This window comes from Agrobacterium sp. NPDC058088, assembly GCF_042885035.1.
Classification (GTDB): Bacteria; Pseudomonadota; Alphaproteobacteria; order Rhizobiales; family Rhizobiaceae; genus Agrobacterium.
In genome coordinates, this window is record NZ_JBHVSU010000008.1 from 1 (window position 1) to 227,718 (window position 227,718).

Genomic DNA, 227,718 nt, shown 5'->3' on the forward strand with positions numbered 1-227,718 from the left:
TAGACGCCGAGCAGGAAGATCGTCTGGATGAGGATGACGACCGTGATGGCCCGGGAAAGATGTGGCAGCGTCAGATAGATGAAGCGGTTGACGAAGTTGGCGCCATCCATCTCGGCCGCTTCCTTCTGTTCGCCATCGAGCGATTGCAGCGCGGTCAAGAGGATCAGCGTCGCAAAGGGCAACCATTGCCAGGCAACGATGATGATGATGGACAGCAGCGGAAACTGGGCGAACCAGTCCACCGGCTGGAAACCGAAAAAGCGCGAGAGATCGGCGAGCACCCCATAGCCGGGATGCATGATCATGTTCTTCCACACCAATGCTGCCACCGGCGGCATGACGAAGAAGGGCGAGATGATCATGATGCGCACGATGCCTTGGCCGAAAATGTCATTGTCGAGCAAAAGCGCAATGGCAATACCGCCGATGACGGTGATCAGCAGCACGCCGCCGACGATCAGAAGCGTGTTCCAGATCGACTGGAAGAAGGCGGGATCGGTGTAGAAATACTGATAATTGAACAGACCCGCAAAGCTGACATTTGCCGGGTTGAGCAGATTGTAATTCTGGAACGAGAACCACAGGGTCATCGCCAGAGGCACGATCATCCAGACCAGAAGCAGCAGAACCGAAGGCGCAAGCATCACCCGCGCAAGACCGCTTGTGTTTCGCGTTGCCATTGGTAGTCCCCTCCCTGGTCGATACCCGCAACGTCTCCCGCCGGGGCATCCCAATTTAACGATTGTCTTAGTGGCAGCCTTCGCCCGTCGCCGCATGGTAGGTCGCCAGCACCTGATCCACGGCCGCGACCAAAACCTCCTCCATATCCTTTCCTGCAACTGCCGCGAGCGGCAATTCGCCGAGATACTGGCGCAGCAGGGGTTCGGGAATTGTCTTCTCATCCAGCGCCTTATGCAAGGTGGAAACGGCCGCAAGCGCTTCCGGCCGCGTCCAGTAATAGCGGATACGGTCGCTGTAGCTGTAGTGGCGCTGCAATCGCAGCGTGATATCATCGCCATGGTAATGTCCGCGCCAGTCGCCGGGTGAGGAAAGCATCAGCTCCTCCATGGTGCGCGCTAAAGGACGGTCGCCATAATCGCCGATCATCTCGGAGGCGATCATGTCGAGAGCGTAAAGTGCCTCGCGATAGGCGAAGGTCAGGCCGGGGCCTACTTTCAGGATGGAATATCCATCGCATACCAGTGTCGTGAGGGCGGCCTGCGTCTGGTAATCGGTGGAATGGGCCTCGAAGACCAGTTGCGGTTCGGCGTCCAGCACGGCGTTCAAGGCGGTGGCTGCCTGCGGATCGTAAGCGACGACATTGTCGCTGCCGAATTCCACGCCGGGCTGCACGACAAAGGCGATGACCCGCTCGAACGCATCGGAAAGGCCGTGTCGGGCGAATATTTCGCGGTGAAGGTCGATGGTCTGGCGCGCCGCCTGCGGCTGCGTCGGCGCGACCGTGTCGAGCACGTGGTCTGCCCCGCCCGGCACCGGCACCTCGGTACCGAGAATATAAAGCGGTTTCGGCAGGCCGGCAGCCGCGGCGGCCTTTTCGGCGACGGTTGCAAGCTTGGCGGCGCGGTTGGCTATCGTTTCGTCGTCCAGCGCCGCCGGTTCACCGGCGCAGCCCATCGACGCATCGAGATGGATCTTGCGAAAACCCGCCGTGACATAGGCCTCGACCATGGCGGCGGCTTTTGTCAGCGCTTCCTCGGCCGTTTCCCTGCGCCAGGGATTGGGGCCGAGATGATCTCCGCCAAAAATCACCAGTTCGCGGGGCAACCCTTCTTCCTCGGCAATGCTGTTGGCGAAGCTGACGAAGTCCCGTGGCGTCATGCCGGTATAACCGCCGAGATGATTGACCTGATTGCAGGTCGCCTCGATCAGCACCGGTGTCTTGCTGGCGGCGGCACGGCGGATTGCGGCGCGCAGAACCACGGGATGGGCGGAGCAGACGGAGGTGATGCCGGCGGGCTTGCCGGAGCGGCGCGCGGCGGCGAGATTTTCGAGAATACGGGTCACAGGATTTCCTCCGACAGTTGCGCGGCCAGAAAGGCGTCGAGTTCGGAAAGGCTGGCGGCGCCCTCCATTGGGCCGCGGCGCGTGACATTGTGTGCGCCGGCGGCATTGGCATAGGTGAGCGCCTTTTGCGGATGCATGCCGAGGCGGCGGCAGGTGAGATAGGTCGCACCGAAACAGTCGCCGGCACCGGTCGGATCGATTTCGCGGACCCGCAAGCCGGGGACATCAATTCGTCCATGAGCGCGGCTGAAATGGCTTGCGCCATCCGCGCCGCGCTTCAGCACGATTTCGCTGATACCGGAGGCCAGCAGCTTTTCGATAGCCGCCTCCTCATCATCCAGCCCGGAGGCTGCCTGAAGCTCCTCACCGGAGGGCAGGAGAAGATCGGTAACACCAAGCAGATCGTCGATCAGCCTGCGGCCGGCATCGCCCTGCACCAGTTCCTTGCGGATGTTCGGATCGAAGGAGACCGAGCCGCCGCGCGCCTTGACGCGTCTGATGGCTTCGAGAATGATTTCGCCAATGCCGGCAATCGCGAAGGCCGATCCCATGACATGCACATGGCCGGCTTTTTCGATGAGAGCCTGCGCTTCAGCCGTCATATGCGTTTCGCTGGCCGCCGAATGGGCGATGTTGAAAACAAAGTCCCTTGCGCCGTTTTCACGGTAACGCACAAAGGCGCTGCCCGTCGGCCGGTCGGGGATGGTGGCGATGGCCGAGACGTCGACGCCGTCGCCGCGCAGCCTCTCAACATTGAGACGGCCGAAATCGTCGTCACCCACCGCCGCAATGATGCCGGCGGCTCCGCCGCAGCGCGCCACCTGATCGATGAAGATGGCGGGTGCGCCGCTCGGGAAGGGGCCGATCAGCGCCTGCGGCTCGAGAAAGCCGTCGCCCGCCGTCGTCGCCATGATCTCCGCGAGGATTTCGCCGGCCGTGATGGTCGGGCCTTTCGTGTGCGGCGCCAATGCGGACGCCTGCCTCATCGTCTCCTCCATGTGCATTCGGCTCCCGTCCTTTTGTCGGAGATAATCCGCCGTCCCGAGTGGTTCTGGATTTCGCATATCATGCAAAAATTTACGCGCGTCAATATATGGTATGACGAAAATTTTGTTGCATCGCAGTAAGTAGAACGCCTTTGGAAATAATTTTTTATGATTTTATCCGCTTTAAAACAGTGAGTTACGGGTGCGGGCGACGATGTCTCCATGCTCCGATTTATTTTCGGACGTTGACAATGGAGCGAATTTTGCGAGATAAAAAATTTACGCATGTATTGTTATGCGTGGACATACGTAAAGGAGGAGCGGGTCTCATGAGCAAATTAATTGGAATTCTGTCATCGTCCGTCGTTGGCATCGGCCTTTTCGCCGGTCTGGCGCAGGCGGAGGAAATCAACATCGCCACCGTCAATAACGGCGACATGATCATCATGCAGAAGCTTTCCAGCGCCTGGGAGAAGGAGACGGGCAACAAGATCAACTGGATCGTGCTGGAAGAGAATGTTCTGCGCGAACGCGTCACCACCGATATCGCCACCAATGGCGGCCAGTTCGACATCATGACCATTGGCGGTTACGAAGCGCCGATCTGGGGCAAGCAGGGCTGGCTGGCGCCGGTCGACGATCTCGGCGACGATTACGATTACGCCGATCTGCTCGATCCGATCAAAAAGGGCCTGACTGTCGATGGCAAGCTTTACGCGGTGCCGTTCTACACCGAAAGCTCGTTCACGCTTTACCGCAAGGATCTGTTCGATGCAGCCGGCCTGAAGATGCCGGATAATCCGACCTACGACCAGATCAAGGATTTCGCCGCCAAGTTGACCGACAAGTCGAAGCAGCAATATGGCATCTGCCTGCGCGGCAAGCCGGGCTGGGGCGAGAACATGGCTTTCCTCGGCACCATGATCAACACCTATGGCGGCCGCTGGTTCGACATGGACTGGAAACCGCAGCTGACGAGCGAGCCGTGGAAAAAGGCAATCTCTGACTATGTGGCGCTGATGACCTCCTACGGCCCGCCCGGTGCGGCCGCCAACGGCTTCAACGAGAACCAGACACTGTTTTCATCCGGCCGCTGCGCCATGTGGATCGACGCCACTTCGGCGGCGGGCCGCGTTTATGACCCCAAGCAGAGTCAGGTTGCCGACAAGACCGCGTTTACGCGCGCTCCGGTGGAGGTAACGCCGAACGGTTCGAGCTGGTCGTGGTCGTGGAACCTCGCCATTCCGAACAGCACGAAGAAGCTTGAGACCGCCAAGTCCTTCGTCAAATGGGCGACTTCGAAGTCCTATGTGAAGACGGTCGGTGAAAGCGAAGGCTGGGTGGCTGTGCCGCCGGGCACACGTAAATCCACCTACGAATTGCCGGAATACAAGAAGGCCGCGCCTTTCGCGGATACCGTGCTGAAGGCGATCATGTCTGCCGACCCGTCCAAGCCGACCAAGGACCCGGTGCCCTATACCGGCGTGCAGTTCGTCGCCATACCGGAGTTCCAGTCCATCGGCACGATTGTCGGCCAGCAGATCGCGGCAGCCCTTTCCGGCCAGCAGACCGTCGATGCGGCGCTCGAAGGCGCACAGAAACAGGTCGAACGTGACATGACCCGCGCGGGCTACATCAAGTAGCCGCATCCTCCCGGCGTGCCGCCCGTTCACCTTTCGGGGGCGGGCGGCATTGGTGGGGCTGTCGCACCCATCTCCTCATTCCTGTGACAAGCACAGGAATGAGGGGGTGCGGGATGCGCTGGCTATCAAATGTTTACGCGGTGTCTCGTCTTCGCGTTCACCGGAAAAACACACCTAATGGAAACGAACATGGCCAATTGACCCGCCATGCATCACGGAGATCGACATGAGATTGAACAACAAGGTTGCGCTGATCACCGGCGCTGCCCGCGGTATCGGCCTTGGTTTTGCGCAGGCTTTCGCCGATGAGGGCGCAAAGGTCATCATCGCCGATATCGATACTGCCCGCGCGACGGCCTCTGCTGCCGCCATCGGCCCTTCGGCGAAGGCGGTGCGGCTGGATGTTACCGACCTCGCTCAGATCGATGCGGTGGTGAAGGCGGTGGATGAGGAGTTCGGCGGCATCGATATTCTCGTCAACAATGCCGCGATCTTCGATATGGCGCCGATCAACGGCATTACCGAACAGAGTTATGAGCGGGTCTTCGACATCAATCTCAAGGGACCGCTTTTCATGATGAAGGCGGTCTCCAATGTGATGATCGAGCGGGCGCGCGGCGGCAAGATCATCAATATGGCGAGCCAGGCCGGCCGTCGCGGCGAGGCGCTCGTCACGCTTTATTGCGCTTCCAAGGCGGCGATCATTTCCGCCACGCAGTCGGCGGCGCTGGCGCTCGTCAAGCACGGCATCAATGTCAACGCCATTGCACCGGGCGTGGTGGATGGGGAGCATTGGGAAGTAGTCGATGCGGAATTCGCCAAATGGGAAGGCTTAAAGCCCGGCGAGAAGAAGGCGGCGGTGGCTAAATCCGTGCCGATCGGCCGTTTTGCGACGCCCGACGACATCAAGGGGCTGGCGGTTTTCCTCGCCTCTTCCGACAGCGACTATATTCTCGCCCAGACATATAATGTCGATGGCGGCAACTGGATGAGCTGAAAAGCCGGAGATGACCATGCATGCCATTCAATTCGTCGAGAAAGGGCAGGCCGTTCTGGCGGAGGTTCCGGTTGCCGATCTGCCGCCGGGCCACGCGCTCGTGCGGGTCAAAGCTTCGGGGCTTTGCCACACCGATATCGATGTGCTCCACGCGCGTTACGGTGACGGTGCCTTTCCGGTCATTCCGGGGCATGAATATGCCGGTGAAGTCGCGGCCGTGGCCGCCGATGTTTCGGGCATAAAGGCCGGCGACCGGGTGGTGGTCGACCCCAATCTGCCCTGCGGCACCTGCCCGAGTTGCCGTAAGCGGCTCACCAATCTTTGCAGCACGCTGAAGGCCTATGGCGTTTCCCATAATGGCGGTTTTGCGGAATTCAGCGTCGTACACGCCGATCATCTGCACGGCATCGGCTCCATGCCCTATCATGTCGCGGCGCTGGCCGAACCGCTCGCCTGCGTCGTCAACGGCATGCAGAGCGCGGGCATCGGCGAGAACGGGACGGTAGCTGAAAATGCGCTGGTTTTCGGAGCCGGTCCCATCGGCCTGCTGCTTGCCCTGTCGCTGAAAGCACGCGGCGTCGAGACAGTGACGATTGCCGATATCAACGAAAGCAGGCTGGCTTTTGCCGAAGGTCTCGGGCTTCAGGTGGCGGTTTCCGGTTCGGAAGCGCTGCTGCGGCAACAGAGGTCTTTCGATGTCGTCGCTGATGCCACGGGTATCGCCCCCGTTGCGGAAGCGATGATCCCGCTGGTTGCCGATGGCGGCACGGCGCTATTCTTCGGCGTCTGCGCGCCGGATGCCCGCATTTCGGTCGCACCCTTCGAAATCTTCAGGCGTCAGCTGAAGCTTATCGGCTCACATTCGCTGAACCGCAACATACCGCAGGCGCTCGCCATTCTGGAAACGGATGGCGATGTCATGGCGCGGCTCGTCTCGCACCGGCTGCCGCTTTCGGAGATGCTACCGTTCTTTACGAAGAAACCATCCGATCCGGCCACCATGAAAGTGCAGTTCGCGGCTGAATGATAGTTTGGGCGTTGAAAACCATTCGACCGGCTTTTCGTGCAAAGGCCGGTCGATATAGAGTACCACATGTAATATTTCATGGGGGCAAGCACTTTGGCCAAATCTATCAGGACGATGGAAGAATTTTCGGAATTCGTCGGCCTTTCCCGCCCGACTGTTTCGAAATACTTCAATGATCCGGCCTCGGTCCGCAAGAAGACGCGGGATGCCATCGAGGATGCGCTAAAGAAATCGGGCTTCAGGCCCAATATTTTCGCCGTCAATCTCAACCGCCGCCGCTCCAACATCATCGGCATCATCATCCCGAATTCCACCGATCCGTTCTATATGGCGCTGACGAGCCGTATTGAGCTCATCGCCAACGAGGCGGGCTTCCTTGCTTTCGTGCTGTCATCGGACGGCAAGGCGGAAATCGAAGACCGCGCCATCCGCACTTTCAAGTCGATGAATGTCGCCGGCGCGATCATCGCGCCGCTAGGCGTCAAATCCCACCGCGTCACGCTGGAGCAGCTCGCGGCCAGCATTCCGATTGTTTATGTCGATTCGCCGCTCGACGAGACCTCGGCCTTTGTCGGCACCGACAACCGCCAGAGCGTGGGGCTGATGGTGGATTATCTCTGCCGCTCGGGCGAGCCGCCCTGTTTCTTCGACATGCCGCAGGTCAATACCAATGCCGCCACGCGTCGCACCGCCTATGAGGAGGCGATGCGGCGCCTTGGTTTCGAGCCGCAGGTGATCAACGTTCCAGACATTGTCACCTGGGATTTCGAGCGTTTCGCCTTCGATGAAGCGGGCCGGTTGCTGGAAGCGGCAGGGTCTCTGCCATCGCGCACCATTCTGTGCGCCAACGACCGTATCGCCTTCGGCGTCATCGCCGCGGCCTTCCAGAAGGGCATCAGGGTCGGCCATGGCGCGGATTATGACCTCAGGGTCGCCGGCCATGACGATCATCCGCTGTCGCGTTATGCCTGCCCGCCGATTACCACGGTGGCGCAGAACTATAACGAGATCGGCAGGCTGTCGATCGAGCTTCTGTTGCAGAAGCTGGACGAGGAGGCGGATGACGCGACGCGGATGCGCGAGCGCATTCTCCTCAGCGCCGATCTGATGCTGCGCAAATCGGCCTGATAATTTGTTAGATAAGCTAAACAAAGAATCTGTTTTTCTAAATAGAACTAATATTTGAACGCTCCTACTCTGTTCTCAAGGTTGCTTTGGGAGGCGACCGCGAGAGCCGGCGCAAAGGCGTGCCGGTATCCGGGAGGAACGCTAGATCGTCATGCCGTCCGTGCCGCGAGGGGATAAGCCTTCGCTGCGTCGGTGTCGCATGGCCTTCGCCGGGCTGACTGGACATTCTCGCCAGCAATTTCCCCAGCGAAGGACGTCAAAACATGAATCTCTATTCTCTTCTGTCAGCGCGGGCAGCCGGCGGTAAACCTGTTCGGGTGGGTCTCATCGGTGCGGGCAAGTTCGGCTCCATGGTGCTGGCGCAGGCGCAGCGAATTGCCGGTTTCCACATGGTCGCCGTCGCTGACCTCAATGTCGGCAAGGCGAAGGAATCGCTGGATCGCGTCGGCTGGCCGAAGGAGCGTTACGATGCGAAGAGCTGCGGCGAGGCGCTGAAGAGCGGCAAGACCTATGTGACCGACGACGTGAACGAGCTTTTCGCCTGCGGTGAGATCGAATGCGTGATCGAAGCCACCGGCCATCCGCTGGCCGGCGCCCGCCACGCGCTCGGCGCCATCGACCACAACAAACATGTCGTCATGGTCAATGTCGAAGCCGATGTAATGGTCGGGCCGATCCTTGCTGAAAAGGCGCGGGCCAAGGGCCTGATCTATTCGATGGCTTACGGCGACCAGCCGGCGCTGATCTGCGAGCTGGTCGACTGGGCGCGCGCCACCGGTTTCGAGGTCGTTTCCGCCGGCAAGGGCATGAATTTCGAGCCGCGTTACCGTTATTCGACGCCGGACACGGTCTGGGGTTATTTCGGCTGGACGGACGAGGAAGTGGCCAAGGGCGACTTCAATCCGAAAATGTACAATTCCTTCACCGACGGCACCAAGGCGGCCATCGAAATGGCGGCCGTCGCCAACGGCACGGGGCTGGATTGCCCGGATGACGGTCTGGCCTTCCCGCCCGCCGGCCTGCATGATCTCGCCCGCGTCTTCCGTCCCGCTGCCGATGGCGGCCGTATGTCGCGCTCCGGTCTGGTCGATATTGCCGCGAGCCAGGAGCCGGACGGACGCGAGGTGTTCAACAACATTCGCTATGGCGTTTTCGTCACCTTCAAGGCGCACAATGATTATGCCCGCGCCTGCTTCAAGCAATATGGCCTGCTGACCGATCCCTCCGGCTGGTATGCTTCCATGTGGCGTCCGTTCCACATCATCGGGCTGGAAACCTCGATCAGCGTGCTTTCCGCGGTGCTGCGCAATGAGGCTACCGGTTGCTCGAAGGAGTTTCGTGGCGATGCGGTTGCAACCGCGAAGAAGGATATGCAGCCCGGCGAGATGCTCGACGGCGAGGGCGGTTACGCGGTTTGGGCGAACGCCATTCCGGCCACCCGCAGCCTCGATATGAAGGCGCTGCCGATCGGCCTTGCCCATAACGTCAAGCTGAAGCGCGCCATCAAGAAGGACCAGATCGTCAGCTTCGATGATGTTGAGCTGGTTAATGATCTCGATGTGGTGAAGCTGCGTCAAGATATGGAAAACCGATTCCGTCCGCAAAAAGAGGCCGCAGCGTGATGGGGGGAGAAGCTGATATGTCCAACGGCGCTTTCGTGGTGATCGCGGAATTTCGGGTGAAGCCTGACGCGATGGATGCCTTTCTCGATGCCGCGCGCGATGACGCCCAGCATTCGGTTCAGGATGAGCCGGGTTGCCGACAATTCGACGTGGTGCGGGCGGAAACGGGAAACAATGTGGTGTTTTACGAGGTCTACGACGACCGGCAGGCTTTCGACGATCATCTCAAAACACCGCATCTCGACCGGTTTCGGGAAGCATTTCCCGCCCTTATCGAAGAGGAACTGCCGGTGCGTTTCCTGAACCGGCAATGGCTCTGAAGGATGGAAACGATGGCTGACATTCGCCGGATCGCCGTTATCGGAACGGGTATCATGGGCGCTCCGATGGCGGGGCGTCTGGCGGAGGCCGGGTTTTCCGTCAAGGTCTGGAACCGCAGCGCTGAAAAAGCTGCGGTTCTGGCGGCAAAAGGCGTGCAGCCGGCGGCCACGGCTGCCGAAGCCGTGGCCGAAGCCGATGTCGTCATCTGCATGCTGAGTTCCGGGCCGGTGTGCGACGAGGTTCTGCTCGGTGCCTCGGGTGTCGTTTCCAACATGAAGCCCGGTGCAATTCTGCTGGTGATGAGTTCCATCCCGGTCGAAAGCGCACGGGAACAGGCGGAGGTGGCCAAAGCTTATGGCATCGCTTATGTCGACGCACCGGTCTCTGGCGGCGAAAAAGGGGCGATTGAGGGAACGCTCGCCATCATGGCCGGCGGCGAACAGCAGGATGTGGATGCGCTGCGGCCACTCCTCAATTGCCTCGGCCGCGTCACCCATGTCGGTCCGGTGGGCTGCGGCTCATTGGCCAAGCTTGCCAACCAGTTGATCGTCGCCTCGACAATCTGCGCCGTTGCGGAAGCTTTGACGCTGGTTGAAGCGGGGGGAGCTGACCCGGCACAGGTGCGCGAGGCCCTGCTTGGTGGTTTTGCCGAGTCCACCGTTTTCCGCCAGCACGGCAAACGCATGGTGGAAGGCGATTTCCGCCCCGGCGGGCCGGCGAAATATCAGGTGAAGGATACGTCCACGGCCCTAGCTTTCGCCAAGAGCCGTGGCCTGGATTTACCGGTCGGCGAGGAGGTTGACCGGCTGTTCCGCTCCATGGTCGAGCATGGTGCGGGCGAGCTTGATCACAGCGGTGTGATCCTTGAAATTAAGCGCATGAATGCGTTCGGAGGAACGTTCGAAACTGTTTGAGATACAACAAAGGGAGGAACACATGAAAATTTCAAAACTTTACGGGCTGGCTCTGGCCGCCACCATGCTGGTCGCATCCATCGCACAGGCGGAAACGCTGACACTTTCGACGCCCGATGCGGATACGTCCGAAATTACGCTTGCCGCCAACAAGTTTGCCGAGATCGTTTCGAAAAAGACCGATGGTAAGCTCAAGATCAAGGTGTTTCCGAACGGCACGCTGTATGGCGGCGACCCTTCAGCGGGTGTCAAGCAGCTGGCCGGCGGTTCGCTGGACATGCTGTTGAACTCGACCTCGCTTTACGCGACCTTCAATCCCAAGTTCACGGCCATCGCCATTCCCTACCAGTTCCGCGATATCGACCAGCTCAGGGTCTATCTCGACAGCGATCTCGGCAAGGAACTTTCCACCGATCTCAGCAAAATCGGCATTCTCGGGCTCGATCTCTGGTCGCGGCCGCTGCGCCAGATCACCAACTCCAAGGCGCCGATCAAGTCGCCGGCTGATCTCAAGGGCATGAAGCTGCGCGTTCCGAACAATCCGCTATGGGTCGAGTTCTTCGGCGCCATGGGGGCTGCTCCGACGCCTATGGCCTTTGCCGAAGTCTATAACGCTCTTCAGCTGAAAGTCGTCGACGGGCAGGAAAACCCGGTCAACGTGCCGGTCAGCGCCAAGCTTTACGAGGTGCAGAAGTATCTGACGATCAGCAATCACATTGCTGACGCCTGGGTGCTGGGCATGAACCCGGCCCGCTTCGAAGGTCTCGATGAGAATTTCAAGGTCGCGCTGAAGGAAGCCGCCGTGGAGACCGAAGCCTGGAAGGCGCAGAACGATGCTGCCGATATCGACAAGTCGCTCGAAACGCTGAAGAAGAACGGCATGGAGGTCAACACGCTGACTGATGACGAACGCAAGGCCTTCGTACAGGTCGCGGCCGGGCTTTCGGCGAAGTTCTCCTCACTGGTGAAAGATCAGGCTTTCTTCGACAAGACGCAGGCTTTCCTCAAGACGAACTGACGTGTTGCGCCGGTGGATGGCCGGATCTTGGTCCGGCCTTCCCCAACGCCAGCAAGGGTTGCTTTGCCGCAAAGGCAGGGTGGCATTCGTTTTACCGGATATCCGGTTTCAGCAGTGGAAGGGTATTGTCATGAACGATACGAAACCTTCGGTGCTAGGCACCATCGTTAAGGTCGTCGCCGATGTCGCAGCGGGCGCGGCATGTGCCGGCATTCTCCTCGTCGTTCTTCTTCAGGTCATTGGCCGCCTTATCGGCAGCCCACTTCCCTGGACCGAGGAGGCGACACGCTTTCTTTTCATCTGGATGGTCTTCCTTGGCCTTGCGGCCGGTTTCCGCACCGTTGAAAGCGCCCGTGTCGTGGTGTTTCTGGTGCTGTTTCACCGCTTCTTCCGGCGGCTGGCGGTGCCGATCTATGTCGGTTCCTCGGTGTTCTTTTTCGGCATGATGGGCTGGACGGGCCTGACCCTGGTGCGCCAGCAGATCATGATGAACGAGACCGCCGCCACTCTGCCGATCCCCATGTGGACCATCGGCGTCGTCTTGCCGGTTTCCGCCGTCATCGCCGTGCTGGCCATCATCGAATCGCTGCGCAGTCGCCGGGAGGTGATCGCGCTTCCCGAACTTGGCCTGCCGGCGGATGAGATCGCCCATGCCGATATTTCCATTTCAGCAGGACATTGAGCCATGTCGGTCTTTCTTCTCGTCGCCTTTTTCGGTCTCAGCATGCTCGGCGTGCCGCTTGCCATCGCGCTCGCGCTCGCCAGTGTCGGCACGCTCTGGCTCTTCACCTCCATGCCCATGGACCTGCTGTCGCAGACGATGTTCTCGTCGATGAACTCCTTCCTGCTCGTCGCCGTGCCGCTTTTCATCCTCGTCGGCACCGTCATGGAACGAGGGCGTGTGGCGGAGCGCATCTTCGATTTCGCCGAGGCCATGGTCGGCTGGCTTCCCGGCGGGCTTGGCCATGTCAACGTCATCTCGTCGGTGATCTTTTCCGGCGTCTCCGGCTCGTCCGTCGCCGATATCGCCTCGGTAGGCGCCATCGAAATCAAGGCCATGGAACGGCATGGATTTCCGAAGGGTTATGCTGTCGGCATGACGCTCTGCACGTCCACGCTTTCCTCGATCATTCCGCCGTCGATCCTGATCGTGATTGCCGGTTCCATCGCCAACGTGTCGATCGGCACGCTGCTGATCGCGGGTCTGGTGCCCGGCCTCTTCATCGCCTTCGCTTTCCTCGTCTTCAACCACTTCTATTCGGTGCATTACGGTTACAATCCGCCGACACCGTTCAATTTCCGTCTGGTAGTCGTCACCGGTCTGCGCGCCATTCTGCCGATGCTGACACCGCTGATCCTCATCATCGGCATTGCCAGCGGCCTGTTCACGCCTACGGAAGCAGCTGCCATCGCGGTGGTTTACGTAGCGGTGCTTGGCGTCATCGTCTATCGCACGCTGCCGGTGCGCGAACTGCCGGAAATATTAATCTCGACCGCGCGTATTTCAGGCACCATCCTGTTCATCGCTGCCACCTCGCAGCTCGCCGCCTGGGTCTTCACCTTCGATGGATTGCCCGAACAGGTGGCCGAGCTTTTGAAGGCCATGAACCTCGGCCCGATGACCGGCATGCTCGTGATCTTCGTGTTCCTGCTCATCATCGGCATTTTCATGGAAGCGATCCCGGCGATGTTTATCCTCATCCCCGTGCTGATGCCGCCGGTCGAAGCACTGGGCATCGATCCGATCCATTTCCTGATCGTGACTGTCATGACGCTGACACTCGGGCTGGTGACGCCGCCGGTCGGGGTCTGCCTGTTTGCCGCAGCCCAGGTCGCCAACATGAAAATCGAGGATGTCATTCGCGGTTCGCTGGCGCCGATGACGGTGCTGACGCTCGCCATCTTCGCGCTGGTGCTGTTCCCGGTGCTGACGCTCGGGCCAATCCGGCTGATGGGGCTTTATTGATGCGAAAACGGATTGCCTGAACCATCAGACAACGCGGCGGGCTTGCCACTCGTCGCGTTGTTTTCGCATCCACTCCAGAAACAGCATGACTTTCCTCTGCCGCAGATGGGAATGCGGGCAAACGATCCATTGGGTGACGAGCTTGATGCGCGGCGCGTCCGTCACGGCCGGCACCAGCATTTTGTCCTGCAGCTCCCGCTCCATCATCAATGTGCTCTCCAGCGCCACGCCAATGCCGAGAACAGCGGCATCGATGGCCATGTGGCTGCGGTCGAACAGCACCCGCCGCCAGCGCTTTTCGGCTGTCACGCCGGCCAGAGGGAACCAGTGGTTCCATTGCGCCTGCGCCTTCACCGAATGGATCAGCCGCTGGTTCTGCAATTCCTCGGGCAGAAATTTACCCGCACCCTTATAATTCGGCGAACAGACCGGCAGGAATTCCTCCTCCACCAGCCCTTCCACGAAGAGGCCCGGCCAGCGGCCATCGCCATGGCGCAGCTCTATATCGACAAGTTCCTGCGAAAAATCGGTTGGCTCGTTGGTGCCGTCGAGGCGCACTTCCAGTTCGGGATGCTCCTCCAGAAACGAGCCGAGACGCGGCAGCAGCCATTTGTTGGAAATGGTCGGCGTCGCCCGGATCGTCAGCGTGGTGACTGAACGGAAGCCGCGAATACTGTCGGTGGCGTCCGATATCTGCTCGATCTGGGCGGTGATCATCGAGAAATAGCGCTCGCCCGCTTCCGTCAATGTCACCTTGCGGCCGGTCCGCGCCATCAGGGTCGTGCCGAGCTGGCCTTCCAGCAGCTGGATCTGCTGGGAAACGGCCGAAGGGGTGACGCTCAGTTCCTCCGCCGCCCGCGAAATGCTGCCCGCCCTTGCTGCGGCGTGGAAGACGAGGATCGATTTTATCGGTATCTGCATGGGTGGGACTTTGCTCAACGGAATACGGCGGTCACCTGAGTATCACAGGTGACCGCCGTGATGAAAAGCGTTGAACGCTAAGCTTTTAGCGGTGGCTCGGCAGTTTCGGCAGGAAAACCGTGAGCAGGCCGAGCAGCGGCATATAGGAGCAGATGCGGTAGACGAACTCGATGCCTTCCTTATCCGCATAGACACCCAGAACCGCAGCCCCGATGCCGCCGAAGCCGAAAGCGAAACCGAAGAACATGCCGGCAATCAGGCCCACACGTCCAGGCACCAGTTCCTGCGCAAAGACAACGATGGCAGAGAAGGCGGAAGAGAAGACGAAGCCGATGACGACGACGAGAACCGCCGTCCAGAACAGGTTGGCATAGGGCAGCATCAGCGCGAAGGGAATGACGCCGAGGATCGAGAACCAGATGACGACGCGCGAGCCGAAACGGTCACCGATCGGGCCGCCGAAGAACACGCCCAGTGCGGAAGCGCCGAGGAAGAGGAACAGCAGAACCTGCGCGTCCTGTACGCCAAGGCCGAACTTGTCGATGGTATAGAAAGTGAAGTAACTGGACAGGCTGGCGAGATAGGCATTCTTGGTGGCGGTTAGAACCACCAGCACCAGAAGCGTCATCATCACTGTGCCCCGGGCAAGGGGAAGGGTGCGGCTGGCCGGCGCCTTGCCGACCGTTGCGCGACGGTGGCGGGTGTACCAGACGCCGACCCAGGACAGCACGCCAAAACCGACGAGCGCGATCAGCGAGAACCAGCTGAGGCTCGCCTGACCGAGCGGGATGACGATAAAGGCGGCGAGCAGCGGGCCGATGGCCGTGCCGGTGTTACCGCCCACCTGGAAGAAGGATTGCGCCAGACCGTGACGGCCGCCGGAGGCGAGGCGGGCAACACGCGAGGCTTCCGGGTGGAAGATCGCCGATCCGACGCCGATGAGGCAGGCGCCGATCACCAGAACCTCGAAACTATGGGCGAAAGCAAGCGTGATGAGGCCAGCGCAGGTGGACAGCATGGCGACAGGCAGGGAGAATGGCATGGGCCAGCGGTCTGTCACCATGCCGACGACCGGCTGCAGCAGCGATGCGGTGACCTGAAACGCAAAGGTAAGCAGGCCGATCTGCACGAAGTCGAGCGCGTAATTCGCCTTCAGTAGCGGATAGAGCGACGTCAGCAGCGATTGCATGATGTCGTTCAGCATGTGGCAGAAGCTCGCGGCTGCGATGATTGAAAACGCCGTGCGTTGCGGGTTGAAGCTTGTGCCGGTACTGGCGCTGGTGACGGTGGCCATGGTAAATCCTCTCCAGATTCCCACTCATCTGGCGGGAAACATGTCTTTCTTTCTTCCCGCTTTTATTCATATTGTTTCTGGCCTGCATTTGTGTTCTGGACGAGTTTCTTTGTGAGTGGGCCAAATGGCAAAAATCAAATCGCGCCAGCCGCTGGGCGTCAGCCTGGACGAGCATGAGCGCAGCCTGAAATTGATCGACGGCACCAACGAGCCGGTGCTGGCGCTTCATCGTATCTATCCCACGGGCCATCGAACGCCGCCGCACAGCCATAGCCGGGTGCAGATATGGTGCGCGCGTCAGGGCGTGGTGCTGGTCAGCACGGCTGACGGGCGCTGGATGATACCGCCCGGTCATGGGTTGCTTATTCCCGCCGGGCTGCAGCATGAGGCAGAGATCATCTCCGCGGTAGAGATGCACTCGATCTACGTTCATCCCGATCTGTTCCAGGCAGAGACTCCCCGGGTGGTGGAAGTGACCGAACTGGCCGCCAGCCTCATTTCGGAATTGCTGGCCGAGGAACACCAGCCCTCGGCGTTTCATCGCCAGGGTCTGGTGCGTGCTCTTCTGCTCGATGAAGTGAACCGACTGCCGGAACGACCGCTCGGCCTGCCTTTTCCCGACAATCAGCGGCTGGCTGCGCTCTGCCGTGATTTTCTCAGAAAGCCCATGGCAAGGGTGGAGATCGATGACTGGGCCGCGGCCATGGGCATCAGCCGCCGCTCGTTCACGCGGCTCTTCCGCCGCGAACTGGGCGTCAGTTTCGTCACCTGGCGCCAGCAGGCCTGCATCTTCGCCTCCCTGCCAAGACTGGCGGCGGGCGAGGCGGTGACCAATGTGGCGCTGGATGCCGGTTACGAGAACATCCCGGCCTTCACGACCATGTTCCGGCGAATGCTGGGCAGCTCCCCGCGTGCCTATCGGCAGGCAGCCCGGCAGCGGGGTGCAGTGTTTTCCGATCTTGAAGACAGCGGGAATTAAGCCGCCGCCCGCATGTCGCGTCGAAAATCGGATGGAGACATGCCTGATATCTGGCGGAACGCCTTGTTGAAGGCGCTGACGGAACCGAATCCGCTTTCCATGGCGATCTGCAGGATATTGTCGTTGCCGGTCATCAGCATGGCCTGCGCGCGGGAAAGCCGAAGCAGCGTCAGATATTTGATCAGCGTCATGCCGGTGGATTTGCGGAACAGGTTCATCGCATATTTCGGATGCAGCGAGGCGGCGCGGGCAATTTCAGTCGCGTCGATGTCGTCAAGAAAATTGGCGGCGATGAAATCGCACATGCGCACGACGCTTATCGACGGCGCCGTGTCCTCGCCCGCCCGGCCGGGTTTTTCATCGGTCAGGGATGAAATGACGGAGTAGGGTTCGAGGAACATCCGCTCCACCCGCAACAGCAATTCCTCTACCGCATGTTGCGCTTTCGCCGGATCGCCTGACGTAACGTATCGGAACCAGCGCCCGAAATTTTCCCGGTCGGCAGCGTCGGTTACGCCGCTCACCATCGTCGCACCGCTCATGAGTAGACTGGATACGGGTGCCGGCAGTCGCATGCGGAAAAAGTGCACCAGCGGCAGATGCGCACCGGCATAAAGGGAATCGTCGGAGGAGCGATCCATCTGGTGCGGCTGGCCACCCCAGAAGATGCACATCTGGCCAGCCTCGAGCGAAAGATCGTGATCGCCCATGCGGTAATGCACCGATCCCGACATCACATAATTCACCTCCACCTGCGCGTGCCAATGGGGGCGCAGCATGATTGGCGGATGATTGTGGAAAAGCTGAAGCGTTGTCGGCATGCCTTCGATGCTGCTGGCGCCCGGTTGGTAGAAGGCTCTTTCCGCAATCTTACTTTCCGACAAATCGATATTCCCTTTGTACGAGACAGATTTTTCGCTGCCACTAATGTGCCCATGTTCGCTGAAGAACGGCAATTGAAAAAGGGAGGTTTTCAATGTGCTTTAAATTTCTAGGCGCGTCTACGGCTATGCTGCTTCTCGCAGCCCCGGCATTCGCGCAATCTGAGACGGTCACTATCTGGAGCTGGGACGTTGCCGCCTCGGCGTTGCGATCTGCGGTGGAAGGCTTCAACAAGAAGAATCCGGATATCAAGATCGTCGTTGAAGACCTTGGAAACAATCAGGTTTTTGACAAGACGCTGGCCGGTTGCGCAGCTGGTGGGGACGGTCTTCCGGATATTGTCACGATTGAAAATTTTGAAGCCGAGGTTTTCTGGAACCGGTTTCCCGATTGTTTCGCAAATCTGAGTCAGCTCGGCTACACGGCTGAGAAACAGGCGCTTTTTCCCGAATTCAAACGGACAGAACTCGAGGTTGACGGCGTTGCTTATGCCGTTCCCTGGGATTCTGGCCCGGTGGCAATCTTTTATCGTCGCGACTTTTACGAAAAGGCTGGCGTTGACTCGGCCACCATCAAGAGTTGGGACGATTTCATCGCCGCCGGCAAGAAGGTCATGGCCGCCAATCCCGGTACCGTGATGGCGCAGGCCGATTTTAACGGCGACAGCGAATGGTTTCGCATGATCGCCAATGAGCAGGGATGCGGTTACTTTTCGACCGATGGCCAGAACATTACCATCAACCAGCCCGCCTGTGTTGCGACCTTGGAAAAGGTCAAGGAGATGAAAGACGCCGGCATCATCACGGCCGCAATCTGGGATGAAAAGATCCAGGCCAATACCGCCGGCAAGGCCGCAAGCCAGATGTATGGCGCTTGGTACGAGGGCACGATCCGCTCCGGCTCACCCGATCTCGCGGGCAAATGGGGCGTCTATCTGATGCCGAGCCTGACGGCGGATGGTCCGCATGCGGCCAATCTCGGCGGCTCTTCGCTGGCGATCAGCTCGACATCCGAGCACAAGGAAGCCGCGTGGAAATATATCGACTACGCGCTGACCACCAATGAAGGCCAAGTGACGATGCTGAAATCCTTCGGCCTCGTTCCTTCGCTGCTATCAGCCATCAACGATCCCTTCGTGAAGGAAAAGCAGGCCTATTGGGGCGGGCAGGCGGTGTGGACCGATATTCTCGCCACCCTGCCGAAGATCGTGCCGAGCCGCGGCACGGCGTTTCAGTCGGATGCGGATGCGATCTACAAGGCGACGCAGACGAAATATTTCGCAGGTGGCTATCCCGATGCGAAAGCGGCGCTCGATGATGCGGCCAAGCAGATCGAAACGGCGACGGGGCTGCCGGTCGCGCAGTAAGTCTTGGGTCGTTTATGGACCGAGCGGTTGCCACGAGCATTTTCTCCCCGAGGGGGAGAAACCCGCGGCAGCGGGATGAGGGGGCGAGTGTAGGGATATTCGGCAATGTTGCCCCCTTCATTCGACCCTTCGGGCCACCTTCTCCCCTTGGGGAGAAGAAATATGGCGCACCGTTTTGCGATGGCGTTTTCCCTGAAAAACAGGGCAGGCCTTTCTGAAGCTTTTCCATTTATCCGGCCATCGTCCGGCATATGGAGGTCGTCATGCCGTCCAGGAACAGGATCGCTTATGCGTTCCTTGCGCCCTATCTCCTGATTTTCGCCACCTTCTGGGTCTGGCCGATCATCAGCTCGTTCTTGCTGTCGTTTCAGAACACGCGGGTCAATCCGTGGCGATTTGCGCCTTCCATGAACTGGGGGCGGCTCGTTTCCGATCCGGCTTTTTATAATGCGCTTTATAATACGCTGATCATTCTGGTCATTCAGGTGCCCGTGATGATCGCGCTCGCCACCGTCATGGCGGTGCTTTTGAATTCGCCGCTCCTGAAGGCACGGCCGCTTTATCGTTTTGCCTTTTTTGCGCCCGTCGTCGTGGGCGAGGTTGCCTATGCGGCGGTGTTCCGGCTGATGTTCAGCGCCGATTTCGGCATCATCAACAAGCTCATCACGTCAGTCGGCCTTTCGCCCATCTCGTGGTTCGACAATGCCAATGCGGCCATGGCGCTGGTCATCATTGCGGTGACATGGCGCTGGGCGGGGTATAACGCCATCATCATTCTGGCCGGGCTGCAATCGATCCCCGGCGATGTCTATGAAGCGGCGACGCTGGACAAGGTGAGCAAGCGCCAGCAGTTCTTTTACATCACCCTGCCGCTCCTCAAACCCATCATCCTGTTCTGCGTTGTCCTGTCGGTCATCGGCACCATGCAGCTGTTTGCCGAACCTTTCCTCATCACCAACAGGGGCGGCCCGGGCGGCGGCACGGAGACGCTGGGGCTGTTCCTTTATCGCCAGGGCTTCACTTCGCTCAATTTCGGTTATGCCTCGGCCATTGCCTACACCATGGCGGCGCTCGCCATCGCCATTTCACTGCTCAATCTCTGGGTCGGGAGGGAGCCGAAATGAGATCGAAATCGAGATCGCTTTTCTGGCAGCAGGTTGCATTGCATGCGGCGCTGACGCCGCTTGCAATCATCTGGCTGTTTCCGCTGTGGATCATGTTCGTGTTTTCGACAATGCCGGATTACGGCATCTTCAGCCCCGATATCGTTCTGGTGCCGTCCACCAACTTCGTCGAGAATTTCAACAACCTGCAGGCGGATACTGATTTCCTGCGGGCTATGTTCATCTCTATTATCGTCGCCGTCATCTATACGGTTCTTTCGGTGTTCCTGACATCGATGGCGGGCTGGGCGCTGGCGCGCTACCGCTTCGCCGGGCGCAGGGTGGTCATCGCCATCATTCTCGGCACCATCACCCTTCCTTTTGCCGTCGTCGTCATCCCGCAATTCATCATGGTGGCGCGGGAGTTCAAACTCGCCAATACCTGGGTGGCGCTGATCGTGCCGCCGCTGTTCAACTCGCTGGGCGTGCTATTCATGCGGCAATCCTTCTCGATGATGCCGACGGAGCTTTTCGATGCCGCGCGGGTGGAAGGCGTGAAGGAATGGCAGATCTTTCTGCGCATCGCCCTGCCTTTGGCGCGCCCCACCATGGCGGCGCTCTCCATCATTCTCTTCCTGGCCTCGTGGAACAACTACCTCTGGCCGCTTCTCATTAATTCCCGCCCAGGAATGATGACCGCACCCGTGGCGCTTGGCACCCTGATCGGGCTTACCAAGGTGTCATGGGGCGGCATCATGGCAGGCGCGGTGCTGCTGACCGCACCCATTCTCGTGGTCTTCGTGATCCTGCAGCGTCACTTCATCGCCGGCATTTCAGCCGGGGCAGTCAAGTAAGGGGGCCGCATGGCGGAACTTTCGCTCAAAAACGTCGTGAAGCGTTACGGCGCGCTGGAAGTGATCCATGGCGCAAATCTGGAGGTAAAGGACGGGGAGTTCGTCGTTTTCGTCGGCCCGTCCGGCTGTGGAAAGTCCACGCTTCTCAGAATGATCGCCGGGCTGGAGGATATCTCCGACGGCGATATCGTGATCGGCGGCAAGACGGTCAGCGATGCCGACCCGGCGGATCGTGGCATTGCCATGGTGTTCCAGTCCTACGCGCTTTATCCACATATGACGGTGGCCGAAAACCTCTCGTTCGGCCTCAGGATGAACGGCAACCCCAAGGCCGATACACAAAAGCGGGTCAGCCGCGCTGCGGAAATCCTACAGATCAACGAACTGATGGATCGCCGGCCGAAACAGCTTTCCGGCGGCCAGCGGCAGCGCGTTGCCATCGGCCGCGCCATCGTCCGCGAACCGCAGGTCTTCCTGTTCGACGAGCCGCTATCCAATCTCGATGCGGAATTGCGTGTGCAGATGCGCGTGGAAATTTCGCGCCTGCACAAGCAGCTCGGCACCACGATGATCTATGTGACGCATGACCAGACCGAAGCGATGACGCTGGCCGACAAGATCGTCGTGCTGCGGGCAGGCAATATCGAGCAGGTCGGCGCGCCGCTCGATCTCTATGACGATCCCGCCAACCGCTTTGTCGCCGGCTTTGTCGGCTCGCCGAAGATGAACTTTCTCGACTCCACCATCGTCGACGGCGGAGGCGACAGCGTCACGCTCGCCCTCGACAGCGATCCTGCGGTGCGGCTGACTTTGCCGATTAAAGAGCGCGTCAACGAGGGCGCCAGGGTCTCGCTCGGCATCCGGCCGGAGCATTTTACCGATGCGGGCGGGGGCGATGCCGATCTCACAGTGCATGTCGATGTCGCCGAACATCTCGGCAATACCAGCTATGTCTATGCCAGAACAGAAGGCGGCGAACAGCTCATCATCGAGCGGCCGGAATCGCGCGATGTCGGCAATCGCGACCGGTTGACTGTCGGCCTTTCCGCCCGCCGGGCTTTCCTTTTCAACAGCAAGGGCGAACGCCTGCGCTGAACCCTTTCCCAAGCACCCAAGACTGATATGAAGGACGAGGATTTCATGACGACCGAACAACCGATCCGCTGGGGCATCATCGGCCCGGGCACCATCGCCAGAACATTTGCTGACGGCATCGCCCATTCCCGCACCGGCAGGTTAGAGGCCATCGCCACCCGCAATCCGGAGAAGCCCGGCCTTGCCGAAGCCTTTGCCGGCGCGCGCATTGTCAAGGGTTACGATCCGCTGCTTGCCGATTCCGATATCGACGCAGTCTATATCGCCACGCCCCATACGGGCCATGCTGAATGGGCGATCAAGGCAATCCGGGCCGGCAAGAACGTGCTGGTGGAAAAACCCATCGCGCTCTCGGCCTATGATGCCGACGCCATTTTCCACGAGGCGAAAAAGGCCGGCGTTTTCGCCGGTGAAGCCTATATGTATCGCCTGCATCCGCAGACGGCGAAGTTGCTCGAACTGGTCAGGGGCCGCGCGGTCGGCGATATCCGCATCATCCGCTCCAGCTTCGGTTTCAACATGGGCTCGTTCCGGGCCGATCACCGGCTGTTTGCTAATGAAACCGCAGGCGGCGGCATTCTCGATGTCGGCGGTTATCCGGTTTCCATGGTGCGGATGATCGCCGGTGCCGTGGATGGCAAACCATTCGCTGAACCCGAAAAAGTGGCGGGTGTGGCGCATCTCGGCCAGTCGGGCGTTGATGAATGGGCCTCGGCCGTGCTGAAATTCGCAAACGGTATCGTCGCCGAAGTCTCATGCTCGATCATGGCGGCGCAGGACAATGTGCTGCGCATCATCGGTTCGGAAGGGAGGATCGAGGTCAAGGATTTCTGGTTCGCCGCCGGCCATAAGGGCGGTACCGGGCGGATCGATATCATCAGGGGCGACAGGGTCGAAACCATCGAGTTGCCGGAGGATCGCTGGCTTTATTCCTTTGAGGTCGATGCGGCGGGCGAAGCGATCCGGCAGGGCAAAAAAGAATTCGATGCACCCGGCATGGGCTGGGCCGACAGTCTCGGCAATCTGCGTGTCATGGACCAGTGGCGGGCTTCCATCGGGCTGGAATACAGCATCGAAAAGGCGACATCGCGCACCAGAAATATCGCCGGTGGGAAGGTCGTAGCCGGAACTACGGTTCCGAAGCGGCAGATACCGGGCCTTGCCAAGCCCGCTTCGGTCGTTGCGCTCGGTTTCGAATTTTTTCCCAATTTCGCTTCCGCATCCCTGACGCTCGATGCGTTTTACGAGGCGGGCGGCAATCTCTTCGATACGGCCTATGTTTATGGCGGCGGCAAAACGGAGGCGATTTTCGGCGACTGGCACACCAGCCGCTACGTGCCGCGCGAAGAGATCGTGTTGATCGGCAAGGGCGCACATTCGCCTCTCTGCTACCCCGATATGATCGCCAAGCAGCTCGATCAGTCGTTGGAGCGTCTGAAGACGGATTATGTCGATGCCTATTTCATGCATCGCGATAATCTCGATGTTCCAGTCGCCGAATTCGTCGACGCCATGGATGCCGAAGTCCGGCGCGGGCGCATTCGCGGCATTTTCGGTGGCTCGAACTGGACGCGCGAACGCATGGATGAGGCCGCGGCTTACGCGCAGAAGAACGGCAAGCAGGCACCGGCCGCGCTTTCCAACAATTTCTCGCTTGCCGAAATGCTCGATCCCATCTGGGCGGGCTGCGTGGCGGCATCTGACGATGAGTGGAAGGCATGGCTGCAATCTCGCCAGATCCCGAATTTCGCCTGGTCCAGCCAGGGGCGCGGATTTTTCACGGACAGGGCAGGGCGGGACAAACACGATGACGAGGAAATCGTCCGCGTCTGGTATTCCGACCGCAATTTCGTCCGCCGCGACCGGGCGATTGAGCTTGCGCAAAAACTCGGCCGCCACCCGATCCATATTGCGCTCGCTTATGTCATCGCCCAGCCTTTCCCCGTCATCCCGCTGATCGGGCCGCGCACGATTGCGGAGCTGGAGGATAGTCTTTCGGCGCTGGATATTGCGCTGACGGATGAGCAGGTGAAGTGGCTGGAGGCGTAAGAGTGGATGAAGGCGGCGCGTTCTCCGCCACTGGTTCGGATAGAGCGAGATATTGCGGCATATTTCTTCTCCCCGCCGGGGAGAAGGTGGCCCGAAGGGTCGGATGAGGGGGCCACGTTGCTGGATTTCGGAGAGCGAACCCCCTCATCCCGCTGCCGCGGACTTCTCCCCGGCGGGGAGAAGAAACACGGGGGATCCTCTCGCTCCAACTGACGAATCGCAGGGTGGAGATGTCATCTTCCACCTTCATTCCTCTCCTGGTGACTGCTAAAGCGTAGGTTCACAAACCTGCCGCCAAACAATTACCGGGGTTCCCATGAGCGATATCGACAGAAGCCGTGCGCAGCAGCTGATGCGGGAGGCGGAGATTGATGCGCTGATACTGTTCCAGCCCGAAGCCTTCCGTTATGCGCTCGGTGCTCCTGCCGGCGTGGCGACGATGTGGGGCAGGGCGGGTTCCGCGATTGCGTTGGTGCCGGCCGATGCCGGAGCAGGGCTCGCCGCCGTCGTCAGTGATCATGCCGCGCCGATCATCGAGAGGGCGGCACCTGATATCGATCTGCGCCGCCATCGCATCTGGATCGATTTGGTTGATCTTTCGGGTGTGGAAACCATCGCGCAGGTGGATGATGCCTATCGCCGCAACAATTCCGGTGGGCCACGGCCGGAGACATTCGATCGTACCGCCTGTTTCGGCCTGCTCTCCGATCTGCTGCGGGAGCGCGGACTGTCCGCGGCACGCATCGGTGCCGACCTTGAGTTCATGCCCGCCGCCGATTTTTTCGCCCTGCGTCAGGCGCTGCCCGATGTGAGCTGGATTGATGGTTCGACGGTGCTGAAGCGTCTGAGGGCGGTGAAATCCGAACGCGAGATCAAACTTCTCCGCCAGGCGGCAGCCGCCGCCGAGGCAGGGCTGGTGGGGATGGCGGCCGCAGTTCGTCCGGGAGCAGCACTTGGTCAACTCTCCGCTGCCTGGAAATCCGGCGCGCAGGCATATGCCGCGAAATCCGGTTTTTCGTTGAGCGGGCATTGGGACTATATTTCCGTCGGTCCGGCGCTCTCGGATATGACGGCAGCGGTTACACCGGGCGCGCTGATCAAGGCCGATGTCGGCACTCTGGTAGACGGTTATTCATCGGATGGAGCGCGGACTTTTTCGTGGGGCCCGGTCTCGCCTCTGGCGGCGGATATCTTCAAAGCGCTGGAAGCGGCTTTTGCCGCCGGACTTGAGGCGATCCGTCCCGGCAACAGCTTTGGTGCGGTGCACGCCGCCATGCTTGCCTCGATGCGCGGGCAAGGTTTCAGCGAGTATTATCGCGGTCATTTCGGCCATTCCGTCGGCGGTGGTGTGGGTATCGAGGAATGGCCGTTCTTTTCCCATGACAATGCGGAAATCATTCTTTCCGGCATGGTGGTCGCGCTCGAAGCGCCGTTCTATGGCGAAGGTCTGGGCGCGTTGATGATCGAAGATCAGTTCCTCGTTACATCGTCAGGCGTAGAATGCATGAATAACCTGCCACGCACTCTCAGGGATTTATCCGGAGACTGAGCCCCGGCTCAGAGGAAATCGTCGCGGCGAGGCGTGAAGCAGTCGATCAGCTCGCCCTCTTCAAGGCACAGGCAACCGTGCTCGACATGACCGGGCACGATAAGGCTGTCGCCCTTCTGTAAGTCATAGGCGTCGCCATCGCGGTAGAAGCGGAAGCTGCCGCTGGCGACGTAGGTCGATTGCACATGCGGATGGCTGTGCAGCTTGCCTTCGGCACCGGTCTTGAAGCGGAAGGATACGACCATCAGCTCGGGTGCTTCGGAAAGCACGGTCCGCTCCACGCCGTCGTCGGGCGAAACGGTGGGGAATGTCGGAAGCTGCTGCATGGGTTTCTCCTCAGTCTTGCGATGTGGTTCAGCGTGGTGCGCGCAACATGGCGCGGTAACGCGTCTGGCTGCTTTTCAGGTGGTGGCGCATGGCGCTTCGTGCAGCATCTTCGTCGCCATCCTGAATGGCAATCAGGATCGCCTCGTGCTCGCCGACCAGCCGGTCAAGATCGGCGGGTGAAAGCACTGTTTCGGTGCCGTTTTGTGCCACGGCCCGGCGCGGAATGACGGTCGGGCCAAGTACCTGCAGGAACTCGCTGAAGCGGGGATTGTTGGTTGCCTCGGCCACCGCAAGGTGGAAGGCGAAATCGGCCTCTGCCGTCGGCATGCCCTTCGCTGCACTGGCGCGGAAGGCATCGAAGGCCTCGATGATCTTTTCTTCCTGCGCCGGCGAGCGGCGAATGGCGGCAAGGCCGGCGGCATCGCCTTCCACGGCGGTGCGCAGTTCCAGCATTTCGATCAGCGAGGAGACACGCGCGAGATCGACATTATGGAACGGCCGTCGCTCCACGGGCGCCGGCTCCAGCACGAAGACGCCCGCGCCCTGACGCGGCTCGACAAGACTATCGGAGCGCAGTGAGGCAATTGCCTCTCGCACCACGGTGCGGCTGACGCCGAATTCCTGTGTCAGCTGCGCTTCGGAGGGCAGGCGGTCGCCAGTCTTGTAACGGCCCTTGGCGATCTGGCTGCGCAGTTCTTCCGACACCTTCACCACAAGCGTTCTGCCCTGGGGCGCTGCCGGTTCGGAGGTCGTCGCTTTTGTCATCTTCATTGCCGTTCTAAAAAATCGGTTGCAGGCCTGTTCCTCGATACGTCATTCACGGTCCCGCTTGCAATCCCGCCGCTCGCGCGTCGCGCAACCGCTCACGTTGCCTTGAAGATAGGGTTGTCGACGAACACGCCGCCCTGAAAACGCACAAGCGCATCGCCGGGGTCGGGCTTCGGGCTGGTCTGCGCGATCTGTTCGCGGAAGGCCTCGGCGTTGTCTTTTGGTTTCCAGCCGAGGTAGCCGAGATGGGAATTGTCCCACCAGCCGGCATCATTGGCCGAAGCGCCCCAGACGACCGGGCAACCGAGCACAGGCGCGCGAAATACCGCCTCGATCAGCGACACGAAATCATCCTGCGAGAACCAGGTAGAAAGCATGCGGAAATTTTCGGGTTGCGGTGTGCAGGAGCCGATACGGACCAGCGCCGTCTCCTGGCCGAATTTCTCGAAATACATGCGGGCGAGGTTTTCGCCGAAACATTTGGAGACGCCATAAAGCCCGTCTGGGCGGAAGGGAACATCGGGGCCGAGCCGCTCGGTCTGCGGATAATAACCGATCGTATGGTTGGAGCTGGCAAAAACGATGCGTGGGTGTCCATGCGCGCGGGCTGCCTCGTAGAGATTGTAAAGCCCGATGATATTGCCCTCTAAAATCTGCTCGAAGGGCCGCTCCACTGATATGCCGCCGAGATGCACGATGCCGTCGCAACCGGCAACCATGGCGTCCACCGCAGCCGCATCGGAAAGGTCGCATTGGACACATTCCTCGTTCGGCCCGGCCGGATCGAGCGGGGAGAGATCGGCAAGACGTACTATTTTTGCCATCGGCGCAAGGCGCTCGCGCATGACACGGCCAAGCTGGCCCGCCGCACCGGTCACAAGAAGCCGTTTCATCGCCATTCTACCAAGCCTTTTCTATGTCTTTGCGGTGGCCCAGAGTGTCGCCGCCTCTTGACCTTGTCATACATATCGTACAAAAATCGGATAACATATATTATGTGCTATACGCAACAATCATGAAGGATGAGTTTGATGTTGACCGTCGAAACCAGGCAGGCCGTGAACCCGGACTATGCGAAAACGCTGGATACCGAGGGACTTCGCCGGCATTTCCTTGCGAACGACATGTTCCGGTCCGGCGAAATCAGGCTGATCTATACCCACTACGATCGTTTCGTCATGGGCGGCGCGGTGCCAAATGGCGCGCCGCTGACGCTGGACAAGGTGGAGGAGACTAGGACGCCGTCCTTCCTCGACCGGCGTGAGATGGGCATCGTTAATATCGGTGAGGCCGGCACCGTCAGCGCGGACGGACAGACCCATACGCTCAATCGCGGTGATGTGCTTTATCTCGGCGCGGGCAGCGGTGCCGTCACCTTTGACGGGGCGGGCCGATTCTACATCGCGTCCTGCCCGGCGCATCGCAGCCTGCCGGCCAAGCTCGTTACACTTGCCAACAGCAAGGAGGTCAAGCTTGGCGCGACCGAGACCTCCAACAAGCGCACCATCAACCAGTTCATCCACCCGCTTGTCATGGAAAGCTGCCAGCTGGTGCTGGGTTATACGACGCTGGAGGATGGCTCGGTGTGGAACACCATTCCCTCGCATATTCATGACCGCCGCATGGAGGCTTATCTGTATTTCGGCATGGATGAAAAGTCCCGCGTTCTGCATTTGATGGGTGAGCCGCAGGAGACCCGGCACCTGTTCATTTCGAATGAAGAAGGCGCCATTTCGCCGCCCTGGTCGATCCATTCCGGCGCGGGTATCGGCTCTTACACCTTCATCTGGGCCATGGCGGGCGACAATGTCGATTATACCGACATGGACTTCATTCAGCCGGGGGATCTGAAATGAGGAACCCCTTTTCGCTTGAAGGGCGTAAGGCGCTCGTGACGGGCGCGAATACGGGGCTTGGTCAGGCGATTGCGATAGGACTCGCTGCCGCCGGTGCGGAGGTGGTCTGCGCCGCCCGCCGTGCGCCGGACGAAACCCTTGCTATCATCGCGAAGGATGGTGGCAAGGCGAGTTCGCTGCTTCTCGATTTTTCCGATCCGCTGGCGGCGAAGGACAGTTTCACTGACGCCGGTTTCGATGTTCTCGTCAACAATGCCGGCATCATTCGCCGCGCCGATTCCGTCGAGTTTTCCGAGCTCGATTGGGACGAGGTGATGGATGTCAATCTGAAGGCGCTGTTCTTCACCACGCAGGCTTTTGCGAAGGAATTGCAGGCAAAAGGGCGCTCCGGCAAGGTGGTCAATATAGCCTCGCTGCTTTCCTTCCAGGGCGGCATTCGCGTGCCGTCCTATACGGCGGCGAAACATGGCGTTGCCGGTCTCACCAAGCTTCTGGCGAATGAATGGGCGGCGAAGGGCATCAATGTGAATGCCATTGCGCCGGGTTACATCGAAACCAACAATACCGAGGCGCTGCGCGCGGACGCGGCCCGCAATAAGGCCATTCTGGAGCGTATTCCGGCCGGCCGCTGGGGCCGCTCGGAAGATATCGCCGGGGCGGCAGTTTTCCTGTCGTCTGCGGCTGCGGACTATGTGCATGGCGCCATTCTCAATGTCGATGGCGGCTGGCTGGCGCGCTAATTTGCGCCAGTCTCTAAAATTCATCATATAACTTGTATGATGATTTATTGACAAATATAAGGCGAGCGGTTTAGGTGGCTTTCAGTCAATGAATGTGCGGAGGACTTTCGGTCATGAACCCTGAACAAATCAAGACGGCGTTGGGCTCCGGGCTGTTGTCCTTCCCGGTCACCCATTTCGATTCCGAAGGCCGTTTTGCCGCCGATAGCTACAGGGCGCATGTCGAATGGCTCGCCGGCTACAAGGCGCCCGTGCTGTTTGCCGCCGGCGGCACGGGCGAGTTCTTCTCGCTGAAGCCGGATGAAATCCCAACGATCGTTGCGGCCGCCAAGGAAGTGGCGGGTCAAACCGCCATCGTTTCTGGCTGCGGTTACGGCACCGAGATCGCCGTCGATATTGCCCGGTCCGTTGAAAAGGTCGGTGCAGACGGTATCCTTCTTCTGCCGCATTATCTTATCGACGCCCCGCAGGAAGGCCTTTACGCCCACATCAAGAAGGTCTGTCAGTCGGTCGGTATCGGCGTGATGGTTTATAACCGCGACAATTCCGTGCTGCAGCCCGATACGCTGGCGCGTCTCTGTGACGAATGCCCGAACCTCGTCGGCTTCAAGGATGGCACCGGTGATATCGGCCTCGTGCGCCAGATCACCGCCAAGATGGGCGACCGGCTGATGTATCTCGGCGGGATGCCGACGGCGGAACTGTTTGCCGAAGCCTATCTCGGTGCCGGTTTCACCACCTACTCCTCGGCCGTCTTTAACTTCGTTCCGGGTCTTGCCAATGAGTTCTATACCGCCCTGCGTGCGGGTGAACGCGCCACCTGCGAGCGCATCCTGACGGAGTTCTTCTATCCCTTCATGGCGATCCGCAACCGCGCCAAGGGATACGCCGTCTCCGCCATCAAGGCGGGGGTTCGCCTGCAGGGTTTCGATGCCGGTCCGGTGCGCGCACCGCTGAAGGACCTGACCATTGAGGAAATCGGCATGCTCGAAGCCCTGATCGGCACGCACAAGCGCAAAGCCTGATCACGGCAAACGGGAGGGGAGCCATGAAAATCACGGCAGTGCGCACGCATCTGCTTGAACACCGGCTGGACACGCCGTTTGAAAGCGCATCCATGCGTTTCGACCGGCGAGCCCATGTTCTGGTGGAGATCGAATGCGACGACGGTACTGTCGGCTGGGGCGAATGCCTCGGCCCAGCGCGGCCCAACGCTGCCGTGGTTCAGGCCTATTCCGGTTGGCTCATCGGCCAGGATCCGCGCCAGACCGAAAAGATCTGGGCCGTGCTTTATAATGCGCTCCGCGATCAGGGCCAGCGCGGCCTCAGCCTCACCGCTTTGTCCGGTATCGATATCGCGCTCTGGGATATCAAGGGCAAGCATTACGGTGCTTCCATCTCGATGCTGCTTGGCGGGCGCTGGCGCGAAAGCGTGCGGGCCTATGCCACCGGTAGCTTCAAGCGCGATGGCGTCGACCGCGTCTCTGATAATGCCTCCGAGATGGCGGAGCGCCGAGCGGAAGGTTTCCACGCCTGCAAGATCAAGATCGGCTTCGGCATCGAGGAAGACCTCAAGGTCATAGCCGCGGTTCGAGAGGCGATCGGGCCGGACATGCGCCTGATGATCGATGCCAATCACGGTTATACGGTCACCGAAGCCGTCACCCTTGGCAACCACGCCGCCGACTATGGCATCGATTGGTTCGAGGAGCCGGTGGTTCCCGAACAGCTCGATGCCTATCAGCGTGTACGGGCAGGGCAGCCGATCCCGGTTGCGGGCGGCGAGACCTGGCACGGGCGTCACGGCATGTGGCAGGCGCTTTCCGCCGGTGCCGTGGATATTCTCCAGCCTGATCTCTGCGGTTGCGGTGGCTTTTCCGAAACCCAGAAGATCGCGACGCTTGCGACACTGCACGGCGTGCGTATCGTGCCGCATGTCTGGGGCACCGGCGTGCAGATTGCCGCTGCGCTGCAATTCATGGCGGCGATGACGCCTGATCCGGTGCGGGTCAATCCCATTGAACCGATCATGGAATTTGATCGCACCCACAATCCGTTCCGGCAGGCCGTGCTGCGTGCGCCTCTCGAGGCGGTAAACGGCATTGTCGCCATTCCCGATGGTCCCGGTCTCGGCATCGAGATCAACCGCGATGCATTGACCGAATTCAGGATGCCAAATCCATGAGCGAACTTGTCAGAAAACTGAGCGGCACCGCGCCGAACCCCGCGTTCCCGAAAGGGGCGGTCGATACGCAGATGCACATGTATCTGCCCGGATATCCCGCCTTGCCGGGTGGTCCGGGCCTGCCGCCGGGCGCGTTGCCGGGGCCGGAGGATTATCGTCGCCTGATGCAATGGCTCGGCATAGACCGGGTCATCATCACGCAGGGCAACGCCCATCAGCGAGACAATGGCAACACGCTGGCCTGTGTTTCCGAGATGGGCGAGGCGGCCCGCGCCGTGGTCATCATCGATGCGAGCACGACCGAACAGGAGATGGAAAAGCTCATGGCCGCAGGCGCGATCGGTGCGCGCATCATGGATCTGCCGGGCGGCGCGGTGAACCTTTCCGAACTGGAAGCGGTGGACGACCGGGCGCATGCGGCCGACTGGATGGTGGCGGTGCAGTTCGACGGTAACGGCCTTCTCGACCATCTGCCGCGTCTTCAGAAAATCCGCTCCCGCTGGGTGTTCGATCATCACGGCAAGTTCTTCAAGGGCATCAGAACGGATGGGCCGGAAATGGCAGCACTTCTGAAGCTCATCGACGGCGGCAACCTCTGGTTCAAATTCGCCGGCGTTTATGAAAGCTCCCGCGAAAGCTGGCCCTACGAGGACGTCGCCGCCTTCTCGCGGGTGATAGGCGCACATGCACCTGAACGTATCGTGTGGGGCACCAACTGGCCGCATAATTCTGTACGCGAGACGGCTGCCTATCCTGATGATGCCCGTCTTGCAGAACTGACGCTCGGCTGGCTGCCGGATGAGGCGGCCCGTCATCGGGCGCTGGTCGAAAACCCCGAAGAGCTGTTCAAGCTGTCGCCCGTCAAGGCGGCCTAGAGCACGTCCAGCAAAATTGCGTCAGCGGTTTTGCGTGCGGACTGCGTGAAAATAAAGAGTTTCATCCGGGATGGTGGGGAAGGGAGGCCCCATCATCTTTTCAAGTGAAAGGTCTTTGCATGCCGGCCCGGATGGGCGTGAAAATATCGGTCCGATAGCCTTGGAGGGGCTGGACCGTGTCAACAATGGAGGAGGAAAGCATGAAAAAGATTGCAAGCATGATGTGCGTCGGGATGGGGATCGCGCTGTCAGGTGTTTCCGCCAGCGCGCAGGAAATCACCCTGCGCTCTGCCGATATCCACCCGGATGGTTATCCAACGGTCGAGGCTGTGAAATATATGGGCGAGTTGCTGGCCGAGCGCAGCAATGGCCGCATCAAGATCCAGGTGATGAACAACTCCGTTCTCGGCGGCGAGAAGGACACGATTGAGCAGACCCGCTTCGGCGTGATCGACATGAACCGCGTCAATGCAGCGCCCTTCAACAATCTGGTCAAGGAAACCACCGTTCTTGGCCTGCCTTTCCTGTTCCGCTCGACGGAGCACATGCACAATACCGTTGACGGCCCGATTGGCGATGAGGTTCTGGCGGCGTTCGAACCGCACGGCCTCGTCGGTCTTGCCTTTTACGATTCCGGCGCGCGATCCTTCTACACCACTAAAAAACCCATCGAAAAACTGGCGGACCTGAAGGGGCTTAAAATCCGTGTGCAGCAGTCTGATCTGTGGATTTCGATGATGCAGGCCTTCGGCGCCAACCCGACGCCGATGCCGATGGGCGAGGTCTATTCCTCACTGGAAACCGGTGTCGTCGATGGTGCCGAAAACAACTGGCCATCCTACGAATCCGCTCGCCATTATGAGGTGGCAAAAAACTACTCTCTGACCGAACATTCGCTGAACCCGGAAATCCTCGTCATTTCGAAGATCTCCTATGACAAGCTCTCGCCGGAAGACCAGAAGCTGCTGCGACAGGCGGCGAAGGATTCGGTCGGCAAGATGCGCGAACTGTGGAGCGCTCGCGAAAAGGCGTCGGAAGAAAAGGTCCGCGCGGGTGGCGCCAATGTCATCAAGGTCAACAAGGAGGAATTCGCTGCGGCGATGGGTCCGGTCTACGACAAATTCGTCACCGATCCGAAGATGAAAGACCTTCTGGAACGGGTGAAAGCGGTCAAGTAACGCGCAGAAAACCGGCCTTCGAAACAGGGCCGGTTTTCTTTTGTCGCCATTGACGCGGGAGGAACAGACAATGCGAAATTTCATGCGGGCAATCCGCCCCTTTCTCGGCGCGCTCAGTCACGCGTCGCTTTATGTTGCCGGTATCGGCATGATCGCCATGACGCTCATCGTCGGCTGGCAGGTCTTCGCCCGTTATATCCTCAATGATTCACCCAGCTGGTCGGAGCCGTTGTCGCTGCATCTGATGTCGTGGTTCATCATGCTGGGGGCAGCCGTCGGCGTGCGCGAAAGCGTGCATCTCGGACTTGATATTCTGCGCTACATGATGTCGCCGCCCATACAGAGGGGGATGGACCTGACGAGCCTTGCGCTCATCTTCTTCTTTGGCGTCGGCATGGCCTGGTATGGCACGTCGCTTGCCATGGGAACGTGGACGGCGACGATCCCCGTTCTCGGCTGGCCGGGCGGGATGGATTTCTTCCCGCTGATCGGCGGCGGTTTCCTCATCGCGCTGTTTTCCGCCGAACGTTTTGTCGATCTTGCCATCGGCGAGGACATCGCGGCTGACGTGATCGTGCAGGAGGCGGCATAAATGGCTTACACCATTCTCTTCGGTGTCTTCACCCTTTTGATGCTGATCGGCACGCCGATCGCATTCTGCCTTGGCATCGCTTCATTCGCCACGGTTCTTTATCTTGGCCTGCCGCCTATCGTGGTGTTCCAGCAGATGAATTCCGGCATGAATGTCTTTGCGATGATGGCGATACCGTTCTTCATCTTCGCCGGGGACCTGATGGTGCGGGGCGGCATCGCCCACCGCCTCATCCGGTTTGCCGCGGGTCTCGTCGGGCATCTGCGCGGCGGCCTCGGACAGGTCAATATTGTGGCCTCGACCCTGTTCGGCGGTATTTCCGGCTCGGCCGTCGCCGATGCTTCCGCTGTCGGCGGGCTGATGATCCCGCAAATGGCCAAGCGTGGCTATGACAGGGACTATGCCGTCAATGTCACCGTCAATGCCGCCATCATCGCACTGATGATCCCGCCCTCACATAACATGATCCTCTATTCGATCGCGGCGGGTGGCAATGTCTCGGTGGCCGACCTCTTCACCGCCGGCATCATTCCTGGTCTCCTGCTTGCCGCGGCGCTGATGGTGACGGCCTATATCGTTGCCCGGCGCAAGGGCTATCCGTCCGAGCCGTTCCCGGGTTTCTCCAAGCTGATGTATTATCTGCTGGCCTCGTTTCCCGGCATCCTGCTGATCGGCATCATCTTCGGTGGCGTGCGTTCGGGCATCTTCACCGCGACGGAAAGCTCCTGCATCGCCGTGCTCTATGCATTCCTTGTCGCCATGCTGGTTTATCGCGAGCTGAACTGGGACGGTTTCGTGGATGCTGTCATGGGAGCGGTCCGCACCACGGCCATGGTTCTGCTCGTTATCGGCACCGCGGCATCCTTCGGCTGGCTGATGGCCTTCCTGCAGGTGCAGACGTTGATGATTGCGGCAATCAGTGCGATTTCGGACAATCCGATCATCGTGCTGCTCGTCATCAACATTATCCTGCTGTTGCTCGGCACCTTCATGGACATGGCGCCGATGGTCATCATTTCCACGCCGGTGCTTCTGCCCGTCGTGAAGGCCTTCGGCATCGACCCCGTACATTTCGGTGTGGTGATGATCCTGAACGCCGGTATCGGCCTCAACACGCCGCCGGTCGGAACGGTGCTTTTCGTCGGCTGCGCAGTGGGCGGCATATCGATACGGGAAGCGATGCGGACGATCTGGCCGTTCTTCGGCGCCAGCATCGCGGTGCTGCTGGCCGTTACCTATATTCCGTCGCTGTCCCTGTGGTTGCCGTCACTGTTCCGGTAATTCCAGAGTTTCCAAATGAGGAGGCCTCGCTATGGGTGATGCGATCTATCGCGGTGAAAGCGCGGCATGAATGGCGAGGACCAACATCTCGCGGAGACAGACGGCGTCAGCGTGCGCTATTAGCTGACGCCGTGTCTCCATTTCATAAGAGTTCGATTGAGAAAATCCATGGAAGCCACTGAATATTTTGACCAGTTCTCCAGCCGATATCGACATTACAAGGGTGGCGACTGGTGTTATGAGGATGGCTGTGTCTATCGCGGTCTGCAGCTGTTGTTCGAGGCGACGGGCGATGTCCGCTGGAATGAACATTTGCACCGTCTGGCCGATACGCAGATCGCTGCGGATGGAACGCTCGCCGGTTATGATCCGCAGGACTATAACATCGACCATATCCTTGCCGGGCGCATTCTCTTTCCCCTGTCGGCTGAGACGGGCGATGCACGTTATCTCGCAGCAGCAGGGCATCTGGCGGGCCAGCTCCGCAATCATCCGCGCATAAAGGCCGGGAACTATTGGCACAAGAAGCGTTATCCGCATCAGGTCTGGCTTGATGGCCTCTATATGGGGCTGCCCTTCCAGATCGAATATGGCCAGGCGATGGGCCGCCCGGAGCTGATCGAGGACGCGCTACGGCAATTCTCAACGGCGCTTGCGCTTACGGCGGATGCCGGTGGTCTTTACGTTCATGGTTATGACGAGAGCCGTAGTCAGCGCTGGGCCGACCCTGCGAGCGGCAAATCGCCTGCCATCTGGGCGCGGGCGGTGGGCTGGCTTGCCATGGCGCTGGTGGATGCGCTGGTCATCTTGCCGAACGATACGACCAAGGCGGAGCTTCGAGAAAGGGCACGGAGTCTTCTGGCTGAAATCATTGCACGGCAGACACAGGCTGCTCTCTGGATGCAGGTGCTCGACAATCCGAACCTTGCCGGCAATTACGCGGAAACCTCCGCCTCCGCAATGTTCGCTTATGCCCTGTTGCGTGCGGCCCGGTTGGAGCTCTTGCAGGGTGAAGAGGCAGAGGCCGCCCTTTCAGCCGGTCGCCACGCGCTTGCCGCCCTTCTGGACACACGCCTTGCGCTGGATGAGCAGGGTATCACGCGGCTGACCGGCATTGTGCATGTTGCCGGGCTTGGCGGTTTCGAGGGTAATTATCGGGATGGGACGCCGGGCTATTATCTCACAGAGCCGGTCGTATCCGACGATGCAAAAGGTGTCGGGCCGCTGATGATGGCCTATGCGGAAAGCTCGCTTCTGCCTCGCTGAAACAGACGGGATTTGGTGATATAGGGGCGGCATGGATAAAATGCGGGTTGCCCTGAACGGTTTGTGACTGGAAGAAATGAACCGCTGCGCGATAAACCTCGTTTTGCGATATAACGAATCCAGTGTCACCGAGCCCCAATGCCATGATCCAGTCGCCCCCGGAACGTTTCATCTTGCTTGACGGCATAAGGGGTGTGGCTGCGCTTTTTATCGTTCACCGCCATGCCGAACAGTTTTTCGGTCGAGATCCGGCCTCGAGCTATCTTGCCGTGGACCTGTTTTTTGCGCTCAGCGGTTTCGTGCTGGCCCATGCCTATGGCAGGAAACTATATGAGGGGACGATCACGCCGGGCTTTTTCATGAAGGCGCGCTTTGCCCGCCTCTATCCGCTTTATGTGCTGGCGCTGGTATTGATGGCGACCTATTTCATCTGCCTTTATGTGCTGGGATTGCCGACGCCGATCGATGACCTGCATCGCCTCATCGATCCTGGCGAGTTGGCTTTCGCGCTCGTCACGGGGCTTCTGTTTCTGCCAGCACCCTTTACGTTGACGCTGAACGGCGCGCTGTTTCTAGTCAGCCCGGCATGGTCGCTGTTCAACGAACTGGTAGTGAATGCGGTTTATGCGCGCTGGGGGGTACGGGCAACGGTGACGCAGACGGTTATTGTGCTCGCCGTCAGCGCGATCGTGCTGATGGTGGCTGCGGCGGAATTCGGCAAGCTGCATGCCGGTTTCCGCTGGCCGGAGATGTATGCCGGTATGGGCCGGGTGTTTTTCTCGTTTTTCGCCGGCGTGCTGATATATCGTTTCCGTAACCGGATGCCGGTGTTGAAGCCGTTTCAGGCCGGTCTTTTTCTGTTGCTGGTCTGTTTTATCCTCGCGGTGCCCATGTCACGCGAGTTGCGGCCGTTTTTCGATCTGGTTGTCGTGCTGTTCGTCTGGCCCTTGCTGCTGTTCGGGGCCAGCAAGACCCTGCCGGGTCCGAAAGTTGGGGCGGTGTCGGTATTTCTCGGTACGGCGTCTTACGCGGTCTATGTGCTGCACATTCCGCTTCTGGCCTGGACGGAGTTCCTGGTCCCGGCAGCCACGCGGGAGACCATCGCCCTACCTGCTGGCATCATTTTCCTAATTGCGGTTACATGCCTGTCATGGTGGTTGACTGTCTATTATGATCAGCCCGTTCAGAAATGGCTGAAAAACCGCCTGAGAAAACAGGCAGGCATTCGCCAGCCGGTCTGATCCAGCGGGCGGTCTATCGATTTAAAATATCGCGATCTCAAATATGCGCGAAAATTGGAGCCGTTATCACGAAGGCCGCGACGAGGCTGATGATCGTCAGTTTTGCCGCTCGCATACGCCGCATTCGGCGGCCGCTCCAGTCATACGTCATACTCACCCTCCACGCAGACGCAACGCCGGTAAGGAACCCTTCGGGCTAGGTGAGACCGATCATGGTCTTTCGCTCAGCTCAGCCGGAAGAATGGTCCGATCCCAAGCACCCCGACACGCCTGATCGCACACGGGACGCCCAATTTCAGTGTTGCCTGATATACGGCTTTTGCCAAGCCACTATTTTCATCGGTGATTTTGATGGCTCAATCGCTGATGGTCGCGAGCTGCCGGCATCATGGTCACTGGTAAAGGGGTGGCAGGCCCTGTATGGCGTAACGCGGCAGTGGTTTCCACGGTCTGACGCGTTCATGTTTGTGGACGCCGAACAGAAACAGCATTTCCTCCGAAATATCGTTGGGGTCGGTCAAGCCATCCTGAAAAAGCTCGATCACCTTGCGGGCTGCATTGTTGTAGAGAGTGAAGTCGTCATCCATGGTGTGTCGGTCATAGCCGAGACCTTCCAGCACGGACTGGAGCATTTTGAGGTCCTGCGACGTGATGATGCAATTGTGGTATGTGGAAGACATGATGTCCTCCTTTCTTGTGGAGTTCACAAAAGCCGGAGCGTCGGGCAGGTGTGCCGTGACGCTTCAACGCTTCGAAACACGGGCGCGCAAGGGAAACCATTCCCGGCCCGTGCCGTCATGCAATGTCATGTAAATGCCGGATAGTTTCTGCCGGTCGATGAAAAGGGGCAGAACGGTGTGGGGGACGGCATACTGGCCTGACGGCGGCAACGCCCTTTAATTACCGATAAGGAAGGGTGCGCCCTTTGGGCGGAATAAGCAAGGGAATTCGGACGGCAGTGCAGGGGATTGGGACTTATAAAATGCCGCCGCCATAAGCAACAAAAAAGGCCGGGGCAATATTGCACCGACCTTCCTCATATCGCTCTCAACACCCGTGCCAGTACATCCGTGGTCAAAAGTCTAAAAGCGACTAAAACAACTGCGAACGACAATTTCATTCGCGCTCACCAGCAGCTGCTATATAAATTATTTAATGGAGTAATGTGGCCAAAACAAGTCTTACATCCATAACGATGCTCTTTTTATCCTGACTTGCCGGCCGATGCCGCATCCTATTTCTTCTTGCCATCCGCAGTCGTGGCATTTGCGAACTTCACCTGCGAACCGGTGGGTGCCGCGGCAGGTGTTTTCGTCTTGTCCTTCTTCGGTTTGCGGACTTCCTTGTTGCTGCGTAATTGACCCTTTGCCATGATCTCATCCTCCTGTGTTGACCGTGGGGCGGTAAAAAACCGCCCGCTATTTCTTGCCGGATCGCTTCTTCGCGGGCACAGGTTCGGTGACGACAATAGTCGCTTCCTGTGCTTCGCGAAGCTGGCGAAGGCGCTCCGTCTTGCGGACGCGCTGGTCTGCTTCGGCATTGATGATCTGCTTTGCCGCGCTATCGGTCAATGATGCTTTGTCCTGCGCGGATAATTTACCGGGTTTGAAAAAAGCTTCTTTTGTAGCGGCCATGGCAGTTCTCCTTCACGGAAGAGCGGTATCGAACGGTTACCGGGTGCGGGCGGCCTTTTTGGGCGCTGGCAGCAGGCCTTCGCGTTGCATTTTCTTCTTTTCCAGCTTGCGGTGACGTCGCACGGCTTCGGCTTGCTCGCGAACGCGCTTTTCCGAAGGCTTTTCATAGGACTCCCGGGCGCGCATCTCGCGGAAAATGCCTTCGCGCTGCATTCTCTTTTTCAGAACGCGAAGGGCCTGCTCTACATTGTTGTCTCTGACGAGTACCTGCAAGAATATCTCCTTTTAGCAGCGGATGCCGCTATTTTCTGATTTTGATCGTATTCAGATTGATCCAGCTCGATCCGGTTTCGCGTGGCGAAGGGTTTTCGGCTTTGCCTAGCCGCGATGCCGTCGACATCATCGCATCTATCTCATCGAGCGCGACGTTGCGCTCAAAATTTTCGTGTTGGAAACGCACCCTGTAGCGAACCGCTCCCTGCGCTTCGGGCAGGACGGATACGATCCGGCCGGGGCCGTCAGGCTGGGTATTGCCAAGCACGCCCGGCTTTAAAAACACGGCGTCGCCGCAATGATAGGGATTTCTGCGCATAAGGACCTCCATGGCCCAAAAACAAAAGGCCGGGCTCTAACCCGACCTCTCACAGTCATTTGCACCTGCAGCCAGTACATCCGTGGTCTGCGGGGCCAAAATGACGAATATTAAGCTGCCTGAAGGTTGTCAGCAGAGCTCTTTCCAGACCGGCGGTCCTGAACGATCTCGTAGCTGATCTTCTGGCCGTCGTTCAGCGAACGCATACCAGCGCGCTCAACAGCGGAGATGTGAACGAAAACGTCCGTGCCGCCGTTGTCAGGCTGAATGAAGCCGAAGCCCTTGGTGGCGTTAAACCACTTTACAGTACCAGTGTTCATAACGATTTTCTTTCTTGGAATCGTTGTGGTTCCCGCGATACCTTGCGGGATTGGATCGATTATTTGAGAGGAAATCCGACGGGGAACAGTCTGTTCCAGAACGACGTCACAAGCAATGGTCGATGATGCAAATATAGGCACAATTTTTGATTTTGCAATGACCGTGCCGGGAAAATAGGGGTCACTTCTCATTTGATTAGCTAAGTCACTGTTTTTGCGCGAAAATATATTGACTTAAGATGCTCGGTGCAGCTGTTTCTCAACCGGCGCCAGGCGTCACGTCCTGGCTGTTATCATCCGGCAGGCTACCGGCGCCCGGCGTCTTTTCATGGTCGGTCAGTGAGGGCTTGGCGTGCGGCCCGGCGGGCGGAATGTCGCTTGCTTTCGAGGGCGCTCTGTCGATAGGTTTCGCTTTTTGCTGCTCAGTCATGGGCGTTCTCCTTTGGCTGGAAAACGCCGGGAAGAGGGCAAAGTTCCGCGACCGCGCAAGGAGAGGACCGGCACTGAGTCGTCAGCGGCGGGATCGCGATTTTTTCTCTTCGCGGTTCATATCGCGTCCGACCCATTTGAAAAACAGGAAGAGGCTGACACCGATAATGATGAGCGGAACGAAGGATTCAAAACTCGACATGATTCACTCTTTCTTCCCCCGGCGATCATTCTACCGGCATGGAAGAGGCGCGTAATCTGCGGAATATCGTCTGTTCTTTTTGGCAATTGTGCCGCCTGCGGCCCGTGCCTTGACACGCCACGGGCCGGAATCGATCAGAGCGGCAACGATTTCACCGACTGCGAACCGCCCTCGCGGGCGCTTTTCAGCGCCGCCACGCCGGTCAGAACGGACATGGCGCCGGCGCGTGATCCGGCACGCTGGCGCAGCCGGTCGTTAGAACCCGGCTTGAAGATCATGTCGCGCATGCGGTTGTCGCCGCCATAGTGGCCGCCCGGCTCATGCGGCACCCATATGCGCTCGACACCGCCACCGAAACTTTTCACGACAAGGATTTCGTCTGCCGGTGGCTCTGTCCAGGGTTGCTTTTCATATTGGCGCATCTCGATGCGGCCCTTGTGGCCGTTAAAGGCGATGTGGTGGCCCTCGATCGGCATATAGGTGTTGAGCGAGTAGGAAACCTGTACGCCACTGGCGTAGCGGATCGAGGCGCTCATCGTATCAGGGATATCGATCTCCTCGCGGAAGACGCAGGCGTCACGCACATAACCGTCAACGCTCGAAGGGTCTTCATAAAGGGCATGGAGGAAGGGATCAGCACCGAGATCCATGAAGTAATCGCACTCATCCTTGTAAGGACAGGTGCGGCAGCGCGTTCCGCGGAACGGGCCGTTCTTGCCATAATGCAGCAATTGCCCGAAGCCCTTTACCTCGACGGGGTCGGAGTCGAGATACCAGTTCAGCAGATCGAAATGGTGGGTGGCCTTGTGCACGAACAGGCTACCGGAATGTTCGGTGAAGGCATGCCAGCGGCGGAAATAATCCGCGCCGTGCTGGTTATCCAGATACCAGTGAAAATCGACCGACGTAACGGTGCCGATCGCGCCATCATCGATCAGTTCCTTGATTCGGGCGGCGGTGGGCGAGAAACGGTAGTTGAAGGAGACGTCGACACGGCGGCCGCTTTTGGCCTCCGCCGCGCGAATGCGATCGATCTTTTCCGGGGTGGTGGTCATGGGCTTTTCGCTGATGACATCGGCCCCGCCTTCCAGCGCGCGGATGATGATGTCGTCATGCGTATCATCAGGCGTGCAGACGATCACCAGTTCCGGTTTCTGCTCCAGCATCATCCGGTCGAAATCGTCGTAAAGTGGTGCGGTCGATCCCATCATGGCGCGAGCCCGTTCGGCGCGCATCAGGTTCAGGTCGCAAATGCCGACGAGTTCGACATAATCGCTCCAGCCGGCCAGAAGTTCGCGGCCCCACATGGTGGTGCCGCGATTGCCGGTGCCGACCAGCGCATAACGTTTGCGTTTCACCCTTTCAGGCATCGTCTTTCTCCCTGACATCTCAACAAACAGTCTTGAAACGCTCGACCACGGTGGCGAGGACCTCGTCCACCGGGCGCGCCTGCCAGCGATGCGAGAAAATCTCCACTTCCTGCGGGCCGTGGAATCCGGCGGCCTCGATCATGGCGCGGAATGCCTTGAGGTCAATCACGCCGTCGCCCATCATGCCGCGATCGTTGAGCGGATCGGTGGTCGGCACCAGCCAGTCGCAGATGTGGTGGGCGAGAATTTGGCCGTTTCTGCCTGCCCGCGCCACCTGTTCCTCCAGCTCCGGGTCCCACCAGACGTGGTAGACATCGATGGCGACGCCCGTTCCGTCGCCCAGCCGGTCGCAGAGATCGAGCGATTGTTTCAGCGTGTTGAAGCAAGCGCGGTCGGCGGCATAGAAGGGGTGCAGCGGTTCGATGGCAAGCGGCACGCCGGCGGCTCGGGCATAGGGAAGAAGTTCGGCCATGCCGTCCTCCACCATCTGCCGCGCACCTTTCAGATCGCGCGAACCGGCGGGAAGGCCGCCCACGACAAGCACAAGGCAGTCGGCCTTCAAGGCCGCGGCCTCATCGACGGCGCGTTTATTGTCCTCGACGGCGAGGCGTCGGCCTTCTGCGTCGATGGCGGGGAAAAAGCCGCCACGGCAATGGCCGGAAAGGCGCAGACCGTTCGCTTCGACGATGCGCGCGGCCTCTTTCAGCCCGACGCCGTGGACCTGCTCGCGCCACGGCGAGATAGTTGTGATGCCGTGGGCGAGACAGGCGTCAACAATGGCGCTGAAGTTGGCGCCTTGCCGCACGGTGGCGAAATTGATGGAAAGGCCTTCAAGGCTCATATCGATATCTCCCGTCGTTCTGCTGCTTCAGCCGATGCCCCGGACCGAAAGGAACGCCTTCATGCGGTGCGTGGCCAGATCAGGCTCGGCCAGCACATTGGCCTTGTCCGCCAGCCGGAAAAGCTCGGCGAAATGCTGCGTGGAACGGGTGCTTTCCTGGCCGCCGACCATGGTGAAATGATCTTGCAATCCGTTGAGATAGGCCAGGAAGACCACACCGGTCTTGTAGAAGCGGGTGGGCGCCTTGAAAATATGGCGTGAAAGCGCCACCGTCGGCTCCAGAATATCGAAGAATTCATTGTCAGCACCGCGCTTCAGGCTGGCTAGCGCCTTGGACGCAGAAGGCGCGATGGCGTCGAAAATGCCGAGCAGGGCGTCTGAATGGCCCTTTTCATCGCCGGCAATCAATTCGGCATAATTGAAATCGTCGCCGGTATACATGCGCACGCCAGCGGGCAGGCGGCGGCGCATGGCAATTTCTTTCTCCTTGGAAAGAAGCGAAATCTTGATGCCGTCGATCTTGTCGGCATTCTCCTCGATCGTCGCAAGGCAGGTGTCCATCGCCACCATATGGTCGCCCGAGCCCCAGTAGCCCTCAAGCGCCGGGTCGAACATTTCGCCCAGCCAGTGGATCACCACTTTTTCGTTCGCATGGGAAAGAACCTTGGCATAGGCCTTGAGATAATCGTCTGGGGAACGGGCGGCGGCGGCCAGCGCGCGGCTGGCCATCAGGATCACACGTCCACCCTGTCCCTGAACAAAATCAAGTTGTTCCAGGTAAGAGTCGATAATCTGGTTCAGACCGTAGCCGCTACCATCGAGGTGGTCGGTGCCGACTCCGCAGGCAATCAGCGCATCCTTGCGGGTGGCCGCTTCCTTCAGCGAACGGGCAATCAGTTCCTGCGCCTGCGGCCATGCCAGCCCCATGCCGCGCTGTGCGGTATCCATGGCTTCGGCGACACCGAGGCCGAGGTCCCAGAGGCGATGACGGAAGCGCAGGGTGGCGTCCCAGTCGATGGCGGGTGTCAGCCACGGGTCATTGTCGGCAAGCGGATCGGCAACCACATGGGCGGCGGCGAAAGCGACGCGGTTGAAATCCGCAGCACTTCGTTTTTCAACCGCGACCGGCGTGCCGGATAATCTGTAGACCTCGATGCTGCGGTCGTCCTTCGGTAGCTTGAGTTCGCTCACGTCAGCCTCCTCAGGAAATGGCGGGAACGTCGAGCCAGCGGCGTTCCTTCCATGATTTCAGCCCCAGTTCGGCAAGCTGCACGCCCTTGACGCCTTCCATCAGGCCATAGGGCCATGGGTCATTGTCCACCAGATGGCGCACGAACATTTCCCACTGCGCCTTGAAGCCGTTGTCATAAACGACATTGTCCGGCACCTCCTGCCAGGTCTTGTAGAAATCGATGGTCTGCGGCTGGTCGGGGTTCCACACCGGCTTTGGCGTGTTGGTGCGGTGCTGGGTAAAGCATTTGGTCAGGCCCGCCACCGCCGAACCATGGGTGCCGTCCACCTGGAAGGTGACGAGATCGTCGCGACGCACGCGCACCGCCCATGAAGAGTTGATGTGTGCGATAGCGCCGCCTTCAAGTTCGAAAGTGGCATAGGCTGCGTCATCCGCATCCGCCTTATAGGCTTTGCCCTGTTCGTCGAAACGTTCCGGAATATGTGTAGCGCCGAGGCAGCTCACCGATTTTACCGGCCCGAACAGATTGTCGAGCACATAACGCCAGTGGCACAGCATATCGAGAATGATGCCGCCGCCATCCTTCAGGCGGTAGTTCCATGAAGGGCGCTGCGCCGGCTGCCAGTCGCCTTCAAAAACCCAGTAACCGAATTCGCCGCGCACGGAGAGGATTTTGCCGAAAAAGCCGCTGTCACGCAGCATGGCCAGCTTGCGGAGACCGGGTAGGAACAGCTTGTCCTGCACCACGCCGTGCTTGATGCCGGCGCTTTCGGCGAGCCGGGCAATCGCCAGTGCCTCTTCCATTGTGTCGGAAATCGGCTTTTCGCAATAGACGTTCTTGCCGGCCTTGATGGCTTTTTCCAAAAGGCTGCCGCGCATCTGCGTGGTGCCTGCATCGAAAAATAGCGTGTCGTCAGGGTTTGCCAAAGCAGCATCGATATCGGTCGTCCAGCGGGCAACATTATGCTTCCTGGCGATTTCCTCGATCTTTGCGCCGTTGCGGCCGACCAGAATGGGGTCCAGCATGACCCTTTCGCCGTTCTTCAACAGCACGCCGCCCTGGTCGCGAATGGCGAGAACGGAGCGCACGAGATGCTGGTTGTAACCCATGCGGCCGGTGATGCCGTGCATGATGACGCCGATACGTTTCATGAATTTCCTCCCAAGGCGGCCTTTTCCCGAAAGTCGCTTAAGTCAAACGTGGTGTTTTGTAACCATTTGGTTATTTGTGGTCGTGAAGAGTGCGATCTGTCAAGGTGTTTTTGGCAGGAAAAATTTGGATTTTGGGAAGGTAGGCTGTGAGCCTCTTTCGCCGCGCTGCAAAAGAAAACGACGCGCTTCGCGAATGCGAATAGCGCGTCGTCGCTGTTGTTAAACGAGAATTCGGTTCTCTTGGCTCAGACTGGCCGCACTGCAGCAAGCAACGTGTTTACGATGTGCTGGCCCCAGCGTTCCAGTTCCGATGGGTCGGTCAGGTCGCGCTGGAAGATCGTCGACAGCGTAAACCGGTTCGAAAGATAGAAAGCGCCGAGCGAAGCGATCGTCAGATAGACATCGATCGGATCGAGACCGTCGCGGAATTCGCCGGTATCGCGGCCCCGGCGTAGCACGTCCTCCAGCTCCGAAATGAAATTCGAATGCATCGCCGTGATCGTCGGAGATTGCCTGAGATAGCGGGCTTTATTGAGGTTTTCCGTGGCGAGAATGCTGAGAAATTCCGGGTGGTCGAGGAAATAATGCCAGGTGAAAAGCGCAAGTTCCCGCAAGCCCTCCGAAGGGGGCTTACGGGTCAGGTCAAGCCGTCTTTCGGTGTGGCGGATGTGGCGATAGGCGTCTTCCAGAACGGCAAGGTAAAGTGCATCCTTGTCGCCGAAATAATGATAGATCATCCGTTTGTTGGTGCCGGCGCGGCGGGCGACGACATCGATCCGCGCCCCTGCCAGCCCCTTGGCCGCCACCTCGCGGCGGGCCGCTTCAAGGATGGCTGCCCGGGTTCTCTCAGGGTTCCGCACCTGTGCGGTGGCGCGTTTGCGCTTGGGCGCCGGAGTTTCTTCTCGGGCCGCATCGAGTGGCTGGTCCTTTGTCGTTTCTTCCATTTCAGCACCCGCTTGACAATGTTTGCGATCGGTGTTCCCATGTAACCAATTAGTTATAAAACGGCAAGTGTCGTTTACGTTCATCATCAATTTGGCAGTCATTAGGGAGGAGTTGCCAATGTCCGTGATGCTTCACAGGAGAGGTGTGCTTTCAGCGGGGCTTGCGGCCCTGTCGCTTGCAGCATTGGGAGGAGGATCGGCGCAGGCTCAGGCCGCGCGCCTTCGCATGTTGTGGTGGGGGTCGCAGGAGCGCGCCGACCGCACCAACAAGGCGATATCGGCCTATAAGCAGGTCAAACCGGATCTCGATATTGCCGGTGAATTTGCCGGCTGGAGCGATTATTGGCCGCGTCTTGCCACGCAGGTGGCGGGCCGCAATGCGCCTGACCTGATCCAGATGGATTATCGTTACATCTTCGAATATGGCCGTCGCGGTGCGCTGGCACCGCTCGATGACTATATCGGCAAGGGCCTGAAGATCGAGGATTTCGGCAAGATGAACATCGATTCCGGCCGGGTCGATGGCAAGCTTTACGGCATCAATCTTGGCGTCAATTCCAGCGCCGTTTTCTTCGACAAGGCGGCCTGGGAAAAATCCGGCGCAACGCCGCCATCGATCGGCCAGACCTGGGAGGAGTTTGCCGAAAACGCAGCCAAGCTCAGCAAAAACAAGCCTAAACCCGGTTATTTCGCCACGGCCGATGCGAGCGGGGTGGAGCCAAGCTTCGAGAACTGGCTGCGCCAGAACGGCAAATCGCTTTATACACAGGATGGCGGCATCGGTTTTGATCCGACGGATGCCACCAAGTGGTTCACGCTGTGGGCGGATCTGCGCAAGAGTGGTGCGTGCGTGCCCGCCGATGTGCAGGCGCTCGACCAGCTCAATATCGAAACCAACCCGCTGACGACGGGCAAGGCGGCAACCGCATTCGCCCATTCCAACCAGTTCGTCGGTTATCAGAAGCTCAACAAGGCGAAACTTGCCATAAGCTCCTATCCGAAGAGCACGAAGGATGGCCCTTCCGGCCACTATCTGAAACCTTCCATGCTCATCAGCGTCGCCAATGGCAGTGCCGGCATCGAGCAGGCGGTTGGCTTCATCAACTTCCTGGTCGCCGACCCGCAGGGCATCGATATTCTGGGCGTTGAACGCGGCGTTCCTGCTTCAGAATCCATGCGCAACGCGCTTACCCCCAAGCTCGATGAGGTCAGCAAGAGCATGGTGGAATATATCGCAGAAATTACCCCCGGCGTCGGCGATCTGCCGCCGGCGCCACCTCCAGGTGCGGGCGAATTTGCCTTTGTCCTGAAACGCACGGCGGAGGAAGTTGGCTTCGGCAAGATTTCGCCTGAAGAGGGCGGTGACCGCCTCGTCAAGGAATCCGAAACCGTTATAAAACGGAAGTGATGGTTTATGGCCTTTCGATCTGAAACTCTTGTGGGGGAGAGCCGTGGCGTGGCTCTCCCGAAACGGGGCGGCCTGAAGCGGATTTTCGACCGCAACATTCACGCCTACCTGTTTCTCCTGCCTTGGCTGATTGGCTTTTTTGGCCTCACGCTGGGCCCGGCGCTGGCGTCGCTTTATCTATCCTTCACCAATTACGACCTGTTGCAGTCGCCGGATTGGGTGGGGGCGGCAAACTATGTGCGCATCGCTACCGATGACCCGAAATTTGCCGCCGCCATGCAGGTGACGTTTACCTATGTACTGCTGTCGGTGCCGCTGAAGCTCATCTTCGCGCTGCTGGTGGCGCTTGCCTTCAATCGCGGCATCAAGGGTTTGACGCTCTACCGGGCGATCTTCTACCTGCCGTCGCTGCTCGGCTCCAGCGTGGCGATCGCCGTTCTCTGGCGTCAGCTTTTCGCGTCCGACGGCCTCGTCAATATGCTGCTCTGGCAAGCTTTCGGTTATGAAGGCCCAAGCTGGATATCGAACCCGGATTATTCGATCTACACGCTGGTCATCCTGTCTGTCTGGCAGTTCGGCTCGCCGATGATCATTTTCCTCGCTGGTCTCAGACAAATCCCGCAGGATATGTATGAAGCCGCAGAAATCGACGGCGCGAGCAAGTGGCGGCAGTTCTTCCGCATTACCCTGCCGCTTCTGACGCCCGTCATCTTCTTCAATGCGGTGATCCAGACGATCGACGCCTTCAAGGCCTTCACCCCCGCCTTCATCATTTCGGAAGGCTCGGGTGGGCCCATCAATTCGACGCTGTTCTACACGCTCTACCTTTATCAGGAAGCCTTCGGTTTCTTCCGAATGGGCTATGCCTCGGCGCTTGCCTGGATTTTGGTGATCATCATCTCGCTGTTCACGGCCTTCTCGTTCCTCAGCGCAAAATACTGGGTGCATTACGATGACTGACGCTGTTACCGCTCCCCGGCCGGGACAAGGCCCGCAACGCTCGCCGCTGAAATCGGTGATGCTCCACACCGCATTGATCATCGCCTCATTCGCGATGCTCTATCCGATCCTGTGGATGATTTCAGGTTCGTTCCGTCCGCAGGATGAGCTGTTCGGCTCGTCTTCGCTCATCCCCTCGTCGGTCGATATCGGCGGATATATTCGCGGCTGGAGCGGGCTGCAGGTGAGTTTCGGGCAGTTCTTCTGGAACTCCTTCTTCATCTCGGTACTGGCCACCATAGGAAACGTGGTCGGCTGCTCGCTCACTGCCTTCGCTTTTGCCCGGCTTCGGTTCGGCGGGCGCAATTTCTGGTTCGCGCTGATGCTAGGCACCTTGATGCTGCCCTATCACGTCGTGCTCATCCCGCAATACATCCTGTTCCTGGAAATGGGCTGGGTGAACACCTCGCTGCCACTGATCGTGCCGAAATACCTCGCGACGGACGCCTTCTTCATCTTCCTGATGGTGCAGTTCTTCCGCGGCATTCCGCGTGAACTGGATGAGGCGGCTGTCATGGATGGCTGCTCGCCCTTCCGCATCTACTGGAAGATCATGCTGCCCCTGTCGCTGCCGGTGCTGGCAACGGCCGCCATCTTTTCCTTCATCTGGACCTGGGACGACTTTTTCGGGCCACTGATCTATCTGAACGACATCAACACCTACACCGTGCAGCTCGGTCTCAGATCCTTCGTGGATTCCACCGGCAGCTCGGACTGGACCTCGCTTTTCGCCATGTCCAACCTGTCACTGGTGCCGGTCTTCCTGTTCTTCCTGTTTTTCCAGCGGCTGCTGATCGAAGGCATCGCCACGACGGGAATGAAACGCTGACCGAGAACGCATTTTATAAGACCATCAATACTGTCGCGGCTGCCTTTGGCGCGGCGCGACAGTCGGGAGAAACAGCATGGCAAGCAGCATTACTCTGGAAAAAATCGTCAAGCGGTTCGGTGCTTTTCCGGTCGTTCACGGTATCGATCTCAAGATCGAACCGGGCGAATTCACCGTTTTCGTCGGCCCTTCGGGCTGTGGCAAATCCACGCTTTTGCGCATGATTGCCGGGTTGGAGGAAATCTCAGAGGGCGATCTTCGCATTGATGGCGAAAGGGTCAACGAAACAGCCGCCTCCAAGCGTGGCATCGCCATGGTCTTCCAGTCCTATGCGCTCTATCCGCATATGAGTGTCTACAAAAACCTTGCATTCGGTCTGGAAACGGCGGGTTACAAAAAACCGGAAGTCGAGGCACGGGTGCAGAAGGCTGCCGATATCCTGCAGATCGGCCCGCTGTTGCAGCGCAAGCCGAAGGCACTTTCGGGCGGCCAGCGCCAGCGTGTCGCCATCGGCCGGGCCATCGTGCGCGAGCCGAAAATCTTCCTCTTCGACGAGCCGCTTTCCAACCTCGATGCCGAACTGCGCGTGCAGATGCGCGTCGAAATCGCCAAGCTGCACCAGACGCTCGGCAGCACCATGATCTATGTGACCCATGACCAGGTAGAAGCCATGACCATGGCCGACAAGATCGTCGTCCTGCGCGACGGCCGCATCATGCAGGTTGGTCGCCCGCTCGATCTTTACAACAATCCCGCCAACCAGTTCGTCGCCGGTTTCATCGGCTCGCCAAAGATGAATTTTCTATCCGCAAAAGTGGCTTCAGGCGACACCTCCAACCGCACCATCGAGGTCGCGGGCCAACGCATCATATTGGAGAAGCCGGTCGCCGCTCAACAAGGCGAGCCGCTCACCTTCGGCGTGCGTCCGGAGCATGTGAACCCCCAATCGCAATCCTCGCTCGGCGAAGCCTCCATCCAGCTCGTCGAACATCTCGGCGGCTCGACTGTGGTTTACACCAGCACGCCCGATGGCCAACCGGCGACAGTGCTGCTGGACGGCCAGCGCCATATCCGCATCGGCGAGACCATTCCCTTTGCGTTTGATTTGGAGAAGACGCATCTGTTCGGGGCGGATGGGCGGCGGATATAGTGCCGCATTGGGAACTGTCTTATGCAGCGTGTCTGGGGCGTCCTGGTCGCCGGGGACGAAAATGAGCATGTAATAAAAGCGGGTCGCGCTGGCTGGCCCGTAACAGCATCTTCACTGCATGGCTTACCGGTGTACCAGCGCGGTAGTTGTTCCATGTCCTCAAGGTCACACCAAGAAAATCCGCTGCCTCATTGTTGGAGAGGCCGGTGTCCTCCTGCCATTTACGCAGGTCGTCGACGTCAAAGTCGCGCTGGTCCTCGGCAATCTGGTAAAGATGATAAGCGTCGATTGCGAGATCATTGCCGTCCCATTCCACGCTGGCGCCATAGTCGGTGACCTTCGCGGTCTCCCAGATGCCCGCTGACCGGAGGGGAGCGAGCAACTCTCCCCCCGTTGCGATCCACCCCGTCAGATTGGCGGTTGACCGTCTACCATCGACCCAGTCGATCGTGAGAGAGCTCGGCAGGGTGGGCAGGATGGTTTTGACGCGTGGTGTCATGACTTGCTTCCCTTTTCTGCAATGGGAAAACGCGGATTCGTGCGATTCCACTCCTCAACAATCAGGCTTGCATTGGCTTTCGCCCATTCCAAAGCTTCGGCCTCCGCCCTGCGGGATAGTTTGCCACGCAGGATTTCCAGACTTCCTATGTCGACAAGTGCATCCCCATCAGGTGTTATGATGTGGAAATGTGGTGGCAGGTGATCGTTCGCATACACGCGTATGATGATGTTTCCGATTTGAACAAGCTTGCCCATCCAGCACCCATATTACTCAACAAATATAGTGCATAATTTTCACTGTGTGAAGTGTGGCTGGAGGATATTTACGATGAGCAGGCGGGTTCTAGGATCTGCCGAGAACCTTCCGAAGCGCCACGGCATCTTCAGCGAACTGACCGATATCGTCACCCCTGACGAATTCCAGCATTGCGTAAGCCGTTTTGTCCCAATCGCTTTTCGGCAAAGCCTCAACGCACGACCGCCAATAATCAGCGCGCTCGCCAAGCCGCAGTCGGCTGGCATCGGCAAGCCAGGCGAAGACGTGCAGGTGACAGATGCGCGGGCCGAGGGCGGCGATTTCGGTCAGGGCGTCAGCGAGTGGCAGGCCGGGTGCGGGTTGCCAGTAGAAGAAGAGATTGGGAGCGGTCAAATCCTGTGCCAGTTGCAGGGCAGAGGGCAGGGTGTCGGTGAGCGAATGGGGGTGGTATTCGAGACCGATGGTCATGCCGTAGTCTTCCGCCCGGCGGGCAATATTTGCCAGCGCCTGCGTTGCTTTGCGGCGTTCCGCCAATGAATAATCCATGGAGGAGCGTTTACGGTGGCCCGGCCAGATGCGGATGTGGCCGGTGCCGAGTGCCCTGGCGGTCTCCAGAACCGCCGTCACATCTTCCGGGGCAAAATCCGGCGCGAAGATATAGGAGCCGTAGGAGGAGATGGTGAGGCCGGCTCTGGCCGTGCGTTCTGCCACGTCTCTTGCCTTGTCCAGATCGCCCGGTGGCGCGTGGATATCCGCGCCCCATTCGATCGCCTTGATGCCGTTTGCGGCGGCCAGATCGATGACGGCCTGCGGCGACAGGGAGCGGAATGTGACGGAGCAGAGGCCGGGCTCGAAAAATCTCATGCGATCAATTCCAGATGTTCAGGCAGCACCTCCTGCTCCAGCACCCGGCCGTGACAGAAACGTTCGATCTCGGCAATCGCCATGTCTCCGAGACGAGCACGCTCGAGGCCGGTGGCGCCGGCGATATGCGGCGTCAGGAACACATTCGGCAGGCTGTAGAAAGGCGAATCCGCCGGCGGCACCTCCGGATCGGTCACGTCGATGACCGCTTCGATGCGACCGGTCTTCAGTTCTTGCAAAAGCGCGTCTTCATCCACAAGCGCGCCGCGCGCCGTGTTGATGAGCGTTGCACCATCCTTCATCCGGGCGAGCTCCGCCGCCCCGATCATATGCCGGGTTTGCGGCAGGGATGGCGCATGCAGGGATATGACGTCGCTCATGGCCATCAGTTCATCGAGCGATACGAGACGCACGCCGAGCCGTTCCGCCTCCATCGGGCTTAGAAAGGGGTCAAACAGGATAAGATCGAGATCAAAGGGGCGCAGGAGGGCGATAACGCGCCGTCCGATCCGCGATGCCCCGACGATGCCCACGGTAAGGCCGAGATTGCCGATGGGCTCGGATTGCAGTCGTTCGACGTTGCTGCGCCCGCGATCCCGCTCATAGAGGCGCCTGAAGCCGAAGGTGCGTTTGCCTGCCAGCAGGATCATCGCCAGCGAAAATTCGGCAACCGGCTGTGCATTCGCCTCCGCCGCGCTGCATACGGTAATGCCGCGTTCGAATACCGCCTGCGAGAGGAAATATTTGACCGTGCCAGCGGCGTGGGAGATCAGCTTCAGTCGTGGCATCAGCGCCAGCTCCCGTGTGCCGATATCGGGACAGCCCCAGCCGGTCAGGAGAATATCCGTGCGTTTCAGCCGGTCCTGCACGGATGGATCGTGAAAATCGCAGATCCGCTCCACATCAAGGATTTCAACGTGTTGCGACAGCTTTTCGAGCGCCTGCGGTGTCAATACATGCTGCGTTCGCTTCGGGTCCATGGCAAGGCTGAGACGCGGAAGCGGGCTCGTCATTGCGGTTCTCCCGCCATGGCGCTGACGGAAACGCCCATTTCCGCAAACAGGCGGTCGAGCGCCTCAAGGTCCGGGCGTGCGGGAACGGTGGCGACCGCTTTTTCGCTTTCGGCTCCGGTGACGCCTGCAAGGACGGCGCAGACGAGCAGGGTTTCGCCAGCCGGAATCTCGCCACGCAATTGCGGCACCGTGGTCTTGGCGTTGATGAGATTGGTATTGGGCAGGGCCTTCAGCGCCACGCCCTGACGGCTTATTGTGGAGCCGAGATCAACGATTGCAGATATGTCGGTGTCGCAATGGGCTGTCGCCCGCCCCCCGGTCTCATTTACGATGTCGCGGTCACCATCGTTGCGGTTAATCGCAAAGCCGCCTTCGGTAACGAAAAGGGTGCGCGCGGAGGTGATGCGGTGCAGTCTTATATGCCAGTCACCGGCCGCAACCAGCGTCGTTTCCACCGTCACATCCGCAAATGGCTTCCACGTCGCGCGCAGATTTGCCCCGGCCAGCAAAACATGCTGATTGGTCTCACGCACGCGGTAGTGCAGGCTGTCATCGGAGAAGGCCAGCATATTGTCAAAACCATTGGTCTTGAAGCCGCGCTCATCCACTTCCACGCCAAAGCCGTAACGCGAGGAATAGGCGAATTTGGCATATTTCTCCGGCCCGCCACGCATGGCGAGGTTTTCCTGTCCGCTGGAAAGCGCCGTGACGTTGCCTTTGGCGCGCATCATCACCATGCCGGGATGGATGAGCGGCCGTGGTTTGACTGATATTTCTGGCAGGGTCTCTTCCGCCTGCCAGAAGGGGTGGCTTTCGGGCAGCGCCAGCGGCAGGAACACCTTGAAGGCCCAATAGGGTGAACCGGCGGAATTATAGCTCTCCGACATGGTGAGCTGCGGATAGGCATAACCAATGGAGAGCACGCCATCCCGGTCAGCAATCGGCTTCTCGGCCCACCAGCGCAGATGGCTGAGATAAAGCCCCTTGATCTCGCCCCAGGGCAGCGCCTCCTCATCGGCGAAGGCAAGACCGGCCCAGAAGCCGCCGCAGGCGAAGCGATAGGTCATGGAGCGGCCGAAGGCGAGCGTGCCACCATCTTCATCGAACCAGCTGGCGAAATCGCCGGCGAAGAGGCGGGCACGCTCGCGATAACGTTTGGCGTAGGCATCGTCAGGCTTGCTAAGCCTGGCATAGATCAAGCCGTAAAAATGCATGGCGAAGGCGATATAGTGGTCAATGCGGCGATAGTTTCCGTCACGATACCAGCCATCGGCAATGTAGAAATCGTCCAGTTCCCTCTGGAATGTCTCGGTCAGGCTACGGTCGAAATCGATGCCGAGATGGTCGAGCGCCATATCGACCATCACCCGGAAGAACTTCCAGTTATTGTCGGCATAATTGCGTTCGCGCGCCGTCAACAGGTAGCGGCTTACATTCTTTTTCTGTGCGTCGGACAGGGGCTCCCACAGGTGCTGCGGCGCAAGCCGCAGCGCGAAACCAAGCGCTGCAAGCTCGACCAGCCGCTGATCCCTCTGGCGCACATCGCCCCAGTAGTCGGGATGCGAAGGATCGGTTCCGTTGGCGATGCCCTTTGCCAGAAGCGGCCAATGGTCGAAATGATCGCCGCTCAGCGCAAGTGGCGCGATGCCCCAGAGCGGTCTGGCAAATCCTTCCAGATCGGCTGCGGCCCGGTCGAAATGCGCGGCGGTGCCGCTTAGCGTTACTCTTGCACCGCCGGGTGAAAAATAGGGCAGAAGCGGCGCGAAACTGTCATCCAGCGCCCGCCGGACATCGGCGCGGGTTTTGAGCGGATTGCCATGCAGGGGGTTGAATCTCGCCATGTCGCGTCGGACTACCGTGTCATGCATCGCGTGCCGCCTTTCCGGTCTTTTTCGCTTGTCCGGCGGTCTGCCCTTCCACCAGATGAACGCCAAGCTGCACATGCCGGGCATTGGCGGAGGGTTCCGTCATTCGCCGCCGCAGCAGCTCCACCGCTTCGCGGGCGATTTCACGGCGATCGACCCTGATCGTGCTGAGCCTTGGCGTGGAGAGTTCGGCAAAGGGCAGGTCATCGAAGCCGATGATGGAAAGATCGTCCGGCACGCCGAGGCCAAGCTCCTGCGCTGCACCCAGCGCGCCGAGTGCAATCGCGTCATTCATGCAGAATATGCCTGTTATCTCGGGGTTTTTGGCGAGCAGCTGGCGAACCGCATCGCCGGCCTGCCCAAAGCCGCTCTCCGCCGTTGAAAGCAGGAATTCCTCATAGGTGGCTCCCTCTTCCTCGAGGATTGTCTGCCGGAAGCCGCGCATGCGCTCCCTTATGGTGTGACGATGATGCGGGCCGATATAGGCGACTTTGCGGTGGCCGAGTTCCAGAAGCCGCCGCGCCGCCATCGCGCCGCCGTAAAAATTGGAAGGCGAAACACAGTCCAGCAGCATTGCAGGATCCGCACTGTTGACCAGAACCGGCTGCAACACACCCTGTGTGATGCGGTGAATGATCTCCTCTTCCGGATCGAGACCAATGGCGAGAAGGCCATCCACCTCGCAGACCCGCTGCGTCAGGGCGTCATCGATCTGCTTCTGGTGCAGGAGCCGGATATCGAGTTCGAAACCATCGGTCTGGGCAAGGCTGCGCAAGGTGTCGAAAATGTCGTGATAAAAGGCGCCGATATCGCCGGTCGCTCTTTCCGCAGCCATCAGCGCAAGGATTGTTTTGCCCTCCAGGGTCACGCCGCTGGCCTGGTTTCCGACCGGGCGTAGCGGGTAACCAAGCTCGGCGGCCACACCCAGCACCTTCGTCTGGATCGAGGCGCTTATGCCTTTTTCCCCTGCGAGAACACGAGAAACCGTGCTGATGGAGACACCGGCGCGCTGGGCGATATCCGACTGGCGCGGGCGGCTGATGTCGGGCGTATCGTTCATATTGTCTCCTGCGCTTGCAAAAAAATCTATTGTGATGCAAATATTGCAAACTAAGAAAATTTGCAAGAAATTAAGTGACATCTGAAAAATTTGCAAAACGCGGGAGGAGCAGATGCAAATGATCGATAGACGTGGATTTTTGGTGACGGCGGCGTTGGCCGGTCTGGTGGCTGCGGCGGGCGGTTTTCGCGCCATGGCGGCGGAAACCAGGCTTCGTTGTGTGTGGTGGGGCTCGGCGGATCGCAACAAGCGCACCAATGAGGTGATTGCGCTTTACCAGAAGGCGGATCCGCAAACGGTTGTCAGCGGCGAGATGATCGCCGGTTCCGATTATTGGACCAAGCTTGCGACCTCGATGGCGGGGCGCAATGTCGCCGATATCTTCCAGCTGGAGCCTTCCACGATTGCCGATTATTCCGGTCGTGGCGCCTGCATGGAACTCGACCAGTTCGTCGGCTCGGCGCTCGATCTTTCCAACTTCGGCAAGAGCGAGATCGATCTTTGCCGCATCGACGGCAAGCTCTACGGCGTCGGCCTCGGGCTCAATTCCTTCTGCATGATGTATGACGCCGAGGCGCTGAAAGAGGCGGGGGTCTCCATGCCAGCGGGGCAGATCACCTGGACGGCCCTGGCGGAACTGGCGCGCGATTTCAAGAAGAACGGTCCGGCGAAACGAAATTACTGGGCGGTACCCTATGGCGCACGGTATCACTATGTTTTCGATGTCTGGCTGCGCCAGCGCGGCAAGCTCCTGTTTCAGGATGGCACCATCGGTTTCAATAAGGAAGACGCCAAGGAGTGGTTCGCTTATTGGGAGAAGCTACGCGAGGACAAGCTCTGCGTTTCCGCCGATATCCAGACGCGGGATGACAATACCATTGAATCCAACGCGCTGACGCTTGGCAATTCGGCCATTGGATTTGCCTATTCCAACCAGCTCGTGGGCTATCAGGCTCTCAACAAGAAGGCGCTCTCCATCGGCATGCTGCCGGGTGAGGGAGAAGGCAAACCGACCGGACATTATTACCGGCCGGGACTTATCTGGTCCATTTCTTCCACCTCCACCAATCCGGAAGCGGCGGCGAAATTCATCAATTTCTTCGTCAACGATGTCGATGCCGGCAAGGTTCTCGGTGTCGAGCGCGGTGTGCCGCCGGCGAAGAAGGTGCGCGAGGCGGTCCTGCCGAGCCTCAATGAGACCGAGCGCAAAACGGTGGATTACATCGAGAGTCTGTCGGGCAAGCTCGATCCCTATCCGGAACCGGCTCCGATCGGCGCCAATGAATTCGACCGTGGGGTGATGCGCCCGATTGCCGATTCGCTCGCCTTTGGTCGCGCCAGCGTCGATGAGGCGGCGCAGAATCTTGTCGACACCGGCACGCGGACCCTGCGCAAGCGCGGTTGACGACAAAAAGGGCGCCGCCATGCGGTCTCGCGGCCGCGTGGCGGTGCCTTTTTCATGAGGCGTGACGGGATGAGCGGCGCATTAAGCCCTTTATGACAAACAGGGCTGGACAAGGGTAGGGCATTTAAGCCAGAAATTCTGATCTGGATCGATAAATCTGAAGATTAGACCATGGCGCCCAATTTCCTCCTCGTTGATGCTGAAAAAGAATTCGATGTGCTGAAGGCGGCGGCGTCGATGATCCGCGTACAGATATTGAAGTTGCTGCACGAGGCGAGTGGCCTCAACGTCAACGAAATTGCGCAGAGGCTGGAGTTGCCCCAGTCCACCGTTTCCGCCGGCGTGGCCGTTCTGGAGGAGGCGGGGTTGCTGCGAACCGAGACGCGCAAGGCGCGCAAGGGCAACCAGAAAATCTGCTTTGCCACCTGCGACGAACTCATCGTTTCATTCCGGAAACCCGAGGTGCCGGTGGTCTCGAATTACATTGCGGTCGCCATGCCGCTCGGCCTCTATACCCAGAGTTCTGTTACTGCGCCCTGCGGTATCTGCTCGCCGGAGGGTATTATCGGACTACTCGATGTGCCAGATACTTTCATGGATCCAGACCGGATGAAGACCGCGCTGCTTTGGCTGACATCTGGCTTCGTGGAGTATCAGTTCCCCAATAATGCCAAGATTCAGGGGCGCGAAGTCGAGGAAATCGAGTTTTCGATGGAGGTGAGCTCCGAGGTACCGGGAACCCACAGCAACTGGCCCTCCGATATCACGCTGTCCGTCAACGGCAAGGAAATCGGCGTCTGGACCTCGCCCGGTGACTTCGGCGACAAAAGGGGCGTCTTCACGCCGGACTGGTGGAAACTGTCCGGTTCCCAATACGGGATGCTGAAAACCTGGCGTATCACGCCACAGGGAACCTATGTCGACGGGACGCGGATTTCGGGTGTCACGCTTGCGGACATCGATCTTGCCAGCCACCGTTCCATCCGGTTGCGCATCGAGGTCAAGGCCGATGCGAAACATCCCGGCGGGTTGAATATATTCGGCCGCGGTTTTGGCAATTACGACCAAGACATCATCCTGCGCCTGCGCACCGCAGACTGAACTCCAAATTTTCAAAAGTATGATTTTCGCGGTTGACAGGCGTGGATTCCCTCGGCAACTATATTATCAAATATGGTTTATATCATATTTTAAGATATAGATGCGCATGGGAGGAGAGCCTATGAAAGCGCGGGTTTCAGTCCACCGGGACTTCCGGATTGGGCGCATCGACGATCGCCTATATTCCGCGTTCATCGAACATATGGGGCGGGCGATCTATGGCGGGATTTATGAGCCCGGCCATCCGCAGGCGGATGCGAACGGCTTTCGCAAGGACGTCCTGAAGTTCGTACAGGACCTGAAAATCCCCGCGATCCGCTATCCCGGCGGCAATTTCGTGTCAGCCTATCGGTGGGAAGACGGTATCGGCCCCCGCGATCAGCGCCCCATTCGCCTCGACCTTGCCTGGCGTTCGAAGGAAACCAACCAGATCGGCATCAATGAATTTGCCGACTGGGCGCAGATGGCCGGCATCGAGATGATGCTTGCCGTCAATCTCGGCTCCCGTGGTCTGGATGATGCTCGCAACTTCCTCGAATATGTGAATTTTCCAGGCGGCACCGCTCTCAGCGATCTGCGCCGCAGCCACGGCACGGAGAAACCGCATGGCGTGAAAATGTGGTGCCTCGGCAACGAGATGGATGGCCCCTGGCAGATCGGCCATAAGACAGCTGTGGAATATGGCCGTCTGGCCAACGAAACTGCCAAGGCTTTCAAGGGTTTCGATCCGACAATTGAAGCGATCGTCTGCGGCAGCTCCAATGACGGCATGCCGACGTATCCCGAATGGGAGCGTGAGGTGCTGGAGGAGTGCTACGAGAATGTCGATCACATCTCGCTGCACAAATATTTCGGCAATAGCAGCCGCGACACTCTGAATTATTTCGGCAAGATCGAGGAAACCGGGCGTTATATCCAGACGATCGCCGGCGTCATCGATTATGTGAAGGCAAAGAAGCGCGCCAAGAACGATGTGTCCATCTGCTTCGACGAATGGAACGTCTGGTATCACATCCGTGAAGAAGACGGCAAACGCATCAAGAGCTGGGATTGGCCGGAAGCGCCGGCACTTCTGGAAGAGACTTACAACTTCGAAGATGCGCTGTTCGTCGCGGGTCTGCTGAACGAGTTTATCCGCCGTTCGGACCGGGTGCGCATCGCCTGCATCGCCCAGCTCGTCAACGTCATCGCCCCCATCCGGGCGGAAAAGAACGGGCCTGCCTGGCGCCAAACGATCTATTATCCCTATCAGTTCGCCTCGCTTTATGGTCGCGGCGTTGCGCTTAATGTTGCGGTCGATTGCCCGACTTATGACTGCAACGCGGCCGACGACGTCAAATATCTCGATGTCGCCGGGGTTTATGATGAAGCCGAAGGCATGGTGACGCTGTTCGTGCTGAACCGGCATTTGACTGAGGCGGCCGATATCAATGTCAGCCTCACCGGGTTCTCGTCGGCAACACTCGACCTGCATCTGGCCATGGCGGGATATGACCTGCGTGTCGGCAACGGGCCGGATCAGCCGGATCGTGTCGTGCCGGTGCCCGGCAGTGGCGTTGCTGTTGAGGACGGGGCGCTGAAGGGATCGGTGCCTGCGCTGTCCTATCACGTTCTGCGCCTGAAGGTTCAGTGAGGCGGCCATGGGTGTCCGTCTCAACAATGTCGCCAAGTCTTTCGGATCGTTTGCCGCGATCCGGGACGTCTCGATGGAAATCCCGACCGGCAGCTTTGCGGTCTTCGTCGGGCCTTCCGGTTGCGGCAAATCCACGCTGCTGCGCATGATCGCCGGTCTTGAGGAGACCAGCGGCGGACGTATCGCCATCGACGACCGTGATGTCACGGCCGTCGAGCCGGCCGATCGCGGTGTGGCCATGGTGTTCCAGAACTATGCTCTTTATCCACATCTGTCGGTGTTCGAGAACATGGCTTTCAGCCTTCGGCTTGCCCGCAGGCCGAAAGCGGAGGTGAATGAAAGAGTGGGCGAGGCAGCCCGCATCCTGCAGCTCGAAGACCATCTGCATAAAAAACCGTCGCAGCTTTCCGGTGGGCAGCGGCAGCGCGTGGCGATCGGCCGGGCGATCGTGCGACAGCCGAAGGTGTTCCTTTTCGATGAGCCGCTTTCGAACCTCGATGCGGAGTTGCGCGTGCAGATGCGGCTGGAACTCACCCGGCTTCACCGCAAGCTCGGCGCCACGATGATCTATGTCACGCATGACCAAGTGGAGGCCATGACGCTTGCGGACAAGATTTTCGTGCTGAAAGGCGGCGTTGTGCAGCAGGCGGGTGCACCGCTCACCCTTTATGACGATCCTGATAACCGGTTCGTGGCCGGTTTTATCGGCTCACCGGCAATGAACTTCCTGCAGGCGCAGATTGTCGAACAGCGAAACGGCGTCGTGACACTTGCGCTCGATGGCGGCGAGAGACATCTCGAAGCACGGCTTTCACAGCCTGTTTCCGCCGGCCAGCGGGTCGAGATTGGCGTTCGGCCCGAGCATCTTACGATAAAACAGGAGGGCGCCTTGCCCGTCAATGTCGAGGTAGCGGAGGAGCTGGGGGATGTTTCCTATCTCTACACCCGCGCGCCCTCGGGCAAGGAAATCATCGTGCAGCGGCAGGGCTCACGCGAAAGCCTCGCTGGCCGGTCCGTGTCGCTCAGCGCTTCGCCAGACCACATTCTGGTTTTTGATAGCGACGGCAAGAGATTGCGATAGGCGCGAGGAGGCGCCTTTCGATGAGCAGACCACCTCTTCAAGGGGTGTTTCCACATAAACGGGAGGAGTGAACGATGCGACTGATCAAGACATTGCTTGTTGGCACGGTTCTGGGCTTGACCGCCCTGCCGGCGCTGGCCAAACAGGATATCGTCTGGTGGGACTTTCTGTCCGGCGGCGACGGCGTGCGCATGAAGGCGCTTATCGATGCCTTCAACAAGGAGCACCCGGATATTCAGGTCAAGGGAACGACGCTCGAATGGGGCGTGCCCTTTTATACCAAGGTGCGGACCGCTTCTGCCGTCGGCGAGGGTCCTGATGTCATGACCTACCACCTCTCCCGCGCGCCGCTGGCGCTGCAGGAAAAGGTGCTGAGCGAGATCAACGACAAGGACCTCCAAGATGCCGGTCTGAAGAAGGACGATTTCTTCAGTGCACCGCTCGAAGCGGCCACTCATGACGGCAAGCTGTACGCCGTGCCTTTCGATATTCACGCGCTTATTCTTTATTACAATGCCGATCTTCTCAAAGGCTCGCCCTATATCGATGCCGAAGGCAAGCTGACCGGCATCAAGACGATGGATGACTTTGAAAAGGCGTTGGCTTGGGCGAAGGAGAAAGGCGTGGAAACGCCGGTCACCTATCAGTCCGGCGGTGAAGCCGGTGTCTGGCGTGTCTTCTATACCTTGTTCTCACAGCAGGGCGGCGAACTCGTTACCAATGGCGAAGTCCTGGCCGGTGACAATGCCGAGAAAGCCGCCAAGGCAATCGACACCATGTCGAAATGGCGTGAAAACGGCTGGGCGCCGGAGCAGGCGGAATATCCGGCCTCGGTTGCGCTCTTCTCCGCCGGAAAATCAGCCTTCCAGCTGAACGGCGTATGGGAAGTGCCAACCTACAAGGATCTGGAAAAGAACAACAAGCTGGGCTTCAAATGGAGCGCGGTCGAGGTTCCGCCCTTCATGGGCAAACGCGCCACCTGGGCGGATTCACATGCCTTTGCCATTCCCAACCAGGGCGACAAGACCGTTTCGGGTGAGAAGCGCGCCGCCGTCATGAAAGTGATCGGCTGGATGGAAAAACACGCCATCAGCTGGGCCGATGCCGGCCATATTCCGGCCTATAAATCGATCACCGAAGGCAGCGACTACAAGGCAATGCAGCCGAACGCCACCTATGCGTCGCTTGCGGAGGCCGCCGTGTTCGATCCGAAAACGACGATCACGGGCGTCGCTTCGCCCGCCTATGACGCGGCGCTTAACGTCATCGCTCCGGCCATTCAGGGCTTCATGAGCGGCACGGATGCGGTGGAGCAGATCAAGGAAGAGCTGCAAAGCAAGCTGAAGTGACGCGAAACCAGCCCTCCGGCCTTTGGCCGGAGGGCGCCTGCAATGCGTGAAGTTCCGGAGACAGTCCATGGCTATGATTGAAAACCGGCGCAAGAAATCGCTGATCGCGCTGTCGATGGTGGCGCCGTTCATCGTGGTCTTCGCCACCTTCTTCCTTTATCCGCTAATCGAAATGGTGCGCATGAGTTTCACCGATGCGCCGCTGATCGGCGACGGAAACTGGGTGGGGCTGGCCAACTACACCAAGCTGCTGAGTGACAAGCTTTTTGTCACCTCCCTCAAGAACAACGGCTATTTCGTGCTTCTGACCGTCGTGCCGACGACAGTCATCGCCCTGATGATCGCCCTTGCCGTCAGCCGCCTGTCGGGTGTGAAACAGACGATTGCCATGAGCCTTTTCTTCCTGCCCTATGTGCTGCCGGTGTCCGTCGTCACGGAAATCTGGGCGTGGATGCTCGATCTTCAGTTCGGCATTCTACAGCCGGTCATTTCGCTTATTGCCGGAAAACCGGTTGCAGTTTTCAAGAGTCCATACTGGGTGATGCCGATGGTTGCCGTCGTCACCATCTGGTGGACGAATGGCTTCAACGTGTTGCTGTTCATCGCGGGTCTGCGCAATATTCCGGCCGAGCTTTACGAGGCTGCCTCACTTGATGGGGCGACGATGTGGCAACGCTTCTGGCGCGTGACCTGGCCGCTGTTATGGCCGGTGACAGCCCTCGTGCTCACCCTGCAATTGATCCTGCAACTGAAGATATTCGACCAGATTTATCTGCTCAGCGGCGGCGGACCCTTCAATTCCAGTTTCGTGTTGCTTCTCAAAGTTTATCGTGAAGCCTTCCAGCTCAACAATGGCGGTTATGCCTCCGCTGTCGCTACCGTGCTGTTCCTGCTCATCATGATCGTTTCCATTCTCCAGTTCCAGCTGCTGCGCATCCGGAGGAACTCATGAGCCTCACAAGAAGACTAGAAAACATTATCCTGACAGTGCTGACCTTTTCTGCGGCACTGGTCTGGATTTTCCCGCTCTACTGGACATTCGTGACGTCCATCCGTTCGGATGAGAATGTCGCGGGCAATACATCGCTGATCCCCGATGAATTCAGGCTGAGCGCCTATGTCAGCGCCATCTTCAATACGAAATTGATGAACTGGTATATCAACTCCGTCGGCACGGCGGCGATCGTTACCGTGTCGGTCCTGCTGATTTCGATGTTGTGCGCTTATGCCCTGTCGCAGATACGCTTTCCGGGCCGACGGCTGCTTTACGGGATCGTGCTGGCCAGTTTCATGGTGCCGGCGCAGACGCTGGTCGTCACGCAGTTCATCCTGATGAAGAACCTCAACCTCATCAACACCTGGGCGGGCATCATCCTGCCGCAGCTGATCACGCCCATCGTCATCATCGTTTACAAGCAGTTCTTCGACAGCGTGCCGAAGGAGATGCGCGAGGCGGTGGTTCTGGATGGCGGCGGCGAATATACCATTCTGTTCAAGGTCTATCTGCCGCTGAACTGGGGCATCACGACCGCCATGGCGATCGTGACGTTCATCACGGTGTGGAACGCCTTCTTCTGGCCCTTCCTCGTCGTCACCTCGGAGAACATGATGACGATCCCGGTCGGTATTACCCAGGTCAACGACACATTCGGGGTCGCCTATGCGCGGCTGATGGCCATCGCCATGCTGGCGGCGCTGCCTGTTATCATCGCCTATGTCATCTTCCAGAGGCGGGTAACGGAAGCGATCATGATCTCGTCTGGCGTGAAAGGGTGAGGGCAGCGCTACTCAAATGATGTGGGCATTGTGAAGGGCGGTCAGCACCTCGTTTTTGAGGTTTGCGAGTTGCGGCGACCGCCGGTCACGCGGGCGCGGCACGTCCACCTCTATCCGCTGCTGGATACGGCCGTCATGGGCGCCCATCATGTAGATCCGGTCGCCGAGATAGAGCGCTTCGTCAATATCGTGGGTGACGAGAAGGAAGGAAATGCCGCGCTGTTCGACCAGCTTCAGCACCAGGTCCTGCAATTTCATCCGCGTGAAAGCATCGACCGCGCTGAAGGGCTCATCGAGCAGCAGAATGCGCGGTTCGGTATAAAGCGCCCTTGCGATCGCCACACGCTGTGCCATGCCGCCCGAAAGGGCCTTCGGCATCGCGCCGCCATGGCCACTCAGACCGACATCGTCAATCAGCCTTTCCACGCGCCCGACATCATATTTCCTGCCGGCGGCATAACCGATGTTTTCAGCCACCGTCAGCCAGGGCATCAGGCGGGGCTCCTGAAACACAAAGGCGATGGGCGGTGCGCCCGGTACCTCCTCCTCATTCTGCCGAACCCTGACCGCGCCGGAAAAACGCCGGTCAAGGCCGGCGGCGATACGCAGCAACGTGCTCTTCCCGCAGCCGCTGGGGCCAAGAAGAACCGCCGCTTCGCCGTCGCCCAGCGTCAGCTGTATATCCTGAAGGATCACCGTGTCGCCAAAAACCTTTTCGCGCACATCGACATTGAGCAAACTCATCGCAGGCTTCCTCCCTGCTGAAGCGGATAGGTGTCGCGCCAGCGCAGGCAACGGTCTTCGATGATCTTGAACAGGCTATCGGAAACCTTGCCCAGCACCGCAAGGCAGATGATGGCGATCATGACGAGATCGGGTCGGGAAAGCTCTCGCCCGTCGGACAGCATGTAGCCGATACCTTCTGACGCGGCCAGAAGTTCGGCCGCAACGACACTCAACCAGGCGAGTGAAAGTCCATAACGCAGGCCCGTAAAGAGATGCGGCAGCGAAGCGGGAATGAAAATGCGCCAAACCAGCACGGGCAGCGGCTGACGATACATCTCGCCTACCTCCACCAGCTTGCGGTCGACATTTCGAATGCCTGAAAAGAGGCTGAGGTAGACGGGGAAAAACGCGCTTTTTGCGATCAGGACGATTTTCGAGGTTTCACCAATGCCAAACCAGATCATCAGCAGCGGCACCCATGCAAGGCTTGGCACTGCCCGCAGCGCCTGAAAGGTCGGCTCAAGATACCGTTCGGCGGCGATCACCAGCCCCACCAAAGAACCAATGACGATGGCGAGCAGGGAGCCGATGACGAAGCCGACGAAGACGCGCGCCGTGCTTGCCGCGACATTGGTCCACAAAGGACCTTCGGCGAGCCGCAGAAATGTCTCGTAAAGTTCGGAGGGCGGCGGCAGCACATAGGGGCTGACCCAACCCAAACGAACGAAAAGCTCGAGCAGCACCAAGGAGCCGACCGGCACGATAGCGCCGCGCAGATCGAAACTTCCAAAGAAATTCCCCACCCTGCGCAAAAGTGGCAATCGGGAGGCGGCTTGTTTTTCAATCGGCTTCACGCGCTGAAATTCGCGCGGATGGGAGTTCATGCGCCAATTGCCTTTTTCGCCGGTGCCGGATCAATCAGCGCTGACAGGACATTGTCGACATTGACGCCGGGACGCAGAACGTCGTCGCCAAGCAGCGGCGTCACGATGCGGATCGAGTTCAGCAGCTCGTCGCCGGGAACGGGGTCCTTCCAGTCACGCTTGTTGATTGTCAATTCGGTGATCTTGGGATCGTTGCCGGTGATCTTGGTCACGAACTCGATGAATTCGCGATTATTCTCGCGGATCCACTTCTGCGTTTCCACCCAGACACCGAGCAGGCGGTCTACCGCTTTCGGGTACTTCCCCAGAAACTCTTCCGACACGCTGAAGACGCTGCCGTCGCGCCAGCTACGCTCGTCGAAAATCGCTCTATCGCCGGCAAGCTCGGCCTGGGATGTGTGTGGATCGATGCCGACCCAGGCATCTACCTGGCCCTGCTGAAGGGCGTTGAAACCTTCCGGATGTTGCAGGTTCACGACCTTGAGGTCATCGATGGATAGCTTGTTCTGGTCAAGCGCGCGAACAAGGGTGAAATAGGGCGCAGTGCCTTTGGTCACAGCGATGGTCTTGCCCTTGAGATCGGCAACAGTCTTGATGGGCGAGTCCGGGCGCACCTGAATGATGGAGGAACCGCCCCAGCTCGCCACATAGATTACCTTCAGCGGCACGCCGTTGGCGCGCGCGAGAAAGGCGGAAAGTGCGGCCGAGCCGGCGAAATCCGTGGAGCCGACCTTCAGGAATTCGAGCGAGTTGTTGCTGCCGCGGGATTGCACCCAGGTGATCTTCGTGCCGACATCCTTGAAAGCTTCCTCAAGCCAGCCCTTGTTCTTTATCAGCAGGGTATGGGACGAGTAAAACCCCCAGTCCAGCTTCAGCTCGGCAGGAAACTCCGGCGAACTCTGGGCCAGCGCTTTGCCCGCAGCAAGCGGTGCGGCAAGAGCGCCGGCAATGCCGAATTTGAGGATCTGGCGGCGGGAATGTTCAGCCTTCATATTAATTCACCTAATCTATGTAATTTGTGTATTTAAAGGGTATGGGCGGGTGTTTTTGAGGTCAATCCACGCTTCTGGAACCTCATGCCAAACTTTGCGAGCCGCGTGGAAAATCTCGCTACCGGGAGCGCGATCCGCGCGACGGCACTTTAGTCAGGTGAAAAAACGATTGGCCGGCCGTTGCAGGCCCAGATGGTCGCGCAATGTCGGCCCCTCATAATCCTTGCGGAACAACCCGCGCCGTTGCAGTTCCGGCACCACCTGCGTCGTGAAGTCGTCGAGGCCGGCGGGCAGGAAAGGGAAGGTGATGTTGAAACCGTCCGAGCCTTCCTCATGGAGCCACTGCTCCATTTCGTCGGCAATGGTTTTTGGCGTGCCGACGAAGGCAAGACCCGCATAACCACCCAGTCGCTGGGCAAGCTGGCGCACCGTCAGGCCCTCAGTACGGGCGAGTTCGATCACCCTTTCGCGGCTGGATTTGCTGGCATTGGTCTCGGGAATGTCAGGCAGGGGACCATCGGGATCGACGCCCGAAACATCGTGGCCAAGCGCGATGGAAAGCGAGGCGATCGCGCTGTCATAATGGACAAGACTGTCGAGCTTGGCGCGTTTGGCCTTTGCCTCCTCCACGCTGTCGCCTACAAGAACGAATGCGCCGGGCAGGATGACTATTCCGTCGCGTGAACGCCCCGCCGCGACGGTCCTGTCCTTGACGTCCTTATAAAAAGCCTTTCCTGCGGCAAGTGTGGGTGTTGCTGCAAAAACCACCTCTGCCGTCTCGGCGGCAAGCTGGCGTCCCGGCTCGGAAGCGCCGGCCTGCACGATGACCGGCCAACCCTGCACCGGCCGCGCGATGTTGAGCGGCCCGCGCACGGAAAATTCCGGACCCTTATGGTTCAGCACATGCATTTTCTCAGGATCGAAGAACAGCCCGCTATCGACATCACGGATGAAGGCATCGTCCGAAAAAGAGTCCCAGAGACCCGTGACGACATCGTAAAATTCCCGCGCCCGGCCATAGCGCTCGGCATGGTCAGGCTGTTCCTCGCGTCCGAAATTCCGAGCGGCATCGGGATTTGACGTGGTGACGATGTTCCAGCCGGCGCGACCATTACTGAGGTGATCGAGCGAGGCGAAGCGCCGGGCGACGTGATAGGGCTCGTCAAACGTGGTAGAGGCGGTGGCGACCAGCCCAATGCGGGAGGTGACAGCGGCGAGCGCCGAAAGCAGGGTGAAGGGCTCGAACGAGGTGACGGTGTGGCTGCGGCGCAGCGCTTCCGTTGGCATGTTCAGCACCGCCAAATGATCGGCCATGAAGAATGCATCAAATTTTGCGGCCTCGAGCTGCTGTGCGAACCGCGACAGGTGGGCGAAATTGAAATTCGCATCCGGGAAAGAGCCCGGATAACGCCATGCGCCCGTGTGAAGACTGACGGGCCGCATGAACGCGCCGAGATGCAGTTTACGATCATTTGCCATTGGGCTTCACTTTCGTTGGTGTTTTTGGCTCTTGCGGCGCGTTGCGGATGGCTTGAGCCGCTGCTGCCGACCTTCTCTCGCCGCAACGATATCCCTGCCGGGGGATTGGCGCGGCAAAGACTATTCCGATTATGAATTCCGAACCGAAAGATTTTTGCTGAAATTCCGCTTTTGGCGATGATCCCGGTGCGGCAACTAGTGGGTCACCGTGAAAGTGTAACAGCGGAGTGGCCGTCGCAAAGCGGCCAACGAATGAAATTTTTCATTGATTACTGACTATAACACATAAAAATCAGTGTATTGATAAAATTTTCTAATCTGATTTGTAAGGTCAGATCATTTATCAACTGCCAGGTTTTATCTGGCCAAGATCCGGTGCGGGCGGATCATATCCGAAGCCGCACCGGGGCATACTGTGCAGCGTTTAAACAGCGAGCAGTTTCTCCTTGCCGATGCGGGTGGTTTCGACGGCGCCTTCCGTTTCGATCCGCTTGCCGGTGGCCGGGTCGAAGAAATGAAGGTGGGCGGCGGGCAGGTCAAGGTGGATGCGATGCCCTGGTTTTACCAAGAGGTCTTCACCGATGGCGGCGGAGAAGGTCTCGCCGGCGATATCGGCATGCACGATGCGGCCTGAGCCCAGTTCTTCAACGAAATCCACGACTGCCGGCACGCCGGCCCCTTCAGTGCTGACCACACACTGTTCCGGGCGGATGCCGACCGTCACGTCGCGGCCGCGCAGTTCCAGCGCGGTTTCGGGAAAGAGTTTCACCGCTGTGCCGGCGAGCATCACGGCGGGGGACTCCACCTCCACCCTTGTTGTGAACAGGTTCATGGCCGGCGAGCCGATGAAGGAGGCGACAAAGGTGCTGGCTGGGCGATGATAGATATCGAGCGGATGGCCGACCTGCTCGACATTGCCCTTGTTCATCACCACCAGCCGGTCCGCCAGCGTCATAGCCTCTACCTGATCATGGGTGACGAAAATGGAGGTGGCGGAAAGACGCTGGTGCAGCTTGCGGATTTCCGCGCGCATGCTCACACGCAGCTTGGCGTCGAGGTTGGAGAGCGGCTCGTCGAAAAGAAACACCGCAGGTTCGCGGATGATGGCGCGGGCCATGGCCACGCGCTGGCGCTGGCCGCCGGAAAGGGCGGCAGGCTTGCGTTCCAGATAGTCGGACAGGCCGACGATCTTGGCGGTCTCCTCGATACGGCGCTGGCGTTCGGCCTTCGGAACACCGGCGACCTTCAGCGCGTAACCGATATTGCCGGCCACCGACATGTGCGGATAGAGCGCATAATTCTGGAACACCATGGCGCAGCCACGCTCACGCGGCTCCAGCGTGTTGACCACGCGCCCGCCAATGGCAATCTCGCCCGCGGTGATTTCCTCCAGACCGGCGATCATGCGTAAAAGTGTGGATTTGCCGCAGCCCGAGGGGCCGAGGATGACGACGAATTCGCCGGTTTCGAAAGTGAGATCCACCCCGTGCAGGGTCTGCGTCTTGCCATAGGATTTGCGGACCTGACGAATATCGATCTGAGCCATGATAAAAACCTTGTTGTTGAAAGCCGCGCGTCATTTTTCGGACGAGACGAGGCCACGGACGAACCAGCGTTGCAGGAAGGCCACGACGAAAAGCGGCGGCAGAATGATGATGAGGGAACCGGCCAGCGTGACATTCCAGTCCGGCGTGCCGTCATCGGCGGGTCGAAGCGCCCTGAGCGACATCATCACCGTCTTGTAGGAGGGATCGGTGACCATCAGCAGTGGCCACAGATACTGGTTCCAGGCATAAACGAACATGATGGTGGTAAGCGCCAGCATGTTCGTGCGCGAGAGCGGCAGCAGCATATCCACGAAGAAACGGGCCGCGCCCGAACCGTCCATGCGGGCGGCTTCAGCCAGCTCGTCCGGGATGGTCATGAAAAACTGCCGGTAAAGAAATGTGCCGGTGGCGGTGGCCACGAGCGGCAGGGTCAAACCGGCATAGGAGTTCAGCAGGTTCCATTCCAGCGTCACCTCGATGCCGAACAGGCCGAGAATGGAGCGGAGCGGCTGGAAAATATCAGCGGCGACCGAATAGGTCGGGACCACGCGCACTTCGAGCGGCAGCATCAGGGTGATGAAGACCGTCCAGAAGAACAGATGTTTCAGCGGTGAGCGGAAGAAGACGATGGCGAAAGCGGTCAAGGCCGACAGCGCCACCTTGCCGACGGTCACCAGCGTCGCCATGATCAGGCTGTTCCAGAGGGCGTTGCCGAGATTGGCGCGTGCCCAGGCGGTCTGCGCATTGGCGAAAAATTCGCCCTGCGGCATGAAGCTGAACGGCACGCTGTTGACCTGTTGGACGGTCTGGCTGGCGCCGGAAATGACGACGAGTAAAGGGCCGATGAGCAGGAAAAAACCCGCCACCATGATCGCATAGGTCAGGGCGTCGGCATAGGGTGTGCGCTGGATCATCGCCGCCTCACTTGTAATGGACTTGCCGCTCGACGAAGCGGAACTGAATGAATGTAAAGACCATGATGAGGCCGATGAGGAGGAGACTCTGGGCCGAGGCGCCGGAATAGTTCAGTCCCTGGAAGGCCTCGTTGACGATGCGGTAGACCATCACTTCGGTGGCATGGTTGGGGCCGCCCTCGGTCGTGGAGGCGACGATGCCGAATGTGTCGGCGCCGACGAAACCTTCGGTCATCATGGTGACTGTCAGGAAGAACAGGGTGGGAGCGAGCAGCGGCACCTGGATGTCGATGGCGCGGCGGATCGGTCCCGAACCGTCCATGGCAGCAGCTTCCGTCAGCGAACGCGGCACGGATTGCAGGCCGGCGAACAGGAAGATGAAGGTGTAACCCGCCCATTTCCAGATGAAGATGACGATGATGAGGATCAGCGCATGTTCACCATATTTGGCCGGGTTCCAGATATCCGGCCACCAGGCGTTCAGGGAGGCGGCGAGACCGCGTTCCGGTGACAGGATGAAGCGGAAGGCCATGCCGGCTGCGGGACCGGCGATCGCATAGGGCAGGATATAGAGCACCCTGAAAAAGCCGGAGCCTGGAAGCTGGCGGTCGACCGCCAGGGCAAGGATGAGGCCGATGAGAATGGCAAAAAACGGTCCGACGATCGCAAAGGTCAGGCTCGTGATGATCGACTGCCAATAAAGCGGATCGCCGAAGGTTTCCACGAAATTGGCGAGGCCGACAAATTCCGCCGGGCCGCCGAAGGGAGGCTCAAGCGTGAATGCCCAGTTCAGCACCGCGACAACCGGCCAATAGAAGAACAGAAGGATGAGCAGGAACTGCGGCAGGGCGAAGAGCACAGGCAGCCATGTGCTTTTGAAGACGGTGCGTTTTTCCATTGGAGACCGGCAATGTTCGAGATTTAGGCGGGCCTGCCCGGAGGATGTCCGGACAGGCCTATGACGGCAATGAATGCAGGCTTAGTTCAGCTTGGCGCCTTCATAGGTCTTTTCGAAGCGGCGCAGACCGGCGTTGGAGCGCTCGACGGCCTTGTCGAGTTCGGTCTGGATATCGGCGTTCTGCATGAAGATGGCTTCGAGCGAAGTGGCGATTTCCTTGCGGATCTGCGTGAAGCCGCCAAGGCGGATACCGCGGGTATATTCGGACGGCGGCGTAAACGTCAGGCTTTCGATTGCCTTTTCACGGCCCTTGTAGGGAGCCTTGTCGTAGAAGCCGTTGGCCTTCATGGCGTCGAAACCGGTCTTGGTGACCGGGATGTAGCCGGTAACCGTCGACCACCACTCAACCATGTCAGGCTGGGCGATGAAGTTCAGGAATGCGGCAGCACCCTTGTATTCAGCCTCCGGACGACCGGCCATGACCCACAGGGACGCGCCGCCGACCAGCGAATTGTGACGCTCGGTGCCCTTCCAGATCGGCAGCATGGCGACGTCCCACTTCACGCCCTCAGGCATGGCCTTGCCAACGGTGCCGTGGCCGGCGATGGAAGACATGAACATCTGGCAGGTCTGCGAGGTGAAGGCGGGCAGAATGTCCATGCCGAGCTGCTTGGTCTTGACGACGAACAGCTTCTCATCCTGCATCTTCTTGAAGAATTTGACCTGGTCGACGAACTTGGTCTTGTTGATGGTCAGTTCTGCATCGAGACCCTGATAACCGTTGCCCTTGGTGGCGATCGGCTGGTTGTGGATGGCGGAGAACTGCTCCATCAGCATCCAGGTGTCGAAATTGAAGGCGAGCGGGCATTCGAAACCGGCGGCCTTCAGCTTCCTGGAAGCTTCTTCAACCTGTTCCCAGGTGTCGGGCTTGAAGGTGATGCCGGCTTTTTCGAAGGCATCGACATTGTAATAAAAGACGGCGGTAGAGGAATTATAGGGGAAGGAGTTCAGCTCGCCCGAAGCCGTGGCGTAATAATTGGCGATGCCGGGGAAATAATTGTTCCAGTCGATCTTGTAGCCGTTGTCGGCCATCAGCTTCTTGGCGGGAACGAAGGCCTTGGATAGCATCATGTCCAGCGTGCCGGCATCGTAAATCTGGGTGATGGCGGGCTGCTTCTTGGCGCGATAGGCGGCAATGGTGTTCTGCAGGGTGGTTTCGTATTCGTTCTGCGAGGTGCAGACGATCTCGAAGTCGGCCTGGGAGTCGTTGAACTTCTTGCAGGTTTCCTGAACGCGGTCGCCGAGATCGCCGGAAAGGCCGTACCAGAATTCGAACTTGGTCTTTTCTGCGTGGGCAGCCGTGGCGCCGAATGCGGCGGCGACGGCAATGCCGGCGACGAAGGAAGTCAGAGCGGAAGATTTCATGAGTTGAGCCCCGTTGATGGAAGGATGGCCTGCTCGGCAAGGACATCACGTCCCCGGCACGAAGCCACGGGCTCTGCTAACAGCCGTCTTTGACGGATCGCTTACATTTTGTTGAACCTTTTATGATGACTCGCCGCCCAGGGCGTTCTGCGCGGCTGAAAATGTGAAATCAACAAACGAAATGAAATTTTTTCTTTCGTTTTCAATTGTTTGCGATTTGTGCTTCACTTCGCTACTTGCTGCTGAGTCGGTTGTTCGCGTCAACCGCGACGTGCGGCTTCGATGGCGGCTACGTCGATTTTCTTCATTTCCATCATCGCCGCAAAGGCCCGTTTGGCCTCCGCGCCACCGGCGGCCATAGCCTCCATCAGCACGCGCGGCGTGATCTGCCAGGAGACGCCCCATTTGTCCTTGCACCAGCCGCAGGCGCTTTCTTCACCGCCATTGCCGACAATGGCGTTCCAGTAGCGGTCTGTTTCCTCCTGGTCTTCGGTCGATATCTGGAATGAGAAAGCTTCGCTCTGTTTGAAGGCCGGCCCGCCGTTGAGGCCGATGCAGGAAACGCCGGCTACCGTGAATTGCACGGTCAGCACGTCACCCTTCTTGCCGGAGGGATAGTCGCCCGGCGCATGGTGCACGGCGGTCACCGCGCTATCTGGAAAGGTCTCGGCATAAAATCTGGCGGCGGCCTCGGCATCCTTGTCGTACCAGATGCAGATCGTGTTCTTTTCCATGTGCATGATCCTCCCAAGTAAGGGCTTGCCCAGACGGTGGAAAATCGAAAGCTTGTTGTCCTCCGTCGGACCTAAAATGCCGCCTTGGGGAAAACGTTCCTCTACAAGCAAACTTCGACCCGAAATAGTCGCTGCGCGGTCTCAATCTTGATCACGAAAGTCAATATTATCCTTAAATATTATTTAATAATGTAATAATAATATTTGGGAATAATTTTTAACGGAAACCTTGTCGTCTTCGGAGGATCGTGCGTGACTATTCTTGATCGTGGTGCAAATGCTGTCGCGGTTCTTGCCGCGCTTTCCAAATCCCAGGCCATCATAGAATTTGACCTTTCCGGCAAAATTCTGACGGCCAATGAAAGTTTCTGTCGGGCGCTCGGTTACGAGCTTTCCGAAATCGTTGGCCGGCATCACAGCTTGTTCGTCGAGCCCTCCGTCGTGTCGTCCCCGGACTACAAGGCCTTCTGGTCGAAGCTTGCGTCTGGCCAGTTCGATCAGCGGCAATATAAGCGCATCGGCAAGGGTGGCCGCGAAGTGTGGATCGAGGCCTCCTATAATCCTGTGTTTCGCCGCGGCAGGCCGGTCAAGGTGGTGAAGATCGCCACCGATATCACCGAACGCAAGCTGAAGGCTGCGGAAGATGCAGGCAAGATCGACGCCCTGTCGCGGGCGCAGGCGATCATCGAATTTTCCCCTGGGGGCGAAGTTCTGACCGCCAACGACAATTTTCTGGCGGCGCTGGGGTATTCGCTCAGTGAAGTGCAGGGCAGGCATCACTCCATGTTCTGCGAACCGGGCTATACGCAGTCGCCGGAATACAAGCAGTTCTGGCAGAGGCTCGCTGGCGGCGACCTTGTAGCCGATGAGTTCATGCGGCTCGGCAAGGGTGGCCGCAAGGTTTTCATTCAGGCTTCTTATAATCCGATCTTCGACATGAACGGCAAGGTCTTCAAGGTCGTCAAATTCGCCACTGACGTCACCGGACGCGTCGAGAATGTGGAGAAACTGGCCCAATGCCTCAACGATCTCGCTGAGGGCAACCTGGCGCAGCGCATCGACAAGCCTTTCATTCCCTCTCTGGAAAGACTGCGCACGGATTTCAACGCGGCCTCTGAAAAGCTGAAGAGGGCCATGACGCTGGTCTCCGAAAATGCCGGTGCGATTTCGTCGGGCTCGAATGAAATTCGTTCCGCTGCCGATGATCTCGCCAGACGCACCGAGCAGCAGGCCGCTTCGATCGAGGAAACGGCCGCGGCACTGGAGGAGATCACCACGGCGGTCAATGATTCAAGCCGCCGGGCGGATGAGGCGGGCAAGATCGTCGCCCGCGCCCGCGATCATGCGGAGCATTCCGGCCAGGTGGTGCGCGATGCAATCGGCGCCATGGACCAGATCGAAAAATCGTCGCGGGAGATTTCCAACATCATCGGCGTGATCGACGAGATCGCCTTCCAGACAAATCTTCTGGCGCTGAATGCCGGTGTGGAAGCGGCGCGTGCGGGCGAAGCTGGAAAGGGTTTTGCTGTCGTCGCGCAGGAGGTTCGCGAACTCGCCCAGCGTTCTGCGACGGCCGCCAAGGAAATCAAGAGCCTGATCAATGCTTCCGGTGCGCAGGTGGAAAACGGCGTCAGCCTTGTCACCAAGGCTGGTTCTGCCCTGCAGGAGATAGCCGAGCAGGTGCGCGCTATCAACGTCAATGTTGTCGCCATCGTCGAAGCCGCCCGCGAACAGTCCACGGCGCTCGCCGAGATCAATCAGGCGGTCAACACGGTCGATCAGGGCACCCAGCAAAACGCAGCGATGGTGGAAGAGCAGACTGCCGCAAGCCATAGCCTTGCGCGGGAAGCGGCGGCCCTGTTTGAGCTTCTCGGGCAATTCTGTTTCGATGATGCGCCGCGCGCCAGTGCTGCTGCGCGGGGCGGATTTGATCATCAGACGACGACCGCACAGCGACGTCCGGTTGCCCGCCCGCTGCCCGCACGTGGTTCGGCCGCATTGGCCGTCGCCCAGGAGGAATGGCAGGAATTCTGAAGCATCCGCCTTTTCCCTCATTGCCGTAACAAGCGGGAATGGGGGAGCGGCAATGCGGACGTCCGCAACCCGAAATCCCGCTGAATACCACCGGGGGGCTGGGCATATGATGCCGATTGGCGGATAATCGGCTGTTGCGTATGGCGTTTGCGGGGACCTTCGTTTGGCAGGAATGATATCGACAGGCTGCGCGGCTATTGTACTCTGTTTGTTGTTCTCAGCCACTGGCGCGGCGCAAGCCGAGGAGCCTGGCAAGGGAAAAGCCACCTGCGCCTATTCCCATGATGTCGCGCCGGAACTGTGTATCAATACCGGCAGTTACAATAATGATCTTTGCCGCGCCATTGAGGTTCTCGCCGCCCGCCATGCTGTTCCGCCGGATTATTTCGCCCGGCTGATCTGGCGCGAAAGCCTGTTCCGGGCCAGCGCCGTCAGCCCGAAAGGGGCGGAGGGCATCGCCCAGTTCATGCCAGGCACGGCACGGTTGCGTGGTCTTGAAGACAGTTTCAACATCATTGCCGCCCTAGAGGCCTCGTCGCGTTACCTGTCGGAACTGAACGTGCAGTTCGGCAATTTCGGCCTTGCCGCCGCAGCCTATAATGCGGGCGAGGCGGGCCTGCGCAATTTCATCGCCACTGGCCGCCTGCCGACGGAGACCCGCGACTATGTGTTCGCGATCACCGGATATCCCGTTGAAAGCTGGAAGGACAATCCGCCGGAAAAGGCCGCACCTGCGCTGGATGACAACCGTTCCTTTCATGATGCCTGCGTGCGTCTGGCCGATACCCGCTCGATGAACGATCCCATCCTCGTTGCCTCGGCCGACTGGGCGCCCTGGGGGGTACAGCTCGCCGCACATTACAATCCCGGGGTGGCCAACCGGCTTTTCACCCGCGCGATTTTGCAGCTATCAGAGCCGCTGAATGCCGAGCGCGCCCTGATCGTGCGGCAGCGGGGCGGGAATTTCGGCTCGCGCCCGCGTTATGCCGCCCGTATTGGCCGCGAAACCCGCACCGAAGCCAACACGCTGTGCGGGGAGATCAGGCGGGCGGGAGTTCCCTGCACCGTGTTCCGCAACCGTTAGCGACGACCGGTGGTGCACCGATATTTCCTCTTTCCGCGAGGATGGCGATCATAACAAGTTGATCGGCTTTGTGGCCGTCCCATCTTTCGGAGTGGAATGATGATGCATAGATTTGCCGCCGATGATGGCCAAGAAGTGGCCGGCAGCAGGTGTGGGGAATGATCTGAAAATGAAGTGGTTTGAAACCGGATGTCTGGCGACCGTTCTGCTTGTCGTTGCGGCGTGCACCAGCACGGGGGAGACGGAGATTTCCCGCACGGTCGCGGGTTTCGTGGGGCAACCGCGTGACGCCGCAATCGCTCAGCTTGGCCGCCCGAACAAGGTCATCATCGAAAACGGTGAAACCGAATCCTACTGGTTGAAGGTCGATGTGGAGACCTATGCCGGGCTTAGCAACAGGCGGGAAGTGACGACCGTCGACGGGCAGGTGAGGGTTTCGGAAACCGAAGGCATGAAGATCAAGGAACATCGCCGCGATTGCATCATCAAGATCACCGCAAATGCCGCCTCCACCATCAAGACGAGCGAGATCATCGGCAATCCCGCCAATTGCGAAAACATTCTCAATCGCCCGGCATCATGAGGCGGTCCGCCGCAACCGTCCCTGTTGCCTAATGCCTCAAAGCTCCATCTTGATGGTCAGCATATATTCGGTGCCCTTCGCCCGGTCGCGCGTGCGGGACACTTCAAGCGTGACCTTGTCGAGCTTGTGCCCGAGGCTCTCCTTGATCGTTCCGCCCGGCGTATCCTCGCGTCGGAACGAGGTCTTGCCGTAACCGACGCCTATTTTGCGGGTGATGGCGTTTTCCGTATAGGTTCTTCCGAACATGGCGGAAGCCTGACCGCTGCGCACCGTCGTCTCGAACCCGCGGGAATCGATATCCCGATAAGCCGAAGCGGCAATCGAATTGTCCGAAGTGCCATAGCTGCCACCCGCACTTATTTTCGCGAGGCGATGGCCGTCGTGCTCGAGTGAGACATTGCCGTCCGCCGATGGTCCGTAACGGCCGCCGCTCATGCTGTCCTTATAGGTGAAGCGGAAGCGGCCGCTGCGCGCATCGATCTGATAATTATAGGAGGCGTCGCCGCTGCGGATCTGAATGCCGGGCGCCGGTTCGCTGCCGAGGATCGGTGATACCTTGTCCGCGAACTGGAACAGGGGTTTCGTGACCTGATCGAACTCTGTTTTCGACAATGCCAGCGGTTTGCCATCCGGGTCGAACTTTCCAACCGCCAGGCACGGGCGCTGGTTGATAATGCTTTTTAGCGCAAAGACAGTGCAATTGTCGCTGGTCGTGCCGGCAATGGCCGCATGCACGGAGTTACGCAGGGTGTAGCTGCCGCAGCAGGAAAAGGCTTCATTGTCCGCATTAGCATCCCGCGTATAACCCGTAAAAACGATGCCGCTTGCGCCGTTGCTGAGGCCCATATTGCCGAAATGCGGGCCGCTTTGCAGCGGAAACAGCTTGAGTTGGCTCTGGTCGGCAAGCGTTTTCGGGTTGGAAGGTGATGGAAGCGGCATTCTTCTTCTCTCCTGAAACACGGGAACGATGCGCTTTTTTACCATCGTAAATTGAAGCTGCAACCCTCAACTGTACCCCGTCAAATATCCCGTTCCTGTGGATGAGGGTAAGCGCTGTTGTTACTGTGAGCTTCTGCGCATATGCTTGAGTGCTGAATCTTGATTTCCGGGCACGACGGACACGAGCATAATGACTTCCCAGATGGATTTTTTTGCCCCCGCGGCTGTGCGGCTTCCTCAGGCTGAAAGGGGACGAAAGTCGGGTGGTCGCGAAGCGGCGCCGAAGACCGGCATGGATGATGAGGCGCTTGCCACGCATCTCGAAGCGACCGGTAATTATCGTGTCCTGCGCAAGCTCCAGCCACGCCCGGTCGTTGACCGGCCACGGCCGGAATTTCCACGCCAGGGCGTGATCCTCGATACGGAAACGACGGGCCTAGATCACCGCACCGATGAGATCATTGAAATCGGCGTCATCACCTTTACCTTTGACGATAACGGTGCGATCGGCGATGTCACCGGCATCTATGGCGGGTTGCGGCAACCGGGTATCGCCATTCCCGAAGACATCACCCGCCTGACGGGGATCACAGACGAGATGGTGGCGGGACAATCGATCGACATGGCGCGGCTGACCTCTCTCATCGCCCATGCCGATCTGATTATCGCCCATAATGCCGGTTTTGATCGTCCGTTCTGCGAAGCCTTCTCGCCGATCTTCCGTGACAAGGCCTGGGCGTGCTCCGTTTCGGAAATAGACTGGCGGGTGCGTGGTTTCGAAGGCAACAAGCTCGGTTATCTCATCGGGCAGTCAGGCTATTTCCATGACGGCCATCGCGCGGTGGATGATTGTTTCGCCCTGCTGGAAGTGTTGGAACAGATACGCCCAGGCCAGGAGACCACGCCTTTTGCAGAGCTTTATGAAGCAAGCGGGCGTTCAAGGGTGCGGATCTACGCGGAAAACAGCCCTTTCGATATGAAGGATCATCTCAAGAAGCGTGGCTACCGCTGGTCCGATGGTTCCGATGGCCGGCCGAAATCCTGGTGGGTGGAACTGCCGGAAGACAAGCTCGAAGAGGAATTGCATTTCCTGCGCACCGAAATCTATCGCTGGGATGCCGATCCAACTCTCAAGCATCTCACGGCCTTTGACCGCTTCAGGGCGGGATAGGCGAGGCGGTTTTTAGCCTCTGCCTCGAGATGCTTTTGGATACGGAGAGTATCTACAATCGGGCGCTGGATTGAATACAATTTTGCCAATCGATCGAAAACAATCGCTGCAAATTTAAGCAGCCGGTTGGGCGGACTCAGAGACCTATTTAAAATTCTTTTTTATATCAATGGCTAAGCCGATTGGCACGCCTCCTGCATGACAAAGATGTCGCAGGAGAGTGTTTATGAGCAAAGCCGCAGCAATCGACATCGCGTCCGTATCCAAGATTTACGGCACCACCACCGCCGTGCATGCGATCAGCCTCAAGATACCGGCGGGAAGCTATTGCTGCCTGCTTGGCCCCTCGGGCTGCGGCAAGACCTCGACACTCAGAATGATTGCCGGCCACGAGAGCATTTCCAGCGGCGACATCAGGCTCGGCAATGTGGTGGTCACGGATCTTCCGCCGGCGCGGCGCGGCACGGCGATGATGTTCCAGTCCTATGCCCTTTTTCCGCATCTCGATCTCGTCGACAATGTCGCCTTCAGCCTCAAGATGAAGGGTGCGGACAAGGAGAGCCGGCGGGCGAAGGCGCTTGAGATGCTGCAGCTGATGCAGCTTGAACCCTATGCCAGCCGTCGCCCGGCTCAGCTTTCCGGCGGACAGCAGCAGCGTGTAGCGCTGGCACGCGCGCTGATCACCGACCCCGAGGCGCTCTTGCTGGACGAGCCGCTTTCTGCGCTCGATCCCTTTCTGAAGATCCGGATGCGCGCTGAGTTGAAGAAGCTGCAAACCTCGCTCGGCATCACCTTCGTCCACGTCACCCACAGTCAGGAAGAAGCAATGGCGCTTGCCGATATCGTCGTCGTCATGAATGACGGCCGCATCGAGCAGGCGGCCACACCGCGTGAGGTGTTCGAGCGCCCGGCCACCGCCTTCGTTGCCCGTTTCATGGGTGATCACAATGTGATTTCCGGACGCTACCGGGAAAAATCTGGCGATCTCGTCACGCTCGAAGTGGCAGGCGGCGGCACATTTATCGCCAGTGGCGTGGCCCCGGATGACGGCGCGGTCGATATTGCCGTGCGCACCGACCGTGTGCGCGTCGGCGAGGCGGATCAGCCTGGCCTCGGTTTCACTGGCATCGTCTCGAATGTCGAATATCGCGGCGCAAGCGTGAAGATCGCCGTCACCGGCGCGGGCATCGAGGATTTCAACGTCATCCTCAGCGATGCCGCCTTTTTCGAAAACCCGGTCAAGGCCGGTGATGCCATACCGCTTTCATGGAATGCGGCCGATGCCATCGTGCTCGGCCGGGTAGAGAAGTGACCCCAAAAATAACCAGAGGAGAACTTTGAAATGACTGATACCACCAACAGCAAGAAGGGCCTGTCCCGCCGTGGCCTTCTGAAGGCAGGCGCGGCCGCGACAGGTGCGGCGATCGGCTCCGGCCTCATCACCGGCTTCCCGACCATCTGGGCACAGAACCCCATCACCATCCGCCAGTTCGGCACCGGCGTGTCGAACCTCAACGCCATTGCCGAAAAGTGCAAGGCCGATCTCGGCATCACGCTCGAAATGACGGCAACGGATTCGGATGCCGCCGCCCAGCGTGCCGTCACCCAGCCGAACTCCTACGATATCGCCGATATCGAATACTGGATCCTCAAGAAGGTCTATCCGGCCGGTGTCATCCAGCCGATGGAAATCAAGAAGCTGAAATATTACGACAAGATCGTGCCGCTGTTCAAAAACGGCAAGCTGAAGCCTGACAGCGTCGTTGCACAGGGCACCGCGCCGCACACGGTCGGTTACGTCGAAAAGCCCGGCGACAAGACCTTCGCCAAGGGTGAGACCGATTATTTCACCATGGTCCCGACCATCTACAACGCCGATACGCTCGGCATCCGTCCCGATCTGGTCGGCCGCGATATCAGCAGCTGGGCCGATATCATGGACCCGAAGTTCAAGGGCAAGACCTCGATCCTCAACATCCCCTCCATTGGCATCATGGATGCGGCGATGATCATGGAAGCCATGGGCAATATCAAATATGCCGACAAGGGCAACATGACCAAGGCGGAGATCGACAAGACCATCGACTTCCTCATCAAGGCCAAGAAGGACGGCCAGTTCCGCGCCTTCTGGAAGAGCTTCGACGAAAGCGTCAACCTCATGGCCTCGGGCGAAGTCATCATCCAGTCCATGTGGTCTCCGGCCGTCGCTGCGGTTCGCTCCAAGGGCATCGCTTGCAAATACCAGCCGCTGAAGGAAGGCTATCGTTCCTGGGGCGGCGGTCTCGGTCTCGCCAAGCATCTTTCCGGCGCGAAGCTCGATGCAGCCTATGAATATATCAACTGGTACACCTCCGGCTGGGTCGGCGCTTATCTCAACCGCCAGGGCTACTACTCCGCCGCCATGGAAACCGCGAAGGAGCACATGACCGCCGACGAGTGGGGTTACTGGGTCGAAGGCAAGCCGGCGCAGGGCGACATCATCGCGCCTGATGGCAAGGTCATGGAAAAGGCAGGTGCGGTGCGCGATGGCGGCTCCTTCGAGGAGCGCATGGGCAAGGTGGCGTGCTGGAACTCGGTCATGGACGAAGACCGCTATATGGTCCGCCGCTGGAACGAGTTCATCGCGGCGTGATCCTTTTAGGACGACCGGCGGCAAGCGCCGCCGGTCAATTGCGACAGGCGCCCACCTCTCGACGTCATCCTCGGGCTTGACCCGAGGATCTAACGAACCACCACATCACACGTGGTTAGATCCTCGGGTCAAGCCCGAGGATGACGCCGAGGGTGTGGAGGACTTGTCAAAATGCTGGCTGGCGGCATTGCCGCCAGTGCATCCGCAAATTCAGGGAAAGGCTCGGATATGGTGACGGTCAGACTCATCGGCGTCAGCGACAAAAAGGACAAGCCGCCCCGCAGCTTCGTGCTGCCGCAAAAGCTCGTCTCCTATGTGCAGGCTGCCCCGCTTTTCCTGATCCTTGGCTTTTTCCTGGCGCTGCCGATCCTGATGATCGCCGTCGTCAGCTTCTGGGATTATGACTTCGCCCAGATGTATCCCGATTTCGTGACCTTCAATTACCTGGAGACGCTGGGCTCTTGGGTCACCTGGCAGACCTATCTCAACACGCTGAAATACGCCGCGATCGTCTGGGCCATCACGTTGTTCTGCGGTTTCTGGGTCGCCTATTTCCTTGCCTTCCACATCCGCACCACCACCATACAGATGGTGTTATTCCTCGTCTGCACCGTGCCGTTCCTAACCTCGAACATCATCCGCATGATTTCCTGGATTCCGGTTCTCGGGCGAAACGGTCTCGTCAACAGCGCACTGGTCGGCACCGGCATCATTCCCGAGCCGATCGAGTGGCTGCTCTATTCCGATTTCGCCGTGGTGCTGGCCATGGTGCATCTCTATACGCTGTTCATGGTCACGCCGATCTTCAACACGCTGATGCGCATCGACAAATCACTGATCGAGGCGGCTCGCGATGCCGGGGCGACGGGATGGCAGACGCTCACCAACGTCATCATTCCTCTTGCCAAGCCCGGCATGGCCATCGGCAGCATCTTCGTCGTGACGCTGGTCATGGCGGATTTCTCCACGGTTCAGGTCATGTCCGGCGGCCAAAGCGCGTCGGTGGCGCTGATGATGAAGAACCAGATGTCGCTGCTGCAATATCCGGCGGCCGCCGCCAATGCCGTCATCCTGCTCATCCTCGTTCTTCTGATGGTCGCGGGCATCCTGCGCATCGTCGATATCCGCAAGGAGCTCTAGTCCATGCATCAGGAAAAACGCGGCCGTGAGTTCTACGTCCTCGCCTTCTTTTTTGCCTTCTTCGTGCTGTTCCTTTACGGCCCGCTTTCGGCCATCCTCATCCTCGCCTTTCAGGGGCCGAATGGCGGGTTGACCTTCCCGCTGAACGGCGTTTCGCTGCACTGGTTCGGCAATCTCTTCGAACAACAGGCGGTCGGCGATTTCGGCGGCTCGTTCCGCCGCTCCTTCGGGCTTGGGCTGATGGTCATGACCGTCACTGTTCTCGTCTCGCTGCTGGCAGGTCTTGCCTTCCGGCGCAAATTCATCGGCGCGACGCCGCTGTTTTATCTCTCGGTCGCCAGCCTCGTGGTGCCGTCGATCATCATATCGCTCGGTATTGGTGTTCTTTTTCAGCAGCTTGGGCTGGAACCTTCATGGTATACATCAGCTTTCGGCGCACATCTCACCTGGACGCTACCTTTTGGCGTGCTCATCATGCTCGCCGTCTTCAATCGTTTTTCACCGTCCTATGAAGAAGCCGCCCGCGATCTCGGCGCGTCCTCCTGGCAGACTTTCGCCCATGTGGTGCTGCCGATGATCGCACCGAGCCTGATCGGCGTCGGCCTGTTCGGGTTCACGCTTTCCTACGACGAATTTGCCCGCACGCTGATGACGTCAGGCACCTACAACACGCTGCCGCTGGAAATCTACGGCATGACGACCAATGTCACGACGCCGGTGCTTTATGCGCTGGGTGCCGTCACGACGCTGTTTTCCCTTCTGGTGATTGCGGCCACGCTTGGCTTGATCGTGACCCTCAACCGTCGCCATTCACGCGGGTAAAGAAACCTCCCATGCGCATCCTCGTCGTCAATCCCAATACTACCCAATCCATGACAGCAACGATCGCCGACGCCGCCATGCGGGTGGTCGGCCGGGATACGGAAATTCTCGGCGTGACCTCCTCCATGGGGCCTGTCTCCATCGAAGGTTATTATGACGAGGCTTTCGCCGTGCCCGGCCTGCTGCTCGAACTTGCCAAGGCTCCGGCGCTTGGCGTTGATGCGGCCGTTATTGCCTGTTTCGACGATACCGGGCTCGATGCGGCGCGCGCGTTTTGCGATATTCCCGTTATCGGCCTCTGTGAGGCGGCGGTCTCCGCCACTGCCTTCATCGCGCAGAAATTCACCATCGTCACGACGATGGAACGGTCACGATTGCCGCTCGAACATCTGGTTCATCGTTATGGCATGTCCGCCCGCTGCAATGTACGCGCCGCCGATATTCCTGTCCTGTCGCTCGAAGATCCCGCGTCGAACGCCCGCGAACGGTTGCGGCAGGAGATTGCGCTCGCCCTGAAGGAGGATCGGGCGGAGGCGATTGTGCTCGGCTGCGCCGGCATGGCGGACCTGACCGCCGAGTTGCGCACCGAATTCGGCGTGCCTGTCATCGACGGTGTCGCTGCCGCGGTCAAACAGGCGGAATCCCTGGTTTCCATGGGGCTATCCACCGCCAAGCGCGGCGCCTATGCCACGCCGGTCGCCAAGCCCTATCACGGCTTGCTTGAGGCATTCCAGCCAGACCGCATGACGGTGTGATATCCCGCCCTCTGTGCTGAAAAATTCTCCGGGTTTTGCGACGGATTTTCGCGCCTTTCCCCGTTAAAGTCGAAAATGTCGTGTAAAACGTCATCTATCGACATGTCTTGTCCGGCCTTTCAGGACCGCAACGGAGATTCGACCGAAGCATGGTGAGTGACCCCGATGCAAAGCTCGTGGCGGATGTCGCGGCCGGAGATGTGCGGGCGATGCGGGCACTCGTTGAAGCAAAACTGCCGAGGATCATGGCGCTGGCAAGCCGTATGCTTGGGGATCCGGTCGAGGCGGAGGACGTCGCGCAGGAGACCTTTCTGCGGATTTGGAAACAGGCGGGAACCTGGCGGCAGGGCGCTGCGCGATTTGATACGTGGATTCACCGTGTGGCGCTGAATCTCTGTTATGACCGGTTGAGGAAGCGACGCGAACTATCCGTCGCCCAGCCGTCAGACCTCGCCGATGCGCGCCAGTCATCGGAGAATGACGCGGCTGATACGGACGGGGGTGAGGCCGTCGGGCGGGCGCTCTCCCTTATCCCTGAGCGGCAACGCGACGCGATCATTCTGGTTTATTATCAGGAGATGTCGAACCGGGAGGCGGCCGACATCATGCAGGTCAGCGTTGACGCTTTGGAAAGCCTTCTGTCGCGTGGGCGCAGAGCGCTGCAGAAAATCTTGAACGAGGATGAGACATGAGCGGGTCGATGGAAGACGGCATGGACGGGCAGGCATTTTCCGCCCTCGTTTCGGCATATGGCGCCGATCCGAAGCGCTGGCCAGAGGATCGTCGCGCGAAAGCCGCGCTTTATTCCGAAACAGCGGAGGGGCAGCGCCTTTTAAGTGAAGCGGCGCAATTGGATCGTGCATTGGCTGCATTCCGGCCAAAGGCAGTGGCCTCCGCCGCACTTCAGGGGCGAATTCTCGCAGAAGGCACATCCCGGCTTTCACGCCGCCGCCGGTTCGTCCGTTTCGGACTAGGTGCTGGCATGGTCGGTATCAGCCTTGCGGGTGCCCTGACGGGCGCTGTCGCGGTCATCAATGTCACACCGCCGCCGTCCTTCTCGTTCGGTGACAATCTGACGGCATTCGGAAATCTGCAAAGTGAAAACGAGTTGGCTGAGGACGCGAAATGACCGATCAGAATTTCCGCTGGATTGTCGTTGTGCTTCTCGTCGCCAATACGTTCCTCGTCTGCGCACTCGCCGGGGCCGGCTTCGTTTATCTGCGCAACGATACCGCAGCTTCCTCATCCCGGATGCCGCTTGCCGGCGAGCAGCTACCTAAGGCCGAAAGGGAAGCCTTCCGCAGCGCACTCAGCGATGCACGCAAACCCATGCGTGAAACGTCCGCCGAGGCTAGACAAGCCCGCATTGAGGCTGCTTCGCTCATGGGCGCCGACACTCTGGACACGAAAGCGCTGTCCGACGCGCTGGAGCGCGCCCGCAAGGCCGAATACGAGGTCCGTGCCGCGGTTGAGCTTCAGGCAGTGGAATTTGCCCGGACGCTTTCGCTGGATGCAAGACGGCGTCTCGCGGAAGGTTTGCTCTCCCGCGAGGCACCGAAGCCTGCCACGAAATGATCACAATTGTGCGGCGACGGATTTGCGATATCCGCGCCGTTAAAGGACCGATAACGAAACGGAGTTCGTATCGGTCATGTCAAATGCGACGGCAAATTCCAGGGAAGTGGATGCAGCGCTGTGCTTGTGGCGCTTCGGCCTGGGCGCTCGTCAGGGCGATATAAAGGCAATTGCGGATGATCCGCGCGATCTTTTGCGGTCGGAAATAACCGAGCATGCGGTCCCTGTCCCCGCCGGCCCGCAATTGCACTCCAGCGCCGATCTCATGGTCTCGCTCATTGCCTTCAACAAGCAGGTGAAAGCCGAGCGTGAAAAGACGGCGGTAATGGCCGTCTCCGTGGACAGGGCGATGGCGGGTCCGGATAGCAAGATGAACATGGCCGGCACGGCAGTAGCGCCGACCATGCCGCCCGCCATGCAGACAGACAAGCCGGCGGATGCGGCCAGCAAGAGACCCTATCTGCCACAGCAGATATTGCTGGCGGAGGTCGATGCGCGGTTTAATGGCACCATACGCCAGCCTTTGATCGGCTTTGGCGAACGTCTTGCGATGTTCTGGGCAAACCATTTCTCCGTCGCGATCGGCAAGGGTGGCGATGTGCACGTGCTCGCCGGCGCCTTCGAGCGCGAAGCGATACGTCCGCACATATTCGGGAATTTCGAGGACATGCTGCTTGCCGTGGAAACGCACCCGGCGATGCTGTTCTTTCTCGATAACCAGCAATCGATGGGTCCCAATTCACCGGCCAACAAAAACGGCAAGCGCGGGCTGAACGAAAATCTGGCCCGCGAGATCATGGAACTTCACACGCTGGGTGTTGATGGCGGTTACAATCAGGCTGACGTGACGGAGCTTGCGCGCATCATCACCGGCTGGACCGTTTATCGGGATGAGAACAAGCCGGGGCCGGTTGGGCGCTTCAGCTTCAATGCCAACAGCCACGAGCCGGGCGATCACGCGGTGATGGGCATCACCTATGCTGATGTAGGGGTGGAGCAGGGCAGGCGGGCACTGCGCGATCTCGCCCATCACCCATCCACCGCCCGTCACCTTGCCTTCAAACTGGTGAGGCACTTCGTCAGCGACCAGCCTCCCGCAGGACTGGTGACGAAGATCGCTGCGGCCTACACCAAATCCCATGGTGATCTCGCCGCTACCTATCTGGCCATGCTGGATGCGGAGGAGGCCTGGGATCCGGCTTTAAAGAAGCTCAGACCACCACTCGATTTCGTCACCGCGATGCTTCGCAGCAGCGATATCAAGCCGAAACCCGAGCAGATCGTTTCTGTACTGAAGGCGCTTGGGCAACCCTTCTGGGATCCATCCGGGCCGAACGGGTTTTCCGACGTGACCGATAATTGGGGTTCATCCGAGGGTCTGGCGACGCGGATCGATGCCGCGAGCCTTTTTGCCCATCAGGTTGCCGGCGGCATCGACCCCCGCGATTTCGTTGCCGACCGGTTCGGCCCGCTGCTGACGCGTGAGACGGCCCAGGCCGTCCAGCGCGCGGAAACAAAGCCGCAAGGACTGACCATCGCTTTCCTTTCCCCCGAATTCCAGAGGCGCTAATCATGCTGTGCGAAGATTTCTCCCCCACTCGCCGCGCCGTTCTCGGCGCAACCGGTGCCCTTTTCGCCTGGGCTTTCATGCCGCGCTTTGCCCATGCGGCCTCCGGACGCGATCCGCGTTTCGTCACGATCATCCTGCGTGGCGCGCTTGACGGGCTGACCGCGGTGCCGCCGGTCGGCGATCCCGATTATGAAGCGCTGAGACAGCAGTTGACGCTGCGAACGGAAGGCGAAAACCCCGCGCTGGCGCTGGATGGCTATTTTGCCTTGCATCCTTCGTTACGCAATTTCCAGCGGCTTTACCGCAAGGGTGAGGCAGCCGTGGTGCACGCCAGCGCCACCGGTTATCGCGACCGATCACATTTTGACGGGCAGGATGTTCTCGAATCCGGTTTTGCGACGCCCGGCCATGTCGAAAGCGGTTGGCTCAACCGGCTCCTGGAACAGATGCCGGCAGGTGAAACCATCAATCCGGCCGCTGGCGACCGGGTGAGCGGACTTGCCATCGGGGCCAGCGCACCGCTCGTCATTCGCGGCAAGGCGCCGATCCTCGGATGGGCGCCATCCGTGCTGCGGCCCGCCGATGGCGATCTCGCCCCCCGCCTTGCCGATCTTTACGGCCAGACGGACCCGATGCTGGCCGCCCTGCTGGCGGAAGGTGTGGAAACGGGCAGGATCGCGTCGGGCGTCGATATCAAGGCGCGCGGCGGCCCTGGCGATCCACAGGGGATGGAGCAGATGGCACGCGGCGCGGCACGGCTGATCGCCCATCCGGAGGGCCCGCGTGTTGCCGCACTCGCTTTCGAGGGCTGGGATACCCATGCGCAGGAGGTCGATCGCCTCGCCAAGCTTCTGACCGGTCTCGATAATGCCCTTGCGGCCTTCGAACAGGAACTGGGGCCGGTGTGGAAAGACACGGTGATCCTTGTCGCGACAGAATTTGGCCGCACCGCGCGCATTAACGGCACAGAGGGTACAGACCACGGCACTGCCACCACCGCCTTTCTGGCCGGTGGCAGCATCCGCGGCGGCCGCGTCATCGCCGATTGGCCGGGTCTGAAGGAGGCGCAGCTTCGTGACGGCCGCGACCTTGCCGCGACCACCGATCTACGCGCCGTCATCAAGGGGCTCGCCATCGATCATCTCGGTGCGGGTGCCGGAGCGCTGGACAAGCTTGTCTTTCCCGGATCCGATCTTATCCGGCCTATGAAGGGCCTGATCGTCTAAGCAAAGTCCCTTCATGTTCCTGTTGCAATAGTGTCTGATATCCACCCGGTGCCGATGAGTCGTTCGGCACCGTATGGAGATAGGTGTGGCATCGCAGGAACGTGAAGGTAACAAGGCGCCGCAAGGCACGCCGGGCGAGGTTTTCGCAGCATTCCTGAAGCTCGGGATCACTTCCTTCGGCGGCCCTATCGCGCATCTTGGTTATTTCCGCGACGAGCTGGTCGTGCGGCGCAAATGGATCGATGAGGCGGGGTATGCCGATCTGGTGGCGCTCTGCCAGTTTCTGCCCGGCCCGGCCTCCAGTCAGGTAGGCTTTTCGCTGGGGTTGCTCAGGGCAGGACCGCTCGGTGCGCTGGCGGCCTGGACAGCATTTACCTTGCCTTCCGCCATTCTCCTCTTTCTCTTCGCCATGGTCGCCGCCTCCATCGAGGGGCCTATTGGCACCGGCCTCCTGCATGGGCTGAAGATCGTCGCCGTGGCCGTTGTGGCCCAGGCGGTCTGGGGCATGGCGAAAAGCCTCACGCCAGATCGGCAGCGGGCCAGCATCGCGCTCGTCGGCATTGTCTGTGTGGTGTTTGTCGCCGGTGCCTTCGGGCAGGTTCTGGCGCTTGCCGTCGGCGCAATTGCCGGGCTTGTTTTCTGCCGCTCCGGTGCCGCCGGGCAGGCCACCCATCTCAGCTTCCGGGTGTCGAAAGGTGTCGGATATATTGCGCTCTCTACCTTCGCCCTGCTTCTCGGCCTTCTGCCGTTGCTTGCGGCGGTGGCGGCGTCGCAGGGTCTCTCTCTGTTTGACGCATTTTATCGCGCCGGCGCGCTGGTCTTCGGCGGCGGCCATGTGGTGCTGCCGCTGCTGCAATCGGAAGTCGGCGCGACCGGATGGGTCACGAAAGACGCTTTCATTGCCGGTTATGGCGCGACACAGGCTGTGCCCGGCCCGCTCTTTACTTTCGCGGCCTATCTCGGTGCGGTGGTGGGTCCGCAGCCCAACGGCGTGGCAGGCGCCGCCATCGCACTCGTCGCGATTTTCCTGCCGGGTATGCTGCTGCTCGTCGGCGCACTGCCCTTCTGGGAAAGTTTCCGCAAATATTTGACGGTGCAGGCGGCCATGCGCGGGGCAAATGCCGCCGTTGTCGGCATTCTTGGTGCCGCCCTTTATGATCCGGTTTGGACGAGCGCGATCTTCACGCCAAAGGATTTTACCCTTGCGCTCACGGGCTTTATCCTGCTGACAGTGTGGAGAACGCCGCCATGGGCCGTGGTTTTGCTCTGCGCGGCGGGCGGCGTTCTGCTCACCTTGCTGTAACAGAGCCGGTCACGCGGCACCGATGGTCTCGAACAGCCACTCGGAAAAGGCCTGCATGGCTGGTGTCTGCGGTTTCGATTGCAGGCGGGTCAGCCAATAGCTTCCAAGCGAAATGGTGACGGGAAAGGGCTGCGTGATCGCGCCGGAGGCCAGATGCCGCGAAAACATTGAGGGCGGTGCGAGCGCCACGCCCAGCCCCTGAAGCGCCGCTTCCATCATGCCGAGCGACGTGTCGAAAACGATGCCGGCGTTCACCTGCGCCGCCGGTGAAACACCCGCCGCGGCAAACCATGTGCTCCACTCATCGGCCCGGTAGCTGCGCAGCAATGTTGCATCCATGAGGTCGGCGGGCTCTTTCAGCGTTTCCGCCAATTTTGGCGTGCATAGCGGTGAAAGCGGCGCCTCGAACAGCCGGAAGGCATCCGTGCCATGCCATGAGCCCTGACCGAAACGAATGGCGAAATCCAGCCCCTCCGCCGCCATGTCTACCCGGTTGTTATTGGTGGAGACCCTCACATCGATAAACGGATGCCGCTTTTGAAATGCGGCCAGCCGCGGCAGCAGCCAGCCGACGGCAAATGTGCCCACGACGCCGAGAAACAATAATTCGCGCACCTGTCCAGCCTCGATCCGGTCAAGCGTCGTCGCCATCTGGTCGAAGGAACTGGTCACCGTCGGCAACAGGGCTTCGCCCTCGGCGGTGATTTTCAGACCGCGTGGAAGCCGCTGGAAAAGGGCGACACCCAGCCGCTTTTCCAGCCCTTTCACCTGCTGGCTGACAGCCGCCTGCGTCACGCAGAGTTCAATCGCCGCGCGGGTAAAGCTCAAATGCCGGGCTGATGCCTCGAAGGCCCGCAAGCCGTTTAGGGGAAGAAATTGCCGAACCATTCAAGACCTAGATTTTCTTGTGTCTCCTCCGAGATATCATGGTTTGTTCGTGCAATGTAGGGCGGCTACACGTCTTTTCGCTGGGAGCGGCGGTCACGCTGAAAATCCACCTGAGGTTTTGGAGAACGCGAAAGATGAAATTTAACCGCAGACATATTGCACTGGCCGCACTGGTCTCGACGGGCCTTGCCGCGCAGGCTTATGCCGCCGATGACGGCAGGCTGAAAGCGATAACGGATGCCGCAATCAAACCCGTCATGGAGAAAAACGGCATTCCGGGTCTGGCCGTCGGTATCAGCATCAATGGCGAAAACCACATCTTCACCTATGGCGTCCTGTCCCAGGCTACGGAGAAGCCCGTCACCCCGCAGACGCTTTTCGAACTTGGCTCCATTTCAAAGACCTTTACAGTCACGCTCAGCACCTTTGCCGAACTGAATGGCGAGCTGTCACTGTCGAGCAAGGTCAGCGACTATCTTCCGTCCATGAACGGAAAACCTTTCGGCGACGTCGCGCTGCTGCATCTTGGTACCCACACCGCCGGCGGTTTTCCCATTCAGGTGCCCGACAACGTCAAGACGGAACAGCAACTGATGGCCTATCTCAAGAGCTGGAAACCCTCATACAAGGCTGGAACCCACAGAAGTTATGCCAATCCCAGCATCGGCATGCTCGGCTATATCACGGCAAAGGCGATGGGGCAGGGCTTCGATGAAGCCATGCAGGATACGCTTTTCCCCGCGCTCGGCCTGAAGAACACCTTTACCCTCGTGCCCAACGCGAAGATGGATGATTACGCCCAGGGTTATAAAAGAAACGGCGAACCAACCCGCGTAACGCCGGGCGTTCTTTCCTCCGAGGCTTACGGCGTCAAATCGACGGTGGAAGACATGATCCGTTTCGTCAATGCCAATATGGGTCTCGAAAAACTGGACGGAAAAATTCAGCAGGCGATTACCAACACCCACACGGGATATTTCAGCGTCGGCGCCATGACGCAGGACATGGTCTGGGAACAATATACCCATCCGGCTCCCCTCAAAACACTGATGGAGCTGAACGGCGGTGCGCTTCTGAAGACGGTGCCGGTTTCTGAAATAACGCCGCCGATGAAACCGCGCGATGACGTTTTCATCAACAAGACCGGCTCCACCAATGGTTTTGGCGCTTATGTGGCGTTCATACCCAAGGAGAAATTGGGCATCGTCATTCTGGCCAATAAAAACTATCCCAACGAGGAGCGGGTCTCCGCGGCCTATGAAATTTTGACGGCGCTCGAAAAGGCGCAATAACGCTATCCGTCGTTTTGATGTCTTTGTTTCGGCGCGGGAGCTGAGTGCTCCTGCGCCGAAACGCGTAACGGTGGGAAACAATCCAATCCCGATGACAGCGGTTGGCAATCGCGCTAACCGGGAAAAGATGCGCCGGCAACCGATTCGGTCTCGGACGACGGGCGCAAATCACAAAGAGCAGATATTTTTTGCACGGCGATGAACCGGGGCGGGAAAGCCCGGAAGATTGATGTCGTGCACTTCATGGGGGGACGACGATGAGCGATACGGGTGGTTATTTTCCTCGCTGGCGGCTGAAAACCGAAGGGCGTATCATGCCGGACGAGCGGCTGCCCGCCGGGCAGACCGCAGTGCTCGGTCTGCAGCATGTGGTGGCTATGTTCGGTTCCACCGTTCTTGCGCCGCTGATCATGGGCTTCGATCCGAACGTTTCCATCCTGTTTTCTGGCATCTCGACGCTGATCTTCTTCATCGCCGTCGGCGGGCGTGTGCCGAGCTATCTCGGTTCGTCCTTTGCTTTCATCGGCCCCGTGCTGGTGGCGACGGGGGCGGCCGCGGGTGCGGCCAGTCCTGATATTGCGTTGGCACTCGGCGGCATCATCGCGGCCGGCGTGCTTTATGCGCTGATCGGCGTCATCGTCATGATCGTTGGCCATAACTGGATCGAAAAGCTGATGCCGCCGGTTCTGACCGGTGCGATCGTCGCCGCAATCGGCCTCGTGCTGGCACCCATTGCGATCGCCAGCGCCTCCGGCACCGGTCCGGGCAATCCCGATGGCGACCAGTTGTCGCGCTGGATTGCGATTTTGACGGTGATGTCGGTCGGTGCGATCGCGGTCTATGCGCCCGGCATGACGCGCCGGCTGCCCATTCTTCTCGGCGGCGCGATTGCCTATCTTGCCTATCTCGTGCTTGCAAACGGCTTCGGTCTCGGCAAGCCCGTTGATTTTACAGGCGTTGCGGCTGCATCCTGGTTCGGATTGCCGACCTTCACCACGCCGGTGTTTTCCGCATCGGCGATTGCCCTGATCGCCCCGGTCGTCGTCATTCTGGTGGCGGAAAATCTCGGGCATATCAAGGCGATCGGCGCGATGACCGGCCGCAATCTCGATCCTTATCTCGGCCGCGCCTTTATCGGTGACGGCATTGCGACGATGTTTTCCGGTGCCTTCGGCGGCACGGGCATGACGACCTACGCCGAGAACATGGGCGTTATGGCGATCACCCGCATCTTCTCGACGCTCGTCTTCATCGTCGCGGCACTGGTGGCCATCATCCTCGGCTTCTCACCGAAATTCGGCGCCCTCATACAGACGATACCCGGACCCGTCATCGGCGGTCTGTCTGTCGTGGTCTTCGGCCTAATCGCGGCGACCGCAGGGCGCATCTGGGTGGAAAACAAGGTGGATTTCTCCGAGCCGCGCAACCTCATCACCGTGGGTATCGCGCTGGTTCTGGGTGCGGGCAATTTCAAGCTCAATGTCGCCGGTTTCACGCTGGATGGCATCGGCACGGCGACGATTGGCGCGATTGCGTTCTATCACCTGCTGGGTCTCGGCAAAGCAGCGCAAGGCAAATAAGACTGAGCACTACCGGCGATGGCTTGGAAGGCATCGGCGCGCAATCTCCAAGTCGCTGGTGGTTCAACCCCGGCGGCTGGTGGCGCCTTGTTTTCCCGGCCACGCCATCAGCGCCACGTCGACCACGGCCTTCAACGTCGCCGTGCATGCCCCATCGCAAGCCTGGGCGGACATGCCCTGAATGATGGCGCCGTAAAAGCGCGCAAGCGTGTTCGTATCGGTTTCTTCCGGTAGCTCACCGTCCTGTATGGCGCGGTCGAACCGTTCCTTCAGAACCTGCATCGCCGCCTCACGCCATGCCGCCGCGGTGCGGGCGACGGAGGTGTTCTCTTCCGAATGCTGGAGAACGGCGGTCGAAACGATGCATCCGCGCGGCTTGTCCGGCTGGGTGTCGCCTTCAGCAATGTCGTAGAGGTAAGCCGCGAGCGCCTCGCGGGCCGGTATTCTCGCCTGCAGGATTGCGGCACGGCGTTCGCCTTGCTGCGTGATGTGATAATCGAGCGCCAGCCGGAACAATTCTTCCTTCGAACCGAAGGTCGCATAAAGAGAGGGTGGCGTGATCCCCATGGCATGGGTGAGATCCGCCACCGAGGTTCCCTCATATCCCCGTTCCCAGAACAGCCGGGCTGCGATGTCGAGCCCTGTATTCCGATCGAGCAGGCGCGGCCTGCCGCGTTTTCGCGTTGTTTCAGACATTATTGTATCGATCACTATAAAAATATTGACAGATCATGTTCCGCTTTTATTATATCGATCGCTAGTTAAATCGCAACGGAGTGATCCATGTCTCAAAAACTGTCGAACAAAATTGCCCTCATAACAGGGAGTTCAAGGGGCATCGGCCGTGCCGCTGCGCTCGCTTTTGCGAAAGAGGGCGCTGGTCTTATCGGCGTCCATTATGGCGCAAACCCTGATGCCGCACAGGCGACGATCCGCGAGATCGAAGCCCTCGGCTCGAAGGCAGTCGCTTTTAAGGCTGATCTACGCGGGGGAAAAGCGGCAACGGACAGTCTTTGGGAGCAGTTCAAAGAAGCATCAATCGCTTTCACAGGCACCCCATCGCTCGATATTCTCGTCAATAATGCGGGCATTGCGCCGGCGACACCGTTGAAGGACATGACCGAAGCGGCGTTCGACGAGTTGATGACGATCAACTTCAAATCGCCCTTCTTCCTGATCCAGGCAGTAGCCGACCATCTCCGCGACAATGGCCGCATCATCAATATTTCCACCGGTTTTACCCGCATCGCAGCGCCGACGCATCCGGCCTATGCCGCTTCCAAGGGCGCGCTCGAAACATTGACGCTGGCGCTTGCGCCGGAGTTCGGCCAACGCGGCATCACCGTCAATTCGATGCTTCCGGGCGTGACTGAAACCGATATGAACGCCGGATGGCTGGCGGCGCCGGAAGCGCGCGCGGGCGCCGAAGCCCTGTCAGTGTTCTCACGGATCGGCCGTGCCGAGGACATCGCTGACGTCATCACGTTCCTTGCCTCCGATGATGCCCGTTGGACAACCGGGCAGATGATCGATGCGACGGGCGGCGCGCGAATCTGATGTCCGAAGGTGACCCCGCGCGGTGCAGTCGTCGGGGCCACCTCGCATCTGGCTATAGCGTGATAGGACTCCGGGGGGGGCTTGTGGTCCGGTCGCGCCAGCATGTGGGCTTGAGACCCGTAGTCGGCCTGTGCCAGAATATGCCGACAATTCCACCGGGCGTCGATTTCCCATTCCACCAAACGCATTGATGATCAGCAGATGAAAATTATAGGAATTCTCGGCGGCATGTCTGCCGCATCGACGCAGATCTATTATCGCAAGCTTTGCGAGATCACCCGAGACCGCCTCGGCGGCCTCCATTCGCCAGAACTTTTGATACGCTCGCTCGATTTCGCGAAGATCGAGACATTGCAGGCGCGTGGGGAGTGGGATGCCGCCGCAACCATATTGAACGCGGAAGCCAGGGCGTTGCAGCGGGGTGGGGCGGATTTCATCCTGCTCGCGACCAACACGATGCACAAGCTCGCTCGCGACATGATGGATGGTGTCGACATTCCGTTGTTGCATATCGCTGATGCTACCGCTGATCGTATATTGCGTGCCGGGCTCAGCCGGCCGGGCCTGATAGCAACTGCCTTCACCATGGAGCAGAGCTTCTATAGGGACAGGCTGGTTGCGGCGTCGCTTCATGCCGTCCTTCCTGACGTTGATGACCGCAGGGAGGTACACCGCATCATCTACGACGAACTCTGCAAGGACATCATCCGGGAAGAGAGCCGTTCGACCTATGAAAACGTCGCCCGGCGTCTGGTCGATGCGGGTGCGGACTGTATGATCCTCGGCTGTACCGAGGTCGGTATGCTCCTCAATCAAACCAATGTTTCGGTTCCGGTCTTCGATACCACGCTCATCCATTGCGAAGCGGCTATCGATCTCGCTCTTGCAACGTGAGGACACGGCGCGCCTTTCGCCGATCCGAATTCCGAGAGGTCTGCCTTTGCGCCGTGAATGACCGTGGGGCATTCCCGCATCACCCCAGATGACAGTTGCTGGTGGCTGATTGCGCCTCCTATCGGCGCAATTCCAAATCATGTATAGGGGCATCAATTTGACATGCCTGGTGACCCTATGGATCGGAATGTGACCGCCGAAAGGCAGTTGGAACCCACAGTATTTGCGCCGATTGCGCCGTCGCTTCCAGTCCGCGAGGACGAGCCTTATGCCCGCGATGAGATGCTGCACGAGATATTCGAGCAGATAGCCAAACGATTTCAAGCCAAATGCGCCGTGAGGCTGCTTGGCCATGATCCCGAGAACAGCCGCCGTACCGAGCTCAGCTACGCGCAACTGGCCGAGCGCGCCACCCGGTTTGCCCGCCAGCTTCGTGCCATGGGGGTTCAGCGCGGGGATCGCGTCGTCATCTGCCTGCCGCGCGGCCTCGATCAATATATGGCCATCCTCGGCACCCTCTCGGCTGGCGCCTGTTATGTGCCGGTTGACTGGAGCTATCCGCAGGATCGCATCGATTTCATTGCCGAGGATAGCGGCGCCACACTGATCGTCACGGATGCCGAACGGGCCGGCGGCATGCGGGTGAAAACGCTTGTGGTCAACGAGACGCTCGGCGATCTTGCTGCGCAGGATGCCTTGGCGATCACGCGCGCCGAAACCGGTGCGTCTCCGGATGACCTCGCTTATATCATCTACACATCGGGGACCACCGGCCGTCCGAAGGGCGTGATGATTTCCCATCGCAGCGCCTGTCATTTCTTGCGCTCTGAAGGCGCAATCCTCGCGATTGAAGAGAGCGACCGGGTTTTCGGCGGGTTCAGTATTGCGTTCGACATGTCGATCGAGACGATGTGGAGCGCGTTTTCCGCCGGCGCCGAGCTGCTTGTCGCGACCGAGGCCCTGCACAAGGCCGGGCCTGACGTGGCTTTTACGCTCGCAGCTGAAAACGTGACTGTCTGGCATGTCGTGCCGTCGCTTTTCACCCTCGTCGAGGCCGAAATACCCACGCTCCGCGTCGTCAATCTGGGCGGCGAGGCATGTCCGCCCGACCTCGTCGACCGCTGGGCGCGTCCGGGTCTTCGGATTCTCAACACCTACGGACCGACCGAAACGACTGTCACGGCAACCTGGACCGAGGTGCAGCGCGGACGCCGCGTCACCATCGGCCGGCCGCTGCCGGGATATACGGCCTGGATCGTTGACGACAAACTCTGGCCGGTGGCTGCGGGCGCCGAAGGTGAACTTGTCATCGGCGGCCCGGGCCTCAGCGGCGGCTACGTGAACCGTCCCGATCTCACCGCAGACAAATTCGTCTATACGCCGTTTAACGGACCGGATGGGCTGCCTGCCCGGATTTATCGTTCGGGCGACCTCGTGCGTCTCGATGCCGTTGGTGACATCGAATTCATGGGGCGTATCGATACGCAGGTGAAAATTCGCGGTTTCCGCGTCGAGTTGGCGGAAATCGAAGCGGTGATTGCCGAAGATGCGTCGGTCGCGCAGGCCGTCGTCCATCTTTTCCGTGATAATGACGGATCGGAACTCCTGGCCGCATTCCTCGTTGCACGGGGAAATGCCGCAATCGACATCGAAGCCGCCCGCAAACGTGTGAATGATCGTCTGCCGAACTATATGCGGCCGGTCGCCTATCAGGTACTGGATGCGCTGCCGACGCTTCCTGCCTCCGGCAAGGTCGATCGAAAGGCGCTGCAGCGTCCGGTCGTCGTCGCCGTTTCGGATCGGGAAACGGTCGCGCCCGAAACGCCGCTTGAAATACAGCTTCACGCCATCTGGTCGGAGGCTTTCGCGCCACAGAAGGTTTCAGTTGAGGACGATCTGTTCGAGGATCTCGGCGGCCATTCGCTGAAGGCTGCCCGGCTTGCCTCGGCAATCCGCAAATCGCCAGGCCTTTCCGGCGTTTCCATTCAGGACCTCTATGCCGCCCCTACCATCCGGCGGCTTGCAGAACGGCTGCGCGACCGCGTGATGGCCGATACCGTTGTACTCGAGCCGTTTCATCGCGTCAGTGACTTCCAGAAGCGCCTGTGCTGGGCGCTCCAGACGATTGCTCTGGTGCCGATATATGCGGTGGCGGGGCTGCAGTGGTTTTTCCCCTATCTCGCCTACACCTATCTGGTCGAAGATTTCGGTCGCGTATCGGCGCTGCTTCTCGGCGGCCTGAGCTTCGTTTTCATTCCGCCATTGGGAATGGTATTCGCGATTGCCGTCAAATGGCTGATTATCGGCCGCTACAAGCCCGGCAACTACCCGCTGTGGGGCAGCTATTATCTGCGCTGGTGGTTGGTTAGACGCCTCTCCGACATCATCGCCACGCCCTATCTCAGCGGCACGCCGATGATCCGCTTCTATTACCGGCTGCTCGGCGCCAAGATCGGTCGACGTGCCTTCATCGGAACCGTCAGCATCGATACGGCCGATCTGGTCAGCATCGGCGATGATGCCATCGTCAGCGACTATGCCATGCTGGCAACGAGTTCGGTCGAGCGGGGACTGCTCCGCATCGGGCCTGTCTCAATTGGCAAGAGCGCGTTTATCGGCACCATGTCGGTGGTCGGACGTAACAGCGCGGTTGGCGATGCTGCCGTGCTGGACGATCTGTCGTCCCTGCCGATGAACCAGTCGATCCCGGCAGGCGAAAGCTGGAGCGGTTCTCCCGCCAAATGTATCGCGACCGGGCGTGTTGCCAAGCGGGATGAGGAGGCTGGGTTCCTGCGCCGCCTGCTGGTCGGCTTCGGGCTTTTCATCGCCGCCGCCATTCTTCCGCTCGTCGCCATCCTGCCGATTGCGCCGGGTCTGATCGCGATGATCGAGATCGACTGGAATACGGATGGGTATTCCTACCTGCTGATTTCGCCGTTCCTCGCGCTGACCTACATCATCCTCATGTGCGTTCTGACGGTTGCCGCCAAGCGCCTGATCCTTGGTCCGGTGCGGCCCGGGCGATATTCCATCCATAGCTGGTTCTACCTGCGATTCTGGTTCGTCCAGCAGGTGACCGATCTGGCACTGGCGCTGCTTCATCCGATCTATGCGACGCTCTACGTAATCCCCTGGTATCGCGCGCTTGGCGTGCGGATCGGCAAACGCGCCGAAATCTCGACAGCTGCGAAAATCGTGCCCGACCTCGTTGATATCGGGCCTGAGAGCTTCATTGCCGATGCGGTTGTCTTCGGTGCGGCGCGCCATGAGCCGGGTGTTATCGAACTTGCGCATACCCGGATCGGGCGGCGTTCCTTCATCGGCAATTCGGCTCTTTTGCCAACCGGTGCAACCATTGCCGATGGCGTCCTGATCGGCGTGCTTTCCAAGCCGCCGGCAGATGGCGGCGCCGAGCAGCCGGATGGGACCTGGTTCGGTTCCCCGCCGATTTCGTTGCCCGTGCGGCAAGCCGTCGGCCTGTTCGACGAGGGTGCGCGCTTCAACCCGCGGCCGCGCCTCGTCGCGATGCGCCTTGCCATCGAGGCCATCCGCGTGATCCTGCCACTGACGTTATTTCTGGCATTTTTCAGCCTGCTCTTCTCGATGGTCGGCGATATCCAGGATTACGACGACAGCCAGTCGCTGATCGCCTTGATTTTCCCGTTCCTTTATATCGGTTTCGCGCTCGCCTGCGGTCTCTCCGTCGTTGCGCTGAAATGGCTGGTGATGGGGCGCTATAAACCGACGACGAAGCCGCTCTGGAGTACCTTCGTATGGCGAACCGAGCTGGTGACGGCGACCTATGAAAACCTCGCGGTGCCGAACCTGCTTCAACCGTTGCGGGGAACGCCATGGCTCGCCTTTTATCTTCGTCTTCTCGGCTGCAAGATCGGCCGCGACTGCTATATCGATACGACAGACATCACCGAACATGATCTGGTGCGGATTGGCGACGAAGTTGCGCTCAATGAATTCTCCGGCCTGCAAACCCACCTGTTTGAAGACCGCGTCATGAAAGTGAGTGGCGTAACGGTCGCTGACCGGGCGGTGATCGGCTCCTATGCTATTGTGCTCTACGATGCCGAAATCGGGGAGGACGCCCAGCTTGGCGATCTTTCCGTGGTCATGAAAGGCGAGACGCTGCCGGCCGGAACATCGTGGGAGGGGTCTCCGGCCCAGCTTGTGCGCAATGCATGAGTGAGTTCGCGCTGGCATCCCCTTTTCATCTCCGCCGCCAGCGGCGGGGATGCCGTTACAGAAAATTGGCCGCGGGCGGAACTTCAGCATCCATGTGACGATCGATCACCTTGTAATCCCGTTCGGAAAATGCGCCATTATCTCGGTTCTGTCGCCTGATCCACCGTGCGCACTGCGAAATATCGTCAGTTTCAAAAACGGGCTCCTCGCCGCAAGGTCCAATCTGCACCAATACATAACGCAATCAATATGCTCCTAAATTAATTATGAGATATATTGAATATGGCGCATATACAAAGCTTTTCATACCCCAATTGGAGTAGGCAGCGGTCAATCGGACTAGAGTGGATCCTCAGGTGAGTGCCGATCCTTAGGTAACAACAAGAACTTGAAGTACCGAGGCCAAAAGCATGTTGCATCCGGCCACACTGTGTTCGGGCTCGACGTATTCGCACTCATTATGACTAAGACCATCCCGGCATGGAACGAAGATCATTGCTGATGGAGCGACGCGATTGATGAAAAGGGCGTCGTGAAACGCGCCGGACAACATGCGTTGCGTCACGAAACTCCGCTCCAGTGCGGCGCTATCCAACCTCTTGAGAATATGCTCGGGGAAATTAGCCGGCGGCATGTCGAAGATCTGTGCGATCGTTGCTTCACAATTTTGATCGCTCGCTGCCGTCTGGATCACGGCATGAATTTTATTCTCCATTGCGTCAAGCGCGTCGGATGATGGATGTCTGATATCCACCGTAAAGGTGACTGTCTGCGGGATGGCGTTGACGGCGCCGGGCTGCAATGCAATTCGTCCGACGGTGAAGCGGGCGGCGGGATCCTGCGGCATCATGGCGGGGAACAGCAATCCAAGTGCATTGACAGCCGCATGGAGGGGGTCGCGCCGGTACGGCAGCGCCGTGGTGCCCGCATGAGCTGTCTGGCCGGTGATGGATACTTCCAGCCAGCGTGTGCCCTGTATGCCCGTCACTATTCCAATAGGAACGCCCTGTTTCTCAAGAGACGGACCCTGTTCGATGTGGACCTCGATATAAGCAAATACCGGAAAGCCGAGATCGCGCATTTTGGCTTCCGGCAGGCTTTCCAGGGTTGCGGAAAGCTCGCCCGCAAAATCGGCGCCGTTATCCGTGGCAAGGAGCTTCATCCAGTCCTGCGGTATTTTTCGGGAGGCAAAAGCCATCGATCCCATGCAGCCCGGAGCGAAACGGCAACCTTCCTCGTTGGTAAAGGCGACGACCTCGACCGGCCGTTCCGTCTCGATCTCCAGGTCCTCAAGTGTTTCGAGAACCTCGAATGCCGAAAGCGTCCCCAGCGCTCCATCAAACCGGCCGCCTGCGGGCTGGCTGTCAAGGTGGCTGCCGATCAGAAGCGGCGAAAGTGTTTCGTCGCGGCCGCTGCGGCGAATGAAAAGATTGGCGACGGGATCCTGAAACACCGAAAATCCCCTGCTGATGGCGAGGTCCGCCAGCAGCCGTCTTGCCTCACGATCCAGTCCGGTCAGCGCCTGCCGGTTGACGCCGCCCTTTTCGGTTGCTCCGATTGTTGCAAACCGGTCTAGATTTGCCAGCAGTCTTTCACCGTTGATCGAAAACTTTGCCATCGCTGTTTTTCCCTCAGACTTCAAGGCCGGGGCGGGCTGCGGCAACAAAGGAACGTACCCGCGCCAGCTCGACCGGGTTCCACCAGACGCCGCCTTCCTTCAGCGATGAGGCCACGATCACGCCGCTGGTGCGTTTGAGGATGTCGACGATATTTCCTTCATTGACGCCCGACCCGACCAGCAGCGGCAAATGTGTGGCCGCACCGATTTCCTCGATTTCTTCCATGGTCGCACTGTTGCCGGTGCGCTGGCCTGTCGCGATGACTCCGTCGGCGTCGAAGAAGGCAAGGTCGCGCGTCAGTTCATCAATGCTGCGATCTGCCGTGATGGCGTGCGCGCCGTGCTTGACATGGCTATCGGCAAAAACCTTGATGTGCTCTGCCCGCAGCAGCGAACGGTAACGCATCGCCTCGGCTGCGCGCCCCTCCATGAAACCCTCATTGGCCACATAGGCATTGGCCCATTGATTGACGCGGATGAACTTTGCCCCGCCCGCCATGGCGATGGCGAAGGCGGGGATGGGGGCATTTGCCAGCACGTTGATGCCAACGGGAACGCCGGTGGCACGAACGATACGGTCTGTCACCACGCTCATGAAGGCTGAGGTTTCCGGTCCGATATCGTCGGGCTTGGAGAAAGGCACGTCCCCATGATTTTCGATGATCAGCCCGTGCATCCCGCCTTCGACGAGGCGATCAGCATCGCGCATGCACGCGTCGTAGATGGTATCCATGCTCGCGCTGCGATAACGCGGCGCTCCGGGAAAGGCCGGGCAATGGATCATGCCGATCAGCGCCTTGTTGCGACCGAAAATTTCCTTGATAGCATTGGCCGCGTTGTCGGATATGGTCTGCATTTCAGTCCCTTTCGAAAGTTCTCCATGCGTGCCTTTGTTATCGGCAATATCGCACTTGATGAAACCTATTCCATTGCCGCACTGCCGGAGGCAGGCGCTTCAATCTTCGGCGAGCAGGCCTCGCGCAGTCTAGGAGGCAAAGGCTGCAACCAGGCCATTGTTCTTTCACGCTGCGGTGTCGAAACCACTCTGGTTGCCGCCGTCGGCAGGGACGACCGTGCCATTGCAATTGGAAAGGCGCTCACCCGCGAGCACCTGACACCAAAGCTTATTACGGTCGACAGCGCCACCAGCGATATCTCCATCATCCTGACCACTCCGGACGGCGAAAACTCCATCATCACCACCCGGTCCGCAGCTGCAGCGCTTGATAAAGACGCTGCCTTGGAGGCACTCGGTGATGCCGTATCCGGTGACCTCGTCATCCTCCAGGGCAACCTCTCGGAAGAAACCACCCTCGCCATTCTCAACGCCGCGAGATCGAAGGGGCTAAAGGCGGCCTTCAATCCGTCGCCTCTGCAACCCTGGTTCGCAAGCGTCCTGCCGCTCATCGACATTGCCGTCCTCAATCGCATCGAGGCTGAGGCGCTGACCGGCGAAACCGGCGCCGGGGCAGGCGTTTTCCTGCTGAGCGCGGGTGTCGGCCGCGTCATCGTCACACTCGGCGGACAGGGCTGCGTGCTCGTGTCCGCCGATGGTGTCATCGAGGTGCCGGCCGTGCCGGCCACGATTGTCGACACCACGGGTGCCGGCGATTGCTTCACGGGTGTTGCGCTCGCCTCCGCTACACGTCGCGGCGTCGCCGTGGATGCGCGTGCCCTTGAAGATGCCGCAAGGGCAGCAGCCATCACGGTCGGCCGCCGTGGTACACAGGATGCCTTTCCCAGCCATGAAGAACTGATGACCATCCTGCGGGCTTGAGCCTGCCGATCACGGCTTTTCCGACAGCCAGCCGAGAATGTTCTTCCACAGGCGCCCATAGCCGTCCCATTCGCAGAAGGCGGGAGACAGCCAGTGCGGACCAATGTCGGATGTCCAGGCAGCCGTGCGGCCCTTGCCGAAACGTCCGGTGACGAGCAGCGGATGGGAACCCTGATCTTCCGGCAGGCGGGCAACCACCTCGACATCGGCGCGGTCACGGACCTCGACCTCGTTGACACCAAGCAGTAGAGGCCATTCGCCGGAAAGACCAGCAACGGTCGGATGGTCGGGTTTCAGAACGTTGGCCGTCGAGCCTTCCGGAATTTCCACGCGGTCGTCCCACGGAAGGCAGGTAACCGGAAGCGTGTCTTCCACTGGCGTGCGGCGCCAGCGGGCCTTGCCGTCGATACCCTGGAAGGAAAAATAGCCGCCGACCATCAGCAGGCCGCCACCCTTTTCCACCCATGCCTTGATAAGTTTCAAACGGTTCGGCACGGTCTTCGACTGCAGCCAGACGGCCGGCGGCAGCAGGAGAGAATTTGCGCCGATATCCGAGAGAATGATGACGTCATAGGTATCTAACCCCGCCATCTCGAAGGGGAACTTCTCCACCGCATCATGGGCGGTCATGTAAGTCAGCTCATATTCGCTGCCTTCCAGAGCCTTCACCAGCGGTTCTGCACCCAAATGAAAGGTGACGCTGCCAAACTGATCGAAGCCCTTGTAGTGGGTGGCGGAGCTGACCCAGCTTTCACCGACGAGGAGCACTTTTTTTGTCATGATCTTTCCATTTCCATAGTTTCGTCAGGTCTTCGCCTGGAAGACCGAGCGCGGATTGTCCCGCATGAGAGTTTGAAGAGTGGCGTCATCGAGCCCGTGCCGCTTCAGACGCGGCAGGAAGTGTCTGAGAATATAGGCGTAACCATTGCCGCCATACCGCGTCAGCATCATTTTCAGGAAGACGTCGTGGGAAAGCAGAATGCGGTCGAGGTAACCGCCTTCCACCAGCGTGACGATCGACCGGGCAGCATCCTCGTCGCTGGGGCACTGGACCTGCTGATCGGCATAGAAAAAATCCATGCCGATCATGTCATATTCGATGAAGGCGCCGCGGCCTGCGAGTTCGCTCTGGTAGGCGATGTCCGCGTGGGACGGGTTCATGTGGCAGAGAACTGTATGGTTCAGATCCGCTCCCTCATCTGCGACGATGTCGAGAACCCTGTGCCCCAGCCGGAGCCATCCCGGCAGATGAACCATGACGGGAAGGCCGGTGCGAACATGCGCCTGCGCAGCTCCTCGAAGGGACTTTTCCTCAGCGGCCGTGAAATCCGCCGATACCCCGATTTCGCCGATCAGGCCGATGCGGACATCGGTGTCATCGACACCGTGGAGCGCCTCGTGCACGATCTCGTCGGCTATGGCTTCGACCGTGAGCCCGGCCACTTTTTCGGGGTGGGAGGACGCAAGGTAATAACCCGCTCCCATCACGACGTTGAGCCCGGTTGCCTCCGAAATCCTCCGCAATGCCAACGGATTTCTGCCGATGCCCTGACAGGTTGGTTCCACAACGGTCTGTCCACCGGCCGTGACGAAATCCTTCAGCTCCGCAATCGCCAGCGGTTCGTCGTCGAGCGTGATATTGTGCTTGTTGACGAATGGGTCCTGACGCAACTCGCCGAGGATTTCCATGCAGACGAAGCCTTCGGCAAGATATTGCCGCTCCGGTGTCCTGGGGGCGTGCCACCAGCAACGGCAATCGTTGAGAATGTGCTCGTGCATCAGGGTGATGCCAAGCTGGTCCGCAGCGATTGCGCCACGCACGGTCATGATCTTTCCCGACCGGATATGTCCCTCAGAGAGTTCCGTGGTCATCGCATCACCCCTTTCTCTTCGCGCCGAGGCGGAAGTTGGCGGTGAAGATGCGCGTGTTGAGCCAGATTGCTGCGAGAATGATGGCGCCCGTCACGATCTGGGTGAAGAAGGGAGAGATATGCATGAGGATAAGGCCATTGCCGATGACGGCGATGGTCATGGTGCCCAGAACCGTGCCGAGAATGGTGCCGCGACCGCCCATCAGCGATGTGCCGCCGAGAACCACGGCCGCAACCACCTGAAGCTCGAAACCAACCGCCGCATTCGAGGATCCAGATCCCAGCCGCGCCGCAATCATCAGGCCGGCAATGGCCGAGGCAACGCCCGCGGCCAGATAGACCGAGGCGAGAATCCATTTGGCTGGCATCCCCACGCGGCGCGCCGCTTCGGGATTGGAGCCGACGGCGACGACGCGACGACCATATCGGGTGCTCGAAAGAACGATATAGGCGATCACGGTAACGACGATGCCGATCAGGGCTGGGACCGGCATGCCGAGGAAATCACCCCGTCCGAGGTAAAAGAACCCGGGTGCTTCCGGTATCGGCACGGAGTAGCCCTGTGTGATGTAGAGGGCCAAGCCGCGCAGTATGGAGAGGCCGGCAAGCGTCACGATGAAGGCTGGAATTCCCTGATAGGCAATGAACCAGCCCTGCACGAGGCCGAGCGCGCCGCCGAGCACGAGCATGGCGACGACAACCAGCGGCCAGGGGTAGCCGGCTGCAAGCAGGATCGCCCCGACGGCATTGATCAGGGCGACCATGGAGCCGACAGACAGATCGATACCGCCGGTGATGATGACGAATGTCATCGCGACGGAGACAATCAGGATGGGCGCCGCCTGACGGACCACGTTCAGAAGATTGCCGGCCGTCAGAAACGTATCCGTGGTTGCGGAGAAGAACACCATGCAGAGCGCAAAAAAGGCCGCGATGGAAAGCACCTGCGCATTTTCGGCAAAAAAGTCCGAAAGCGGCGAGCCTTTGGCGCGTTCAGTATAGACGGTCAATGGCGTTGCCCTCCCACGATCAGCCGCACGAGGTCTTCGAGGCTGGTATCGTTGATCTGGCGTTCTGCCACCTTGGTGCCCTCATACATGACGGCGATGCGGTCGCAGACACGGAACAGATCCTGAAGGCGGTGGGTGATGAGGATGACCGACACGCCCTTTGCCTTGACGCGATTGATGAGCGAAAGCACGGCTTCCACCTCTGCAACGGCAAGCGCTGAGGTCGGCTCGTCCATGATCAGGACCTTCGGATTGAAGGAGGCCGCGCGCGCAATGGCGATTGCCTGTCGCTGGCCGCCGGACAGCTTCTCCACCTTGGAGGTGAGACGCGGAATGCGGATCTCCAGCGCATCCAGCATCTTGCGGGCTTCCGAAAGCATGGTCGGCCGGTCGAGAAAGGGCCCCTTGGTAATTTCGCGCCCGAGGAAGAGATTGCCGACGACGTCGATATGGTCGCAGAGGCTCAGATCCTGAAAGACCATTTCGATGTTACGGTTGCGGGCATCGGCAGGGCCGGAGAAGCGAATGGCTTCCCCTTCCATCGTGATCGTGCCTTCATCAGGGATGTAGGTGCCGGAAATCACCTTGGTGAGGGTGGATTTACCGGCCGCATTGTCGCCGACGAGACCGAGGCACTCGCCGGGGAAGATATCGAGATCGACGCCGCGAAGCGCCTGATGCGAGCCGAATGTCTTGCGGATATTGCGCAGGGAGATACGCGCTTCACGATCGGGCTGCCGGGAGAGAATATCTCCCCCGGCGCCGTCGACAGCGCCTGTGTGCTGTCCGGCCGCAATCATTTGAAGACCGCACGGTAGGGTTCGACATTGGCCTTGGTGACGATGGTAACCGGCACGGCGATGGTCTTTTCGACGGTGCCGCCGTCGGAGACGGTCTTGAGAGCCTTGACTGCCGCTGCACCCATGGCGGAAGGATCCTGCTGGATGACGCCTGCGACATAACCTGCATCGATGCCTGCAATCGCCTGTTTGGTCAAATCCCAGCCAAACACCTTGATGTCTTTCTGCTTGCTTTGGCTTTCAACGGCGGCGACCGCTCCAAGAAGAGCCGGTTCACCGGTGGCATAAATTGCGGTCATATCAGGATTGCCGGTGATGAGGTTTTCCGCTGCCGACAGTGCGGTGTCCTGAACGTTCTGGCCATCGACGACACCAGCCGTCGTGATGCCGGTCTTGTCCTTGATCGTGTCTTCAAAGCCCTTCTGGCGGATGTTCTGGATGAAGGAGTTCAGCGCACCGACGACGCCGATCTTGGCTTTGCCGCCCATGTCGGACTTCACGTAGTCGAGGAAGAATTTTCCCATGTCGGCGCCCGCTTTGCCGTTATCGACGCCGATCTGCGCCTTCTGCGGACCTTCCGGCAGGATGGCGTCAATCGCGACGACGGGAATATTGGCGGCTGCCGCCTGCTTTACGGCCGGCATGATGCCGTTGACGTCGATGGCGACCACGGCGATGCCATCGACTTTCTGCTGGATATAGGTCTCGATGGCGCTGTTCTGGGCGGCGGGGTCATTGTTGGCGTTAAAGATCACCAGCTTGACGCCGGCTTCCTTGGCCGCCTTTTCCGCGCCTTCGTTCATTTGGTTAAAGAACAACGCCTGCTGGTTGATCTGCACCAGGGCAATTGTCTTTTCGGCGGCGTTGGCAAAACCGGCAGACAGGGTCGCGCCGGCAAGAACGGTCGCAGCGAGCGCTGCGGAAAAATATCGACGTTTGAAATTTTGCATTATCGTTCTTCCTCTGTTGGTTCGTTGCTTTTTATTTGATCGCGGGCGGCGCAACGGATTCACGCACGACGATTTCGACGGGCAGCAGTTCCTCCGATGGCAGCGGAGCGTCCTGATCCCATTTTGTTTCCAGCAGAAGCGACAAGGCGCGTTGGCCGATTGCGCTGACAGGCTGGCGAATGGCGGTGAGCGGCGGGGAAAACAGATGCAGCGGCCCGACATCATCGAAGCCGATCATCGAGACATCCTGCGGGATACGCACCCCTTCAGACCGGAGCACTTCGATGAAGCCGATGGCGATTTCGTCCGAACTCGCAAACACCGCTGTTGCAGGCCGACCCTCGTCAAGGAACCGCCGCGCTGCCGCCCGGCCGAATTCCACGGTGTAGGCGCCGCAATATCTTGTAATCGAAAGCTCTGCTTCGCCTTTCCGTTCGGAAAGGGCGGATGTCATTCCGCGAAAACGGCGCTCGGTACTGATCATGTCCTCCGGGCCGCCTACATAGAGAACCCGGCGGTGCCCATTTTCTGCGAGATGCTTGCCGGCCAGACGACCACCCTGTTCATTGTCGCAGAAGAGTTTTGGAACGGTTGCGCCGGGGACGTCTTCGTCGACGACCACGACCTTGCCTGTGGTGTTGATCAGTTCCGCCAGCTCTTCGGTATTGGGATGGTTGGTGATGAAGACGAGACCATCGACGTGATTGCGGGCGAGCAATCTCAGATACGACAATTCACGCCCCTTGCGATTCAGCGTCGCAAAAAGCGACAGGGCAAGACCGCGCCTGTCGGCTTCTTCTTCCACGGCCGCGACCAGCATTCCGAAAAACGGGTTGCCAATGTCTGGAACGACCAGACCGATTGTATCCGAGCGGCCGCGGCTCAAGCGCCTGGCATGGGGGTTTGGAACGTAATTGAGCTCACGAATGGCGGTCTCGATCCGAGTCTTCGTCTCGGAGGGCAGTTCCAGCGTGCCATTCAGCAGCCGCGATACGGTCGCGACGGAAACACCAGCCGCCTGGGCAACGTCTTTGAGGCTGGTCGCTTGGTTACGCGCCATCACACTCCCGCTTTCTGTTCCGCTCAATCCGGGCCTTTTCGACCTCTGTATGGTTTGTAAAGCGATTTACTAAACCGGTTTACAAGGAATTATAAAATGGCGGAGCTGTCAACGGGTGTTTTTCAGATTCGTCGGATTGTCTGGTGAACCGGAGCTTTGGGAATGGCGTCATTTGAGCTCAAGGAACCACGGGTACCCATGGAGGCAGACGCGGATATGTGGGTGCCTTTCGCAGAAAGGCACCTCAGTGTGAAAGTGCCCGCAGGCTACTTTCACTTGCTTCGACACTCAAAGAGTTTGTGTCGTGTGATTATCGTCGCTGCAGGGGCCGGACAATCTCAGATGAGATCGCGCTTGTAGCTTTCATCCCACTGTCTCGTCTTGACGACATTGCCGTTCTCGAACGCCGACAATTCTCCACTCAGATAGAAGTTCTTCTCGTCGGAGCGCATCTCGGTGCGGCTCTCGATTTTGATGCGCCATCCTTCCCGGCCCATTTCGTAGGTCTGGGTAAGGACATATTTCGCGGAAAGCGGATCGTCGTCACGAATGGTCAGTTCACGGCGCAGACTGTGGCTCAGTTCGGTATCGATATCATCGAACCGCAAAATGCCTTCGCCGAACAGGCCGCCCACTCCTTCGGTGATATAGGTGTTGATGCCCGTTTCATGGTCCTGTTCGGTCCAGCGGCGAACCGAACCGGGGTCGATCTGTGTCATGGGGGCGAGGGGGCCATGGGCAGGGGCCTCGAAACGCACGGGCTTTGCCTCGCCCGCGGCGCGCACCGGAAGATCAAGGGCACTCTCCGCAACGGAAAGGCTGATCGTTGCATCGTAAGGCGATGTCCACACCATCGGCCAATATGCGGTGGCGATGGCGAGTTGAAGCTTGTGGCCTTTGGTGAAGCGATATCCGCAATCGTTGAGCTTGATCGCGACGTCGTAGAATTTGCCGGGTTCCAGGGCTTCGGGATTCTCGTGGCTGTCACGGTGGGTGAGGTTGAAAACCTGGTAGCTGACGCGTGTGACGCGACCGTCGGGAAGCACATCGTTGAGGCGGAGCGATATCTGGGCCACGGGGCAATCTGCGGCAATGCGCAGACGTGCTATTGGCGCACCGAGGACATCGAAATCGTCTTCGAGCAAGGCGGTTTCGAAAACCAGCGCGCCGCCATTGTCGAGCCGCTGATCGGTCGGATGTTCGCCCGGGCAGCCGGTCGCCATCCATTCGCCGCCCGCCTTGCCATGGCTCTGGGGTGAACGGATAGCAAGGATCCCGGGATCACTCACCGCGTCACGCAGGTCGCGAGCTCCACCAAGATACAGTGATCGGGTCGAGATTTCAGACGAAGGCCATGCCGCTTCGCCGACCCACCGGCCCTGCGTCGTTGTGCGCGTGCCTGTCGGTTCGATGGTGTCGCTGACGAAGGCGCGCAACATCGGCTCGTCCATGACGCCGGTGTCCTTGCCCTTCAGCCAATGGTCCCACCAGCGTGTCGCTTCCTGAAGGAAGCCGATTGCCGGACCGGGTATGCCGTCCTGAGGATAGATGTGACCCCAAGGCCCGATGATGCCGCGACGCGGCACCTGAAGGTTTTCCAGAAGCCGTGGGACCGCATTGGTATAGCTGTCCGCCCACGCGCCGATGGCAAGGACCGGGCACTGGATGGCGCTCCAGTCTTCGCAGACCGAGCCGTGCTTCCAGTAGGCGTCGTAACGCTGATGGTCCAGCCAAAGTCCGGGGAAAAAGGGCAACTTGTCCAGTCGCTCAAGCCAGCGATCGCGCCATTCGTCGCCAACAATCTCCGGGTCGAGCGGGCGGCTCTGATAGGCAAGCATGATCGTGCCCCACCAGAGATTGTCGTTCAGCAACAACCCACCCATGTAATGGATGTCGTCCGTATAGCGATTGTCCGTGGAATAGGCCGTGATGATGGCTTTCAACGCCGGTGGACGGCGGGCGGCGACCTGCAGGCCGTTGAAGCCGCCCCAGCTCTTGCCCATCATGCCGACATTGCCGCTGCACCATGGCTGTCGGGAAATCCAGTCGATCACTTCCAGGCCGTCGTCCTGTTCCTGCTTCAGATATTCGTCTGCCATGTGGCCGTCGGATTCGCCGGTGCCGCGCATATCCACGCGGATCGCCGCATAGCCCTGGCTTGCGAAATAGCAATGCATCGGCTCGTCGCGCCCGCGCGTTCCGTCGCGCTTGCGATAGGGGATATATTCGAGAATGGCGGGAACCGGCGATTGCTCCGCGCCTTCCGGCAGCCAGAGACGCGCTCCAAGGCGCACGCCGTCGCTCATGGGGATCCAGATATGTTCTTCAACACGCACTGTCATTTGGGTATTCCAGTCAGTTCATCGGGCGCTGGCATTGCAGCAGGTCATTGGAGATGAAGGAGAGGGCGGCGGCTGAAGAAAATACGCCGCCGCTGAAGTCAGACGGCCGGAAGGCCGCGTTTTGCCAGCACACCGTCCAGCCAGTCGCGCCGCAACTCGGGAACCGAAGTGATAAGCTGCTCAGTATAGGGCTGGTATGGCGGGGCGAACACCTCTTCGGTGGTGCCGGTTTCGACGATACGGCCGTGCTGCATCACCATGGTCCTGTCGGCAATCCTGCGCACCACGCCGAGATCATGGGTGATGAACAGATAGGAGACGCCCAGTTCATCCTGCAATGATTGCAACAATGTGAGGATCTCGTCGGCCACCAAAGGGTCAAGCGCCGAAGTGACCTCGTCGCAAATGATGAGGTCGGGACGCGCCGCGAGGGCGCGCGCAATGCACACCCGCTGCTTCTGTCCGCCCGACAGCGCTTTTGGGAGACGCTCGGCGAAATCGCGCGGCAGACCGATGAGATCCAGCAGGCGGTTCACCTCGGATGCGCGCTGCTCGTCGTTCATGCCGAAATAAAACGACATGGGGCGGCCGATGATCTCGCCGACCGTGTGGCGCGGGTTCAGCGCCACATCCGGAAGCTGATAGACGAGCTGGATGCGTCGCAGTTCCTCACGGCTCCGCTGCGTGTATTTATCGGCAAGCCTATGTCCGGCGAGGGTAACGACGCCGGAGGAGTGGGGCGGCAAGCCGGCAATGACCCGGGCGAGTGTGGATTTTCCCGAACCGGATTCGCCGACAACGGCGAGTGTCTCACCCTTGCGCAACAGGCACTGGACGTTATCAAGCACCTTCTTACGCCCGTAATAGGCGGTAACATCGCGCGCTTCGAGCAGAACCTCCCCATTTTTATGGTGGACGCCTTCTCCCGACATGCTGGCCTTGCGTTCGGAAACCAGCCGACGCGTGTAGTCCTGCTGCGGCTGTTCGAGGATCTGCTCGGCAGAACCGGCCTCGACCTCTTTGCCATGACGCAACACCAGGATGCTGTCGGCAATCTGCGCCACCACTGCCAGGTCGTGCGTGATGTAGAGTGCAGCCGTATCATAACGCTGGATGAGGCTACGAAGCAGAGCGAGAACCTCTATCTGCGTCGTGACATCGAGCGCCGTGGTCGGTTCGTCCAGAACCAGAATATCGGGACGGCAGGACATGGCCATTGCCACCATCGCGCGCTGCAACTGACCGCCCGATACCTGATGCGGATAACGGCTGCCGAAATTCTGATAGTCGGGAAGTTGCAGCGCCTGCAGCAATTCCAGCATCCAGGCTTCCGCCTCCTGCCGGTTCATGATGCCGTGATAGAGCGGGCCTTCCATGATCTGTTCGCCGATCTTCATCGCCGGATTGAAGGCGGCGGCCGCGCTTTGCGCCACATAGGCGATCCGCGCACCACGCACCGCCTCGCGTCCGGCGCGATCGATCGTCATCAGCGAAACGCCGTTCACGACAATCTCGCCCCCAACGATGCGGCAGCCATTGCGGCCGTATCCCATGGCAGCTAGGCCAATCGTGGACTTGCCCGCACCGGATTCACCGATCAGCCCTTTGACCTCGCCGCGTTTCAGGTCAAGATCGACGTTGTCGACAAGGATGGCGCCATTTGGTGCAGCAACCTTCAGCCCGCGAATTTGCAAAACCTTGTTCTCGTTCATCGGTCCGCTCCCTGAATTGCGCTGCGGCCGGCAAGCAGCCAATCCACGACGAGATTGACGCCGATGGTGAGGACGGCGATGGCGGCTGCCGGATATAGCGGAGCGTAGAGGCCGTAAAGGATCGCCTGCTGGTTATCCTTCACCATACCGCCCCAGTCCGCGAAGGGCGGCTGAATGCCAAGGCCGAGGAAAGAAAGGCCGGCGACAAAGAGGAAGGTGAAGCAGAAGCGAAGACCGAACTCCGCAATCAGTGGCGGCAGGGCATTCGGCAAAATTTCCTTAAACACCAGCCATAGCAACCCTTCGCCGCGAAGACGCGCCGTTTCGGCATATTCGAGAACATTGACACCCTGCGCGACGATACGGGCCAGGCGAAAAACGCGTGTGGAATCCAGAAGGGCGATTGTGACGATCAGCACGGGAATGGACGAGCCAAGCGCCTGCAACACCACAAGGGCCGAAATCAGCACCGGAATACACATGACCGTGTCGACAATGCGCGACAGTACCGTGTCCAGCCAGCCGCCGAAAATGGCGGCGATAAACCCCAGTGTTATCCCGATCGTGAAGGACAGCAGCGATGCGGCCAGTGAAACGCCGATGGACATCTGCGCGCCGGCCAGTAGGCGCGACAGCATATCGCGACCATTCTGATCAAGGCCAAACCAGTGCGCGGCCGAAGGCGGATCAAACGGCGATCCGACAATTTCCTCCTGGGCGAAAGGCGCGATATGCGGGCCGGCGATGAACAGGATGAGATTGAGCGAGATGATGAAAAGACCGATCCATGCGGTCGGGGTGATGGAACGAAGTATTTTCATCGGGGATGCCTCAGGCGCGGGTTAAGCGCGATTGCCGAAATATCGGCAATGATGTTCAAGATGACATAGGCGGCGCCAAAAACGAGGGCGGCAGCCTGCACCAGCGGCAGATCGCGCTTGGAAACAGCATCGACCATGAAGCGGCCCAGCCCATTGTAGTTGAACACGGCCTCCACCAGCACCACGCCTGTGATCAGATAGGCGATGTTGAAAGACACGACATTGACGATGGGCGCAGCCGCATTGGGAAGGGCGTGACGAAGAACCGCGCGCCGGGTGCGAAGCCCCTTGAGATAGGCGGTTTCGACATAGGCCTGATCCATGACAGCCAGCACGGCGGTGCGGGTCATGCGCAACATCTGCGCCACGGTCACAAGAACAAGTGTCAGGGCCGGCAGCGTGGTCGCCTTCAGCCAGTCCGCAAAACCCATGCCGGGATAGGTATCGGCAAGGCTCGGCAGGAGGTTGTACTGCACGGACACGAACAGGATAAGCAACAGGCCGAGAAAATATTCTGGCAAGGAAACAAAGGCGAGAGCCACAATATTCACTGCGCGATCAAACAGGCTGCCGCGCAGGATGGCGCTGAACAGCCCGAGGGTGACGGCAACAGGAACGGAGACGACGGCGGCATAAAGCGCCAGCGCCATGGTGTTCCAGAAGCGTGGCCACAGGAGATCGGCGACGGGTTGACGGTTCGCCAGCGAATTTCCAAGGTCGCCGGTCACGAAGCCGCCGAGCCAGGAGAAATAACGGTGCAGGAGGGGCTGGTCGAGGCCGAGATCGGCGCGCAACACGGCGAGGGATTCAGGCGTCGCATTTTGTCCGAGTATTGCTGACGCCACATCACCGGGAAGAAGCTGTGTGCCGGCGAAAATAAGCGCCGACACCAGCAGGAGCGTCAAAATACCCAAAGCAACGCGCTTCAGGATAAGAGTAGTCATTATGCGTCCAACCAGACTTTTTCAGCGAGACGGGCGCCCATGAAATTGAACATGGGATGGGTCGTCACGCCCTTGAGTTTCTTAGATGTGGCGTCGAGATAGTCGCCAAACATCGGGATCATCGCGCCACCCTCATTGGAAATGAGCGCTTGCAATTCGGCATAGATTTCCTTGCGCTTGGCGTCGTCGAGAAGCGCACGCGCTTCGATCAGCTTCTTGTCGAAGGTCTCGTTCTTCCAGTGCGTGTCGTTCTGCGCTGATGTCGACTGGTATGCGATGGTCAGCATCTGGTCCGCCGTGGGACGCCCGCCCCAATAGGACATGCAGAAAGGCGCTTTCATCCAGACATTGTCCCAATAGCCGTCAGCCGGCTCGCGCTTGATCGAAACGTCGATACCGCCCTTCGCCGCGCTGGTGCGGAAGATCGCTGCCGCATCGACCGCGCCGGAGAAGGCGGCGTCGGAAGCGGAAATCTCGATCTTGAGGGCGTCGAGGCCAGCCTGCTTGAGATAGAACTTCGCCTTTTCCGGGTCGTAAGGCCTCTGCGGCAGGTCTGCCGCATAGAACCGGTCGGAGCTGGGAATGGGGTGGTCATTACCGAGGCGACCATATCCACGCAGTGCCGTTTTCAGAAGCTGTTCGCGATCGATCGCGTGTTTGATGGCGAGCCTGATATTGTTGTCCGTGTAGGGCGCCTGTGTGCAATCCATCAGGAAGGTGAAATGCTGGCCGCCAGCCGACTGGACGATATTGAGGTTGGGATTGCGGCGAAGCAGATCAACCGTCTTGAAATCCAGCTGGTTGATGGCGTGGACCTGACCCGACATCATGGCATTGGTGCGCGCGGCGATATCGTTGATGACGATGACTTCGACCGCGTCGACATGGGCCGCGTTCGGCTTCCAGTAATTGGGATTACGGGTAAAGCGGGAACGCACGCCCGGATCATAGCTTTCAAAGACGAACGGCCCGGTGCCGACCGGCTTGTTGAAATCCGTCCAGCCCTCCGGAACGACAAGGAAATGATAGTCGGAAAGGATGTAGGGAAGATCGGCATTGCCGCTTTCGAGGACGATCTTGACCTCGGTGTCGGACAGCTTGTCGACGCTTTTCAAGGCGGATGCTACCGAGCGCGCTGCAGAGGTGGTTTCCCCGCGGTGCAGGTTGATGGAGTAGATGACGTCTTCTACCGTCAATGACTTGCCGTTGTGGAACGTGACGCCCTGACGCAGCTTGAAGACCCACTCCACCGCGCCCGGTTGCGCTTCCCAGCTTTCGAACAGTTCCGGCACGGCGTGATTGTTGGCGTCGATCTCCACCAGACCGTTCATGATCATGAAGGCCTGATTGACGGGCACCCAGTCCTTCAGAATGCGGGGGTCGAGATTATCAGTGGTGCTGCCGCCGCCAATGCCCAGTTTCAGCACTCCGCCCTTCTTGGGCGTGTCCGTGCTTTGCGCACGTGCAGTAGTGATGAAACCGGCAGACAGCGCGGCAATGCCGGCCGCGCCAGCCAGAAAATGCCGGCGATCGAGTGAGAAGGAAAAGGGGGAGGAGGTCATATCTGGGTTCCCTGTTTTTTATCTAGCCGGTCAAGGCTCAGCTCGCTGTGGGGTATCGTACTCGGCGGTTCGGCACTAGATAGAGACCAGCAAAGGGGGGTATGATTTTTGCGCATGGGGTCATGAAATCTGAGCGCATCCGGTTATTTGCGAAGCGCAGTAAAGGGAGGCGCCGGAGCCGATCCGGTGTAGCAATTCTCGCGCGGCGAGAGCGTTCATGGAGTGAATACAAATGGGGCTAGCGGATATTGTCGGCCTTGCAGGAGCCTTTTTCTATCTCTTCGCCTATGCCCTGTTGCAGCTTCGATTTCTGACGATAGAAGACTGGCGATACACTCTGTTGAACGTTCTGGGCGGTGTGTTCCTGATCTATTCGTTGATCTGGAACTTTAATCTCGGCTCGCTCATCTCGCAAGTCGCGTGGCTGCTCTTCACCGTCATCGGTTACGCCCGCTTTCTCCTGGATCGCCGCCGGAAGGCGCCGTCCATAAGCGCCTGATGATCATCAGCGCGCGGTTTTATGATTGTCTGCAATCAGCCAGTCTGAAACCTCGCGCACAATCTTGCGCTGGTGGCGATCAGCCGGGCGCATCAGGTAAAATTTGCCCTCCGAGCGCATGGCGTGGGCATGTACAGGCACAAGCGCGCCGCTATCCAGCTGATCGCGGATGAGCCAGGTCCAGCCAAGCGTTGCGCCGAGCCCCTGCGACGCTGCCGCAACGCAGAGACCATAGTCTCCAAGTTTCCATTGGATGGCATCCTTTGGCGGCAGCAATTGTGCTGAGCGCCACCAGTCGCTCCAATCCTGCCATTCCCGCATCGAATCCTCGATGGAGATCAAAACCGGTGCTTTCTGGTCCATGAGATCGCCCACACCGCGCGCAGATACGGGTACCACCTCTTCCTGCCCAAGCTCCGAAAGCCAGACGCCGATCGGTCTTTCCTTGCGATAAAAAATGGCGAGATCGAATTCGTCAAGGCGAAGATGGGCCACATCATCAGTTACCCGCACTCGCAACTCGATGCCCGGAATGTCTAATTTCAGCTTCTGCAAACGGGGCATGAACCATTGGTCGGCAATGCCACGGGAGCAGGCTATGGTGATCTGGCTTGCCCCTGTCCATGAGCGCACCCCGTCCGTAACGCTTGCGATATCGAGGATCAGCCGCGATATATCGATCGAGTAATTCTCTCCTATCGTCGTCAGTCGCACGCCTGTCGGCACACGTTCAAAAAGCTTGGAACCGATGAATGCTTCCAGCTTGCCGATCTGCCTGCTGACCGCGCTTTGCGTCAGACCAAGTTCGTTGCCCGCGCGCGAGAAGCTGCCTAGACGGGATGCCGCCTCGAAAACCACAAGCGCCTCCAGCGGCGGCAATCTATATGATGGTTGCATTCCACTTCCTGCGACAGATTTTGTGATCCGATACACCGCCGCGCCGAGCGGTTCAAATTTTCAGTGGCGATATCCAGCTCTGCGGGTCTTCGACCGAGCGCAAGAGCCCCCGTGCCCCGGAATAATGAGAGTTCCAATGTTGACCATCCCGAAATGTTGGCGTCCTGCTCACGCCGTATCGAAGGACACCCATCTGTTCCGGCCAGTTTCTTTAGCGCTCAGCAGGGCGGCATCAGCGCGTTCCAACACGCTCGTCACAGTTCCTGCGCCTGGCGCGGTTGCTATCCCAACGGATATGGTGACCGGGTCGAGCGAGCGACCCCGGTATGTGAAGGGCGCGTGCTCGACGGCGTGTCTGAGCTTCTCTGCCAAGGCCTTCGCATGCTCAAGATTTGCGCCGGGCATCAGCACAGTGAACTCTTCGCCGCCGAAACGGAACAGGTGACCTTGGTCGCCGATCGCTTCCGAGAGGACCTGGGCGACATATTGCATCACTGCATCACCGGCATCATGACCAAAACGGTCGTTGAAGCGCTTGAAATGATCGATATCGAGCATCAGGCAGGCAAGGGGATCATCGGGCTTCTCAATATGCCGGTTCAGAGCCTCGTCAAGGGAGCGCCGGTTGAGAAGGCCGGTCAGGGCGTCCTGCTTTGCCATACCGACCAGGCGCTGCCGCAGCTGGAGATTTGCGACGGCGAGGCCGATATTCTCTGCAAGTAGCTCGAGATATAGACGTTCCGTTTCCAGCGTTGCGGATTTCTCGGGAACCTCAAGATACAACAGGCCGACGGTCTCGCCCAGCGCCGTCAATGGTATGCAAAGTCCGGTTCCGAATTCTCCACTGATATGATGGCAGACAACGTCGTCTCCATCCGGGTTGCTGATATGTGGACGTCCGCGACGCAGAGCCCAACAGTCATCGATCGCAAAATCTGGCGCTGAAAAAGACGGATCGGACCATTGTCCGGTCGAATGGAGAAATGAACTATTTTCCTTCAGGACAAGCAGGCGGCCTGATATCGCCGGGAAAATCTGGGGCATGAACTTTGAGACGACATCGGACAGTTCAAGCTGGTTCTGACATGCCTGGATCCGATGCATCATCTGCAGGATGAGATCCTTGATGCGCTGGTTCTTGCGGTGCTCCGCGTCAAGCCGTTCCCGCTCCAGCCCATTGCTGCGGAATATCCTGATTGCCTCGTTCATTTCCCCGATTTCGTCGCGCCGTCCCTCGTCGGGCAGATCGATACTGTAGTCCTGTCGGGCAAGACGCTTGACGATGTTGCTCATTTTTATAAGCGGCACCGCAACACGTCTGCTGAGGACAAAATAAAGAACCGCCAGGAACATCAGGGCAGTCAGACCGAGCATTACCTTGGCGATCGATCCGTAAAAATCGCTCCGGTTTTTCGCCTGGTCGATCGTTGCCTGCGTGCGGGCCGCAATCGTCTCCCGGAGTGTCGCCACTGTGTCCACGAGAGCGGAGTGCCGCTGATGGTATTGATCGCCGAATAAAATTCGTTGCGCATCGCCCTGACGCCCGGCGCGATACAGGCTGACGGCTTCGCGCTCCATGCCATCAAGTGCATCGGCACTGGTTCTTATCGTCTGGAACAGTTTTTCCTCTGAAGGGGAAACGCCGTGAGCGGCAAGTTTATCAAGATTGCTTTCGAGACGTTTTTCCTGGTCTTCATCGACATAGAATTTTGCCAGATACTGATCGTCGCCGCGCATCACGTAAAGGCGCGCTTCCTCTGTGCGCTCGTCTGCGGTGATCGCCAGTTCCTCGGCAAGGTCGTCGAGGTCAAGGTGATCCTGTATCGCTGCCCGCTCCTGCAAAGCGCTTCTGGCCGACAGGATGAATGTGGTGGCCGATACCGTCGTGAATATCAGCGTGATGGCGTAAGCCAGGTTCGTGATGGTGCTTAGTCGCATGATGATGCCGTCTCTAACCGCACCTCTGACAAACCTCAGCGGCGGCGTGTGATTTGGATTCTGATTGTTCTAGGCCACGCCGTCAAACGGGAAGTCAACATGCGGTTAACCATCCATGTGATCCGAAACAGCTAAGTCCTGTCGAAAATCGCGTCATTCGTGCGGTGAGGGCGCTTGCGCAATCACGGGAATGTTGCAGATGTGGCCGCTTCTACGGCGCTCGGTGCAAGCCGAAAATTAAATTTCACGCGGCATCACGAACCCGTGAAACCTTTCAACACATCGTTCGTTAAGCGCCCATGATTGACGATGACGCAAGACCGAAGCCGGTCGTTGGTGCCGAAAACAATGGTACCCAAACCGCATCCGCAAAGGATGTTCCCGACACCGATGATCCGCCTCCGCCGGAGGAACTGGAACCCGCTTCGGACTTGACGCCGGAGCAGGCGGAGGAGGTTCGCAGGAAATATCTGCTGAAACGCTTCTGGATCAGTGCCCGAGGTTTCTGGAGCCGGCGCGGCGATGTGCTGGCATGGCCGTTCACGCTCGGACTATTGGCGATGATCGGTGTAAATGTCGGCTTCCAGTATGGAATCAACATCTGGAATCGCGGGATTTTCGACGCCATCGAAAAACGGGACGCGTCGACGGTTTATTTTCTCGCCTCCATATTCCCCGCGCTGGTGCTCGGTAGTGTCGTCATCGTCACCTCACAGGTCTATGTGAGGATGCGTATCCAACGGCGCTGGCGTTCCTGGCTCACGAAGGGGCTCGTTGGAAGGTGGATTGCAAACGGCCGTTATTATCAGCTCAACCTGATCGATGGGGATCACCAAAATCCCGAAGCGAGACTTTCGGAAGATATGCGGATCGCGACGGAGGCGCCGGTGGACTTTGTTTCCGGTGTCATCGCTGCCTTCGTTTCTGCCTCCACCTTTATCGTCGTCTTGTGGACGATCGGCGGAGATCTGACGCTGTCGATCGGCGGTGTCTGGATCACGATCCCAGGCTTTCTGGTCGTCGCAGCCGTTATCTACGCGTCGATCACATCCACCGCCATAGCCTTTATTGCCCGCAACTTCGTCAAGGTTTCCGAGGTCAAAAACCAGGTTGAAGCTGAGTTCCGTTATACGCTCACGCGCGTCAGGGAAAATGGTGAGAGCATCGCCCTGCTGGGTGGCGAGGAGGAAGAACGAAGCGATCTCGACAAGAGGTTCGGCAATGTCCGGCGGCAGTGGCGTCTCATGGCGCAGCAATATATGCGCACGACGGTCGTCTCGAATGGATCGATGCTGATTGCACCCGTCGTGCCGCTTCTTCTCTGTTCACCGAAGTTTCTCGATGGAAGCATGTCGCTCGGCGAAGTCATGCAGGCCGCTTCCGCCTTCACGATTGTCCAGTCCGCATTCGGATGGCTGGTCGACAATTATCCGCGTCTCGCGGACTGGAACGCCTGCGCCCGGCGCGTTGCCTCGCTGATGATGTCGCTCGATGGTCTCGAGCGGGCTGAAAAGAGCGATAAGGTCGGCAGGATCGTGCGCGGCGAGACCGAAGGCGACACAATGCTCAGTCTCAAGGATGTTTCCGTCTCGCTTGGAGACGGCACCGCCGTCGTCAAGGAAACGGATGTCGAGATCGGCGCAGGTGAGCGTGTATTGGTATCGGGAGAATCCGGCTCAGGCAAAAGCACGCTGGTACGTGCCATTTCAGGCCTCTGGCCCTGGGGCGGAGGCAGCGTCAACTTCCGCCCTGACAGCAGATTGTTCATGCTGCCACAACGCCCCTACATTCCTTCCGGCACGCTTCGCCGCGCTGTCTCCTATCCTCAGCCGGCTGAAACCTGGACGCCCGAAGAGATTGGCGCAGCTCTCGATAAGGTTGGCCTTGGTCAGCTTAAGGAAAAGATTGAGGACGAGGCACCCTGGGACCAGACACTATCAGGCGGGGAAAAACAACGGCTGACATTCGCGCGCCTGTTGCTGAACGCGCCCGATATCATCGTCATGGATGAGGCGACGGCAGCTCTTGACGAGAAAAGTCAGGACAAGATGATGCAGACGGTTATCGATGAACTGCCTGACGCCACGATCATCAGCGTCGCGCACCGTGCCGAACTGGAAGCATTTCACAGCCGCAAAATTACGCTGGAGCGCCGGGATGGCGGCGCAAAGTTGGTCAGCGATATCGAGCTCATCCCGAAGAAGGCAAGGACAGGCTCCATGCTTCGCAGAATGGTCAAGCGTACCAGTGGTTCGAAACGATAGCGGCGCAATCGGGATCGTGAACAATGCCGTCGCGAGCTTTTGCGGCGGCCCTAACATCGCCCCCATAGGTTGCACCGGAAAGTGGGCGCGCCGGGGCATGTTTTCCGAGCATGCCATTTAAAAGGCAGTTCTAATGCGAAACGATTGAAATTTCGCCTTTCAAAATCTCGTCTATAAGATTTCATGTCTCCAAAATCGCCACATGCCTATTCATTAATCAAAAATTAGAAAATTAGTTAATGCAATTTTTACTATGTTGCGACGCACAAAAACTTCATCCACCATTTCAATACTGCGGGAGGAACGGTTTCTCAACAACAGAGGAGTTGACTTTATGCTGTTCCGCAATAAGCCTGACGCAAACTATAAGGGCGCATCCGTAAGATTGGCATCCTATACTGTTCTCGGTGTAGTGGCGACCGTGTTTTCTTCTTCCGTGTTTCCGCCTGTATTTTCATCCCAGACGAGCCGTGCTCTCATCAATGCCCCGATCATTCCCTTGACGACACCGATTAGCGGCGTTGTGAAAACGTCAAATGAGAGGGGTGGTGCCACAATCGAGAATGACAAGGTCGACAATACCACGCTGATCGGCCTGAAGGTTCAACTTGCGGCGCTCGACAACGAGATGCGTCAGAAGACCTCCATCATCTCGGACTATGCGTCGCGGATTGACGATCTCAACAAGGATCTTTCCAACCAGCAGGCAGCGTTACTGCTGCGGACCGAATCCGATCTTGATGCCGCAGAGGCGGCCCTGCAGATGGTGACCTACTCCACCCGGATCGCAAAAGCCGAAGCCGCCCGCAAACAAAAGCTGGTCGATAAGGGCGTTTTCCACGGCATCAGCGAAGATATCGCCGATACGATACAACTTGAAGATACAAAACTGAAGGCGGCCCGTGTTGCCGTCGACAAGCTGAACAAGGACATGAACTTCGCGCGGCAGGGGATCTATATTGGCTCCGACCTGCAGTCCCTGCAAAACCTCCAGCAGGAAATCCGCACCAGAACCGCCGATCTGATGCAGGTCCGCATGCAGATGACGACACTTGAGACACGCAGAAGCGAGCTTGAGAGCCTGGCAACGACAGAAGCATCGCGCATCGACAGGCTGACCCGTGCCGATCTTGCCATTCCGCCAGGCACGACGCTTTACAAGCCGGTGGCTGCGACCGGGCGGGAAGTGGTCGCCGGGGACACACTTGCCGAGGCGCTTGATTGCCGGAATGCGTTTGTCGTGGCGATCTTCTCCGAGCGCCAGGCGCAGGCCCTGTCCGTTGGGTCGCGTGTCAAGGTCGATGCGGGAAACTGGGCTCAGGAGAGCGGCGGAACGGTGGAACGGCTGGTGCCCCGGACAACGGAGCGTGTGGATCTGGATTATGCTGTGCCGTTTCCCCCCACGGAGCGACGTGAACTCTATGCCTTCATCCGCATGGATGGAGCCGATCAGCCGGATCTTTCCCATCAGAAATCCTGTTCGGTCGGCACATGGGTCAATGTAAGCCTGCCAAACGAATGGCTGGTCAGGACGCGCGATTACGTCAACGAAGCATCCGCTGATCTCCTTAAGTTCGCGGAGAATTCCGCAAGGGAGATTCCCTCTGTAACGCAGGCAGCCATTGCGCTTCTTGAAACCTCGCGCGACAGGATTTTCGACTACATAGGAGTGGAGCAGCCGCGTCAGGGACCCTTGCCGGAGCTCGCGGAACCCGCCCGCCAACTGCACGATAAAAGACACGCCGTAAACAGTCCCGTGTCCCGGACCAAAATTTCGCAAACTCAATCCTGACACCCGCATGGATTGGGCGAGCCCTGCGGGTTCACTCCTATGCCCGCAGGGCAGTTCTTCATTCTTAAAAGCGATGTTTGGAAGCGCGCATGCAAGCCGGCGCGCAGCCGACCTGTTGCGAGGTAAGGGCAATGTATTTCAGTGCTGAAGGTGACGTTCAGTCGGTACTTTATGTGAACCTGACGATTGCGATTGGGGCGATCCTGTTCACCCTTCTCGCCGATCCGCGAAAGACGGTCGACAGGTTAGCCTTCAGCGTCATCATGTTGCTGTCGCTTGGTGTCTATATCGTGTGGCGGGCGACGGATACTCTGCCGCCGCCGGAACTGACCCTCGAAACCCTCTGGTGCTACACCTACTTCACCTTCGAGCTGATCTCGGTGCTCTACGCCATGGGCTCCATCCTCATCCTGCTTCGCCGGACCGACTGGTCAGCCGCTGCCGATCGAGGAGAAGCCCATCTCGAAGGTAACCCGCTTGCGCCGCTCGTCGATGTGTTTATCTGCACCTATAACGAGCCGCTGAACGTCCTCGAAAAGTCTATCATCGCTGCACAGGCGATGGATTATCCGCGACTGCGTGTCTTCGTGTGTGACGACACACGTCGCGCCGAGGTAAGAACCTATTGCGAAGCCGTGGGCGTGAACTACGTCACACGTCCCGACAACAAGCACGCCAAGGCAGGAAATCTCAACAATGCGCTGGTTCACACCAATGCGCTGGACGAGGTTTCCGACTTCATCATGGTTCTCGACGCGGATTTCGCGCCCCAGGCAAACTTCCTGCGGCGCGTGACGGGTCTCTTTTCCGACCCGAAGGTGGCTGTCGTCCAGACGCCTCAATTCTATTTCAACAGTGATCCAATTCAGCACAATCTGGGGGTGGGCAAGAGCTTCGTCGATGATCAGCGCGTCTTCTTCGACGTGTTCCAGCCAGCCAAGGATGCGGTGGGCTGTGCTTTCTGCGTCGGCACGAGCTTCGTCGTTCGCCGCGCCGCGGTAAATGGTATTGGCGGTTTCCCTTCGGAGGCCCTCTCAGAGGACATGCTGCTGACATATCGCCTGATGGAAAGGGGATATGTTACACGCTGGCTGAATGAGAAGCTGAGCGTTGGCTTGTCTGCCGAAGGCGTGCCTGAATATATTACCCAACGCACCCGCTGGTGTCTTGGCACAATCCAGATCGGGCTTTTGCGGACTGGACCTCTCTGGCGCGGAAATTTTACGCTGACCCAGCGGCTGCATTATTTGCATGGACTTTTCTGCTGGCTATCGAAGCCGTTTATCCTGTGCCTGCTGCTCGCGCCGTCGATTTACTGGCTGACGGGCGTATCGGCGCTGCAGGCGGATGAGCTGATGTTCATGAAGCTCGGCCTCTCATCTCTTGCGCTTTTCTGGACCTATTCCACCTGGATATCCGGCAAGAGGACGCTTCCTCTCTTCACCGAAGTCACCCACGCCCTGACGGCTGTACCCATTACCATCACGCTTTTTCAGGCAATCCGTAAACCGTTCGGGCGCCCGTTCAAAGTCACCGAAAAGGGAGGAGACCGATCCCAGGTCCGAGTCCATATCCCGACGGCGATTTTTTTCGCTTTCGTGACCCTCTCTTCGGCCGTGTCCATCGTGGTCGCGGTCTATGGTCTGGATGCTCCGTCGGAGCTCTCCTCGCGGGACTGCCTCAATCTAATCTGGTCCGCCGTCGCGATGGTGATTGCATTCACCAGCTTCATTTGTTGCATTGAATTGCCCCGTTTCGACAAGGAGGAATTGATCGGAGTGGATTTTCGCGGACAGTTGCGATCCGTATCCTCGACGAGATCGGTGCGTATCACCGCCCTTTCAACGGAAAACATCACATTGGCTGCGGTCCCGTCTTCCAGCGATGTAACGGATGTTTTTGTACCTGAGGCAGGGTGGATGCGGATTAGCCCCACGGATCACGCGAAGGAATCCGGGAAGTTCGATATTCACCCCAGTGACGAGCAGCGGCGGTCCATTTTGCGCCTGTTGTTTCGCAAGGCTCCTGAAAATGTCGCGGAACAGGGCGACCTGATGAAATCCATGCGGATTCTTCTCGCACGGGCATTCGGGTGAACGGCCCTGGAGGGGTTTGCAACAGCGCGAAAGGGTTTGTCGGGATGAGCATCCGAAACATAATCGCAGCGCTTATGATGTTTTTCGCGATGACGTGCACGGCGGCGGCCGGGAAAATAGCGGATCGTGCTGGTCTCGCCGCAACGCTGTGCGACGGTCTTGCGGGCAGGATGGACCAATCAACCGAACCGTTCTTGCTCCGCAGTTTCGAGCCGGGTGCTTCAGGGAAGCCGCTTGATCCGGCGCTGTCAAATACGGCTTTCACCTATGATAATGCGCTCGCCTCCATCGCTCTTTTCGCCTGTGGAGAGGATGATAAGGCGCTGAGGATCGTCGAGGCTCTGCGTTTTGCGCTTCAGCACGACCGGACCTATCGCGATGGGCGGGTCCGAAATGCCTATCGTGCGGGCGCTGTCGATGTTCATCAGGGTGCCATGCTTCTGCCGGGCTTCTGGGATGAGAGCCGCAAGGCATGGATGGAGGACGAATATCAGGTTGGGAGTTCCACCGGAAATCTTGCCTGGGCAGCGCTGGCGTTTCTCGCTGCTTTTGATCGTTCGGGCGATAGAGCCTATCTCTCGGCTGCGTCGTCACTCATCGAATGGATCAACCAAAACACCAGAGGAACAGGTGGTCTCGGCTTTACGGGCGGCACGTTCGGTCAGGATGCCCAACCGATCCATCTCGACTGGAAATCGACGGAGCATAATCTTGACGTCTTTGCCGCTGCTGCCTGGCTGAGCGAGATCGACCAGACGAAGGACTGGCGATCCGTGCAGGACCGAGCATTGTCTTTTCTCAATGCCATGTGGAATGGGGGTGAGGGGCGTTTTTACGTGGGCAGTTTGCCAGGCGGCGACACGCCGAACGCCAGCCAGTCCGGCATTGATTCCGAAGTTTGGCCGATCATGGCCGTGCCAAAATTCCGTGCACGCGCAGCCAGGGTTCTGGATTGGATCGATCGTCATTACGCCGTTGACGGCGGCTTCGATTTTAACGACGACCGGGACGGCATATGGCTGGAAGGCACAGCGCAGGCTGCGCTGGCATTTGATATTGTGGGGCATCATGACCGCGCGCAGGCACTTCTCGAGACGATCGGAGCGCAAATCTCGTCGGAGAACCTTGTCTATGCCACGGTCGGTCCGGAACTGACGACGGGCCTGAAAATAGGTCCGGATTCCACGTCCGCAGACTTTAAATATTTCCGTTTACCTCATGTCGGCGCGACTGCTTGGGGTGTACTCGCTGCCAAAGGCTGGAATCCTTTCACGAGAAGGGGAGTTACGGAAATGCACGAAGCGGAATGATGTAGATACGTCTCAACTGCGCTTGATTTTCAAAGGTTCTTGGAAGCGCTTCACGCAAAAAAAACCCTCCGTCAGGAGGGTCGTAATGGTGCTGACCTTACGCGCTCGTAAGGAGGTGCGGAGGGGAACAGTCCGCGCCTTTTAAATGCGGGGGATGGAAAATGGTTCCGCTTCCAATTCGTTTTTTTCGAACGTCAGCCGTTGTTTGGGTTAGCTCGAGCCGCCGAGAAGCCCAAATCGCCCCGTCAGAGCGGGCTCAGAGCTCGATAGGATAAACTTCCCCATGCGTGGCAACAACCGCTTCTCCAGATGCAGTCACCCAGCCGCGGAACATGCCCGGGGTGTTGTACGGAGCGGCGATGTGGCCCGCCGTATCAATGGCGACCAGACCTGCACCAATATCGTAGGGAGCCAGATCCCTGTACACGAGATCGCCGGCAGCGCTTTCCAGCTCCTGTCCGAGATAGGCGACGCGGGACGCGATCTCGTGGCCGACGACGTAACGGATGAAAAATTCTCCTTTGCCGGTGCCGGAAACCGCACAGGCGCCATCGCGTGCATATGTGCCGGCGCCGATTACCGGGCTATCGCCCACCCGGCCATCGGGCTTGTTGGTATAGCCGCCGGTGGAGGTGGCCGCGGCGAGATGCCCCGCGACATCGAGTGCCACCGCACCTACGGTGCCATGTTTTTCGTTTTCCGTCGCTTCCGTGCCCGCTACCGCATGGCGCTTCATCGCCGCCAGCGCCTCAAGGCGTTTTTGCGTGGTGAAATAGGGTTGAGCCTCCGTGGCCAGGCCTTTTTCCTCGGCGAAGCGATCTGCTGCTTCACCTGTGAGATAGACGGCACGTTCGTCCGCCATCAGCGCGCGAGCCGCCTTTACCGGGTTGCGAATGGCGCGGGATGCGCTGATCGCGCCTGCCGCCAGCGTCGCACCGTCCATGATTGAGGCATCCAGCTCATGAATCCCGTTCTCGTTGAGCGCCGCTCCGTGGCCTGCATTGAAATGCGGGCTGTCCTCCATGACGACGACCGCCGCCTCGACGGCTTCGAGTGCCGTCCCGCCAGCCTTCAGCACACCATAACCGGCACGCAGCGCCGCTGCCAGATCATCGCGGGCCGCAGCCCATTCCGCTGCCGTCATGCTGTCTTCGGGCATCACGCCACAACCGCCATGAATGGCCAGTGCGATTTTCGTCATATGCTCGCTCCCTCGTCACCCCATTTTAGCGGGGCCTCCTATAATCAATGAAACGTGATATCGCCGATGACCCGCACGCGAACCCGCCGCGCGCCGCCAGGCAGATAGGCAATCGGGATATCCTCTACCTCAAGCGTCTTGAGACTCGCTCTCTCGGCGCCTGAAGCAACCGCGGCGTTCTGTGCCTCGGTCTCGGCTTCCGCAAGGGCTTCATCGCGGCTCAGTCCGGAAAAGACCTGATCGACCTCGCCGGAAACCTGCGCCATCGCTGCGCCGAGCGCATTGGCAACGCCGGCATTTTCCACACGCAGCACCTGGGACGCACCCGGAACCGTCTCAGGGATAAGGAAAGCCCCGCCGCCGACAGCAACCAGCGGCACATCTTCGGCTGAGGTCTTCATCTGGTCGAAACTGTCCGCCACCATGTCACGGATGCGTTGGAGTGTGGCCCGCAGGAAAGCCGGGTCGAGGCCTTTCACACGGTCACGGTCACCCATCTCGATCAGGCCGGCGGCCACCGCAATATCCGATGTCGTGAGCGTCTCGCCGCCGAAAACACGGGCTTGCGTCAGGATGCGATAACCGACCGAGCGCGGACCGATCTTGCCCGTATCAGGATCGACGATGGTGCCACCGCCGAGCGCAATCGGAAGAAGATCGGGCATGCGGAAGAGTGTGCGTACCCCGCCAATATGGACGATATTGTTCGCTTCCCGCGGAAACCCGCCGACAAGGCAGCCGATATCGGAGGTCGTGCCTCCGACATCCACCACCATAGCATCGGAAAGACCGGTGAGGAAGGCTGCACCACGCATCGAGTTCGTTGGGCCTGAAGCAAAGCTGTGCACCGGGTTGGCAGCGGCGACATTCGCGAGCGCCACGGTGCCGTCATTCTGGGTCAGATAGAACGGGGCCTTCACACCGGCTTCGCGCAACGCATCCGAAAATGCCTGAACAGTTGTCCTGCCAAGTGTCTGCAGTGCCGCGTTCAGCAGGGCGACATTTTCCCGCTCCAGAAGCCCGATGCGGCCAAGCGTATGGGAGAGCGTGATACGCGCGTCGGGGATGACCGAGCGAACGATTTCCGCTGCCCGCACTTCGCATTCGGTTGTCAGCGGCGAGAAGGTCGCCGAAATGGCGATCGAGGTGATGCCCGCATCGCGGATTTTCATCGCTGCCTCCCGAATTTCATCGGGGATCATCGGCACCAACGGGCTACCGTCATATTCATGGCCACCATGGACCATGAAGATCAACGGATCGACAGCGTCGTATAAATCTTTTGGCCAGTCGCACATGGGCGGCAGCGAAGAACCGGTCGGCAGAGCGATGCGGATGGCGGCAACCCGTTCCAGCCGGGCGCGCTCCACCACCGCATTGGTGAAATGGGTGGTGCCGATCATCACCGCATCGATCGGTCGGTCCGCCGCGCCGACATGGCCAGACACGTGCGCGAGCGCGGCCTTTACGCCCGACAGAACATCCTGCGTGGTCGGAACCTTGATGGAGGCTACAATGGTGTCTCCATCAATCAGAACGGCATCCGTATTGGTGCCGCCAACGTCAATACCGATGCGTTTCATGGGAATACCGATCTGAAGTCAATGTCATAACCAAAGGCGCGCGGGCCGACGGCGGCGATGCCGGCCGGCGTCGTCAAAAGCTCTGGTGCCGGCAGGGCGACAACCGTCACGCGCTGACCGTAACGCACCGATTCCGTACCGATGGCGCCACCGGAAACCGTATCGAGAAGGCAGAGCAGGTCCGGCGTCATGGCGACTGGCTGGCCATCGCGGAAGGCAACGGCCCACTCATTCTGGAATGCGAGCTCCATGCGCGAACCACGGTCGGCATCGATACCTTCAATGGTCGTGCTGCCGCGCAGGAAACCACCTGTGGTCTCGCGGGCCACGTCCACCACCTTGCCGCGGAACAGCTGCTTGCCGCCCTCGTGGTCGAGAACCGCCTGAACCGGATCGTCATGGCGTGCACGGGCTTCCATCACCGCGCGCCCGAGTTCGGTCGCCTTGGTAACGGTGTAATGAATACCCCACTCCTTCACTTCCCTGCCGGTGCGGGGGGCCTTGCAGGTGGCGGCGGTGGAGCCTACTTCGGTGCAGACCTTGCGCGAGATGCGCTCCATCCATTTCCAGGAGGCTGCGCGGGTCACGATCACCTCATTGTCGCGCACATCGACCAGCGACAGCGGAAACATCGGCAGGTTGCCGATGGCGAAAGACGTCATCTGCGCTTCGGGATAGGCGCGTCCCATGGCGTCCGCATTCACGACCGGCCGGTCCAGAACGGCGGCGGCGAGGAAGGAAGAAAGCGCATTCGAGCCGCCGATTTCAACGCTCATGATCGCCCGGAACGGCTTGCCGAGATAATCCTCCATCACCTCGACGGCACGGGCGAGATGCACGGGATCACCCAGTCGTTCCTGACCGACAAGCGGCGCACCCATCTTGGAGACGACGGCAACCATGTCGTCATCGGCAAGCGCCATGGGATCCATGACCTTCACCCGCCGCCCCTCGGCATAGAGACGCCGCAGATTGAGCGTCGAGATATAGGGGTTGCCGCCGCCACCCGTTCCCAGAATCCAGGCACCGGTGGCCAGAGGTTCGATATCGTCTTCGGAAAATTCCTGGATCATGCGTCATCCTCGGGCATGCCGCAGCCTTTCCGGCTGCAGGCGATGCTCCTTCCCTTTGAAGTTCCAAATCTGGCCAACCCCGCATTTGTGGCGGGGCCGGTTTTCATGAGGTCAAGATCACTCGGCCTTGCAGTCCCAATGGAAGTTGGAGAAGTTCAGGTCCCAGCTCTGCATGGGAATGAACTCGTAACCCTGAAGGCACTTGTTCGCCGCATAACGGCGGTTCGGCGCAACCGCCCAGACGTCAGGCTGAAGATCGACGATTTTCGTCTGCATTTCCTTGTAGGTGGCGTTCTGCTCGTTGACATCGGTGGTGGAGCGAACCTTGTCGATCAAGCCGTCGATTTCCGCGTTCTGCAGCCATTCCATCGACATCCAGGTGCCGGAAGCCTTGGAATGATACTGGTTGTAGAACATCGAATCCGGCGACGGATAGGTCGGCGAGATATTCACCTGCGTCGATGCCGGCGTCGTTTCGGGCTTGGAAGAAAGCTCGACGATACGGTTCCACGGCTCGGGCTTGATATCGAGCGTGATGCCGATCTGCTCGAGGCTGGATTGCAGGAGCAAGGCCACTTCCGCCTCGAAGGCCAGCGACGCGACATAGCTGTTGACGAGCGTTATCTTCTGGCCGGCATATTTCGACTTCGCGAGTTCTTCCTTGGCCTTTTCCAGATCGTAGACGCCCGGCTGGATATCGCCGTTATGCGCATCCTTGAACGCGTCGGAAAGCGGCCCCTTCATATCGAAGCCCGGATAGATCACTTCCTGGATCGTCTTGTAGTCGGTCGCATAGGCGATGGCGCGGCGGACGTGGACGTCGTCGGTCGGATAGACCTTGGTATTGAGCTTGATGACGAAGCCGCCGGCGGTCCGGGTCTGGATCAGCTTGTAGCCCTTCATCCGGCCGATGGATTCATAGGTGTCGTTGCCAAGCCCGTGCGAGGAAAGGCCGAGCTCGCCCTTCTCCGCCAGCGCCTTGACGGTAGCGTCGTCGCTGGTCTGCACGAAGCGCACCTCATCGATCGGCTTGCCCTTCGTCCAGCCGAGGAAATAATCGGCGTTGCGGGCGATTACCATGTCGGCGGAACGGTTGTAGCTGACCAGCTTATAGGGGCCGGAACCGGCGGAATGTTCCCCGACATAAGCCTCACCCCATTTGTCTTCGGGCTTGGTATTGGCTTCGATCAGCGTCTTGTTCATCGCCATCATCAGCGGCGTTGCCGCCATGAAGGGCGAGAACTGGCGCTCGATCTTCATGACCAGCGTGGCATCGTCAGGCGCGGTAACGTTTTCGGGCTTCAGCACGCCGACGATGAGGTTCGACGGGCCCTTGTTGATGCCGAGCAGGCGCTGGACCGACCAGGCAAGATCGGCCGCCTTCACTGCCGTACCGTCCTGGAATTTCGCATCGTCGCGCAGGTGGAAAGTGTAGGTCAGGCCGTCTTCGGAAATCTCCCAGGATTTCGCGAGATGCGGCACGATTTCGCCCTTGGCGTTTACCGTGGTCAGACCGTCATACATGTTCACGATGGCCATGTAGCCGGTGTAGTCGGTCACTTTTGCCGGGTCGAGCGAGCTGAATATCTGCATGGTGTTGACCGCGACCGACACCTTGTCTTCCGCAAGAACTGCGGAAGAGATAAGCGGCAACGTGAGCGCCGTGCCGAGTGCCAGCGCAGCGAGACGGGAAGAAAATACAGGCATTTTCATTTTTTGTTCTCCTCTTTATTGCGGGTCATTGGCCCGCTTATGGTTAGGCAGCCTTGCTGACCGGAACGGGCAGCGGTGAGAAAGGAATGTCCGGGTAACCGAAGGCCGCCGGCCCGACGACCTCAAGCGCGCGGGCGCTGCGCAGCAGGTCATGGCAGGGGATGGCGATGACGGCCACGCGCTGGCCGTAGCGCAGCACTTCGGTAGTGATCGGATAACCGGTGTCGACATCGAGCAGGACGATCAGATCGGGCACCGTCACTTCCACTTTGCCGTCACGGGAAAACAGCAGGAATTCGTTCTGGATGGCGACGCCTGCTGTCTGACCGGCGCAATCATCAAAGCCGGAAAGCGTGAGATCGCCAACCGCGAAACCGCCGCGAAGATGGCGCTTCAGATCGGTGATCTTGCCGTTGAAGATGCGCCGCCCGCCTTCGAGCGCGCAGACTGCGGCAATCGGGTCTTCCTGCTGTTTGCGGGCGCGGATCACTGCCTCGCCGATCGCGATCGCCTTGGTGTAGGTTTTCGGAATGCCATACTGGTGCACGTAATGCGCCTGCATCGGCGCGGTCGCCAACATCGCACCGCCGCCCTGCGACACGACGCAGGCGCGCGCCATGCGCTCGTGCCAGACCTCGGAAACGGCATGGCTGAAGATGACGGCATTGCCATGCAGATCGCACATCACCGACGGCGTGGAACTATGGCCATAGATGGAGAAGGTGGTCATCTGCATCTCGGGAAAAGCCCGGCCCATGCCGTCGCAATCGAGGATCGGCAGGCCGCCCAGCGCCGCCGTCACCAGCGGGTTCATGGAATTGGAACCGCCGATTTCCTCGCAGACGATGGCGTCGATGGGCGTGCGGATCAGCTCTTCCATGGCGCGCAGGCACCGCAGGCCTTCGCGACCTTCGCGAATGCGCTCGACGCCGACGACAGGCGCGCCGATACCGCCAATGGACATGCAGAGCGCGTCCGGCTCAATCGCGTCGGTTGCGAGGATCTTCATCTCGTAGCCGGCCTTCATGGCCTCCAGCGCAAGAAGCTTGCCGAGATAAGGATTGCCGCCGCCGCCCGTGCCGAGAATGCCTGCGCCGATTTCCAGCGCGTCGAGATCTTCACGGGTCAGCGTCCGCAATGCCGCTTCGTCATATTTCAGCTTGCGTGTCTCAGCCATGATTGGCTCCCATTTCTCCAACAACTTTCACGTGAATGCGGGTGGCGTTGCCGGGCAGGTAAGCCAGCGGCATATCCTCGCGCTCGATCACTTCGAGCGTCGAGGCAATCGCGCCAGCGGCAACCGCCTTTTCGCGGGCTTCCGCTTCTGCCTCAGCCAGTGCGCTCTCGCGTGTGCGTCCATCGACGAGTGAGAAGACCCGGTCGGTCTCACCGCTGATCTGCGCAATGGCCGCGCCAACGGCATTGGCCACCGCGAAATTCTCAGGCCGAATGACATCAAGATCACCGATGCGATCCGGCATCAGGATGGATCCGCCGCCAACGGCGATAACCGGCACCGGTGACGACGAAATGCGGCTGCGCTCCACGCAGGCCTCCAGCATGTCGTTGATCTTGCTGACGGCAGCATCCACGAGCTTTTTATCAAGGCTGGAGACCAGCTTTTTCTCGCCAACATCGGCCTTGCCGGAGGCAACCGCGATATCGGTCGCTGTCAGGGTCGAGCCACCGAAGCAGAGCGCCTCGCGGCGGACGCGGTAACCGACGGATTTCGGTCCGACAGTCAGGCCATGGTCGCCATTGACCACGAGGGAACCGCCGCCGAGACCGATGGAGAAAACGTCAGGCATGCGGAAATTGGTGCGCACGCCGCCAATATCCACCGTGGTCGAGGCCTGACGCGGGAAACCGTGGGACAGCGAGCCGACGTCCGACGTGGTGCCGCCCACATCCACGACGACGGCATCCTTGAGACCGGTGAGGAAGGCCGCACCACGCATGGAGTTCGTCGGACCGGAAGCAAAGGTGAGCACGGGGAAACCGCGCACCACATCAGCCGCCATCAGCGTGCCGTCGTTCTGGGTGATATAAAACGGGCAGGTGATGCCCGCAGCCTTCAGCGCAGCGCCGAAAGCGGCAACCGTGCGGTCGGCAAGCGACAGCAGGCTGGCATTCATGATTGCAGCACTTTCCCGTGCAAGCAGGCCATGGCGGCCGATATCTTTGGACATCACCACCGGCAGGCCGGGGCAGCGTTCCTGCAGGATTTCCTTCGCCCGAAGCTCCATTGCATCGTTGATGCCGCTAAAAACGCAGGTGACGGCAGCCGCCTTCAGGCCCTTGGCGCGGATATCGGCGGCGATGCGAACGATCTCGTCCTCATCGAGCGGCGAAATTTCGCGACCGTCGAATTCGTAACCGCCGCGCACTTGATATCCGTGGTTGCCGACGATTTCCCGGAGGTCATCCGGCCAGTCGACCATGGGCGGCAGGCCAGCGCCGGAGGGCAGGCCGAGCCGGATGGCTGCAACCTCGTCCATATGCCGGCGCTCGATCACCGCATTGGTGAAATGTGTGGTGCCGATCATCACGGCACCGATGCGCGACCTGTCTATGCCCGATGCCTCGATGACCTTTTCAAGCGCTTCGATGACACCTGACGTCACATCCTCTGTCGTGGAGGCCTTCACCCCCGCCAGAACGGTTTTATCCTGCAACACAACGGCATCGGTATTCGTGCCGCCGACGTCAATTCCAACGCGATACACGTCAGGCTCCTCTTTCATCAATCGGTCGTTTTGACGAGGAAGCGCATGCGCTCCTCCTCGGTCACCGTGGGTTTGAGACGTTCTTCCTCGTCGGTGACGACGGGGATGGCCGCGATCAGCGCGCGGGTGTAGGGATGGGCCGGCTCGGCGAAGACCGCCGACGTCACGCCCTCTTCGACGATCTCGCCCCGCAGCATGATGGCGATGCGCGAACAGAAATTGCGCATCAGCGACAGGTCGTGCGAGATCATCAGATAGGTCAGGCCAAGCTCCTCGCGCAGCTGCAGCAAAAGGTCGATAACCGTCTTCTGCACGGAGACATCGAGTGCGGCCGTCGGCTCATCAAGGATGAGAATTTTCGGCTCGGCCGCCAACGCCCGGGCAATCGCCACACGCTGCTTCTGGCCGCCGGACAGCTCATGCGGATATTTGCCGAGATAGGATTGCGGCAGCCGCACCAGCCCCATCAGTTCCTGCATGCGGTTTTCACGCGCAGGCCCGTCCATGCCGATGGATTTCAGCGGCAGGGCAAGCGTCTGTTTCACCGTGCGCTTTGGATTGAGCGAGGTGCCCGGGTTTTGATAGACGATCTGCGTCAGTCGCTTGCCGCGCGCAGGCGCCGGGGCGTCAATGACAAGATTGCCGGAGGTCGGGCGCGAAAGGCCCATGATCATGCGCGCGACCGAGGTCTTGCCGGAACCGGATTCGCCCGCAAGGCCAAAAACCTCGCCCTGCTTCAGCGTCAGGTTCACATCCCGCACGGCATGGTAGCCATTGCGCCGGCCATAAATCTTGTTCAGCCCTTCGAGTGTGATGATCGGCTGCCGCGTGCTCTGCTCCAGATCGGTGACGCGCGGACCATAAAGCGGAGGCACGGCATCCAGAAGCGAGCGCGTATAGCCCTCGGCAGGCGTATGCAGGATTTGCGTGCAGGGTCCGGTCTCAACGATATCGCCATGATGCATGACCACGACTCGATCCGCCACCTTGCGCACGACGCCGAGATTGTGCGTGATCATCAAGAGCGCCATGTTTTCTTCGGCGACCAGCTCGTTGATGAGATTGAGGATTTCATCTTGCGTCGTCACATCAAGCGCCGTGCCCGGCTCGTCCGCGATCAGGAGCTTCGGCTGGTGCAGCAGGGCAAGCCCGATCAGCACGCGCTGGCGCATGCCGCCCGAAAGTTCGGAGGGATAGGCGTTCATCACCCGCTCGGTGTCGGCAAGCTGCACCCGGCGTAGAACGGCAGCAATGCGGTTGCGACGCTCGACCTTGGAAGAGTTGATTCCATCGCGCTTGTCGGCAAAACGCATGACGTCATCGAGATGCGTGCCGATCTTGAAGACCGGGTTGAAGGAGGAGAGCGGGTCCTGCATGATCAGTGAAAACGCCGCGCCCTTCAGCGCCTCACGCTCCCTGCGCGGTAAGGAAAGCACATCCCGGCCATCAATGACGATCGCACCGGAGGTGATCGCGGCATTCTTCGGCAAAGTGCCGATGATCGCCTTGGCAGTGACCGATTTGCCCGATCCGGTTTCACCGATCAGCGCCACGCGCTCGCCGGCGGCAACCGTGAAGGCGACATCGCGCAGCACCTGCCGGCTGCGGCCATAGTTGGTGAAGGTGACGTTGAGGTTTTCGACCTTGAGAAGCGGTTCAGTCATGGTTTTAGCTTTCCACGTCGAACATGTCGCGCAGGCCGTCGCCCAGCAGATTGAAACCCAGCGTCACGTAAAGCACGGCCGCGCCGGGGCAGAGCACTTCCCACCAGAAATCCGGCATGAACTGGCGCCCGTCGGCAACCATCGATCCAAGATCAGGGGTCGGCGGCTTGACGCCAAAACCCAGGAAGCTCAGCGTCGCGCCGAACAGGATGACGAAGGCGGCATCGAGCGTCGTCTTGACCGATATGACCGAAACGCAATTGGGCAGTATTTCGCGGAAGAGGATGTGTAACGGGCCCGCACCGGCAAGACGCGCCGCCTCAATGTAATCTTCCGAAGCGATGGACTTCGATACCGAATAGATCAGCCGCGCGTGCCAGGTCCACCACAGCAGCGTGATTGCGATCATGGCGTTCGTCAGCGTCGGTTCCAGGAGGTTGGACACTGCGAGTGCCATGACCAGTGGCGGCATGGCCAGCATCACATTCGTCAGGCCGCTGATGAGTTTTTCGGTCCAGCCGCCGAAATAACCGGCGATCAGGCCAAGAACAGTTCCGACCGGAACGGAAATGCCGAGCACACCGATAACGAGAAGCAGCGAGACGCGGAGCCCGAAGATGGTGCGGGAAAAGATATCGCGCCCTGCCTTGTCGGTGCCGAACCAGTGTTCGAGATCCGGCGGCATGTGGCGAGCGCGGAAATCGACAACCGCGCCGATATGTTTGGGATAGGGCGTGAGCCATGGCGCGAAGACCGCCAGCACCAACACCGACAGGAGGATCAGCGAGCCCATGACCGCCGCCGGATTGCGGCTGAAGCGATACCACATCATGTAACCGGCGCTTAAGCCCCTATCGGTGGGTTCGAGCATTTTCATATCGGCCATCAGCGAGCCTCCTTGCGGCGCAGGCGCGGGTCGATGATCGAGATCAGAACATCCACGATCAGGTTCGCAACGATGAAGAATAGGCCGGCCACCAGCACCACGGCGGTCACGGCGTTGAGGTCTTTCTGCAGGATGGCGTTGAGCCCATAGGAAGCAAAACCGCCCCAGGCGAAGACCATCTCGATCACGAAGGCATTGCCGATCAGCGACGCGAATTCGAGACCCATGATCGTCAGCGGCGCTATGGACGAAAGCTTCAGCAGGTAACGGAAGATGATGACCCGCTCCGGCACGCCGAAGCTTTGCAGGGTCAGTACATGGTCCTTGCGCTAGTTTTCAATCATGGAGGAGCGCGTGATGCGGGTGATCTGGCCGATGCCTGCCATGGAAAGCGCGAAAGCCGGCAGCGCGAGATGTTTAAGCGCATCGAGAACGACGTCGAAACGTCCGGCCAGCACGCCGTCGACAAGGATGAAACCGGTGGGGCCGCCCTGCCAGCCAAGCGAATGATCGAGCCTTCCGATGATCGGCCAGCCGGAGAGAAAGCGCGCTGCCAGCAATTGCAGCGTGATGGCGAAGAGAAAGCTTGGGATCGTGACCCCGGTAAGCGACAGGATGCGGCCGATATGATCCAGCGGCCGGTCGCGGTAATGCGCCGTGATAACGCCGAGCGGGATGGCGACGAGGAACATGAAGATGACCGAGACCAGCACCAGTTCGACGGTGGCGGGAACGGTCTGCGCGAGATCGGTCGTAACCGGACGCTGCGACACCAGCGAAAAACCAAGATCACCGTGCAGCGCGTTGCCGATATAATCGAGATATTGAGCGGCGAGCGGCTTATCGAGGCCCATCTGCCCGCGCAGCGCATCCACCTGCTCCTGCGTTGCCGCCGGACCCAGCGCCATGCGGGCGGGATCTCCGGGCACCACGCGGGCAAGCACAAAAATCATGATGGACAGGGCAATCATGACCAGCACGAAAGTGCCGAGCCTGTTCAAAATCGCGATCAGCGGATGTTGCTGCATCGGTGGAACGTTCCTTGTGCGTCGGTTGGCTGAGCACAAGTTTTCATCGTCGATGCTTTTCAACAATCTCCAAAAGGTATAGTTTTTTGAAAGATTGGTATAGGTTTTGGTGATTAAATCTCCTATCCATTGCGAATGACGCTGTTACCCCGAACCCGCCTTTGCCGTCGCATCGCCCGCCAAACCGATGGTGTGGTTTTTCTGCGTGCGCCGGCGGGAGCGGGAAAAAGCGTGCTGTTGGAGATGATCGCGAAGGAACTGGGTGCCACGATATGCTGCACGCACCAGCCGCGAAGCGATGAAGTGGCCGATGGCTGCCTTCTATGGGATGTGCCGGTCGTTGCGCGGGCCGTGCGTATGCCTGCCGGTATTCTGGAATCGGTGCGGGTTTTGATCATTGCCTGTCGTCCCGATCAACGGGTCAGCGGGCTGGCGCGACAGATCCTGCATCGCGGTTCGCTCACCATTGGGCCGGATGAACTGGCACTGGGGAACGATGAAGCCGAAAGCCTGCCGTTCGAACAGCGACGCATCGCCCTTGAGGATTTTGCGGGATGGCCGGCCTTCCTCGCGTTGGCGCGGCAGCCGGATGAAAGGTTGTGTGCAGAGTATTTGCGGGAAAACTATCTGACGCATCTTTCTCCCGGCCAGACGGTCGAGCTCTGCTTCTGGCTCGAAAACCCGTCTGCGGAACCCAAGGCGGAGTGGAGGGACTTGCTCCCACCTTTCCTCACCGGACGTCCAGAGCAACATCCCACGCTCATACGACTTTTGACCTTTGCCGCGCGCGAACGCCTGGCGATTTTGCAGGCCGGCAGCGCCGTGGTGGAGGTTGCGTCCGCTTTTGAAAGGGCAGGGAACTCGCTCGCGGCGATGGCGATGCTGCTCGACCGGGGTTATGAGACCCACGCCGCACAAATGCTTGAACGCGCTCACGGCCGTGAGCTGATCTACCGAAGCAGCATCGACAGGTTTCGCGAGATCATCATGCGGTTTTCACAGGAGATGATTGCGACGAATGAAACCGTGCTGTTTGCCGTGACACGCGCCCTGCTGAAACAGGGGGAATTGCAGCGCGTGCGACATCTCGTCGGCAAAAGCCTTGGATCGGACTATCTCGATCCGTTGAAGGCGCTTGCCAGGGACTCACGATTTTCTTTTGCCGCCCGAACTTTCCGGCTAAACCTGATGATCGCCGAGGACTTGACGCCAAACGACGCGATGATAACGCGTCTCGGCGAGTTCATGGCTGATTATCCGTTGGACGACCACGGCAAGTGGGCGTCCTACTACAATGCGTTGCTTGAATTCGAAATCCGCCGCCGCAATTTTCGCGAGGCGGAGGCAGCTGCCGCCCGCGCCCTTATCTATCTGCGCAAGATGGGCGGGCAGCCTTTGCTCGAATTCTTCATCCATCTGCATCAGATCGTGCTGCGGCTGATGAGCGGTGACGTGCTTATGGCGCGCCGGGCCGCGCAAGAGGCGCGCGCAAGGCTGGAGCAGGTGCCGCATGATGCCGCGCAGGAGTTCCGGATGTTGCGGCTTGCAGAGGCCTGTCTCGCCTATGAGGCGGGGAAGCCGCGCGATTTGCTGCATTTCGTTGAGCACGAATTCGATGACTTCGCCGCCGCTGAAATCTGGCCAAGCCTGATGCAGTTTGCGTTGTTTTACGCCTCGCAGGTGCTGATCGACCATTTCCCGATGACCGTTCGTGCGGGTTTTCTGGACGGCCTCTGGATTCACCTTTCGGAAGGGCTCCAATTCCATGCGATGATGGAGATCAGGACCGCCATCGCCTACCAGAATGCCAATCGCTGGGCGGATGCTGCCGCCACTCTTTCGGCAATCCGCATGCCGATGGGTCGCAACTGGGTGGAAAGTGCGCATGAGGATCTTTCAAGGCTGACGCGCCGCGACGAAATCGCTTACGTCATGGCGTGGCTGCGTGACGCCGTGCATCTTTTCACGCCACGCGCTTATCTCTCTCGCCAGATAGATGCGATGATCGCCAATCCCAAAGTTACCAACCGGGAAAAAGTGGCACTCAGAATCTGGCAGGGCTACGCCGCCCACCAGCGCCGCGACAATGCCGCCGCCCGTGCGCATATTCTCACAGCTCTTGAATCGGCGACCCGCCTTGGTTGCAGAGGCGTCTTGTCAGAGGAGCGCATCTTCCTGTCTCCACTTTTGAACAATCGTCGCATCCGGAGTTTCATCGAGACCTCTTCCGATGTCCGTACCGCGCTGTCGATATTTGCCGACTCGGTAAACTCCCCGCAGGCACGCGCCCTGCATGGCGGACTTTCCCAGCGGGAAGCGCAGATGCTTCAGCTCCTTGCTGGCGGCATGTCGAACAAGAAGATCGCCCAGACGCTGAACATCTCGGAAGTGACGGTGAAGTTTCACCTGGGCAACCTTTTCCGCAAGCTGGATTGCAAGCGGCGTTCCGAAGCCATTCGTGCAGCGAAGGCTCTGGACTGGCTTTAATACGTCTGCGATCTCTGAAACATCTCTCTTCCGCGTGCGCTCAGCCACATTGGTGCATGAAAGTCGTCATGCCACGCGCATAGATGGGGGTGAGCAGCGCCTCACACGCCCTTCATGATATTGCAGATGCCCTCGCGAATGACGTTTTTGTCGGCGATCTGTCCTGCCTGGATATTGAAAACGGCATCGATCCGGACGGCATTGCCTTTTTGCCTTGCCACCACCCGCAGTGTTTGAATTCTGCCGCTGCCGCTCGTTTCCTGATGGGCATCGATGGATGAGAGCGCCTTGTTGATCTGAATGCCGGAGAAACCTTCCGCTGCGACGGCTTGGGCAAGCTTTTGAAGGACCGCAGGTGCCTTGGCTTTCGGCAGTTCCTGCCACGACTTATAAGACACTGCGGTCACCATCGGCACCCCCGAAACGGTGAAGTTTTTCTCGCAGGATGCTGCGAAAGCAGGGCTTGAGAAGGCGATGAGGCCAAGGGCTGCAATAAGAGATTTCATGGGTAATGTCCGATTGTTGGTGAGGTTTTCAGCTGTCGCCCGCATCAGAACGACGATCTTTTTCCACGGTAGGTCGATGGTGGCGGAAGGGCCTCATGGGCTTGAGCCAGCGTTTCCAGCCATGTTCCCAATCCCTCGGGAACGGCTTCGTTGCCCGCTTCCAGCGCCTCGATCCATGAGAGTTCGCATTGCAAGGCAGAGGCAATATTGATTGGTGTCCAGCGGATCACCCGCAGGCATTCGTTGAAGCGATCTGGCGACATGATGATTTGTTATGTTCCCCGTCATTTTCTGACCGAAGCTTGCCCAAGCGATCACAAGAGTCAATCATTTATGCAACTTTTGATTGGCTCGAATTGAATCACTTCTAGCTGTTCGGTGGGCCGGATCAATTTGCGCCGAGAGCAATCCCCCGCTTGTCAGGATATGCTGCCCGGAACTGGCCCGTGCAAAGATCGGCCGGAATGCATGGATAGTCGCCCTCAGGATTAAAGCCCTGGAGCCGCAGGTTCAGATGCCGCCCCCTACAACCGCCCCCTCGCGCCGTGGATCGGCGCTGCCGGCCAAACCTTGCGCGGTGATCTCAATGGCATGCAAACCGGAATTCATCTCACCTGGTTTCACCTCGTAACCCAGTGCCTTCAGCGGACCGGCCAGTTCTTCCGCGCTGGTGCCTGCCTCTATGTCGTAGGTGCCGAACCGGTTGATCAGATGCGGCTGGGCGACGATCGCCTCAACCGGCATGCCCCAGTCGATATAGGCGATCAGCGCCTGCGCCACATAGCCGATGATCTGGCTGCCACCGGGCGAACCGATGGCGAGCAGTGGCTTGCCATCCTTCATCACGATGGTCGGGGCCATGGAGGAGCGCGGCCGTTTGCCGGGCTCGACGCGATTGGCGATGGGCAGGCCGCCATCATGGGTTTTGAAGGAAAAGTCGGTCAACTCGTTATTGAGCAGGAAGCCGTTCGTCATCAGACGCGAGCCAAAGCCGTTTTCGATCGTCGTCGTCATCGAGACCACATTGCCTTCCTTGTCGACAATGACAAAATGGCTGGTGGAGGGCAATTCGAGCGCTGCATCCCGGCCGAAAAGCAATGCGTGGTCCCATTCCGGCTCGCCGGCCTTGACGGCATCCTTGGTCAGTGCCTTGTCGCCGTCGAGCAGCTTTGCCCTTTCGCCCAGATACGACTTGTCCAGCAGGCCCTTGACCGGAAGCGGCACGAAACCGGTATCAGCGACGTAACGCTCGCGGTCGGCGAAGGCGAGACGTTGCGCGTCGCCGATAATGCGCCAGCTTTCGACGTTTTTCGGCCCCAGGGTCTTGAGATCAAAATTTTCCGCCAAGCCGAGCATCTGGCCGATGGCGATGGCGCCTGACGATGGCGGTCCCATGCCGCAAACATCAAGGCCACGATAGAGGAAGCAGACAGGCTCGCGCTCGATGACGCGATAGTTGGAAAGATCGGAAAGCGACAGCACGCCGGGATTGTCGGTGGCCTCGTGTACAGTCTTTACGATCTCCTCGGCAATTCTCCCCTTGTAAAAGGCGTCCGCGCCGCCTTCGGCGAGGGCCGAAAGCGTCTCGGCATAGGCAGGGTTCTTCAACAGGGCGCCGGCCTCCAGGGGCGCGCCGGAGGTGTCAAAGAAATAGGACTGCGCCTCTGGATATTTCTTCAACCGGTCGCCCTCGGAGGCGATCAGGGACGCCAGGCGCGGTGACACTTTGAAGCCCTCGGCCGCCAGCTTTTCCGCCGGCTTCAGCAGGCTTGCCCACTCCGCCTGTCCATAGCGTTTGTGGGCTTCCTCGAGCAGTCGCACCGTTCCCGGCGTTCCAACGGAGCGACCGCCGATGACAGCGTCCATGAATTTAAGCGGCTGACCCTTGTCGTCCAGGAAGAGCTTTGGTGTGGCGTTCATCGGAGCCGTCTCGCGGCCGTCCAACGTCGTCAGCTTGCCGGTTTTCGCATTGTAATAGACGAGGAAGGCACCCCCTCCGAGGCCTGAACTCTGAGGTTCAACCAGGCCCAGCACCGTCTGCACGGCCACCATCGCATCTATGGCGTTGCCGCCTGCGGCGATCACGTCGCGCCCCGCCTCGGCCGCCAGCGGATTGGCCGCTGCGACCATGAAGCTCTTTGACTCAACACGTCTGGCTGTCGCAACGTCGGTCGCTTTTTCGGGTGCCACCGTATCAGAGGCCTGCTGGGCGAAGGCAATTGCGGTTGACAGCACCAGGGCGACAGCAGCTTCACCGAGAATTCTCATTTTCATGGTCTTATCCTCCAAAGCGTTATGACCCGTTGATGGGAGAGCGGCCTTCCACCGAGAGCCAGTTATCATTTTTGCCGGCGCCCCTCCAACTCAGCCCACGGCCAAGTATCCAACGCCGCCCGTATCCATAACTTGGCCGATCAACGGCAAATCGAGCGCGCTGTTTCTCCCTTCAGAATGAAAGCAGATCATGGAACGGTAGAGGCATGCCGCTTTCCCGTTTGTAGTGCGTCGCACGCTGAGCTTGAGCCGCGGGATCAATGTGACGGCCAATGAAAGAATGTAATTTTGTCTCATCGAGCGGTGTCATTGCATTCCCCAAATCTCTTCGTTGGCGGGCAAAGAGCGACCGCAATTTAACAGGCCAGTGAATGCGCGTAGACAAAGTGACATAGCTCAATGCCACGAAATTGTCACGCCACAGGCTATCGCGCTTTTTGGTCGTGCAATCGTGTTCAGAAGAGGTGGATCTCTTCTTATTTCTCATTGGTGCATTCTTGGGGTTTTCCTCTGGCGGTTCCGAAAGGGTTGCGGAATGGCCACACCTGCACTTTCGAGGACAGTTTTTCGCTAAACTGCAACCGCTAAAGTTGTTGCGATGACGTGTCGGGATGTTATCTCTGCGTCAGGTTGAATCATTAAGGGGATGAGGGATGAAAAAGTTGGGGGCGATTTTGCTGATGGCTCTTTTGAGCGCATGTGCAAAGCCATCTGACGGACCGACCGCGGGCAATATCCGGTCTGCGACGTTCCCTCGAACCAACGAGAAAATTCCCGTCATCGAGCTCGCTAATGCATCGGCAACCACGGTTTCTGCCGGAAGCACGCTGAACGCCTCCGGACCCGGCCTTACCGCGCTTCGCAACACCGGTTACAACGCCCAGAGATTGCGGCGCGGCGACGTGATCGACATCACCGTGCTGGATACGGGAGAAGATGGACTTTTCTCCCCGACACAGAGCAAGACGCTTAATCTCGGACGCTTTACGGTGGATCAGAGCGGCTCGGTGAATATTCCCTTCGTTGGCAAACAGAGGGTAATTGATTCCACACCCGAAGGGCTGCAATCGCAGGTCGTCGCCGGCCTCAAGGGCTCGGCCGTGAACCCGCAGGCCGTCGTGACTGTCGTCGATAAGCCGACGAGCGCCGTCATGCTCAGTGGTGCGGTGAAAAATCCCGGAAAGATCGTGCTCACCGCCCGGCAGGAGCGGGTGCTCGATGCGCTCAATCAAGCTGGCGGCCCGACTGTCGCTGCGGGCGCGGCCACGGTCACTGTCGTTCGTGGCTCGCAAAGGGCCAGCGCGCCTCTTGACCGCGTCATGCGGGAAGATCGTCAGAATATCCGCCTGTCACCGGATGATCAGATCATGGTCGATGGCGACGCGGCGAGCTACACCGCACTCGGCGCTTTCAAGAGTGCCGGTGAATTCCAGTTCGAGGCCGGAAAGCTGACCCTGGCGCAGGCCGTCGGCCGCGCCGGTGGCTTGCTGGATGACCGCGCAGATGCGCGCAATGTCTATGTCTTCCGCAATGAGATTATTCAGGTTCCCGCCGCAAGGGCGCCCGGCGCGAAAGGCCCGGTCGCGACGGCCACGACCATGCGGCCCGTGATCTATCACGTCAACATGCGCGACGCTTCCAGCATCGCCCTCATGCAGCTCTTCCAGATGCAGAAGGGTGATGTGCTTTATGCAAGCAACGCGCCGCTGGTGGATTCGGCCAAGCTGCTGACCGTGTTCCAGAAGAGTGTGCCGACGGCTGCAGCGCCGCTTCCCGGCGGCGGCAACTGACCAATGAGGCGCTACAGAAGCTGTAGCGCTTCCATTGCCGTTTGTGGACGCAACGCAGGATCGTCACTGCAACAGGCCTGCGCAAAATCTTCGAGGCCTTGCGGTGACTCTGCATTATCAGTGGCGATTAGCCGCCGGGCGAGCCGTCCCACGGCGTATATGTCCTGATCCGGCTTTGCCGGTGCGCCTTGCATCTGTTCCGGCGGCGCAAATTCAGCCGAGGCCGCAAAACGAAGGCCCTGTTCCGCGTGTTTCCGACCAATTTGAAGGGCGATGCCGAAGTCGCTCAGTCTTGCCGTTTCGAACTTGCCGTCCGACAGCAGAATATTGGCTGGGGTGACGTCGCAGTGCACATGTCCAGATGCATGTACTGCACTCAACGCTTGCAGCACGCGGCGAAGGATCACGATCGCCTGCGAGGCGGCAATCGGTTGCGCAGATATGATCGATGCCAGTGAGTGCGCAAACCACGGCTGCAACAGGCCAGGCCGACCATCCGGCAACCGCAAAAGCGCGGACGTTTCCGCAAGGCAGGGATGGCGCAGCGCGAGCCCAATCTCGGCTTCGTCCCGTAAGCGTTGCAGCAGAACGGTGTCGTCCCTGCGGGCAGGCGGCACGGTTTTCAGTGCGTGCGGCGAGCCGAGATCGCGGTGACGCAATTGCAGCAAAAGTGTCGTCTCACTCTGGTAAGCGGTGAAATTCACGGCAAAGCTGTCCGCAATCCAGTCCGGTTTTTCGCCAGAAATATCTGGCAATTTTCGATCCAGTGCATTTCGGATCTGGTTGATCAGGTCTTGCTGCTCCTGGTAGCTTCTTTCCCGCGTGCCCTCATGGCGGATGCTTCGCCAAAGGTCGGAAAAGCGGGCAGCTACCTCCGGATAGACAAGTTCAACGCTCACGCCGGTTTCCAATCACAATTGCGCTTATATTCTCGCGGGCGTTTTCGATCAGCGCTTCCTGGACCAGGGCATTGGCGCAATCCTTGATCGGGGTGTTGAAAACGATCTCGGCAATGGCGCGTTCCCGGAGGATCTGCACCAGCGGGTAACTGCACAGCAGTATCCTGTCCTGCAGACCCCAATCCTCGAAAACGATGTCCGGCCGGAACTGCTGGGAAAGCCCGACACATTGCGAAAGTTGCTTTTTCATGCCGACAACGACGTGATCGCGAGAAAGCTGGTGCATGGTGCCGTTTTTCAGGAGATAGGCGCGTGCATCACCAGACCACAGGACGCTCAGCCTGCGCGAGATGATCGAGGCTATGACGACGCTGGCCATCGGCCTGACATCGGCGCCGGTCGTCTGGCGGGAGAGGAGCAGGCTGTTGATGGTGCCGAGTTTTCCCCTGATCTGTTGCGCCATCATCTCCGGTGTTTCGGCATCTGGCGTTTCCGCAAGAATATTCGTGGCGAGACGGGCGGCCTCTACGGCGCTATGTGAATCACCTTGTCCATCGGCAATGGCGAAGAGGGAAGGTGTCTGGGAAACGAATAGAGCGTCCGCATTCAGGGAAAGACGCGTGCCAGGGTGTGTGGCATAGCTGTAGGTCACAGATGACGGCTGTTCCGCTGCCGGCGCAGGCGCGGGCGCCACGGGCGGCATTTGCTGTTTTGTTTTCTCCTGCACCGGTGCTGGAATTGGCGCTGGCGCTGGCGCTGGTATTGAACCGTCCTCGTCGCCTTTGCCCGGCATGTCGCTAAACAGACGTAGGAAATCGGAGGCTTTGGGTTTGCCGTCAAATTTCAGGCCGCGGGCACGACGGCTGACAGGATCGATATACCACCAGAGGCTCGTCGGTATACGGCCGCGCACCATTTCCGGCACATCCTCCTCTTCCCGCGGCTTTGGCAGGCGAAGTTTTTTGATCGAAGTAATAAACCGGGAGATGTCGAAATCGCCGGTCATCGATGTCTCCGCCAGCGCCTCTGCGGCCATGAACCAGGTGTCGTCGAGATAGAGGCTTCGCGGATGCTCGCGGAAGCCATGGAGCTGGGCGATGATGGCGAGCGGATATTTGCGTCCAACTCGGTCCGCACTCGGGACCAATACACCGACATAGGCAGAGTTTCCCCATATGCCGTGCTCAACGATGAAGCGTATGGGTGGCGACGAAGAGAATATGTCTGGCCATCGGCCCGTAAACATATCCGCACAGGCGTGCATGCCGGATCGCATCCAGCCGTCAAAAGTACCTATCAATTCCCGCTCCAGCCCATCGGAGATGAAATCGCCATGGCTTGGAACCTTGCCGAAGAAACCGATGCGATCGCTTTCCGTCGCCTTTTGCGTGGACCTTGATGCCTGATCGGCCATCAGTTGCGATGACCCGCTGCCGTTATCGTGCCCGCCTTCATTCTAATCCCCTCCTTTGAAACATCACTATTCCGTTCCGTCACTAGAACTGCGCGGGGCAGGCGAAGCTGGCAATTGCATCCAGCTTGAACGGATTGAGAACCGAGCCGAACTGAATATCGAATTCGGCAGCCTGTCCGCCATTCTCAAACCGCACCCGCAGCAGGTCACCCGACTGGTTCTCGATATCGGCACCGTCAAACAGCCGGAAGGGCGACCAGTCGCCATTTTCGGTTTTGGCCTGCTGCCAGCCGCCGGGCTGGAAGGCGATGCGCGACAGGCTTGCCGTGTTTTCGCGCGAGGGCCAGGTGATCGATTTCGCCTGGATCGGACCATGATAATAAACGACCCGCTCGCCCTCGATCTCCAGCATCACCGCGCTCGAGGCATTGGTGAGGGAGACGGGTTTGACATTGATCGAAACCGCCGGCGTCTCGCTACCATTCGGGAAGAAGGCGCGCGAAATCTTGTCGGCATTTTCGAACTGGGCGACGGCGCTGCTGGGAAGGCCGGCCGCGCCGAAGGTACCTTTCCAGCTCCATGGGGTCGTCGTCTTGTCGACAAACGGTTCCATGCGCTGTTTGAAGAAACTCTGGAAAACCCCCGTTGGCCCGAAGAGACGCGTGAAATCCGCAATGGCGACATCGCGAGTGGAGGCCCGGTCGAAGGGATAACGACCGGTCACGATCGAAGAGCACAGGGAGGCTGAATCTGACGTCCAGAGTTCGGCGATACGGCTGCGAGCGGACTTGACCGCGAGCGAGCCGACATCCGCCGCCACGCCTGCCACCCAGACATCGAGCGGCGCCGGCAATTCGCGGGCCTGCTGCAGCAGGTCCTGATTGGCCTTGGTGAGCTGGCTGTCCACGTCGAACACCTTGGCGACTTCATCGGAGGTTGTTGCCGAGCGGGCAAGCTGTTCGTTCAGCAGCTTGAAATGCGCGAGCAACTGTTCCGATGGCGAACCTCCGGTCTTGTCGCCATTGGCCTGCTCGCCCGTTGTGGCTGCGCCTTTCGTCGCCAGCATGTCACGCAGTCTCGCATAGGGATCGGACGCATTCACCGAGGCCGCCAGAACGGCTGTGGTTGCGTCGTCATCCGCAGCGGATGCGAGGGTGGCGGGGTTTGCTCCAGGGCGCAGATCGGTTGCCTCCGAGATCGATCTGGCGGCCTCCATCACGATATTGCGCTCATTGGCGAGCGCACGGGTGGTTTCCACTGCGTCGCCGAGGGTCTGGGAGGGTTTGACCCGAAGGTCGGCCAGCATATCAGCCCATTTTTTCTCAAACCGGTCGAAATAGATTTGCAGCGCGGCCTGCGCCACCTGCTCCACGGTCGCGCCCTTGATGGCATCATCAGAACCTCGCACCCAGCCTTCGGAAAGCGCGATGCGGGCGGCATGCGCGACTTGCGGAATGACGACACGGTGATATCCATCCGCAGTGAAGAGGCCCTCTATGCCCTCCGCCATAGGCGCTTTGCTGCGACGCTCGAAAGCACGCTCGCCCAGAGGACCGAAAGCCGCCGCGGGGGTCCATTCCATCAATTCGCGCACCTGCGGAAGACCGGCGAGAATATTATAGGTGCGTGTGCCAATCGCTTGATCGCGGATCGTTTCGCGGGCGGTAGCGATGAGCCGCGCATTGAGCTCGATCGGGGCAAGCACGCCGTCGGCCAGCGCCTTTGCGTGTTGGTCCAGCGCTTCTCGCACCGCAGCCCTTCCATCACCAGGGTATAGCGATGCGAACATCTGATGCGTCTGCACGGTCAGGAAATCGCGGTCCAGTGCACCCATCCCGCCCAGCATTCCATAGAGTTTCAGCGAATTGAACGTGCGGGTGACATCCTTCTCGTCCTTAAGCTGCTTTTGCAGCTGCACGATCATCCGCGGCAGCAGCAAGGCGTTGAGCGCGCGCTGATAGGCGTCACGCTGGCGCCCGGCAATCTTGTCCTCCTGATCGAGGCCGAAGCTGACATTCCAAATGCGTTCGCGGGCAAAGCCGGAATTGGCAGCGCGCAGATTGTCGAGCGCGGGGAGGATGCGCAGGAAATCGGCATCTGCGACCTCTCGTACGGGAATTCCCTGAACGAGTTGCTCATAAGCGCCAAGTTTGCGATCCGCTTCGGCGAGCGCCTGTGTATTGGCGAAATAGGTGAAAATCCAGCCAGTGAAGACAATGGCGACCGCCGCGGCGGATGCGCCATAGGCAATGCGGCGCACCAGTAATTGCCGCCCAGAAAGGCGTTTGTCGCGCATCACCAATGCGGCTTCGGGAAAGATGACATCCTTGAACAGCCGCGAGAGGAAGTAGCTCCGGCGGGTTCTGGGGGCTGCGGGAGATCTTTCCGTTTCCGGCTGCGTTCCCGACGCTAAATAAACGCCGCGCAGAAGCGGGGGCTCAATGAGAGGCGAACTTGCGCAAAGCTCGGCAAGCGCTTCATGCAGGCGGTCCTTCAGCCGCGCCAGCTCGGCCGGAAAACGGAAGATACGTCCGCGTATCTCCGCATTCTGTTCCTGCTGCAGGCGTTCAATCAGCATGGCATCGACCCGCTGCTGCAGAAGCTCGAATTCTTCCGTCAGGCGCTGCGGCAGGTTCTCGGCGGAGTAGCTTTCATCCAGCTTAAAGGTTGTGCCCCACACCTGCTGACGATCGGTCTTGTTGAAACCGTCGAAAAACTCCACGAAACCATGCAGCAGGTCGGCCTTCGTCAGAACGATATAGACCGGGACCCGAGCGCGCAGATATTCGTCGAGTTCCGAAAGCCGCTGACGGATGGAGCGCAGTTCCTGCCGCTGTTCTTCGGGATCACGGTTGAGCAGATCGGGGATTGACAGGGTGACCAATGCGCCGTTGATCGGCTGCGAACGGCGATATCGCCTCAGGAGGCTGAGAAAACCTTCCCAGCCGGCCTTCGAGGATCCGTCGAGATCGTCCTGCGTGGTATAGCGCCCGGCGGTGTCTATCAGGATCGCCTCGTCGGCGAACCACCAGTTGCAGTTGCGCGTGCCGCCAATGCCCTTCACCGCATTTTCGCCGAGCGCATCGCCAAGCGGAAATTGCAGGCCGGAATTGGTGAGTGCCGTCGTCTTGCCGGAACCGGGGGCGCCGAAGATCACATACCAGGGCAGGTCGTAAATATAACCGAAGCGCTTTTTCGTGACGCGTCGCAAGAGAGCGAGCGCTTCCTTCAGTCGTGTCTGGATTTCGCCGATTTCCGCCTGCCGATTGGCCAGCGCCTCGCGCTCGATACTGTCGACGAGTTCCTTGTCCTGCTTGCGTCCGCGGTAGATCGTAACGACGATGTAGACCAGCCAGATGGCGATGATGGTGCCGATGGCGATGAGCCGGGCCTGCACCGTGCCAAGCGGCTTGAAATCGCCGAGCGCGATCAGATAACCGTAGAACCAGATGACAACGCAGAGCGCTATCACCCATAAAAGCGACAGGAAACGTCGTCCGACGAGGGCCGCGTAGCTCTCGACATAGGAGCGGATCGTATAAAAATAGCTCAATGGATTCATGGCTGGGTTTCTCCCGGCTGCTGTCCCGGACTGTTCTGTATGGGCGGCGACAGAATGCCAGCGTCGCTCAGTTTTTCATCGGGATTGGTCAGGACCATGATTTCTGTTCTGCGGTTTATCTGGCGGCCTTCTTCCGTCTTGTTGTCGGCAATCGGGTCGCTGTCGGCCCGGCCTTCGGTCAGGATCGCTTCAGGACCGGTGAATTGTGAAAGAATGTCTCCAACGGCCTTGGCGCGCGCTTCGGAAAGGTGCCAATTCGATGGAAACTCCACCGTCTTGATCGGCACGGTGTCGGTATAACCGATGACGACCGCACGGAATTTCTCAGCCGCAAGCGCGCCGCCGATACGCTGGATGAGATCGCGGAACTGCGGGCTGACATCGGCGCTGCCTGTCGTGAACAGGCCCGAATTGTTGATGCGAACCCGCAGCCGCCCGTTTACATCCGCAAGGGTCACGAGCTTCCTGTCGACTTCGGGCTGCAGGAAGGCCATCAGCTTTTCAAGCCGGGAGGGTTGTCTCGGCTCCACGATTTTGGGTGGATCTACGACGCGGGGAGTTTCCACTTTAGTTGGCGGCGGCGTTGGTGCAGGAGGGCTTGCGATCAACACGCTCGGTGTTTCGTTCGGCGGCAGATGAGCAAGTCTTTCGAAAGTGACATCGGATGCGCTGTTGAGCGACAGCGTGAAGAAGAGATAACCAAGCGCGAAGGCGAGCGCCATCAGCGACAGCAGGGTCCAGAGCGCCGCCATCGCGCGCAATGGCGTATGTCGAGCATCGACACCTTTCCAGTGCGGAGAAAGCTCCCGTTCGAAGGCGCCATATTGGCCGATCAGCGTTTTGTAGAGGCTGTCGCGGATGCGTGAAAGCTCGAGCGCTCCTTTCGGTGAAACGCGGGTTCGTCCTTCGAAAGCCAGCGACAAGCACAGATAGATCAGAAGCAGCAGATCCTTGTTGGCGCCGGGAGACTGGTGGAAATGGTCGAGAATGTCGAAAACCCGGTCGCCGCCAGTGACGTCATTGTGGAACGTGGAAACGAGGCCGGAGCGCGCCCAGCCTGCCCGCACACCCCAGGGCTTGCTGAGAACGACATCATCGACCGTCGCGCAGACGACATAATGCGCAGCCCTTGCCCGCTCGGGGCTGATGCGGGCGGAGGCGAGGTCGCGTTCATAGCGTGTAATTGCTTCAACGCAGGCGCGGCGAAGCTGGTCGGGATCCGGCTCGGCATCGCTGAAGCGCAGCAGATGTGCGAGGTTGAGAAGGGGAGCTGCCGATTGCACAAGTGTCGGAACCTCCTCGCCGCCGAAGTGGAAACCGGTCAGCAGCTGTTCGACCGGCATGGCAGTCGCCTTTGCCCTGCTGGGGCCTGCCGGCTCGTCGGTCTCGACGATGTCCTCGAGGATTGCCGCCATGTTGCGGGCGTTCTGGTTGCGCCGGCGACTTTCCTCGGTGATCTCGACCACCGTCGGCAAATCCTGCCAGGAAGAGGGGTTTTCCGTGCTCATTCGCGTAATGCCCACATTTCCATTTCAAGCCCAGGGAATTCGCCCGCCAGATGCAGGGCAATCGCCCCTGAAGTATCGAGCTGTTTCCAGAGCGGCGACTGCGTGTCGATCTCGAAATAAACGGTGCCGGAGCGATAGGGCAGTTGCCGTGGCAGAACCGGGAGGGACCGCACGGGAATACCCGGCAGTGCCACATTGACCAGTTCGGAAATCCGTTCCACCGGACCGACCTTGATCTGTGCCGGCAGGCGGCGGCGAATATCCTCGGCAGCCATATCCGCCCGCACGGCAAGCACGAAGCCGGCGTCGCGCAGAAGTGTGCGGTCGTGGATAGTGCCGACGCGGACGCCATGTCGGCGTTCCACCAGTTCGATTGCGACGGCCGCCTGTTCCAGAACCGCAGACAGCGAGGTACGCAGATCATCAAACACAGCGCCGAAGGTGGCTTTCAGATCGTCGTGTCGATAGGGCGGGAAATCTGTCGCCCGCTTCCTGTCTGTGGTGAAGGTGGCGAGCTCGCCGGCAAGCTGGATGCAGTCTTCGTAAAAGCGGATGGGATGAAAACGCGTAGCGTTGGCACTGCGATGCGCGAGTAGCGGATCGGCCCGGTTGAGGATCTGCAGCAGGAAATAATCGCCCACTTCCGCCGTCCCACGGATCGTCGGGTCACCGATGCGTTCGGCGATCGCCTGGGCGCGGTGGCGCACGATCCCCAGAAGCTCCGTCAGCAATTCGTTGAGACGGGGTGCAGCCGCGCAGCTGAGGCTTGGCGGGATGAAATCAGGATCAAGAATGACCGCACGGTCGGAGCGGACTTCGATCACCCGCGCCAGCCCGATGACGTCATAACCGGAAAGATCGTCACCGGTCTTGAGGAACTTCAGGCTCAGGCGGCCGACATCAATCGGGGCCACGAAATCCGTCTCTATATTGGTATCGGAAACTTCATAGGTGGATGCGGTGAAACGCACATTGTTGGTGTCATTGTGGCCGCTGGCGGACATGTCGGCCTTGCCCGGTTGCCGGGCCGGCAGGGCAAGATAGATGATGGCGTTCTTGACGCTCTCGTCGAGATCGAGCGGCGGCGGCAGGTCGGAATCTTCAGGCGCCTCGAAGGGCGTACCATCGGGCAGGATCCCGCGCAGGTTCGACAGAGCGAATTGCCCTATCGACAAGGCGCTGCGATCGACCCCCATCTCTACGATGCCCCAGGGATAGGGCGAAAGGTTGCGTGTGGTATTGCGCACCAGGCGTTCGGTCCAACGGTCGGACTGCTGAAAATGCTGGACGCGAAGAAACATGCCCTCGCTCCAGGCTACACGGTTCTCATGTCTCATCGTGGTCATTTACCCCCTTGGCATCGGCTGTGGCCGCGTCAGTCTGCCGTCCCGGCGTGGCTTCACCACGCGCTGCGCGCTGCAGGAACTGCCTGACCGGCAACGGACGGCCGTTTTCTTCGAATTGCTTTTTGTAGGCGGACCAATAGTCTGTTTTGATTATAAGCCCATGCCAGTCCCGGCGGCCGATCTTTGCCCGGAAATCGTTGCCGGCATCGACAGACGCCTCGATAAGCCTCGGCTCGAGCCTTTGCGTGCAACCATGGATCAAAGTTTCAAGCGCGTAGGCAAGTTGCCGCTGCTGGCGGATGAGCCTTTCCATCCGCACGCTCAGGGAGGCTGACGAACCTTGGCCAGCGCGCTCGCTCTCGAGGTCCAGAACGGCCAGACAATCGGCGCTTTCCTGCTCCAGCGTGGCCAGAAGATCGCCAATCTCCTGCGCGGTAGAAACGCCTGCAGCCGGTGCGTTCTCCGCTCGTAAGTCTTCTTCCGTCTCCGGGAAAACACTGTCGAAATCTTCGCCACCGGCGGCCGAAACCGGACGAGAGATCATGACGGGCGTGTTTAGCGCGTCGGTATGTTCGTGCTCGCTGCTCGCAACCGGCTCCTCATCCCAGTTATCGGGCAGAATGGCACTTATTCCATGCGCCGCGGGCGGTTCGCTCCAGCCGATCTCGACATTTCGCGAAATGGACTTTGCCTTCCGTTTCGCGCCCTCCCGCCATGTTTCGGACCAATCGTCGACGGAGGCAGCGTTGCCCATCATGCCGCCGGCCGATCGGCCGTTCGGGGCGATGTCCGCAAGGATCGCCGAAATGGTCAGCGGCTCGTCGCTCATTCGCAGGGATGCGTCGGGATCGGAAAAATCCAGTTCGGCATCGCCGCTGATGGAGACCTGAAAAACCTGCCCGCCAATGTTGATCTGCGAACCGTCGCGGAGACGTGCGCTTTCGCCTTCGAGCAGCAGGCAGCCATCGACGAGCGTGCCATTGGCGCTCTGGTCCATTATCGTGAAGCCCTCGCCATCGCGGTTGAGCGTGCAGTGCAGCTTGGAAACGCGCCGTTCATCGTCGTCGATCTGCCAGTCGCACTCCCGAGATCGGCCAATGACGCGGCGGCCGCGCTCGAAGGTCCACTGACTGGCTCTTGCTGTTCCGATATTGCGTATGTCCTTGAGTGCAAGCTTCATATCTATGCCCTCACGCGGAGATCGCCGAGCCTTCCCGCTCGGTCACCACAGCGTCAGCGCTGTCTTGTTGGGCGGGTGCCACGCGAGCCCAGCTGTTCCAGCCGAGACGGGCGGGAGCATCGGACTGGCCGAGGCGGCAAAACGGGATGTCCTCCTTTTTCAGGATCACCTGCACATCGAAGTGCAATGCGCTTCCGACGAACAGGCGTGTCAGAGAAAATATTTCCGCAAGCCGTTTCGAACCGGGCGTAAGGGCCAGGTAATCCGCATAGGCGACAGGACCGATCACGACCCGGAAGCCACCGCTCATATCTTCGACAGCGCTTCCCGCTGTCGTGTTCTGTCCGAGCCTCAGTCCTGATGCCTGCCCGAGCTGGCTTTGTTCGTGAAGCGGTAAAGCCACCCACCGCCGGCGAAACTGTTCGATATGGACCGGAAGTCCCGTGAATTCGCAAAGCATTGATGTGAGGGCCGAAACATTGCGGTTGCGGCCGGCCAGAAGGCCGCTGAAACGCAGGAGCGCGTCTTCGCTCACGCCTGCTTTCTCGACCAGACCGGCAGTGCGGAACCCGATGAGGGCGAGCAGTGTTTTGCGGAAACCGTTGTCTCTCTGATCGGCCGACCAGCGCAAACCCCTTGCAAGACGGTATTTTTCCGTCGCGGATACGAATAGTTCGCTGAACCTTGCCGCAAACAGGTTGAAGAAGCTTGCCAGCGCGCCCGAACGATTGCGTTCTTCCCGTTGCAGCAGTTCGCCATAGGCCGGCGGTAGCGAACCAAGCGGCCCGACGATGGGCGCGAAAGCTGATTTCAGTTCGGCTTGACCGCGCTTGCGGCTGAAACCGCTGACTGCAAGTGGTGTCGGCTGTATTCCGCCATGAGCACCGATGACGATCCCGTCATCCGGCGAAACGAACTGGGCGACGCGAAACGCGGTTGCAGGGTCAAACCGGCCGGGATCGTCGCTGAGAAGCGCCGCCTGTCTGTCTTTTATGGTTGGCGTCTGCTGTGCCATACCCGTCTCCTAGAGCAGCGGCCGGTCGGCCGCGCGGGCTGGCCAGCGGGCAATCGGTTTGGAGTGGCCGCGCATCGTCGCCGTCAGCCGTGTGAAACTGTTGATCGACGTGTAGAGCCCGAAGAAATGGTTGAGGACGCCGGCGAAAACAAATGCGGCAGGTCGCGCGATCAGTGCCGGGTCAAACTCCACCGTGATATCCGTTCCCGGTACCATTGCCGAGCCAATCCGGGCATGAGAATTCTGCGCCTCGACATTGCTTATCGCCTCCACGATCTGTCGGGTTTCCGGGCTGTCCCTGAAGGAATAAAGCGAGAGAATGTCCTTCAGCGGCGCGCCGCCATTGTCGGTGAGCGAGAGATGGTTGAGGAGAAGATGTGAGATCAGCCGCCACTCGCGTGCCGAACGCTCGTTGACGCGGATCGCCTCCGTCGGCGGCATCAGTGCATGGATGGATTTCACCGCCTCGTTGCCGGTAGAAAGCTGCAGGAATGGGTGCCCGCCGCCAAAGGGAAGCTGGCTTGGCAGTTCGCGGTTGAGGCAAAGTGTATCGATGCTTGCCACCATGTCGAGCGGCCCAAGCGGGCCGCGCGTCTGATCCACGAAGGCGATGTCCGTATCGGAAGAGCCGTCATCATCGAACCGCCGCTGTATCTGCCAGTAAACGTTTGCGCCATTATTGCGCTGTGTGCGACCAAAAAACGGAGACGTCTTCTGGGTCTGTCCGGAACGGCTGGTCAGTTGAACGTTTTCAACGGCATAGATCTCGCGAGTCCGCTGCCGCCGTGCATCCGGCAGCAACCTGTATTCCGTCCGCGTACCATCAAGACTGAGCGGCTCGCAGCTTTGTTTGAACAGGTTGATCACCGGTGAGGCGTTCAACACAAAATCTCTGACCGACACCATGCGCTCAAGCCGCGTGTCCGTCGCATCCAGATAGATGTATAGCTCGCAGTCGCCGCCGCCCCATTTCTGCAGCCCGTCAATGTCGAGAAATAGAAATTTCTGCGGCAGCGCGAAGAATTCGGTGAGAAGCCGGTATCCATCAAAACTGTTGGCTGGATATGGCAGCATGGCTTTGTCGCGAGAGTACCCGGACGGCCTAAGATTTCCGGCGGGCAGGAAAACGGCTTCCTTGTCCTCAGCGTGACGCGCAAGCGCCATGCCGACGCAATGGTTGGTCAAAAGCTCGTAAAGTGCTGTCGCCTGCTGCCATGCGGCGGACAGGAAAATCTGGAGTTTCGTCAGTCCCATTTCCGGGAAAGTACCGCCGCGCGGGGCCGTGCTGCGCAGCGAAAGCCTCAAACAGCTGGCCGTGCCGGCAAAGGACGCCGAGGAAGGGGCGTCGATCGGCTGACCGGTGAGCGTCGCAGCTGCGATTTCCAGTGGAGCGATCTCGACGTCCTGCGTGGTACGGAAACGGCAGCTTTCGCCGCCAACCGGTTCGGCGAGAATTTCGCTGTGGCGGGGAAGCGTCTGCACGGTTGCCAGCGCCGGGCTCTGAGCGAATTGCACGACGCTCATCGAGGGGATCGGGGCAAGATAATGCGGATAGAGCGTTTCCAGCAGGCTGTCCGACAGTTCGGGGAATTCGTCATCCAGCTTCTGGCGCACCCGGGCGGCGGAATAGGCGAAACTCTGGATCAGACGCTCGACATGCGGATCGTCGGCAACGTCACCTGTCATCCGCAGCCTGCCAGCGATCTTCGGAAACGCCGCCGCAAAACGGGATGCGCGCTTTCGCAGCGCAAAAAGCTCGTCATTGTACTTTTCGAGGAAGCCTTCAGCCATTCGTCGCCTCCACCAGGAATTGCTGCGTGGAAGGATCGATCCGGGATTCAAAGCTGATCGGCGGCATGCCTTCCTGTAGGCGGAAGCTTGCCTGTATGCGCATGCGAAGCGCCCGGTCACCATCCGTGCGGTTTTTCAGGATTGTCACATGCACGTCGGCAAGGCGTGTTTCGAACAGGGAAATCCGCCGCTCGATGCTGCGAGCCAGTCGCGCCTTGGAGGCATCCGTCACCAGATTGGCCGAAAGAATGCCATCAACGCCATAGCTCACGAGCGCATCGGACAGTTCCTTGAGTGCTGCCGGCGGGCCGGCCGGGTTGCGGCGAGTATTGAGCAATGCCTCGAGGTCACGGCGGATCACCTCGCGCATCTCGCGGGCCTGATCCTTCAGGCTGACGAGCATATCCGTTTCCGCATCCGGCGCGTCATCGAGCAGCCGGTCCAGAACCGAGCGCGACAGCGTCCTTTGCCGTGCGCGATATTGCTCCAGCGGATCAACCACGGGCGATCTGCCTTTCTTCGTCGGACAGGGCGGAAAGCGCGCCGATTTCGTGGAACGGCACAACATCGTCGCCAATCAGCAGGCAGCGTTGGCCGAGACCCGTTATCAGTGGTTCACCCTCACTCCAGCGCGTTTCCCGGCCGAGAAGGAGGCTGACATCGTCGCCTGCACCGTGATAGATTGCCGGAAGCAGCACGGATGCGACTGCCCCGTCGCGCAACGTCAGTTCGGCGCCGCGAAAGGCGAGGTCGCGCGGGCGGCTCATGGGGTCGATGCTGAGGCTCTCGATGCGTCCGTAATCGATCCAGAGATATCGGCCGCCATTGGTCAGGACTTCCAGCGCATGCGGAACCCGATCGTCCAGATCGCGGATGTCGCTGGCGCTCTTGCCGTCGTGGCCGATTGGCACATTGCCGCGTTTTTCGTCGAGTTCATTCAACGCGTCTTTCGCGCGCTCGACATCGCCGGTGCGCGCCGCAATGTTCGCCCGTATGGCCAAGTGGTCAAGTTCGGAGGGGCCGCCGGGGAAATCCGGTACGGCGCCGCTTTCAAACCACGCATTGCGTGCGGCCATGGCGCGCAGCTGGTGGCGGAAGAGGGAAAAACCGACGCTGTCCTGCGGTGAAAATGTTGCGGCCAGATTGCATTGCGCATCGGCCTTTTCATAGTCGCCGGCGAGGACCAGCAGATCGATGTAGAAATGGCGGCCATCCTTGTCGGTCGGCCTGGTTTTCACATGGTCCCGCGCGAGCCCGATTGCGTCTTGCAGCTGGTTGTCGTCCAGGAGGCGGGAAATTTCGTCGCGCAGCGTCATGCAGATATCCTTTGCGGCTCGGCTGAAGGCCGGGAGGCGGTGGTGGCCGGCATCATGGTTTCGGCAATGAGGTGGAAGCTCGTGGAGACGTCATCGAGCTGGAAATGCGGCTGAAGGCGCACGGTGCATGAGAATGTTCCGGGCTTGCCGGGAACCTCGAAGACATTGATCCCCGCAGAGCGCAGCGGATAGCGCGTTCGCAACGCCGCCTCCGCATCGTCGTTGCCGAGCGTATAGGAGGAAAGCCAGCTTTCCAGTTTGCGCTCAATTGTCGTGGCATCGCTGAGCTGGCCGATGTCATCGCGCATGATGACCTTGAGGTAATGCGAGAACCGGGAGGCACACAGTACATATTGCAGCATGGCAGCAAGGCGGGCGTTCTGCCTCGCCGCTTCGGTGGAGTAATGGCCGGGTGCGTGCAGGGACTGGTTGGCGTTGAAGATCGCCATGCCGGAAAGATAGGTGGTGGAGACGGGTACGATGCCAAGATCGGAAAATTGCTGTTCCTGTCCCGTCGTCAGTTGCACTTCCACGGGCGGCTGGGCGGACAGGCCGTTGCTCTCAATGCCGAGATCGAGCGGTGGCAATTGCCGGGCAGAGAGCATGCCGCCATCCACGGCGTCCTGTGTCACACCGCGCAGATCCGCAAACCAGCCGGAATCGACGAAATTGCGCACCACAACCGTTGCGAAGGCAAAGGCGGCGTTGCCCCATAGCAGGGTTTCGCCGCTTTCCGCGACATGCTCGCGGAATGGAAATCCGTCATCCCGCCCGCGCGCATAGGGCTTATAGGGAGAGCGTAGCAACACGCGCGGTGCGACAAGGCCTACGAAGCGTGAATCGTCGCGTGCGCGAAGCGCATTCCACCGCAGACGCGATTTCTCCTGTTTCAGCCAGGAGAAATCATGGACCCGGCTGAGTTCCGAAAAGTCCTGCAGCCCAACGGTGGAGGGCGAAGCCGCCGCCAAGAAAGGGCAGAAGGCGGCCGCAGCCACCATGCCGATCTGTGACAGCGTTGTGATGGAATCGGCACCATCAAGATCATCAGGGGAAAAGGCGTAGTCGCCGATCAGAAGGCCGACCGGTTCGCCGCCCGGCATGCCGAATTCGCGGTTATAGACGACCTCGAAAAGATGGCTCTGGTCGAAGTCGGTGGCGCGTTCCGTGTTGCGGGCAAGGTCGCGCCAGCTGGCGTTCAGCAGTTTCACCTTCACGTCGGTGCTGCGGCCCGCTTCGCGCACGACCATGGCAAGCCCGCGCCATCTCGCCTCCATCGCCTGAAAATCGGGATGGTGGAGAATGGCGTTCACCTGGCCGGTCAGCGCCTCGTCGATGAGGGCGATGAGCTGGTCGGCGAAAATGCGGGCGTCCGGAAAGGACTGATGCGCCATGAGTGGGCTCCGGATGATGAACGGGGCCGGGGTGGCAAACCACCCCGGACCAGGCTCAGTTCTTCGACGGAATACGGGCGACCATGCGCAGCGAGGTCGTCAGTTCTTCCATCTGCAACCAGGGCCGCATCCATGCGACCGCATTGTAGGCGCCGGGTTTGCCGGGCACTTCCTGAACGGTCACCTTGGCATCGCGCAGCGGATATTTGGCGCGGCTTTCCTCACCCGCCTCGTCATTGGCGTTGACGTAGTTGGCGATCCAGCGATTGAGCCAGACTTCGCAATCGGACGCTTCCATGAAGGAGCCGATCTTGTCGCGCCCCATGACCTTGAGATAATGCGCGAAACGCGACGTGGCCATGATGTAGGGCAGACGTGCCGAAACGGCGGCGTTGGCCGTTGCTTCCGGCTTGTCGTACAGCTTTGGCTTGTGCGCGGTCTGGGCACCGAAGAACACCGCGTAGTCAGTGTTCTTGTAGTGGCAGAGCGGCAGAAAGCCGAGTTTGCCGAGTTCGGCGTCGCGGCGGTCGGTAATGCCGACCTCGGTCGGGCATTTCAGATCCAGGTCGCCGTCATCGCTGGAGAAGACGTGCATGGGCAGGTTTTCCACCTTGCCGCCGTTTTCAGCACCTCGGATAGCCGTGCACCAGCCGCTTTTTGCGAAGGCATCGGTCAGCTTGGTGCCCATTACGTATGCGGCGTTCATCCAGCAATATTCGTCATGTTCAAGGTCACCATTCACCGCACCCTTGGTTTCGTCGTAGGCGAAATCATCGATCGGATTGGTTTTCGGACCATAGGGCATACGCGCCAGAACACGCGGAAGAGCGAGCGTGACGAAACGGGAATCGTCACTTTCGCGGAAGCTGCGCCACTTGGCATATTCGACCGTGTCGAAAATCTTCTCCAGATCGCGCGGACGGGCTAGATCGCGATAGTCCTCGAAACCGAACATGTGCGGGCTGGCAGCCGAGATGAAGGGCGCGAAGGCTGCCGCCGCGATCGATGAGACGCCTTGCAGCAGCTGGACGTCATCGAAGGAATTGTCGAATTCGTAATCGCCGATAATGGCGCCGAGCGGTTCGCCGCCGGGGGTGCCGAATTCGTCTTCATAGATCGCCTTGAAGAGGCGCGACTGATCGAATTCGACGGCTTTTTCCAGATCGCGCGCCAGTTCACGCTTACCGGCATTCATGACGCGGATTTTGAGGTTGACGCTCGTTTCGGAGTTCTTGACGAGATAGTTCAACCCACGCCAGGTGCCCTCCAGCTTGGCGAATTCGGGCGCCTGCATGATAGCGGCGAGCTGTTCGGAAATCGTGCGGTCCAGCTCCGCGATCGCGTGGTTAAGGGTGACGGTGAGGTTGCGGTCATATTTTACCGTCCCCTTCAGTGCCTGATCGGTCAGCGTACGCAGGAGGTTCTGCGCGCGGTCCGGTTCGGTTTGACGGGTAGCGGCAACCACCTTGGACAGCAGTCCCTGATCTTCGGCGGTCGTTGCCTGTGCTTCATTTTTCAGCAGGCTCTCAGCGCTCATGTTTCAGTCCTTCCACATGCGGCTTTGAAAATGCCGCTTGAACAGTTGGAAGCCCCAAGCGGGGCCGTTCGAGGAGGTATTCCTCCGCACAGGCGATTATTCTTTCGCGCCGTTCTTTTCCTTGAGTTCGGAAACCAGCGTTGCGAGGTCGGTCTTGTTCTGCAAAATATCTTCCAGCAACCGCTCCAGATCTTCCGAACGGTCGGCCTTGGAAAGAAGGTCGCGCAGCTCGTTGCGGGCATCCAGAAGCGCCTTGAGCGCCGGAACCTGCTGCACGACAGCGCCGGGTTCGAAATCATCCATACTTTCGAACTTCAGGTTGACCTGCACGTCCGTGCCATCTTTCTGCAGCGTATTGGCAACGGAAATATTGAGACCGGGCGTCATGCGCCGCATGACTTCGTCGAAATTGTCGCGGTCGATCTGAACGAATTTACGCTCCCCGAACGGCTTGAGCGGCTGGGTGGGATTGCCGGAGAAATCACCGAGCACACCGACCACGAAAGGCAGTTCCTTGACCACCATCGCGCCTTCGGTTTCGACTTCGTATTTGATGTGAACGCGTGGTTTGCGAACACGCTCCAGCTTTTCATGTACACTTGCCATTTCAACCTCCTTGGTGCCCCTTGGCACAGACGACCGTTACGGAGCGGCGTCGCGCTCCGTGCTTTCTATTTTCCGTTGCTCTCTCCGCTTGGCTTGATGCCGGCGGCCGTTAAGACTGCGTTGCGGACCTGGGCTTCCGGCAAAAGCTCGGCCAGCAGTTCCGAAAAATCCATGCGTCCCCTGCGCACCAGTGTCTCTATGGCAAGGGAGATCGGTGAATGCGGCTCGGTACGGCGGAAGTAACGCGCAACCGAGAGAAGAGTTTCAAAGGCTTCGTCGCGCGATAATATGCCTTCCGGTGCGGGCACGGCGGGACGCACGGCCGCCGCGCCGTTCTCGTCGGAACCGCTGATGGCCACGGTTTCCTGTTCGACGGGCGCCGGATCTTGGTCACGCCCGCCGAGCGAGCGAATTGCAGACGCTGCTTCGACCAGCGTGTTGCGGATATGGGAACTCGGGGGTGCGTATTGCCCGCAGCGCTCGGTAAGGATGGCCATGATCGCATCAAACGAGGAGAGGCACGCAGTCACCTCTGCCAACTGGGACGACATGGCGGCAACGCCAGTTTCAGACGCAAGCCGATATAGCTCTTCGCGACGTTTGCTTTCATTTGGGCGCTGCGCGAGTTGGAAGTCCCAGAGGCTGTGTTCGCCAAATTTCCCGCCCGGGATCAATGAGGCGAGGCGCAAAGGCTGAACAAGCGTTCCCTCGCTGCCGACACCGTTCAATCCCGCTAAAGGTGCAAATTTTTCTTCGTCATTATCGTCGCTGATCGACCTCAGCGAGTCCCAGTGGTTGTAAAATAGCTCTTTGCCGAGATCGTAGATTTCGCGCAGACCATGGAAGCCGCGCAGGCGCAGCGATGCTTCCGCAAGCCACGCCAATATTTCAACATCCTTGCTTTCGGAATATATAATCTGCAATCCAAGATTGCTGACATTATCCCAGCTACTGGATATTTTCAGGTTATCCTGCGGAGAAGCGGCGCGCTCTTCTGTGCGGGCCTGGTTTCTTTCATCCTTAATTCTATAGTATATTTCACGCGTTCTTGCATTGACCCGGATATTTTCTCCGCAGTCATTCAAAAATTCTAAATCTGTTTTAACGTTCGGCGCGTTCAACGTCAGTCTATCTCCGAGAAATAGTAATGGATTTTTTGTAGTTACTTCCCTTACGTAAGGCTATTCATACGACAGACTTATTCTAAATGTGTCTAAATTGTGGCGTCTAGTGGCTAATCTCACCTGATAAAAAATCAACTTCGGGGTGGACAAGTTGGTTTCATCATCATATTTACTCCACGTCACGTTGTGGAATGAACCCGGGCAGGAGGCTCATTGCATGTCGCATATCGATCTCAACCGCCTCGTTGGAGCGCTTGAGCCAAACCTGCGTGTTACCCTTGAAGCTGCGGCTTCTGTTGCGGTGCGCATGGGGCACAGATACGTGGATATCCCGCACTGGCTGCTTGCGGTTGTGGATTCTGGCATCTATGCGAAAACATTCGAAGAATTGAAAATTCCACTTCCGGTATTGCAGGCTGAAATCAGCCGCAGTCTGGACGAGGCCGTCGTCGGCGACGGAGAGGCCTTGTCCCTCTCCCAGAACATTCTCACGGCAGCCCGGGAGGCGTGGATTCTCGCATCGCTGGAGGCTGGCCGCGACCGTGTCACGCTTTGCGATCTGCTGTTGGCGATGGATGAGGAAACCTCACTTCGCTCTTTCGTCCGCTCGGCATTTCCTTCTCTCAAGGCGATGGATCGCACCGCGCTTGAGCGTCTTCGCAGTTCGAGCGAAAATGGCGCAGGCGTGGATGTTCCGTCCGCGCTGGCAGGCTCAGGGCAGGCAGGGGCAGGACAGTCTGTCGGCCAGAATGATTTCTTGCGCCTTTACACCCAGGACATGACCGCCGATGCCCGCAATGGCAAGGTTGACCCTGTTATTGGCCGCGATGATGAGTTGCGCCAGCTCGTTGATATTCTGACGCGCCGCCGACAGAATAATCCCATTCTGGTGGGTGAGGCGGGCGTTGGCAAAACGGCGGTTGCAGAGGCGCTGGCGCTGGAAATCGCGTCTGGCAACGTTCCGGAAAAGTTGCGTAATGTCCGTCTGCTTAACCTCGATATTTCGCTGCTTCAGGCCGGTGCCGGCGTGAAGGGTGAGTTTGAGCGCCGCCTTCATGGCGTGATCGATGCGGTCAAACGTTCGGCCGAACCCGTCATCCTGTTCATCGATGAAGCCCACGGCCTCGTTGGTGCGGGTGGTGCGGCCGGGCAGGGCGATGCGGCCAATATTCTCAAGCCCGCTCTGGCGCGCGGTGAAGTGCGCACCGTCGCGGCGACGACCTGGAGCGAATACAAGAAATATTTCGAAAAGGATGCGGCGCTGACCCGTCGTTTCCAGCCTGTGCACGTGCGCGAGCCGGATGAGACGACCGCCATACGCATGTTGCGCGGTGTCGCTGACAGCTTCGTCAGCCATCACAACGTTGTCGTTCGTGACGAGGCGATCGTGGCCGCGGTGCAATTATCCGCACGCTACATGCCCGCGCGGCAGTTACCGGACAAGGCGGTCAGCCTTCTCGATACGGCCGCGGCTGCCGTTTCACTGGCACGGCAGACCCAGCCGGAGCGGCTGCGCGCCATGGAAAGCGAGCGGCGCCTTCTCACCGATGAGTTGAGCTGGCTTTTGCGTGAGCCGCAGAATGACGAGATTGACACCCGTATTCAGTCGATACGCGGCGAAGTCGAAAAGCTTGAGAGCGGGATCGATGATCTGCGTGAGCGTTACGATGCCGAGATGGCTCAGCTAAGCGAAGAGCAGCCTGCTGAAGGCGATGTTTCCAATGTCTCGCCCCTGCGGCCTGTGGTCGACATGAAGCCGGCAACTGCCGACAGACTTGTCCCGACAGTTGTTGATCGTGAGGCGATCGCCGCCGTCGTTTCGCGATGGACCGGAATTCCACTCGGCAAACTTCTGGCGGACCAGATTGAAAGTGCCCGGACACTGGACGCGCGCATGCGGGAGCGGGTGGTGGGGCAGGATGCTGCAATTGCCCGGATTGCTGATGCCATGCGCACTGCTCGGGCCGGATTATCCGATCCGCGCCGCCCGCCGGCCGTTTTTTTCCTTGTCGGCATGTCCGGCACGGGGAAGACCGAAACCGCGCTGTCGCTCGCCGATATGCTCTACGGCGGCAACAGCCATCTGACGACGATCAACATGTCGGAGTTCAAGGAAGAGCATAAGGTTTCGCTGCTTCTCGGTTCGCCGCCCGGTTATGTCGGTTTCGGCGAAGGCGGCGTGTTGACGGAAGCGGTCCGCCGCCGGCCGTTCGGCGTCCTGCTCTTGGATGAGATCGACAAGGCCCACCCCGGCGTCCAGGATATTTTCTATCAGGTGTTTGACAAGGGCGTGCTGCGCGATGGCGAAGGCCGCGACGTGGATTTCAAGAACACCACTATCTTCATGACGGCCAATACAGGCTCGGAGTTGCTCTCGGCGCTGTCGGCCGATCCCGACACGATGCCGGAAGGCGAAGCGCTGGAAACGCTTCTGATGCCGGAGCTTACCAAACAGTTCAAGCCTGCGTTCCTCGGGCGCACGATCATTCTGCCCTTCATGCCGCTTGGGACTGAGGCGCTTGCAAGGATCGTGGATATTCAGATTGGCAAGATCAGGGAACGTGTGCTCGCAACATATGGCACCGGCCTGACCCTGTCCAATACGGCGCGAGATGCCTTGGTGGCGCGCGCCGGTGCAAGTGAGATTGGCGCACGCGCCATTGAAATCATGATCGGCAAGGATCTCCTGCCGCCTCTTTCCAGCTTTTTCCTCGAAAAGGTCATCGCGGGAGAGCGTGTCGGGAAGATTGTTGTCGATTTTGGTGAAAACGGGTTCGGCATTCGTGCCGAAGAGGCTGGGGAAGCAGATGAATTCGCCGTAACCGAAGAGGTTGGGGTGGATAAAGTTGCCGCGTCGGATGGGGCTACCCGACGCATGCGGCATTAAACGAAGGGTAACTCGGCCTCGGAGCAAGAGGTCATTTTAGCTACAGGAGCTTACAGCATGCCAATTTATCTGCAGATTGACGGTATCCAGGGCGACGCCACCCATGAAGAACATCGTAAGTGGATGGATATTGAAGCCATTCACTGGAACGTGGCCCGCAACATGAACACCTCTGCTGGTTCTGCTGCAAACCGCGAGGCCTCCGAACCGACCATTTCGGAAGTCATTCTGACCAAGGTTAGCGATTCTTCTTCCACCAAGCTTTTCCAGGAAGCCTGCGCCGGCCGGACCGGCAAGCTCGCAACCATTCATCTGGTGACCACGGGTAATCCGGGCAACACCTATATCGAGTATCTGCTGACAAACACGCTTATCGCCAGCTACTCGGTGGATTCCAGCGGTGACCGTCCGGTGGAAACCGTCAAGCTCAACTTCACGAAGATGGAAGTGAAGTACACGCCGTTCGACGACAACAACTCGCCGCAGTCTCCGATGATCGCCTCCTACGATCTGGCGACGACGAAGGCTGCCTGATCGTGACGCGACCCGGTGCCGGCGTTGCCGGCACCGGAACGTTTTCATTGCAGTTTTGCAGCTCACGTCGTGATGTTTCACGTCGACTTTGGTCGAGGCGGTTTTTTGATGCGCTCCCTATATGCGTTTTTTGTTTCCGTGCCGGTTGTTCTGGCATCGTCCGGTCTTTCGCCGGTCGGTGCGGCGGAACGGACATGGATATTCTCTGGTGCCGAACTCAAGCAGGCCATCGAGGGGAAGCTTGCCCCGGAGGTAACCGATCCGGAAATGCGGCGGCTGGTTTCCGTTGCAAAATCGAGCGCCTATATCGCCGGCGTGGCCGATCTGACGAGCGGATCGGACTGGTGTGGTGCAGGCGCCGTCGCGCCCCATGAACTCACCGACCGGATCTACACCTATCTCGGCGATCTTCCTGCGGAAAAACTGGATGAACAGGCAGCCACTCTCGTGCGGGAGGCGCTCAAGGTCTCCTTTCCCTGTGAGCAGAAAAGTAACTAGTGGGACGAACCATGCGCGTTAACTTTGACACTCTTTATAAGAATTATCCGAGCAGCGACCCGTCGCATCCGAACTATATCAGCCAGCGTGATCTTTTCACGGAAATAGGCTGGGATGATTTCATCGGTAACCCGAACTATCACAATACCTGTGCCATCCGCGTCAGCATCGCTTTCGTGAAATCGGGGATCAACATCGTTCCGTCCTCGCATCGCATCCAGAAAGGTCCCTATGCGGGCAAGGGCATTGAGGTGAACATGCGCCGCCTCGCAAATCTGATGAAACGAACGAGTTATCTCGGCGAGCCAGAGCCGTTTACCCCCGCGACAGCGCGTAATGGCATCGGCGCGCGTAACGGTGTTGTGGCGTTCAACAATATCCCTGGTTACACCGGCGGCGGCCATATCGATCTTGTGCGGGGTGGCTCAGAGGCCACGCAATGCGCATCGGCCTGCTACTACAATTCGGAAACGATCTGGTTCTGGCCACTTCAGTCCAGCCGCGGGTCCTGATTAGGAGTGTTCCATGGACGACCAGTCGTCACTTTCTGATTTCGTTCAGGCAAGCCGCGTCCTCAAGGTCAAGTCGCCCCTTGGCGAGGATCAGCTTCTGCCGGAGCGCCTGACCGTCGAGGAAGGCGTGTCGCAGCTCTTTGACATTCGCCTGACGGTGCGTGCCAAGAAGGAAGCGGTCAAGCCCGACGAGCTGATCGGACGGCTGGTTGATGTTTCGATCGAAATCAGCCAGGGCGAGGGTGAGGGCGGCGGTCTTCGCCGTCCCTTTAACGGCCTTGTAACAGAGCTCCATGAAGGTCCTCCGATCACGCGTGGGTTGCGCTCTTATTCGATGACCATCCGCCCGCAAATGTGGCTTCTGTCGCGGCGTTCCGACTGCCGTATCTGGATGGACAAGACGGCAGTGGAGATCGTCGAGACGCTGTTTTCAGAACACGGCATTCCGGCCCCTGATACGTCAGGCATTATTTCGCCGCCGCCTGCACAGCACTACAGCGTGCAGTTTAACGAGACCGATCTGGATTATCTTACCCGCCGTTTCGAAGAGGACGGCCTGTTCTACTGGTTCAGCCACGAGGAGGGTTCCCACAAGCTGCATGTGGCCGATAGCGCCAGCGGCTGGCTCGGGCCGTCGCTGGCTGCCCAGGGGGAGGGAACGGTGCGTCTGGCGCAGGGCTCTTCGGACCGTAACCACATCAATGATTGGGCGCGGCGTTTCTCCTACGTCTCCGGCCAGCGGGCGGGTGCGGACTGGAACTTCGAGACGCCGGGCATGGTGCCGGGCACGATGACGCCGTCTCTGGTGCAAATGCCGGATGCGACAAAACGCGAGCTTTACGAATATCCAGCCCGCATCAAGACAGTCGAAGAAGCCGAGCGGGCGCAGAAACTGCGCACCCAGGCGATAGAGGCCGATCATGACCGGGTATTCGGATCGTCCACCTCGCGCATTCTGGAAGCCGGCCGCCGCTTCACGCCTTACGAGGTCGCGCATCCCGAACATGCCTATGAAGAGCATGTGATCATCAGGGCAAGCCACAGCATCGTCGATCTCTCCTATGAGACAAACAGTAACGAGCCTGAGTATCGCAACCACTTCGAGGCAATTCCGGCCCGCGTGCCATTGACGCCGCACCGGATGACGAAGCGCCCACGCATCGAAGGCACGCAGGTGGCGATTGTCGCTGGTCCCGAGGGTGAGGAAATCCATCCCGATCAATATGGCCGCATCAAGCTTTGGTTCCCTTGGGATCGCAAGGCGAAGAAGGATGGCACGGATACGTGCTGGGTGCGGGTGAGCCAGGCATGGGGCGGCGGCACATGGGGTGCGCAGGTCATTCCGCGCATCGGCATGGAAGTGATGGTGGCCTTTGTGGATGGCGATCCGGACAAGCCGCTGGTTATCGGCGTGGTCAACAATCCCGCCAATTCCGTGCCTTACGACCTGCCTGCCAACAAGACGCGTATGGTGTTGCGCTCCAACAGCCACAAGGGCGACGGTTTCAACGAAATTACTTTCGAGGATGAGGCTGGGAAGGAGAACCAGTTCTTCCACGCACAGAAGGACCAGACCACCCGGGTGTTGAATGACCGGACCAAGCGTGTCGACCGCCACGAGGTGGCGTCCGTTGGCGGTAATCGCGCCGTCGAGGTTTCCGGCAACCAGAAACACGAGATCGGCGGCTCGGTAAACACCGTCGTCGGCGGCACGGGACCGATGGCGATGATGGCCATGGCGGGTGTGCAGGCGCTTTCCGGGCAGACGGCTGGTCTGCTTTCGCAGGCAGCCCAGATCGCCGGCGGTGGTGGTCCCGGCGTCGCGGCCTTCGCGACCACGCTTGCCTCATCGGCGCTAGGTTTCCTCGGTGCGGGCGGTCTTTCATCGCGTGAGGGGGTGGTCTCCGGCCCGAGCCCGCGCGCGGACGCGGGTACGGCGCTCGCCGGTTCCGGCTCAGGCGTCGGTTCCGATGCTTCGGGATTGTTTCCGCTGCCTGGCATCATGAATACGATCATTGGCGCGTTTCAGTCTACGTCGGTTGGGGTGGCGAAGGCTGAGCAGGTCGGGGTCAGCAAGGTCACGAATATCGGGCAGACGGAGGTTCGGCAGGTTGGAAAACAGCAGAACCTGACCATTGGCAAAGAGCAATATGTCGAGATCGGTACGGGACAGTACACGCGCGTCGGGGAGAAGATCACCGTCAATGTCGGCAAGCTCTACAATCTCGTCTCCGAAGAAAAGTATCACGGCGAGGCGAAGGTCTGGGAGATATTTGCCGACGATGAAATTCGCCTCTCGACGCCAGGCGGATACATTTCCCTGACCAAAAGCGGCATCAAGCTCTTTGCCCTGAAGATCGATATCGAAGGCAACCAGATCAACTTTAAAAAGGGCGGACCTGGCGAAGCTCCGTCTTGCTTGCGAAACATGACGGCAAGTTCAACGCCGTTCGTTGGGTAATTACGATGGCTGATCTCGCTAAACTCCGAGAAATTCTCCTGCGGTCGCAAAGGCCGGTGTTTGCAGTCCTTGATGGCGCGCAATTTCCCGATCTTCCGACAACATTGTCTGACGGAGAGTTTTTTCATCGATCTCTCTACCGTGCGTTTCCGAAAGAGGGGCAGGATCAGGATCGGTGCGCGCCGCAATTGGTATGGCTCGACCGCAGAAGTCGTGCAAATTCTGGAACAGCCGCCAGACCGGTGGATCAAGCTTCATTGGATAGGCTGATCGACTTGATCGATGGCAAACACGCTTGTGTTTTTTGGGAGTGCGAAGCCGGTGGAGAGAAACTCTATCATCATTTGCGCAAAATCAACATGGTGCTCTTTCCGAGGGATGCACAAGTAGATCCAGGTAAAAGCTATGAGGCTGATCCACGCCCCGCCGAGGACAGACCCGCTGCACCGCTTGGTCGAATGAAGCGGGTCATTCTGCGTCACAGCGACCCTAACGTCATGGCTCAGATCGTACCCACACTCAGCCAGGGCCAGTATCTTCAACTGCTCGGACCAGCGAACGCCATCATCTTCCAACCGGACGATGAGTGGGGCGACAATATAATGCGGGCCAGCCGGAAGGATGGGGCAGCGCGTGCGCCAAGGGGTCCTCTGACTTTCACGACGAGAAATATCGATGAGATTGAGGATCGGCGTCGAGAAACAGTCGTTAGCAAGCGCGTGGCCTATCTGAAAAAGGTCGCACCGGACTTCACCGCCTCAAGGAGTGACATGGAATTGCGCGATCTTGTGCGACGGCAGGATGCTGAGGCGGAGGAACTTGGATTGAGGCTCGAGTATTCTCGAAAATTATGGGCGTTCATGATGCTAATTTCTGGTGAGAAAAGCGGCCAGGCGCCGGAGGTCAGGAGGTATATCCGGTCGGGCCCGAGTGATCCTGACCGGAATTTTGCTGTGCTTTTCAATAAGACGAAAAGTGTTGTGCGCGTCCACAGGAGGGCCGGCTGATGCCTCCCTTACTGGCCGTAGGAGGCGGACTTGCGCTCGCCGGCGGTGGAGCAGCTGGCGGGGCCACCATTTCTGCAGGTACTGCGGCGTGGTTACTTGGAGGCGCTGTCGTCACCACGGGGGCAATCGTCTATGGCGACGACATCGTCAACGGCGTTAGCGGCGCGATGTCGAACGCCCAAACTGAAGCACAGGCACAGGATCAGGCAGTGCCTGCAACTCGAACCGTAACCTGCGCTCGCTGCGCGCAGAATCCCTGCGCATACCTCGCCTGTGGAGTGCCTGGCAGCACCTACCGAGGCGGAGCCCACGGCTGCATGACTGATACACCCGAGACGGTGGGGGACGGACTTGACAGCCACCATATGCCGGCGGATTCGAAATCACCACTGCCCAGACCTGTGGGGCCAGCGATACAAATGGATCCGGTTGATCATCGCCTTACGGCCTCTTATGGTGCCCGCGTCCATGGGCCAAGTTATGCCTTCCAAAGAGGACTTCTTGCACGCGGCCAGACGTACTCTGCCTTTATGGCTGATGTCCTAGATGCTCGTAGGGTGGCGACGTTGCAGGGAAACCCGACAAAATACGATGCGGCCATAGCGCAGGCGACGGCCTATGCAGAGTGCCTAAGACGAAACGGATTGATGAAATAGGAATGGGAACATGATGACCGCAGGGGATGACTGGAAGATTTTTCCACGCAAAGGACTCGGTAGGCTCGAATTTGGTATGTCTCCAGCGGGGGTCGACGCATGGTCCGAAACTTATGGTGCAATAATGGGTCGAGGGAGCGACAGGGCTTCTGACGGACTTTTGCGCGAGACGTTGGAGAAATTTGGTGGAGCAATGAGCGAAGAGGAGAAGCAGGCGTTCATAGCCGCATATGCGGAGAGCGGCCCTTCTCCAGATAGTGTCACGGAAACGCGTGGCAAACCCGGTCTCGTTCTGAGGTATGAAGCTGACCGACTTGTCGAGATCATGCCAGCAATCGGACAGCGGCCTCTGTTTCTGGATGGGGTCGACTTATTATCATTGAGCGCGCTTGAGGCTTTGGCGCTGCTGGAACGTCTGAACGGCAAACCAGGTCGGTATGCCAGCACGGAAGCAGCATTTGACCAACTCGCCATTTCGACGGACGGTTTCTGCGTCGCAGATAAAGCCGCAGGTGTGCAAACACTTAGCGGCGCCGATGAGCGTTTTCGGGGCCGAACTGTAACTCTGCGCGAAAAGCCATATCTCCCAGCGGAAGAGATGGAGCGATTTATCGTCCACTCTGTTTTGGAGTAGTACGGCATGTCTGAACAGTCGGCCCGGCCGCAAGCGCCGGACAAAATCACGACCGCTAGGCTCGTGCTCCGGCGACCGGTGCTGAGCGATGCTGGCAGATTATACGCTATGCTCACGGATCCGGATCTCTTCCGTTATAGCCCGGTGCCGTTCACCGGCACACTGACTGACGTTAAGCACATAATCGTTGAGTGGGACGAGGGCTGGGACAAGGGCCTGAACACTTACGTCGTCGCACGGAAGGAACTGGTGGACGAGCCTATCGGGTTTGTGAATATCGGGCCGGACGAAGAGCTTGGTGGCGCGTTGATCCATGAATTTTCAGGTCAAGGGCTATCTGAAGAGATCATGCGCGTGCTGATTTCCGAGCTTGGACTGACAAAAGCCTGGACGCTGATCGACGCAAAGGTTGCGCCATTGATACGTCTGCTTGAAAAGGTCGATTTTCACGTCGAGAAAATACTGCCGCGTCACAGAGTGCATCCGCAAGTTTCATTAGAAAAGCGGGATTGTGTTCTTATGCGACAGAACGTCCTTGAGAGATCTTGATACTCAATCCATGTAGGCAGCCAGCAATTGGGCTCACGCAAGTATCAATATTTCCGCGAAAATGAGGTTCACGATGGTTGGTCGCGCAGTTACTCTCAAAGGCCATATGCACGTCTGCCCCATGATTGATCCAGGGCCTAAGCCGCATGTCGGCGGGCCGGTTGTTTCGACACAGCAAAGTTTCGTTACAGTCGAGGGCGTGCCAATTGCCACAGTCGGAGACAGCTTACTTTGTACTGGTGTGCCGACGACATCGGATCGAATTACAGGCGGTTCTGCCGTCGTAAAGATTGATGGCAAGGCGGTGGCGCGCCAGGGGGACCCTTGTGCACACGGTGGCTCGCTGGTTCAGGGCGTTCCTTGGATTTCATTTGAGTAGTTTTCTCTTTTTGGGGGCTCGAACGCTAAAGTGTTAAGCTGTTACATTCAGGTATGCCGCTGTGTGACGAGCCAGCGGTTACAGCCATCCGTGTAACGTCCATTGAAACGGCTTCGCCCGTTTGATTGGCAGAACCTGCCTTTAGCCTCTGCCCATTGACACACGGTTTTCGCGCGCCGGCCCCGAAAGAAACTCCGCCACATCCTGCTCCCTCAGTGGTGGCGCATAAATATAGCCCTGTACCAGCGTGGCGCCGAGGCCTTCGAGTGTGGCAAGTTCTGCTGATGTTTCCACGCCTTCGACCACGCATTCCAGTTCCATATCCCGGCTGAGTGCAAGAAGCGATTTCACGATTTTGTAGCTGGCCGGTTTTTCGTGCAGATCCGTGACGAGGCTGGTGCTTCCGACTCCGACAATGCAACATCAGGGGGCAGCGCTGGAGCGGGTTCGGGACACGGTCAAGGTCAGTCAAACACGCCAACGTCCTGAGCAAATTTGAAGGGTGGATCATATGGTTTCATATCAAACTAGGCTTGAAGCTGTTCTTACCAAATTGGCTGCTGGTCAGCAGGAGAAGGGGCGTGGCCCGGTTGACAGCGAAAAGTACATGGGCCGGATTCCAGAATCCATCTTCAAAGTTTGGGACGAGCTTGGCCTTGGGGTTTTTTGGAACGGTTACTTTCAACTTTGTGATCCTGGCAAGTATCGACCTATTCTCGACCAAGTCCTTTTAGGAGATCCTGATTTGCATCCCGAGAGAACTCACGCCATAGGTTTCAGCGCTTTCGGGGAAATACTCGCTTGGAACGAAACTCATCGAAGTGTTTATGTCACTCTCCCGGAAAGTCAGGTGTCGTGCCGCTGGTTAATCTCCCCTAAACAGGGGGTCGACCCAAACTTGACGATCTTAACAAGTTTGCTGATGGTAGACGATGACTCATACGACATGCCGGACGAAAACGGCAGACCATTATTTAAGGTGGCACAATCGAAACTTGGTGATCTTGGAGCTGGGCAAATCTACGGGTTCAAGCCCATCCTTGCCTTTGGTAGCCCCAGAAATGCCAACAGCTTGATTGTATATGACGCCTTTCCACATATGAGCATACTTGCACAGGCGCATGATTTCCAACTGATTGATATGACACCTTTCCCACCCCAACCCGTGCGCAGGATCGGTAGCTAGTTGTCTGGCATCTTCGCCCAAAACGCTTAATTGCCAATTCATATTAAGATTGTCCTAAACAAGGAAAGTTGGATGGTTGGACGCCCGTTTAGTTTAAAAGGCCATATGCATGTATGCCCTATGATCGACCCCGGTCCGAAACCCCATATTGGGGTACGGGTAAATTCGACGCAGCAGAGTTTGGTGAACGTCGAAGGCGTACCAATCGCTACAGTTGGACACATGTCTCTGCGCAGGCGTGCCTACTAATGACAAGATCATCGCAGGCTCGTCCGTTGCAAGTATTAATGGGAAACAGATTTCCCGTCTAGGTCCTGTTGACAAAGTGGATTCTCAAATCAGCTAAAGCATGATTCAAGACTGCCTTTTAGGAGGTGATTTTGGCTCGCGGCGACCTCACGGATTTGGAATGGCGGATTGTTGAAGGACTGCTGCCCACCGAGCGCGGGAGGAAGTCTCGCCCTTCTCACGATAATCGGCAGTATCTTAATGGCATGTTGCATGTTCTGCGGGTCGGGTGCCCTTGGCGCGACATGCATGAGCGGTATGGCAAGTGGAATTCCGTCTACGTGCGCTTCCGCCGTTGGGCAGAACAAGGCGTATGGGATGCCCTGCTGGAGACGCTTGTCGAACTGGGCCTGACCGATGACTGGCAGCATATGATCGACAGCACCACGGTTCGCGGCCATTCTCAGGCTGCGGGCGCAAAAGGGGGACTTATAAGGAGGCTTTTGGTCGATCACGCGGCGGCTTTTCGACGAAAATCCACGCCCGTGCAGACGGTCAGGGACGCCCTCTTGGCTTCATCCTGACAGGTGGTGAAGCTTCGGATTACAATGCCGTTCCCGATCTGCTAGCCATGCCGGGTGCCAAGCCGAGGCTGTTTCTCGCAGACAAGTGCTATGACAGCGACGCTCTGCGCGAAGAGTTGCTGATCCACGGGATCAGGCCCGTCATCCCGCCAAGGGCCAACCGCAAAGACCCGCCCGCCTGTGACTTCAGAGACTAAAGGGACCGAAATCGTATCGAGCGGCTGTTCAACCGGCTGAAGCAATTTCGTCGTGTCGCCACCCGATACGATAAAACCCGAAAATCCTTCGCCGCCTTTCTCGTGTTGGCCGCCGCAAAAATATGGTTGCCACACTTGCTCCGGTTCATGAGTTGTGCACCTTAATTAAAACGGCAACACGCTGCAAAAAGAGGAGAAAAATCTTGTATGACTTCAATCATTTAGAGCGCAAGGCGAAAGACTTGATCGCAACTGGGAAGGCAGCGGACGCGGTTAAGATTTATCTTTTCATGGCAGATGGCGACCAGTCGTTGGATGCCGGATATCTCGGGGAGCGGTTGGGAGAGTGTTATGAGAAGATTGGTGACCTGCATGCCGCAAAATATTGGTATGGAAGAGCGGTGGAGGAAAATCCCGACGTCAGGCTGACTTCTGTAGCAGCGCGTAAAAGGCTCCACGAAGTCAGCATCGAAGCCTTTTTGGGCGACGCAGAAAAGTAGTTCTTACTGAGCAACTCAAGCTACTTTGTCAACAGAACCTAGGCGACAGCTGCGCGCATGGTGGTAGGCTCGTTCAAGGTGTTCCGTGGCTAACTTTTGAGTAGAATTGAAATGACTCGTAGTACCCCGTAAAAATTTTGAGTCGCAAAATTGCCGAACATCGGGGTATACTGCCATACGCGAATGAGACGAATTAATCGTGCCGAGGCTAGACCGCCTTTGATATTCTTCACGATTGCGAACAACGCGGCGCCCACTTCATTGTGCTCGAACCAGTGTTTCATCGAAGGACAAATGTGCAAAATCATTCCAAATGTTCTAGGAATGGACGGTGCTGCCGGTAAGGGCGACGCAATCTTGGCGTTCCAGTGTTTCGAGAAGCAGAATATTTGTGAGGAGTAAAAATGCCAGAGCTTTTTACTCCATATGAAAATGCCTTAAAGCGCTTCGGCTTGCCCGAAAATCCTGAAATTATGGGTGAGGCAGATATTGCTCGATATAAAAACAGCATTCCCGAAACCTATTTAGATTTCATTCGACATGCGGGCTTGGGAATTTGGAAGCAAGGCTATTTTCAGTTTTGTAATCCGGAAAAGTATAAGTCGATAATAGCTCTCGCTTTGGATGGCGACAAACAGCTGAACCCCGTTCGGACACACGCGTTGGGGTTCTCTGCGTTTGGAAAAATCTTGGCATGGAATGAAGACTATAAAACCACTGAAATTAACATCCTTCTTCACAGAGTGACATGCCGCGGGTTGTTCAAAGAGATTCCTGCTGAGCGATCTGACATTAATTTGGGTATAGCCGTTGAGGGTATTGATGCAGCATCTTTTGATGCCCCAGACGAAAAAGGTAAGCTTATGTTCGATCGACTTCTAAAAAGTTTGGGGAAGCTTCAGCTCGGGCAAATCTATTCACCGAAGCTACATCCATCGTTTGGCGGTCAGCTTACCGTTGGGAATATGCGCCCAGTCGATGCGCTTTCCGCCATGACTATTGCGGCTCAAGCTGGACCGTTTACGCTATATGATTCTACGAAACCATCTACCCCCGCAGTGCGTACTATTGGCAGCTAGAGGGGTATTTAAATGGTTGGGCGCTCGGTCACGCTGAAAGGTCGTATGCACGTCTGCCCCATGGTCGATCCAGGCCCGAGGCCGCATGTCGGAGGACCTGTCATATCGACGCAACAGAACTTCGTCACGGTTGAAGGCGTGCCTGTTGCCACCGTTGGAGACAGTTTGCTCTGCACAGGCGTTCCGACAACGTCGGACAAGATTACGTCTGGTTCTTCGGTTGCCAGTATAGAAGGTAAGAAGATCGCCCGGTTGGGTGATGCCTGCGCGCATGGCGGCAAGCTTGTTCAAGGCGTTTCGTGGCTGACGTTCGAATGACCGCTGTCTAGCACGCCAGCGGAACCGTTACACGATATTTTTGGCATCGCCGTTAGAGATCTGCAGGATTGAATGGCAAGAGGATAAAAGGGGCAGTTTCGGACCTTGCCGTAGCTACCCGAAGGCACTCCGCGCTGACCGATTTTCTTCGGCGCACGATGCGTGAGCCTGGATTCTATGTTGAATTTCGTAAGGCGGGAGACGGATAGAGATTCCTCCGGCGTTGCTTGAGCGCGAATTCAAGGGTTTGGCGCAATGAGCCACGTCTCTTTCCTCGTCTTTAAGGCTAGACAAATGGGAATTAGACCATCTTGATTTCGATCATTCTTTCATAGTCTTATCGGGGATGCGGGGCGCTATTTCGTAGAGGCGGGAGATGGAATTCCGCAAGCTCGGTGCGGACACAGGGATAAACTGTCACGTGACGTCGTATATGACAGCATCAGATAGCGCCAGAAGGAAGTAGCTCGGGTGGTTGTAGAGAAAGGCAGGCAGACTGCAAATCCTTCTCGGAAGGCACTTGCACCGAGGCTGTATGCGATCCTGGCACGGTCAGCGAGAACAGGTGTCGTATTTCGGCGCGGTCCGAGCAGGCTGGTGCAGCTCATTCGCTGGGACTTGCGCACCGACACTTTTGAACATGGTCAATGGTTGAAGGGACGGGTCTACGAGAGACGCTGCGATCTTTCTCCGTCCGGAGAACTTCTGGTCTATTTCGCGGCCACAAATCGCCAGCCCTACGGGAGCTGGACGGCCATATCGAAGCCGCCATTCTTTACCGCATTGACGCTTTGGCCAAAAGGAGACGCGTGGGGAGGAGGCGGTGTTTTCGAGGACGAGAACAAACTGCTTCTCAACCATTCATTTGACGATAACCGCGTCTCGCTTGCTCCAGGTTTTCGCTTGAAGCGAGGCATGCAAGTGGGCCCGTGCGGTAAATTGTCGGGCCGTGGAGAGGACGAGCCCATCAGCGGCTACATACTCGCGCGTGACGGTTGGCGTGTGATCGAGGCCGGTGAGGGGCAAACCAATGGCCTGAAGGCCTCGACCTTTTACAGCTTCAATAAGCCGCGTGTCCTGCAAAAACCGGGTGCAAACGGCCGGCGCCTTCAGATGGTTCTTCATTCGATCGGTCGCAGTCAAAAGGCGTGGTACGGACTTGACTACCGCGTGTTTGACCGGGACGGAACATTGCTTGTCGACCTTCCGGAAACGGACTGGGCAGACTGGGATGGCGGCGATCTGGTGTTTGCACGCGGCGGGTGCCTCTATCGGCTGGCAAAAAGCGACTTCCGATCCGGTGATGTCATGCCTATTGAGTTTTCCTCGCGCCTGCATGACTTCAACGGCGCAGGTTTCACCGCCCTGGCACCTCCGCACGCCGCTCGTCACTACTGATGCACCCAGCCTCGCCGGGAGCTTTGATATCAGGCATTACTCATCCACTTGCATCTTCGGGTCGTAACCGCCTTACGATGCCACCGGAAACGTGGAGCTGTGTACCGCCCACCCGGACAGAGTAGAGTCCGGCCGGCTCGACTCCGCCCGGTTCAATATCCTCAATGCGCAGCAGTCCTGTATCGGTTATCGCGTAAACATGGCGTGCGTCCACTGCGAATACACGGTTGAGGAAATGCAGACTGGCTGGATCGATTCCCGGTATCTTTTTGCGATAACTGCCTCCGACCAGCATCTCGCCGTTCGCGTCAATCAGAAGCTGATCGTGGACGCCACGTGCTGTGGCGGGGTTGACCTTGCCGGGCCGGCCGATGGGCTTCCCGCGATAAAGCAGGGTGTCGCCCATCCGTGCAAAGGAATAGCCGAGCGATTCCACCGCTGCTGGATTGTCGATGCCGCGCTTGCGCACACCTTCCACGATCAGCCCTTTTGCGTCACGTGCATAGGCGCCGCCCAAAACCTCGAATCTCGCCATGTCGACTTTGACGACAGCAAGCTCTGGTAAAGGGGCTGTACTGTCGATATAATAGGCCTGCTGCTTGTCTTTGAACCAGGGGCCGTCGAGCTTTTTGAAGCTCGCTGGATCGGCTTTCTTAACGGGCTCCATTCCGTAACTTTCGAGGCCGGGCAAGAAGTAGCGCAGGCCGTGCCGATCCTGCCCGAAAACATCAACGATGTGTCGGAAGCTGTCGTGGTCGAAATGATCGAGTGAGACCCATTCGGCTTCCTGCGGACGCTGTGGCCTAACCAAAATCCTGCTTCCATCGCTGTAATAGAGACCGCCGATCGGGACTGGCTCATTCCCCACAAACGCGCTTGCCCCGCGGCGTGCCTTCTCCCGGTGCCACCAGCTGTCGGCGATCTCGGGATGGTTCTCGAAATAGCCACTCCAGGACTCAAATTCTGCCGAAACTGATTGAGGTTGCCCCGCATAGTACGGCCGCTCGCTGTCATAAGCGCGATACTGACCTGCTTCTGATGCGCAGACAAAACTCTCTCGGTCCGCGTCGGGAATGAGGCTCTTCTCCCAATAGACATGCTTCCTATCAGCGAAATATCTGCCTTCTTCGCCGATGGAATGGAAACTGGCCGCATCCGCGCCTTCAATCGCGACCCCATAAGCATAGACCTTGCGACTGTCCTTTGCGTAGTGACTCTCTTCGATACGGATGCCCGGTTTCTGGCCGCTGCCGTAATAATAGCTGACGATCCCGAATGTACCCGGCTCCTCGGTGGGAAGGCGCAAGTTGGTAATGTAATAACCGGCGGCCTTGTCGACACCATAACGTTGGTTCAGAACGGTGAAGCTGCCCGGATCGGCGCCACGCGCTGTGAACCAGAAAAGCTTCGTTGGCGTCTCGCCCTGGCCGTAGACATGTCTATCGTCGCAAAACCAGCGGTCACCAAGCTGTCGAAAGGTGAACGGGTCGACCCCGGACAACGGGACGCTCTTGCGGTCGCGGATTGGTGCGCCGTCCACAAAGACCTGATGGCCATTGTGGATATAGCGGATGGTCGGAAATCGTCTTTCTCCGATGTAATGCGCGACCCAGTCAACATCGGCGAAGGGGCCGATGCGAGGATTAGCTTCGACTGCCCGCCGCAAAGCCTCAAGCTCCCTGCGCATGCTGAAGGGTTCCGTTACCGGAAGGCCGATACCGTCATTCCCCGTCAGACGCTGGAAAAGCGCCCGATCCTGTTCGGGTTCGGCAAGTCCATCCCGCCTGAACGCGGCTGCAACCCAATTTGTATTGGCGTAATGAAGTTGGCTGTAGCGCTCTCTGAACCGTCGCCAGCGCGCGGGATCTATCTTGAGACGCTCGAATACCTGTGACGCAGCATATCCGGCCTCGGCAAAAAGAGTGGCCGCATACCAATGGGCATAGGGTAGTGGGAAAAGTTCAGTCAGCTTCATTCCGCCCGAGTCCGCTCCGATCTGTGGTGTCATTGCCAGCCGTGGTTCCAAGCCAGTTAACCTGTCTATCTTGCGCCATTTTTTGCGGCCCAAAATACCAGAAAGAAACAGGATTTTTTACTTTAAGAAAATATCCTAATTTGATGTTGTTGCTTCCTTTTATGCGCTTTTAGTTTTTATCTGCGCCGGACCTTAGTGCTGCGTTGTCACCATGGCTTGTCGCACGATATCGTAGACAGTATGAGCTGGAAGACGGGAAAAGAAGTTGCTGTTATCGGCGCCGGAGGACCACGCTGACCAAAGGGTGAGTACATGCAGGCGCCCATTCCGCCATATGACGGTCGCATCTATATCGCCGCTGTCCTGACCTTTTTTGTCTGTCACTGAAAACCGGAAGGTGCGTGCGGGGATTCCCTGTTTTGCAAGCAGACTGTCTGCCTCACTCGATATCAGTGCGGGTGGCCGGGCATCAGGTGTCTGCCTGACAAAGTAATCCCTCACGATCGTGGCTCCGGCCATTTCCAGGTCCGGTTTTTCCTTCATGTCCTGAACTAGCAGCCATATCAGGCCAACATCTCTTCCGACCTTGCGCCTGATCATGTGCAACTCGGCCGGCAAAGCGCCATGAAAATCGTTGATCGGTATTTCCCACTGGTCCGGGACGCGGAGTGTGATCCGCTCGTTGCCTATCCGAACAGGAAACGATTGCAGCTCTTCCCCAAAGCTTGATTCTTCTCCATTTTCCCATGACAGGCTGTCAATGAACGCAACGGCGTACTTGTCGGCCCGAACCACCAGATCATAAGCCGCGTCAGCACCCGCCGCGTTGCTGACATCTGCAATGAAATTTGTGCCCAGCGCCTGCTTCCCGCGAGAGAAGCAATAGCTGATAAGGGCGCTATGTGGTTCGCCGCTCTGATCCTTAGTGCCCAGAAGCATAGCCTCTGTCAGGTCCGATGCAACTTTTGAGACGCGCGTCGTGTATCCACCTGTGTCTGCCTGGTAAGTGCAGATCCGGAACGCTGCCGATGGCGCCTGCAGATTGTAGCCGACAAAGGTCGTCTCGATTTTCGGACTGGAGGAATCTGAAGTGATTTTTCCAACGACTTTCACATTACCGATTGTGCCAGGCTCCGTTGGGCTCATTGGTACGGTTTCGGCCGTAGCATTCAGGGGAAGCGTCCCCTCAAGATTGAGGGCGGGTGCTGAGAAATCGAATTTTCTCGTCACCGGGACGGCATTTTGAACGGTACTATCGTTATCCTGTGCAAAACCGGTTCCGGCGAACACCGCAACGGCGACCGAAGTTGCGACAAGCACACATGCAAAAGAACGGCATTTCTCTCGGTGTACCATCCGCTCCCCGGTCAACATCAATTATAATTCTGCCGAACCGTGCAATGAAAAGTACAGCGACACAACCTCTGAGTTTATACCGGTGAAGACTCTGATGGAACGTCATTGGACCAAGCGCCAGACGGCCGGAATCGTGACAGCTCTCAAAAATCTCCGAGAACAGATGTCAAGGTACTGTGATGTTCGTGTGCGCGAACATGGCGGCTATGACGTTGTCGTTGACCCGGCTTACATTGGAAACCACCAACCGGTTAAGGCGACGCCACCGGCAGGGCATATGCATCCAGGCCATATTGCGACCCACCGACACAAAGGAATCCGCCACACGCTCGATTACCAAATCTTTAGTTGTGCGCCACTTCGCGAATACCTAGCTTAATGATGAGGCCGTATCGGATTTGAGATGAGGGACGGGAACCGCAGCCCGTCTCGCGTTTTATCCCGGAAAGACCCTTTCTCCAAGGTCGAGATCTCCGTCATGAGTTTTCAATACGATAGTACCATTAACTTTCGCCTTCATCATCTCCCTGCCAGAGGCATGTAACGATGCGTGCCGCACTTGATTTCGCACCCGGCGCACCGGGCATTGACGCACGCTGGACGTCGAGCGCCAAGAATGGTGTGGGAACCGCACTGTCGAAAACCTCTCCAGTCTGGTTTACGCTCAGCCACGGCATCCTCAACGAGGTTTATTATCCACGTATCGATAGCGCCTGCACCCGCGATCTCGGTCTTGTGGTCACTAGAGACGACGGATATTTTTCGGAAGAGAAACGGGACTGCACCTCCGTTACCCGCCCTTTCGAGAGTGGAATTCCCGCGTTCCAAATCACCAACACGGCGACAGATGGATCCTACCGGATTGAAAAACAGGTCATCACCGATCCGGCGCGGGCCTGTGTTCTTCAGCAAGTCTCCTTCTCGCCCTTGAAGGGAAAGATGGGGGATTACCGTGTAAGCCTCCTTCTGGCGCCGCATCTTGTCAACGCCGGCAATCTCAACTCCGCCTGGATAGGGGAGTATGAAGGGCGTCAGATTCTGTTCGCGACTGGTCGCTCTCGATATCTGGCGCTTATTTGCGATCTTCCCTGGCGCGCCGCAAGCGCTGGTTTCGTGGGCGTTTCCGATGGCTGGCAGCAATTGCGCCGCGTCGGACGAATTATCGAGGAATATCAACGGGCAGATGATGGCAATGTTTCGCTGGCGGCGGAAATCGATTTTAGCGAAGCTCACGATACGGCGACATTGGCGCTTGGTTTCGGCCAGACCGAATATGAAGCGGCGGCCTGTGCTGTCGCAAGTCTGAAATCCGGCTTCAGGCATGCGCACGACGGCTATGTTGCCAACTGGCGCAGCTGGCAGGACAGCCTTGAGGGCCTCGACCGCGATACCCATCACGGCGTCAATTCCTATCGCGTGTCGACCGCCGTGCTTGCCGCACATCGTGCTGCAGACCGGCCCGGAGCCGTCGTGGCGAGCCTGTCGATCCCATGGGGAGCCTCCAAGGGCGATGACGATCTTGGCGGATATCATCTGATATGGCCGCGAGATCTGGTGGAAGCCGCCGGCGGGTTTCTGGCGGCCGGCGATCACGAGGAGGCTTTGGCCATCCTTGATTATCTGCGCCAGGTGCAGCAGCCCTCGGGGCGGTGGCCGCAAAATCTCTGGCTGGATGGCAAGCCCTATTGGCCGGGCGTGCAGATGGACGAATGCGCCTTTCCGATTCTGCTTGCGGATATGCTGCATCGGCACGGCCACCTCGACCACGCCGCAAGGGCGGATTACATGCCGATGATCCGCAGCGCCTCGGCCTATATTCTGGCAAACGGCCCGACGACCGGCGAGGACAGGTGGGAGGAGGACGCCGGCTACAGCCCGTTCACGCTTGCAGTCGAGATCGCTGCGCTGCTTGCCGCCGCTGATCTGCTGGATATGGAGGGCGATGCGGCGCAAGCCACGCATCTGCGCCAGACGGCCGATTGCTGGAATGAGCAGATCGAGCGTTGGACATTTGCTGGCGACCCAACCCTCTGCTCGGAGCTTGATATCTCCGGCCATTATGTTCGCATCGCTTCTCCCGGTACCACCGATGCCGTTCAACCCTCGGGCACCACGCCCATCCTCAACCAGACACCGGATCGCGCTTTCCTGCCAACAAGCGATGTGATCAGCCCGGATGCACTTGCGCTGGTCCGCTTTGGCCTGCGCGCACCAGATGATCCCCACATTGTCGCAACGGTGAAGGCGATCGATCATTGCCTGCGCGCCGACCTGCCGCAGGGGCCGGTCTGGTACAGGTACACGGGCGACGGATATGGTGAGCACCCTGATGGAACAGCATTTGACGGCACGGGTCAGGGCAGGCCATGGCCGCTTCTGACCGGCGAGCGCGCCCATTACGAACTTGCTGCGGGCAGACGCGGGGCGGCGGAAGCTTTGCTGACCACGATGGAAAAATCGGCTGGGCAGAGCGGCCTTTTCCCCGAGCAGGTCTGGGATCAACCCGATCTTCCCGACAGGGAGCTGTTCTATGGCCACCCATCGGGCAGCGCGATGCCGCTGGTCTGGGCGCATGCAGAACATATCAAGCTTCTGCGTTCGCTCGCCGATGGCTCCGTTTTCGACATGCCGCCGCAGGGTGTGGAGCGTTACATCCGCAACAAGACGCCGTCGCATCTTCGAATCTGGTGCTTCAACAACAAGATATCAGCAATGCCCACCGGCAAGGTTCTGCGGCTGGAACTGGCGGATGATGCCATCGTGCACTGGAGCACCGACGGCTGGGCGACGACAACAGACACAAGCACGATGGCCTCCGGTCTCAGCACGCATTTTGCGGACTTGCCCGTGCAGGATATGGCGGCCGGCGGCACGATTGTTTTCACCTTCTACTGGCGAGATGCTGGAGTGTGGGAAAACGAGAATTTTACCGTTCGTCTCGGCGAATGAACCAGCAATAGCGAATTGCACAAAAGGAGTGTCAGCATGCAGATTGGAATGGTTGGGCTTGGTCGAATGGGCGCAAACATGGTGCGCCGCCTTTTAAAGCACGGGCATGATTGCGTGGTTTTCGACGTCAATCCCGACAATGTCGCGGCGTTGGTGAAGGAAGGCGCAACGGGCGCGACCTCGCCGGACGATCTGGTTGCCAGGCTCTCTCCGCCACGCACCGTGTGGCTGATGCTGCCCGCAGCCATCACGCCGAAAATCGCGCGGGACTTTGCGGGCAAACTCCAGGCGGGCGATGCCATCATCGACGGCGGAAATTCCAGCTATCGCGATGCGATTGATCTTGCGGCCGAGTTCGCGTCCCGCGGCATTGATTTCATCGATACCGGCACATCCGGTGGCGTCTGGGGGCTGGAGCGCGGTTATTCCCTGATGATCGGCGGACCGGTGGCTGCGGTCCAGCGTCTCGACCCGATCTTCGCTTCCCTTGCGCCCGGCGCAGGTCTGGGCATCGCTGCCGACCCGGTCACCGGAACGGCACCGATGGGATATCTGCATTGCGGTCCATCAGGGGCAGGGCATTTCGTCAAGATGGTCCACAATGGCATCGAATACGGTGTCATGGCCGCCTATGCCGAAGGGCTCAACATCTTGAAAGCCGCCAATGCGGGCACGCAACATCGCGAGGCAGATGCCGAAACCGCCCCTCTCGCCCATCCGCAATATTACCAGTTCAACTTTGATCTTCCCGCTGTGACCGAGGTCTGGCGGCACGGGTCTGTTATCAGTTCCTGGCTGCTCGACCTGACGGCGGAGGCGCTGAAACAGGACCCTCACCTTGACCATTACGGCGGTCGGGTGTCCGATTCAGGTGAGGGCCGCTGGACCCTTCAGGCGGCCGTCGAAACCGGCGTGCCGGCCCCCATTTTGGCATCGGCGCTTTTCGAGCGTTTTTCCTCACGCGGCGAGGCCGAGTTTGCCGGCAAGGTGCTGTCGGCCATGCGCAATGCCTTTGGTGGCCATCTGGAGAAAGCCAAATGAAGACATCAGCCACGGACAGACAGCGATCGGACGTGCTGGTGGTGTTCGGCGCCACGGGTGATCTTGCCTATAAGATGATCTTTCCCTCTCTCTACGCCATGGTGAAACGCGGCGCGCTGCAAACGCCCATCATCGGAGTCGCTTTCGATGATTGGCCGCGTGAGCAGTTGATAGCGCGGGCGCGGGATGCGGTCGCCAACCATGTGGACAAGATCGATGAAGGCGTCTTCGAAAAATTCGCAGCCCAGTTGACCTATGTCTCCGGCGATTACCGTAACGAAGCGACATTCGAAAAGCTGCGCACGGCGCTCGGCGCGCACCAGCGTCCGCTTTATTACCTCGCCATTCCGCCGTCTCTCTTCGAAACCGTGGTAACCGGCCTCAACAAGGCCGGCATCGCCGCTTCGGCAAGGCTGATGGTTGAAAAACCCTTCGGCCGTGACCTTGCCTCCGCCGAAGCGTTGAACGAAGCGCTGCACGCGGTTTTCGAAGAGGATGCCATTTTCCGGATCGACCATTTCCTTGGCAAGGAGGCCATCCAGAACCTTCTTTATTTCCGGTTTGCCAATGCCTTTCTCGAGCCCGTATGGAACCGAGACCACGTTGAAAGCGTGCAGATCACCATGGCCGAAGATTTTGGCATCAAGGGGCGCGGCAAGTTTTATGACGAGGTCGGATGTATCCGCGATGTAATCCAGAACCACCTGATCAATGTGCTGTTGCTTCTGGCAATGGAGCCGCCAGCAACAAGCGCCTCGGATGATCTCGTCGATGAAAAAGTGCAGATACTGAAAGCCATGCCGCCACTCACACGCCATGATGTAGTGCGCGGACAGTTCAAGGGTTATCTGGACGAGCCGGGTGTAGCTCCGGCCTCGAGCCGGGAAACCTTCGCCGCCGTGCGCTTTCGCGTCGCCACGTGGCGCTGGAATGGCGTGCCATTCTTTATCCGCGCCGGCAAGAACCTGCCGGCGCATGCAACCGAAGTCGTGGTCCGCTTCAAGCGGCCGCCAATTGCGCTCTTTGGCGATGTCGAGACAACCCCCGCCAATTATGTGCGATTCCGGCTGGGGCCGGATATTGCAATTGGAATTGGCGCGCGCCGGAAGGCTGCGGGCGATGGCATGCGCGGTGAGGCCGTAGAACTCGGCGCAGTCGATGACGGTATCGGTGACATGGCGCCTTATGAGCGACTGATCGGTGATGCGATGGCGGGCGAACGCCAGCTCTTCACCCGTCAGGACGCGGCGGAACTGGCCTGGAAGATCGTGGAGCCAATCCTCGATGATCCCGCAGTGCCGCCTGCATACGATGCGGGAAGCTGGGGACCGGCAGAAATGGCAGGGTTTGGGCCGCCAGGCGGGTGGGTTGATCCCGAATAGCACCCACAACACAGTCGACGGAGGCCAGGTCATGGCACAGGATCAAACTGTTCTTGCAATCGATATCGGCGGCAGCCATGTGAAAATCCGCCTGAGCACGGGTGGCGAAGAACGCAAGGTTGAAAGCGGAAAGACAATGACGGGACCTGAAATGGTCGCCGCGGTAACCGCCATGGCAAAGGATATGACCTACGACGTCATTGCCATGGGATATCCCGGCCCGGTCGTTCATAACAAACCGCTTCGAGAACCGGTCAATCTGGGCGAAGGCTGGGTGGGCTATGATTATGAGGGCGCTTTTGGTTGTCCTGTTCGCGTCGTCAACGACGCGCTCATGCAGGCGATTGGCTCTTACAAGGGCGGACGCATGTTGTTTCTAGGGCTCGGCACGGGTTTGGGCGCTGCCATGATTGTCGAGAATGTTGCCCAGCCGATGGAGATCGCCCATCTTCCTTACCGCAAAGGCAAAACGTATGAGCACTATGTCAGCGAGGCCTATAGGGAAAAGAAGGGCAACGCGAAATGGCAAAAGCGCGTACACGACGTCGTTGAACGCCTGAGCGCGGCTCTTGAACCGGATGAGGTCGTCATCGGTGGCGGCAACGTGGAAAAGCTCGATACTCTCCCGCCGAATTGCAGACGGGGAGACAATGCTCTTGCTTTTGAGGGCGGATTTCGTCTTTGGAAAGATCCAGCTCTTATCTTTTGAAAATCACGGCTGCGGTTTTTGGTTATGTTGTTCGGGGCGCGCCGCGCACATGGATAGCCTGCTGCCGCGCGTCAGGATATGCCTTTGCACCGAAGGATGGCGTTGATCGGACCATGAAGGCTATATCGGTTGCAAGCAGGTCACGCTTATGGTGGTCATAGTTATTGGATTACCGGCAGGGGCACCGCCATGATCGGCATAGCTCGAATAGGCGCAACCGCAACGACATCCGCCGTGCTGCGGAGGCAACATCCAAGGCGGGCAGACATAGGGCCCGGCATTTCTAGCTGCGCTTGGTCATGCTCTCGCTCGTATGTGGGAGACGCTGCTTTATCGTGGAAAGTCTGTGAGGAAACCCGGCAAGGTAGATCCTTCGAGTGCGCGGGGTGTGCACGACTAGCTGCTTATTGATGGAACTGGACATAGGTTGCTGCGTGGCGTCTGCTGGAAGTCAATCCCGGCATTGACCCGTATGGCCTGGGCTTTCTTAACTTTATCTTTGCTCATAATGGCAAGCGCATCTGTGGTCTCTCTTCCGACGTTTTCACGCCCTGCGATGAAGTGGACTATACGCACGCAGCCGTTGATAGACCGTACGAGTTGATCGTTGGTGACGATCGGTTTACCCTCCATGAGAAGACGTTCCGCCGGGCGCCACGCCAGTCTGTGTGAATATCCAGCAATGATGTGGGCTCCAATCTTTCCGATCTCTAGGAATGCTGATGCTTTCTTTGCCAATCGTGTGCGCAATCGCTGCGCTTCTCGCACTTTTCACAACCGCCAGCGAAGCGACTGCAGCAGGTGATTGGAAAAAGCATGTCTTCGATTTCAACATGCCGAGTGTAAATTTCGAAGCAGAAGTCCCAAACGATTCCACGGTTGAAACGGTCCCAATGGAGCAGGCGGAACTCGGCTCTATCGGCAGGGTGAAAATCGTCGGAAAGGTTACGCCGGGACCCGATGGCCAGAAGGTCGAGGCAACAGTTGTGGCTTACGATCTCCGTAGTCCACCCGCAGCATTGCCGATATGTAAGTATGAAGCTGAAATTTCAGGCTACACACCTGTTTCCATGTTTGCCTCCCCGGATCTGACTGAGGCAAAGGTTTTTGCAACGCAAAGCGACAACGGCAAGCCAAAAAGCGCGATCCTCAGTCACTGCTTTGCAAAGGGAAAAAATGCCCTAGCTATCCATTTCATCGTTAACGTGGCGGGGAAACCAACGCCAGAGGCAGCCAAGAAAGCGCTACAGGATCTTGACACTTATTCAATCGGGTTCCTCAAGAGTTTCCAGTTCTCCGATGGCAGACAGGCAAACTTCGGTGATGAGATGCAGCTTGTTTCCCTTCGTATCGGTGAGCGCAAAATCGGACTGCAAATCCCAACGGATTGGCAAATACCGATCAACGATTTTCGAGGATCCCTGCCGGCTGAGTTACACATGATTCGTCGCAGCGGCGGGGAGGATTTCGGTCTGGTTTGGCTCAGCGTGCAGGAGATGAAGGAAAAGCCGGATCTCGAAACGACAGGTGTCGCGATTATTCGAGATTACTTTGTTAAGCAAACGCAGGACGCCGAAGCGCCGGTGCTGATCGGTAGTAACGAGAATCCGGTCATTTCGGAGCATATGTTCGCCAACCGCGAATTCCGTTTCTCCGTCAAAAAGCGGAACGGAGAGGATATTGGGGTTATCAACGCGACCATTGTATGGAAGGACGGGCAACTGACTGTGATCAGTCAATGGTCGATCTGGGCTGAGAGCGCCGGTCGCAACGAGTTTTTCTCTCGCCTTCCTGGTGTTACAGTATACGGCCTGGTGCGTTCTGCTTTGCTTGGGGTTGCACTGTAGTCTTCAAGCTTTTTCACCAAGCTAGCACTTCGCGAGCAGTCGGGTGATGAGTTCACTCACTGACTTGACGCTATCGACTGAGCAAATGCTTTTCAAATTCCCGTACAGTTGATCGGAATCCTTCCGTCCTGCCCACCGGATACAATCCCTGAATTTCGCCAATTTTTGACCTTCAGTCAGGGGCGCCTCTATAGCGCCATTGGCATGAAGGCGTTCAACCGAAAATTGGGTTCCATCTTTTAACGAGATACTGACTTTGTGCGGTAGACGCTCAAAGCCGCGTTCTTCTTCGATGCTATATGACGTTATGCTGATCTTTGCCATATGCACACGGAGTTCGGGGCGCTTGGCTGCGGATGGTGTAAAGTCACGAAGTGATAAGCTGCCTTGCGATAGGGTCACGGCAAGGCAATATTGCATTGAAAATCTGGCTTGCATTTCATCAGATGGGTCCGGGAAGGCAAGGTTATCGAAAGCGGACCGACCAACTTTCGTCTCCACACGTTCGATGTCCTCGATTGAAAATCCGTACTCCTTCTGCAGGTCCAAACTCGCATCGATTGCTCTGTGAGTGGATGCGCAGCACGGGTGGAGTTTGGTGACCAGGCCGCGCGTTTCGATGATGTGTTTGTCGTCGAAGGAAAGCTCGCCCCATCCTGCCGCGTCGTCACCTCCGAAAAGATCCAGGAAGCCGTTCGCTCGTTCGAGGATGTCCAATCTGCCGCTCAAACCGGATCGGGCTAGCAGCGCTGCTTCCACGGCATTTCGGGCGGCCATACCAGCATGAAACGGCTTCGCGCCGGTCCCGAATTGCCCCTTTGGGCCAGAAGCCATGCTCGCAGCAAGGCTCATGGAGTGTGCGATCTGGGCTTCGGTAAGCCCCAATAGGACGGCCACGCCTGCCGCGGCCCCTAAACAACCGATTGTCGACGTGCCGTGCCATCCTCGATTATAGTGCGATGGGATGACGCCAAAGCCAATTGCCGCCTGTCCTTCGAGCCCAGCGAGATATGCGTGGATGAGCCTCTCGCCTGATATATCGTCACTGGTTGTCGCGACGGACAGAAGGGCGGGGACAAGGACGGCCGATGCGTGTGCGCGTGCGGGGTGGAAATTGTCATCGAAATCCAGGCAGTGAGCTGCTGTGCCGTTGACAAGAGCAGCAAGTGAGTGTGACGCGCGGCCTCCTGTTAAAACCTGTGAAATTCCTTCTGTGCCGATCTCGTCACGGAAAGCTGCTGCGACAGACTGCGGGGCTGCATCGTTCACGCCTGCAATCATGCAGCCAATCGTATCTACCACCGCATCTGTAGCGCGCGCTGTGGCAATGGGCGAAAACGACGTTCGTGACACGAGCTGACGGGCGATTTTTTCGAGAACGGTTGTCATTCGAGCGCTTCCTTGCAAGTTTCAAAGGGAGCAGCAGTGATGAACGGGCACGCTTATCCGCGCAATCTTATGCAAATGACGGGTGACGTCATCCGGGAGAACGAGAATGAAAAAATCGGGCGACGTCCATATCAGTATCAAACATATCCAGGCATTTGACGCGATTGCTGCAACAGGTTCGACCATCGCTGCTGCGGTCGATCTTGGCATATCCCAATCAAATACCAGTCGCCTGTTGAATCAGTTGGAAGTCCATCTCGGCGTGCGGCTGTTCGACAGGGATAAGAACAGGCTTTCCATGACGCGGGAGGGGCTGAAACTAGGGCCGCAAATCAGGGCTATTGCGGACAAGCTAACCGCCTTGAAGATAATGGCGCGGGAACTTGAAGAAGGGCGCTCGACAGAGATACCGCTGCGATTGGCCTTCCCGGCCAGTCTGTCCACAACCGTAGTGCCGCGTCTGATCAAACGCTTTCTTGCAGAAGTCGGACCGGCAAGAATCGAAATCGCGTCCGGCAATTATCTTGCGATCGAGCGGATGGTGGCTGACGGTGCCGTCGATCTTGGTTTTACGCGCTTGCCATCGCCCACCCCAGGGCTTCGTGAAGAGCATGTAATGGGAACGCGCAATATCTGCGTGCTACACAACACCCATCCGCTTGCCGGAAATTCAAAGATCGAGGTTGAACAGTTGAAGACGGAAGATCTGATCCTTCTTAATCGGGAACGGGCAGTCCGTCACGAACTGGAGGCGGCCTTCTATCGGGCCGGACTACGCCGTCGTCCATCGATAGAAGCGCATTCCGTCGGTTGCGGCTGTGCCCTGGCGGCACAAGGGCTCGGAATTGCAATCGTCAGCGAGTTGCTGGCACTCGAATATCAGTCGTTGCCAGTGGCGTTCTTGCCGCTTGAACCGGCCATTCCTGTCGATTACGCCATTGTCAGCTCTGAACTTACCCCGCTTCCGAAAATGGCTGTGACGTTCTTGAGCTACATCAGGGAATGGGCGTAAGCGGTTGTATTCGCGAAATGAAGAAGGGCTAACGAATGATCAATTTCAGGCAGCTAGAGGTTCTAAAAACTCTCCTTGCGACAGGTTCGACCATCGCGACCGCCAAAAGCATGGGGCTCAGCCAATCCGGTGTCAGCCGTCTTCTCCAGCAGCTCGAAACGGATCTGGAACTGAGGCTTTTTGACCGGGATAAGGGAAGGCTTATTCCCACCCCGGAGGCTAGCATTCTGGCTCGTGATGCCGAAACCATACTGCTCGGACTGAACAGGTTCTCGGGCTTGGCGGAAGATCTCCGAAGCGGGGCGAAGGGGCCGGAGCTGGTGCGGATAGGGCTTCCCAGCAGTATGTGGGAAAATTTCGCACCCGCGATGATGAAGGAGTTCGTGCGTGACTACCCATCCGTGCGGATCGAAACGTTCTTCGAGACGACATCCAATATCGCTCGTCTGGTCGAACAGAAAGTTATTGATTTCGGATTTCTGCGCAACGAGCATCCTGCATTACCTGGAATCGATATGGAAATCGTGGCGACGGGAACAAGTGTTTGTGTTCTCCCGGAAGCGCACGAACTGGCGTCGATGAAGGAAATCAGTGCGCGCGATCTTCGCGGCGTGCCGCTCATCCTTATCGGTCGCCAGAGGCCAACGCGCATGCTGCTTGATCAGACCTTTACGCGCGAAGCCGTTAAGCAGAACGTAAAAATCGAGACTCACACGAACAGCTCGGCCTGCTCCTATGTCGCCCATGGACTGGGCGTTGCGATATTGAGCAGCTTTTTCGCCAATCTTTATCGTCACCTCCCCATCGTGCAACGCCCGTTTGTCCCGGTCACGACACAGGAATTTGCGCTCGCAACACCTTCCGGTACGTCGGCCTCATTGGCAGCGAAAGCGTTGATGGACGCGCTGAAGCGGCAGATCGAAGTCTCACAAAGCCACCATTTCAGCTAACCAGACAGGGCACCGTTTGTTAGCTTCGATGGATCGTGGCGTCCGCAGATTATGCATCGCCCTATGAGGAAAATGCATAATATTGCGCTCATTTTTTTGATCCGTCATAGTTTCATTCATAACAGCCGGTGACTTTGTAGATCCGGTCCCGCCAATCGTGTTCAGGGGAACCGATGCTAAGATTCATATTCCATCGATTGCTGATGGCGATCCCGACATTGGTGATCGTCGCAATCACAGTCTTCGCCCTTATTCGATTTATCCCGGGTGATCCGGCAGCCTTGATGCTGGGAGACATGGCGACACCGGATCAGATTGCTGAAATGCGTACGGCACTCGGACTCGATATGTCGCTGCCTCAGCAGTTTCTTGTCTGGGCGGGCAATGTGCTGAGCGGAGACTTCGGCCAGTCCATCGTCAACAAGGAGCCGGTGCTCCCGCTTGTTGTTTCGCGCTTCATGGTTTCGGCTGAAATCGTCGTGGTCGCCGTTATTCTGGCAAGCCTGATTGCCGTGCCTGCCGGCGTCATCGCTGCCTGGCGCCAGAACAGCGCAACGGACTTGGTATTGATCGGTACGGCGACAGTGTTGCTTTCGATCCCGACCTTCTGGCTCGGACTGCTTTTGCTACTGTTCTTCGGATTGAAGCTCGGCTGGCTGCCAGTGCTCGGATATGTGTCTCTCTCGGACAATTTTATTTCCGGCCTGCTGTATCTGGTTCTGCCCATCATGACGCTCGTCATTCATGAGGCCGGTGTCCTTATCCGTATGGCGCGCGCCTCCACGCTGGAAGTTTTGCGGCTGGATTATATTACCCATGCGCGCGCCAAGGGACTGTCAGAGCAGGCGGTTCTCTGGAAGCATGCGTTCAAGAATGCCTTCGGTCCGACATGGACGATGATCGGCCTGATCCTTGGAAATCTGCTGGGCGGCATCGCCGTCATCGAGACGGTCTTCACCATTCCGGGCCTTGGTCGACTGATGGTCGATAGCATCTTTCAGCGCGATTACCCCGTCATTCAGGGCTGTCTTCTTTTCGTCGCCATGTCCTATGTGATCGTCAATCTGATTGTTGATCTCCTTTACCCACTCTTTGATCCGCGCGTGGTGGCCGAATGAAACACGTTTCCCTCAACGGCCTGATTGGCGGCGTTCTCATCGCTCTTCTTCTTATGGTCGCTGCGTTGAGCCTGTTCTGGACGCCTTTCGATCCAATGAAGCTCAGTTTCACCGCAAGATTGGCTGCGCCTGGCGAACTTCATCTTCTGGGAACCGACGAATTCGGGCGTGACGTCCTCAGTCGCTTGATGGTCGGTGCAAGAGCCAGCGTCTGGATCGGATGCCTCACTGTCGGGTTTGCGGTCATCACAGGCACTCTTATCGGTCTAATCAGCGGATATGCGCGCGGCTGGATCGATGGCTTGATCATGGCGGTAAACAATGCGCTGCTTGCTTTCCCAGGCATCCTGCTGGCGCTTGGCCTTCTCGCGGTTTTCGGCGCAAATCAATACGGTATCATCTTCGCTCTTGGTATTGCCTACACGCCTTCTATGGCGCGTGTCGTTCGAGGCGCCGTGCTTTCATTGCGGGAGCGTGAATTCGTTGAAGCTTCCAGGGTCATGGGCAATGGCGAAGTATTCACGATGTTCAGGCACATCCTCCCCAATTGCCTGGCGCCGATTACGGTGCTGGCGACCTCGATGTTTGGTTGGGCCATTCTTTCCGAAAGTGCTTTGAGCTTCCTCGGTCTTGGCGTGCCGCCGCCTGCACCGACCTGGGGCAATATGCTGGCCGCAGGTCGCCCGTTCATAGAACAGGCTGTATGGCTCGGACTATTTCCCGGCCTCTGCATCGCCCTCACGCTCCTTGGCATCAACCTCCTCGGCGATGCCCTGCGCGACAAACTCGACCCACGCATGAGAGGTTTGAAATGACTGAAAGTAAGCTTCTCACCGTGCGCAATCTTTCGCTCGAAATCATCAATCGCGGTGTCGGCGTGGTGAAAGATGTCAGCTTCGATGTCGCACCGGGCGAAATCTTTGGTATCGTCGGCGAGAGCGGCTCGGGTAAGTCGCTTGCGACGAGATCCATAGTCTCGCTTTTGCCGCCGGTTATCCGCAAGACGTCTGGTACGGTCACTTTCAAAGGTCGTGACATTTCAGCTGTCAGCGAAAAGGACCTCCGGGCGCTGCGAGGTGCAGAAATCGGCCTGGTTTTCCAGGAACCAATGACCTCGCTCAATCCATCCATGACCATCGGTCGGCAGCTGGAGGAAGGGCTGGCTCTTCATACCAAAGACACGGCCCCAACGAGACGTGAAAAAATTCTGGCCATGCTGCAACGGGTCGGCATTCGGGATCCTGAGAGGGCGCTAACCTCTTATCCGCACGAATTTTCCGGCGGCATGCGCCAGCGCATCATGCTGGCCTCTGTCATGCTTTTGAAGCCCGCACTGCTTATTGCCGATGAGCCGACGACCGCGCTGGACGCCGTTATCCAGCGCGACGTCATGGAACTGATGGTGGAACTGACGAAGGCGGAAGGCACGGCAGTCCTTCTCATTAGTCATGATCTGCCGATGGTGGCACGTTACACCGACCGCATCGTGGTAATGGAAAAGGGTTCGATCGTTGAAGCCGGCACGACCGAGCAGATACTGGAACGTCCGCAGCACCCTTATACGCGCAAGCTTCTGTCATCGTTACCTGTGCGCGGTGAAGTCAGACCTATCGATACGACATCAGCACCGATGATTTCGGCGCGCAACATCATCGTGGATTATCCGGGGCGCAAATCGTTTCTCAAGAAGGGCGAGCCGAAGCGCGCATTGCACGGCGTCTCAGTTGACATCTATGAAGGCGAAGTGGTGGCGCTCGTTGGTGGTTCAGGGTCCGGCAAGACCACCTTGGGACGCACGATTGCCGGACTGGTCAAGGAAACCGAGGGGGAGGTTCGGTTTCAGGGCCGAACGCGTGACCAGGACTGGCAGGACTACCGTCTCAATTGTCAGATGGTTTTCCAGGATCCGTATTCCTCGCTCGATCCCCGCATGACGATCCTTGCTCTCGTCGAAGAAGCGTTGCGTCTTGTTCCAGGCATAGACCGTGTCGACAAAATGAAGCGCGCTTATGAAACATTGGAGGAGGTGGGGCTAGGCGCCGATTTCGCTCTTCGCTATCCGCATGAACTTTCGGGCGGACAGAGGCAGAGAGTGGCCATTGCCAGAGCGATTGCGCGCCGACCGCGTTTCCTCATTGCAGACGAGCCCGTCTCGGCGCTGGACGTGACTGTCCGCGCTCAGGTGCTCTCGCTCTTTTCCGATTTGCAGAAACGATATGGTTTCTCCTGCCTGTTCATCAGCCACGATCTCGGCGTGGTCGAACAGGTGGCTGATCGCGTCATCGTCATGCAGGACGGCAGGATCATCGAGGAGGGAGATCGCAACACGATCTTCGACACCCCGAAAGAGGCCTACACGCGTCGTCTTCTCTCGGCAATTCCCGCGCTTGATCTCAACGAGACCGGCGGCGTGAAACTCAAATGGCGCTTGGAGGCGTGATGATGAATACAGCACCCATGACATCCGGCAAGCTTGGATCAACCGCCGAGAGGCTGAACGCGATTTGCGATGCGCAGACATTCGTCACGCGATTTAGCATCAAGAACCTGCGCAATGGCGAGATATTTGCTCGTGGAGCAGATGAGGAAACGCCGTCCGCCAGCACGCGCAAGACCTCGATCATGATGGCAGCTCTCAAGGCTGTGCATGAAGGCAGGCTCAATCTCGATGAGCAGATTGTCTACGAGGCTCGTTTTGCCGAAGAAGTCGCAAGTGGAATGTTTCGGTATCTGACGCCGGGGATCGTGATTTCGCTTCGCGATGCGATCACCGGCATGATGGTGCTTTCCGACAATGTTTGCACCAAAATGGTCTTTGAGCGACTGACACTGGAAGAAGTAGACAGCTATTGCAAGGCAATCGGCATGCAAGGCACCCATCATCGCTTTCTAATCCCTCCGCTTGCGCTTTCTCCCGATCATTCGCTGAAGTCGGTTACGACCACGACGGCACGCGACCAGATGTTCCTGCTTCAGTTGATTCTGGACGCACAAGGGTCTGAAGTGGCTTCCAAGCGCCTGGGTGTTTCTCAAGCCTTGAGCGGTTATGCGCTACAGACGCTCAAGAACCAGATCCTGAGATACGCCATTCCCTCTCGTCTGCCGTTCGGCACGGTCGTCGCGCACAAGGGAGGGACGGGAAAACGGGGCCGGATGAATGCGGGCATCGTCTACAGCGATGGCGAGCCGCTCTACATCATCGCCGCCTTTACCGACGAGGTTCCACAGGAAATGCCCGATGGAACGCCGGGTTACACGCTGTCTCTCGAAACGATCGGCCGCCTTTCGCGCGTCTGCTGGGACGATTTTCGAGGCTGAGCGAACAGCTTTAAGTCAACAATAACAGAGGGTAGAACATGAAAAGCTTACTTCTTGCTGGAACTATGCTTATGGCGCTTTCAGGCGTGACGCAGGCAAGGGATATCGTCATTGCGCAAAGCTCGGATTTGCGCAGCAACATCCCCGGAGTGAACCGCGATGGCAACACAGATGGCGTCATTCTCCATATTGTTGAAGGACTCGTCGGCTATGCCAATAACGGCGAGGTGAAGCCTCTTCTTGCCGAAAGCGTTGAGACGTCGAAAGATGGCCTGAGCTATACATTCAAACTTCGTCAGAACGTCAAATTCCACAATGGCAAGCCGCTGACGGCCGACGACGTTGTGTGGAACTGGAACCGGTACATGGATCCAGCTACAAAATGGAGCTGTATCAAGGATTTTGACGGGGGAACCGTTAAAGTCACCGGCATCACGGCGGTCGATGCACAGACGGTCACGATGTCTCTTGAGAAGCCCTCTGCAGTTTTCCTGGGTTTAATGGCGCGGCCGGAATGCGGCTATACGGGTATGATTTCGAAAGACTCCGTCACCGCCGATGGGGCCTTCGACAAGCCTGTCGGCACTGGGCCGTTCAAATGGGACGAGTGGAAAAAAGGCGAATACATTCACCTTTCCAAATTCGACGATTACCAGTCCCCGCCAAATGACGGCAAGCCGGATGGTATGGTCGGTTCGAAACGGCCGCTGGTTGATGGCATCAAGTTCATGGTCATTCCCGATGCATCCACGGTAAAAGCCGGTCTGCAATCGGGTGTTCTCGACACTGCCGAAATCTCTCCGGACCTCATTCCAGAGTTCGAAAAGAGCGAGAAGGCAAAGGTCATCATTACGCAGAATAACGGCAAGAACCTTTTCTACATCCAGACCCGCGATCCGGTGATGAGCAAGCCAGGCGTTCGGCGCGCAATGGCAATGGCGCTAGACATGGACGAACTCGTGGCCGCGGCCTCCAATGGTACCGGTAAAGCCAACGGCTCGATGGTGGCATCGGATTCGATCTACTTCAGCGAAATCCAGAAGAAGCGGGTATCCTACGATCTAGATGCTGCGAAGAAGGAACTTGAAGCCTCCGGCTACAAGGGTGAGCAGATCAACATCATCGCCAACAAGCGCGGCAATGTTCCGAGCTTCCCAGCAGCGGTCATTGCCCAGGCGATGTTGCAGCAGATCGGCCTCAATGTTCAAATTGAGGTTCTTGACTACGCCACTCAAGTGGATCGACGCCGTTCCGGCAATTATCAGATCATCTCCCAGTCCGTCGCACCGCGCCTGGATCCGGCTTTGATGTATAGCTTCTATGTCGGTGACAAGGACAAGAATGCTTCGCTTATGTGGGACAACCCCAAGGCAATTGAGCTGATGAAGGCCGCTTATGCGGAAACCGATCAGCAGAAGCGGCAGACGATCTTCGATCAGTTCCACGAGCTCATGCTGCAGGATATGCCGGGCATCTTCCTTTACGACATGATCGATGTCTGGGGTGCCACTAAGTCTTTGCAGGGACAGCCGGTGTGGCAATCCAATGCGCGACTCTGGGAAGTCTCGGTCTCACAATAATCCAGTCGTTTAGGCACCGCATCTGTGCGGTGCCTGCTATATGCAGCAGAAGCCTCTGCCATCTTTGATGCGCGGTCAGGGTTTCGTCTTGTCTTGAGGACCAGCATGCCAGAACAATCAGCCCTGAATTCACTGACACAATTAATCGACCGACTGGCGCCTGCGTTTACCGCGCTCAGCGATAAGATCTGGGATCTGGCGGAGTTGAAATATGACGAGTTCAAATCCGCCGATCTTCTTATCAGAACGTTGAAGCAGAACAAATTCGTCGTTGAGGAAGGCATTGCAGGAATGCCGACCGCGTTTGTCGGCCAATATGGTACCGGCAAACCCATCATCGCATTCCTCGGAGAGTACGACGCCCTTGCAGGCATGAGTCAAATCGCTGGTATGGATAAGCAACTTGAAGCCGAACCGGATGCCAGCGGTCACGGTTGCGGTCATAACCTGTTGGGGGCTGGTTCGCTCCTGGCGGCAGTATCTCTGGCAAAGCACCTCGAGGAGAACGGTTTGCCCGGTACCGTAAGATATTACGGTTGCCCAGGAGAGGAGGGCGGTTCTGGCAAAACCTTCATGGTGCGGGCTGGTGCATTCGATGATGTGGACGCTGCGCTCACTTGGCACCCAGCGCCATTCAATGGTGTCAGGTCAACGAACAACCTTGCTGTTCTCGAATATTATTACAGGTTTAAGGGGATCGCGGCGCATGCGGCTAATGCGGCTCACCTTGGACGATCGGCCCTTGATGCTGTCGAACTGATGAATGTCGGTGTCAATTTTCTTCGCGAGCACATGCCGCAGGATTGCCGCGTGCATTACGCCATCACCGATGCCGGCGGCCGTGCCGCAAATGTTGTTCAGGCCAAAGCCGAGGTGCTCTATCTCGTTCGAGCGCCGGAGATGTCGCAGGCTTTGGCACTTGCGGAGCGCGTCGATCAAGTTGCGCGTGGTGCTGCGATGATGACCGGTACTGAGGTCGAAATCGTGTTCGACACTGCCGCAACCAATCTTTTGCCAAACCTGACCCTGGAAAATGCCATCCACAAAAATCTGGTGGCTATCGGGCCGGTGCCGTTTGATGAAGCGGACATTGATTTCGCTCGAAAAATCCAGGCGACGTTTACGCAGGAGGCGATCAGAAGCAGTCTCAAGCTCTACCAAATCAAGCACGATGTTTTCTCGAACGACACTGTAGACGGCTCCACACCGTTGCATACGGGACTTCGCGCTTTTGAAGGCCATTCACATTTTCGGGCAGGCTCTACTGATGTTGGCGACGTTAGTCGCGTCACCCCAACAGCGCAATGCTGGGCACCTGCCTGGGCGATAGGGACCAACCCCCATACATGGCAGGTGGTTGCCCAAGGCAAAAGTCACGGTGCGCATAAAGCAATGGTACACGCTGCGAAGGCATTGGCTTCGACAGGTCTGGATCTGGCGACTTCGCCGAGCTTATTGGCGACGGCAAAAGGAGAGTGGAAAGACGCCATGGGGAAGGATCCTTATGTGTGCCCGATACCGGAACACGTGAAGCCGAGCATAAAAAATTTCTTGTGATATAGCCGATAGGTCCGGGCTTTTTGGGATGGAAGTTGAAGCTAGGAGCAGACGTGGGTCGTTGTCGTTGACCGAAAGGTCCACGGGAACGGATATATGGCGTGTCAAAAAGACAGCCAGTCGGCATGAGGAAGCTTTGAAGGATCTTTGCCTCAAACCGCAGATCGCGGTCGGCAAAGCCTCCACTAGCATGTCGTGATAGCCCGACGTGTCGACGGCCGGACATAATGTTTTAATGTTCCACAGTGCCGTTTTCGAAACTGCCGAGTTCCTGGAACCCCTGACGGAAGTGGAGGTGGAGGTCAGCCAGATAGATATCGTTGGCTGATTGTTATCCTCCTCATCCGGCATCACGCGTGGCCTTCGCCTCCTTCAAAGAGCAGCGAAAACGCGCGCCTTTTTTCGCTTATATTCCAAAAGGTAAGGGTTGATCTGAAACAATTGAATTGAAGTCGCCTGTGGAAGCATAACGCGCGGCCCGCACCTTGCTGAACTTGCTGCTGTCCACCACAAGGTGCTTTTGCATTGAGCGTTGCATAACCATCTGTTTGATCGGCACTTCATGAAAGTGTGAGCAGGTGACGCCATGCTGTTCGTCCACACCGCCGGCAGATAAAAATGCCTTATTGATATTGATGCGCTTCAGCACCTCCATACCTTCATCACCTGAAAACGAAGCCGCTTCCGGGTGATAAACCCCTCCAAGCATGATCAGGCGGACATCGTTTCTTCTCGCCAGCTCCTCTGCAACATTGAGGGAGTAGCAGATGACGGTGACATGGGAATTTGCCGGAATCTGCCGCGCCAAATGCGGCATCGTCGTTCCGCAATCGATGAATACAGTATCATACGGTTCGATCAGAGCGGCCGCCTGCGTACAGGCCCGTGCTTTTGCAGTCGCGTGACTGTCCTTCTCCTGCTCCAGCACATAGTCGCTGCTAACGCTGCCGTCCTGAACCGGGATAATATATCCGCCAAGACAGCTTAGCCGCTCGCCATCGGCGGCAATGTCGCGGCGAATGGTAATTTCGGAGACGCCAAGCCGGGACGCGGCGTCCCGCAGCCTCAGGATTCCCGTTTCCTGAACCAGTCCGGCCAGGGCGTCCAACCTGGCATTGTGTGCACTTATTCTGCTCACCTTGTCTCCGCTTTCGGCTCGTCGCTTCGCTTTAAATTTCGGTGTTATTTTGCTCCCAATCGCACTTCTCTGCGCTTGACAGGAGAATAACAAACATGAAACGATCGCAACATAATGATCGGATTGTATCATAAATAGTTCGCATTATCGGGAGAGGAAAACAACAGGTTTCTAGGTCACATCGTGGCCTATGCACCGGAGCATGGGAGGCCTTTCCGGGAGAATGAGGAGGCGTCGGACGCGTGAGAAGCGGTTCCGGCGTCAGGGATCGAACATTTTTGGGTGCTGCGACTGGAGTAGGTCCGGCACATCGGTTTCAAAGGGAGGAGTTATTCGTGAACAAGATTTTCACTACCATCGCGCTTGCTGCAACGCTTTCGGCCTCGGCTGTCTTTGCGCAAAGCGCCGTCGATGCGTCGAAGGTCAACAAGGAGCTGATCACGACGGCGAGCGGCAAAAAATACACCATTGCAACCGTCGTGAAGGTGGATGGTATTGCGTGGTTTGACCGCATGCGCGATGGCGTCGAGCAGTTCAAGGGCGATACCGGAAACGATGTCTGGATGGTTGGCCCAAGCCAGGCTGATGCCGCCGCTCAGGTGCAGATCGTTGAAAACCTCATTGCACAGGGCGTTGATGCGATCGCCATCGTGCCGTTCTCGGTCGAAGCGGTAGAGCCGGTGCTCAAGAAAGCCCGAGATCGCGGCATCGTCGTCATCAGCCATGAGGCTTCCAACATCCAGAACGTCGATTTCGACATCGAAGCCTTCGACAACAAAGCCTATGGCGCCAACCTGATGAAGGAACTTGGCAAATCCATGGGCGGTAAGGGTAAGTACGTCGCCACCGTTGGCAGTCTGACTTCCAAGTCGCAGATGGAATGGATCGACGGCGCCGTCGAGTACCAGAAGGCAAACTTCCCGGAAATGTCGCAGGCGACTGAGCGGCTGGAAACCTATGACGACGCCAACACCGACTACACCAAGCTCAAGGAAGCAATGACCGCCTATCCGGACATTACCGGCATCCTCGGCGCGCCGATGCCGACGTCCGCAGGCGCTGGCCGCCTGATCGCCGAGGGCGGCCTGTCGGGCAAGGTTTTCTTCTCGGGAACGGGCCTGGTTTCCGTTGCCGGCGAATACATCAAGAACGATAATATCCAGTACATCCAGTTCTGGGACCCGGCCGTGGCCGGTTATGCCATGAACATGCTGGCTGTCGCGGTTCTCGAGAAGAAGAATGAGCAGATCAAGGCGGGTCTCAACATGGGTCTGCCCGGTTATGAAAGCCTGCTGGTTCCTGACGCCTCCAAGCCACACCTGCTATACGGCGCAGGTTGGGTCGGGGTGACCAAAGAAAACATGGACAAGTACGACTTCTGATCCGAACCACGGAGGGAGGGCATCCCTCTCTCCGTGCACCCCCGTGTTTTCCAGCCTTGCACGAGGCCATTATGACTGAAAATCTGATCGAGCTGCGCCACATCGGTAAGCGGTTTGGCGGTGTGAAGGCGCTCGACGACGTATCGCTGAGCATTCGCCCTGGCGAAATCCATTGCCTTGCCGGTGAAAACGGTTCCGGCAAATCCACCGTCATCAAAATCATGTCCGGGGTTTACACACCCGAGGACGGTGAGATCCTGATCGACGGGAAGCCTGTCGGCAAACTCGATCCGGTAAAATCCGTCCACCACGGTATTCAGGTGATCTATCAGGATTTTTCGCTGTTCGGTAACCTGACGGTCGCCGAGAACCTGGCCATCAATACCTTTCTGATGGAAGGTCGCAAGACGGTCGACTGGCGACATGTCCGTGAACTGGCCCAAAAGGCGTTGGACCGCCTTGGCGTGAGCATCGATCTTGATACGGATGTCGAAACCCTGCCGACCTCTGGAAAGCAGATCGTGGCGATTGCCCGTGCCGTCATGGCCGATGCACGCCTGATCATCATGGATGAGCCGACGACGGCGCTGACGCGCCATGAGGTTGATGCTCTCTTCAAGATTGTGCGTGATATTCAGGCGCAGGGCATTGCCGTGCTCTTCGTCAGCCACAAAATGCGCGAGATGCTCGAAATCAGCGAGCGCCTGACAGTTTTCCGCAATGGCAAGAAGGTGGCCGAAGGGCCGATCGCCGAATTCGATGAGCCGGCAATCACCCGCGCGATGACGGGGCAGGAGCTGACCGCCCACAGCTACCAGTGGGCACCGCAGGAAGGTGCCGATACACCGGTGCTGGAAGTCCGCAACCTCTCGGTTCCGGGTTCCGTGGAAAACACCGACCTGACGTTAAGGCCAGGCGAAATCGTCGGTATTTCGGGTTTGATCGGTTCGGGGCGTACCGAACTTGCGCTGGCGCTGTTTGGCATGCGCCCCGATTTTACCGGTTCAGTGCGCCTCGCAGGCCGCGAGGTTCACCCAAGGACCGTTCAGGAGGGTATTGCCTGCGGTGTCGCTTATGTGCCGGAGGATCGCCTGACCGAGGGGCTATTCCTGACGCAATCGATCGAGCGGAATATCATTGTCACGTCGATTGAGAAATTCGTCCGCGGTCTTTTCATCAATCGCAAAAAGGCGGACGAGACGACCCGCGAAATGTTCTCGGCCATGCAGATCGTGGCGCCAGGACCGCACACGCCGGTCAACCATTTGTCTGGGGGCAACGCACAGCGCGTGGTTCTGGCTCGCTGGCTTTTGACTGGGGCCAAGGTGCTGATCCTGAACGGCCCGACCGTCGGCGTCGATGTCGGTTCCAAAGCACAGATTCACACCATCATCCGCAAGCTGGCCGAAAAGGAAGGTCTCGCCGTGCTGATGATTTCCGACGATGTGCCGGAACTGGTGCAGAACTGCAACCGCGTGCTGGTCATGCATCGCGGCCGTTTTGTTGACGAGTTGTCTGGGGAGAGCATGACCGAAGACGCCGTTAACGACCGGCTCAAGATGCTGAATTGAGGGGCCGCAAGTCATGAAATTCCTGAAAAGCACAGAATCCATTATCGCCTGCGTCCTGCTTGCGGCCATGATCATCATCGGTCTCATCAATCCAGCCTTCTGGTCGCTCGACAACATCTTCGGGCTGTTGCGCTCCAATGTCGTGATCGGCATCATGGCGCTCGGCGTATTGCTGGTGATGATTTCCGGCGGTATCGACGTATCGTTCACGGCCTTTGCCATTGCGGCGATGTATTTGACTGTGCGTAGCATGGTCTATCTCGGCTATGACGGCGTGCTCATTCCCTTTGTTGCGGCAACGCTGATTGGGCTCGTTCTCGGTGCTTTCAACGGTTTCATTATCCATCGTTTCAGGATGATTCCGCTGATCGTGACGCTCGGGACCGGTTCGATTGTGCGTGGTCTGGTTCTCGGCCTGGTCGGTACCAGCATCGTCAACATCAACAAGATGCCAAAGGAGCTGATCGAGTTCGGCAAGACCGATGTGATCTCGCTGACCTCGGCCACGGGATCAACTTTCGGCCTGACCGCGATGTTCCTGGTCTATCTGGGGCTGGCATTGGTCATTCATCTCATCCTGGCCTACACCATGATCGGGCGCAGCGTTTATGCGTATGGCGGCTCTCCTGAAGCAGCCAAACGTGTTGGCTTCAATACAGGTGCGACGATCTTCTTTGTCTATTGTATCGCCGGCGCGCTGGCGGGCTTCTCGGGCCTGTTGCATTCCTCGATGATCTGGCTTGCCAACCCGCGTGATTTTGTCGGTCTCGAACTCGACGTGATCGCGGCCGTGGTTCTGGGCGGTGCTTCAATCTTTGGCGGACGCGGCACGGTTCTCGGAACATTAATGGGCGTGTTCATGCTGGTGATGGTCAAAAACTCTCTGATCATCATGAAAGTGGACACGACCTGGCAGCGCGTCGTTGTCGGCCTGATCATCATCATTGCCACCGCCATCACGGCATGGCGCGACCGCAAAAGCGTAGCGTGACGGGAGAGCGCATCATGAAAAATTCGTTCGACATGCGTCGGCTTTTCGGCAACGACAACAACATCATTCAGCTTCTTGTCATCACCGTCATCGTCTTTGCGCTGATGACCTGGATGAACCCCGGCAAGTTCCTGAACTACTACAATTTCGAATCCATCAGCTACATCATGCCCGAACTGGGGATCCTCTCCATCGCCATGATGATTGCCATGCTGACCGGTGGCATCGATCTTTCCGTGGTGGGGATTGCCAATCTCGCGGGTATCATCGCCGGCGTCTATTTCCATTCCACAATGGTTCAGGCGGGACAATCCTCCACTTCGGGCGTTGTGTTCTACACCGGGCTCGGCATCGTCCTCGCCATAGCGGTCGGCCTGCTTGCCGGTCTGATCAACGGCCTTTTGGTCGCGAAGCTGCGTATTACCCCGATACTGGCGACACTCGGCACAGGTCAGGTGCTGATGGGGCTGGCGCTGGTATTGACCGGCGGCCCGGCAATCGTCGGCTTCCCTGACGCGTGGAACTGGATCGGCAACGGCAAGATCTTGGGTATAGCGACGCCGTTTCTGCTGTTCATCGGCGTCTGCATCACCGTGGCGATCCTGCTGACGCGCTCGACGCTCGGCATTAACCTGATGCTGATCGGGACCAATCCGCGCGCAGCCGTCTTTGCAGGCATCCGCAAGGATCGCATGATGCTCTATTCCTACATGCTGACCGGCGTTCTGGCGTCGCTGGCGGGCATCATTTTGTCGGGGCGAACCAATGCAGCGAAATCCGACTACGGCGCGTCCTATTTGCTGCAGGCGGTGCTGATTGCCGTTCTCGGCGGCACAAATCCGGCAGGCGGGAAGGGGCGGGTTCTTGGCATCGCCATTGCGCTGATCGCCCTCATGCTGCTCTCCTCCGGTTTCCAGATGATGCGGTTCTCCAACCACCTTATCGACTTCATCTGGGGCGCATTCCTCATTCTCGTCATCGCCATCAATGCATGGCGAAACCCGGGCAGGTGATCCCATGCAGGCGACAGAATTTCAACTTCGCAGACAGGACTTCACCGATCTTCCGCATCTTCTAGCCGCAACCGATGGGCTGAAGGTTACCACCTTCCGCTACGCCACCGGCATTGAGGCGCTGCAATTGGAGAACCGCTACGGCCGGATCGTCATATTGCCATTCATGGGGCAGATGATCTGGAGCGTTGAGTTCAACGGTGTGGACCTGACTATGGGAAGTCGCTTTTCGATGCCGCGACCAGCCGGTTCAATCGTCGAGACGTACGGATGTTTTGCATTCCATAGCGGCATGTTGCGCAACGGCTGCCCGTCGCCGCAGGATAGTCATGCCCTGCATGGCGAAATGCCCTGTGCCGCCATGGACAAGGCTGGTTTCGTTATCGGTCACGATGCGCGCGGCCCCTATGTTCGGGTAACAGGCGACGTCGAATATGTCATGGGCTTCGGCGCCAATTATCTGGCCCGACCCAGCGTGACTTTGCATGCTGAGGACACACTTTTTGACATGGTCATGGACATCCAGAACCTGTCTTCAGCGTCCATGGATCTCATGTATATGTGCCATGTAAACTTTGCCTATGCCGAGGGTGCGCAAATCGTTCAGCCGGTGCCCTACACGCCGGAGCAGGTGAAGGTGCGAACGGCCGTACCCGGCCACGTCACACCAAACCCCGATTACCTTTCCTTGCTGAAGACGCTGGCAAGGCAGCCTTCGGCCATGGAAGTGCTCAACGAACCACAACGTTACGACCCCGAACAGGTGTTCTACATAAACGGCCTGACGGCGGACGGTGAGGGGCTGACGCATCTGATGATGCAACGACGTGAGGGCGACGGCTTTGCCATCTCATATCCGCTCGCCGCCTTCCCCAAGACAGTGCGTTGGATCCTGGTCAATGGGGATTCGCAGGTTGCCGCATTCGCCCTGCCATCTACCTGCGAGCCGGAGGGCTATCTGGCGGAGAAGGCCAAGAACAACGTGCAGAGACTATCGCCGGGTGAACGCAGGGTCTTCCCGGTACGGCTGGGCTATCTCGACCACGCTGCCGCCGATCGGTTCGGCGCCAGGATCAGCGCGCTTTAAAACAGATAAGCAGGGAATATCGGCATGAGTAAGAAAATCGGGGTCGTCGGCTCCAACATGGTCGATCTCATCACCTATGTGGATCGTATGCCCGGACCGGGAGAGACACTCGAGGCGCCCACTTTCGAAATGGGGTGCGGCGGCAAGGGTGCCAATCAGGCGGTTGCCGCGGCGCGTCTTGGTGCCGAAGTGATGATGGTTACCCGGGTCGGGGACGATGTCTTCGCGGATAACACCATCCGCAATCTTGCAAGCTTTGGCGTTGATACGCGTCATGTGGTGAAGGTCGCCGGCAAATCCAGCGGTGTCGCACCAATCTTCGTCGAACAATCAGGCGAGAATTCCATCCTCATCGTCAAGGGAGCCAATGCCGACCTTTTGCCTGTTGAAGTCGACAAGGCGGCCGCCGATCTGAAAGAGTGCGGCCTGATCCTGATGCAGATGGAAGTGCCAGTCGAGACCGTCTATCACACCATCGAGCTTGCGGCCAAAAATGGTATCGAGACGATCCTCAATCCCGCGCCAGCCGCTGCCAATCTCGATCCTGAGCGCATCCGCCAGGTAACCTTCCTCGTGCCGAACGAGAGCGAGCTTGCCTTGCTGTCGGGGTTGCCGACCGACACTGACGAAGACATCGTCAGCGCCGCACGGTCGCTGATCGCTCGTGGCATTCGCACCGTCATCGTGACGCTGGGCGGGCGCGGTGCGCGCATGATTACGTCAAACGAAATCGTCAACATCGAGCCCGTCAAGGTAACGCCGAAGGACACCACGGGTGCGGGCGATGCCTTTATTGGCTCCTTCGCCCGCTTTTACGCCGAAACGCGCGAGGTCGTATCCGCCCTGAAGAAGGCCTCGCTTTACGCGGCGCATTCCATCACCCGTCCCGGAACACAGAAGGCCTACGCCAGCCTTGAAGAGTTCGAGGCATTCTGCCGCGACCATGCCAATGGCGCAGCCTGACCAGAAGAATGGACAGAAAATGAGCGAAGCATTTCCCAGAAATAACGGCACCGCTCTCAAACCGGATTGGTTCGAAGATGTGTCGGTCAATCGCAGCGCTTCCGAACGGCGTGCAGCGACGATCACCACCCGGCGCTCGGTCAAGAAGGAATACCAGGTCGCCTGGCAGATCAAGGCCATCACCTGCATCGATTTGACGACGCTTTCCGGCGACGACACGCCCGGTCGCGTGCGCCGACTGTGCGCGAAAGCGCGCCGTCCGGTCCGGGAAGACATTCTCGAAGCACTAGGCCTTGCAGATGCCGGCATCACCACCGGCGCCGTCTGCGTTTATCCGACCATGGTGCCCCACGCAGTCAAGGCGCTGGAAGGCACGGCTATTCCGGTCGCATCGGTGGCGACGGGCTTTCCGTCCGGCCTGACGCCGCTGCCGCAACGGCTGGCTGAAATCCGCTATGCCGTCGAGCAAGGCGCCAAGGAGATCGATATCGTCATAACCCGCGAGTTCGTTCTGACGCAGAACTGGACAGCACTTTATGACGAGATTTCCGCGATGCGGGAAGCCTGCGGCGACGCCCATATGAAGGCTATCTTGGCGACGGGCGATCTCAACACCCTGACTAATGTCTATCGCGCCTCGATGGTGGCCATGCAGGCGGGCTCGGACTTCATCAAGACGTCGACCGGCAAAGAGGAGGTCAACGCCACCCTTCCGGTCAGTCTGACCATGGTTCGGGCACTGCGCGATTATGGCGAACTGACCGGCCAGATGGTCGGATTCAAGCCCGCAGGCGGGTTGAAGACGGCAAAGGACGCACTGTCGTGGTTGACGCTGATGAAAGAGGAGCTGGGCAATCGCTGGCTGGAGCCGCACCTGTTCCGCATTGGCGCCAGTTCGATGCTTGGCGATATTGAGCGGCAGCTCGAACATTTCGTAACCGGCCGCTATTCCAGCGCTCACCACCACGCTGCCGCATAAGGACTGAAATAATGCGACCCATTAAGGACATTTTGGAAACCATGGAATATGGACCTTCCCCCGAAGCCAATGGTGATGTGAAGCAGTGGCTCGACGCTCACGGACGCTCGTTCGGTCACTATATCAACGGCCGGTTCGTGTCGCCTGATGGCCGAAAGACGATTGCCGTCTCAAACCCCGCAAACGGGGATAAGCTGGCGGAGATCGTTTGCGGCAATGAGGAAGACGTGGATCAGGCGGTCAAGGCCGCCCGCGCGGCCTTCGGAAAATGGTCAAAACTGTCGGGTCACGAACGCGCCCGTTATCTCTACGCCATTGCCCGCCATGTCCAGAAGCGCGAGCGCTTCCTTTCCGTTCTGGAGACGATGGACAATGGCAAGCCGGTTCGCGAAACCCGTGACATCGACATCCCACTCGTCGCGCGTCACTTTTACCATCACGCCGGATGGGCCGAAATGGTGGAAGACGAGTTCCGTGGTTTCTCGCCCGTCGGTGTTTGCGGTCAGGTGATCCCTTGGAATTTCCCTCTCTTGATGCTGGCCTGGAAGATCGCGCCGGCACTTGCCGCCGGCAATACCGTGGTGCTGAAGCCTGCCGATCTGACACCGCTGACGGCTGTCGCCTTTGCGGAAATCTGCCACGAGGTCGGCCTTCCAGTCGGTGTCGTCAACATCGTGCAGGGCGATGGCTCAACAGGAGCTGCGATCTGCGGCCATGCAGGCGTCGACAAGGTCGCCTTCACCGGCTCGACCAAGGTTGGCCGCGTTATTCGCGAGCAGATTGCCGGTTCGGGCAAAAAACTGTCGTTGGAACTGGGCGGCAAGTCACCCTTCATCGTTTTTGAGGATGCCGATCTTGATGCGGCGGTTGAAGGTGTTGTTGACGCGATCTGGTTCAACCAGGGAGAAGTCTGCTGCGCCGGTTCCCGGCTGCTGGTGCAGGAAGGCATTGCCGAGAAATTTTACGCACGCCTGAAAAAGCGGCTAGAAACCCTGCGGGTCGGCGATCCGCTCGACAAGTCGACTGATGTCGGTGCCATTGTTTCCGCCACGCAGGTAAAGCGCATCACGGATCTTGTCCGCAAGGGGGTGGAGGAGGGTGGTGAACTCTGGCAGAGTACCAACCCGTTGCCGTCTACTGGCAATTACGTCGCTCCCGGCTTCTTCACCGAAGTCGATCAGGCCTCGACGGTCTGCCAGGTGGAAATCTTTGGCCCGATCGCCGCAGCAACCACCTTCCGCATGCCGGATGAAGCCGTTTCGCTGGCCAACAACACCCGTTACGGCCTCGCCGCCTCGATCTGGTCGGAAAACATCAATGTCGCGCTTGATCTGGCTGCCCGCGTCAAGGCAGGCGTGGTCTGGATCAACTGCACCAACATGCTGGACGCCGGTGCAGGTTTTGGCGGCTACCGTGAAAGCGGTTTTGGCCGTGAAGGTGCGCGCGAAGGGCTTTACGAATATCTGGCGGCAGACTGGGAAAAGAACCTGTCGGTCAGCAAGCCCGCTGAAGCCTTCGCACCATCTGCATCGCCGAATGCCGACAGCAAGATGGCGATCGATGGCCTTGATCGGACCATGAAAAACTATATCGGCGGCAAGCAAACCCGCGCCGACGGTGGCTACAGTTATTCGGTCACCGGCAAGGGCAACGCCGTGATTGGCATGGCCGGAATAGGTAACCGCAAGGACATCCGCAATGCGGTGGAAGCCGCGTCAAAGGCAGGCAGCTGGAGTTCCGCAACCGCCCATAACCGTGCGCAGGTGCTCTATTATCTCGCAGAGAACCTCGATGCACGGCGCGACGAATTTGTCGCCCGCATCATTGATAGCACCGGTGTGAGCGAAAAGAAGGCGAGGGACGAATTCGACGCATCTCTGCGCCGTATTTCCTATTACGCCGCCCAGGCCGACAAGTTCGATGGCGCCGTACACTCCACCAAGTCGCGTCACGTCACGCTTGCCATGAACGAGCCGTGGGGTATCGTCGGTATCGTTTGCCCCGACGAGGCGCCGCTGCTGTCGCTGGTATCGCTTGTGCTGCCGGCAATAGCCATGGGCAATCGCGTCGTCGTCATCCCGTCATCGCGCCATCCATTGATTGCCGGGGATTTCTATCAGGTGCTGGACACGTCGGATGTGCCCGGCGGGGTCATCAACATTGTGACCGGTGAACGCGATATGCTTGCAAAGACGCTGGTCGAGCATGATGAGGTTGCAGCCATCTGGTATTTCGGATCGGCTGACGGAAGCGCGATGGTCGAGAGGGCTTCAGCGGGCAACCTGAAGGCCACTTGGGTCAATAATGGGCGTCAGCCGGATTGGCTTGACCGTACCCAAGGGCGGGGCGGCGACTATTTGCGCAGGGCGATACAGGTGAAGAACATCTGGGTGCCATACGGAGCCTGATCAGCATCTTGCGGGGGCAACAACTGACAAGTTTGTCTACGGGGGGCCAGGCAGGCCCCTAAGGTTATGCGTTAGATCAACTCTGCGGACGCATCTGCGCGGTGTTGCCGTCAATCGGGGTGCTGGGAGGATGGTCGAGACGCAAACTCAAGTATTAGCGACGGACAAATTGAGTTCTTGTCCACGCGATTAGGTTCGGGAATGCTTAAGCTCCAAAGGAAGGATTTGTAAATGAGCTATTAGATGATAAAATATACTTTCGAATTAAATTCAGCAAAAATCCGTAGTGCGCAGTGAAAATTTATTTGCTGCCAATAATATGTAGAATTATCGGTTATTATAGCGAAATAAAACTCTACAATTGGTACGGGATACTTGTCGATCGTTAGAACACCAACCAGGAATCATACAATGTGAGGAACTGTAATATGAATATAGAGTTCCTTTAGCAAATCATTTACCATGATTTCAATGGCTTACGATCTCGCGAAAATCAGCATGAGTACCTTAATGCGACCGGCTTTCGACGCCGGTGTCGCTCTGACGCGTCTCGACGAGCGCATCGCCCGCTCGCCGGTCGGCGTCGGCTTCCTTGAACGCCAGAATTTCGCCGACGCCTGCGCATCGCTGTGGATCGACGGCGAGCTCGTCCATCTCGAAGACCTCGTCCTCCACGACGCATTCCGAGACACTCGCACCCCCACCCACGAACTCACCATCGCCCGCGACGTGTTGCGCACCCACCGCCGGATTTCCGGGCAGACACCCGACTGGGCTTTGTCCCCAGACGGTATCCGAACCTTGCGACAGACCCAGGCGTGGCCCGGACCATCAGACGGTTCTGAAAACACCGCGAACGTCCGTAGAGTTGAGCCTGCACAGGTGGTCGAGCGGGAAGGGGAGAGGGACGACGGTGATGCCGCGGAAAGTCTCACCGGCGTCGACCTCGCGGCCATCGATGCGGTGCTGGCACGGTCGGACGCGGCGATCGAGAGCGCCACACGGCCGGGCCGTGCCGGCGCTAGCGCCGCGGCCGAAAAAGACCCGCTCGTCTATGATCTCGACTGGGACGAGGATGCCCGGCTCGACGAATGGCGGGCGGCGCTGCGGCAGGTCGAACACCTGCCGGCAGTGCTGCAGGCCATTGTCGCCCTCGATGCCTGGAACGAGCTTGCCGTGGTTCAGCACGCCTCGTGGCTCGGCCGGCTGTTTTGCGCCTCGATCCTGCGGCAGGCCGGCATCACCACCGGCGGGCATCTCGCCGCCATCAACCCCGGACTGAAAACCATTCCGGTCGATCGGCGCCGGCATCGTGATCGCGAGACGCGGCTGCTGGCCATCGCTCACGGATTTCTGGCGGCGGCCGAGATCGGCATCAAGGAGCATGACCGGCTAACATTGGCGAAAGGGATGTTCGAGCGAAAACTGGAGGGGCGCCGCGCATCTTCGAAACTGCCGGAGTTGGTCGAGCTCGTGATGGCAAAACCGCTGGTGTCGGCCGGAATGGTGGCGAAAACGCTGGAGGTTACGCCGCAAGCGGCGCGGCGGATCGTTTTACAGCTCGGCTTGCGTGAGATGACGGGGAGGGGAAGGTTTCGGGCGTGGGGTGTAATCTAACCAGTGCGACTACGGCGTTTTTTCTTGGGTGGACTCTGCCGCATTTTGAGGGATCGATTGCGTCTGGGTGATAACGCTTGTTGGCCTTGGCGCGAGTATAGATACGATGGACTCGCGAAAGGCGTACCCAACAAGCCCAATGACAATAGTAGTCATAAAGGTGAGCACAACCGTATTGCGGGTCTGAGCGTTTCGAAGGTCATGGATACGGACATCCAACTTTTTGTCTTCCTCCTCGAGCTTTTTCACCCCGTCCTTAAGACGCTGATCGAGCGCATGCAGAGTGTCGTTGCCTCCTGTAAGACTGCTGATGAAATTCGGCGGAATGGAAGCCGGTCCAGGCTGGGTCTTTTTTTTCTCAGAGGCGTGATCGAGATCCGCATACCAGATCAAAAAGAGGGGTAAACCTCGTTGCAGATGAACGGGCGCAGGACCTGCGTTGAACACTGCAAAAATGAGTGGCCCATTCCAGCCGGGATCAACGTGAAATCCAGACACGTTGATTAGACCCCGCATCTTAAACGTGGCTTTCATAGAGATGAACGCCATCGCAGTCGGGGGAACCACTATAGTTTCCTCTGTGAGCAGAAACGCAAACTGGCCAGGAGGGATCTGAAAGGACTGCTCCGCTTTAAGTTGTTGTTTTGTCGTCTTGTAAAGGTCGTTGAGATCGGGCGTAACGTAGACCTCACGTCCGACCGTTAGCTCGATCGAATTACAGTCGACCTTTGGGGTTGCCGGGCCGGTGACCAATTGACCGAGGCGGCTTTCCAGCGTCTGGCTGCTCCAAAATACCATGGCTTCAATCCGCGATAAAGAATTGACGTTCAACCAGTTCCTTGCGCCGCTCGGCAATGGCTTGGTTGAGGTCGAGGCCGCGCTCAGAGGCAGAATGCACTACCCAGCTTAAGACGTCGATATTAGCAAGTCGGGCGATCGGAAGGAAATCTTCCATATGGTCGATTTTTTCGCAGGCGTCAGCAAACCTACCGCTCGCATCGGCTAGAGAACGAAACGGGTCGACCTGATCATACTGTTCGGCCGAGCGGCTTTCGACGTCGTCTTGGATGCGTTGATGTAGCGCGTTCGCCGCGCTCAAGCACACTAAAGTCATGTCGACCAGGGTCCGGTCTACGGACTTTGGTTCGCTGTTCCCGCGCGCTAGCCGGCCTACGTACTTTGCGAAGTGGAGGCCGTAATGCTTGAGCCGATCCGTTTTGGGCAAGCAGATGATATCCGAATGATTCCGCTGATCATGACGGAACTGCGCTTGTTGCATCGCCAGAAAATCATAAGGCAGCGTCATTCTACTTCCTTCCCTCTTTTTTCTCAGGATTCCAATCTTAGTCGGGGTCGCGTAACACAATTGGCCATCCCGGCGGAATGATTCAACTATGCTAACTTACATGTGCATCCTGGGTATCAGCAATGCGCGAAAGCCAAGTCTCGCGATGAAATGATGTGTTATCCGCCACTTACAAAGCGTTCCTATGTGTTTTTTCTACATCGCCCGGGCTGAAGACAGCGCAGGCCTTGACTCTTTCTAAGGTAAGATTATCTTACCATATGTAAGAAACGGAGGAAGTGATGGATTCGACCGATGTTCAAAAGCACCTGATGGACGTGCTGACGATGATCCAGACGATCAGCGGCGAAGCATGCCCTGCCCTGGATGCGACGATCAAGCCAGCAGAAGAGTTGCCGAAGTTCAATAGCAAGGTCTGGCCCGTCGCTGCGGGCATGCTCGGCGATGCGCTTGGCAAGACGATCCCGCCGGAAGTCAACATCTTCGTTGACGATGATACCAAGCAGGCTTTAACGATTGCTCAGACAGTCGCGCTTGTCTGCACGATTATTGAACAGCTAGACGCTCAGGCGGCGTTGGCGGCGGCATGACGGGCAACCCGAACGAGCAAAGGGTGCAGCTGGCTGAGCGCCTGAAAGAAGCGCGCAAACTCGCCGGTCTATCGCAGGGCCAGGTCGCAAATCTGCTGGGGCTGCATCGCCCCTCTGTCTCTGAAATGGAGGCAGGTAACCGGCGCGTATCGGCTGATGAACTGTCCAAGCTTGCGGAACTCTATGATGTGAGTGTTGCTTGGCTAATGGGCGAGGTGCCAGACACGATGGATGCCGCCGATCCAAGGTTGCAGCTTGCGGCGCGAGAGCTGACCAAATTAAAGCCTGAAGACCTTGAGCGTCTGCTGAAGCTACTTGCGGCTATGCGGGATGATACATCTGATGCGAAGGAACTGTGAGCCCATGAAGCTTAGGAGCAAAGAGACGATGCCGGATCGCAATGCTTTAGCTACCCAAGCTATGACGGCTTCCATTGTTGCTCGCAACAAGGCAGGAATGGACCTTATCAAGCCGATTTGCATCTACGCGCTCTGCAAAGCCCACAAGGCTCAGGTGCGCTTCAACAATATCAACATGGAAGGTATGTATCAGCGAGGTACGCCCTCGCGAATCCATCTCTCTGCTCGACGCCCGCTCCCGCGACGAGCCTATAATTGTGCTCATGAGCTGGGCCATCACGTTTTCGGCCATGGCTCTTCCATCGACGAGTTGCGCGAAGATGCCAAGGAAAATCCTTGGGAGGATCCCAAGGAATTTCTGGCGGATAGCTTCGCGGGTTTCGTGCTAATGCCGACCCTTGGTATGCGCCAAGCGTTTGCGAAGCGTGGTTGGAAGCCAGATTCGGCTACACCTGCCCAGATGTTTCAGATAGCGTGTGAGTTCGGCGTTGGGTACACAACGCTGATAACCCATCTTTCGCAGTCGTTGAGAATGCTGTCGCGTCCGCGTGCTGCGGTTCTGAAGAAGCAGAAGCCGGCAGCAATACGGGCCGCTATTCTCGGTTCCTTGACGTCAGAGCCTCTCATTATCGTTGACAACGCCTGGAGTACCACCGTCGTCGATGTTGAAGTCGGAATGACCCTTCTTCTTCCTACGAATTGTGAACCAGACAACGAAGCAATCACTTATGTGAAAGATCTTTCTGAAGGCCGCCTATTTGAGGTGCAGCAGCCTGGCATCGTAAGGGTCATTCAGCCGGATACCGGATGGGCAGTGTTCGTGAGAGTCGCTCGCAAACAATATGTCGGCTTGGCCGAATTCCGCCACCTTGAGGAGGATACCGATGAGTAAGTCGAAGAGCGTTGCTATGGAACCGTTTTCAGTCAACGAGACCAACGTATCGCGAGCATACGCGAAAATCCTCCTACGGATCATCAACGGGCCGGGTACGGAAGTCAGCCCTTTAATGTTATCCATCTCGGAATTCGAAAAAGAAGATGATAACCTCGTGAAGTCGCTTGATACCCTCTTGAAGATCGAGGGGCGGTGCGTCGTCGAGGACGTCGCTTACACCATTTTCCCTCAGCGCCTTTGGCAGATGGCGCAAGGCAATCGTGCCAAGCTTTTTAGCTACTACAAGATGGCCTTTCCGGCTTATCAAGCGATGAATCGCAAGGCGAACGGTCGCGGATTGTATTTCGAGCGGATGATGATGTACGGGCGCGGTCCATCCGACGGCAATCAGCTGGAATACATGCTTTCGCAGTACGAGGGGCGTGGCGGCGTACGCGACTCCATGATGCAGGTGACAACATTCGATCCAGAGCGCGACCACACGCCGAGCGCACAGATCGGCTTCCCTTGCCTACAACATGTCACCTTCGTTCCGACGAAAACCGGTTTGGTGCTTAATGCATTCTACGCGACCCAGCAGATCTTCGACAAAGCCTTGGGTAACTATCTGGGCCTTAAACAACTCGGAGAATTCATGGCAAGCGAGATGAAAATGCCGTTCGTCCGCCTCAATGTGATGGTCGGGGTGGCAAAGCTAGAGCGAATCGCTAAGACGGACGCCGGGTTGAAGCCCGTCATCGCGGCCGCAGAGGCCTCAATCGGCAAATTACAAAACGCGGGTGCTGCGGGGCCAGCTTTGCAACTTGCCCAGGCAGTGAATTAAAGAAGTGAAAACTGAAATCAAACCGAAAACGCGTCGGGCAAAACTACGACGTCCCGTGGCGAAGAATGCCGGTGCGCAATTGCCTTTAGATATAGAAGACACGGCCTCAAACTTGTCATGGACAAATACGGCATTTGGCAGTGATCGCGAAGCTGCGCCGACAATCATCGTGCAGCACCTGAGCCCGTTAAAGGTAACCGCCGCGTATGAAAGCTATTGGCGATTTGCAGCGGAACGCCAACATATTTTTTTTAAACGGGTGAAGAGTGCTCCTCAACCGTGGACACGCAACCCGGTTTTATTGACTTATAAATTCACGAACGCCTATCGCGCGTCCGACCGGGTCAGCCAATATCTGATCCGAAATGTCATTTACAGGGATGACCTTCCGTCATCCAATGCGGAGGTGTTTTTCCGCATCATACTTTTCAAGTTATTTAACAAAATCGAAACCTGGGCAAGGATGGAAGCCGCGTTGGGGCCGATCACCTACTCCGACTACAATTTTGAGCGCTATAGTGAGTTCCTCGGCGCCGCCATGCAGGGCGGAGAGACGATCTATTCGGCCGCCTACATCATGCCGCCGGGAAGTTCCGCCTTTGGTTATCCATCCAAGCACCAGAACCATCTTCGGCTGTTGGAAAAGATGATGAAAGACGAGCTGCCGGGTAAATTGGCGGACGCCGGCTCGATGCAGACTGCATTCGAACTTTTCCGAGACTATCCAACGATAGGGGACTTTCTCGCGTATCAGTTTGCAACCGATGTGAACTACAGCACCATCACGAATTTCTCGGAAATGGATTTTGTTATCCCGGGCCCCGGCGCGCGCGACGGCTTGAGCAAGTGTTTTCAAGATTTTGGTGGCTTGAGCGAGCCGGAACTCATTAGATTTGTCGCAGACAAGCAGGAGCAAGAATTCGAGCGTTTCGGTATCGACTTTCCGTCGCTCTGGGGTCGGCGGCTCCAGCTAATCGATTGCCAGAACTTGTTTTGCGAGATCGACAAGTTTTCTCGTGTCGCCCATCCCGAGATTGTTGGAAGGACTGGACGCACACGCATCAAGCAAAAATTCAGCCACGCGGCCAAACCGATCATGTTCTGGTATCCGCCAAAGTGGGGTCTCAACGAACGCATAGAGTCTGGCGCCCTCCCTAACGAAGCATCCGGCGCGTCATCTGACCCCCTCGGTGGTCCCGTTGAGTAAGCAGCCTCCAAAGCAGGAGTGACGAATGAACCTTAGAGATTATCAACTTCGAGCGCTTCAAACTGATGTCTCTGCAGCAGCTGGAAAAGGCGGGCCAGAGGCCCTTATCGTTCCGATGCTCGGCTTGGCCGGCGAGGCAGGTCAGCTTCTAAGTGAATACAAGAAACACTTGCGCGATGGTGACGCCCACAAGCTGTTTAAAGACAGGGTTTCCGAAGAGCTGGGAGATCTGTTGTGGTATCTCGCTAACGTCGCAAGCAAGTTTGACTTAAACCTCGACGAGGTGGCCAAATTCAACCTCGCTAAGGTTCAGGAGCGCTGGGACGCCGCAAACAACCGGAGGCAAGACCTAGACGGCAGCTCTATTGAGGCTGAGCGCCTGCCTCGTCAAATAGAGGTCCTGTTCACCGAAATAGACAGCGGCGGCAGACCAACGGTGCAGATATCTGTTAATGGAGAGCGCATAGGTTCGCCGCTCGGTGACAATTCTTATGATTCCGACGGCTATCGCTTCCACGACGTCTTCCATTTGTCCTACGCCGCCTTACTTGGTTGGTCGCCCAACCTGCGGGCTTTTCTGAAGCGCAAGCGCAAGAGCCAGCCGTTGTTGGACGAAGTAGAGGACGGAGGACGCGCACGGATTCTGGAGGAAGCGGTCGTCGCCCTGGCGTTCGACTACGCCCGCGACCACAATTTTCTGTCAGGCGTCGAACAGGTTGACTACCGCCTTCTAAGAACAATCAAGAGTATGGTCGGTCGCCTTGAAGTGGGAAGGTGCTCACTGGCCGAGTGGGAGGCCGCAATATTAAAGGGTTTCGAGATATGGAGACAGATGATGGCAAACCGCGGAGGTCTCGTCAAAATCGATCTCAACGAAAGCTCGATCGTTTATGAAACTACGATCGCGTTCGACAAGGAGGCTCTTTTCAACCCCGCTTTAGGTGGCAATGACACTGGCAATCGCTTTTCCACCATCGTGACTGAGGCTAACCAGCCAGTGGCTAACTCCGATACGGGCTGACAACTCTAGCGTGGGACCGTGAAGAACCACATAGGGTGCGCCGGTTGGAAGGTTGAGAACCTCGATATCCTGAAAGGAAAAGCCGTTGCCAAATCCCTTTCCGAGAGCCTTGAGGACAGCCTCCTTCGCAGCAAACCTAGCTGCCACGCGCTCCGGGTTAGCGCTGATCGCGGCCAACTTTTGGCGTTCGAGGTTGGTAAAACATCGATTAAGGAAATCGTCAGACAGTGTCAGCAAAGTGGCAACTTCTTCCACATCGACAAGGTCAATCCCATGTCCCAAAATCGACAATACAATCTCCGCGATCCACAATCCACTCGCGCCATAAGAGAGCAACTGCTGCGCCGTTTCAACGGTCCCATTCGTCTAATTGCGTTCTCAGTTCGAGTAGCTCTCACAATCGGCCGTCGCTTTATGATGCAGGCCGTTATCCATCCCTGATTGAGCTTTCACATTTCTGGCTTTCAAAATGCTCAAGCTACTACCGGCTTTATCTTGCGGCGTCGGCCCGAAAGCGAATGTTAGCCGCATCACCTTCTTTATGAAACCAAAGATCGCGGATCTTGGCATCGTCACTTTCAGGGAGGGGGTTAGCATCACGCACGCGGAACGTCGTGGGCAAATTGACAGACGTCCCGAAGACCAGGGCATGCTGCTTGGGAAGAGACGGCAAGCGCTTCAGCACGGAATCGGAAATGAAGGGTGTCATCTGCCTAATCTGTGAAAGATCGTCGGGATTCTGGATCCGGTGGACCACAAAATTGGAACACTGGGATAGGACCGTCTTCGAAAGCTCGCTCGGCCTTTGGGACGCGACGAATAGGAACAGGCCATATTTCCGCCCCTCTTTAGCGATGCGTTCGTAGATTCGATTGGCATCGATCGCGTACCTCGAGGGAGCCTCGGAGATGTATCGGTGAGCCTCCTCCAGGAGAAGATGGACCGGAAACCGGTTCCTTGGTTTGGCCTGTCGAAGTAATCGGAAGGTCATTCTTGCTAGGACAGATGACACAAGTTCAACCACCTCGTCCTCGACTGCGTTCATGTCGACGATGATGATCTGGTTCTGCTTGACCGCTAGGCCGCCGACAATTCGAAGACCAAGCAGCCCTTGAAGAAACGATTCCATGGTCGGTACTAAAACACCTTCAGGCAGGTCGTGTCGAAGGAACCGAAAGTCTGGGCGCTCCTTTAAAGATTTAAAGCGCGTGAGCATCTGGGAACAGTAGTCACGGATCTGCCTGTTTCCGTGGGATTCCTCGTAAAGGATCGCGAAGTCGAGACATTCTTCGAGGTCGTCGAACGCGAATGGTGTTCGGTCGTACGACGGCAGCTCGACGTCGTCGCGCAGCTTCTCGCCTATCTTACTCAAGAAGGCTTCTAGATTGTTGTTCTGGAAGTTCCCGTACTGAAAATTTGCCCCATAGTGGCGAAGCAAGTGTACGTTGAGATCTTCGGTGGGATATTTTTGAAGCAGCGATACCACTCGGTGGAACTTTGCCACGGGCGAGTCCCCATCAGCGCCTCGGAAGCATTCGGTGATGCACCTCGCCATAAAGTGCTCCTTAATCACCAAGGCCTCCGGAGACTTCGCCCTGAACAAGCCGGTGAGTCCGAGAGCCGTGCGCAGCACGGGGATCTGGGTTCGCTCGCTCGCCTGGAGCAGAAGCTCCCATTCGCTCTGGTCTAAAAACCAGTGCGGTAGTCGGAACCGGTTCGCGTTCGCGGATCCGTCGAGGATCAGCCTGTTTACTCCGATACCGTTGCCTGCAAGCGGCGACAGCGCCTGCGAGTATTCGCCATTCACGTCAAAAACGACGAACGTCGCTCCGCGGGCACGGTTCTCATCGGCCTTCTCGAACAGAGATTGAAGCACAGACGAAACTGTGCAGGACTTGCCACTGCCGGTATTCCCGAGGACTGCCGTATGGCCGCCGAAGAAGTCATCTATCTTTACCTTGACGTCGTATCCCTCGAACACTACTGATTTGCCGATGCTCAAGGCACGGTAACGCGTTGGGGCGGGTGGAACGTGCAATCCCGGAGCGGTCTCCGTTGCGACATCGATTTCGAGGACCCGGTCGAGTTCTGTGTCCAACGCGTAAAGCGCGTCAGCGTATAGGGAAGGATAGATCGAGACACCGAAGCGGAACTTTGCACCCCGCTCTTGTGGAAGCATGCCGACCGGGACGACATCCAGGAATTTGGCGGACGAGGCCTTGTTCAACTCGCCCGCGCCCGCACTGCCACTTCCAGGATCCCGCTCGCGAAGTCCGACGACCTCAACGACGACGTATTCCGTCTGCACTGGAATCATGAGGAATGAGCCCAGTCTGGCCACGTAATGAACGTCATCAAAGCCGACCACCGTAAAGTTGTCGGTTCCAGCGTGCATCTCGATGATGAAATGGTCAGCCGCTACCGATACGACCTTGCCGATGGCACGTTTCCTGTCGTCCCTGCTCATTCCTGATCCATCTTCTTCGGCGCCATGGTTTCGAGCACCTTACGAACGGCGTCGTCTATTCGTTCGGCCGACCGCTGGGGCATGAACTCCTCCACGATCGTGTCGAAGTAGTGCGCTTTTCTTCCGTCCTCGCGCCCGTCGCCGCCGATGATCCAGATGCGTGGGTCAGACAGAGCCCGCAGCTTCGCGATCTCACCTTCAAGCGCCGGATCGACAAAAATCACCAGCCTAAATGTCGGAATGGTCAGGGCTTGGTAGATGATATTGTTTATATGCTCGTCGCCAAACGCGTAGCCCATCGTGAATAGGACGCTCTGTTCACGGACGATCCTTGATTGAAACTCGCGGAACAGATCTGAGTAAGGGGAGCCCAGACTGGAGTTCTGCTTTGCAGGGGTCGGATATATCATGACCTTTCCCGGATCCTTGCCCGGCGTTGTTTCCCTGATAGGAAAGAGGCCGTGATCGTCTTCGGTCCACGTGATCGAGCCGTGAAGCTTGCAGAGGTAGACGAACCCGTCGACGGCGGACCATTTCCTGCTTGAGAGGTCGAGCTGCTCCGCCAATGCGTACCGGAAGGTAGCAGGATTGAAACGTCGTTCCACCACCCCCGAGAAGCCGTTCGCATAGGGTAGGCCCAGTCTGTCCATCGCTGTCTCGTTGAAAACATCATAGTTTGTAGTAAACACCCACGGTCGAGGAAGCGATCGATCGCGTAGCACCAGCTTACGGTAGAAGGTCTCGTAGAGTTTATGGACTGTCGTATCCCCTTGGGCGAATCTGCCATTGGTGCACTTGTCCCAGAGAAACGCACGCACCTTGTCGATAATGCTGTCGACAAGCCTTCGTCCCTCTTCGACATTTCCGTGCGAGCTTCTGCGAAGTATGAAACGCATGCTGAACAGCAATTCCATCAGTCGCTCAAGGTTTCTGGTATATTCCTCGTCGCCCAGCTTAATCCCGTAAAGACTTTCCAACTCTTTTCGCTCGGTGGTTGTGGGGAATAGATCGTCGTCGTGATCGCGAACCTTGGTAAATTCCGTCGCCAAAGGAGCCATCGTTGGTATCCCGACCTCTTGGTCTCCATTCCAAGACGACGAACATCCGGCGCCCAACAGGAAGGCCACGTTTTTAGCGTTCATTGCGTCAGCAAGTGCCTTTCTAACAGAATCGATGCCGTCTAACCATGCGACCTCTCCCGGCCCAGCGTCGCCTCCTTTTAAAAAACTGAATTTCCGCTCGGCTTCTTGATCAGCTCGAATTTTGGTCATGTGCGCGGTAAGCGGCAAGCTGAGACCGTTCAGCGCGTGTAATTCCACGGCATGAGTGCATCGAGATCGCTGCTGGGCCATCCTTTGGCGATGCGCTCGAGG

Annotated in this window: 200 protein-coding genes and 2 pseudogenes; 111 read left to right on the forward strand and 91 right to left on the reverse strand. The window is 58.5% G+C overall.

Translation table 11 applies throughout. From position 1 onward, the window contains the following. The 3 genes from ACFVTJ_RS19035 to ACFVTJ_RS19045 all read right to left on the reverse strand — a co-directional run. On the reverse strand, window positions 1–680 hold a 680-nt coding region (locus ACFVTJ_RS19035; RefSeq protein WP_386910067.1), incomplete at its 3' end, for a carbohydrate ABC transporter permease. Between the two features lie 67 nt (window positions 681–747). Continuing rightward, a complete protein-coding gene (locus ACFVTJ_RS19040) occupies window positions 748–2,025 on the reverse strand; it encodes a D-tagatose-bisphosphate aldolase, class II, non-catalytic subunit (RefSeq protein WP_386910068.1) in 1,278 nt (425 codons plus the stop codon). Continuing rightward, window positions 2,022–3,029, reverse strand: a complete 1,008-nt coding sequence (locus tag ACFVTJ_RS19045; protein ID WP_386910070.1) for a sugar kinase — start codon at window positions 3,027–3,029, stop codon at window positions 2,022–2,024. The genes ACFVTJ_RS19040 and ACFVTJ_RS19045 overlap by 4 nt, the downstream gene beginning before the upstream one ends. Window positions 3,030–3,340: 311 nt before the next feature. Here ACFVTJ_RS19045 and ACFVTJ_RS19050 point away from each other — a divergent pair, with 311 nt between their 5' ends. The 10 genes from ACFVTJ_RS19050 to ACFVTJ_RS19095 all read left to right on the forward strand — a co-directional run bounded on the left by ACFVTJ_RS19050 (window position 3,341) and on the right by ACFVTJ_RS19095 (window position 13,647). Beyond that, a complete protein-coding gene (locus ACFVTJ_RS19050; RefSeq protein WP_220318893.1) occupies window positions 3,341–4,654 on the forward strand; it encodes a sugar ABC transporter substrate-binding protein in 1,314 nt (437 codons plus the stop codon). Between the two features lie 226 nt (window positions 4,655–4,880). Beyond that, window positions 4,881–5,651: a galactitol 2-dehydrogenase gene (locus ACFVTJ_RS19055; protein ID WP_386910073.1), complete on the forward strand. Its 771-nt coding sequence runs from the start codon at window positions 4,881–4,883 to the stop codon at window positions 5,649–5,651. A 16-nt stretch (window positions 5,652–5,667) separates the two neighbouring features. Further along, a complete protein-coding gene (locus ACFVTJ_RS19060) occupies window positions 5,668–6,678 on the forward strand; it encodes a D-altritol 5-dehydrogenase (protein ID WP_386910075.1) in 1,011 nt (336 codons plus the stop codon). A 114-nt stretch (window positions 6,679–6,792) separates the two neighbouring features. After that, entirely contained in the window at window positions 6,793–7,806 is a 1,014-nt protein-coding gene (locus ACFVTJ_RS19065) for a LacI family DNA-binding transcriptional regulator (protein ID WP_386910352.1), read from the forward strand. 263 nt (window positions 7,807–8,069) lie between these two features. Beyond that, window positions 8,070–9,428, forward strand: a complete 1,359-nt coding sequence (locus ACFVTJ_RS19070; protein ID WP_386910077.1) for an NAD(P)H-dependent oxidoreductase — start codon at window positions 8,070–8,072, stop codon at window positions 9,426–9,428. A gap of 17 nt (window positions 9,429–9,445) precedes the next feature. Beyond that, the gene (locus tag ACFVTJ_RS19075; protein ID WP_137411729.1) at window positions 9,446–9,748 is read left to right on the forward strand and encodes a putative quinol monooxygenase; all 303 of its coding nucleotides are present in this window, start codon (window positions 9,446–9,448) and stop codon (window positions 9,746–9,748) included. A 12-nt stretch (window positions 9,749–9,760) separates the two neighbouring features. Continuing rightward, window positions 9,761–10,663 (forward strand): NAD(P)-dependent oxidoreductase, encoded by a 903-nt coding sequence (locus ACFVTJ_RS19080; RefSeq protein WP_386910079.1) that lies wholly within the window; start codon window positions 9,761–9,763, stop codon window positions 10,661–10,663. 22 nt (window positions 10,664–10,685) lie between these two features. Then, entirely contained in the window at window positions 10,686–11,681 is a 996-nt protein-coding gene (locus tag ACFVTJ_RS19085; RefSeq protein WP_386910081.1) for a DctP family TRAP transporter solute-binding subunit, read from the forward strand. A gap of 130 nt (window positions 11,682–11,811) precedes the next feature. Beyond that, entirely contained in the window at window positions 11,812–12,363 is a 552-nt protein-coding gene (locus tag ACFVTJ_RS19090; protein WP_386910083.1) for a TRAP transporter small permease, read from the forward strand. Between the two features lie 3 nt (window positions 12,364–12,366). After that, window positions 12,367–13,647 carry a TRAP transporter large permease gene (locus tag ACFVTJ_RS19095; protein ID WP_035225683.1) on the forward strand — a complete coding sequence of 427 codons (1,281 nt, stop codon included), beginning with the start codon at window positions 12,367–12,369 and terminating at the stop codon, window positions 13,645–13,647. A gap of 24 nt (window positions 13,648–13,671) precedes the next feature. On the opposite strand, the gene ACFVTJ_RS19100 is transcribed toward ACFVTJ_RS19095, so the two are convergent. Continuing rightward, entirely contained in the window at window positions 13,672–14,568 is an 897-nt protein-coding gene (locus ACFVTJ_RS19100; protein ID WP_065656179.1) for a LysR substrate-binding domain-containing protein, read from the reverse strand. A gap of 85 nt (window positions 14,569–14,653) precedes the next feature. Beyond that, window positions 14,654–15,862, reverse strand: a complete 1,209-nt coding sequence (locus ACFVTJ_RS19105; RefSeq protein WP_386910086.1) for an MFS transporter — start codon at window positions 15,860–15,862, stop codon at window positions 14,654–14,656. A gap of 124 nt (window positions 15,863–15,986) precedes the next feature. On the opposite strand from ACFVTJ_RS19105, the gene ACFVTJ_RS19110 reads away from it, so the two are divergent. Further along, a complete protein-coding gene (locus ACFVTJ_RS19110) occupies window positions 15,987–16,841 on the forward strand; it encodes an AraC family transcriptional regulator (RefSeq protein WP_386910088.1) in 855 nt (284 codons plus the stop codon). Here the strand turns inward: ACFVTJ_RS19110 and ACFVTJ_RS19115 are convergent. Beyond that, entirely contained in the window at window positions 16,838–17,731 is an 894-nt protein-coding gene (locus tag ACFVTJ_RS19115; RefSeq protein ID WP_386910353.1) for a helix-turn-helix domain-containing protein, read from the reverse strand. The two genes, ACFVTJ_RS19110 and ACFVTJ_RS19115, sit on opposite strands and share 4 nt — an antisense overlap. Before the next feature lie 86 nt (window positions 17,732–17,817). On the opposite strand from ACFVTJ_RS19115, the gene ACFVTJ_RS19120 reads away from it, so the two are divergent. The 6 genes from ACFVTJ_RS19120 to ACFVTJ_RS19145 all read left to right on the forward strand — a co-directional run bounded on the left by ACFVTJ_RS19120 (window position 17,818) and on the right by ACFVTJ_RS19145 (window position 25,739). Beyond that, complete coding sequence (locus ACFVTJ_RS19120) at window positions 17,818–19,089, forward strand: extracellular solute-binding protein (RefSeq protein ID WP_386910089.1); 1,272 nt, start codon at window positions 17,818–17,820, stop codon at window positions 19,087–19,089. A 263-nt stretch (window positions 19,090–19,352) separates the two neighbouring features. Continuing rightward, window positions 19,353–20,213 (forward strand): carbohydrate ABC transporter permease, encoded by an 861-nt coding sequence (locus ACFVTJ_RS19125; protein ID WP_386910091.1) that lies wholly within the window; start codon window positions 19,353–19,355, stop codon window positions 20,211–20,213. After that, window positions 20,210–21,046 carry a carbohydrate ABC transporter permease gene (locus tag ACFVTJ_RS19130; RefSeq protein WP_386910093.1) on the forward strand — a complete coding sequence of 279 codons (837 nt, stop codon included), beginning with the start codon at window positions 20,210–20,212 and terminating at the stop codon, window positions 21,044–21,046. Before ACFVTJ_RS19125 ends, ACFVTJ_RS19130 begins: the two co-directional genes overlap by 4 nt. Window positions 21,047–21,055: 9 nt before the next feature. Beyond that, window positions 21,056–22,141 (forward strand): ABC transporter ATP-binding protein, encoded by a 1,086-nt coding sequence (locus ACFVTJ_RS19135; RefSeq protein WP_386910095.1) that lies wholly within the window; start codon window positions 21,056–21,058, stop codon window positions 22,139–22,141. Between the two features lie 45 nt (window positions 22,142–22,186). Then, window positions 22,187–24,190, forward strand: coding sequence for an aldo/keto reductase (locus ACFVTJ_RS19140; protein WP_386910096.1), 2,004 nt, complete (start codon window positions 22,187–22,189; stop codon window positions 24,188–24,190). 316 nt (window positions 24,191–24,506) lie between these two features. Continuing rightward, window positions 24,507–25,739, forward strand: coding sequence for a M24 family metallopeptidase (locus ACFVTJ_RS19145; protein WP_386910098.1), 1,233 nt, complete (start codon window positions 24,507–24,509; stop codon window positions 25,737–25,739). Window positions 25,740–25,747: 8 nt separating this feature from the next. Here the strand turns inward: ACFVTJ_RS19145 and ACFVTJ_RS19150 are convergent, their stop codons facing one another. From ACFVTJ_RS19150 to ACFVTJ_RS19160, 3 genes are all read right to left on the reverse strand, one after another. Then, window positions 25,748–26,065: a cupin domain-containing protein gene (locus tag ACFVTJ_RS19150; protein WP_279657792.1), complete on the reverse strand. Its 318-nt coding sequence runs from the start codon at window positions 26,063–26,065 to the stop codon at window positions 25,748–25,750. A gap of 28 nt (window positions 26,066–26,093) precedes the next feature. Further along, window positions 26,094–26,831, reverse strand: a complete 738-nt coding sequence (locus ACFVTJ_RS19155) for a FadR/GntR family transcriptional regulator (RefSeq protein WP_386910354.1) — start codon at window positions 26,829–26,831, stop codon at window positions 26,094–26,096. A 98-nt stretch (window positions 26,832–26,929) separates the two neighbouring features. Next, a complete protein-coding gene (locus ACFVTJ_RS19160) occupies window positions 26,930–27,727 on the reverse strand; it encodes an NAD-dependent epimerase/dehydratase family protein (RefSeq protein WP_386910101.1) in 798 nt (265 codons plus the stop codon). 138 nt (window positions 27,728–27,865) lie between these two features. Between ACFVTJ_RS19160 and kduI the strand changes: the two genes are divergently transcribed. The 10 genes from kduI to ACFVTJ_RS19210 all read left to right on the forward strand — a co-directional run bounded on the left by kduI (window position 27,866) and on the right by ACFVTJ_RS19210 (window position 38,048). Further along, window positions 27,866–28,690 carry a 5-dehydro-4-deoxy-D-glucuronate isomerase gene (gene kduI, locus ACFVTJ_RS19165; protein WP_386910103.1) on the forward strand — a complete coding sequence of 275 codons (825 nt, stop codon included), beginning with the start codon at window positions 27,866–27,868 and terminating at the stop codon, window positions 28,688–28,690. Further along, a complete protein-coding gene (gene kduD, locus ACFVTJ_RS19170) occupies window positions 28,687–29,430 on the forward strand; it encodes a 2-dehydro-3-deoxy-D-gluconate 5-dehydrogenase KduD (protein WP_386910105.1) in 744 nt (247 codons plus the stop codon). The genes kduI and kduD overlap by 4 nt, the downstream gene beginning before the upstream one ends. 113 nt (window positions 29,431–29,543) lie before the next feature. After that, complete coding sequence (kdgD, locus tag ACFVTJ_RS19175) at window positions 29,544–30,455, forward strand: 5-dehydro-4-deoxyglucarate dehydratase (protein WP_386910106.1); 912 nt, start codon at window positions 29,544–29,546, stop codon at window positions 30,453–30,455. Between the two features lie 23 nt (window positions 30,456–30,478). Then, window positions 30,479–31,615, forward strand: coding sequence for a D-galactarolactone cycloisomerase (locus ACFVTJ_RS19180; RefSeq protein WP_386910108.1), 1,137 nt, complete (start codon window positions 30,479–30,481; stop codon window positions 31,613–31,615). Continuing rightward, window positions 31,612–32,490, forward strand: coding sequence for a D-galactarolactone isomerase (locus ACFVTJ_RS19185; RefSeq protein ID WP_386910110.1), 879 nt, complete (start codon window positions 31,612–31,614; stop codon window positions 32,488–32,490). Before ACFVTJ_RS19180 ends, ACFVTJ_RS19185 begins: the two co-directional genes overlap by 4 nt. A gap of 200 nt (window positions 32,491–32,690) precedes the next feature. After that, a complete protein-coding gene (locus ACFVTJ_RS19190; protein WP_386910112.1) occupies window positions 32,691–33,668 on the forward strand; it encodes a TRAP transporter substrate-binding protein in 978 nt (325 codons plus the stop codon). Window positions 33,669–33,738: 70 nt separating this feature from the next. Then, window positions 33,739–34,260, forward strand: coding sequence for a TRAP transporter small permease (locus ACFVTJ_RS19195; protein ID WP_386910114.1), 522 nt, complete (start codon window positions 33,739–33,741; stop codon window positions 34,258–34,260). After that, window positions 34,261–35,541: a TRAP transporter large permease gene (locus ACFVTJ_RS19200; protein ID WP_044459266.1), complete on the forward strand. Its 1,281-nt coding sequence runs from the start codon at window positions 34,261–34,263 to the stop codon at window positions 35,539–35,541. Window positions 35,542–35,709: 168 nt separating this feature from the next. Further along, entirely contained in the window at window positions 35,710–36,807 is a 1,098-nt protein-coding gene (locus tag ACFVTJ_RS19205; RefSeq protein WP_386910117.1) for a glycoside hydrolase family 105 protein, read from the forward strand. A 143-nt stretch (window positions 36,808–36,950) separates the two neighbouring features. Further along, complete coding sequence (locus tag ACFVTJ_RS19210; RefSeq protein ID WP_386910119.1) at window positions 36,951–38,048, forward strand: acyltransferase family protein; 1,098 nt, start codon at window positions 36,951–36,953, stop codon at window positions 38,046–38,048. 392 nt (window positions 38,049–38,440) lie between these two features. Here the strand turns inward: ACFVTJ_RS19210 and ACFVTJ_RS19215 are convergent, their stop codons facing one another. From ACFVTJ_RS19215 to ACFVTJ_RS19270, 12 genes are all read right to left on the reverse strand, one after another. Next, entirely contained in the window at window positions 38,441–38,728 is a 288-nt protein-coding gene (locus tag ACFVTJ_RS19215) for a hypothetical protein (RefSeq protein WP_386910121.1), read from the reverse strand. Window positions 38,729–39,282: 554 nt separating this feature from the next. After that, window positions 39,283–39,420, reverse strand: coding sequence for a hypothetical protein (locus ACFVTJ_RS19220; RefSeq protein ID WP_386910123.1), 138 nt, complete (start codon window positions 39,418–39,420; stop codon window positions 39,283–39,285). A gap of 46 nt (window positions 39,421–39,466) precedes the next feature. After that, entirely contained in the window at window positions 39,467–39,682 is a 216-nt protein-coding gene (locus ACFVTJ_RS19225) for a hypothetical protein (protein WP_386910125.1), read from the reverse strand. A gap of 36 nt (window positions 39,683–39,718) precedes the next feature. Continuing rightward, complete coding sequence (gene rpsU / locus ACFVTJ_RS19230) at window positions 39,719–39,955, reverse strand: 30S ribosomal protein S21 (protein ID WP_080827726.1); 237 nt, start codon at window positions 39,953–39,955, stop codon at window positions 39,719–39,721. Window positions 39,956–39,983: 28 nt separating this feature from the next. Beyond that, entirely contained in the window at window positions 39,984–40,274 is a 291-nt protein-coding gene (locus tag ACFVTJ_RS19235) for a cold-shock protein (RefSeq protein ID WP_386910127.1), read from the reverse strand. Window positions 40,275–40,384: 110 nt separating this feature from the next. Then, a complete protein-coding gene (locus ACFVTJ_RS19240; RefSeq protein ID WP_003508146.1) occupies window positions 40,385–40,594 on the reverse strand; it encodes a cold-shock protein in 210 nt (69 codons plus the stop codon). A gap of 259 nt (window positions 40,595–40,853) precedes the next feature. Continuing rightward, a complete protein-coding gene (locus ACFVTJ_RS19245; RefSeq protein ID WP_386910131.1) occupies window positions 40,854–41,024 on the reverse strand; it encodes a hypothetical protein in 171 nt (56 codons plus the stop codon). Window positions 41,025–41,359: 335 nt separating this feature from the next. Beyond that, entirely contained in the window at window positions 41,360–42,595 is a 1,236-nt protein-coding gene (locus ACFVTJ_RS19250) for a Gfo/Idh/MocA family protein (protein ID WP_386910133.1), read from the reverse strand. Window positions 42,596–42,614: 19 nt separating this feature from the next. Further along, window positions 42,615–43,436 (reverse strand): sugar phosphate isomerase/epimerase family protein, encoded by an 822-nt coding sequence (locus ACFVTJ_RS19255; protein WP_386910134.1) that lies wholly within the window; start codon window positions 43,434–43,436, stop codon window positions 42,615–42,617. A 27-nt stretch (window positions 43,437–43,463) separates the two neighbouring features. Next, entirely contained in the window at window positions 43,464–44,627 is a 1,164-nt protein-coding gene (locus tag ACFVTJ_RS19260; protein ID WP_386910135.1) for a dihydrodipicolinate synthase family protein, read from the reverse strand. 10 nt (window positions 44,628–44,637) lie between these two features. Beyond that, a complete protein-coding gene (locus ACFVTJ_RS19265; RefSeq protein ID WP_386910136.1) occupies window positions 44,638–45,780 on the reverse strand; it encodes a Gfo/Idh/MocA family protein in 1,143 nt (380 codons plus the stop codon). A 245-nt stretch (window positions 45,781–46,025) separates the two neighbouring features. Continuing rightward, the gene (locus ACFVTJ_RS19270) at window positions 46,026–46,724 is read right to left on the reverse strand and encodes a TetR/AcrR family transcriptional regulator (RefSeq protein WP_386910137.1); all 699 of its coding nucleotides are present in this window, start codon (window positions 46,722–46,724) and stop codon (window positions 46,026–46,028) included. A gap of 118 nt (window positions 46,725–46,842) precedes the next feature. Between ACFVTJ_RS19270 and ACFVTJ_RS19275 the strand changes: the two genes are divergently transcribed. The 4 genes from ACFVTJ_RS19275 (at window position 46,843) to ACFVTJ_RS19290 (ending at window position 51,110) form a co-directional block, all read left to right on the forward strand. After that, window positions 46,843–48,132: an ABC transporter substrate-binding protein gene (locus ACFVTJ_RS19275; protein ID WP_386910138.1), complete on the forward strand. Its 1,290-nt coding sequence runs from the start codon at window positions 46,843–46,845 to the stop codon at window positions 48,130–48,132. A 6-nt stretch (window positions 48,133–48,138) separates the two neighbouring features. Beyond that, window positions 48,139–49,092 carry a carbohydrate ABC transporter permease gene (locus ACFVTJ_RS19280; protein WP_386910140.1) on the forward strand — a complete coding sequence of 318 codons (954 nt, stop codon included), beginning with the start codon at window positions 48,139–48,141 and terminating at the stop codon, window positions 49,090–49,092. Further along, a complete protein-coding gene (locus ACFVTJ_RS19285) occupies window positions 49,085–49,960 on the forward strand; it encodes a carbohydrate ABC transporter permease (protein WP_386910142.1) in 876 nt (291 codons plus the stop codon). The genes ACFVTJ_RS19280 and ACFVTJ_RS19285 overlap by 8 nt, the downstream gene beginning before the upstream one ends. A gap of 76 nt (window positions 49,961–50,036) precedes the next feature. Continuing rightward, entirely contained in the window at window positions 50,037–51,110 is a 1,074-nt protein-coding gene (locus ACFVTJ_RS19290; RefSeq protein WP_386910144.1) for an ABC transporter ATP-binding protein, read from the forward strand. A 19-nt stretch (window positions 51,111–51,129) separates the two neighbouring features. Here the strand turns inward: ACFVTJ_RS19290 and ACFVTJ_RS19295 are convergent, their stop codons facing one another. The 6 genes from ACFVTJ_RS19295 to ACFVTJ_RS19320 form a co-directional block, all read right to left on the reverse strand. After that, window positions 51,130–51,609 carry a hypothetical protein gene (locus ACFVTJ_RS19295; RefSeq protein ID WP_386910146.1) on the reverse strand — a complete coding sequence of 160 codons (480 nt, stop codon included), beginning with the start codon at window positions 51,607–51,609 and terminating at the stop codon, window positions 51,130–51,132. Next, complete coding sequence (locus ACFVTJ_RS19300; protein ID WP_386910148.1) at window positions 51,606–51,866, reverse strand: DUF4160 domain-containing protein; 261 nt, start codon at window positions 51,864–51,866, stop codon at window positions 51,606–51,608. Before ACFVTJ_RS19300 ends, ACFVTJ_RS19295 begins: the two co-directional genes overlap by 4 nt. Window positions 51,867–51,954: 88 nt before the next feature. Continuing rightward, complete coding sequence (locus tag ACFVTJ_RS19305; protein WP_386910150.1) at window positions 51,955–52,731, reverse strand: sugar phosphate isomerase/epimerase family protein; 777 nt, start codon at window positions 52,729–52,731, stop codon at window positions 51,955–51,957. After that, window positions 52,728–53,744, reverse strand: coding sequence for a hydroxyacid dehydrogenase (locus ACFVTJ_RS19310; RefSeq protein WP_386910152.1), 1,017 nt, complete (start codon window positions 53,742–53,744; stop codon window positions 52,728–52,730). The genes ACFVTJ_RS19305 and ACFVTJ_RS19310 overlap by 4 nt, the downstream gene beginning before the upstream one ends. After that, window positions 53,741–55,612 carry a DUF2264 domain-containing protein gene (locus tag ACFVTJ_RS19315; protein ID WP_386910154.1) on the reverse strand — a complete coding sequence of 624 codons (1,872 nt, stop codon included), beginning with the start codon at window positions 55,610–55,612 and terminating at the stop codon, window positions 53,741–53,743. The genes ACFVTJ_RS19310 and ACFVTJ_RS19315 overlap by 4 nt, the downstream gene beginning before the upstream one ends. After that, window positions 55,605–56,669, reverse strand: a complete 1,065-nt coding sequence (locus ACFVTJ_RS19320) for a LacI family DNA-binding transcriptional regulator (RefSeq protein ID WP_386910156.1) — start codon at window positions 56,667–56,669, stop codon at window positions 55,605–55,607. The genes ACFVTJ_RS19315 and ACFVTJ_RS19320 overlap by 8 nt, the downstream gene beginning before the upstream one ends. Before the next feature lie 112 nt (window positions 56,670–56,781). Between ACFVTJ_RS19320 and ACFVTJ_RS19325 the strand changes: the two genes are divergently transcribed. The 7 genes from ACFVTJ_RS19325 to ACFVTJ_RS19355 all read left to right on the forward strand — a co-directional run bounded on the left by ACFVTJ_RS19325 (window position 56,782) and on the right by ACFVTJ_RS19355 (window position 65,014). Continuing rightward, the gene (locus ACFVTJ_RS19325; RefSeq protein WP_386910158.1) at window positions 56,782–58,074 is read left to right on the forward strand and encodes an ABC transporter substrate-binding protein; all 1,293 of its coding nucleotides are present in this window, start codon (window positions 56,782–56,784) and stop codon (window positions 58,072–58,074) included. A 171-nt stretch (window positions 58,075–58,245) separates the two neighbouring features. Continuing rightward, window positions 58,246–59,175, forward strand: coding sequence for an ArsR/SmtB family transcription factor (locus tag ACFVTJ_RS19330; protein ID WP_386910160.1), 930 nt, complete (start codon window positions 58,246–58,248; stop codon window positions 59,173–59,175). Window positions 59,176–59,296: 121 nt separating this feature from the next. Beyond that, window positions 59,297–60,808 carry an alpha-N-arabinofuranosidase gene (locus ACFVTJ_RS19335; RefSeq protein WP_386910161.1) on the forward strand — a complete coding sequence of 504 codons (1,512 nt, stop codon included), beginning with the start codon at window positions 59,297–59,299 and terminating at the stop codon, window positions 60,806–60,808. Between the two features lie 7 nt (window positions 60,809–60,815). Beyond that, window positions 60,816–61,889, forward strand: coding sequence for an ABC transporter ATP-binding protein (locus tag ACFVTJ_RS19340; protein WP_386910162.1), 1,074 nt, complete (start codon window positions 60,816–60,818; stop codon window positions 61,887–61,889). A 74-nt stretch (window positions 61,890–61,963) separates the two neighbouring features. Continuing rightward, window positions 61,964–63,238, forward strand: a complete 1,275-nt coding sequence (locus ACFVTJ_RS19345; protein ID WP_386910164.1) for an extracellular solute-binding protein — start codon at window positions 61,964–61,966, stop codon at window positions 63,236–63,238. A gap of 67 nt (window positions 63,239–63,305) precedes the next feature. After that, complete coding sequence (locus tag ACFVTJ_RS19350) at window positions 63,306–64,190, forward strand: carbohydrate ABC transporter permease (RefSeq protein ID WP_386910166.1); 885 nt, start codon at window positions 63,306–63,308, stop codon at window positions 64,188–64,190. Beyond that, on the forward strand, window positions 64,187–65,014 hold the full coding sequence (locus ACFVTJ_RS19355; protein WP_063949887.1) for a carbohydrate ABC transporter permease: 828 nt from the start codon (window positions 64,187–64,189) through the stop codon (window positions 65,012–65,014). The genes ACFVTJ_RS19350 and ACFVTJ_RS19355 overlap by 4 nt, the downstream gene beginning before the upstream one ends. Before the next feature lie 12 nt (window positions 65,015–65,026). Here the strand turns inward: ACFVTJ_RS19355 and ACFVTJ_RS19360 are convergent, their stop codons facing one another. From ACFVTJ_RS19360 to ACFVTJ_RS19400, 9 genes are all read right to left on the reverse strand, one after another. After that, entirely contained in the window at window positions 65,027–65,758 is a 732-nt protein-coding gene (locus ACFVTJ_RS19360; protein WP_386910169.1) for an ABC transporter ATP-binding protein, read from the reverse strand. Further along, window positions 65,755–66,624, reverse strand: a complete 870-nt coding sequence (locus tag ACFVTJ_RS19365) for an ABC transporter permease (protein ID WP_386910171.1) — start codon at window positions 66,622–66,624, stop codon at window positions 65,755–65,757. The genes ACFVTJ_RS19360 and ACFVTJ_RS19365 overlap by 4 nt, the downstream gene beginning before the upstream one ends. Beyond that, window positions 66,621–67,616: an aliphatic sulfonate ABC transporter substrate-binding protein gene (locus tag ACFVTJ_RS19370; protein ID WP_386910173.1), complete on the reverse strand. Its 996-nt coding sequence runs from the start codon at window positions 67,614–67,616 to the stop codon at window positions 66,621–66,623. The genes ACFVTJ_RS19365 and ACFVTJ_RS19370 overlap by 4 nt, the downstream gene beginning before the upstream one ends. Before the next feature lie 153 nt (window positions 67,617–67,769). After that, on the reverse strand, window positions 67,770–69,095 hold the full coding sequence (locus tag ACFVTJ_RS19375; RefSeq protein WP_386910175.1) for an LLM class flavin-dependent oxidoreductase: 1,326 nt from the start codon (window positions 69,093–69,095) through the stop codon (window positions 67,770–67,772). A gap of 424 nt (window positions 69,096–69,519) precedes the next feature. Beyond that, window positions 69,520–70,641 (reverse strand): sn-glycerol-3-phosphate import ATP-binding protein UgpC, encoded by a 1,122-nt coding sequence (locus ACFVTJ_RS19380; RefSeq protein WP_386910177.1) that lies wholly within the window; start codon window positions 70,639–70,641, stop codon window positions 69,520–69,522. Between the two features lie 30 nt (window positions 70,642–70,671). Next, window positions 70,672–71,556, reverse strand: a complete 885-nt coding sequence (locus ACFVTJ_RS19385) for an ABC transporter permease subunit (protein WP_386910179.1) — start codon at window positions 71,554–71,556, stop codon at window positions 70,672–70,674. Window positions 71,557–71,563: 7 nt separating this feature from the next. Next, on the reverse strand, window positions 71,564–72,454 hold the full coding sequence (locus ACFVTJ_RS19390) for a carbohydrate ABC transporter permease (protein ID WP_386910181.1): 891 nt from the start codon (window positions 72,452–72,454) through the stop codon (window positions 71,564–71,566). Window positions 72,455–72,535: 81 nt separating this feature from the next. Beyond that, window positions 72,536–73,879, reverse strand: a complete 1,344-nt coding sequence (locus ACFVTJ_RS19395) for an extracellular solute-binding protein (RefSeq protein ID WP_386910183.1) — start codon at window positions 73,877–73,879, stop codon at window positions 72,536–72,538. 260 nt (window positions 73,880–74,139) lie between these two features. Beyond that, window positions 74,140–74,613: a VOC family protein gene (locus tag ACFVTJ_RS19400; RefSeq protein ID WP_386910185.1), complete on the reverse strand. Its 474-nt coding sequence runs from the start codon at window positions 74,611–74,613 to the stop codon at window positions 74,140–74,142. A 252-nt stretch (window positions 74,614–74,865) separates the two neighbouring features. Between ACFVTJ_RS19400 and ACFVTJ_RS19405 the strand changes: the two genes are divergently transcribed. The 3 genes from ACFVTJ_RS19405 (at window position 74,866) to ACFVTJ_RS19415 (ending at window position 78,314) form a co-directional block, all read left to right on the forward strand. Beyond that, complete coding sequence (locus ACFVTJ_RS19405) at window positions 74,866–76,647, forward strand: methyl-accepting chemotaxis protein (RefSeq protein WP_386910186.1); 1,782 nt, start codon at window positions 74,866–74,868, stop codon at window positions 76,645–76,647. A gap of 172 nt (window positions 76,648–76,819) precedes the next feature. Continuing rightward, on the forward strand, window positions 76,820–77,731 hold the full coding sequence (locus tag ACFVTJ_RS19410; protein WP_386910355.1) for a transglycosylase SLT domain-containing protein: 912 nt from the start codon (window positions 76,820–76,822) through the stop codon (window positions 77,729–77,731). Between the two features lie 169 nt (window positions 77,732–77,900). Next, window positions 77,901–78,314, forward strand: coding sequence for a hypothetical protein (locus ACFVTJ_RS19415; RefSeq protein WP_386910188.1), 414 nt, complete (start codon window positions 77,901–77,903; stop codon window positions 78,312–78,314). 36 nt (window positions 78,315–78,350) lie between these two features. On the opposite strand, the gene ACFVTJ_RS19420 is transcribed toward ACFVTJ_RS19415, so the two are convergent. Further along, a complete protein-coding gene (locus tag ACFVTJ_RS19420) occupies window positions 78,351–79,253 on the reverse strand; it encodes a hypothetical protein (RefSeq protein WP_386910190.1) in 903 nt (300 codons plus the stop codon). A gap of 190 nt (window positions 79,254–79,443) precedes the next feature. Here ACFVTJ_RS19420 and ACFVTJ_RS19425 point away from each other — a divergent pair, with 190 nt between their 5' ends. From ACFVTJ_RS19425 to chrA, 12 genes are all read left to right on the forward strand, one after another. Continuing rightward, a complete protein-coding gene (locus tag ACFVTJ_RS19425) occupies window positions 79,444–80,424 on the forward strand; it encodes a 3'-5' exonuclease (RefSeq protein ID WP_386910192.1) in 981 nt (326 codons plus the stop codon). A gap of 226 nt (window positions 80,425–80,650) precedes the next feature. Beyond that, entirely contained in the window at window positions 80,651–81,736 is a 1,086-nt protein-coding gene (locus ACFVTJ_RS19430; RefSeq protein ID WP_386910194.1) for an ABC transporter ATP-binding protein, read from the forward strand. 30 nt (window positions 81,737–81,766) lie between these two features. Next, window positions 81,767–83,056, forward strand: a complete 1,290-nt coding sequence (locus ACFVTJ_RS19435; RefSeq protein WP_386910196.1) for a PotD/PotF family extracellular solute-binding protein — start codon at window positions 81,767–81,769, stop codon at window positions 83,054–83,056. Between the two features lie 228 nt (window positions 83,057–83,284). Continuing rightward, on the forward strand, window positions 83,285–84,196 hold the full coding sequence (locus ACFVTJ_RS19440; RefSeq protein ID WP_386910197.1) for an ABC transporter permease: 912 nt from the start codon (window positions 83,285–83,287) through the stop codon (window positions 84,194–84,196). Between the two features lie 3 nt (window positions 84,197–84,199). Next, on the forward strand, window positions 84,200–85,018 hold the full coding sequence (locus ACFVTJ_RS19445; protein WP_386910199.1) for an ABC transporter permease: 819 nt from the start codon (window positions 84,200–84,202) through the stop codon (window positions 85,016–85,018). Window positions 85,019–85,029: 11 nt separating this feature from the next. Next, window positions 85,030–85,773, forward strand: coding sequence for an aspartate/glutamate racemase family protein (locus tag ACFVTJ_RS19450; protein WP_386910201.1), 744 nt, complete (start codon window positions 85,030–85,032; stop codon window positions 85,771–85,773). A 149-nt stretch (window positions 85,774–85,922) separates the two neighbouring features. After that, window positions 85,923–86,465, forward strand: a complete 543-nt coding sequence (locus ACFVTJ_RS19455; protein ID WP_386910203.1) for an RNA polymerase sigma factor — start codon at window positions 85,923–85,925, stop codon at window positions 86,463–86,465. Then, window positions 86,462–86,902 (forward strand): hypothetical protein, encoded by a 441-nt coding sequence (locus tag ACFVTJ_RS19460; RefSeq protein WP_386910205.1) that lies wholly within the window; start codon window positions 86,462–86,464, stop codon window positions 86,900–86,902. The genes ACFVTJ_RS19455 and ACFVTJ_RS19460 overlap by 4 nt, the downstream gene beginning before the upstream one ends. After that, window positions 86,899–87,348, forward strand: a complete 450-nt coding sequence (locus ACFVTJ_RS19465; protein WP_386910207.1) for a periplasmic heavy metal sensor — start codon at window positions 86,899–86,901, stop codon at window positions 87,346–87,348. Before ACFVTJ_RS19460 ends, ACFVTJ_RS19465 begins: the two co-directional genes overlap by 4 nt. A gap of 76 nt (window positions 87,349–87,424) precedes the next feature. Further along, window positions 87,425–88,918, forward strand: a complete 1,494-nt coding sequence (locus tag ACFVTJ_RS19470) for a DUF1800 family protein (RefSeq protein ID WP_386910209.1) — start codon at window positions 87,425–87,427, stop codon at window positions 88,916–88,918. Between the two features lie 2 nt (window positions 88,919–88,920). After that, window positions 88,921–90,144 (forward strand): DUF1501 domain-containing protein, encoded by a 1,224-nt coding sequence (locus ACFVTJ_RS19475; RefSeq protein WP_386910211.1) that lies wholly within the window; start codon window positions 88,921–88,923, stop codon window positions 90,142–90,144. 73 nt (window positions 90,145–90,217) lie between these two features. After that, window positions 90,218–91,447 (forward strand): chromate efflux transporter, encoded by a 1,230-nt coding sequence (chrA, locus tag ACFVTJ_RS19480; protein ID WP_386910213.1) that lies wholly within the window; start codon window positions 90,218–90,220, stop codon window positions 91,445–91,447. A 9-nt stretch (window positions 91,448–91,456) separates the two neighbouring features. Here chrA and ACFVTJ_RS19485 read toward each other — a convergent pair whose 3' ends face one another. Continuing rightward, window positions 91,457–92,335, reverse strand: coding sequence for a LysR substrate-binding domain-containing protein (locus ACFVTJ_RS19485; protein WP_386910215.1), 879 nt, complete (start codon window positions 92,333–92,335; stop codon window positions 91,457–91,459). Window positions 92,336–92,469: 134 nt separating this feature from the next. Between ACFVTJ_RS19485 and ampC the strand changes: the two genes are divergently transcribed. After that, a complete protein-coding gene (gene ampC, locus ACFVTJ_RS19490; protein ID WP_386910217.1) occupies window positions 92,470–93,627 on the forward strand; it encodes a class C beta-lactamase in 1,158 nt (385 codons plus the stop codon). Between the two features lie 257 nt (window positions 93,628–93,884). Beyond that, a complete protein-coding gene (locus ACFVTJ_RS19495) occupies window positions 93,885–95,207 on the forward strand; it encodes a solute carrier family 23 protein (RefSeq protein ID WP_386910219.1) in 1,323 nt (440 codons plus the stop codon). Between the two features lie 63 nt (window positions 95,208–95,270). Here the strand turns inward: ACFVTJ_RS19495 and ACFVTJ_RS19500 are convergent, their stop codons facing one another. Further along, entirely contained in the window at window positions 95,271–95,903 is a 633-nt protein-coding gene (locus ACFVTJ_RS19500; RefSeq protein ID WP_386910220.1) for a TetR/AcrR family transcriptional regulator, read from the reverse strand. Between the two features lie 87 nt (window positions 95,904–95,990). Here ACFVTJ_RS19500 and ACFVTJ_RS19505 point away from each other — a divergent pair, with 87 nt between their 5' ends. The 3 genes from ACFVTJ_RS19505 to ACFVTJ_RS19515 all read left to right on the forward strand — a co-directional run bounded on the left by ACFVTJ_RS19505 (window position 95,991) and on the right by ACFVTJ_RS19515 (window position 101,855). Next, on the forward strand, window positions 95,991–96,764 hold the full coding sequence (locus ACFVTJ_RS19505) for an SDR family NAD(P)-dependent oxidoreductase (protein WP_386910221.1): 774 nt from the start codon (window positions 95,991–95,993) through the stop codon (window positions 96,762–96,764). 201 nt (window positions 96,765–96,965) lie between these two features. After that, the gene (locus tag ACFVTJ_RS19510) at window positions 96,966–97,658 is read left to right on the forward strand and encodes an aspartate/glutamate racemase family protein (protein WP_386910223.1); all 693 of its coding nucleotides are present in this window, start codon (window positions 96,966–96,968) and stop codon (window positions 97,656–97,658) included. Between the two features lie 207 nt (window positions 97,659–97,865). After that, window positions 97,866–101,855: a Pls/PosA family non-ribosomal peptide synthetase gene (locus tag ACFVTJ_RS19515; RefSeq protein ID WP_386910225.1), complete on the forward strand. Its 3,990-nt coding sequence runs from the start codon at window positions 97,866–97,868 to the stop codon at window positions 101,853–101,855. A 370-nt stretch (window positions 101,856–102,225) separates the two neighbouring features. Here the strand turns inward: ACFVTJ_RS19515 and ACFVTJ_RS19520 are convergent, their stop codons facing one another. Both ACFVTJ_RS19520 and ACFVTJ_RS19525 read right to left on the reverse strand, forming a co-directional pair. Then, window positions 102,226–103,473 carry a Zn-dependent hydrolase gene (locus ACFVTJ_RS19520; protein ID WP_386910226.1) on the reverse strand — a complete coding sequence of 416 codons (1,248 nt, stop codon included), beginning with the start codon at window positions 103,471–103,473 and terminating at the stop codon, window positions 102,226–102,228. Between the two features lie 13 nt (window positions 103,474–103,486). Continuing rightward, window positions 103,487–104,329 carry a BtpA/SgcQ family protein gene (locus ACFVTJ_RS19525; RefSeq protein WP_386910228.1) on the reverse strand — a complete coding sequence of 281 codons (843 nt, stop codon included), beginning with the start codon at window positions 104,327–104,329 and terminating at the stop codon, window positions 103,487–103,489. Between the two features lie 24 nt (window positions 104,330–104,353). On the opposite strand from ACFVTJ_RS19525, the gene ACFVTJ_RS19530 reads away from it, so the two are divergent. Next, a complete protein-coding gene (locus ACFVTJ_RS19530; protein ID WP_386910230.1) occupies window positions 104,354–105,250 on the forward strand; it encodes a ribokinase in 897 nt (298 codons plus the stop codon). A gap of 9 nt (window positions 105,251–105,259) precedes the next feature. On the opposite strand, the gene ACFVTJ_RS19535 is transcribed toward ACFVTJ_RS19530, so the two are convergent. The 11 genes from ACFVTJ_RS19535 to ACFVTJ_RS19585 all read right to left on the reverse strand — a co-directional run bounded on the left by ACFVTJ_RS19535 (window position 105,260) and on the right by ACFVTJ_RS19585 (window position 118,322). Beyond that, entirely contained in the window at window positions 105,260–106,030 is a 771-nt protein-coding gene (locus ACFVTJ_RS19535; RefSeq protein WP_386910232.1) for a glutamine amidotransferase, read from the reverse strand. A gap of 24 nt (window positions 106,031–106,054) precedes the next feature. Continuing rightward, complete coding sequence (locus ACFVTJ_RS19540) at window positions 106,055–107,122, reverse strand: phosphotriesterase (protein WP_386910234.1); 1,068 nt, start codon at window positions 107,120–107,122, stop codon at window positions 106,055–106,057. A gap of 4 nt (window positions 107,123–107,126) precedes the next feature. Further along, window positions 107,127–108,131, reverse strand: coding sequence for an ABC transporter permease (locus tag ACFVTJ_RS19545; protein ID WP_386910236.1), 1,005 nt, complete (start codon window positions 108,129–108,131; stop codon window positions 107,127–107,129). After that, window positions 108,128–108,931, reverse strand: a complete 804-nt coding sequence (locus ACFVTJ_RS19550) for an ATP-binding cassette domain-containing protein (protein ID WP_386910238.1) — start codon at window positions 108,929–108,931, stop codon at window positions 108,128–108,130. Before ACFVTJ_RS19550 ends, ACFVTJ_RS19545 begins: the two co-directional genes overlap by 4 nt. Then, complete coding sequence (locus tag ACFVTJ_RS19555) at window positions 108,928–109,881, reverse strand: substrate-binding domain-containing protein (protein WP_386910240.1); 954 nt, start codon at window positions 109,879–109,881, stop codon at window positions 108,928–108,930. The genes ACFVTJ_RS19550 and ACFVTJ_RS19555 overlap by 4 nt, the downstream gene beginning before the upstream one ends. A 31-nt stretch (window positions 109,882–109,912) precedes the next feature. Continuing rightward, window positions 109,913–110,941: a LacI family DNA-binding transcriptional regulator gene (locus tag ACFVTJ_RS19560; protein ID WP_386910242.1), complete on the reverse strand. Its 1,029-nt coding sequence runs from the start codon at window positions 110,939–110,941 to the stop codon at window positions 109,913–109,915. A gap of 338 nt (window positions 110,942–111,279) precedes the next feature. After that, complete coding sequence (locus ACFVTJ_RS19565; protein ID WP_386910244.1) at window positions 111,280–113,283, reverse strand: CocE/NonD family hydrolase; 2,004 nt, start codon at window positions 113,281–113,283, stop codon at window positions 111,280–111,282. A 98-nt stretch (window positions 113,284–113,381) separates the two neighbouring features. Beyond that, a complete protein-coding gene (locus tag ACFVTJ_RS19570) occupies window positions 113,382–114,995 on the reverse strand; it encodes an ABC transporter ATP-binding protein (protein ID WP_386910246.1) in 1,614 nt (537 codons plus the stop codon). Further along, window positions 114,992–115,816 carry an ABC transporter permease gene (locus ACFVTJ_RS19575; protein WP_386910248.1) on the reverse strand — a complete coding sequence of 275 codons (825 nt, stop codon included), beginning with the start codon at window positions 115,814–115,816 and terminating at the stop codon, window positions 114,992–114,994. Before ACFVTJ_RS19575 ends, ACFVTJ_RS19570 begins: the two co-directional genes overlap by 4 nt. Beyond that, window positions 115,813–116,760 (reverse strand): ABC transporter permease, encoded by a 948-nt coding sequence (locus tag ACFVTJ_RS19580; protein WP_386910250.1) that lies wholly within the window; start codon window positions 116,758–116,760, stop codon window positions 115,813–115,815. Before ACFVTJ_RS19580 ends, ACFVTJ_RS19575 begins: the two co-directional genes overlap by 4 nt. After that, the gene (locus ACFVTJ_RS19585; protein WP_386910252.1) at window positions 116,760–118,322 is read right to left on the reverse strand and encodes an ABC transporter substrate-binding protein; all 1,563 of its coding nucleotides are present in this window, start codon (window positions 118,320–118,322) and stop codon (window positions 116,760–116,762) included. The genes ACFVTJ_RS19580 and ACFVTJ_RS19585 overlap by 1 nt, the downstream gene beginning before the upstream one ends. Window positions 118,323–118,554: 232 nt before the next feature. Between ACFVTJ_RS19585 and ACFVTJ_RS19590 the strand changes: the two genes are divergently transcribed. Beyond that, a complete protein-coding gene (locus ACFVTJ_RS19590) occupies window positions 118,555–118,821 on the forward strand; it encodes a cyclic nucleotide-binding protein (RefSeq protein WP_386910254.1) in 267 nt (88 codons plus the stop codon). Between the two features lie 6 nt (window positions 118,822–118,827). Here ACFVTJ_RS19590 and ACFVTJ_RS19595 read toward each other — a convergent pair whose 3' ends face one another. Beyond that, window positions 118,828–119,718, reverse strand: a complete 891-nt coding sequence (locus ACFVTJ_RS19595; RefSeq protein ID WP_386910256.1) for a LysR substrate-binding domain-containing protein — start codon at window positions 119,716–119,718, stop codon at window positions 118,828–118,830. A gap of 168 nt (window positions 119,719–119,886) precedes the next feature. Beyond that, window positions 119,887–121,656 carry a diguanylate cyclase gene (locus ACFVTJ_RS19600; protein WP_386910258.1) on the reverse strand — a complete coding sequence of 590 codons (1,770 nt, stop codon included), beginning with the start codon at window positions 121,654–121,656 and terminating at the stop codon, window positions 119,887–119,889. A 299-nt stretch (window positions 121,657–121,955) separates the two neighbouring features. Between ACFVTJ_RS19600 and ACFVTJ_RS19605 the strand changes: the two genes are divergently transcribed. The 4 genes from ACFVTJ_RS19605 to ACFVTJ_RS19620 all read left to right on the forward strand — a co-directional run bounded on the left by ACFVTJ_RS19605 (window position 121,956) and on the right by ACFVTJ_RS19620 (window position 129,118). After that, window positions 121,956–123,920: an ABC transporter ATP-binding protein/permease gene (locus ACFVTJ_RS19605; RefSeq protein ID WP_386910260.1), complete on the forward strand. Its 1,965-nt coding sequence runs from the start codon at window positions 121,956–121,958 to the stop codon at window positions 123,918–123,920. Window positions 123,921–124,254: 334 nt separating this feature from the next. Continuing rightward, a complete protein-coding gene (locus ACFVTJ_RS19610) occupies window positions 124,255–125,712 on the forward strand; it encodes an HlyD family secretion protein (RefSeq protein WP_386910262.1) in 1,458 nt (485 codons plus the stop codon). Window positions 125,713–125,843: 131 nt separating this feature from the next. Beyond that, on the forward strand, window positions 125,844–127,808 hold the full coding sequence (locus ACFVTJ_RS19615) for a glycosyltransferase family 2 protein (protein WP_386910356.1): 1,965 nt from the start codon (window positions 125,844–125,846) through the stop codon (window positions 127,806–127,808). 44 nt (window positions 127,809–127,852) lie between these two features. Then, window positions 127,853–129,118: a hypothetical protein gene (locus ACFVTJ_RS19620; protein ID WP_386910264.1), complete on the forward strand. Its 1,266-nt coding sequence runs from the start codon at window positions 127,853–127,855 to the stop codon at window positions 129,116–129,118. 256 nt (window positions 129,119–129,374) lie between these two features. Here ACFVTJ_RS19620 and ACFVTJ_RS19625 read toward each other — a convergent pair whose 3' ends face one another. From ACFVTJ_RS19625 to ACFVTJ_RS19665, 9 genes and pseudogenes are all read right to left on the reverse strand, one after another. Then, window positions 129,375–130,319, reverse strand: coding sequence for an isoaspartyl peptidase/L-asparaginase family protein (locus ACFVTJ_RS19625; RefSeq protein WP_386910266.1), 945 nt, complete (start codon window positions 130,317–130,319; stop codon window positions 129,375–129,377). A gap of 44 nt (window positions 130,320–130,363) precedes the next feature. Beyond that, the gene (locus tag ACFVTJ_RS19630; protein WP_386910267.1) at window positions 130,364–131,902 is read right to left on the reverse strand and encodes a hydantoinase/oxoprolinase N-terminal domain-containing protein; all 1,539 of its coding nucleotides are present in this window, start codon (window positions 131,900–131,902) and stop codon (window positions 130,364–130,366) included. Further along, complete coding sequence (locus tag ACFVTJ_RS19635) at window positions 131,899–132,975, reverse strand: DUF917 domain-containing protein (RefSeq protein ID WP_206913624.1); 1,077 nt, start codon at window positions 132,973–132,975, stop codon at window positions 131,899–131,901. The genes ACFVTJ_RS19630 and ACFVTJ_RS19635 overlap by 4 nt, the downstream gene beginning before the upstream one ends. 117 nt (window positions 132,976–133,092) lie before the next feature. Beyond that, on the reverse strand, window positions 133,093–134,688 hold the full coding sequence (locus tag ACFVTJ_RS19640; protein WP_386910269.1) for an ABC transporter substrate-binding protein: 1,596 nt from the start codon (window positions 134,686–134,688) through the stop codon (window positions 133,093–133,095). A gap of 43 nt (window positions 134,689–134,731) precedes the next feature. Further along, the gene (locus ACFVTJ_RS19645; RefSeq protein WP_386910271.1) at window positions 134,732–135,865 is read right to left on the reverse strand and encodes a DUF917 domain-containing protein; all 1,134 of its coding nucleotides are present in this window, start codon (window positions 135,863–135,865) and stop codon (window positions 134,732–134,734) included. Continuing rightward, window positions 135,858–137,414 (reverse strand): hydantoinase/oxoprolinase N-terminal domain-containing protein, encoded by a 1,557-nt coding sequence (locus tag ACFVTJ_RS19650; RefSeq protein WP_003524601.1) that lies wholly within the window; start codon window positions 137,412–137,414, stop codon window positions 135,858–135,860. The genes ACFVTJ_RS19645 and ACFVTJ_RS19650 overlap by 8 nt, the downstream gene beginning before the upstream one ends. Before the next feature lie 17 nt (window positions 137,415–137,431). Beyond that, entirely contained in the window at window positions 137,432–139,078 is a 1,647-nt protein-coding gene (locus tag ACFVTJ_RS19655) for an ATP-binding cassette domain-containing protein (RefSeq protein WP_386910273.1), read from the reverse strand. Window positions 139,079–139,082: 4 nt separating this feature from the next. Beyond that, window positions 139,083–139,964: an ABC transporter permease gene (locus ACFVTJ_RS19660; RefSeq protein ID WP_386910275.1), complete on the reverse strand. Its 882-nt coding sequence runs from the start codon at window positions 139,962–139,964 to the stop codon at window positions 139,083–139,085. Then, window positions 139,964–140,992: pseudogene (locus ACFVTJ_RS19665) on the reverse strand (ABC transporter permease). The gene ACFVTJ_RS19660 and the pseudogene ACFVTJ_RS19665 overlap by 1 nt, the downstream one beginning before the upstream one ends. A gap of 135 nt (window positions 140,993–141,127) precedes the next feature. On the opposite strand from ACFVTJ_RS19665, the gene ACFVTJ_RS19670 reads away from it, so the two are divergent. After that, window positions 141,128–143,479 carry a LuxR C-terminal-related transcriptional regulator gene (locus ACFVTJ_RS19670; protein ID WP_386910277.1) on the forward strand — a complete coding sequence of 784 codons (2,352 nt, stop codon included), beginning with the start codon at window positions 141,128–141,130 and terminating at the stop codon, window positions 143,477–143,479. A gap of 101 nt (window positions 143,480–143,580) precedes the next feature. Here the strand turns inward: ACFVTJ_RS19670 and ACFVTJ_RS19675 are convergent, their stop codons facing one another. The 4 genes from ACFVTJ_RS19675 to ACFVTJ_RS19690 all read right to left on the reverse strand — a co-directional run bounded on the left by ACFVTJ_RS19675 (window position 143,581) and on the right by ACFVTJ_RS19690 (window position 146,746). Beyond that, window positions 143,581–143,985, reverse strand: coding sequence for a hypothetical protein (locus tag ACFVTJ_RS19675; RefSeq protein WP_080827660.1), 405 nt, complete (start codon window positions 143,983–143,985; stop codon window positions 143,581–143,583). 44 nt (window positions 143,986–144,029) lie between these two features. Beyond that, complete coding sequence (locus ACFVTJ_RS19680) at window positions 144,030–144,248, reverse strand: hypothetical protein (protein ID WP_386910279.1); 219 nt, start codon at window positions 144,246–144,248, stop codon at window positions 144,030–144,032. Window positions 144,249–144,495: 247 nt separating this feature from the next. Next, window positions 144,496–146,259 (reverse strand): gamma-glutamyltransferase, encoded by a 1,764-nt coding sequence (gene ggt / locus ACFVTJ_RS19685; RefSeq protein ID WP_386910281.1) that lies wholly within the window; start codon window positions 146,257–146,259, stop codon window positions 144,496–144,498. Window positions 146,260–146,431: 172 nt separating this feature from the next. After that, window positions 146,432–146,746: a hypothetical protein gene (locus tag ACFVTJ_RS19690; RefSeq protein WP_386910283.1), complete on the reverse strand. Its 315-nt coding sequence runs from the start codon at window positions 146,744–146,746 to the stop codon at window positions 146,432–146,434. A gap of 166 nt (window positions 146,747–146,912) precedes the next feature. On the opposite strand from ACFVTJ_RS19690, the gene ACFVTJ_RS19695 reads away from it, so the two are divergent. Beyond that, a complete protein-coding gene (locus ACFVTJ_RS19695; protein ID WP_386910285.1) occupies window positions 146,913–148,049 on the forward strand; it encodes a polysaccharide biosynthesis/export family protein in 1,137 nt (378 codons plus the stop codon). An 11-nt stretch (window positions 148,050–148,060) separates the two neighbouring features. Here ACFVTJ_RS19695 and ACFVTJ_RS19700 read toward each other — a convergent pair whose 3' ends face one another. The 14 genes from ACFVTJ_RS19700 to tssA form a co-directional block, all read right to left on the reverse strand. Then, window positions 148,061–148,948: a protein kinase gene (locus ACFVTJ_RS19700; RefSeq protein WP_386910287.1), complete on the reverse strand. Its 888-nt coding sequence runs from the start codon at window positions 148,946–148,948 to the stop codon at window positions 148,061–148,063. After that, a complete protein-coding gene (tagF, locus tag ACFVTJ_RS19705) occupies window positions 148,938–150,362 on the reverse strand; it encodes a type VI secretion system-associated protein TagF (protein ID WP_386910289.1) in 1,425 nt (474 codons plus the stop codon). Before tagF ends, ACFVTJ_RS19700 begins: the two co-directional genes overlap by 11 nt. Before the next feature lie 82 nt (window positions 150,363–150,444). Next, complete coding sequence (gene tssM, locus ACFVTJ_RS19710; protein ID WP_386910291.1) at window positions 150,445–153,924, reverse strand: type VI secretion system membrane subunit TssM; 3,480 nt, start codon at window positions 153,922–153,924, stop codon at window positions 150,445–150,447. After that, entirely contained in the window at window positions 153,921–155,432 is a 1,512-nt protein-coding gene (gene tssL / locus ACFVTJ_RS19715) for a type VI secretion system protein TssL, long form (protein ID WP_386910293.1), read from the reverse strand. The genes tssM and tssL overlap by 4 nt, the downstream gene beginning before the upstream one ends. Then, entirely contained in the window at window positions 155,429–156,769 is a 1,341-nt protein-coding gene (tssK, locus tag ACFVTJ_RS19720) for a type VI secretion system baseplate subunit TssK (RefSeq protein ID WP_386910357.1), read from the reverse strand. The genes tssL and tssK overlap by 4 nt, the downstream gene beginning before the upstream one ends. Next, window positions 156,759–157,964 carry a type VI secretion system-associated FHA domain protein gene (locus ACFVTJ_RS19725; RefSeq protein WP_386910358.1) on the reverse strand — a complete coding sequence of 402 codons (1,206 nt, stop codon included), beginning with the start codon at window positions 157,962–157,964 and terminating at the stop codon, window positions 156,759–156,761. Before ACFVTJ_RS19725 ends, tssK begins: the two co-directional genes overlap by 11 nt. Window positions 157,965–157,968: 4 nt before the next feature. Beyond that, the gene (tssG, locus tag ACFVTJ_RS19730) at window positions 157,969–158,973 is read right to left on the reverse strand and encodes a type VI secretion system baseplate subunit TssG (RefSeq protein ID WP_386910295.1); all 1,005 of its coding nucleotides are present in this window, start codon (window positions 158,971–158,973) and stop codon (window positions 157,969–157,971) included. Window positions 158,974–158,982: 9 nt separating this feature from the next. Then, on the reverse strand, window positions 158,983–160,764 hold the full coding sequence (gene tssF, locus ACFVTJ_RS19735; RefSeq protein ID WP_386910297.1) for a type VI secretion system baseplate subunit TssF: 1,782 nt from the start codon (window positions 160,762–160,764) through the stop codon (window positions 158,983–158,985). Beyond that, window positions 160,757–161,266 carry a type VI secretion system baseplate subunit TssE gene (tssE, locus tag ACFVTJ_RS19740; protein WP_013760992.1) on the reverse strand — a complete coding sequence of 170 codons (510 nt, stop codon included), beginning with the start codon at window positions 161,264–161,266 and terminating at the stop codon, window positions 160,757–160,759. The genes tssF and tssE overlap by 8 nt, the downstream gene beginning before the upstream one ends. Then, complete coding sequence (locus ACFVTJ_RS19745) at window positions 161,259–162,080, reverse strand: type VI secretion system accessory protein TagJ (protein ID WP_386910299.1); 822 nt, start codon at window positions 162,078–162,080, stop codon at window positions 161,259–161,261. Before ACFVTJ_RS19745 ends, tssE begins: the two co-directional genes overlap by 8 nt. Next, window positions 162,077–163,471, reverse strand: coding sequence for a type VI secretion system contractile sheath large subunit (gene tssC, locus ACFVTJ_RS19750; protein ID WP_386910301.1), 1,395 nt, complete (start codon window positions 163,469–163,471; stop codon window positions 162,077–162,079). Before tssC (ACFVTJ_RS19750) ends, ACFVTJ_RS19745 begins: the two co-directional genes overlap by 4 nt. A 55-nt stretch (window positions 163,472–163,526) precedes the next feature. Then, window positions 163,527–165,008 carry a type VI secretion system contractile sheath large subunit gene (tssC, locus tag ACFVTJ_RS19755; protein ID WP_004431481.1) on the reverse strand — a complete coding sequence of 494 codons (1,482 nt, stop codon included), beginning with the start codon at window positions 165,006–165,008 and terminating at the stop codon, window positions 163,527–163,529. Window positions 165,009–165,104: 96 nt separating this feature from the next. Next, complete coding sequence (gene tssB / locus ACFVTJ_RS19760; protein ID WP_386910304.1) at window positions 165,105–165,614, reverse strand: type VI secretion system contractile sheath small subunit; 510 nt, start codon at window positions 165,612–165,614, stop codon at window positions 165,105–165,107. Between the two features lie 65 nt (window positions 165,615–165,679). Next, window positions 165,680–166,735: a type VI secretion system protein TssA gene (gene tssA, locus ACFVTJ_RS19765; protein WP_386910306.1), complete on the reverse strand. Its 1,056-nt coding sequence runs from the start codon at window positions 166,733–166,735 to the stop codon at window positions 165,680–165,682. Window positions 166,736–166,955: 220 nt separating this feature from the next. On the opposite strand from tssA, the gene tssH reads away from it, so the two are divergent. From tssH to ACFVTJ_RS19810, 9 genes are all read left to right on the forward strand, one after another. After that, window positions 166,956–169,625 carry a type VI secretion system ATPase TssH gene (gene tssH, locus ACFVTJ_RS19770; RefSeq protein ID WP_386910307.1) on the forward strand — a complete coding sequence of 890 codons (2,670 nt, stop codon included), beginning with the start codon at window positions 166,956–166,958 and terminating at the stop codon, window positions 169,623–169,625. A 57-nt stretch (window positions 169,626–169,682) separates the two neighbouring features. After that, window positions 169,683–170,159, forward strand: coding sequence for an Hcp family type VI secretion system effector (locus ACFVTJ_RS19775; RefSeq protein WP_004431488.1), 477 nt, complete (start codon window positions 169,683–169,685; stop codon window positions 170,157–170,159). 108 nt (window positions 170,160–170,267) lie between these two features. Continuing rightward, a complete protein-coding gene (locus tag ACFVTJ_RS19780) occupies window positions 170,268–170,657 on the forward strand; it encodes a Rap1a/Tai family immunity protein (protein ID WP_386910308.1) in 390 nt (129 codons plus the stop codon). 11 nt (window positions 170,658–170,668) lie between these two features. Beyond that, window positions 170,669–171,169: a type VI secretion system amidase effector protein Tae4 gene (locus ACFVTJ_RS19785; RefSeq protein WP_386910309.1), complete on the forward strand. Its 501-nt coding sequence runs from the start codon at window positions 170,669–170,671 to the stop codon at window positions 171,167–171,169. A gap of 13 nt (window positions 171,170–171,182) precedes the next feature. After that, window positions 171,183–173,630 carry a type VI secretion system tip protein TssI/VgrG gene (gene tssI / locus ACFVTJ_RS19790; RefSeq protein ID WP_386910310.1) on the forward strand — a complete coding sequence of 816 codons (2,448 nt, stop codon included), beginning with the start codon at window positions 171,183–171,185 and terminating at the stop codon, window positions 173,628–173,630. Between the two features lie 5 nt (window positions 173,631–173,635). Beyond that, window positions 173,636–174,637: a DUF4123 domain-containing protein gene (locus ACFVTJ_RS19795; RefSeq protein WP_386910311.1), complete on the forward strand. Its 1,002-nt coding sequence runs from the start codon at window positions 173,636–173,638 to the stop codon at window positions 174,635–174,637. A gap of 666 nt (window positions 174,638–175,303) precedes the next feature. Next, the gene (locus ACFVTJ_RS19800; protein ID WP_386910312.1) at window positions 175,304–175,927 is read left to right on the forward strand and encodes a hypothetical protein; all 624 of its coding nucleotides are present in this window, start codon (window positions 175,304–175,306) and stop codon (window positions 175,925–175,927) included. A 6-nt stretch (window positions 175,928–175,933) separates the two neighbouring features. Further along, complete coding sequence (locus tag ACFVTJ_RS19805; protein WP_386910313.1) at window positions 175,934–176,476, forward strand: GNAT family N-acetyltransferase; 543 nt, start codon at window positions 175,934–175,936, stop codon at window positions 176,474–176,476. Window positions 176,477–176,549: 73 nt separating this feature from the next. Further along, window positions 176,550–176,855 (forward strand): PAAR domain-containing protein, encoded by a 306-nt coding sequence (locus ACFVTJ_RS19810; RefSeq protein ID WP_386910314.1) that lies wholly within the window; start codon window positions 176,550–176,552, stop codon window positions 176,853–176,855. Window positions 176,856–176,996: 141 nt separating this feature from the next. Here ACFVTJ_RS19810 and ACFVTJ_RS19815 read toward each other — a convergent pair. After that, window positions 176,997–177,251 (reverse strand): annotated as a pseudogene (locus tag ACFVTJ_RS19815) (EAL domain-containing protein); the annotation flags it as partial. A gap of 115 nt (window positions 177,252–177,366) precedes the next feature. On the opposite strand from ACFVTJ_RS19815, the gene ACFVTJ_RS19820 reads away from it, so the two are divergent. The 8 genes from ACFVTJ_RS19820 to ACFVTJ_RS19855 all read left to right on the forward strand — a co-directional run bounded on the left by ACFVTJ_RS19820 (window position 177,367) and on the right by ACFVTJ_RS19855 (window position 182,345). Beyond that, window positions 177,367–178,041 carry a GAD-like domain-containing protein gene (locus tag ACFVTJ_RS19820; RefSeq protein WP_386910315.1) on the forward strand — a complete coding sequence of 225 codons (675 nt, stop codon included), beginning with the start codon at window positions 177,367–177,369 and terminating at the stop codon, window positions 178,039–178,041. 380 nt (window positions 178,042–178,421) lie between these two features. Further along, window positions 178,422–178,853, forward strand: coding sequence for an IS5 family transposase (locus ACFVTJ_RS19825; protein ID WP_386910316.1), 432 nt, complete (start codon window positions 178,422–178,424; stop codon window positions 178,851–178,853). Beyond that, the gene (locus ACFVTJ_RS19830; protein WP_386910359.1) at window positions 178,805–179,050 is read left to right on the forward strand and encodes a transposase; all 246 of its coding nucleotides are present in this window, start codon (window positions 178,805–178,807) and stop codon (window positions 179,048–179,050) included. Before ACFVTJ_RS19825 ends, ACFVTJ_RS19830 begins: the two co-directional genes overlap by 49 nt. A gap of 36 nt (window positions 179,051–179,086) precedes the next feature. Then, window positions 179,087–179,215 carry a hypothetical protein gene (locus tag ACFVTJ_RS19835; protein ID WP_386910360.1) on the forward strand — a complete coding sequence of 43 codons (129 nt, stop codon included), beginning with the start codon at window positions 179,087–179,089 and terminating at the stop codon, window positions 179,213–179,215. A 38-nt stretch (window positions 179,216–179,253) separates the two neighbouring features. Beyond that, the gene (locus ACFVTJ_RS19840; RefSeq protein ID WP_386910317.1) at window positions 179,254–179,550 is read left to right on the forward strand and encodes a hypothetical protein; all 297 of its coding nucleotides are present in this window, start codon (window positions 179,254–179,256) and stop codon (window positions 179,548–179,550) included. Window positions 179,551–179,954: 404 nt separating this feature from the next. Further along, window positions 179,955–180,629, forward strand: coding sequence for a GAD-like domain-containing protein (locus tag ACFVTJ_RS19845; RefSeq protein WP_386910318.1), 675 nt, complete (start codon window positions 179,955–179,957; stop codon window positions 180,627–180,629). A gap of 12 nt (window positions 180,630–180,641) precedes the next feature. Next, window positions 180,642–180,947: a PAAR domain-containing protein gene (locus tag ACFVTJ_RS19850; RefSeq protein WP_386910319.1), complete on the forward strand. Its 306-nt coding sequence runs from the start codon at window positions 180,642–180,644 to the stop codon at window positions 180,945–180,947. A 597-nt stretch (window positions 180,948–181,544) separates the two neighbouring features. After that, window positions 181,545–182,345 carry a hypothetical protein gene (locus tag ACFVTJ_RS19855; protein WP_386910320.1) on the forward strand — a complete coding sequence of 267 codons (801 nt, stop codon included), beginning with the start codon at window positions 181,545–181,547 and terminating at the stop codon, window positions 182,343–182,345. Window positions 182,346–182,385: 40 nt separating this feature from the next. Here the strand turns inward: ACFVTJ_RS19855 and ACFVTJ_RS19860 are convergent, their stop codons facing one another. Then, window positions 182,386–184,320 carry a DKNYY domain-containing protein gene (locus tag ACFVTJ_RS19860; RefSeq protein WP_386910321.1) on the reverse strand — a complete coding sequence of 645 codons (1,935 nt, stop codon included), beginning with the start codon at window positions 184,318–184,320 and terminating at the stop codon, window positions 182,386–182,388. A gap of 192 nt (window positions 184,321–184,512) precedes the next feature. After that, entirely contained in the window at window positions 184,513–185,676 is a 1,164-nt protein-coding gene (locus tag ACFVTJ_RS19865) for a hypothetical protein (protein ID WP_386910322.1), read from the reverse strand. A gap of 546 nt (window positions 185,677–186,222) precedes the next feature. Here ACFVTJ_RS19865 and ACFVTJ_RS19870 point away from each other — a divergent pair. The 5 genes from ACFVTJ_RS19870 (at window position 186,223) to ACFVTJ_RS19890 (ending at window position 193,604) form a co-directional block, all read left to right on the forward strand. Continuing rightward, a complete protein-coding gene (locus ACFVTJ_RS19870) occupies window positions 186,223–188,625 on the forward strand; it encodes a glucan 1,4-alpha-glucosidase (RefSeq protein ID WP_386910323.1) in 2,403 nt (800 codons plus the stop codon). Between the two features lie 36 nt (window positions 188,626–188,661). Continuing rightward, entirely contained in the window at window positions 188,662–189,666 is a 1,005-nt protein-coding gene (gene gnd / locus ACFVTJ_RS19875; RefSeq protein WP_386910324.1) for a phosphogluconate dehydrogenase (NAD(+)-dependent, decarboxylating), read from the forward strand. Continuing rightward, window positions 189,663–191,048 carry a glucose-6-phosphate dehydrogenase gene (zwf, locus tag ACFVTJ_RS19880; protein ID WP_386910325.1) on the forward strand — a complete coding sequence of 462 codons (1,386 nt, stop codon included), beginning with the start codon at window positions 189,663–189,665 and terminating at the stop codon, window positions 191,046–191,048. The genes gnd and zwf overlap by 4 nt, the downstream gene beginning before the upstream one ends. A gap of 31 nt (window positions 191,049–191,079) precedes the next feature. Beyond that, window positions 191,080–191,757 carry an ROK family protein gene (locus ACFVTJ_RS19885; RefSeq protein WP_386910326.1) on the forward strand — a complete coding sequence of 226 codons (678 nt, stop codon included), beginning with the start codon at window positions 191,080–191,082 and terminating at the stop codon, window positions 191,755–191,757. Window positions 191,758–192,473: 716 nt separating this feature from the next. Then, on the forward strand, window positions 192,474–193,604 hold the full coding sequence (locus ACFVTJ_RS19890; protein WP_386910327.1) for a hypothetical protein: 1,131 nt from the start codon (window positions 192,474–192,476) through the stop codon (window positions 193,602–193,604). A 21-nt stretch (window positions 193,605–193,625) separates the two neighbouring features. On the opposite strand, the gene ACFVTJ_RS19895 is transcribed toward ACFVTJ_RS19890, so the two are convergent. Beyond that, window positions 193,626–194,993 (reverse strand): MmgE/PrpD family protein, encoded by a 1,368-nt coding sequence (locus ACFVTJ_RS19895; RefSeq protein WP_386910328.1) that lies wholly within the window; start codon window positions 194,991–194,993, stop codon window positions 193,626–193,628. A gap of 106 nt (window positions 194,994–195,099) precedes the next feature. Here ACFVTJ_RS19895 and ACFVTJ_RS19900 point away from each other — a divergent pair, with 106 nt between their 5' ends. The 8 genes from ACFVTJ_RS19900 (at window position 195,100) to ACFVTJ_RS19935 (ending at window position 204,528) form a co-directional block, all read left to right on the forward strand. After that, complete coding sequence (locus ACFVTJ_RS19900) at window positions 195,100–196,005, forward strand: LysR family transcriptional regulator (protein WP_386910329.1); 906 nt, start codon at window positions 195,100–195,102, stop codon at window positions 196,003–196,005. A gap of 38 nt (window positions 196,006–196,043) precedes the next feature. Then, the gene (locus tag ACFVTJ_RS19905; protein WP_209091986.1) at window positions 196,044–196,955 is read left to right on the forward strand and encodes a LysR family transcriptional regulator; all 912 of its coding nucleotides are present in this window, start codon (window positions 196,044–196,046) and stop codon (window positions 196,953–196,955) included. Window positions 196,956–197,128: 173 nt separating this feature from the next. Further along, window positions 197,129–198,073 carry an ABC transporter permease gene (locus tag ACFVTJ_RS19910; RefSeq protein ID WP_386910330.1) on the forward strand — a complete coding sequence of 315 codons (945 nt, stop codon included), beginning with the start codon at window positions 197,129–197,131 and terminating at the stop codon, window positions 198,071–198,073. Next, window positions 198,070–198,888 carry an ABC transporter permease gene (locus ACFVTJ_RS19915; RefSeq protein ID WP_386910331.1) on the forward strand — a complete coding sequence of 273 codons (819 nt, stop codon included), beginning with the start codon at window positions 198,070–198,072 and terminating at the stop codon, window positions 198,886–198,888. Before ACFVTJ_RS19910 ends, ACFVTJ_RS19915 begins: the two co-directional genes overlap by 4 nt. Next, window positions 198,885–200,513, forward strand: coding sequence for an ABC transporter ATP-binding protein (locus tag ACFVTJ_RS19920; RefSeq protein WP_386910332.1), 1,629 nt, complete (start codon window positions 198,885–198,887; stop codon window positions 200,511–200,513). Before ACFVTJ_RS19915 ends, ACFVTJ_RS19920 begins: the two co-directional genes overlap by 4 nt. 17 nt (window positions 200,514–200,530) lie before the next feature. After that, window positions 200,531–201,391: a serine hydrolase gene (locus ACFVTJ_RS19925; protein WP_386910361.1), complete on the forward strand. Its 861-nt coding sequence runs from the start codon at window positions 200,531–200,533 to the stop codon at window positions 201,389–201,391. 38 nt (window positions 201,392–201,429) lie between these two features. After that, a complete protein-coding gene (locus tag ACFVTJ_RS19930; protein WP_386910333.1) occupies window positions 201,430–202,971 on the forward strand; it encodes an ABC transporter substrate-binding protein in 1,542 nt (513 codons plus the stop codon). Window positions 202,972–203,076: 105 nt separating this feature from the next. Further along, complete coding sequence (locus ACFVTJ_RS19935) at window positions 203,077–204,528, forward strand: M20 family metallopeptidase (protein ID WP_386910334.1); 1,452 nt, start codon at window positions 203,077–203,079, stop codon at window positions 204,526–204,528. A gap of 406 nt (window positions 204,529–204,934) precedes the next feature. Here ACFVTJ_RS19935 and ACFVTJ_RS19940 read toward each other — a convergent pair whose 3' ends face one another. Further along, window positions 204,935–205,666, reverse strand: coding sequence for a DeoR/GlpR family DNA-binding transcription regulator (locus ACFVTJ_RS19940; protein WP_386910335.1), 732 nt, complete (start codon window positions 205,664–205,666; stop codon window positions 204,935–204,937). A 335-nt stretch (window positions 205,667–206,001) separates the two neighbouring features. On the opposite strand from ACFVTJ_RS19940, the gene ACFVTJ_RS19945 reads away from it, so the two are divergent. The 9 genes from ACFVTJ_RS19945 (at window position 206,002) to ACFVTJ_RS19985 (ending at window position 217,677) form a co-directional block, all read left to right on the forward strand. Beyond that, window positions 206,002–207,048: an autoinducer 2 ABC transporter substrate-binding protein gene (locus ACFVTJ_RS19945; RefSeq protein WP_045531774.1), complete on the forward strand. Its 1,047-nt coding sequence runs from the start codon at window positions 206,002–206,004 to the stop codon at window positions 207,046–207,048. Window positions 207,049–207,119: 71 nt separating this feature from the next. Continuing rightward, the gene (locus ACFVTJ_RS19950) at window positions 207,120–208,619 is read left to right on the forward strand and encodes a sugar ABC transporter ATP-binding protein (RefSeq protein WP_209089780.1); all 1,500 of its coding nucleotides are present in this window, start codon (window positions 207,120–207,122) and stop codon (window positions 208,617–208,619) included. 13 nt (window positions 208,620–208,632) lie between these two features. Further along, window positions 208,633–209,610 carry an ABC transporter permease gene (locus ACFVTJ_RS19955; RefSeq protein ID WP_386910336.1) on the forward strand — a complete coding sequence of 326 codons (978 nt, stop codon included), beginning with the start codon at window positions 208,633–208,635 and terminating at the stop codon, window positions 209,608–209,610. Between the two features lie 14 nt (window positions 209,611–209,624). After that, window positions 209,625–210,623: an ABC transporter permease gene (locus tag ACFVTJ_RS19960; RefSeq protein WP_386910337.1), complete on the forward strand. Its 999-nt coding sequence runs from the start codon at window positions 209,625–209,627 to the stop codon at window positions 210,621–210,623. Between the two features lie 4 nt (window positions 210,624–210,627). Continuing rightward, the gene (locus ACFVTJ_RS19965) at window positions 210,628–211,710 is read left to right on the forward strand and encodes an aldose 1-epimerase family protein (protein WP_386910338.1); all 1,083 of its coding nucleotides are present in this window, start codon (window positions 210,628–210,630) and stop codon (window positions 211,708–211,710) included. Between the two features lie 24 nt (window positions 211,711–211,734). Continuing rightward, window positions 211,735–212,673 (forward strand): ribokinase, encoded by a 939-nt coding sequence (rbsK, locus tag ACFVTJ_RS19970; RefSeq protein ID WP_386910339.1) that lies wholly within the window; start codon window positions 211,735–211,737, stop codon window positions 212,671–212,673. A 19-nt stretch (window positions 212,674–212,692) separates the two neighbouring features. Then, window positions 212,693–213,652: a deoxyribose-phosphate aldolase gene (gene deoC / locus ACFVTJ_RS19975; protein ID WP_386910340.1), complete on the forward strand. Its 960-nt coding sequence runs from the start codon at window positions 212,693–212,695 to the stop codon at window positions 213,650–213,652. Between the two features lie 11 nt (window positions 213,653–213,663). Then, window positions 213,664–216,060, forward strand: coding sequence for an aldehyde dehydrogenase family protein (locus tag ACFVTJ_RS19980; protein WP_386910341.1), 2,397 nt, complete (start codon window positions 213,664–213,666; stop codon window positions 216,058–216,060). Between the two features lie 462 nt (window positions 216,061–216,522). Next, window positions 216,523–217,677, forward strand: a complete 1,155-nt coding sequence (locus tag ACFVTJ_RS19985) for an RHE_PE00001 family protein (RefSeq protein WP_386910342.1) — start codon at window positions 216,523–216,525, stop codon at window positions 217,675–217,677. Window positions 217,678–217,686: 9 nt separating this feature from the next. On the opposite strand, the gene ACFVTJ_RS19990 is transcribed toward ACFVTJ_RS19985, so the two are convergent. Next, a complete protein-coding gene (locus ACFVTJ_RS19990; RefSeq protein WP_386910343.1) occupies window positions 217,687–218,475 on the reverse strand; it encodes a deoxycytidine triphosphate deaminase in 789 nt (262 codons plus the stop codon). Between the two features lie 4 nt (window positions 218,476–218,479). After that, window positions 218,480–218,983, reverse strand: a complete 504-nt coding sequence (locus ACFVTJ_RS19995; RefSeq protein WP_386910344.1) for a hypothetical protein — start codon at window positions 218,981–218,983, stop codon at window positions 218,480–218,482. A 281-nt stretch (window positions 218,984–219,264) separates the two neighbouring features. On the opposite strand from ACFVTJ_RS19995, the gene ACFVTJ_RS20000 reads away from it, so the two are divergent. The 6 genes from ACFVTJ_RS20000 to ACFVTJ_RS20025 are packed head-to-tail and all read left to right on the forward strand — an operon-like array spanning window position 219,265 to window position 223,878. Beyond that, a complete protein-coding gene (locus ACFVTJ_RS20000; protein WP_386910345.1) occupies window positions 219,265–219,573 on the forward strand; it encodes a hypothetical protein in 309 nt (102 codons plus the stop codon). After that, on the forward strand, window positions 219,570–219,932 hold the full coding sequence (locus ACFVTJ_RS20005) for a helix-turn-helix domain-containing protein (RefSeq protein WP_386910346.1): 363 nt from the start codon (window positions 219,570–219,572) through the stop codon (window positions 219,930–219,932). The genes ACFVTJ_RS20000 and ACFVTJ_RS20005 overlap by 4 nt, the downstream gene beginning before the upstream one ends. Before the next feature lie 28 nt (window positions 219,933–219,960). Then, a complete protein-coding gene (locus tag ACFVTJ_RS20010; RefSeq protein ID WP_386910347.1) occupies window positions 219,961–220,824 on the forward strand; it encodes an ImmA/IrrE family metallo-endopeptidase in 864 nt (287 codons plus the stop codon). Then, window positions 220,817–221,650, forward strand: coding sequence for a thymidylate synthase (locus ACFVTJ_RS20015; RefSeq protein WP_386910348.1), 834 nt, complete (start codon window positions 220,817–220,819; stop codon window positions 221,648–221,650). The genes ACFVTJ_RS20010 and ACFVTJ_RS20015 overlap by 8 nt, the downstream gene beginning before the upstream one ends. Before the next feature lie 4 nt (window positions 221,651–221,654). Then, on the forward strand, window positions 221,655–222,857 hold the full coding sequence (locus tag ACFVTJ_RS20020) for a nucleotide kinase domain-containing protein (RefSeq protein WP_386910349.1): 1,203 nt from the start codon (window positions 221,655–221,657) through the stop codon (window positions 222,855–222,857). 25 nt (window positions 222,858–222,882) lie between these two features. After that, window positions 222,883–223,878, forward strand: coding sequence for a nucleoside triphosphate pyrophosphohydrolase family protein (locus ACFVTJ_RS20025; protein WP_386910350.1), 996 nt, complete (start codon window positions 222,883–222,885; stop codon window positions 223,876–223,878). Here the strand turns inward: ACFVTJ_RS20025 and acpS are convergent. The 3 genes from acpS to ACFVTJ_RS20040 form a co-directional block, all read right to left on the reverse strand. Next, window positions 223,795–224,133: a holo-ACP synthase gene (acpS, locus tag ACFVTJ_RS20030; RefSeq protein ID WP_386910362.1), complete on the reverse strand. Its 339-nt coding sequence runs from the start codon at window positions 224,131–224,133 to the stop codon at window positions 223,795–223,797. The genes ACFVTJ_RS20025 and acpS overlap by 84 nt on opposite strands. Window positions 224,134–224,368: 235 nt before the next feature. Beyond that, window positions 224,369–226,345: an ATP-binding protein gene (locus ACFVTJ_RS20035; protein WP_386910351.1), complete on the reverse strand. Its 1,977-nt coding sequence runs from the start codon at window positions 226,343–226,345 to the stop codon at window positions 224,369–224,371. After that, window positions 226,342–227,616: an SIR2 family protein gene (locus ACFVTJ_RS20040; RefSeq protein ID WP_386910363.1), complete on the reverse strand. Its 1,275-nt coding sequence runs from the start codon at window positions 227,614–227,616 to the stop codon at window positions 226,342–226,344. The genes ACFVTJ_RS20035 and ACFVTJ_RS20040 overlap by 4 nt, the downstream gene beginning before the upstream one ends. Window positions 227,617–227,718 lie beyond the last annotated feature (102 nt).

What these genes read in the sequence shown, in the direction of transcription:
- ACFVTJ_RS19255 (WP_386910134.1), bottom strand. Translation starts at nt 43,436, where the DNA reads ATGAGCCTTGAAGGCCTTTCCATCAATTTCGCCACCGTGCGGCAAGGC.
- ACFVTJ_RS19340 (WP_386910162.1), top strand. Translation starts at nt 60,816, where the DNA reads ATGGGTGTCCGTCTCAACAATGTCGCCAAGTCTTTCGGATCGTTTGCC.
- ACFVTJ_RS19820 (WP_386910315.1), top strand. Translation starts at nt 177,367, where the DNA reads ATGGTTTCATATCAAACTAGGCTTGAAGCTGTTCTTACCAAATTGGCT.
- ACFVTJ_RS19190 (WP_386910112.1), top strand. Translation starts at nt 32,691, where the DNA reads ATGAAAAAGATTGCAAGCATGATGTGCGTCGGGATGGGGATCGCGCTG.
- ACFVTJ_RS19915 (WP_386910331.1), top strand. Translation starts at nt 198,070, where the DNA reads ATGAAACACGTTTCCCTCAACGGCCTGATTGGCGGCGTTCTCATCGCT.
- ACFVTJ_RS20005 (WP_386910346.1), top strand. Translation starts at nt 219,570, where the DNA reads ATGACGGGCAACCCGAACGAGCAAAGGGTGCAGCTGGCTGAGCGCCTG.
- ACFVTJ_RS19890 (WP_386910327.1), top strand. Translation starts at nt 192,474, where the DNA reads ATGCTGATGCTTTCTTTGCCAATCGTGTGCGCAATCGCTGCGCTTCTC.
- ACFVTJ_RS19085 (WP_386910081.1), top strand. Translation starts at nt 10,686, where the DNA reads ATGAAAATTTCAAAACTTTACGGGCTGGCTCTGGCCGCCACCATGCTG.
- ACFVTJ_RS19090 (WP_386910083.1), top strand. Translation starts at nt 11,812, where the DNA reads ATGAACGATACGAAACCTTCGGTGCTAGGCACCATCGTTAAGGTCGTC.
- ACFVTJ_RS19055 (WP_386910073.1), top strand. Translation starts at nt 4,881, where the DNA reads ATGAGATTGAACAACAAGGTTGCGCTGATCACCGGCGCTGCCCGCGGT.
- ACFVTJ_RS19415 (WP_386910188.1), top strand. Translation starts at nt 77,901, where the DNA reads ATGAAGTGGTTTGAAACCGGATGTCTGGCGACCGTTCTGCTTGTCGTT.
- ACFVTJ_RS19860 (WP_386910321.1), bottom strand. Translation starts at nt 184,320, where the DNA reads ATGAAGCTGACTGAACTTTTCCCACTACCCTATGCCCATTGGTATGCG.
- ACFVTJ_RS19265 (WP_386910136.1), bottom strand. Translation starts at nt 45,780, where the DNA reads ATGAAACGTATCGGCGTCATCATGCACGGCATCACCGGCCGCATGGGT.
- ACFVTJ_RS19240 (WP_003508146.1), bottom strand. Translation starts at nt 40,594, where the DNA reads ATGAACACTGGTACTGTAAAGTGGTTTAACGCCACCAAGGGCTTCGGC.
- tssF (WP_386910297.1), bottom strand. Translation starts at nt 160,764, where the DNA reads ATGGCTGAAGGCTTCCTCGAAAAGTACAATGACGAGCTTTTTGCGCTG.
- ACFVTJ_RS19160 (WP_386910101.1), bottom strand. Translation starts at nt 27,727, where the DNA reads ATGAAACGGCTTCTTGTGACCGGTGCGGCGGGCCAGCTTGGCCGTGTC.
- ACFVTJ_RS19235 (WP_386910127.1), bottom strand. Translation starts at nt 40,274, where the DNA reads ATGCGCAGAAATCCCTATCATTGCGGCGACGCCGTGTTTTTAAAGCCG.
- ACFVTJ_RS19865 (WP_386910322.1), bottom strand. Translation starts at nt 185,676, where the DNA reads ATGGTACACCGAGAGAAATGCCGTTCTTTTGCATGTGTGCTTGTCGCA.
- ACFVTJ_RS19435 (WP_386910196.1), top strand. Translation starts at nt 81,767, where the DNA reads ATGACTGATACCACCAACAGCAAGAAGGGCCTGTCCCGCCGTGGCCTT.
- ACFVTJ_RS19670 (WP_386910277.1), top strand. Translation starts at nt 141,128, where the DNA reads ATGACGCTGTTACCCCGAACCCGCCTTTGCCGTCGCATCGCCCGCCAA.
- ACFVTJ_RS19225 (WP_386910125.1), bottom strand. Translation starts at nt 39,682, where the DNA reads ATGGCCGCTACAAAAGAAGCTTTTTTCAAACCCGGTAAATTATCCGCG.
- ACFVTJ_RS19500 (WP_386910220.1), bottom strand. Translation starts at nt 95,903, where the DNA reads ATGTCTGAAACAACGCGAAAACGCGGCAGGCCGCGCCTGCTCGATCGG.
- ACFVTJ_RS19440 (WP_386910197.1), top strand. Translation starts at nt 83,285, where the DNA reads ATGGTGACGGTCAGACTCATCGGCGTCAGCGACAAAAAGGACAAGCCG.
- ACFVTJ_RS19385 (WP_386910179.1), bottom strand. Translation starts at nt 71,556, where the DNA reads ATGATCCAGCGCACACCCTATGCCGACGCCCTGACCTATGCGATCATG.
- ACFVTJ_RS19195 (WP_386910114.1), top strand. Translation starts at nt 33,739, where the DNA reads ATGCGAAATTTCATGCGGGCAATCCGCCCCTTTCTCGGCGCGCTCAGT.
- ACFVTJ_RS19695 (WP_386910285.1), top strand. Translation starts at nt 146,913, where the DNA reads ATGAAAAAGTTGGGGGCGATTTTGCTGATGGCTCTTTTGAGCGCATGT.
- ACFVTJ_RS19640 (WP_386910269.1), bottom strand. Translation starts at nt 134,688, where the DNA reads ATGAAAATGCCTGTATTTTCTTCCCGTCTCGCTGCGCTGGCACTCGGC.
- ACFVTJ_RS19400 (WP_386910185.1), bottom strand. Translation starts at nt 74,613, where the DNA reads ATGGAAAAGAACACGATCTGCATCTGGTACGACAAGGATGCCGAGGCC.
- ACFVTJ_RS19130 (WP_386910093.1), top strand. Translation starts at nt 20,210, where the DNA reads ATGAGATCGAAATCGAGATCGCTTTTCTGGCAGCAGGTTGCATTGCAT.
- ACFVTJ_RS19745 (WP_386910299.1), bottom strand. Translation starts at nt 162,080, where the DNA reads ATGACGCTGCGCGACGAAATTTCCCGCCTCCTGGACGACAACCAGCTG.
- ACFVTJ_RS19920 (WP_386910332.1), top strand. Translation starts at nt 198,885, where the DNA reads ATGACTGAAAGTAAGCTTCTCACCGTGCGCAATCTTTCGCTCGAAATC.
- ACFVTJ_RS19445 (WP_386910199.1), top strand. Translation starts at nt 84,200, where the DNA reads ATGCATCAGGAAAAACGCGGCCGTGAGTTCTACGTCCTCGCCTTCTTT.
- ACFVTJ_RS19050 (WP_220318893.1), top strand. Translation starts at nt 3,341, where the DNA reads ATGAGCAAATTAATTGGAATTCTGTCATCGTCCGTCGTTGGCATCGGC.
- ACFVTJ_RS19395 (WP_386910183.1), bottom strand. Translation starts at nt 73,879, where the DNA reads ATGAAATCTTCCGCTCTGACTTCCTTCGTCGCCGGCATTGCCGTCGCC.
- ggt (WP_386910281.1), bottom strand. Translation starts at nt 146,259, where the DNA reads ATGAAAATGAGAATTCTCGGTGAAGCTGCTGTCGCCCTGGTGCTGTCA.
- ACFVTJ_RS19535 (WP_386910232.1), bottom strand. Translation starts at nt 106,030, where the DNA reads ATGACAAAAAAAGTGCTCCTCGTCGGTGAAAGCTGGGTCAGCTCCGCC.
- ACFVTJ_RS19105 (WP_386910086.1), bottom strand. Translation starts at nt 15,862, where the DNA reads ATGGCCACCGTCACCAGCGCCAGTACCGGCACAAGCTTCAACCCGCAA.
- ACFVTJ_RS19615 (WP_386910356.1), top strand. Translation starts at nt 125,844, where the DNA reads ATGTATTTCAGTGCTGAAGGTGACGTTCAGTCGGTACTTTATGTGAAC.
- tssB (WP_386910304.1), bottom strand. Translation starts at nt 165,614, where the DNA reads ATGGCAAGTGTACATGAAAAGCTGGAGCGTGTTCGCAAACCACGCGTT.
- ACFVTJ_RS19100 (WP_065656179.1), bottom strand. Translation starts at nt 14,568, where the DNA reads ATGCAGATACCGATAAAATCGATCCTCGTCTTCCACGCCGCAGCAAGG.
- ACFVTJ_RS19245 (WP_386910131.1), bottom strand. Translation starts at nt 41,024, where the DNA reads ATGACTGAGCAGCAAAAAGCGAAACCTATCGACAGAGCGCCCTCGAAA.
- ACFVTJ_RS19585 (WP_386910252.1), bottom strand. Translation starts at nt 118,322, where the DNA reads ATGACCTCCTCCCCCTTTTCCTTCTCACTCGATCGCCGGCATTTTCTG.
- ACFVTJ_RS19620 (WP_386910264.1), top strand. Translation starts at nt 127,853, where the DNA reads ATGAGCATCCGAAACATAATCGCAGCGCTTATGATGTTTTTCGCGATG.
- ACFVTJ_RS19625 (WP_386910266.1), bottom strand. Translation starts at nt 130,319, where the DNA reads ATGACGAAAATCGCACTGGCCATTCATGGCGGTTGTGGCGTGATGCCC.
- gnd (WP_386910324.1), top strand. Translation starts at nt 188,662, where the DNA reads ATGCAGATTGGAATGGTTGGGCTTGGTCGAATGGGCGCAAACATGGTG.
- ACFVTJ_RS19555 (WP_386910240.1), bottom strand. Translation starts at nt 109,881, where the DNA reads ATGCAAAATTTCAAACGTCGATATTTTTCCGCAGCGCTCGCTGCGACC.
- ACFVTJ_RS19675 (WP_080827660.1), bottom strand. Translation starts at nt 143,985, where the DNA reads ATGAAATCTCTTATTGCAGCCCTTGGCCTCATCGCCTTCTCAAGCCCT.
- ACFVTJ_RS19785 (WP_386910309.1), top strand. Translation starts at nt 170,669, where the DNA reads ATGCGCGTTAACTTTGACACTCTTTATAAGAATTATCCGAGCAGCGAC.
- ACFVTJ_RS19485 (WP_386910215.1), bottom strand. Translation starts at nt 92,335, where the DNA reads ATGGTTCGGCAATTTCTTCCCCTAAACGGCTTGCGGGCCTTCGAGGCA.
- ACFVTJ_RS19270 (WP_386910137.1), bottom strand. Translation starts at nt 46,724, where the DNA reads ATGGAAGAAACGACAAAGGACCAGCCACTCGATGCGGCCCGAGAAGAA.
- ACFVTJ_RS19080 (WP_386910079.1), top strand. Translation starts at nt 9,761, where the DNA reads ATGGCTGACATTCGCCGGATCGCCGTTATCGGAACGGGTATCATGGGC.
- ACFVTJ_RS19180 (WP_386910108.1), top strand. Translation starts at nt 30,479, where the DNA reads ATGAAAATCACGGCAGTGCGCACGCATCTGCTTGAACACCGGCTGGAC.
- ACFVTJ_RS19365 (WP_386910171.1), bottom strand. Translation starts at nt 66,624, where the DNA reads ATGAACTCCCATCCGCGCGAATTTCAGCGCGTGAAGCCGATTGAAAAA.
- ACFVTJ_RS19560 (WP_386910242.1), bottom strand. Translation starts at nt 110,941, where the DNA reads ATGGCGCGTAACCAAGCGACCAGCCTCAAAGACGTTGCCCAGGCGGCT.
- ACFVTJ_RS19845 (WP_386910318.1), top strand. Translation starts at nt 179,955, where the DNA reads ATGCCAGAGCTTTTTACTCCATATGAAAATGCCTTAAAGCGCTTCGGC.
- ACFVTJ_RS19885 (WP_386910326.1), top strand. Translation starts at nt 191,080, where the DNA reads ATGGCACAGGATCAAACTGTTCTTGCAATCGATATCGGCGGCAGCCAT.
- ACFVTJ_RS19075 (WP_137411729.1), top strand. Translation starts at nt 9,446, where the DNA reads ATGTCCAACGGCGCTTTCGTGGTGATCGCGGAATTTCGGGTGAAGCCT.
- ACFVTJ_RS19780 (WP_386910308.1), top strand. Translation starts at nt 170,268, where the DNA reads ATGCGCTCCCTATATGCGTTTTTTGTTTCCGTGCCGGTTGTTCTGGCA.
- kduD (WP_386910105.1), top strand. Translation starts at nt 28,687, where the DNA reads ATGAGGAACCCCTTTTCGCTTGAAGGGCGTAAGGCGCTCGTGACGGGC.
- ACFVTJ_RS19595 (WP_386910256.1), bottom strand. Translation starts at nt 119,718, where the DNA reads ATGCAACCATCATATAGATTGCCGCCGCTGGAGGCGCTTGTGGTTTTC.
- deoC (WP_386910340.1), top strand. Translation starts at nt 212,693, where the DNA reads ATGAGCGAAGCATTTCCCAGAAATAACGGCACCGCTCTCAAACCGGAT.
- ACFVTJ_RS20010 (WP_386910347.1), top strand. Translation starts at nt 219,961, where the DNA reads ATGCCGGATCGCAATGCTTTAGCTACCCAAGCTATGACGGCTTCCATT.
- ACFVTJ_RS19455 (WP_386910203.1), top strand. Translation starts at nt 85,923, where the DNA reads ATGGTGAGTGACCCCGATGCAAAGCTCGTGGCGGATGTCGCGGCCGGA.
- ACFVTJ_RS19645 (WP_386910271.1), bottom strand. Translation starts at nt 135,865, where the DNA reads ATGGCTGAGACACGCAAGCTGAAATATGACGAAGCGGCATTGCGGACG.
- ACFVTJ_RS19470 (WP_386910209.1), top strand. Translation starts at nt 87,425, where the DNA reads ATGTCAAATGCGACGGCAAATTCCAGGGAAGTGGATGCAGCGCTGTGC.
- ACFVTJ_RS19775 (WP_004431488.1), top strand. Translation starts at nt 169,683, where the DNA reads ATGCCAATTTATCTGCAGATTGACGGTATCCAGGGCGACGCCACCCAT.
- ACFVTJ_RS19995 (WP_386910344.1), bottom strand. Translation starts at nt 218,983, where the DNA reads ATGACGCTGCCTTATGATTTTCTGGCGATGCAACAAGCGCAGTTCCGT.
- ACFVTJ_RS19660 (WP_386910275.1), bottom strand. Translation starts at nt 139,964, where the DNA reads ATGGCCGATATGAAAATGCTCGAACCCACCGATAGGGGCTTAAGCGCC.
- ACFVTJ_RS19580 (WP_386910250.1), bottom strand. Translation starts at nt 116,760, where the DNA reads ATGACTACTCTTATCCTGAAGCGCGTTGCTTTGGGTATTTTGACGCTC.
- ACFVTJ_RS19045 (WP_386910070.1), bottom strand. Translation starts at nt 3,029, where the DNA reads ATGCACATGGAGGAGACGATGAGGCAGGCGTCCGCATTGGCGCCGCAC.
- ACFVTJ_RS19565 (WP_386910244.1), bottom strand. Translation starts at nt 113,283, where the DNA reads ATGACAGTGCGTGTTGAAGAACATATCTGGATCCCCATGAGCGACGGC.
- ACFVTJ_RS19345 (WP_386910164.1), top strand. Translation starts at nt 61,964, where the DNA reads ATGCGACTGATCAAGACATTGCTTGTTGGCACGGTTCTGGGCTTGACC.
- ACFVTJ_RS19070 (WP_386910077.1), top strand. Translation starts at nt 8,070, where the DNA reads ATGAATCTCTATTCTCTTCTGTCAGCGCGGGCAGCCGGCGGTAAACCT.
- ACFVTJ_RS19065 (WP_386910352.1), top strand. Translation starts at nt 6,793, where the DNA reads ATGGAAGAATTTTCGGAATTCGTCGGCCTTTCCCGCCCGACTGTTTCG.
- ACFVTJ_RS19950 (WP_209089780.1), top strand. Translation starts at nt 207,120, where the DNA reads ATGACTGAAAATCTGATCGAGCTGCGCCACATCGGTAAGCGGTTTGGC.
- ACFVTJ_RS19350 (WP_386910166.1), top strand. Translation starts at nt 63,306, where the DNA reads ATGGCTATGATTGAAAACCGGCGCAAGAAATCGCTGATCGCGCTGTCG.
- ACFVTJ_RS19955 (WP_386910336.1), top strand. Translation starts at nt 208,633, where the DNA reads ATGAAATTCCTGAAAAGCACAGAATCCATTATCGCCTGCGTCCTGCTT.
- ACFVTJ_RS19590 (WP_386910254.1), top strand. Translation starts at nt 118,555, where the DNA reads ATGGGGCTAGCGGATATTGTCGGCCTTGCAGGAGCCTTTTTCTATCTC.
- ACFVTJ_RS19800 (WP_386910312.1), top strand. Translation starts at nt 175,304, where the DNA reads ATGATGACCGCAGGGGATGACTGGAAGATTTTTCCACGCAAAGGACTC.
- ACFVTJ_RS19960 (WP_386910337.1), top strand. Translation starts at nt 209,625, where the DNA reads ATGAAAAATTCGTTCGACATGCGTCGGCTTTTCGGCAACGACAACAAC.
- tssC (WP_004431481.1), bottom strand. Translation starts at nt 165,008, where the DNA reads ATGAGCGCTGAGAGCCTGCTGAAAAATGAAGCACAGGCAACGACCGCC.
- ACFVTJ_RS19690 (WP_386910283.1), bottom strand. Translation starts at nt 146,746, where the DNA reads ATGAGAAATAAGAAGAGATCCACCTCTTCTGAACACGATTGCACGACC.
- ACFVTJ_RS19925 (WP_386910361.1), top strand. Translation starts at nt 200,531, where the DNA reads ATGACATCCGGCAAGCTTGGATCAACCGCCGAGAGGCTGAACGCGATT.
- ACFVTJ_RS19895 (WP_386910328.1), bottom strand. Translation starts at nt 194,993, where the DNA reads ATGACAACCGTTCTCGAAAAAATCGCCCGTCAGCTCGTGTCACGAACG.
- ACFVTJ_RS19910 (WP_386910330.1), top strand. Translation starts at nt 197,129, where the DNA reads ATGCTAAGATTCATATTCCATCGATTGCTGATGGCGATCCCGACATTG.
- ACFVTJ_RS19210 (WP_386910119.1), top strand. Translation starts at nt 36,951, where the DNA reads ATGATCCAGTCGCCCCCGGAACGTTTCATCTTGCTTGACGGCATAAGG.
- ACFVTJ_RS19540 (WP_386910234.1), bottom strand. Translation starts at nt 107,122, where the DNA reads ATGACCACGGAACTCTCTGAGGGACATATCCGGTCGGGAAAGATCATG.
- ACFVTJ_RS19980 (WP_386910341.1), top strand. Translation starts at nt 213,664, where the DNA reads ATGCGACCCATTAAGGACATTTTGGAAACCATGGAATATGGACCTTCC.
- ACFVTJ_RS19850 (WP_386910319.1), top strand. Translation starts at nt 180,642, where the DNA reads ATGGTTGGGCGCTCGGTCACGCTGAAAGGTCGTATGCACGTCTGCCCC.
- kduI (WP_386910103.1), top strand. Translation starts at nt 27,866, where the DNA reads ATGTTGACCGTCGAAACCAGGCAGGCCGTGAACCCGGACTATGCGAAA.
- tssK (WP_386910357.1), bottom strand. Translation starts at nt 156,769, where the DNA reads ATGAGACATGAGAACCGTGTAGCCTGGAGCGAGGGCATGTTTCTTCGC.
- ACFVTJ_RS19145 (WP_386910098.1), top strand. Translation starts at nt 24,507, where the DNA reads ATGAGCGATATCGACAGAAGCCGTGCGCAGCAGCTGATGCGGGAGGCG.
- ACFVTJ_RS20015 (WP_386910348.1), top strand. Translation starts at nt 220,817, where the DNA reads ATGAGTAAGTCGAAGAGCGTTGCTATGGAACCGTTTTCAGTCAACGAG.
- ACFVTJ_RS20040 (WP_386910363.1), bottom strand. Translation starts at nt 227,616, where the DNA reads ATGACCAAAATTCGAGCTGATCAAGAAGCCGAGCGGAAATTCAGTTTT.
- ACFVTJ_RS19605 (WP_386910260.1), top strand. Translation starts at nt 121,956, where the DNA reads ATGATTGACGATGACGCAAGACCGAAGCCGGTCGTTGGTGCCGAAAAC.
- ACFVTJ_RS19410 (WP_386910355.1), top strand. Translation starts at nt 76,820, where the DNA reads ATGATATCGACAGGCTGCGCGGCTATTGTACTCTGTTTGTTGTTCTCA.
- ACFVTJ_RS19380 (WP_386910177.1), bottom strand. Translation starts at nt 70,641, where the DNA reads ATGGCTCAGATCGATATTCGTCAGGTCCGCAAATCCTATGGCAAGACG.
- ACFVTJ_RS19655 (WP_386910273.1), bottom strand. Translation starts at nt 139,078, where the DNA reads ATGACTGAACCGCTTCTCAAGGTCGAAAACCTCAACGTCACCTTCACC.
- ACFVTJ_RS19805 (WP_386910313.1), top strand. Translation starts at nt 175,934, where the DNA reads ATGTCTGAACAGTCGGCCCGGCCGCAAGCGCCGGACAAAATCACGACC.
- ACFVTJ_RS19275 (WP_386910138.1), top strand. Translation starts at nt 46,843, where the DNA reads ATGTCCGTGATGCTTCACAGGAGAGGTGTGCTTTCAGCGGGGCTTGCG.
- ACFVTJ_RS19220 (WP_386910123.1), bottom strand. Translation starts at nt 39,420, where the DNA reads ATGGCAAAGGGTCAATTACGCAGCAACAAGGAAGTCCGCAAACCGAAG.
- ACFVTJ_RS19610 (WP_386910262.1), top strand. Translation starts at nt 124,255, where the DNA reads ATGCTGTTCCGCAATAAGCCTGACGCAAACTATAAGGGCGCATCCGTA.
- ACFVTJ_RS19140 (WP_386910096.1), top strand. Translation starts at nt 22,187, where the DNA reads ATGACGACCGAACAACCGATCCGCTGGGGCATCATCGGCCCGGGCACC.
- ACFVTJ_RS19300 (WP_386910148.1), bottom strand. Translation starts at nt 51,866, where the DNA reads ATGGGCAAGCTTGTTCAAATCGGAAACATCATCATACGCGTGTATGCG.
- ACFVTJ_RS19635 (WP_206913624.1), bottom strand. Translation starts at nt 132,975, where the DNA reads ATGATCCAGGAATTTTCCGAAGACGATATCGAACCTCTGGCCACCGGT.
- tssL (WP_386910293.1), bottom strand. Translation starts at nt 155,432, where the DNA reads ATGAGCACGGAAAACCCCTCTTCCTGGCAGGATTTGCCGACGGTGGTC.
- ACFVTJ_RS19460 (WP_386910205.1), top strand. Translation starts at nt 86,462, where the DNA reads ATGAGCGGGTCGATGGAAGACGGCATGGACGGGCAGGCATTTTCCGCC.
- ACFVTJ_RS19110 (WP_386910088.1), top strand. Translation starts at nt 15,987, where the DNA reads ATGGCAAAAATCAAATCGCGCCAGCCGCTGGGCGTCAGCCTGGACGAG.
- ACFVTJ_RS19325 (WP_386910158.1), top strand. Translation starts at nt 56,782, where the DNA reads ATGCAAATGATCGATAGACGTGGATTTTTGGTGACGGCGGCGTTGGCC.
- ACFVTJ_RS19795 (WP_386910311.1), top strand. Translation starts at nt 173,636, where the DNA reads ATGGCTGATCTCGCTAAACTCCGAGAAATTCTCCTGCGGTCGCAAAGG.
- tssI (WP_386910310.1), top strand. Translation starts at nt 171,183, where the DNA reads ATGGACGACCAGTCGTCACTTTCTGATTTCGTTCAGGCAAGCCGCGTC.
- ACFVTJ_RS19570 (WP_386910246.1), bottom strand. Translation starts at nt 114,995, where the DNA reads ATGAACGAGAACAAGGTTTTGCAAATTCGCGGGCTGAAGGTTGCTGCA.
- ACFVTJ_RS19525 (WP_386910228.1), bottom strand. Translation starts at nt 104,329, where the DNA reads ATGCAGACCATATCCGACAACGCGGCCAATGCTATCAAGGAAATTTTC.
- ACFVTJ_RS19155 (WP_386910354.1), bottom strand. Translation starts at nt 26,831, where the DNA reads ATGACAAAAGCGACGACCTCCGAACCGGCAGCGCCCCAGGGCAGAACG.
- ACFVTJ_RS19495 (WP_386910219.1), top strand. Translation starts at nt 93,885, where the DNA reads ATGAGCGATACGGGTGGTTATTTTCCTCGCTGGCGGCTGAAAACCGAA.
- tssH (WP_386910307.1), top strand. Translation starts at nt 166,956, where the DNA reads ATGTCGCATATCGATCTCAACCGCCTCGTTGGAGCGCTTGAGCCAAAC.
- chrA (WP_386910213.1), top strand. Translation starts at nt 90,218, where the DNA reads ATGGAGATAGGTGTGGCATCGCAGGAACGTGAAGGTAACAAGGCGCCG.
- ACFVTJ_RS20035 (WP_386910351.1), bottom strand. Translation starts at nt 226,345, where the DNA reads ATGAGCAGGGACGACAGGAAACGTGCCATCGGCAAGGTCGTATCGGTA.
- ACFVTJ_RS19935 (WP_386910334.1), top strand. Translation starts at nt 203,077, where the DNA reads ATGCCAGAACAATCAGCCCTGAATTCACTGACACAATTAATCGACCGA.
- ACFVTJ_RS19355 (WP_063949887.1), top strand. Translation starts at nt 64,187, where the DNA reads ATGAGCCTCACAAGAAGACTAGAAAACATTATCCTGACAGTGCTGACC.
- ACFVTJ_RS19900 (WP_386910329.1), top strand. Translation starts at nt 195,100, where the DNA reads ATGAAAAAATCGGGCGACGTCCATATCAGTATCAAACATATCCAGGCA.
- ACFVTJ_RS19510 (WP_386910223.1), top strand. Translation starts at nt 96,966, where the DNA reads ATGAAAATTATAGGAATTCTCGGCGGCATGTCTGCCGCATCGACGCAG.
- ACFVTJ_RS19295 (WP_386910146.1), bottom strand. Translation starts at nt 51,609, where the DNA reads ATGACACCACGCGTCAAAACCATCCTGCCCACCCTGCCGAGCTCTCTC.
- ACFVTJ_RS19185 (WP_386910110.1), top strand. Translation starts at nt 31,612, where the DNA reads ATGAGCGAACTTGTCAGAAAACTGAGCGGCACCGCGCCGAACCCCGCG.
- ACFVTJ_RS19280 (WP_386910140.1), top strand. Translation starts at nt 48,139, where the DNA reads ATGGCCTTTCGATCTGAAACTCTTGTGGGGGAGAGCCGTGGCGTGGCT.
- ACFVTJ_RS19420 (WP_386910190.1), bottom strand. Translation starts at nt 79,253, where the DNA reads ATGCCGCTTCCATCACCTTCCAACCCGAAAACGCTTGCCGACCAGAGC.
- ACFVTJ_RS20025 (WP_386910350.1), top strand. Translation starts at nt 222,883, where the DNA reads ATGAACCTTAGAGATTATCAACTTCGAGCGCTTCAAACTGATGTCTCT.
- ACFVTJ_RS19475 (WP_386910211.1), top strand. Translation starts at nt 88,921, where the DNA reads ATGCTGTGCGAAGATTTCTCCCCCACTCGCCGCGCCGTTCTCGGCGCA.
- ACFVTJ_RS19425 (WP_386910192.1), top strand. Translation starts at nt 79,444, where the DNA reads ATGACTTCCCAGATGGATTTTTTTGCCCCCGCGGCTGTGCGGCTTCCT.
- ACFVTJ_RS19990 (WP_386910343.1), bottom strand. Translation starts at nt 218,475, where the DNA reads ATGGTATTTTGGAGCAGCCAGACGCTGGAAAGCCGCCTCGGTCAATTG.
- ACFVTJ_RS19870 (WP_386910323.1), top strand. Translation starts at nt 186,223, where the DNA reads ATGCGTGCCGCACTTGATTTCGCACCCGGCGCACCGGGCATTGACGCA.
- ACFVTJ_RS19520 (WP_386910226.1), bottom strand. Translation starts at nt 103,473, where the DNA reads ATGGCAAAGTTTTCGATCAACGGTGAAAGACTGCTGGCAAATCTAGAC.
- ACFVTJ_RS19120 (WP_386910089.1), top strand. Translation starts at nt 17,818, where the DNA reads ATGTGCTTTAAATTTCTAGGCGCGTCTACGGCTATGCTGCTTCTCGCA.
- ACFVTJ_RS19135 (WP_386910095.1), top strand. Translation starts at nt 21,056, where the DNA reads ATGGCGGAACTTTCGCTCAAAAACGTCGTGAAGCGTTACGGCGCGCTG.
- ACFVTJ_RS19285 (WP_386910142.1), top strand. Translation starts at nt 49,085, where the DNA reads ATGACTGACGCTGTTACCGCTCCCCGGCCGGGACAAGGCCCGCAACGC.
- ACFVTJ_RS19465 (WP_386910207.1), top strand. Translation starts at nt 86,899, where the DNA reads ATGACCGATCAGAATTTCCGCTGGATTGTCGTTGTGCTTCTCGTCGCC.
- ACFVTJ_RS19810 (WP_386910314.1), top strand. Translation starts at nt 176,550, where the DNA reads ATGGTTGGTCGCGCAGTTACTCTCAAAGGCCATATGCACGTCTGCCCC.
- ACFVTJ_RS19550 (WP_386910238.1), bottom strand. Translation starts at nt 108,931, where the DNA reads ATGATTGCGGCCGGACAGCACACAGGCGCTGTCGACGGCGCCGGGGGA.
- tssG (WP_386910295.1), bottom strand. Translation starts at nt 158,973, where the DNA reads ATGGCACAGCAGACGCCAACCATAAAAGACAGACAGGCGGCGCTTCTC.
- ACFVTJ_RS19505 (WP_386910221.1), top strand. Translation starts at nt 95,991, where the DNA reads ATGTCTCAAAAACTGTCGAACAAAATTGCCCTCATAACAGGGAGTTCA.
- ACFVTJ_RS19370 (WP_386910173.1), bottom strand. Translation starts at nt 67,616, where the DNA reads ATGAAGGCTGAACATTCCCGCCGCCAGATCCTCAAATTCGGCATTGCC.
- ACFVTJ_RS19530 (WP_386910230.1), top strand. Translation starts at nt 104,354, where the DNA reads ATGCGTGCCTTTGTTATCGGCAATATCGCACTTGATGAAACCTATTCC.
- rbsK (WP_386910339.1), top strand. Translation starts at nt 211,735, where the DNA reads ATGAGTAAGAAAATCGGGGTCGTCGGCTCCAACATGGTCGATCTCATC.
- ACFVTJ_RS19390 (WP_386910181.1), bottom strand. Translation starts at nt 72,454, where the DNA reads ATGGAAAAACGCACCGTCTTCAAAAGCACATGGCTGCCTGTGCTCTTC.
- tagF (WP_386910289.1), bottom strand. Translation starts at nt 150,362, where the DNA reads ATGGCCGATCAGGCATCAAGGTCCACGCAAAAGGCGACGGAAAGCGAT.
- ACFVTJ_RS19600 (WP_386910258.1), bottom strand. Translation starts at nt 121,656, where the DNA reads ATGCGACTAAGCACCATCACGAACCTGGCTTACGCCATCACGCTGATA.
- ACFVTJ_RS19150 (WP_279657792.1), bottom strand. Translation starts at nt 26,065, where the DNA reads ATGCAGCAGCTTCCGACATTCCCCACCGTTTCGCCCGACGACGGCGTG.
- ACFVTJ_RS19450 (WP_386910201.1), top strand. Translation starts at nt 85,030, where the DNA reads ATGCGCATCCTCGTCGTCAATCCCAATACTACCCAATCCATGACAGCA.
- ACFVTJ_RS19965 (WP_386910338.1), top strand. Translation starts at nt 210,628, where the DNA reads ATGCAGGCGACAGAATTTCAACTTCGCAGACAGGACTTCACCGATCTT.
- ACFVTJ_RS19680 (WP_386910279.1), bottom strand. Translation starts at nt 144,248, where the DNA reads ATGTCGCCAGATCGCTTCAACGAATGCCTGCGGGTGATCCGCTGGACA.
- ACFVTJ_RS19630 (WP_386910267.1), bottom strand. Translation starts at nt 131,902, where the DNA reads ATGAAACGCATCGGTATTGACGTTGGCGGCACCAATACGGATGCCGTT.
- ACFVTJ_RS19575 (WP_386910248.1), bottom strand. Translation starts at nt 115,816, where the DNA reads ATGAAAATACTTCGTTCCATCACCCCGACCGCATGGATCGGTCTTTTC.
- ACFVTJ_RS19205 (WP_386910117.1), top strand. Translation starts at nt 35,710, where the DNA reads ATGGAAGCCACTGAATATTTTGACCAGTTCTCCAGCCGATATCGACAT.
- ACFVTJ_RS19985 (WP_386910342.1), top strand. Translation starts at nt 216,523, where the DNA reads ATGATTTCAATGGCTTACGATCTCGCGAAAATCAGCATGAGTACCTTA.
- ACFVTJ_RS19125 (WP_386910091.1), top strand. Translation starts at nt 19,353, where the DNA reads ATGCCGTCCAGGAACAGGATCGCTTATGCGTTCCTTGCGCCCTATCTC.
- ACFVTJ_RS19200 (WP_044459266.1), top strand. Translation starts at nt 34,261, where the DNA reads ATGGCTTACACCATTCTCTTCGGTGTCTTCACCCTTTTGATGCTGATC.
- ACFVTJ_RS19215 (WP_386910121.1), bottom strand. Translation starts at nt 38,728, where the DNA reads ATGTCTTCCACATACCACAATTGCATCATCACGTCGCAGGACCTCAAA.
- ACFVTJ_RS19060 (WP_386910075.1), top strand. Translation starts at nt 5,668, where the DNA reads ATGCATGCCATTCAATTCGTCGAGAAAGGGCAGGCCGTTCTGGCGGAG.
- tssM (WP_386910291.1), bottom strand. Translation starts at nt 153,924, where the DNA reads ATGAATCCATTGAGCTATTTTTATACGATCCGCTCCTATGTCGAGAGC.
- ACFVTJ_RS19930 (WP_386910333.1), top strand. Translation starts at nt 201,430, where the DNA reads ATGAAAAGCTTACTTCTTGCTGGAACTATGCTTATGGCGCTTTCAGGC.
- ACFVTJ_RS19310 (WP_386910152.1), bottom strand. Translation starts at nt 53,744, where the DNA reads ATGACGAGCCCGCTTCCGCGTCTCAGCCTTGCCATGGACCCGAAGCGA.
- ACFVTJ_RS19315 (WP_386910154.1), bottom strand. Translation starts at nt 55,612, where the DNA reads ATGCATGACACGGTAGTCCGACGCGACATGGCGAGATTCAACCCCCTG.
- ACFVTJ_RS19320 (WP_386910156.1), bottom strand. Translation starts at nt 56,669, where the DNA reads ATGAACGATACGCCCGACATCAGCCGCCCGCGCCAGTCGGATATCGCC.
- ACFVTJ_RS19305 (WP_386910150.1), bottom strand. Translation starts at nt 52,731, where the DNA reads ATGAGATTTTTCGAGCCCGGCCTCTGCTCCGTCACATTCCGCTCCCTG.
- ACFVTJ_RS19335 (WP_386910161.1), top strand. Translation starts at nt 59,297, where the DNA reads ATGAAAGCGCGGGTTTCAGTCCACCGGGACTTCCGGATTGGGCGCATC.
- ACFVTJ_RS19330 (WP_386910160.1), top strand. Translation starts at nt 58,246, where the DNA reads ATGGCGCCCAATTTCCTCCTCGTTGATGCTGAAAAAGAATTCGATGTG.
- ACFVTJ_RS19250 (WP_386910133.1), bottom strand. Translation starts at nt 42,595, where the DNA reads ATGCCTGAAAGGGTGAAACGCAAACGTTATGCGCTGGTCGGCACCGGC.
- ACFVTJ_RS19095 (WP_035225683.1), top strand. Translation starts at nt 12,367, where the DNA reads ATGTCGGTCTTTCTTCTCGTCGCCTTTTTCGGTCTCAGCATGCTCGGC.
- ACFVTJ_RS20000 (WP_386910345.1), top strand. Translation starts at nt 219,265, where the DNA reads ATGGATTCGACCGATGTTCAAAAGCACCTGATGGACGTGCTGACGATG.
- tssC (WP_386910301.1), bottom strand. Translation starts at nt 163,471, where the DNA reads ATGGCGCATCAGTCCTTTCCGGACGCCCGCATTTTCGCCGACCAGCTC.
- ACFVTJ_RS19360 (WP_386910169.1), bottom strand. Translation starts at nt 65,758, where the DNA reads ATGAGTTTGCTCAATGTCGATGTGCGCGAAAAGGTTTTTGGCGACACG.
- zwf (WP_386910325.1), top strand. Translation starts at nt 189,663, where the DNA reads ATGAAGACATCAGCCACGGACAGACAGCGATCGGACGTGCTGGTGGTG.
- ACFVTJ_RS19430 (WP_386910194.1), top strand. Translation starts at nt 80,651, where the DNA reads ATGAGCAAAGCCGCAGCAATCGACATCGCGTCCGTATCCAAGATTTAC.
- ampC (WP_386910217.1), top strand. Translation starts at nt 92,470, where the DNA reads ATGAAATTTAACCGCAGACATATTGCACTGGCCGCACTGGTCTCGACG.
- kdgD (WP_386910106.1), top strand. Translation starts at nt 29,544, where the DNA reads ATGAACCCTGAACAAATCAAGACGGCGTTGGGCTCCGGGCTGTTGTCC.
- ACFVTJ_RS19375 (WP_386910175.1), bottom strand. Translation starts at nt 69,095, where the DNA reads ATGGCAAATGATCGTAAACTGCATCTCGGCGCGTTCATGCGGCCCGTC.
- ACFVTJ_RS19290 (WP_386910144.1), top strand. Translation starts at nt 50,037, where the DNA reads ATGGCAAGCAGCATTACTCTGGAAAAAATCGTCAAGCGGTTCGGTGCT.